We start from the raw sequence: 172,270 nt of genomic DNA, 5'->3' as shown, positions 1-172,270 counted from the left end.
CCCGCAGGGGCCGCCAGAGCGAGCAAAATCGTGCCGCCCAAGCCCGTACAGCCCGCATCGCTACCCCTGCGGCAACTTGATCAGCGTTTCCCTAGGAGTCCGTCGCCGCGGCGCGAACCGCCACGGCCGCAGCCGACGGTGGGCGCAGGGACCGCATCGACATGTCAGCCGTGTCAGCTACTTCTTACAGTGGCGATGTCTCGTCTCATTGACGCATCGCAAAGTCCCGCGCTGCGCACAGGCATAACGTTTGTCGGACTCGATCTGCGAGGAGGCCGCGATGCGCGTGCTGTTCATCCACCCCAACTACCACTCCGGCGGCGCCGAGATCGCCGGCAACTGGCCGCCCGCGTGGGTCGCGTACCTGACCGGCACCCTGAAGGCAGGCGGCTACACCGACGTGCACTTCGTCGACGCGATGACGCACCACCTCGACGACGACCAGGTGCGCGCGAAGATCGCCGAACTGAAGCCCGACATCGTCGGCCTGACCGCGATCACGCCAGCGATCTACAAGGCCGAGCGGCTGCTGCAGATCGCCAAGGAGGTGAACCCGGCGATCGTCACGGTGCTCGGCGGCATCCACGGCACCTTCATGTACCCGCAGGTGCTGAAGGAAGCGCCGTGGATCGACGCCGTCGTGCGCGGCGAGGGCGAGCAGGTGTTCCTGAACCTCGTGCGCGCCGTCGGCGACGGCACCTGGGCGCGCGACCGCGGCGCGGTGCGCGGCATCGCGTACCTCGACACGAGCCGGGGCGAGGCCGGCAAGGTCGTCGCCACCGCCGCCGAGCCGCCGATCGAGGACCTCGACCGCATCACGCCCGACTGGTCGATCCTCGAGTGGGACAAGTACATCTACATCCCGATGAACCGGCGGGTGGCGATCCCCAACTTCGCGCGCGGCTGCCCGTTCACCTGCAGCTTCTGCAGCCAGTGGAAGTTCTGGCGCGACTACCGCATCCGCGACCCGAAGAAGGTCGTCGACGAGATCGAGAAGCTGGTCAAGGAGCACGACGTCGGCTTCTTCATCCTCGCCGACGAGGAGCCGACGATCCACCGCAGGAAGTTCATCCAGTTCTGCGAGGCGCTGATCGAGCGCAAGCTCGACGTGCTGTGGGGCATCAACACGCGCGTGACCGACATCCTGCGCGACGAGAAGCTGCTGCCGCTGTTCCGCAAGGCCGGGCTGATCCACGTCAGCCTCGGCACCGAGGCGGCGGCGCAGCTCAAGCTCGACCGCTTCAACAAGGAGACGACGATCGCGCAGAACAAGAAGGCGATCCAGCTGCTGAAGGACGCCGGCATCGTCACCGAGGCGCAGTTCATCGTCGGCCTCGAGAACGAGACCGCCGAGACGCTCGAGGAGACGTACCAGATGGCGCGCGACTGGAACCCCGACATGGCCAACTGGGCGATGTACACGCCATGGCCGTTCTCGGACCTGTTCCAGGAGCTCGGCGACAAGGTCGAGGTGTTCGACTTCGAGAAGTACAACTTCGTCACGCCGATCATGAAGCCCGACGCGATGGACCGCGCCGAGCTGCTCGACCGCGTGATGCACAACTACCGCCGCTTCTTCATGAACAAGGCGTTCTTCCAGTACCCCTGGACGAAGGACAAGGAGCGCCGTGCGTACCTGATGGGGTGCCTCAAGGCCTTCGCCAAGAGCGGCATGCAGCGCACCTTCTACGACCTCGGCCGCGTCGGTTACTGGGGTCCGCAGAGCAAGAAGAAGGTCGACTTCAAGTTCGCCGACCCGCGCGTGCACGAGCGACCCGACGCGCAGGCGATCGCCGCGGCCGACGAGGGCTGGGTCACGATGCACGGGCCGAAGATCGAGATGAAGAAGCGCAAGAAGGGCGAGGAGATCGCTGCGGCGGCGCTCGCGGCGATGGAGGCTTCGGCCTGCGGCGGCGGCAAGGACCAGTTGAGCGACGCCGAGATGGACGCGCTGGACCGGCGCGCGCCGGCCTGAGCGCGCGCGGGCCGGTCGTGGCCTCCGTGCTCGAGCACGCCGCCGTCGCACGCATCGGGCCGAACGCGATCACGCGCGTGGCCGAGGTGCTGCGCGAGCGGGTGGGCGCCGACGGCGCGGCGCGGCTGTTCAGCCTCGCCGGGCTCGCCGCCTACGTCGAGCGCCCGCCGCAGGCGATGGTCGACGAAGCCGAGGTCACACAGCTGCACGCCGTGCTGCGCGCGTCGCTCGGCGCCGCGGCCGCGGCGCGGGTCGCGCGCGAGGCCGGCACGCGCACCGGCGACTACCTGCTCGCGCACCGCATCCCGAAGCCGGTGCAGGCGCTGCTGAAGATGCTGCCAGCGACGCTGGCCGCGCGCGTGCTGCTCGGCGCGATCACCCGCCACGCATGGACGTTCGCCGGCAGCGGCGAGTTCGTCGCCGAGGCCGGGCGCCCGGTGCGGCTCGCGATCCGCGACAACCCGATGTGCCGCGGCCTCGCCAGCGACGTGCCCGCGTGCGACTTCTACGCCGCGACGTTCGAGCGGCTGTTCCGCGCGCTGGTGCACCCGCGCGCGAGCGTCGTCGAGACCGCCTGCGAGGCCTGCGGCGACGACGCGTGCCATTTCGCGGTGCGGTGGTGACCCACAGGAGAAAGGCCGAGCCCGTCGCGGCATGAGCCGTCTGGCCAGTTCGTGCCTGGCTGCGCCGGTTTCAGGTGGATGACTGGGTACAGACGCTGGCGGAGAGCCCCGGCAGCAAAGACTTTACGAGGCACGCCACAACCGCCACTGGCCGTTCGGCAACCCTTCGACAAAACGAACTTCCAGGTGCCAACGCGGCACCGTCACCGCTGCCGCGCCGATGCCAGGCAACGGCTGCCCGATGAACGCTTCGCGCACGGCATCGACCAGGGCATCAGCCGCGTCGGGGTCGAGCGGTTCGAGCGCGGCGACATGGCCCGTGGCATCGACGCGAACTGCGAGGTGCAGCACTGTCACCGGACCGGGCATCGCCACGTCGGGCACCGCCAGCACGAAGCCCGATTCCCCGGCGGTGACCTCGGCCGATGAATCTTCGCGGACGGCTTCGGACACCACGCGGTCGGGTGGCCGGGTGGTGACAGCCTCGCCCCCCGCACCTTCTGCACCGATCGTGGCGCCCCGCGGGACCTCTGCGGGACCGGCTTTCGGAGTCTCCGCCGTCGACGGGCGCTGGGGGCGCGCATCGACCGCGTCGTGCGGTTTGCCGGCAGCAGCTGGCGTCGCGATGGCCAGGTGTCGCACCTCGAGCGGCATGCGCGCCGCAGGATCGGGCACGACCGCCACTGTGCCTGGCGCGGGCACCAGCGCGATAGCCGCCGCGTGCAGTGCGAGCGCGCTCAGCAGACTCCACGCCCAGGGGTCTGGCGCATGGGCAGACGCCCGTCGCCAGACAGACCCGCCAGGGTCATTCCTCGATGGCGAGCTCACGCCACGAGAGCCGGCGAGCCGTGCCACCGGGCAGCGAGACCGGCACCGGTGATACGACGGTGCGGTCGTTCGACAGCCGCGTCAGTGCGCGGATGCCACCGCCTTCGAGCCGCACGACGGTCGGACGGGTGGCCAGCGCGTTGCCGAGCGCCACGCTGGCGACGCCAGTGGCGGTTGCCACCGGCGCGCCGGTGCGGTAGTCGAAGAAGTTGATGTAGCTCTTTCCGCCGACGCTGCACGCGCTCTGTTCAGGGATGTTGGTCGTCATCACAAGGGTGCCGAGCACCAGCTGCGGGTCGGTGTTGGCCCGCTCGCGCGTCAGCGGCAAGTCGATGTACCAGCCGTCATGGGTGGCAAAGTCGACCACATGATGGCTGCCGGTGCGCACTTCCTGGCCCGGTGTGCAGATCGTCGCACTGCTGGGGCAGGTGCCGGCAGACAGCGTTTGATTGACGAACGTCGGCAGGGTGCGCGGGTTGTGGTGGGTCGTGCCGTCGAGCGGGTCCTCGATCGCATAGATGCTCTGGGGGCTGTCGTCCGTGAGATCGGGCGTACCCAGATAGCGGCCGGTACCCACGAAGACCACGGCCCGGCCCGCGACCAGGCCGAGTTCGGGACGCGCCGTGAGCGGCTGCACGTTACCGGCTGGGCCACGCAGCGTGGCCAGCAGGTGGGCATCGTGGCCCGCGGGGTCGATGTCGCCGTTGACGTCGAAGCGCCACAGGTTGCCGTCGTTGTCGCCGCCGTAGACCCGCTTGACGGTGTTGTCGACGTCGGGTTTGTCGACCCAGCTGCGCACGTGCGCCAGGCCGCTGCCAGTGCTCGTGGTGATGGTGCGGATCAGCACGCCGGTTTTGGCGTCGACGATGAACAGCCGGCTCGCCCCCGTGTGGTTGTAGCCGGAGCCGAAGATCACGACCCAGGTGCCGTCCTTGAGCTTGGTGATGTCTGGGCGGCCAAAGGTCAGGCCGAGATTCGGATGCGTGAATTCCCACAGCACCTTCGGTGACGCCGGATCGGTGACGTCGAGGGCATAGTAGCCGCGGCCGCCGGCACCGAGCCCACCGACGAGGATGGTGCGCCACGCGCCATCGATCTGGACGTCGCCCGCCGTCGGGGTGGCGTCGACGTAGAACTGGTGGCGGTTGGCGTAGTCCTTGTCGGCGAGCCGGTACAGCTTGGGCAGCACCATGCTCGGCACGAAGGCCCATTCCTCGACGCCGGTGTCGGCGTTGAATGCATGCAGCATGCCGTCGTTGGCGCCCACGTAGACCATGCCCTGGCGCGTCATCATGCTCGTCTTGAACGCCGAGTAGCCCGGGTCGGCGTAGTTGAACATCGGCTTGCCGACGAAAACCGCTTCGGAGTTGACGATGTCGCCGAGCAGGTGCGCACGCTTGCGGAAGGGCTTGTCGAGCTGCGTGGCCTCGCCCTCGTCGGTGCGCACGCCGCGCAAAAAATTGACCAGCCGCTCGCCGGCCGCCGCGCTCTGCACCGAAGGGGGCAGGCAGGTGCTGCCGAAAGTGCAGAACTGGCTCAAAGCCTGCCCCGGCGCCGTGATGTGCGCCAGGCCGAAGTAGGCCCGTTCGGTCGCCGTCAGGTGATCCCAGTCGAACGGGCGCCGGCCCGTCGACGTGTTCGAGGGGTCGTGCATGAAGAGGGTGCGGCTGGAGTTGCCGTCGAGCAGATCGCGCGCCGACCAGTCGCTGTCCAGCGGCAGCTTCTCGCCCGTCGTCGGATCGACCTCGTCCTTGGTCAGGATCTCGCCGGTGGTGGCGCTGATCTGGCGGCCGAGCAGCTCGCCCGACCACTCGTTGGTGACGTAGCGCGACAGGTACAGGAAGTTGTCGCCGGCCGAGATGTTCGGGTTGCTCGTCGTCGCGGCAGCCGCTGCGCCCTTGACGCGGTCGATCTGTGCCAGTGCATTCGACAGGCCCGTGTACAGCGACGCCGGGTCGGTGGCGGCGAAGTAAGTGCCACGGCCATTGACGGCGGCGTGCCACATGTCGTCGATCGCCGTCTCGGTGTTGTTGACCGGGGCCGGCCAGGTGCACACGGTGCCGGCGGCCTGCCAACTGCAAATACCGGCTGCAGGATTCGCCGTGGTGCCGTTGGCGACCGCATGGTAGTCGCCGCCGGTCGCGGTGCGGTAATTCGGGTCGTACAGCATGTAGCCCGGCGCGCCGAGTCCCAGAGTGAACGTCGTCATGTGCTGGTGCGGCGCGGCGTCGTCGCCGGCGGTGGGCACGTTGTTTTCGCACAGGTCGACGCCGCCAGGACCGGCGCAGTTGCTGAGCTCGGGCGTGCGCAGGTCGGTCAGGTAGTAATACGCGGCAACGTCCGACAACGAATTCGACGTGTTGGTGCCATCGCGGTACGGCCGGTCTAGCGAGCTATCGACATCGCCGATCGCGTCGGAGCCATTGATCCTCCGCGGTGTCGCCGTCTCGTTCCAATAGCCGTCAGTCGACAGCAGCGTGAAGTTCTGCTGACACGACACCATCATCGGATCCACAACGGTGGACCCATTGAGGGTCTGGCCGTTGAGCTGCCCGGCGTACAGCCGGCCGGCACGCGACAGCGCAGTGCGCAGTGGCGTCGAACCGCTCGGTCTGGCAGCGCGCAGTTTGTCGAACCAGTTGAACTTGTGCGTGCCATCGAACGTGTCGAGGTTGAGAAAGTCGCTGCCGGTGGCGTTGTTGATGCTCAGGTAGCCAAGGCGGAATTGGTCGGAGACGGGCGCAAACGCGATGCTGGCCGACGTCTTCATCATTTGCATGCGCGTGCGGTAGTACGTCCACCAGTTCGCGAAGTTGGTCATTTCTTCTTCGTAGGTGCACGTGCCACCGGCGCAGTCGGTGCGCGTCGGGGCTTTCGGGTAGCTGGTGACCGACGGGACGATGTCGATACGCTCGAAACGGCCGGCGAAACCGGCTGGCGTCCCGGGGATTTCCGGAGTGGGCGCAACGTAGCCCGAAAACACCGGCGTCGTCGGATTGGTGCCGAAACAGGCGCCGGTGCGCGTGAAACTCACCGCGTAGCTGATGTTGCCGGCGGCCACTGGCGCGGTGATCGTCACCGTGCGTCCGCCGTTCGTGGTGATCGCCGTGTATCCGGTACCCTTACCGTTGATCCGATCACGGATCGAATTGCCAAGCGCATCGCGGTTATTCGTGGTGACGGTGTTCGACGCCAGCAGATTGACGCCGTTGACGGTCACGGCGCTGACCGTGACGTTGCAGCTCAGGCTGTTGATCGTGAACGTCGCCTTCGCCCCCGAGCCCGGCGTGGCCGGTACGGGAGCGGTGCCAGGTGTCGCGAACTTCGTCGGGTAGCGCACTTGGTTGTATGTCGCAGTGCGCACGGCCTGGCAGGAACCGGCGGCTGGCGTCGCGGCGCGCGCGTTGGCGTCGCTGTTGCACCAGCGCACGTAGGCCGGCACCGGGTGGGTGGCCGACGCGGTCGCCTGGCAGTTGCGCAGCGTCGTGTCGGTGCAGTACTCGCCGGGCACGATCGTGTAGTAGTGCGGGCCGAATGTGCGCCACTGCGTCGTCGCCGCGTTGGGTGCGCCGACGGCGATCAGCCCGGTGCCAATGGCCACCGTGGGGCGGTACGTCGTGTAGCTCTTGCCGTTGACGGTGCCCGGCAGCACGTAGTTGCCGTTGCGCAGGCAGTCGGTGTAGGTGGTGTCGGTGCACCAGGCCGTGTCGGGGAACTGCGTCAGCAGGTTGATCGACGACGTGAACTGGACGTTGTAGTGGTCGTTGCGGACGCTGGTCCACCCGGCCGTGTTCGACGCCGTCATGCTCGGGTATGGGTTGCCGTTGGCGTCCAGCGGCGGCTGATAGCGCACCGCAGGGTTGTAGGCGACGCCGTTGAACGCGCTGGCCAGGTACGGTGGATGACCGCGCCAGGTACCAAAAACCGGGTTCGAGGCGAAGTTGCTGCTGCGCCAGCAGGCGTTGCTGCCGCTGCCGCTGCCCGCGTCGTTTTGGCAGCAAGCACGGTTCCAGGTTCCGCTGTTCGTCGCCGTCGCGCCGCCGGCGCGGCAGAAGTTGTCGTTGACCCAGTCGGGCATGTAGTCCCAGTCCATGCTGCCCGAGTCGTCGAGGATGAACAGCATGTTGGGCTTGACGGATGCGCCCGCCGACGTGACCAGTGGAACCGGCGAGATGTCGACCGCGCTTGCGGGTATTCCGGCGCCGACCAGCACGAGGCCGGCCAGCGCCGTGACGGCATACCTGTCAATCTGGCGCAAGACGTTCATGGTGTCCTCAAATGTCGTTCTCGGGCCGTTGTGCGTTGCATCACATCGCGACGACGACCTGCACGTAGCTCAGCGTGTTGCGCGGGCCACTGACCCGCGCCGTGATGCGGTAGTACTGCTGCTGCGGTGCACTGAAGGCGGGGCTGAGCGCCGTCTGGCTGTTGCCTTCGTTCTTCGTCAGCGGCGACGTTTCGCAGCGTGCGCCGGCCAGCGGATCGCCGACCGAGTTGCACAGCCGGTGAATCACGAATGCAACGGTGTTGCCGGCGGCATCGGGAGGCAGCACGTTGACCCGGTTGGAGCCGACGAGGACCTGCTGCCAGAAGTCTTCCCACGACTGGCCGGGCCCCGGATCCTCGCGGCGTGCGAAGTAGCCGAGCTCGCCACCGGCGGCATCGCGTGACTGGTGCAGTGTCGTACCGGTGTTGTTGTTCTCGAGCCAGGCGATCGCCGTCTCGATGCCGACGTCGGCCGACTGCGTGGCAGCCTGCTGGAATGCGAGGTTGCCGGCGATGCGGTTGCTCGTGAACACCGAGCGCAGCAGGCTCAGCCCAGCGAGCGTCATGCCGATCAGCACGACGAGAGCCACCAGCAGCACGATACCCTGCTGGCGCAGCGGCGGCGCGGCGCGCCGGCGGTAGAGCGGGGCGGGGGTCAGCATCCGGACTGCACTCCTTGCCAAGCCATGTTGCGCAGCGGCACCGTCGTCTCGTAGGTCCGGTAGCGGTAGCGCTGCCAGTCGGGGAGATCGCCCAGGTCGATCGCGGCGTTCGCATCGGCGCTGCCGGCCCAGGCGGGAGAAGCCGTCGTGACGGCCTCTTTCTCGAATTGCGCACTACGCGCCACGAGTGCCAGCCGCAGCGCCGAGGTGCGCGCCCAGGCGCAGGCACTGCCGGGCGTCGTGCGGTCGTAGACGTCAACCACGCCGTCCATCGACGCCGAACTGTCGCGCCCGTATTGCGCGCGCAGGCTGACCACGTTGCTGCTGACCGGAACCCACACGCTGCGGTCACTGGCCAGGTCCGGATCCATGCAGTCGGCCGCCATGTGATCGCACACGGTCAGGTTGCCGTCGCGCACCGCGTAAACGAGCACGCGCGGGGCCGGACCGAGATTGAACAGCGTGCCATTGGCCATGCCCGCGATACCGGTGCCCACCGTGACGTACGGCGGCGAAACCGTGACGGCGGTCACCGCCTCCGCGGTCAAGGTGCAGGGCGCGGGCCGCGACGCCGGAGCCGCGAGCACGATGTCACCGGCGCGAAACGCCGTCGGGGTCGCGACAGCGTAGGTGTCGGTGGACGGCTGCAGGTTGATGCGGTCGCCCTCGGGTGACCCCGCGCTGCTGCCGTAGACGATGAGCAGCGTATCCGTGTTCGCGTCACCGGCGGGCACGCCTGGATGGTTGATGGTCACGGGCCCCATCGCGGGCACGCTGCGACCCCCCGGCAGCGCAATGTCACAGCCGATGAAGGCAAAGGCGCTGGCACCGTAGCCGGCCTGGCGAAGGTCGCGCTGCAGCGCCGCGAGGGCGATCGCCCCGTTGATCTGTGCGTCGTCGCCACCGAGCGTCGTGCGCTTCGATCCCTCGGACACTTGGAACACCTGCAGGATCACGATGACGGCGACCATGCCGAGCACGATGCCGACGAGCAGCTCGACCAGCGTGATCCCCGTCTGGGCACGCCGCGGCAGGCTGGGTGTGCAGGTCACGGCCGGCTCCTTACTTGATGCGGGTGACCACGGTCAGACTGTGCGGCGGGTCCCCGGCCGGTTCCTGCGGCGGCTTCCAGCGCAGTGTGATTGTCACCAGGCTGCTTGGCTCCGACGGCGGGGTACCGCCGCCCTCGATCGACTCGACGGTCACCTCGGGCGGGTTGTCGGCGGCGCCGGGCAGCATCGCGGCGACGCTCGCCAGCCACTGTCCGTAACCGTCACCGCCGGTCGCAAAGTTCTCGCTGAGCGTCTCGAACTTGCGGTCCGTGACCCACATGCGGCCGACCAGGTCGTTGGCCAGCAGCGTCGCGTCGGCACGGTACTTGGCCTTGGTCGACTGCTGCACTGACGCGGCCTGCAGCCCGACGATGGTCAGCACGCCCAGCGAGAAGACCAGCACCGCGATCAGCACCTCGATCAGCATGAAGCCGGCCTGCGGCCGCAGTCGATGCGATGGACTCATGTCAGCACCCTTGGGGATCGGGCAGCGCGAACTTCGGGTTGCACATGCGGATCTGGCCCGCTGGCGAGACAACGATGCGCAGGCACGCAACCTCGCCGCCGGCGGTGGCGCAGTCGCCGGCCGCGGGGGCCGTGACGTCGATCGTGATGTCGCCCGCCGGCACCGGGGTCACACGACCCAGACCGTTGAACACCAGCGTCGCTTCGGAGGCGGTCACCTGCGTCATGGCGGCGGACTCCGCGCCCGGCCGCGTGTGCAGGATGCGCGGCGCCACGGTGTCGGATGGTTCGGCGCTGCACGCACCTTCGACGGCATCGGGCTCGTTGGCCGGATCCAGGTTGACGACCCAACTCGCGCCAGCAGCGTCGATGACACAGCTGTCGCCCAGAGAGTCGACGAGCTGGAAACGGACGCGCGCGTTACGCGCGACGGCCTCGGCTTTGGCCATCTGCAGGCCGGCGAGCAGCGACTCGGCGGTCGTGCGCACGCGGCTGTTCGTCAGCCAGGTCGAGAAGCCCGGAGCGCCCAGCGCGAGGATGATGGCCAGCAGCGTCAGGCCGACCAGCACCTCGATCAGCGTCATGCCCCGTGCTGCAGGCCGCCGCCGGCTCAGCATACGCCGCCCCTTCGCGTGACCCAGCAGTTGTTCGGCGAGGGCGTCGACCAGCCGTCGGGCACGCTCGCCGTCGTCTTCTGGCCGGCCTGGTTGACCGTGAAGGTGAACCCGGCCATCGCGCCCTTGCCCTGCGCGCGCAGCGTGTAGCCGCTGGCGTCGGCGGCGGTGCACTGGAAGTCGAACACCCGGCTCGTCGTCGTGTCCACAGCGCAGGCAGGCGCGCCGGCGTAGGTGCGGTTGTCCTGGAAGAACTGCTCCAGCCGCACCTGCAGCGCGCCGAGCTGCGACGTGGCCTCGGGAATGCGACCGCGGATCACGTAATCGCGATACGAAGGCAGCGCGACGGCGGCGAGGATCGCGACGATGGCCACCGTGATCATGACCTCGATCAACGTGAAGCCCCGTGTCGACCGGCGGCGGAGGTGGGCGAAGTCGATGTGCAGCGGGCGCATGGCAGTCGGTCGTCCTGTGCGGCGGGTCATCGGTCCCGACCTGCCAACGGCCCCATCCCAGAGGGGCGCCGGCAGGTGGCTCGTACTCGGCATTGTCGGAACGCCCCTCGCGCCGATGAGGCAAAAATGCACTGTCAAAACGCCGCTTTCGATGGCCGGCCGGTGATCGGCGACGAACGGACAGCGCACTGGCGACCGGCGGTTGCCCCGGGGCGACGAACGGCGTCGGGCATACTCGGCCACGTCAACGCCAGGCGGGACGCAGCCTTGGTTCCACCCCGCACCATCAGCCTCATCGGCATGCCCGGCGGCGGCAAGTCCACCGTCGGGCGGCACCTCGCAAGGCAGCTGGGGCTGCCGTTTCGCGACACCGACCACGAGATCGAGTCGGTCATCGGCTGCACGATCCGTGACTTCTTCGCGTCGCACGGCGAGGCGGCGTTCCGCGACCTCGAGCAGGAGGCGGTCGACGTGCTGACGCAGGGCAAGCCCAGCGTGCTGGCCACCGGTGGCGGCGTCGTGCTGCGCGAGGCCAACCGGCGCGCGCTGCGCGAGCGCACGACGGTGATCTACCTGCGCTCGACGCCCGAGGAGCTGGTGCGCCGGCTACGCCACGACACGCAGCGCCCGCTGCTGCAAGGCGGCGACCCGCTGCTCAAGCTGCGCCAGCTGTACCGCGAGCGCGACCCGCTGTACCGGCGCACCGCGCACTACACGATCGACACCGGGCGTCCGTCGGTGTCGGCGCTGGTGCACATGATCCTGATGCAGCTCGAGCTGGCCGGTCTGGTCGACCCGGCGCGCGTGCCGTCGCCGATCAACGCGCCGCGCACGCCCCGCGGCGGCGGCGACGAGCCCGAGGGTCGCTGAACGTCGCGTTGGGGCGCAAGGCGCCCGTACACTCGGCGCCATGTCCACCGACTCCCACGCTTGCGGCCGCATCGCGCCGGCAGTGCGCGTGCCGATCGCGCTCGGCGAGCGCAGCTACGACATCCTGATCGGCGAGCGCGTGCTCGACGATCCCGCGTCGTACGAGGGCCTGCCGCGCGCAGCCACCGCGGTCGTCGTCAGCAACCCGACCGTGTCGGCACTGCACGGCGCGCGGCTGCACGCGCAGCTCGAGGGCCGCTACGCGCGCGTGCTGCACGTCGACCTGCCCGACGGCGAGCAGTACAAGGACTGGACCTCGCTGAACCTGATTTTCGACCACCTGCTCGTCCACGCCTGCGACCGCAAGACGGTGCTGTTCGCGCTCGGCGGCGGCGTGATCGGCGACGTCGCGGGCTTCGCCGCGGCGTGCTACATGCGCGGCGTGCCGTTCGTGCAGGTGCCGACGACGCTGCTCGCGCAGGTCGACTCGTCGGTTGGCGGCAAGACGGCGATCAACCACCCGCGCGGCAAGAACATGATCGGCGCGTTCTACCAGCCGCGGCGCGTGCTGGCCGACCTGTCGGTGCTCGACACGCTGCCCGAGCGCGAGCTCAGCGCCGGCCTGGCCGAAGTGATCAAGTACGGCCCGATCGCCGACGCCGCGTTCCTCGACTGGGTCGAGGCCAACCTCGATGCGCTGCTCGCGCGCGACAAGGCGGCGCTCGCGCACGCGGTGCGCCGCTCGTGCGAGATCAAGGCGGCGGTGGTCGGCGCCGACGAGCGCGAGAGCGGGCTGCGCGCGATCCTGAACTTCGGCCACACCTTCGGCCACGCGATCGAGGCGGCGCTCGGCTACGGCCAGTGGCTGCACGGCGAGGCGGTGGGCTGCGGCATGGTGATGGCCGCCGACCTGTCGGCGCGCCTCGGGCTCGTGCCGACTGCGTTCGTCGAGCGCATGCGCCGCGTCGTCGCGCGTGCGCGGCTGCCGGTCGCGGCGCCGGCTGCGATCGGCGTCGAGCGCTTCGTCGAACTGATGCGCGTCGACAAGAAGGCCGAGGGCGGCGAGATCCGCTTCGTGCTGATCGAGGCCGACGGCGGCCAGGTCGGCCGTGCGGTGCAGCGCCCGGCGCCCGACGCCGCGGTGCGCGCGACGATCGCCGCCTGCAGCGCGTGAGCGGTCACGCCGGCGCACTGGCCCCTTACGCGTGCGACCCGGCGCGCTCGCGCGGGCGCCGCCACGCCGAGCCGCCGGCGCCGACGCGCAACGACCACCAGCGCGACCGCGACCGCATCGTGCACAGCACGGCGTTCCGCCGGCTGGTCTACAAGACGCAGGTCTTCCTGAACCACGAGGGCGACCTGTTTCGCACGCGGCTGACGCACTCGCTCGAGGTCGCGCAGCTCGGCCGCTCGATCGCGCGCACGCTGCGGCTCAACGAGGATCTCGTCGAGGCCATCGCGCTGGCGCACGACCTCGGCCACACGCCGTTCGGCCACGCCGGGCAGGACGCGCTCGACGAGTGCCTGCGCGGCCATGGCGGCTTCGAGCACAACCTGCAGAGCCTGCGCGTCGTCGACCGCCTCGAGCAGCGCTACCCCGACTTCGACGGGCTGAACCTCACGTTCGAGACGCGCGAGGGCATCCTCAAGCACTGCACGCGCCGCCGCGCCGAGGAGCTCGACGCGCGCGAGCCCGGCGGCGTCGCGCGCCGTTTCCTCGAGGGCACACAGCCCTCGCTCGAAGCGCAGCTGGTCAACGTCGCCGACGAGATCGCGTACAGCGCGCACGACATCGACGACGGCGTGCGCTCGGGGCTGCTGACGCTCGAGCAGCTCGAGGCGGTGCCGCTGGTGGCGCGCTATCTCGCCGCGGCGCGCGCCGATCATCCGCGGCTCGCCGGGCGACGGCTGCTGTTCGAGACGATCCGCCGGCTGCTGTCGCAGCTCGTCTACGACGTCATCGACCACACCGGCGAGCGCCTGCGGCAACTGGCGCCGGTCGACGCCGATGCCGCGCGCCGCGCGCCGCCGCTGGTGGGTTTCGGCGAGGCGACGCGCGCCGAAGTCGTCGCCCTCAAGCGCTTCCTGTTCCAGGCGCTGTACCGCCACCCCCAGGTGGTCGCGAAGACCAATGCCGGGCGCCAGGTGGTGCGCGAACTCTATGCCGCCTATCTGGCGGCGCCGTCCGAGATGCCGGCCGACTACGCGCAGGCGGTCGACCTGCCGCGCGCCGTGGCCGACTACATCGCCGGCATGACGGACCGCTTCGCACTGCGCGAGCACCAGCGGCTGACCGGCCGCGCCGTGTTCGCCGACGCCTGACGGGAGGCGGTGATGGCGCGGCTGCGGCGGCTGGCGGTCGGCGGCGTGCCGCACCTCGTGTTGCAGCGCGGCCACGACGGCAAGGCGGTGTTCGCCGACGACGTCGACCGCCAGGCCTACCTGCATGCACTTGGCGAGGTGCTGCGCGCGCACGGCGTGCTGCTGTACGGCTACGCGCTGCTCGACGCCGAGGCCTGGCTCGTCGTGCAGCCCGACGCCGCCGAGGGCCTGAGCCGTGCGATGCAGGCGCTCGGGCGACGCTTCGTCGCGGCGGTCAACCGCCGGCACGGGCGCAGCGGCACGCTGTGGGACGGTCGCTACCGCGCGACCGTGATCGATCCGGCAACGCAACTGGCCGACGTGCTGGTGCACGTCGAGACCAAGCCGGTCGACGCCGGGTTGACCGCGACCGCTGCGCAGTGGCCCTGGTCCAGTGCCGCGCACCACGTCGGCCAGCAGCGCGACCCGCTGCTGGCCGATCCCCCCCCGCTGTGGGCGCTGGGCAACACGCCCTTCGAGCGCGAGATGGCGTGGCGGCGCCGTCTCGACGCGGGCCTTGCGCTGGCGCAGCGGCGGGCCATCGACGACGCGGCGCGGCACGGCTGGGCCCTCGGCCCGCCGTCGTTCCTCGCGCTGGTCGAGCAGCAGGCGGGGCGACCGGTGACGCGGCGCCGCCGTGGCCGTCCGCCGCGCGCGGTGGCGCCCGCAGGCGCGGCATCGCGCTGAATCCTCGGCCCGCGCCGACCGTTCGTCGTGCGGCGCGGGTCGGTCCACGGCATCGTTCCTGCTTGTCCTTGGCGTCTGCGGTTGGCGGGTCGAGCACGATCGTGCGTACCTGAGACCTCTCCGTCCCCAATTTATTGAATGATCAGGTGCGCTGCTTATTTAATAACTCCGACCCCATTTAATTTGGCTTGCGGTTCATGTTGCGCTGCATTAGGCTTGCGGACCCTGCCCGATCGCACCGAACGGAGGCTGCCATGCGTCACCTCAATGCCGGGGCCGATGCCCCGCTGTCCGCCGACGACGAACGCGCCGCGCTGGCGCGCGGCGGCCTGTACGACCCGGCGCACGAACACGACGCGTGCGGCGTCGGTTTCGTCGCCCACATCAAAGGTGAGCGCTCGCACCCGATCATCGAGCAGGGCCTGAAGATCCTCGAGAACCTCGACCACCGCGGCGCGGTGGGCGCCGACAAGCTGATGGGCGACGGCGCGGGCATCCTGATCCAGATCCCCGACGAGCTGTACCGTGCCGAGATGGCGGCGCGGGGCGTCGAGCTGCCGCCGCCGGGCGAGTACGGCGTCGGCATGATCTTCTTACCCAAGGAACACGCGTCGCGGCTGGCCTGCGAGCAGGAGCTCGAGCGCGCCGTCAAGGCCGAGGGCCAGGTGCTCCTCGGCTGGCGCGACGTGCCCGTCGACCGCGAGATGCCGATGAGCCCGGCGGTGCGCGCGAAGGAGCCGGTGATCCACCAGATCTTCATCGGCCGCGGCGCCGACGTCATCGTCCCCGACGCGCTCGAGCGCAAGCTGTACGTGATCCGCAAGACCGCGAGCGCCGCGATCCAGCGCCTGAAGCTCACGCACAGCCGCGAGTACTACGTGCCGAGCATGAGCTGCCGCACCGTCATCTACAAGGGGCTGCTGCTGGCGAACCAGGTCGGCCAGTACTACCGCGACCTGCAGGACCCGCGCGCCGTCTCGGCGCTCGCGCTCGTGCACCAGCGCTTCTCGACCAACACGTTCCCCGAGTGGCCGCTCGCGCACCCGTACCGGATGGTCGCGCACAACGGCGAGATCAACACCGTCAAGGGCAACTTCAACTGGATGCGCGCGCGCGAGGGCGTGATGAAGTCGCCCGTGCTCGGCGACGACCTGAAGAAGCTCTACCCGATCAGCTTCGAGGGCCAGAGCGACACCGCCACGTTCGACAACGCGCTCGAGCTGCTCGTGATGGCCGGCTACCCGCTCGCGCACGCGGCGATGATGATGATCCCCGAGGCCTGGGAGAACCACGAGCTGATGGACGAGCGCCGCCGCGCGTTCTACGAGTACCACGCGGCGATGATCGAGCCATGGGACGGTCCGGCGGCGATGGTCTTCACCGACGGCAAGCAGATCGGCGCGACGCTCGACCGCAACGGCCTGCGCCCCGCGCGCTACTGCGTGACCGACGACGACCTCGTCGTGATGGCCAGCGAGTCGGGCGTGCTGCCGATCCCCGAGAGCAAGATCGTCAAGAAGTGGCGGCTGCAGCCGGGCAAGATGTTCCTGATCGACTTCGAGCAGGGGCGCATCGTCGACGACGAGGAGCTGAAGAACCAGTTTGCGTCGGCGCGCCCGTACCGGCAGTGGATCGAGAACGTGCGCATCAAGCTCGACGACGTGCCGCACCCCGACAGCGCGCCGCTGCCGTTCACCGAGACGCTGCTCGACCGTCAGCAGGCATTCGGCTACACGCAGGAGGACCTCAAGTTCCTGATGAGCCCGATGGCCGCCGCCGGCGAGGAAGCGGTGGGCTCGATGGGCAACGATTCGCCGCTGGCGGTGCTGTCGGACCGCAGCAAGCCGCTGTACAACTACTTCAAGCAGCTGTTCGCGCAGGTCACGAACCCGCCGATCGACCCGATCCGCGAGGCGATCGTGATGAGCCTGAACAGCTTCATCGGGCCGAAGCCGAACCTGCTCGACATCAACGCCGTCAACCCGCCGATGCGGCTCGAGGTGTCGCAGCCGGTGCTCGACTTCGACGACATGGCGCGTCTGCGCGCGATCGAGAAGATCACGCACGGCAAGTTCAAGTCGTACGAGCTGAACATCGTCTACCCGCTGGCCTGGGGCTGCGAGGGCATCGAGGCCAAGCTCGCGTCGCTGTGCGCCGAGGCGCAGGACGCGCTGGCCAGCGGCCACAACATCCTGATCATCACCGACCGCCGCATGGACCGCGACCACGTCGCGATCCCGGCGCTGCTCGCGCTGTCGGCCGTCCACCACCACCTCGTGCGTGAGGGCCTGCGCACGACGGCCGGCCTCGTCGTCGAGACCGGCTCGGCGCGCGAGGTGCACCACTTCGCCGTGCTCGCCGGCTACGGCGCCGAGGCCGTGCACCCGTACCTCGCGCTCGAGACGCTGGTCGCGATGCACCAGGATCTGCCCGGCGACCTGAAGCCCGAGAAGGCGATCGCCAACTACATCAAGGCGGTCGGCAAGGGGCTGTCGAAGATCATGTCCAAGATGGGCATCAGCACGTACATGTCGTACTGCGGCGCCCAGATCTTCGAGGCCATCGGCCTGCAGAAAGAGTTCGTCGACAAGTACTTCCGCGGCACCGCGAGCCAGGTCGGCGGCATCGGCGTGTTCGAGGTCGCCGAAGAGGCGATCCGCCTGCACAAGGCCGCGTTCGGCAACGACCCGGTGCTCGCCCAGATGCTCGACGCTGGCGGCGAGTACGCCTGGCGCGTGCGCGGCGAGGAGCACATGTGGACGCCCGACGCGATCGCGAAGCTGCAGCACAGCACGCGTGCCGGCAAGTTCGAGACCTACAAGGAATACGCGCAGCTCATCAACGACCAGAGCCGCCGCCACATGACGCTGCGCGGCCTGTTCGAGTTCAAGCTCGACCCGAGCAAGGCCATCCCGATCGAAGAGGTCGAGCCCGCCAGCGAGATCGTCAAGCGCTTCGCCACCGGCGCGATGTCGCTCGGCTCGATCTCGACCGAGGCGCACACGACGCTCGCGATCGCGATGAACCGCATCGGCGGCAAGAGCAACACCGGCGAGGGCGGCGAGGATCCGGCGCGCTACCGCAACGAGCTCAAGGGCATCCCGATCAAGGCCGGCACCAAGGTCAGCGACGTGCTCGGCAAGCACGTCATCGAGGCCGACTACGAGCTCAAGGACGGCGACAGCCTGCGCTCGAAGATCAAGCAGGTGGCGTCGGGGCGCTTCGGCGTCACGACCGAGTACCTCGTCAGCGCCGACCAGATCCAGATCAAGATGGCGCAGGGCGCGAAGCCCGGCGAGGGTGGCCAGCTGCCTGGCGGCAAGGTCAGCGAGTACATCGGCTTCCTGCGCTACAGCGTGCCGGGCGTGGGCCTGATCAGCCCGCCGCCGCACCACGACATCTACTCGATCGAGGACCTCGCGCAGCTGATCCACGACCTGAAGAACGCGAACCCGCGCGCGTCGGTCAGCGTCAAGCTCGTCAGCGAGGTCGGCGTCGGCACGGTGGCCGCGGGGGTGGCCAAGTGCAAGGCCGACCACGTCGTGATCGCCGGCCACGACGGCGGCACTGGCGCGAGCCCGTGGAGCAGCATCAAGCACGCCGGCACGCCGTGGGAGCTGGGACTGGCCGAGACGCAGCAGACCCTGGTGCTCAACCGCCTGCGCGGGCGCATCCGCGTGCAGGCCGACGGCCAGATGAAGACCGGCCGCGACGTCGTGATCGGCGCGCTGCTCGGTGCCGACGAGTTCGGCTTCGCGACCGCGCCACTCGTCGTCGAGGGCTGCATCATGATGCGCAAGTGCCACCTCAATACCTGCCCGGTCGGGGTGGCGACGCAGGACCCGGTGCTGCGGCGCAAGTTCGCCGGCAAGCCCGAGCACGTCGTCAACTACTTCTTCTTCGTCGCCGAAGAGGCGCGCCAGATCATGGCGCAGCTGGGCATCCGCAAGTTCGACGACCTGATCGGCCGCTCGGACCTGCTCGACATGCGCAAGGGCATCGCGCACTGGAAGGCCAAGGGGCTGGACTTCAGCCGCATCTTCCACCAGCCCGACGTGCCGGCCGACGTGCCGCGCCACCACTGCGAGGCGCAGGACCACGGCCTCGAGAAGGCGCTCGACGTCAGGCTGATCGAGAAGTGCCGCCCCGCGATCGAGCGCGGCGAGAAGGTCCAGTTCATGGAGGAGGTGCGCAACGTCAACCGCAGCGTCGGCGCGATGCTGTCGGGCGAGCTGATCCGCCACCGCCCCGAGGGGCTGCCCGACCACACCATCTTCATCCAGATGGAAGGCACCGGCGGACAGAGCTTCGGCGCCTTCCTCGCGCCGGGCATCACGCTGTACCTGATCGGCGACGCCAACGACTACACCGGCAAGGGGCTGTCGGGCGGACGCATCGCGGTGCGTCCGTCGATCGAGTTCCGCGGCGACGCGACGAAGAACATCATCGTCGGCAACACCGTGCTCTACGGCGCGACCAGCGGCGAGGCCTTCTTCCGCGGCGTGGCCGGCGAGCGCTTCGCGGTGCGGCTGTCCGGGGCGACCGCCGTCGTCGAAGGCACCGGCGACCACGGCTGCGAGTACATGACGGGCGGCACCGTGGCCGTGCTCGGCAAGACCGGGCGCAACTTCGCCGCCGGCATGAGCGGCGGCATCGCCTACGTCTACGACGAGGACGGCCAGTTCGCCAAGCGCTGCAACACCAGCATGGTCGCGCTCGAGCGCGTGCTGCCCAGCGACGAGCAGAAGGCCGCGGGCGGCCCGCTGCACAAGGGCCAGACCGACGAGGCGCTGCTGAAGAAGCTGATCGAGGACCACCACAAGTGGACCGGCTCACTGCGCGCGCGCGAGATCCTCGACGACTGGGCCGCGGCGCGCGCGAAGTTCATCAAGGTCTTCCCGCACGAGTACAAGCGCGCGCTGACCGAGATGGGGGCGCGCGCCGAGACGGCGGCGACGATCGCCAAGGCCAAGGGCAGCGACACCAAGCCGGTGCCGGCCAAGTGAGGCGCTGACCACAGGAGAACGACGATGGGCAAGGTCACGGGTTTTCTGGAGTACGAGCGCCTCGAGGAGGGCTACGAGCCGGTGCCGCAGCGGCTCAAGACGTGGAAGGAGTTCGTCATCGGGCTCGCCGAGCCCGAGGCCAAGGTGCAGGCCGCGCGCTGCATGGACTGCGGCACGCCGTTCTGCAACAGCGGCTGCCCGGTCAACAACATCATCCCGGACTTCAACGACCTCGTGTACCGGGGCGACTGGAAGCACGCGATCGACGTGCTGCACTCGACGAACAACTTCCCCGAGTTCACCGGCCGCGTGTGCCCTGCGCCGTGCGAGGCGGCGTGCACGCTCAACATCAACGACGACCCGGTGGGCATCAAGTCGATCGAGCACGCGATCATCGACCGCGCGTGGGCCGAGGGCTGGGTCGTGCCGCAGCCGCCGAAGGCGAAGACGGGCAAGAAGGTCGCGATCGTCGGCTCGGGTCCGGCCGGGCTCGCGGCGGCGCAGCAGCTCGCGCGCGCCGGCCACGACGTGACCGTGTTCGAGAAGAACGACCGCATCGGCGGGCTGCTGCGCTACGGCATCCCCGACTTCAAGATGGAGAAGTCGCACATCGACCGCCGCCTCGAGCAGATGAAGGCCGAGGGCGTGGCGTTCCGCCCCGGCGTGCTCGTCGGCGAGTTGCCCGCGGGCAGCAAGGTCACGAACTGGGCGAAGGAGACGGTCCGCCCCGAGCAGCTGCTCGCCGAGTTCGACGCCGTGCTGCTGGCCGGCGGCGCCGAGAACAGCCGCGACCTGCCGGTGCCCGGGCGCGAGCTCGACGGCATCCACTTCGCGATGGAGTTCCTGCCCCAGCAGAACAAGGTCGTCGCCGGTGACAAGGTCAAAGGCCAGATCCGTGCCGACGGCAAGCACGTGATCGTGATCGGCGGCGGCGACACCGGCAGCGACTGCGTGGGCACCAGCAACCGTCACGGCGCGGCCAGCGTCACGCAGTTCGAGCTGATGCCGATGCCGCCCGAGCACGAGGACAAGCCGCTGACCTGGCCGTACTGGCCGTACAAGCTGCGCACCTCGTCGAGCCACGAGGAGGGCTGCCAGCGCGAGTTCGCGATCGCGACCAAGGAGTTCATCGGCGGCACCGGCAAGGACAAGGGCCGCGTCGTGGGCCTGAAGACGGTGCACGTGCAGTGGCAGGGCGGCAAGATGGTCGAGGTGCCGGGCACCGAGAAGGTCTGGAAGGCCGACCTCGTGCTGCTCGCGATGGGCTTCGTCGGCCCGGTGGGCACCGTGCTCGACGCGTTCGGCGTCGAGAAGGACAACCGCGGCAACGCGAAGGCCACGACCGAGGCCGCCGGCGGCTACGCGACCAACGTGCCCAAGGTCTTCGCTGCCGGCGACATGCGCCGCGGCCAGAGCCTCGTCGTGTGGGCGATCCGCGAAGGCCGCCAGGCGGCGCGCGCCGTCGACGAGTTCCTGATGGGCACGAGCGACCTGCCTCGCTGAACCCGCCAAGCCGCGCGATGCGCGCGGCGGGCCGTTTCGACGCCGCCCTCGTGGCGGCGTTTGTCGTTCGATGCGCTGCCGCCAGTCGTCCTGAACGCGCCGTTCGTCGACGGGGGTTTCGTCGCGTCGCCCCGGCGCGACGCCCACCGATGACCGCTCGTCGGCGCCTGCGCTGCCGCCCGTCGCCATAGCGCAGTTGGGCCGTTTTCGCTGCCCAATTTCTCACACAGCGCGGCGTTCGCCGTCGGCACTCTGCCGCCCAACTCAACGAAGGAGGTGTGCGGTGCACGTGCCTCGATTTCCATTTACGGGCGGCTGTCGGCGGGCCGCGCTGCGGTGTCGGCAGGCCGGCTTCACGCTGATCGAAGTGATGATCGCCGTGGCTGTCGTCGCGATCCTGGCCAGCATCGCGGTGCCCTCGTACCAGGACTACGTGCGACGCGGCCAGCTGCCCGAAGCGTTCGCGGCGCTGGCGGATGCACGCGTGAAGATGGAGCAGTACTACCAGGACAACCGCAACTACGGCACCGGAACCAAATGCGCCGGTGACGCGGCCTGGACCAAAGCCAAGGGCAAGCGCTTCGAGATCAGCTGTGCGCTGAGCGACGCCGGGCAGGGCTACACCGTCACGGCCACCGGCTACGACGGCGCCGTCTCCGGCCACGTCTACACGATCGACCACAACAACGCGCAGCGGACGACCAAGTTCAAGGGCAGCGCCGTGGACAAGTCCTGCTGGCTGGCGAGGGGCAACGAATGCTGAGCGGCCGCGGCCGGCCGGCGGCCGGCTTCACCGTGATCGAGCTGATGGTGACCATCACCGTGCTCGCGCTGCTGCTGATGGCGGTGGCGCCGAGCGTCGGTGCGTGGATCGCCAACACGCAGATCCGCAATGCGGCCACGTCGATCCAGATGGGCCTGCAGCGCGCGCGCAGCGAGGCGCTGCGACGCAACACGCCGGTGCGCTTCACGCTCGTGTCGCTGACCAACGCCGCCGTGATGGACGACAGCTGTGCGCCCTCGGACAGCGGCGTGTCGTGGGTCGTGAGCCTCGACGACCCGACCGGCGATTGCGGCACGGCGCCGTCGGACACGGCCGCGCCGCGCATCGTCGAAACGCATGCGGGCGGCGTCGGCGGCGGGCGGTTCACGGTCGCCGCCACGACGAGCGGCGGTGACGAGGCCAGCTCCGTCACGTTCAACGGTTTCGGCCGCGTCGTCGGCACCGACGGCATCGGCGTGATCGACATCGATCACGTCGAGCCGGGCGCCGACTACCGCGCGCTGCGCCTGGTCATCGGCCTGGGCGGCACCGTCCGCATGTGCGACCCGGCGGTCACCAGCGCCGACGACCCCCGCAAGTGCTGACAAGGAGATCGACGTGAAGGCCCAACGTGTTCCGCGGCGCCTCGGCCAGACCGGCGTCGCACTGATCGAAGTGCTGGTCGCGCTGATTATCCTCGCGTTCGGCATTCTCGGTGTCGTCGGCCTGCAGGCGTCGATGACGCGCGCGCAGACCTCGTCGACGTTCCGTGCCGAGGCGGCGTTTCTCGCGCAGCGCCTGATCGGCGACATGTGGGCCGACCGCGCCAACCTGGCCGGCTACGACACGTCGGCATGCGAGGCGGCCTGCGAAGACTACCTGCGTCTCGTCGCTGCGCGGCTGCCGCGCGGCGAGTCGACCGTCACCGTCAACACCGCGACGGGGGCTGTGACGATCGAGATCCGCTGGACGCCGCCCGGTGAGGACACCAACCGATTCACGACGGCGACGGCGATCACCAACAGCTGAGAGCCCACCATGACGCTGAACGATTCCGCCGCGCCGTCTCTGGTCCGCCAGCGTGGCGTCACCCTGGTCGAGCTGATGGTCGCGCTGGCGCTTGGTCTGATCGTGACGCTGGTCGTCTCCCAGATCATGTCGTTCTCCGAAGGCCAGAAGCGCATCACGACCGGCGGTGCCGACGCGCAGGTCAACGGCGCGCTGGCGCTGTACACGCTGCAGCGTGAGATCCAGATGGCGGGCTACGGCCTGACGATGGACCGGGACGTGCTGGGCTGCCCGATCAAGACCAAGCATGCGACGGCTGGCAGCGCCACGTGGACGCTCGCGCCAGTCATGATCACCGACGGTGCCGATGGCGCACCCGACACGATCTCGCTGCTGACCGCCGAGCGCGCGTACTCGATCCCGCTGTCGGTGTCGGTCGATCACCCGAAGACCGGCGACCGCTTCGTCGTGCGCTCCGTCGTCGGCGTCGCCAAGGGCGACGTGCTGATCGCCGTGCCCGAGCTCTTCAGCGCCAGCAACCACTGCACGCTGTTCGGCGTCACCGACATCGCAGGCACCAACCAGCTGGTGCACGCCGCCGGCTCGACAGGCGTGGCCGTGTGGAACCAGGACGGCGGCGCGTCGATCTTCCCCGACGCCGGCTATCCCGCCGGCACGCTGCTCGTGAACGCCGGGCAGATCGTCAACCGCGTCTTCGAGGTGGGTGGCCAGAGCCTGCGTCAGCGCACGCTGAACACGGCTTCGGGCGGCGCCGACGTGCAGGACCTGTTTCCGCAGATCGTCAACCTGCAGGCGCTGTACGGCAAGGACACCGACGGCAACGGCGTCGTCGACAGCTACGACAACGTCACGCCGACGACCAACGCCGGCTGGCGCCAGGTGCTCGCCGTGCGCCTGGCCGTCGTCGCGCGCAGCGCGACATACCAGAAAGAAGAAGTGACCACCGCCGAGCCGCGGTGGGACGTCGGCACGGCCATTCCCGTCGCCGGCGCCAGCGACTGCGGTGACAGCAAGTGCCTCACGCTGAAGATCGACGGACTCGTGGCCGACTGGAAGCACTACCGCTACTCGGTGTACGAGGTCGTCGCACCGCTGCGCAACATGCTGTGGGGGGTCTGAGATGGCACGCCATCGCCTCGTTCGACGCCTGCGCCAGCGCGGCGTCTCTCTGATCTTCGCGCTGCTGTCGCTGGTGGTGATCTCGCTGGCCGCCGTCGCGCTCGTGCGTTCGGTCGACACGAGCTCGCTCGTCATCGGCAACCTCGGCTTCAAGCAGGACGCCACCGCGGCGGCCAGCCAGGCGGCCGAGCAGGCCATCGCGTGGTTGTGGACCAATCGTGGGGAGACGCTGCACAGCGACCACGCCGATGCGGGTTACTACGCCGCCAGCCGCGACGCGCTCGACCCGACCGGCCAGCGCTCCGGCGCCGCGACCCGTGCCGTCGTCGACTGGAACGACGACGACTGCGACTCGTACCCGAGCGGCAGCTTCGCCGTGTGCGTCGAACCGTCGGGCGAGATCTCGCTCAACGGCGGCGCCAACCGCGCGCGCTACGTGATCACGCGCCTGTGTGCGACGGAGGGCAGCCCCGCGACGGTCGACTGCGCATTCCCGGTCGGCACCGCGCTCAGCGGTGGCGGCAACAAGGGCGAGATCAACGCCAAGAGCCCCGAGCGACTGAACGCGGTGGGGTCGAGCCAGCAGTACTACCGCATCGTCGTGCGTGCGCTCAGCGCGCGCGGAACGACTTCGTTCACCGAGACGATCGTCCAGCTCTGACCCCGAGGATGCAGGGAGCACAACGATGAAGGACTTCGATCACCTCCAGCGCCTGGCGCGCCACGGCCTCGCGGCGGCCGTGCTCGCGGCCTCGACCTGGGCCGGCGCCTCGAGCGACCTCGCCGACGTGCCGCTGGGCACGATGACCGACGGCACCGCGGTGCGGTCGAACCTGATGTTCATCCTCGACGACTCGGGCAGCATGGGGTGGGACTTCCTACCTGACACCATGAACGTCGAAAACGTCTGCTTCGGCGTCGCGAGCCGCAACCGTGTCTTCTACGACCCGAGCAAGACCTATTTGCCACCCATCAAGGCCGATGGCACACCGTACCCCAACGCGAGCTTCACCGCTGCATACGTCGATGGTTACCTTCAGTCTGGTACCACGAGGAACCTCAGCAATCTCAACAACCTGAACACGCCATCGATCGATCACGATGGCAATTCGAAAACAGTCAAAACGAAGTTCTACTGGGCCACCCTGAAGCCAGGACAGACGCACAACTGCGACGACCCCAAACGCTACGACATCAAGACCGGCGGCTTGACCGACGCAGAAAAGCAGAACTACGCGAACTGGTATTCGTACTACCGCACCCGCATGCTCGCGATGCGGGCCGGGGTCGGGCGCGCGTTCGCAGCGATCGATGCCAGCCGGTTCCGCGTCGGCTATTCGACGATCAGCGAGACCGGCGTGGCGGACAACAGCCGCTTCCTCAACATCAAGGAGTTCGACGCGGGCACGCACAAGCAGGACTTCTTCGACCGTCTGTATGCGGCACAGCCTAGCGGTTGGACGCCGCTGCGTCCGGCTCTCGAGAAAGCGGGGCGGTACTTCGCAAAGAAGGTTGACAATCAGACCGTCGACCCGATGCAGTACTCCTGCCAGCGAAATTACACAATCCTGTCGACCGACGGCTACTGGAACACGAACGCTGAAGGGAACTACCGAAGCGGGTATGTGCCGTGGAAGCTCGACAACACCGCGCTCGGCAACGTCGATGCGGGCAGCTCGGTGCCGCGCCCGATGCGTGACGAAGTCGGGGGTGGCGGTGTGGGCAACACGCTGGCCGACATTGCCTACTACTTCTACAACACTGACCTGCGCTCGCCGGCGCTGGGCAACTGCAGCGGCGCCGTCACAGGTCAGGACGTGTGCGAGAACAACGTGCCCGACGGCATTCTGCGCCCGCCGGCGCTGTCGATGCTCAGCGACACCGCGAAGCACCAGCACATGACGACGTTCACGATCGGTCTGGGCGTCAGCGGGACACTCGCGTTCGACCCGAACTACGAGAGCCAGACCAGTGGCGATTTCTACGACCTGCGCCAGGGCAACAAGGTGTGGCCGAATCCGATCACCAACACGGGGGCCGAACGCATCGACGACCTGTGGCACGCCGCCGTCAACGGTCGAGGGACGTACTACAGCGCGAACGATGCGGCACAGCTCGCGCAGAACCTGACCGATGCGATGAAGAAGATCGAGGCCATCGTCGGCAGCGCATCGGCGGCGGCCACGAGCTCGCTGACGCCGTCGTCGGGCGACGACTGGCTGTTCGTGCCGCTGTACTCCACCAAGACCTGGGACGGCACCGTCAACGCGTTCAAGATCAACACCGCCACCGGCGAGAAGACGTCGGAGACGCCGCTGTGGTCGGCGTCGGACCGCATCAGTACGCAGAGTTCGCGCACGATCTACTTCCGCAGCGGCGGCAGCCTCGTGTCCTTCGAGTACGGCAACCTCAGCAGCGCGCAAAAGGGCTATTTCGACGGCCTGTGCGCCAGCGGCGCCGAAAAACTGACGCAGTGCGCGTCGCTCAGCGCCACTGCCAAGGCCAAGGTGACGGGCACCAACGTCGTCAACTACCTGCGCGGCGTCAAGACCTACGAGACCAGCGCCACGGCGACGGACGACCAGCTGTTCCGCAAGCGCGACACGCCGCTGGGCGACATCGTCAACGGCGCGCCGGTCTACGTGAAAAAGCCGCCGTTCAAGTACACGGACGATGGCTACGCCGACTTCGTGGCTGCCAACGCGGGGCGGCAGGCCGTGCTGTACGTAGGCGCGAACGACGGCATGCTGCACGCGATCAAGGTCGATACGGTCGAGAACGGCGGCGGCACCGAGCTGTGGGCCTATGTGCCGTCGATGGTGATGCCCCACATGCACGTCCTCGCCGACACCGCGTACGAATCGAAGCACCGCTTCTACGTCGACGGGGCGCCCGTCGTGGCCGACGTGCAGGACGCGGACGGCAACTGGCGCACGATCCTGGTCGGCGGCCTCGGCAAAGGCGGGCGCGGGTACTACGCGCTGGACGTCACGAACCCGACCAGTCCGAAGTCGCTGTGGGAGTACACCGACGAGGACCTGGGCTTCACCTACGGCAACCCCGTCGTGGCGAAGAACAAGGACGGCCGCTGGATCGTCGCCTTCTCGTCGGGCTACAACAACGTGAGCCCGGGTGACGGCAAGGGCTACCTGTACGTGCTCGACGCCGTCACGGGCGACAAGATCAAAAAGATCGGCACCGGCGTCGGCAGCACGTCCGCGCCGAGCAACCTGGGCAAGATCAATGCCTGGGTCGACGACCAGAGCGACAACGTGGCGCTGCGCATCTATGGCGCCGACATGCTGGGCAACGTGTGGCGCTTCGACTTCGACGACAACCTCAGTGGCGACGACGCGTTCCTGCTAGGGACCACCGGCGCGGGACAGCCGATCACGACCAAGCCGGTGCTGTCGGAAGTCGTGGCCGGCGCCTACAAGTACGCCGTCGTCACGGTGGCCACCGGCCGCTACCTGGGGCTGAGCGACATCGGCGACGACACGGTGCAGTCGATCTACTCGTTCAAGGACGACCTGTCGACGACCGGGCTGGGCAATCTGCGCAGCAACCCCGGCATGGTCAAGCAGACGCTCAAGAGCGACCGCAGCGGCCTGGACAGCCCGGCGACGGTGACCTGGGCGTCGCACAAGGGCTGGTACATCGACCTGTCGCTCAGCGAGGGCGAGCGCGTCAACGTCGACTTCGACCAGCAGATGAACCAGCTGATCGTCGCCTCGAACATCCCGAAGCCGTCGGTGTGTTCGCCCGGCGGCACGTCGTGGCTGTACTACTTCGACATCGCGAACGGGAAGGTGCTGCTGACTTACGAGGGCAGTACGCTGGTCGCGGGCATCACGACGATCCTCAGTTCGACCGGCAAGCTGATCACGCTGGTGCAGGGTGTCGACGGCAGGAACACGCCGCGTCAAGGCGCCGAGCCGTCGAGCACGCCGTCGGGCACGCTGCGCCGCACCTCGTGGCGCGAACTGGTCGACTGACGCGCCCGAGGGATCTTCCCGTCGTGAGGGGGGCGCTGTGGGCCTGCGTGGGCCTGTCGGTCGCGCTGCACGGCGCGGCCGGCTGGCTGCTCCGCAGCGGGCCCGGTGGTGACAGTGCCGACACGGCTGTGCCCATGCCTGCGGCGGCCGTACGGTTGCGCGTCTTGCCCGTGCCGCCGGCTGCGGTAGAGGCTGTCGCGCAGGCCGCGGTGTCGGGCGCGCCGACGTCGGTGGCCGAGGTGCCGTCGCAGCCCGCTGACGCCGAGCCGATGCCGCGCGTGGCGCCGCTGGCGCCCGAGGCCGCAGGCTTCGAGGCGGCGGCCTCGCCGCCGGGGGGCGCCGGTCCCGCCGACGGCGCCGGGCTGGCCGCCGCGGCCGACGAGCTGGACCTTTTCGTCCCCCGCCCGTTGCTGACAGTGCCGCCGCGCCCGCAGGGCGACGTCGTGCTCGACTATCCCGCTGCCGGCCCTGCGTTCGGCCGCTTCACCGGTGTGATCGCGCTCTACATCGACGAGCACGGCGTCGTGCGCCACGTGCAGGCCGAGGACGACGCGCTGCCGCCGGCGCTGATGCAGGCCGCGCGCGAGGCCTTCGTGAACCTGCGCTTCGAGCCGGGGCGGCTGGACGAGCGCGTGGTGCGCTCGCGCATCCGCGTCGAGGTGCTGTTCGAGAGTCGGCCGCTGGTGGCGCCGGACAACGGCGGTCCCATCGCCGCCGCGCCGGCGGGCTCCCCGTAGCGCTGCGCAAGTCTGCCCGCGGCGTGTGACAATCGCGCGCGCCGAGACTCACCGCTTCTCGCCGGCCGTGGCCGCCGTGCCGCGCCCGGCGCTTCCTGGCGCTTGGACTCCACCCCCTTCATCGAGATCGACCATGTGTCGTTCGGCTACGACGCCAGCCGTCTGATCCTGAACGACGTCACGCTGCGCTTCCCGCGCGGCAAGGTCACGTCGATCCTCGGCGGCTCGGGCTGCGGCAAGACGACGCTGCTGCGGCTGATCGGCGGCATCCACGGCGCCACGCGCGGGCGCGTCGTGTTCGACGGCGAGGTCGTCGACGCGAAGAACCGCAAGCAGCTGCAGGCGCTGCGCCGGCGGCTGGGGATGCTGTTCCAGTTCGGCGCGCTGTTCACCGACCTGTCGGTGTTCGAGAACGTCGCGTTCCCGCTGCGCGAGCACACCGACCTGGCCGAGCCGCTGATCCGCGACATCGTGCTGATGAAGCTCAACGCGGTGGGCCTGCGCGGTGCGGCCGGGCTGCGCATCTCGGAGGTCTCGGGCGGCATGGCGCGGCGCATCGCGCTGGCGCGCGCGATCGCGCTCGACCCCGAGCTGATCATGTACGACGAGCCGTTCGCCGGGCTCGACCTGATCTCGATGGGCGTGGCGGCCAACCTGATCCGCAAGTTGAACGACACGACCGGCGCCACGTCGCTCGTCGTCTCGCACGACGTGCCCGAGTGCATGGCGATCAGCGACTACGTGATCCTGATGACGGCGCCCGGCGGGCGCGTCGTCGCGCAGGGCACGCCGCAGCAGCTGATGGATTCGACCGATCCCGAGGTGCGCCAGTTCGTGCGCGGCGAGCCCGACGGGCCGGTCAAGTTCCACTACCCCGCGCCGCCGCTCGCGCAGGACCTCGGGCTGGAGCCGCGGCCGTGAGCGCGTTCGTCGAGTTCGTCACGCGTCTGGGCGAGCGCACGCTGCACGTGCTGCGCAGCTTCGGCCACGCGGCGCTGTTCTTCGTCGACCTGCTGCGCGCGCTGCCGGCGTCGCTGCGGCGCTTCTGGCTCGTCGTCGTGCAGGTGCACGCGATCGGCAACCTGTCGCTGCTGATCATCCTGGCCTCGGGGCTGGCGGTGGGCTTCGTGCTCGCGCTGCAGATGTACTACGCACTGGTGCGCTACGGCGCCACCGAGTCGCTCGGGCTGATCGTCAACCTGTCGCTCGTGCGCGAGCTCGGGCCGGTGGTGACGGCGCTGCTGTTCGCCGGCCGTGCCGGCACGTCGCTGACGGCCGAGATCGGGCTGATGAAGGCCGGCGAGCAGATCGCCGCGATGGAGATGATGGCCATCGACCCGCGCGAGCGCGTGCTCGCGCCGCGCTTCCTCGCCGGCGTGTTCTCGATGCCGCTGTTGGCGGTGTTGTTCTCGTCGATCGGCATCCTCGGTGCGTGGCTCGTCGCGGTCGGGCTGATCGGGCTGGACGGCGGCAACTTCTGGTCGACGATGCAAAACGGCGTCGACGTCTGGGACGACGTCGGCAACGGCCTCGTCAAGAGCTTCGTGTTCGGCATCATCTGCACCGCCGTGGCGCTGTACCAGGGCTACGAGACCGAGGCGACGCCCGAGGGCGTGGCCTACGCGACGACGCGCACGGTGGTGATCTCGTCGCTGTCGGTGCTGGGGATGGACTTCATCCTCACGGCGCTGATGTTCTCGACGCCATGACGCCGATCACCCACCGTGGACCGCGTCCGCCCGGTGCCGGCGGCGCAGCGGCCCAGCCGGATCGGCGGCGCCGCCTGCAAGGCGTGGCAGCCCAGCGCTGCACACGCGACGCGCAAAACGTGTAGAACTGACACCCTACAGAAGAAAGATCGGCATGGGCAAGAAAGGCATCGAGACCCTCGTCGGCGGCTTCGTGCTGCTGGGCATCGTCGGGCTCGTGTTCCTGTCGCTGCAGGCGGCCAACCTGACGAGCTTCTTCGAGCAGCGCAACACCTACGAGCTGCAGGCGCGCTTCGACAACATCGGCGGCCTGAAGCCGCGCGCACCGGTGCGCAGCGCAGGCGTCACGGTCGGCCGCGTCACGTCGATCCGCCTCGACCCGAAGACCTTCGAAGGCGTCGTCACGATGGCGATCGACACCGGCGTCAAGTTCCCGCGCGACTCGTCGGCCAAGATCCTCACCTCGGGCCTGCTCGGCGACCAGTACGTCGGCATCGAGCCCGGCGGCGACGACGCCGACTTCAAGCCCGGCGAGCGCATCGCGCAGACGCAAGGCGCCGTCGTGCTCGAGAACCTGATCGGGCAGTTCCTCTTCAGTCGGGCGGCCGAGTCGGGCAGCGGCGGCAGCGGTAGCGGCAGCGGTGGCGCCAGTCGGCCATGAGCAGGCGTGCCCGCACCACGGCCGCTGCCGTCGCACTCGCGGCGGCGCTCGGCGGCTGCGCCAGCGTGCCGCCGGCGGGCGCCGGCGCGGCGCCGCCGCCTTCGCCACAGGATCCGTGGGAGCGCTGGAACCGCGGTGTGTTCGCGTTCAACGAGGCGCTCGACGAGGCGATCGTCGCACCGGTGGCGCGCGGCTACCGCGACGTCGTGCCCGAGCTGGTGCGCACCTGGGTCGGCAACTTCTTCGGCCACATCGGCGATGCGTGGTCGGCGGTCAACCACCTGCTCCAGGGCAAGCCCGCCGACGCGGTGCACATGGGCATGCGCTTCGGGCTGAACACGGTGTTCGGCTTCGCCGGCCTCATCGACATCGCCAGCAGCGCCAACCTCGAGCGGCGCAGCGAGGACTTCGGCCAGACGCTCGGCCGCTGGGGGCTCGGGCCGGGGCCTTACGTCGTGCTGCCGCTGCTCGGGCCGTCGACGCTGCGGGACACGGCCGGCCTCGTCGCCGACGCACAGGCCTCGGCCGAGATGCTGGTGTTCAGCCATGCGAGCGACCGCACGGCCGCGACGGTGCTCGACGTCGTGCACCGCCGCAGCACGCTGCTCGGCGCCACGCAGCTGCTCGGCGAGGTCGCGCTCGACCGCTACCAGTTCGTGCGCGACGCGTACCTGCAGCGCCGGCGCAACCTGGTCTACGACGGCAACCCGCCGCCGCAGGACAACGGCTTCGACTACGACGAGGACAACGGCGCCATCGACGGCAGCGCGCCCACGCCGCCGGCCGCTGCGCCTGCCAAGTGAACGCCGCGCCGCGGCGCGGGTCGAAGGCGTGCAGCGAGAATCCGGTCTGCACTGAAAGGAATCCGCCCATGTGGAAGACGCTGTTCACCCGTTTGGCGCTCGTGCTCGGTCTGGTGGCCGGCGGCGCCGCGCAGGCGCAGGCCACGACGCCCGACGCGCTGATCCAGAAGCTGTCGGAGGAGGTCATCGCCGCCGTCAAGGCCGACCCGGCGATCCAGGCCGGCGACATCAACAAAATCATCGCGCTCGTCGACACCAAGGTGATGCCGCACGTCAACTTCCAGAAGATGACGGCGTCGGCCGTCGGCCGCCACTGGCGCAGCGCGACGCCCGAGCAGCGCGAGCGGCTGCAGGCCGAGTTCAAGACGCTGCTGGTGCGCACCTACTCGGGCGCGCTGAGCGAGGTGCGGGACCAGAACGTCGTGCTGCGGCCGTTCCGCGCCGCGCCGACCGACACCGACGTCGTCGTGCAGACCGAGGTGCGCGGCCGCGGCGACCCGATCCAGCTCGACTACCGCCTCGAGAAGGTCGGCGACACCTGGAAGATCTACGACGTGAACGTGCTCGGCGTGTGGCTGGTGCAGCAGTACCGCACGAGCTTCAACCAGGAGATCGCGCAAGTCGGCATCGATGGGCTGATCGCGCGCCTGGCCGAGCGCAACAAGGCTGCCAAGAGCTGATGGCCGGCCCCGCCGCCACCGCGGCCGGTGCGGCCGCCGCGCTGCCGGCCACGCTGACGCACCGCGAGGCCACGGCGACGCTGGCCTCGCTGGCCGCGGCCTTCGGCTCGCCGGGGGCCGGCGAAGTGCGCCTCGACGCGTCGGCGCTGCGCCAGTTCGACACCTCGGCGATCGCCGTGCTGCTCGAGTGCCGCCGCCTGGCGCAGCAGCGCGGGCGGACGCTGCGCATCGACGGCCTGCCCGCGCCGCTGCTCGAGCTGGCGCGGCTCTACGGCGTCGAGGAACTGCTCACTTCGGGGCGCGCGTCGTCGGCGACGTAGCGCGTCGCGCGCAGGTTCTTCTTGATCTCCTGCAGCAGCGGGCGCAGCGCCGCGCTGCCCAGCCGCAGCGCGACGCCGGTGGCCAGCACGTCGATGATCACGAGGTGCAGCAGACGCGACACCATCGGGCTGTAGCGGTCGTGGTCTTCCGGGTGGTCGGCGGCGAGCAGGATCTGCCGCTCGCCGGTCGCGGTGGCGGCCAGCGGCGAGCCGCTGGCGGTCACGAGCACCGTCGTCGCGCCGTGCCGGCGCGCGATCTCGGCCACGTCGAGCAGGTCGCGGCTGCGCCCCGAGTTGCTGATCAGCACCGCGACGTCGCCGGGCTGCAGCATCGTCGCGCTCATCACCTGCACGTGGCCGTCGCTGACCGCGGCCGCGTGCACGCCGAGGCGGAAGAACTTGTGCTGCGCGTCGAGCGCGACGATGCCCGAGTTGCCGACGCCGTAGAACTCGATGCGCCGCCCCTGGCGGCCCGCGTCGGCCAGCGCGGCGATCGCGCGCTCGAACGCGTGGGCGGCGGCCTGGTTGCGGTAGCGCAGCAGTGCCGCGACGGTGTTGTCGACGATCTTGACGACGAGGTCGGCGGGCTTGTCGTCGTCGTCGACGGCCACGTGCACGAACGGCACGCCCTCGTTGACGGTGCCGGCGAGCTTGCGCTTGAAGTCGGCCAGCCCGTCGTAGCCGACACGGCGGCAGAAGCGCACCACCGTCGGCTTGCTGACGCCGGCGCGTGCGGCCAGCGCCGCAACGGGCTGCGTCGCGAAGGCACGCGCGTCGTCGAGCACGAGCTGCGCGACGCGCCGCTCGGCCGGCGACAGCGCCGGCAGCGATGCGCGGATGCGCTCGAGCATCAGCGCGCCCCTCGCGGCGGGCAGCGCCCCGGCCTCACGCTTCCTCGTCCCACGTGAAGCCGTCGCGCGCGACAAGCGCGCTCGCGGCCGGCGGCCCCCAGCTGCCGGCGGCGTACGGGCGCGGCGGCGTCGGGTCGCGCGCCCACGCGTCGAGCACCGGCTCGACCCAGCGCCAGGCCTGCTCCTGCTCGTCGCTGCGCACGAACAGGTTCAGCCGCCCGGCGATCGCGTCGAGCAGCAGCCGCTCGTAGGCGCCCACGCGCTGCGTCGGGAACGCCTTGTCGAAGTCGAGGTCGAGCTTGACGGGGCTGAGCACCTCGCCGATCGCACCGCTCGGCGCGTTGCCCTTGGCGGCGAGCAGGTGCAGCTCGAGCCCGTCCTCGGGCTGCAGCTTGATCACGAGCTTGTTCGCGCCGCTGGCGCCGGGGAAGATCGGGTGCGGCACCGGGCGGAAGTTGACGACGATGTGCGCGTCGCGCGCGGCCAGCCGCTTGCCGGTGCGCAGGTAGAACGGCACGCCGGCCCAGCGCCAGTTCTGCACCTCGGTGCGCAGCGCGACGAAGGTCTCGCAGCGGCTGTCGGGCGGCACCTTGACCTCGTCGAGGTAGCCCGGCACCGGCCGTCCGTCGACCGTGCCCGCCTTGTACTGGCCGCGCACGACGTCGCGCGCGACCGACTCGGCGCCGAACGGCCTCAGGCACTTGAGCACCTTGAGCTTCTCGTCGCGGATCGCGTCGGCGTCGCCGCTGGCCGGCGGCTCCATCGCGATCATCGTCAGCAGCTGCAGCGCGTGGTTCTGCACCATGTCGCGCAGTGCGCCGGTGCGGTCGTAGAAGTCGCCGCGCGTGCCCACGCCGATGGCCTCGGCGATCGTGATCTGGATGTTGGCGATGCTCTCGCGCCGCCACAGCGGCTCGAACAGCGCGTTGCCGAAGCGCAGCGCGGTGAGGTTCTGCACCGCCGGCTTGCCGAGGTAGTGGTCGATGCGCAGCGCCTGGCGCTCGTTGAACGACGCGCGCACGACGCGGTTGATCTCCTGCGCACTGGCCAGGTCGTGGCCGAGCGGCTTCTCGAGCACGACGCGCACGTGCGGCCCGTTGAGCCCCACCGCGCCGAGCTGTGCGCAGATCTGCGGGAACAGGTGCGGGCTGGTGGCGAGGAACAGCACGACGGTGTCGGCGCCGCGCGCGTCGAGCCACTGCTTGAGCCCCGCATAGTCCTGCGGCTGCGCGAGGTCCATGCGGCGGTAGTGCAGCCGCTGCGCGAAGCGCGCGAACTCGTCGTCGCTCGGGCGCTTGGCGCTGTCGACCTCGGCGAAGCGCTCGTGGATCAGTGCGCGGTACTCGTCGTCGCTGCGCGCGTCGCGCGCCACCGCGAGGATGCGCCCGCCGGCCGGCAGCGTGCCGTGCCGCCACGCCTGGAACAGCGCCGGCATCAGCTTGCGCCACGTGAGGTCGCCCGTGCCGCCGAACAGGACGAGGTCGAAGGACATCGCAGGTCGCCGCCGCGCGCCCGTGCACGCTGCGGCCGTAACTTTGTTTCACGGATCATGATGCATGGGTTTCCACTGCGGGTCAACGCGCTACCATCGACCCACCGTCACCGGGGCGCGTGCCGGGCGCGCCGTTCGCGATGAACCAGCTCGACCAGCTCAAGCAGTACACCACCGTCGTCGCCGACACCGGCAACTTCCGCCAGCTCGCGCAGTTCGCGCCGCGCGACGCGACGACGAACCCGTCGCTGATCGTCAAGGCCGTGCAGGACCCGGCATACGCGCCGCTGCTCGCGGAGGTCGTCGCGGCGCACCGCGGCAAGCCGCTCGACGCGGTGGTCGACGCGCTGCTCGTGCGCTTCGGCGTCGAGATCCTGAAGGTCGTCCCCGGGCGCGTCAGCACCGAGGTCGACGCGCGGCTGAGCTTCGACACCGCGGCGACGATCGCGCGCGCGCAGCGGCTGATGCGCCTGTACGAGCGCGCCGGCGTCGCGCGCGAGCGCGTGCTGATCAAGATCGCCGCCACGTGGGAAGGCATCCAGGCCGCACGCGCGCTCGAGCACGAGGGCATCCACTGCAACCTGACGCTGCTGTTTTCGCTGCCGCAGGCGGTGGCGTGCGCCGACGCCGGCGTCACGCTGATCTCGCCGTTCGTCGGGCGCATCTACGACTGGCACAAGAAGGCCGCCGGCGCCGCGTGGGACGAAGCGGCGCACGCCGGCGCGAACGACCCCGGCGTGCAGTCGGTGACGCAGATCTGGACCTACTACAAGCACTTCGACATCGCCACCGAGGTGATGGGCGCGAGCTTCCGCAACGTCGGGCAGATCGCCGCGCTGGCCGGCTGCGACCTGCTGACGATCAGCCCCGAGCTGCTCGCGCAGCTGCAGGCCAGCGACGCGCCGCTGCCGCGCCGGCTCGACGTCGACGCGGCGCGCCGCGCGCCGCTGCACGCGCTGACGTTCAACGAGCCGGCGTTGCGCTGGGCGCTCAACGCCGACGCGATGGCGTGCGAGAAGCTCGCCGAGGGCATCCGCCTGTTCGCCGCCGACGCCGAGAAGCTCGACGCGATGATCGAGGCGCAGCGGCGGCCATGACGCGCTGCGACCGCACCACCGCGTGGGCCGCGCTGGCCGGCCACTACGAGGCGCACGGGCGCGACTTCGACCTGCGCGACGCGTTCGCGCGCGACGCGCAGCGCTTCGAGCGCTTCGCGCTGCAGGCGCCCGAGGTCTTCGCCGACCTGTCGAAGAACCGCTGGGACCTGGCCACGCGCACGCTGCTGCTCGAGCTCGCGCGCGAGTGCGGCGTCGCGGCGCGCCGCGACGCGATGTTCGCCGGCGAGCCGATCAACACGACCGAAGGCCGCGCGGTGCTGCACACCGCGCTGCGTGCGCCGAAGGGCGCAGCGAGCCCGTTCAACGCCGAGGTGCACGCCGTGCTCGACGCGATGCTCGCGTTCGCCGACGGCGTGCGCCACCCCGAGCGCGGCATCACCGACGTCGTCAACATCGGCATCGGCGGCAGCGACCTCGGCCCGCAGATGGCGGTGCTGGCGCTCGACGCCTTCGTGCACCCGGACATCCGCTTCCACTTCGTCAGCAACGTCGACGGCCACGACATCGAGCCGGTGCTGCGCCGGCTCGACCCGCGGCACACGCTGTTCGTGATCGCGAGCAAGACGTTCACGACGCAGGAGACGATGGCCAACGCGCACGTCGCGCGCGACTGGTTCCTGTCGCAGCACGGCCAGCACCTCGAGCGGCACTTCGTCGCGACGACGACCAACGTCGACGCTGCCGCGAAGTTCGGCATCGACACGACGTTCGGCTTCTGGGACTGGGTCGGCGGGCGCTACTCGCTGTGGAGCGCGATCGGGCTGCCGCTGGCGATCGCGATCGGCAGCGACGCGTTTCGCGAGCTGCTGGCCGGCGCGCACGCGATGGACCGCCACTTCGCCGAGGCGCCGCCCGAGGTCAACCTGCCGCTGCAGCTCGGGCTGCTCGACGTCTGGTACCGCAACTTCCACCGCTTCGCGAGCCGCTGCGTCGCGCCGTACCACCAGGGCCTGCGGCGCCTGCCGGCCTACCTGCAGCAGCTCGAGATGGAGAGCAACGGCAAGGGCGTCGACCTCGCCGGCGAGCCGCTGCCGTATGCGACGAGCCCGGTCGTGTGGGGCGAGCCGGGCACCAACGGCCAGCACGCGTTCTTCCAGATGCTGCACCAGGGCAGCGACGTGATCCCGGTCGAGTTCGTCCTCGTCAAGACGCCGAACCACGGCCACGGCGACCTGCACCGCAAGCTGCTGGCCAACGGGCTCGCGCAGGCGCAGGCGCTGATGCTCGGCAAGACGGTCGCACAGGCGCTGGCCGAGAAGGCGCCGACCGCATCGCCCGCGCTCGACGCGGCCACCGTCGCACGCCACCGCAGCTTCCCCGGCAACCGGCCGAGCACGACGCTGCTGCTCGACGCGCTGACGCCGCGCTCGCTCGGCGCGCTGATCGCGCTGTACGAGCACCGCGTCTTCACCAGCGGCGCCGTGTGGGGCATCAACAGCTTCGACCAGTGGGGCGTCGAACTCGGCAAGGCGCTGGCCGGCGACTTGCTGCCGCGGCTCGAAGGCCGCGGCGACACCGACGGTCTCGATGGCTCGACGGCCGGTCTGCTGCGCCGCTTGACCGCCTCGTGCTGAGGCGAGCCCGGCGCCGCGCCTGCCGCACGTCAAGCCGCCTCGGTCGAGATCAAGCCTGCGTCCGATACCGAACTGGCGTGGGCGTGACGCGGATGCACCGTACCGGCCACGCATGCGGCGGACACGCCGGCAGCGGCAGCTTGCCGCGTGCATGTCGCTGACCGTCGAGCCGGGCGCAGCCTCATGCGCAGGATGTCGGCGTTGGCGTGAGTGCAAAGCAGGACGGCGCCCTGGAAAGGGCGCCGTCACGCTGAGGGGCTGCGGTCGAACAGCGCGGCGTCAGCGCGCCGCAGTGCGCTCCGTGACCACCTTCGGCGTCAGGAACACCAGCAGCTCGGTCTTCTTCGTCGTGCGTGCCGTGTTCTTGAACAGGTTGCCCAGCACCGGCACGTCGCCCAGCACCGGCACCTTGTTGACGTCGGTGCGGTCTTCCTGCGTGAAGATGCCACCGATCACGACAGTGCCGCCGTTCTCGACCAGCACCTGCGTGCGCACACGCTTGGTGTTGATCGCAGGCCCGGCGTTGGTCAGCGCGCCGCGGCTGTCCTTGCTGACGTTGACGTCGAGGATCACGTTGCCCTCGGGCGTGATCTGCGGCGTCACCTCAAGGCGCAGGCTCGCCTTCTTGAACTCCACGGCCGTCGCGCCCGAGCTGGTCGCGTTCTGGTACGGAATCTCCTCGCCCTGCTCGATCTCGGCCTTGACCTGGTCGGCCGTGATCACGCGCGGGCTCGAGACGATCTTGCCCTTGCCGTCGGCTTCGAGCGCCGACAGCTCGAGGTTCAGGAAGCGGTTCATCGACGCACTGAACAGCGACAGCGCGAACGTCGCGGGCGCCGCGGTGCCCAGATTGGGCGCAGGCAGGTTGACGAACTGCGTGTTGTTGAACGGCACCTGCGGGCTTTGCAGCGTCTGGTAGCCGATCGCGCTGTAGTTGCCGCCGGGCATGATGTAGTTGCCGCCACCGAGGTTGGCGCCCGGGATGCCGCCCTTCAGGCCGGTGAGGTCGCTGAAGCCGAGCTTGACGCCGAGCGAGCGGCCGAACGAGTCCTCGGCCTCGACGATGCGCGCCTCGATCTGCACCTGGCGCACCGGGATGTCGATCTTGGCGATCAGCGCCTGGATCTCCTCGAGCTTGCTCGGGATGTCGGTGACGAACAGCTGGTTCGTGCGCGTCTCGAAGATCACACTGCCGCGCGGACTGAGGATGCGCGCCGGGTTGTTGGCCGCGCTGCCGCTGGCGCTGCCCCCCATCGACTGCCCCGTCAACCCCTTGGCGACCTCCTCGGCCTTGGTGTAGTTGAGCTGGAACGACTGCGTGCGCACCGGCTCCAGGTCGGCGACCTTGCGCCGCGCCTCGAGCTCGACCTGCTCTTTGGCCAGCAGCTCTTCCTTCGGCGCGATCCAGATCACATTGCCCGACTTGCGCAGCCCCAGGCCCTTGGCCTGCAGGATGATGTCGAGCGCCTGGTCCCACGGCACGTCCTTCAGCCGCAGCGTGACGTTGCCGGTGACGGTGTCGCTGGTGACGACGTTGAAGTTGGTGAAGTCGGCGATGACCTGCAGCAGCGCGCGCACTTCGATGTTCTGGAAGTTCAGGCTCAGCTTCTCGCCGGTGTAGCCGGGGCCCTGCACCAGCTTGTTCGGGTCGATCGCCATCGGCCGCACTTCGAGCACGAACTGGCGGTCGCTCTGGTAGGCGCTGTGCTCCCACGCGCCGCGCGGCTGCACGACCATGCGCACGCGGTCGCCGTCCTGCGTCGTCGTGATCAGGTTGACCGGCGTGCCGAAGTCGGTCACGTCGAGGCGGCGGCGCAGGCGGTCGGGCACCGTCGTGCGCGGGAACTCGACGACCAGGTTCTGGCCCTGCTGACGGATGTCGACGCCGACCTGCGTGCTCGGCAGCTCGACGATGACACGGCCGGCGCCGTCGGCGCCGCGGCGGAAGTCGATGTCGCCGATCGCCTGCACTTCGGTGTTCTGCGCCGGCGCGAACGACGGGGCAGCCGGTGCGGTGCCGGTGGCGGCGACGGTGGGCGACGGCGCGCCGCTGTCGACGACGAGCAGCAGCGCCTTGCCGTCGAGCTGGGCGCGGTAGTTGGCCGCCTGGCGCAGGTTGAGCACCAGTCGCGTGCGGTCTTCGCCCTGCGCGATGTGGACCGAGCGCAGGTTGCCCTGGTTGATCTCGACGCTGGGGCGTCCCATCGCGCTGCGCACGCCGGGCAGGTCGATCGCGATGCGCGGCGGCGCTTGGATCGCGAAGCCCGCGGGCACCGCCGCCAGCGGCTCGCTCAGCTCGATGCGCACGACGTCGGCGCCGGCCTGCTGGCTGCTGCTGATCGACTGGATCAGGCTCTGCGCCCACGCGCCCAGCGGGGTCCCGGCCACCAGCGCGATCGCCGCGCCCCAGGCTCGCCAATTGATCGACATGCGGTTCTCCAGCATGGTTGTCACTCCGTGCGCCGTGTTCAGCGGCGCCCCTCCTGCAGTTGCAGTGCCATCGGACGCTCGATCCACTCGCCGGCGGCGTCCTGCACGATCTCGCGCAGCCTGATCTCGGTCTCGCTGATCGCCGTGATGCGGCCGAAGTTCTGGCCGATGTAGTCGCCCACGCCGACCTGGTACAGCAGGTTGTTGACCTTGAGCAGCGCGTGCGGGCGACCGCCCTTGCTGACGCTGCCGACCATCGTCATGCTGTCGAGTGGGAAGTCCTCGAGCGGCTCCTTGCGCCGGTTCAGCTCGGCCGCCAGCACCGAGCTCGGCTGGCGCGCCTCCTGGCGCAGCGCCACCGTCAGCTTCTGACTGCTGAACGGCTCGACGACGTCGAGGCCCGAGTAAGGCTCGGGCTCGAACTTCTTCGGCGGCTGCAGCGGGGTCACGTTCGGCTTCACCTCGCGGCGCTGCTGCGCCATCCACTGGCTCAGCTCTTCCTGCTCGCCGCTGCAGCCGGCCAGCGCGCCGAGCATGCCGGCCAGCGCGAGCCACAGGCAATGTCGGTGCGCCATCTTCATTTCGTCGCTCCGGACTTCTTCTTGGCGGCCTCGGCGGCGGCCTTGCGCTGCTCGGCGACTTCGGCCGCGTCGAGGTAGCGGTAGGTGCGCGCCGTGGCTTCCATCGCCAGCAGGCCGCTGCCGGCCTGCGCGTCGCGGCCCGACGGCGCCGTCAGCACCAGGTTGTGCAGCGTGACGATGCGCGACAGGTTCGCCACGTCGGCGGTGAAGGCGCCGATGTCGTGGTAGCGGCCGCTGACCTTGATCGAGATCGGCAGTTCGGCGTAGTACTCCTTGACCGCGACCTGGCCCGGGCGGAACAGCTCGAACTGCAACCCGCGGCCAAGCCCGGCCTGGTTGATGTCCGACAGCAGCGCATCCATCTCGGCCTTGCCGGGCAGCTGTTTCTCGAGCTGCGTCACGTACTCCTCGACCTGCAGCTTCTGCTTGCGCAGTTCCTCGAGGTTGACCGCCTGCGTCAGCTTGCTGCGGTAGTCCTGCTTGAGTGCCGGCTCGCGGTCACGCTCGGCCTGCAGCGTGTCGGTGGCGTCGGAGATCACCAGGAACCAGCCGGCGACGACGACCAGCACCGCGACGACGGCGTAGGCAGTGATCTTGGGCAGCGGCGGCCACTGCCCGGGTTTGTTCATGTCCAGGCCGCGGAACTGCGCCGCCGCCTCTTGGAACGCGCGCCCGAGGTCGAGGCCGGGCTTGTTCGCCTTGGTCACCATGGTGGGCCGTCCTCAGGGCTTTTGCGCGACGCGCGCGGGGGCCGCGGCAGGGGCCTCGGCCGGCGGCTGCACCTGCTTGAGCGACACGCGCAGCGAGAAGTCGTACAGGCGGCGCTGCTGATCGCGCGCAGCCTCGCGGGCATTGGACGACTGCGTGCCGGCGATCTTGATCTCGACGAGCTCCGGACGCTCGAGCCACGGCGAGTTGTACTGCGTGTTGCGCAGGAACTCCGAGACGCGCTCGTTGGTCTGCGCCACGCCGGTGATCGTCACGACGTTGTCGCTCTGGCGGATCGCCGTCAGGTAGACACCCTCGGGCGTCTGCTTGGCGATCTCGTTGAGCAGGTGCACCGGCACATTGCGGTTGGTCTGCAGGTCCTCGACCGCCTTCTGCCGCGCCTTCAGCGCCTCGATCTCGGCGCGCAGGTTCGCGATGTCCTTGATCTGGGCCTCGAGCTTGCGGATCTCGCTGGTCAGGAACGCATTGCGGTCCTGCTGCACCGACGTCAGCTGCTGCAGCAGCACCCACCACGTGCCGGCGATGGCCAGGCCCGCGATGGCGGAGACGACGAGACCGGCGTAGAACGCCTGCTGGCGCCGACGGCGCTTCTCTTCCCGGTGGGGAAGCAGGTTGATCAGGATCACTGCACGAACCTCCGCATCGCCAGACCGCAGGCAGTCAGGTACGACGGCGCCTCGCGACGCACGCGGCTCTCGCGCACCGCCGAGCCGAGCTTCATGTGCTCGAAGGGGTTGACGACCTGCGCCGCGAAGCCGGTCAGATCGGTCACACGCTCCTTGAGCCCCGGCAGCGTCGCCGTGCCGCCGCCGAGCATGATGTAGTGCACCTTGTGGTGCGGCGTGCTGGTGAAGAAGTACTGCAGCGCGCGCCCGATCTCCTGCGACAGCGTGTCGACGAAGGGCACGAGCACGGTCGACTCGTAGTCGTCCGGCAGGTCGCCCGAGAGCTTCTTGGCCTCGGCCTCCTCGAACGACAGGCCGTACTGGCGCGAAATCAGGTGCGTCAGCTGCGATCCGCCGAACGCCTGGTCGCGGTCGTACAGCAGCTCGTCGTCGCGCAGCACCTTCAGGCTCGTCGTGTCGGCACCGATCTCGAACAGCGCGACCAGCGCGTCCTTGCCGCCGCCGGGCAGCTGCGCGACGAGCCGGCTCATCGCCAGCCGTGATGCATGCGACTCGATGTCGAGGATGACCGGCTTCAGGCCCGCGGCCTCGGCGAGCCCCTGGCGGTCCTGGACCTTGTCCTTGCGCGACGCGGCGATCAGCACCTCGACGTCGCCGACCGAGGTCGTGCTCGGCCCGATGACGCAGAAGTCGAGGCTGACCTCGTCGAGCGAGAACGGGATGTACTGGTTGGCCTCGGACTCGACCTGCAGCTCGAGCTCTTCCTCGCGCAGGCCTGCCGGCAGGATGATTTTCTTCGTGATGACGGCCGACTGCGGCATCGCGAGCACGGCCTGGCGCGTCTTCGTGCCGCTCTTGCTGACGACGCGCTTGACGGCCTCGGCGACCTCGTCGAACTTCTCGATCTGACCGTCGACGATCCAGCCCTTCTCGAACGGCTCCGACGCGAATCGCTCGAGCACGTACTCGCCATCGGGGCCGCGATTGAGCTCGACGAGCTTCGCGCTCGACGAGCTGATGTCCAGCCCGAACATCGCCGGGTGCTTGCGCCCGAGCAGCGCATCGACAAAGCTCACGACCGACTCTCCCAACGATGGACCACGCGGCGAGCCGCCGCAGACCCGTTATCGGCACCGAAGCGCGGCCCCTGGAGCCACCGTCGCTGGGCCAACTGTCTTAATAAGTTACTTCCATGCTAGCAGCAAAGCCCGTGTGCGAAGGGGGAAAAGACGGGCACCTGGCGCCCATCTCGTTGCACCCCGCCGACGCCTGCCGGCCGCGCTGCGTGCGTGTGACAGCATCGGCCATCGCGGCCTTGGCGGCACGGCGGCGTTCGCGGCACACTTCACGCGGCCGCGGGTTTCCTGGCCCCGATTCCTATAATCGGCGGTCCGTTGCGGCACCGTGATGGCGCCTCGGCGCCACGCGCGGCGGTGACGGCCCGGACGGCACACCGCCGGCTGCGCCCGCCCGCCCCTTACGTCTCGTTTCGTGCCCAACATCGCCGTTTCGAAGTCCTGGCTGCTCAAGGCCCTGGCGTGGGCCGTCGGCGGCGCCGTCGCGGCGGTGCTGTCGGCCGGTGCGCTGGTGGCGATCGCGCTGGCGTTCGCGTACCCGAACCTGCCGCCGATCGACAGCCTGACGGACTACCGCCCCAAGCTGCCGCTGCGCGTGTTCTCCTCGGACGGCATGCTGCTGGCCGAATTCGGCGAGGAGCGGCGCACCTTCACGCCGATCGCGCAGATCCCCCTCGTGATGCGCCACGCGGTGCTCGCCGTCGAGGACGCGCGCTTCTACGAGCACGAGGGCGTCGACATCCTGGGCATCGTGCGCGCCGGCCTGGCCAACGTCGGCGAGGCCAAGAGCCAGGGCGGCTCGACGATCACGATGCAAGTCGCGCGCAACTTCTACCTGTCGTCGGAGAAGACGTTCACGCGCAAGATCTACGAGATCCTGCTGGCCCTGAAGATCGAGACGCAGCTCTCGAAGGACCAGATCCTCGAGGTCTACATGAACCAGATCTTCCTCGGCCAGCGCGCCTACGGCTTCGCCGCCGCGGCGCAGACCTATTTCGGCAAGCCGCTGGCCGAGCTGACCACTGCCGAGGCGGCGCTGCTCGCCGGCCTGCCGAAGGCGCCGTCGGCGTACAACCCCTTCGTCAACCCGCAGCGCGCGCTGCAGCGCCAGCGCTACATCCTCGACCGCATGCTCGAGGTCGGTTTCATCGACGAGGCCGAGCACGCCAGGGCGCGGGCACAGGAACTGCGCTACCGCCGCCCGTCGGAGGTGCGCGTGCACGCCGAGCACGCGGCCGAGACGGCGCGCCAGCTCGTGTTCGCCCAGTACGGCGAGGAGGCCTACACGCGCGGCCTCAACGTGACGCTGACGATCGACACCGGCGACCAGAACGCGGCGTTCCGCGCGCTGCGCGACGGGCTGATGGCGTTCGAGCGCCGCCAGCACTTCCGCGGGCCCGAGGCCTACGTCGACCTGCCCACCGACCCGGCTGCGCTCGACCTGCGCATCGCCGAGGCACTGGCCGACCACCCGGACAACGACGAGCTGCGCGCCGTCGTCGTGCTCGAGGCGTCGCCGCAGCGCGTCGTCGCGGCGCTGCAGTCGGGCGAGACGATCACCGTCACCGGTGCGGGGCTCAAGCCGGTCGAATCGGGTCTGTCGGCCAAGGCGCCGCCGAACAAGCAGATCCGCCGCGGCGCCGTCGTGCGTGCCACCAAGCTCGCCAACGGCACGTGGACGCTGACGCAGATGCCCGAGGTCGAAGCCGCGTTCGTCGCGCTCGAGCCGAAGACGGGGCACGTGCGCGCGATGGTCGGCGGCTTCGACTTCCGCAAGAGCGCGTTCAACCGCGTCACGCAGGGCTGGCGCCAGCCGGGATCGAGCTTCAAGCCGTTCATCTACTCGGCCGCGCTCGAGTACGGCGTGACCCCCACCACCGTCGTCAACGATGCACCGCTGTTCTTCGACGCCACCGCCACCGGCAGTCAGCCGTGGGAGCCGAAGAACTACGACGGCAAGTTCGAGGGCCCGATGTCGCTGCGCACGGCGCTCGCGAAGTCGAAGAACATGGTCTCGATCCGGCTGCTGCAGGCGATCGGGCCGCAGACGGCGCAGGACTGGATCGTGCGCTTCGGCTTCGACCGTGACAAGCACCCGCCGTACCTGACGATGGCGCTGGGCGCCGGCAGCGTGACGCCGCTGCAGATGGCCACCGCCTACGCCGTGTTCGCCAACGGCGGCTACCGCGTGCCGCCGACGCTGATCGAGCGCATCACCGACTCGCGCGGACGCGTGCTGTTCGAGGCCGAACCACCCGTGCTCGACCCGAGCACGCGCGTGATCGACGAGCGCAACGCGTTCGTGATGACGAGCCTGCTGCAGGAAGTCACGCGCAGCGGCACCGCCGCGCGCGCACAAGCCACGCTCAAGCGCCCCGACCTGTACGGCAAGACGGGCACGACGAACGACTCGATGGATGCCTGGTTCGCCGGCTGGCAGGCCAACCTCGTCGCCGTGGCCTGGGTCGGCTACGACACGCCGCGCAAGCTCGGCGACCGCGAAACCGGCGGCGGACTGGCGCTGCCGATCTGGATCGACTACATGGCCTACGCCCTCAAGGGCGTGCCGGTGCAGGAGCCCACGCCACCCGAGGGCGTCGTGCAAAGCGGCGGCGACTGGGCCTATGCCGAGTACGCCGACGGCGCCGGCATCCGTGCCATCGGACTCGAAGACGCGCTGCCGCCGACACCCACAGAAGACGAGCGGCGTGGCATCCTCGACCTGTTCCGGCGCTGAGCCGGCCGGCGAGGAGCGGCCGTCAGGGCACGACGCGCAGCGGCCGGCCCGCGTACTCGCTCGCGCAGTCCGACAGCACCGCGAAGAACTCGCGCCCCTCGCGGTCGATCCACGCGCCGCCGGCGTGGTGGAAGTGGTAGCCCTGGCGCGCGGCGAGCCAGATCTCGTGCAGCGGCGGCTGCGTGTTGATCACGATCTTGCGCCCGCCCGGGAACACGAGCTCGAGCAGGCCGCCGGTGCGCTGCGTGTCGACGTCGATCACGTCGTCCTGCAGCCAGCGGTCGGCCGCCGTCTCGACGGTGGCCAGCACCGCGGCACTCAGTCGGTCGTACTCGCTGTCGGTCAGCGGCGTGGCGGCAGGGACGGAAGCCATGGTCGATAGAATCCGCGCGATGAACGAAACCCGTCGGCGCAGTGTATCGGCGGCGCCGATGCCCCTGCGGCCGACGGCGCTGATCGCGCTGATCGCCGCCGCCGCGGCGCTCTCCGGCTGCGGCCAGAAGGGCGACCTGTACCTGCCCCCGCCCGACAAGGCCGCCTCGGCCCCCGCACGATGACGCTGCCCGGCGCGCCCTGGCTGCACCGCCGCGGCCGTTCGCTGTGGCTCGACGGCGTCGAGCTCGACGCGCTGGCGCGCACCCACGGCACGCCGCTGTACGTCTATGCGAAGCGCGCGATCGTCGCCGCCGCCGAGGCCTACCGCCGTGCCCTCGCGGGCCGCGCGCACCTGCTGTGCTACGCGATGAAGGCCAACTCGAACCTGGCCGTGCTGCACACGCTGGCGCGCGCAGGCTGCGGGTTCGACATCGTCTCGGTGGGCGAGCTCGAGCGCGTGCTGGCCGCCGGCGGCGACGCGGGCCAGGTCGTGTTCTCGGGCGTCGGCAAGACACGCGCCGAGATGGCACGCGCGCTCGAGGCGGGCGTGCGCTGCTTTAACGTCGAGAGCCGCCCCGAGCTCGAGCGCCTCGACGAGGTCGCGCGCGCGCACGGCGTGCGCGCGCCGGTGAGCCTGCGCGTGAACCCCGACGTCGACGCGAAGACGCACCCGTACATCTCGACCGGGCTGCGCGACAACAAGTTCGGCATCGCGCACGACGAGGCACTGGCCGCGTACCGCGACGCGGCCGCACGGGCGGGCCTGCAGGTGGTCGGCATCGACTGCCACATCGGCTCGCAGATCACCGAGGTCGCCCCGTATCTCGATGCGCTCGACCGCGTGCTCGACCTGGTCGAGGCCGTCGAGGCCGAGGGCATCGCGCTGCACCACCTCGATCTCGGCGGCGGCCTGGGCATCACCTACACCGACGAGAGCCCGCCCACACCCGACGCGCTGGTGCGCGCGCTGCTCGCGCGGCTGGACGCGCGCGGCCACGCGCAGCGCGAGCTGCTGCTCGAGCCGGGCCGCTCGCTGGTCGGCAACGCCGGCGTGCTGCTGACCGAGGTGCAGTACCTCAAGCCCGGCGCGCACAAGAACTTCTGCATCGTCGACGCGGCGATGAACGACCTCGTGCGCCCGGCGATGTACGAGGCCTGGATGGCGATCGTGCCCTGCGTCGAGCGCGACGCCGCGCCGCGGACCTGGGACGTCGTCGGCCCGGTGTGCGAGTCGGGCGACTGGCTTGGCCGCGACCGCGCGCTCGCGGTCGAGGCCGGCGACGTGCTCGCCGTGCTGTCGGCCGGCGCCTACGGCATGGCGATGGCGAGCAACTACAACAGCCGCCCGCGCGCCGCCGAGGTGATGATCGACGGCGACCGCGCCTTCGTCGTGCGCGAGCGCGAGACGGTGCGTGCGCTGTTCGCCGGCGAGCACCTGCTGCCCGACTGATTCGGCCTGGCTCACGATCGCATCGAGCTGCCGGCCGATAACGCGGCAGGTTGCGGTCCTTTGCCCGTGCGGCCGGCCTGCACAGGTCGTGGCGGCAGGGCGACGGCGGCACCTGCGTTCTCCGGCCCACCTCGCGCGGACAGGTCGCGGCATGCGATGGTCGGCACGGTCGACCCCCGACCGTGCCGTGCTCGGGCTGGCGCGGGCGCGAATGGGGCCTGCGCCCGCAGGTACCCCCATCGCCCTGCGCTCCACTGTGGTCAGCCTGCACGCGCGCGCAGTGCGCCATCGTTGGGACGGCGCGCGGCGCGGGTGTGCGGGCGCAGGCCCCATTCGCGCCCGCCGCCCAGCGTGGCAGGGCAGTCACGGGACGGACGGCACGACGGCGCGCAGTGCGCCGACGCTGCCGCGCGAGGTGGGCCGCAGAACGCATGCCCGCGCCGCGCGCCGCGCGCCCACCTGCGCAGCCCACCCGATGGGAGCGACCGCCACGGGTCGCTCCCCCCCCGTCAAACCCTGACGGGCTGGGCCCCGCGACGGCCAGCCGGCGCAGGCCGAAGCCCGGCGTCAGATCCGCCCTTCCTCGACGGCGTGGCAAGCCACCTGCACGCCCTTGAACGTCGTCAGCGCCGGGCGCTCGCGGCGGCAGCGCGCGTCGGCGTGCGGACAGCGCGGGTGGAAGGCGCAGCCGCCGGGCGGGTTCAGCGGGTTGGGCACCTCGCCTTGCACCGGCGTGCGCGCGCGGCCCGTCATGTGGATGTCGGGGATCGCGTCGAGCAGCATGCGCGTGTACGGGTGGCGCGGCGCGGCGAACAGCTCGCGCTTGGGTGCCAGCTCGACGAGCCGCCCGAGGTACATCACGCCGACCTCGTCGGCCACGTGACGCACGACCGCCAGGTTGTGCGAGATGAACAGGTAGGTCAGCTGCCGCTCGCGCTGCAGGTCCTTCATGATGTTGAGGACCTGCGCCTGCACCGACACGTCGAGTGCCGAGGTCGGCTCGTCGCAGACGAGGAACTCGGGTCCGGTGGCCAGCGCGCGCGCGATCGAGACGCGCTGGCGCTGCCCGCCCGAGAACTGGTGCGGGAACTTCTCGCAGTCGGCCGCGGCCAGCCCGACCGACTGCAGCAGATCGACGACGCGCTCGCGCACCGCCGCGTCCCCGCGCACGAGCGCGTGCTCGCGCAGCGGCTCGGCGACGATGTCGAGCACCTTCCAGCGCGGGTTCAGGCTCGCGTACGGGTCCTGGAAGATCATCTGCATGCGCCGGCGCAGCGCACGCAGCGCCGCGCCGTCGAGCGACGCGGTGTCGGCGCCGTCAAAGTGCACGCTGCCGCGCGTGGGCGCATACAGCCCCACCAGCAGCCGCGCGACGGTGCTCTTGCCGCAGCCCGACTCGCCCACCAGCGCCAGCGTGCGGCCGCGCGCGATCGCGAAGCTCACGCCGTCGACGGCGTGCACGAACTGGCGCGGCTTGCGCTCGACGACGCGGTTGAGCCAAGGAGCCGAGACGTCGAACACCTTGGCCAGGTCGCGCACCTCGACGAGCGTGCGGGTGTCTTGGGCCACGGCGCTCACGCCCCTGCTCCCGGCACGTGCAGCCAGCACGCCGCGCGCGTCGCGCCGGCCGGCATCAGCTCGGGGCGCTCGCGGCGGCAGCGCTCGAACGCCTTCGGGCAGCGCGGGTTGAACGCGCAGCCCGCGGGGATCGCGTTCAGCCGCGGCATCGCGCCGTCGATCTGCGCGAGCCGCTCGCGCTCGTCGTCCATCGCCGGGATCGAGCCCATCAGGCCCTCGGTGTACGGGTGGTTCGGGCGGTGGATCACGTCGTGCACCGGGCCGATCTCGACGATGCGCCCGGCGTACATCACCGCGACACGGTCGCAGGTCTCGGCGATCACGCCCATGTCGTGCGTGACCAGCATCACCGCCGCGCCGTGCTCGCGGCACAGGCGCTTGAGCAGCGCGATGATCTGCGCCTGGATCGACACGTCGAGCGCCGTCGTCGGCTCGTCGGCGACGATCAGCCGCGGCTCGGCCGCGAGCGCGAGCGCGATGACGACGCGCTGGCGCATGCCGCCCGAGAACTGGTGCGGGTAGTGGTCGATGCGCTGCTCGGCGGCCGGGATGCCGGTCTCCTGCAGCAGCCGGATCGCGCGCTGCCGCGCCTCGGCCGCCGACACCGGCAGGTGCGTGCGGATCGTCTCGACGAGCTGGCGGCCCACCGTGTACAGCGGGTTCAGCGACGTCAGCGGGTCCTGGAAGATGGCGCCGATCCTGCGCCCGCGGATCGCGCGCATCTGCTCGTGCGGCAGGTCGTCGATGCGCTGCCCCTCGAGGCGGATCTCGCCGCCGGCGATGCGCCCCGGCGGCTCGAGCAGGCCGATGATCGCGGCGCCGGTCAGGCTCTTGCCCGCCCCCGACTCGCCGACGACGCCGAGGATCTCGCCCGGCGCGATCGTGAACGAGATGTCGTCGAGCGCGAGCAGCGTGCCGCGGCGCGTCGGGAACTCGACGCGCAGGTGGCGCACCTCGAGCAGCGGCGGCTTCATCGGCACCCGCCACACCGCCGCGCGGGCGCCGCGGCCCGCCGGAGCGACACCGAACGAAGGAAGGCCGCCACCACGTTCACCGCAGCCGGGGGTTCAGCGCGTCGCGCAGCCAGTCGCCGAGCAGGTTGACCGACAGCGCGATCAGCACCAGCACGGCGCCCGGGAAGACGGTGATCCACCACTCGCCCGAGAACAGGAAGTCGTTGCCGACGCGGATCAGCGTGCCCAGCGACGGCTGCGTCGGCGGCACGCCGACGCCGAGGAACGACAGCGTGGCCTCGATGATGATCGCCGAGGCGACCTGGATCGTCGCCAGCACCAGCACCGGGCCCATCACGTTGGGCAGCACGTGCCTGAGCATGATGCGCGCGGGCGCCACGCCGATCACGCGGGCGGCCTGCACGTACTCCTTGTGCCGCTCGACCAGCGTCGAGCCGCGCACGGTGCGCGCGTACTGCACCCAGCCCGACAGCGAGATCGCGAGGATCAGCACCGCGAAGGCCAGCGTCTCGTGCGCGTCGGGGAACATCGCGCGGCCGACGCCGTCGATCAGCAGCGCGATCAGGATCGCCGGGAACGACAGCATCACGTCGCACACGCGCATGATGAAAGCGTCGGTCTTGCCGCCGACGAAGCCCGACAGCAGCCCGAGCGACACACCGATCACGACCGACAGCACGACCGACGCGAGCCCGACGAGCAGCGAGATGCGCGCGCCGTACATCAGCGCCGACAGGATGTCGCGCCCCTGGTCGTCGGTGCCGAGCAGGTACTTGGCGCGGCCCTCGTCCATCCACGCCGGCGGCAGCCGCGAGTCGGCGAGCTCGAGCGACGCGAGGTCGAACGGGTTGTGCGGTGCGACGACCTCGGCGAACAGCGCGCAAAACACGCAGACGAACGCGATCGCCGCGGCGGCGATCGCCACCGGCGAGGTGCGGAAGCTGTACCAGACGTCGCCGTCGAAGAAGCGGCGCAGCGCGGCTTGCATGGGAGCGGGACTTCACACGAGCGGGCCGCCCGCCGCACGCGGCGACGGGCGGGCGCGCAAGACTCACTTCACGTGGATGTAGCGGAACGGCATGAAGTTGTCGGGCAGCTGCACGACCTCGACGTTCTTCTTCATGCCCCACGCCAGCGCCTGCTGGTGCAGCGGGATGTGGCCGATGTCGTCCTGGTGGATCTTGAACGCCTCGGCGATCATCGCGTTGCGCTTGGCCTGGTCGGTCTCGCTCTGGATCAGGTTGGTCAGCTCGTCGACGCGCGGATTGCTGTACGAGCCCAGATTGAACTGGCCCTGGCCCTTGTCGTTGGGCGTGTGCATCAGCGCGTTGAGCGGGTTGTGCGAGTCGTAGGTGCCCGGCGTCCAGCCCAGCAGGTAGAAGCTCGTGTCACGGCGCAGGATCTTCGGGAAGTACGTCGCCTTGCTCTCGGCCTGCAGGTTGACCTTGACGCCGATGCGCGCGAGGTTGGCCGCCACCGCCTGGCAGATCTCGCCGTCGTTGACGTAGCGGTCGTTCGGGCAGTTCATGCCGACCTCGAAGCCGTTCGGGTAGCCGGCCTCGGCGAGCAGCTTGCGCGCCGCGTCGGGGTCGTAGGGCAGGCGCTTGTTGAGCTCGGGCACGAAGCCCTTGATGCCCGGCGCGACCATCAGACCCGTGGGCGTGGCCGCGCCGCGCATCACGCGGCTCTTGATCGTCTCGATGTCGATCGCCTGGTAGAAGGCCTGGCGCACCCGCTTGTCCTTGAACGGGTTCTTGCCCTTGACGCTGGACTGCAGCAGCTCGTCGCGCTTCTGGTCCATGCCGAGGAAGATCGTGCGCAGCTCGGGGCCCTGCATCACCTTCAGGTTCGGGTTGGCGGCGATGCGCGGCACGTCCTGCAGCGGCACCGGCTCCATCAGGTCGATCTCGCCCGACAGCAGCGCCGCGACGCGCGTCGCGTCGTTGCCGATCGGCGTGAAGATCACCTCGGTGACGTTGCCTTCGATCTTGCCCCAGTAGTTCGGGTTGCGCTGGAACGTCGTGCGCGTCGTCGGCTGGCGCTCGCGCAGGCGGAACGGGCCGGTGCCGTTGGCGCGGAAGCTCGCCGCGTTCTCGACGCCCTTGCGGCGATCGACCGGCAGCTCGGCCTTGTTGTCCTCGCACCACTTCTTGCTCATGATGTACACGAGCGAGATCACGTCGGGCAGGATCGGGAACGGCGCCGTCGTCTCGATCTCGACGGTGTGCGCGTCGACCTTGCGCACCTCCTTGATCGACGCGGTGTAGCTCTTCATGTCGGAGCCCTCGCCGGCAGCGCGCCTGAACGAGAACACGACGTCGTCGGCGGTGAACGGCGTGCCATCGTGGAACGTGACCCCCTTGCGCAGCTCGAAGCGCCACACCGTGGGCGAGGTCTGCCGCCACGCGGTGGCCAGCGCGGGCTTGAGCGCGAGCTTCTCGTCGCGGCCGACCAGCGGCTCGTAGACGTTGGCGGTCACGCTCAACTGCAGCGACTCGTTGAGCGAGTGCGGGTCCATCGACGTCGCGTCGCCCTGGTTGGCCACGCGCAGCGTGGCCGCCGACGCGGTGCCGAACGCCAGCGCGAGCGCGGCGGCGACGAGGGTGGTCTTGAGCTTCATGCAGATCTCCTTGGACGAAGTGCCGTCAGTGCGCGGCAGCGGATGTCTCGATCCGCAGCCGCGGATCGACGGCGAAATACAGCAGGTCGACGACGAGGTTGATGACGACGAAGATCAGCGCGATCAGGCACAGGTACGCGGCCATCACCGGGATGTCGGCGAACTGCACGGCCTGGATGAACAGCAGCCCCATGCCGGGCCACTGGAACACCGTCTCGGTGATGATCGCGAACGCGATCAGCGAGCCCAGCTGCAGCCCGGTGATCGTGATCACCGGCACCAGCGTGTTCTTCAGCGCGTGGCCGAAGTGCACCGTGCGGTCGGGCAGCCCGCGGGCGCGCGCGAACTTGATGTAGTCGGTGCGCAGCACCTCGAGCATCTCGGCGCGCACCAGCCGCATGATCAGCGCGAGCTGGAAGATCGCCAGCGTGACCGCCGGCAGGATCAGGTGCTTCCAGCCGGTGGGCGTCAGCAGCCCGGTGGTCCACGCACCGATCGCCACCACCTCGCCGCGGCCGAAGCTCGGCAGCACCTTGAGCTCGACGGCGAACACGAGGATCAGCAGGATGCCGATCAGGAAGGTCGGCAGCGACACGCCGAGCAGCGACGCCGCCATCGCCACCTGCGCACCGAAGCTGCCGCGCCGCAGCGCCGCGTACACACCCAGCGGCACGCCGACCGCGAGCGCGAGCACCGCGGCGGCGAAGGCGAGCTCGATCGTCGCCGGGAAGCGCTCTGCGATCAGCGCCGACACCTTGCGCCCCTGGCGCAGGCTCAGGCCGAACTCGCCCTGCATCGCGTTGCCGACGAAGCGCGCGAACTGCGCCGGAAACGGCTGGTCCAGCCCGAGATCGGCGCGCAGCCGCTCGCGCTGCTCGGGCGTCGCGTCCTGGCCGAGCAGGTTGGTCACCGGGTCGCCGACGTACTGGAACAGCATGAACGCGATGAAAGCCACCGTCAGCATCACGACGATGGCCTGCACCAGGCGGCGGAGGATGAACGCGAGCATCGGGGGCGGACTGTAGCGCGCCCGCAAGCGCGCAGCGGCGGGACAGCCTTCGGACCTCAGGGAGCCTTCACGGGCGGCATGTCGAGGCGATGATCCGCGCGGCGCACGACGCCGGCGCTGGCCTTCACCAACCACGGGATCGCCGGATCGTGCGGCGGGAGGTGCGGCACGTCCAGCCAGCCGCGCTGGCACAGCGTCAGTGCGCACTCGAACCGCGTTCGGACTCGCACCGCACCGAGGGTTGGCGGGAAACGTGTGGGTGTCTTCGTCCCGGCGTATCGATTCGTGGTCGACGACGGCTTGCGATCGCTCATCGGAGCCGAGCGCGATTCTCACCAGGGCCTGCGCCGCCGCCGGGTCCGGGGGCAGGAACAAAAAAGCCCGCCGTGCGGGGCACGACGGGCTTCGTCGTCACAACCCGGGCTGACCGCAGTCAGCCGAAGGGTCAGAACGAGTGGCGGATACCGGCGATCAGGCCCGTCTTCTTGTCCCAGGCGTAGATCGAGGTACCGAGGCCGGCGCCGTCGTCCTTCGTCTCGCCGTAGTAGGCATAGGCCTGCGTACGCTTGCTCAAGTCGTACGTGAAGCCGACTTGCCACTGCTTGAAGTCGTTGATGTCGGTGCCGTTCTCGGTCTTGCCCTGGCCGTACTGGGCGATGACAGCAGCGGCACCGAACGGCACGCGCACACCAATCTGCCACGCGCTGAAGTCGAGGTCCAGCACGTCGCCGCTGTTGCCCATGTTGTACGTGCCCGCGACGCGCGCGACGCCGAAGTCGTAGCTCGCGCCGAGCTGCGTCAGCTTGGCAGTGTTGTCCGCCGAGCTCGTCGTGAACAGACCGCCGGGGACACCGACCTGCTCGGTCGTGTACTGCGTGTAGGCCACCGCCACGCTCAGCGGACCCGAGCGGTACTGGGCCATCGCGCCGATGCGCACTTCATCGCGCGAACCGTTGTTGTCGGACTCGAACTTGTTCAGGTTCGGGCCCGCACCGTACTGCAGGCGCAGCGTCAGGCCGCCGGCGATGGTCGGCGAGATGTAGGTGATGCCGTTGGCGCGCGTGCCGCCGGCGAACTGCTGACCCCAGACGTGCGACTGGTCGGCACCGTGCTGGCCTTCCGAGCCCACCTGGTAGCCCGACAGCGTCGACAGCTCGTAGAGGTTGGTGTACTGGTAGCCGAGGCGCACTTCACCGAAACCACCGCTCAGCGCGACGTACGACTGGCGGTTCAGGCTGGTCGAGCTGCGGCCGCCTTCACCGATGCCGGTCTGCGCCAGGCCGTCCATCTGGTGGCCCGAGTTGGACGTGCGCTGGTTCGTCAGCTGCTGGCTCGTGACGCTCAGGCCCTGCTCGATCACGAAGCTGGCCTTCAGGCCACCGCCCAGGTCCTCGACACCGCGGAAGCCGAAACGGTTGCCCGCCGCGCCGCCGTCTTGGATGCCCTGCGACTTGGTGTCGCCGAGGGTGTCGTCCGACCACGACTTGTAGCCGTAGCCGGCATCGATGACGCCGTACAGCGTGACCGACGACTGCGCGAACGCGCCGCCCGCGACCAGGGCCGCGGCCAGGGCAATCAGGGATTTCTTCATTACCTATCTCCAGGGTTGAACGGGGGAAGTCCCGGTTCGGGGAACGATGCCCGCCTGCGCGGCGGGGTCGATCTGCGTAACCTCCGCAACGGGAAGTCGAGGCGTATTGCACCAGAGGGGTTCGCCCGCGCGCTAGCGGGGAACCGTGAAGCCACCCGACTTTGTTGCAGTGATACAACGCGCTTACATGTGAGCATGCGCTCGCTCCTCTCGGTTGTGAACCCTGTCACGCCGCGGCGATCGGCTATGCTCGGGCCCATGAGCTTCGCCGACGCCTTGCTGGTGGCCGCCGACAACGGGCTGCGCACGCTGTTCGGCCGCGTGCACGCGTCGCGCCCGGCGCCCGCGGCAGGCGCGCCGGCGCCCGAACTCGACGCCGACGAGCGCGAACTCGCCGGCGCGCTGATGCGCGTGAACCACGTCGGCGAGGTCTGCGCGCAGGCGCTGTACCAGGCGCAGGCACTGACCGCGCGCTCGCCCGCGCTGCGCGCGCAGATGCGACGCGCCGCGCGCGAAGAGACCGACCACCTCGCGTGGACGCAGCAGCGCCTCGACGAGCTCGGCGACCACGCGAGCCGGCTCAACCCGCTGTGGTACGCCGGTGCGTTCGGCATCGGCCTGCTGGCCGGGCGCTTCGGCGACCGCGTGAGCCTGGGCTTCGTCGTCGAGACCGAGCGTCAGGTCGAGCAGCACTTGGCCGGGCACCTGCAGCGCCTGCCCGCGCGCGACACGGCATCGCGCGCGATCGTCGAGCAGATGATGGTCGACGAGGCGCGCCACGCCGCCGACGCGCTGGCCGCCGGCGGCGCCGAGCTGCCGCTGCCGGTGCGGCTGCTGATGCGCGCCGCGGCCAAGGTGATGACGGTCACGGCGCACCGCGTCTGACGCGCGGCGCCGCGCGCGCGGGCTTCAGGCCGCCTCGACGATCTCGAAACTGGTCACGATCTCGGCCGTCTTGGCCAGCATTGCGGTGGCCGAGCAGTACTTCTCGTGCGACAGAGCGATCGCGCGCTCGACGGCCGCTGCGGGCAGCCCCTTGCCGCGCACGATGAAGTGCAGCGCGATGCGCGTGAACACCTTGGGGTCGGCGGCGGCGCGCTCGGCGCTCATCTTCACCTGGCAGCCGCGCACGTCGTGGCGGCCGCGCTTGAGGATCAGCACGACGTCGTAGGCCGTGCAGCCGCCGGCGCCGGCGAGCAGCGTCTCCATCGGCCGCGGCGCGAGGTTGCGCCCGCCGCCATCGGGGGCGCCGTCCATCGCGAGCAGGTGGCCGCTGCCCGTCTCGGCGACGAAGGCCATGCCGCTGTCGGCGAGCCACTGGACCGTGCATTCCATGCGTGCGCTCCTGCACCACGACGGTGCCGGTGTTACGAAAGCGTGGCATTGTGCACTGCGGCGACGGCCGTCTGGAGTGGTCACTCCAGCGATGGCGCCGTGGGCATATTGCAGCGCAACATCGCTCGCGCTAGACTGCCGCCAAGGTTTGGACGAGCGATCAAGCCTCGCAGGCTGCGCGACGCCGACCACCGGTTGTCTCCTCCACCTCCTTCAATGGTGGTTCGGGCCCGGGGCGCGAGCCCCGGGCTCTTTTTTTTCGCGCCGAGGCGGCGGCTATCATCGCCGCCCCCACCGATTCGCCCACGCCATGGCTGGTGCCCGCCCCCGAGCCGACCGCGCGCCGCGCGCACCGCGCCGCACGCCCAAAGTCGCCCCCGACTACCTGCGCCGCATCCTGACGGCCAAGGTCTACGACGTCGCGATCGAGTCGCCGCTCGAGCCGGCGCGCTCGCTGTCGAAGCGGCTGCACAACACGGTGCTGCTCAAGCGCGAGGACCAGCAGCCGGTGTTCAGCTTCAAGCTGCGCGGCGCGTACAACAAGATGGCGCACCTGGCGCCCGAGCAGCTCGCGCGCGGCGTGATCTGCGCGTCGGCCGGCAACCACGCGCAGGGCGTCGCGCTCGCGGCCAAGCGGCTGGGCTGCCGCGCCGAGATCGTGATGCCGGTGACGACACCGCAGCTCAAGATCGACGCGGTGCGCGCGCTCGGCGGCCACGTCGTGCTGCACGGCGACAGCTACTCCGACGCCTATGCGCGCGCGCTCGAGATCGAGCGCGAGCGCGGCCTGACCTTCGTGCACCCGTTCGACGACCCCGACGTGATCGCCGGCCAGGGGACGATCGGCATGGAGATCCTGCGCCAGCACCCGGGGCCGATCGACGCCGTGTTCGTCGCCATCGGCGGCGGCGGGCTCGTGGCCGGCGTCGCGTCGTACATCAAGGCCGTGCGCCCCGAGGTGCGCGTGATCGGCGTGCAGATGCGCGACTCCGACGCGATGCTGCGCTCGGTGCGCGCCGGCAAGCGCGTCGCGCTGCACGACGTCGGGCTGTTCTCCGACGGCACCGCGGTCAAGATGGTCGGCGAGGAGACGTTCCGCCTCGCGCGCGCACTCGTCGACGACTACGTCGTCGTCGACACCGACGCGGTGTGCGCCGCGATCAAGGACGTGTTCGAGGACACGCGCAGCATCATGGAGCCGGCCGGGGCGCTGGGCGTGGCGGCGATCAAGCAGTACGTCGAGGCCACCGGCGCGCGGGACCAGACGCTGGTGGCGATCACCTGCGGCGCGAACATGAACTTCGACCGCCTGCGCTTCGTCGCCGAGCGCGCCGAGGTCGGCGAGCAGCGCGAGGCGCTGTTCGCGGTGACGATCCCCGAGGAGCGCGGCTCGTTCAAGCGCTTCTGCGCGCTGGTGGGCCCGCGCAACGTGACCGAGTTCAACTACCGCATCAGCGACGCGAAGGTCGCGCACGTGTTCGTCGGCGTCGCGACGCACCAGCGCGGCGAGGCGGCGCGCATCGCGGCGAACTTCGAGCGCCACGGCTTCCCGACCGTCAACCTCACCGACGACGAGCTGGCCAAGCTGCACGTGCGCCACATGGTCGGCGGCCGCTCCGAGCTCGCGCGCGACGAGCGGCTGTTCCGCTTCGTGTTCCCCGAGCGGCCCGGCGCGCTGATGAAGTTCCTCGCCGCGATGCACCCGGGCTGGAACATCAGCCTGTTCCACTACCGCAACCAGGGCGCCGACTACGGCCGCATCCTGGTCGGCATCCAGGTGCCGCGCGGCGACCGCCGCGCGCTGCGGCAGTTCCTCGACACGCTGGGCTACCCCTACGTCGACGAGACCGACAACCCGGTGTACCGCCTGTTCCTGCGCTGACGCGGCGCGCGGGGGCGCGCATACACTGGGGCCATGTCCGCCTCGCGCTCGCTCGTCGCACCGACGTCGAACCCGCTGCTCGAACGCGCGCTGCTCGACAAGCTGCACAAGCGCAGCCTGACGTGCGGCAGCTTCGGCGAGCTCGAGCCGCTGGCGGTGCGACTCGGGCTGATCCAGAACACGCTCAAGCCGCGGCTGCGCGACCCGCAGGTGCTGCTGTTCGCGAGCGACCACGGCTTGGCCGTCGACGGCATCGCCGAGGCCGGGCGCAGCACGCGCGACCAGGTGCTGCAGGTGCTGCACGCGCGCTCGCCGCTGACGGTGTTCGCGCGCCAGCAGGGCATCGCGCTGACGGTCGTCGACGCCGGCGTCGCCGACCCGCTGCCGGCGCACGAGCTGCTGCTGGTGCGCAAGATCGCGCACGGCACGCGCAACGCGCGCGTGCACGCGGCGATGAGCCTCGAGCAGGCGCACGCGGCGATCCGCGCCGGCATGGAGATCGCCGAGGCGATGCCGGGCAACGTCGCGCTGTGCGCCGGCCTCGGCGTGGGCGCCGACGTCAGCGCCGCGCTGGTGCTCGCGCGCCTGTCGCAGGTGCCGCTGCGCCACCTGCTGTGGGCCGGCCCGACGATGACGGAGGCCACGCTGGCGCAGCTGCTGCTCGTCGCGCAGAGTGCGCAGGGGCGCCACCGCGGCGTCGCCGAGCCGGTCGAGGTGCTGGCCGCGTTCGGGGGCTTCGAGATCGCGATGCTCGTCGGCCTGATGCTCGCGGTGGCCGCCAAGCGCCAGCTGCTGCTCGTCGACGGCATGGCTGCCTGCGCGGCGCTGCGCGTCGCGCAGCGCATCGCGGCGCCGGTCACCGACTACTGCGTGTTCTGCCGCAGCCACGGCCGCCAGAACCTCGACCACGCGCTGGGCGTGTTCCACGCGAGCGCGCTGCTCGAGCTGGGCATGGACAGCATCGACGGCACCGGCGCGACGCTCGCGTGGCCGCTGGTCAAGTCGGCCGCCGCGCTGCTGACCGACGTCGCCGAAGGCGACGAGCCCGGCCCGTCGCGCCCGGCCGCGCTCGATGCGGCGCTGGCCGGCACCCCCGCCCCCGCCGGCGACTCGGTGCGCTGAGCGCCGCGGCCGTCAATCGGCCGGTCCGCGCCGGTGGTTCAGTCGTTGCTCGGCGGTTCGTCGCCCGCTGGCGGCGCCGGCGCGGGCGCAGCGACGGCTGGCGCACGCGGCAGCATCCCGGGCATCGGCGCCGGCGGCGGCATCGCGCCGGCGCGTGCCGGCGGCAGCGCGCCGGTGGCGGGCGGCGGCAGGGCCGGCAGTTCGAGTTCGACCGTCGCGGTGCCGTCGCGCGGCCCGAGCGACGCGCCGCGCCGGTGCACGGCCAGCAGCACGGTCTGCCCATCGACGACGGCGCCGACGCGAAACGCGCGCGCGGGCTTGTCGTCGACGGCGATCAGCGCGACGCCGCCGCGGTCGGACGGCGTCTTCGGCGCAACGACGCCGAGCAGGCGAAAGCGCGACGCCGCCGCCGGCTCGACCGCCCCGTCGGCGTCGCCGTCTTCGGTCGCCCCGGCCTGCGGCGGCGCGCCGAGCACGCGCGACCAGTCGCCGCGCATCGCCGCGGCGGGGCCCACCGGCGTCGTGAACGACGGCGCGCGCGGCGCCTCGACGCCCAGGCGCAGCGCCCAGAACACCGCACTCGCCCCCACGGCGCCCCAGGTCACGAACGCAAACAGGCGGGTCATCATCGGCGTCTATTATTGAGAAGTTCCGTTCACGCCCGCTGCCGGGCCTCCCGCGCGCCATGCCCCCGCACCCCCGACCCCGCCCCGCCCGCGACCTGCCTGCCGTTGCGCGCCGCCGCGCCGCGGCGGGCTTCACGCTGATCGAGCTGATGGTGGTGCTCGTCATCATCGGCGTGCTCGCCGCGCTGATCGTGCCCAACGTGCTCGACCGCGCCGACGACGCGCGCGTGACCGCCGCGCGCACCGACGTCAACAACCTGATGCAGGCGCTCAAGCTGTACCGCCTCGACAACCAGCGCTACCCGACCGCCGAGCAGGGGCTCGACGCGCTGGTGCGCCGGCCCACCACCGGCCCGGTCCCGCCGAACTGGAAGCCCTACGTCGAGAAGCTGCCCAACGACCCCTGGGGCCGCCCGTACCAGTACCTGAACCCCGGGGTGCGCGGCGAGATCGACGTCTTCAGCTTCGGCGCCGACGGACAGCCCGGCGGCGAGGGCAAGGACGCCGACATCGGCTCCTGGCAGTAGCGCCGCGCGCTGGCGCGACGACCCGTGATGCGCGTCCAACGCGGGTTCACGCTGATCGAGCTGATGGTGGTGGTCGCGCTGGTCGCGATCAGCGCCGGCGCGATCGCGATCGCGCTGCGCGACAGCGCCGCCGACCGCCTCGAGCGCGAGGGCGCGCGGCTGGCCGCGCTGCTCGAGTCGGCGCGCGCCGAGGCGCGCGCCACCGGCGTGCCGGTGCGCTTCGAGCTCGCGGCCGCCGACGACCCGGCGGGCGCGCACTTCCGCTTCGTCGGCCTGCCGCGGGCGACGCCGCTGCCGTCGCGCTGGCTCGACGCCGACGTCGGCGCGCAGATCGTCGGCGCGCGCGCGCTCGTGCTCGGCCCCGAGCCGCTGCTGCCGCCGCAGGCGATCGTGCTGCGGCTGGGCGAGCAGCGGCTGACGCTGGCCACCGACGGGCTGGCACCGTTCGGGCCGTCGGCGCTGTCCACGCCATGACGTCGGCGCTACGCCGCCGCGGCGCCGCGGGCTTCACGCTCGTCGAGACGCTGGTCGCGCTGGCCATCGTCGCGATCACGCTCGGCGCCGGCCTGAAGGCCGCCGGTGCGCTGAGCGGCAACACGCAGCGGCTCGTCGACGTGACCGCGGCGCAGTGGTGCGCCGACAACCGGCTGACCGAGCTGAAGCTCGCGCGCCAGTTCCCCGGCATCGGCGACAGCGACTTCGCGTGCGAGCAGCTCGGCCGCACCTACGCCGGGCGGCTCGAGGTGCGCGCGACGCCGAACCCCAACTTCCGCCGCGTCGACGCGCGCATCGCCGACGAGGCCGGGCAGCCGCTGCTGACGCTGTCGACGGTGCTGCCGCGCTTTTGAGATGGCCCGTCTCCACGGCGACTTCGACCCACCGCGCCGCCACGGTGCGCGTGGCTTCACGCTCGTCGAGGTGCTCGTCGCACTCGTCGTGATGGCGGTGCTCAGCGCGCTGGCGTGGCGCGGCGTCGACGGCATGGCGCGCGCGCGCGAGGTCAACGCCGAGCAGACGCAGCGCATGCTGCGCCTCGACACGGTGCTCGCGCAGTGGGCGCACGACCTGCAGGCGGTGCGCGAGGTCGGCGTCGTGCCCGCGCTGGCCTTCGACGGTGCGTCGCTGCGGCTCGTGCGCGATGCCGGCGACGGCGTGCAGCTCGTCGTGTGGGCGCTGCGCGGCACGACGCTGACGCGCTGGGCCAGCCCCGTCGTCACGCGCGTGGGCGAGCTGCAGGACAGCTGGCTGCGCTCGCTGCAGCTGCTGGGCAACGAGCCGGGGCAGCTGCGCGCGCTCGACGGTGTGGCCACGCTGCAGGTCTTCTTCTTCCGCCGCAACGGCTGGAGCAACGCGCAGTCCAGCGGCGACGTCGCCGCGCCGGGAACCGCGCCGGCCGGTGCCGCCACCGAGGAACTGCCCGGCGGCGTGCGCATCGTGCTCGCGTTCGACGCCGCGTCGGGGTGGGCCGGCACGCTCACGCGCGACGTCGCGCTCGGCCCGCAGACCCCGCAATGACCGCGCCGCGCCACGCCACCCGCCACCGCCGTGCGCGCCCGCAGCGCGGCGCCGCGCTGCTGGTGGCGATGCTGATCCTCAGCGTCGTCGCGACGCTGGCCACGGCAATGGTCTGGCAGCAGTGGCGCGCGGTGCAGGTCGAGGCGGCCGAGCGTGCGCGCACGCAGTCGGCGTGGATCCTCAACGGGGCGCTCGACTGGGCGCGGCTGATCCTGCGCGAGGACGGCCGCGACGGTGGCGCCGATCACCTCGGCGAGCCGTGGGCCGTGCCGCTGGCCGAGGCGCGGCTGTCGACCTTCCTCGCGGTGGACCGCGATGCGACGACCGACGACGGCCCCGAGGCCTTTCTCGCCGGCGCCATCACCGACGCGCAGGCACGCTACAACCTGCGCAACCTCGTCGTGCAGGGCCAGGTCGTGCCGGCGCAGCTGCGCGTGCTGCAGCGCCTGTGCGAGGCGGCGGGGCTGCCGGCCTCGGTCGCCGAGCAGATCGCCGCCGGGCTGCGCGCCGCGTGGAGCGACAGCGCCGACGCCGACGCGCCGCTCACGCCGCGCCACGTCGCCGAGCTGCGCTGGCTCGGCGTGTCCGACGACGCGGTGCAGCGTCTGGCGCCGTGGCTGACGCTGCTGCCGGCGCCGACGCCGGTCAACCTGAACACGGCGCCGCGCGAGGTGCTGGCGGCCGTGCTCGAGGGGCTGGATGCCGCGAGCGCCGAGCGCCTCGTGCAGGCGCGCGACCGCAGCCCGTTTCGCAGCGTCGAACAGGCGAAGTCGGTGCTCGGCGCCGACTCGCCGGTGCGCTTCGACGGCACCGGCGTGACCACCGCCTATTTCGTCGTGCAGGGCCGCCTGCGGCTCGACGACCGCATCGTCGAGGAACGCTCGCTGGTGCAGCGCAGCGGGCGCGATGTCGTCGTGCTGCAGCGCGAGCGTGTCAACATGGTCGAGGCACCGCGGTGACCGCCGCCGCGCCCGCCCCCGCCGGCGCGCCGTGGTGCGCGGTGCGGCGCCGCGCCGACGCGGACGCCACCCCGCGCCGCGTCGTCGTTTTCGACGTTGTCCCCCGTTGCCGAACCCGCTAGCCTGCCCGCCCCGATGTCGTACCTCGTGATCCAGCTGCCCGCGCGCGAGCGCCTGCGCCCCGGCGCCACCGCCGCGGCCCGCGCGGCGGGCGAATACGCCTACGTCACGAGCGCCGACGGGCGCAGCGTCGCCGCGCACGGCCGCTGCGCGCCGGCGCTGCTGCCGAAGGCCGACACCGTCGTCGCCGTCGTCGCCGACACCGACGTCGGCTGGCACCGGCCGACGCTGCCGAAGGCACCGCCGTCCAAGCTGCGCGCGGCGCTGGTCGGCGTGCTCGAGGACGCGCTGCTCGACGAGCCCGACGCGATGCACTTCGCGCTCGCGCCCGACGCCGTCGCGGGGCAGCCGGCGTGGGTGGCCGTCGTGCACAAGGGCTGGCTCGCCGCGCACCTGGCCGCGCTCGAGCAGGCCGGTGTCGTCGTCGAGCGCGTCGTGCCGTCGTCGTGGCCCGGCGACGAGCCGCAGGGCCATTTCTGGCTGCCGGCCGGCGCCGACGCCGACGCACCACCGATGCTGACCTGGTCCGACGCGCAGGGCGTGGCCACGCTGCGGCTGGCGGGCGGGCTCGCGCGCGCGCTGCAGCCGCAGTGGCAGCGCGAGGGCACGCGCTGGAGCGCGACGCCGGCGGCGGCGGCGGCGGCCGAGCAGTGGCTCGGCCAGCCGGTGCGTGTCGTCAGCGACGACGAACGCGCGCTGCAGGCCGCGCGCTCGCTGTGGAACCTGCGCCAGTTCGACCTCGCGCCGCGCCACCGCGGCACGCGTGCGCTGCGCGCGCTGGCGCGCCAGCTGCTCGGTCCCGCGTGGCGGCCGGTGCGCATCGGGCTCGCCGGGCTGGCCGTCGTGCACGTCGTCGGGCTGAACCTGTGGGCCTGGCAGCAGCGCGCGGCGATCGCCGAGCGCCGGCAGGCGATGGTCGAGCTGCTGCGCAGCACGCACCCGCAGGTGCGCAGCGTGCTCGACGCGCCGCTGCAGATGCAGCGCGAGACGGCACTGCTGCGCGCGTCGGCCGGCCGCGCCGGCGACGCCGACCTCGAAGCGCTGCTCGGCGCCGCCGCGGCCGCGTGGCCCGAGGACCAGGGCCCGGCGCCGTCGCTGCGCTACGAAAGCGGACGGCTGAGCTTCGGCGCCGCCGGCTGGAGCGCACCGCACGTCGAGGCCTTCGGCCAGCGCCTGCGCGCCGGCGGCTGGCGCGTCGAGGCCGCCGACGGGCGCGTGACCGTCTCGCGCCCGGCCGACGCGGCAGGGGGGCGCTCGTGACGGCGTCGGCGCGCGGTGCACTGACGGCCTGGGCCGCACCGTGGCGCGCGCGCTGGCAGGCCCTGGCGGCACGCGAACGCCGGCTGCTCGCGCTGGCCGCCACCGTGGTCGCGGCGTTCGCGCTGTGGTCGGTCGCGGTGGCGCCGGCGTGGCGCACCGCGCGCGACGCGCCGGTCGAACTCGAGCGGCTCGAGCGGCAATGGCAGGAGATGCAGCGGCTGGCCGCCGAGACGCGCGAGCTGCGTGCGACGCCGCCGCTGCCGCCGGGGCAGGCCGCTGCCGCGCTCGAGGCATCGACGCAGCGCCTGGGCGGCGCGGCGCGGCTCGTCGTCGCCGGCGACCGCGCGACGGTGACGCTCAACGGCGTCGACGGCGCGCGCCTGCGCGAGTGGCTCACCGAGGTGCGCAGCGGCGCGCGTGCGCAGCCGGTCGAGCTGCAGCTCACGCGCAGCGCGCAGGGCTACAGCGGCAGCGTCGTGCTGGTGCTGCCGGGAGGCAGCACGTGAACGCGGCACCCCGCAGCGCATGGCTGCCGCGCCGCGCGACGGTGCGCGCGGGGTTCGCGGCGTCGGGCTTCGCCGAGTCGACGCTGGCGGATCGCGCCTGGGACCGCCGCCGCCGCGCGGTGCGGCGCTGGGGCGCGTGGGGTGCGGCCGTCGGCGCGCTCGCCGCGCTCGTCGTGTTCGCGCCGGCGGCGTGGCTCGCGCGCGCCGTCGACGGCGCGACGCAGGGCCGGGTGCAGCTCGCCGACGCGCAGGGCACCGTCTGGCGCGGCAGCGCCGTGCTGCTGCTCGCCGGCGGTGCGGGCAGCCGCGACGCCGCCGCGCTGCCCGGGCGGCTCGCATGGGCGCTGCACTGGCGCGCACGCGCGGTCGACCTGAGGCTCGAGCACGCCTGCTGCCTGCCCGAGGGCGTCACGCTGCGCTGGCACCCGGGCGTCGCGCGCCAGACGCTCGAGATGCTGCCGACGCGCAGCGGCACCATCGGCCAGTGGCCGGCGGCGTGGCTCGCCGGGCTGGGCACGCCGTGGAACACGCTGCAGCTCGGCGGCGCGCTGCGGCTGATCTCGCCGGCGTGGCGGCTCGAACACGAGGCCGGCCGCACGCGCTTCGTCGGGCGGCTGCAGCTCGACCTCGTCGGCGCGTCGTCGCGGCTGGCGACGATCGACCCGCTGGGCAGCTACAGTGTGTCGCTGCAAGGCGGCGCCGGCGACGACGGCCCGTCGCTCGTGCTGACGACGCTCGACGGCGCGCTGCGCCTGACGGGCAGCGGACAGTGGCGCGACGGCCGGCTGCACTTTGCCGGGCAGGCCGAGGCCGCCCCCGGCAGCGAGGCCGCGTTGAACAACCTGCTGAACATCATCGGCCGCCGCCAGGGCGCGGCCTCCCTGATCAGGATCGGATGACCATGCCCCCGCGATGCCCCCCCGCCGCGCTGGCCGCCGCCGTGTTGACCGCGGCCGTCGCGATGGTCGGCCCGGCCGCCGCGCAAAGCGCCGACGCGCAGCGCGGCAATGGCGGCGTCAGCGCCGCGATGCGCTCGCGCACGCCGGTGACGCTGAACTTCGTCAACGCCGACATCGACGCCGTCACGCGCGCGATGAGCGCGATGATCGACCGCCCGATCGTCGTCGACCCGCGCGTGCGCGGCACGATGACGCTGTACAGCGAGCAGCCGATCACCGTGCGCGAGGCCTACCTGAGCTACCTCGCGGCGCTGCGCGGGCTGGGGTTCACGGTGGTCGACACCTCCGGCCTGCTCAAGCTCGTGCCCGAGGCCGACGCCAAGCTGCAGACCGGCGTCGTCTCGGTGGGTGCGCCGACCGCGCGCGGCGACACGATCGTCACGCAGGTGTTCCGGTTGAACTACGAGAACCCGAACAACCTGGTCGCGATCCTGCGTCCGCTGATCAGCCCGAACAACACGATCAACGCCAACCCGGCGAGCGCGTCGCTCGTCATCACCGACTACGCCGACAACCTGCAGCGGCTGGCCAAGATCATCGCGGCGCTCGACCAGCCAGCCGCCACCGACGTCGACGTCGTGCCGCTCAAGCACGCGGTGGCGGCCGACCTCGCGCCGCTGGTGCAGCGGCTGGCGGCCGACAGCGGCGCGGTGGCCGTGGTGCCCGGCGCGCCGCCGGCGGCCGGCGGCGCCGCCGTGCAGGTGGTGGCCGAGTCGCGCAGCAACGCGCTGCTCGTGCGCGCGCCGAACAACGCCAAGCTCGGCCAGGTGCGCGCGCTGATCGAGCGCCTCGACGTGCCCGGCGCCGCCGGCAGCGCGGGCGGGCAGGTCTGGGTCGTGCACCTGAAGAACGCCGACGCGACCAAGCTCGCGACGGTGCTGCGCGCGGCATTCGCCGGCAGTGGCGGCGGCAGCGCGACGACGGCGCCGGCCGCGCTGCCCACCGCCGCGACGCCGACGACGCCCGGCGGCGCCACGACAGCGACTTCGACGGCCGCGACGGCGCCGCTCGCGGCCTCGGCCGGCCCGTCGACCGGCGGCTTCATCCAGGCCGACCCGTCGACCAACTCGCTGATCATCACCGCGCCCGAGCCGCTGTACCGCCAGGTGCGCGCGATGATCGAGCAGCTCGACACGCGCCGCGCGCAGGTCTACATCGAGAGCATGATCGTCGAAGTCAAGGGCGACAACGCCGCCGACTTCGGCTTCCAGTGGCAGGGCGTGCTCGGCCGCCAGGGCGACCGCTTCATCGGTGGCGCGGGCACCAACTTCGGCAGCACCGGCAACATCATCGACCTGACGGCCGCCGGGCTGAGCGGCAACGCGCAGGGCGTCGCGCTCGGCGAGGGCATCAACATCGGGCTGATCCGCAACTACGGCGGCACCTACGCGCTGGCGGCGATCGCACGCATGCTGCAGAGCCAGACCAACACCAACATCGTCTCGACGCCGAACCTGATCACGCTCGACAATGAGGAAGCCAAGATCGTCGTCGGCGCCAACGTGCCGTTCATCACCGGCCAGTTCACGAACACCGGCACCGGCACGACGAACCCGTTCCAGACCATCGAGCGCAAGGACGTCGGCCTGACGCTGCGCATCAAGCCGCAGATCGGCGAAGGCGGCAGCGTTCGCATGACGATCTACCAGGAGTCCTCGAGCGTCGACGCGCGCGTCGCGCCGGGCACCTCCAACGCCGGGCCGTCGACGAGCAAGCGCTCGATCGAGTCGACGGTCGTCGTCGACGACGGCGCGATCCTCGTGCTCGGCGGCCTGATCGAGGACAAGTTCGAGGAGAGCCGCTCGCAGGTGCCGCTGCTCGGCGACCTGCCGGGCATCGGTGCGCTGTTCCGCAGCCAGAGCCGCACGAAGAACCGCACCAACCTGATGGTGTTCCTGCGCCCGGTGATCATGCGCGACGCCGCCAGCGCGGCGCAGCTGTCGCTCGACCGCTACGACCTGATCCGCGCGCAGCAGCAGGCCGCGCAGCCGGCGCCCAGCGTGCTGCTGCCGATCGAAGGCGCTCCGGTACTGCCCCCCGCGGCCGCGCCGGCGTCGGGCGCCGCCGGCGCGGGCGACGCACCGGCCGTGCCGTCGCCGGTGCGCTGACTGCCGCCGCGACACGACGATGGGCGCGCGCCACCCGCTGCCGTATGCGTTCGCGAAGGCGAACACGCTGCTGCTCGAGGACGACGGGCACGCGCTGACGCTGTGGGTCGGCGACACGACGCCGCCGGCGGCGCTGTCGGAGGTGCTGCGCGTCTACGACGTCGAGACCTTCGAGCGCGAGGCGGCGGCCTCGCTCGCGCAGCGCATCGCCGCCGCCTACGCGGGCGGCGAGTCGAGTGCCGCGGCGGTGGTCGGCGAGGTCGAGAGCGCGGTCGACCTGTCGCGCCTGATGCAGGATCTGCCGGCGGTCGAGGACCTGCTCGAGGCCGCCGACGATGCGCCGATCATCCGCATGCTCAACGCGCTGCTGACGCAGGCGGCCAAGGACGGTGCGAGCGACATCCACATCGAGCCGTACGAGCGCAGCTCGAGCGTGCGCTTCCGCGTCGACGGCACGCTGCGCGAAGTCGTGCAGCCGAACAAGGCGCTGCACGCGGCGCTGATCTCGCGGCTGAAGATCATGGCCGAGCTCGACATCGCCGAGAAGCGCCTGCCGCAGGACGGGCGCATCAGCCTGCGCATCGGCCAGCGCGCGATCGACGTGCGCGTCTCGACGCTGCCCAGCGCGCACGGCGAGCGCGCCGTGCTGCGCCTGCTCGACAAGAGCGAGAGCCGCTTCACGCTCGAGGCGCTGGGCATGAGCGGCGACGTGCTGGCCGGGTTCCGTCGGCTGGTGCAGCAGCCGCACGGCATCGTGCTCGTCACCGGCCCCACCGGCAGCGGCAAGACGACGACGCTGTACGCCGCGCTGCAGACGCTGGACACGGCCACCACCAACGTGCTGACCGTCGAGGACCCGATCGAGTACGAGCTGCCCGGCATCGGCCAGACGCAGGTCAATCCGAAGATCGAGCTGACCTTCGCGCGCGCGCTGCGCGCGATCCTGCGCCAGGACCCCGACGTGATCATGATCGGCGAGATCCGCGACTTCGAGACCGCGCAGATCGCGATCCAGGCGTCGCTCACCGGCCACCTCGTGCTCGCGACGCTGCACACCAACGACGCGCCGAGCGCGGTCACGCGGCTCACCGACATGGGCGTCGAGCCGTTCCTGCTGTCGAGCTCGCTGCTGGGCGTGCTCGCGCAGCGGCTCGTGCGCAAGCTGTGCCCGCAGTGCAGGCGCGCCGACGCGCAGGGGCGCTGGCACCCGGTGGGCTGCGACGCCTGCGGCCACACCGGCTACAAGGGCCGCACAGGCGTCTACGAGCTGATGGTCGCCGACGAGCAGGTGCGCGCGCTGATCCACGCGCGCGCTGCCGAGAGCGAAGTCCTCGCCGCTGCGCAGTCCGCCGGCCTGAAGCCGATGCGCGAAGACGGCGAGCGCCTGATCGCCGAAGGCGTCACCTCGCTCGAGGAGGTGCTGCGCGTGACCCGCGAATGACCGATGCCGGCCTACCGCTTCGAAGCGCTCGACGCCGCCGGTAAGTCGACCACCGGCCTGCTCGAGGCCGACAACGCGAAGGCCGCGCGCGCGCAGCTGCGCGCGCAGGCGCTGGTGCCGCTGGCGGTGTCGCCGGTGGCCGCCGGCGACGCCGCGCGCGGCGCGGTGCGCTTCTCGCGGCGCGTGTTCACGGCGACGTCGCTGGCGGTGTGGACGCGCCAGCTCGCCGGGCTGGTGAGCTCGGGGCTGCCGCTCGAGCGTGCGCTGACCGCGCTGGCCGACGAGGCCGAGGACCCGCGCCAGCGCGAGCTCGTCGCGCACCTGAAGAGCGAGGTCAACGCCGGCAGCACGTTCGCGCGCGCGCTCGCGAGCGCGCCACGCGAATTCGACGAGGTCTACCGCGCCGTCGTCGCGGCCGGCGAACAGAGCGGCGCGCTCGGGCAGGTGCTCGAGCGGCTGGCCGACGACCTCGAGGCGCGCCAGGCGCTCAAGGCCAAGCTCGTCGGCGCGACGCTGTACCCGGCGATCGTCTCGCTGATCGCGGTCGTGATCGTCGTCTTCCTCGTGACCTACGTCGTGCCGCAGGTGGCCAGCGTGTTCGCCAGCTCGAAGCGCGCGCTGCCGCTGCTGACGGTGGCGATGCTCGCGGTCAGCGACTTCGTGCGCGGCTGGGGCTGGCTCGTCGCGTTCGCGCTGGCCGGCGGCGCGGCCACGCTCGCGCTCGCGCTGCGCAACGCCGTGTTCCGCGAGCGCTTCGACGCGGCGTGGCTCGCGCTGCCGCTCGTCGGGCGGCTCGCGCGCGGCTACAACGCGGCGCGCTTCGCCGGCACGCTGGCGATGCTCGCCGGCGCCGGCGTGCCGATCCTCAAGGCGCTGCAGGCGGCGGCCGAGACGCTGGCCAACCGCGCGCTGCGCGCCGATGCGATGGACGCGCTGGTGCAGGTGCGCGAGGGTGCCCCGCTGGCCGCCGCGCTGGCCGCCAAGAAGCGCTTCCCCGGGCTGCTCGCGATGTTCGCGCGCCTGGGCGAGCAGACCGGCACGCTGCCGAAGATGCTGCAGCGCGCCGCCGACCAGCAAAGCGCCGAGGTGCAGCGCCGCGCGATGGCGCTGGCGACCCTCCTCGAGCCGCTGCTGATCGTCGCGATGGGCGTCGTCGTGATGCTGATCGTGCTCGCGGTGCTGCTGCCGATCATCCAGCTCAACACCTGGGTCAGGTAGCCCCGCCGAAGCGCCTGCGGTGCCTCCCCCAGGGGGCGCCGCCAGCGGACCGGCGCAGCCGGATCCGCGGCGGCCGCTGGAGAGGGCCCGGCGCATATCCGTGTTGTGCCAACCGGCCGGACGGGATCTGCGTGTCGGGTCGCCGCCAGGCACGCTCGCAGGCGCGCGTCTTGCTAATCTTCGGCGTGCAGTTGTTGGGAATTTCCCCGCTGCTCCGGGCTTGAAACCCGGCCGGGTTTGTTTGAATCATTCGCACGTGTGCCGTTGTTGGAGGTGTGCATGACGAAGTCGCACGAGCTCGTTCCGGTGGCCGATCGCGGTGCGATCCCGATCGCGAAGATGCGCACCGTGTTCCGCGTCGACGACGTCGAGAAACGGCTGGCCAAGCTGCCGCCGAAGGAACACGAAACGCTGCGCAGCACCTACGAGCGCATGCTCGAGAAGGGCCCCGAGCGCTTCCAGGTCAAGCCCGCCGGCGTGCCGGCGATGGACCACCTGTACGACGAGCTGCCCAACTTCCATGAAGTCCTCGACGACGTCAAGCGCCAGCTCGCGCTGTGCGAGGACAGCCGCGACGCGCTCGAGATCACGCCGATGCTGCTGCTCGGCCCGCCGGGGGTCGGCAAGACGCACTTCGCGCGCGAGGTCGCACAGCTGCTGGGCACGGGGCTGGGCTTCATCTCGATGAGCTCGCTGACCGCCGGCTGGGTGCTGTCGGGCGCGTCGAGCCAGTGGAAGGGCGCGCGCCCGGGCAAGGTGTTCGAGACGCTGGTCGACGGTGCCTACGCGAACCCGGTGATGGTCGTCGACGAGATCGACAAGGCGCGCGGCGAGCACGCCTACGACCCGCTGGGCGCGCTGTACAGCCTGCTCGAGCACGACACCGCGCACCACTTCACCGACGAGTTCGCCGAGGTCGCGATCGACGCCAGCCAGGTGATCTGGGTCGCCACCGCCAACGACGAGCGCGCGATCCCCGAGCCGATCCTCAACCGCATGAACGTCTACCAGGTGCACATGCCCGACCGCGACGCCGCGCGCGCGATCGCGCTGCGCCTGTACGCGAGCATCCGCGCCAGCCACGACTGGGGTGCGCGCTTCGACCCGCAGCCCGCAGAGGCCGTGCTCGACCGCATGAGCGAGCTCGCGCCGCGCGAGATGCGCCGCGCGTGGATGACGGCGTTCGGCAATGCCAAGCTCGATGGCCGCGGCACCGTCGAGGTGCGCGACCTGCCCGAGCCGAGCACCAAGCGCGCCCCGATCGGCTTCGTGCACTGAAGGCGGGCGGCGCCCGGCGCGCGCGGGCATGGCCCCGCGCGTAGCATTGCGGCCATGCCCGCCTCGCTCGCCGGCCGCCTCGTCGTGGCCATCTCGTCGCGCGCGCTGTTCGACTTCGAGGACGAGAACCGCGTCTTCGAGGCCGGCGACGACCGCGCCTACATGCAGCTGCAGCTCGCGCGGCTCGACGAACCAGCACGCCCGGGTGTCGCGTTCTCGCTGGTGCACAAGCTGCTGGCGTTCAACGCCGGCGCGGCCGAGCGCGACCGCGTCGAGGTCGTGATGCTGTCGCGCAACGACCCCGTGTCGGGGCTGCGCGTGTTCCGCTCGGCGCGGCATTACGGGCTGGCGATCGAACGCGGCGTGTTCACGCGCGGCGAGAGCCCCTGGCGCTACCTGCACCCGCTGAAGGCCCACCTGTTCCTGTCGGCCAACGAGGCCGACGTGCGCCAGGCGCTGGCCGCCGGCGTGCCGGCCGCGCGCGTGTACCCGGCGAGCGCGCGCGCCAGCGAGCACCACCCGCACGAGGTGCGCATCGCGTTCGACGGCGACGCCGTGCTGTTCTCCGACGAGGCCGAGCGTGTCTACCGCGCCGGCGGGCTCGACGCCTTCCAGCACCACGAGCACGCCCGCGCCGCGACGCCGCTCGCCCCCGGGCCGTTCAAGCCGCTGCTCGAGGCACTGCACCGGCTGCAGCAGCAGCCCGGCAGCAGCATGCGCATCCGCACCGCGCTGGTGACCGCGCGCAGCGCGCCGGCGCACGAGCGCGCGATCCGCACGCTGATGGACTGGCGCATCGACGTCGACGAGGCGATGTTCCTCGGCGGCCTGCCCAAGGGCGAGTTCCTGCGCGCGTTCGAACCCGACTTCTTCTTCGACGACCAGACCGGTCACGTCGAGCACGCGGCCCGCCACGTCCCGGCGGGGCACGTCGCCGCCGGCATCGCCAACGCCGATGCCGACGCGGTCGTGCCCACCGACGGCGACGCATGCTGAGCCGGTGGCGCCGCCTGTGGCAGCCGCGGCGGGCGCTGTTCTGGCTGTGGGTGCTGTTCAGCGTGCTGTCGTCAGCGTTCGGCTGGGCGCTGCGGCTGCCGGGGCTCAGCGGTGCCGGCGTCGCGCTGTTCGGCCTGCTCGCGCTGGCCAACGCCGCGGCGTCGCTCGTCGTGCTGTGGCGGCTGTGGCGTGAGCCGGCGGCTCCAGCGCGCGGGCCGACGGGCGGTCAATCGTAGCGGCGCAGCCGCTCGAGATCGACGACGCGCACGCCACCGTACTCGATGCGGATCAGCCCCTGCTGCTGCAGCGCGTGCAGCGCCTCGTTGACGCGCTGGCGCGACAACCCGACGAGGTAGCCCAGTTCCTGCTGCGTGATGCGCAGCAGCTCACCGACGCCCGGGTACAGCACCGGGTGGAACAGCGCCGCGAGGCTGCGCGCGACGCGCTGGTTGGGGCTCGTCAGGCGGTCGATCTCGCGCGCGGCGATGAACTGCCCGAGCCGCTCGTTGAGCTGCTGCATCACGAAGCGGTTGAAGCCGATGCTGCGGTCGAGCAGCCAGTCGAAGGTGCGCACCGTGATGCCGGCCACCAGACTGCGCCGCAGCGCCTGGATGTTGTAGCGGTAGGGCTCGTGCTTGAGCACGGTGCCCTCGCCGAACCAGCCACCCGGTGGCACCCCGGTGAACGTGATCGGGATGCCCAGCGACGTGTCGTTGCTCATCTTCAGCAGCCCGTCGATGAGCCCGAACCAGTACGTCACCGGACGGCCGACGCGGCACACGTACTCGCCGGCCTCGACCTGGACGACACGCAGGTCGGCCTGCGCCACCGCGCGCTCGTCGGGGCGCAGCGTGCGCAGCCACGGGATGCCCTCCAACTCGTCGGCGCGCAGTGTGCGCGAACGCGCCAGCAGCGTCGAAGGGCCGGGTGCGAGGGCGCTCACTTCGGGAAAGGCCGCATAGGACAAGCCCGAGGATTGTCGTCACAACGACAAGCCGGCGTCAAACTTGTTTCCACAATCGGCGCCGTCAGGTGGTCGCAGAGGCACGGTGCGACCCCCACCCTGGCGCCACGAGGAGACGTCCGTGACGGCCACCTTTCCCCGACTGCTGCTCGACCACGCCGCCAGGCGCCCGCAGGCGCCGGCGCTGCGCGAGAAGGTCTACGGCATCTGGCAGACGCTCACCTGGGCCGACCTGGCCACGCTGGTGCGCCAGCTCGCGTGCGGCTTCGCGCAGGCCGGCATGACGCGCGGCGACCACGTCGTGATCGTCGGCGAGAACCGCCCGCGCCTGTACGCGAGCATGCTCGCCGCGCAGTCGCTCGGCGCGGTGCCGGTGCCGCTGTACCAGGACGCGGTGGCCGCCGAGTTCGTGTTCCCGATCAACAACGCCGAGGTCGCGTTCGCCGTCGTCGAGGACCAGGAGCAGGTCGACAAGCTGCTCGAGATCCGCGCGCAGTGCCCGCAGCTCGCACGCCTGTGGTACGACGACCCGCGCGGGCTGCGCAACTACGCCGAGCCCGGGCTCGCGTCGCTCGACGTGCTGATCGCCGCCGGCGCCGAGCACGACCGGCAGCACCCGCGGCTGTTCGACGACGAGGTCGCCAAGGGCCAGCCGCACGACGTCGCGGCGATGTTCTTCACCTCCGGCACCACCGGCAACCCGAAGGGCGTCGTGCACACGCACTTCACGCTGCTCGACCGCGCGAGCGCCGGCGCGCGCTTCGACAAGCTGACCGACAAGGAAGAAGTGCTCGCCTACCTGCCACCGGCGTGGATCGGGCAGAACATCTTCAGCTACGCGCAGTGGCTCGCGTGCGGCTACGTCGTCAACTGCCCCGAGTCGTCGAGCACGGTGACGATCGACCTCAAGGAGATCGGCCCGACGTACTACTTCGCGCCGCCGCGCGTGTTCGAAGGGCTGCTCACCAGCGTGATGATCCGCATGGAAGACGCCGGCGCGTTCAAGCGCTGGCTGTTCCACACCTACATGGACGTCGCCCGGCGCGTCGGCCCGGCGCTGATGGACGGCAAGCCGGTCGGCGTGCTCGACCGGCTGAACTATGCGCTGGGCAACGTGCTGATCTACGGGCCGCTGCGCAACACGCTGGGCCTGAACCGCGTGCGCGTGGCCTACACCGCCGGCGAGGCGATCGGCCCGGACCTGTTCACGTTCTACCGCTCGATCGGCATCAACCTGAAGCAGCTCTACGGCTCGACCGAAACGGCCGTGTTCGTCTGCCTGCAGCCCGACCACGAGGCCAGGGCCGACACGGTGGGCGTGCCGATCGAGGGCGTCGAGATCAAGCTCGCCGACAACGGCGAAATCCTCGTCAAGTCGCCCGGGCTGCTGAAGGAGTACTACAAGAACCCGGCGGCCACCGCCGAGGTGCTGACGCCCGACGGCTGGTACCACACGGGCGACGCCGGCTTCCTCGACGCCAGCGGGCACCTGAAGATCATCGACCGCGCGAAGGACGTCGGCCGCATGGCCGACGGCTCGATGTTCGCGCCCAAGTACATCGAGAACAAGCTGAAGTTCTTCCCCTACATCAAGGAGGCGGTCGCGTTCGGCGACCGCCGCGACAAGGTCTGCGCGTTCATCAACATCGACTTCGAGGCGGTGGGCAACTGGGCCGAGCGGCGCAACCTGCCGTACGCCGGCTACACCGACCTCGCCGGCAAGAAAGAAGTGCTCGAACTGATCCGCGACTGCGTCGAGAAGGTCAACGCCGACCTCGCCGCCGACGAGAAGCTCGCCGGCAGCCAGATCAGCCGCTTCCTCGTGCTGCACAAGGAGCTCGACGCCGACGACGGCGAACTCACGCGCACGCGCAAGGTGCGCCGCGGCTTCATCGGCGACAAGTACCAGGTCCTCGTCGACGCGATGTACGCGGGCAAGAGCGAGCAGTACATCGAGACGCAGGTCAAGTTCGAGGACGGGCGCACCGGCAGCGTGTCGGCGACGCTGAAGATCGTCGACGTCAAGACGTTGCCGGCCATGCGGAGGGCAGCATGAACACCGTGGCCGAACCGGTCGTGCAGGCCGCCGCCGACGGAGGACGCCGCCGCCGGCAGGGCGACGTGATCCTCGAGGTGAAGAACATCAGCCTGCGCTTCGGCGGCGTCAAGGCACTCACCGACATCAGCTTCGACGTGCGCGAGCACGAGGTGCGCTCGATCATCGGCCCCAACGGCGCCGGCAAGAGCTCGATGCTCAACTGCATCAACGGCGTCTACACGCCGCAGGAGGGCTCGATCACGTTCCGCGGCCAGACCTTCAGCCACATGAACTCGCGCCAGGTCGCCGAGATGGGCATCGCGCGCACGTTCCAGAACCTCGCGCTGTTCAAGGGCATGAGCGTGCTCGACAACATCATGACGGGCCGCAACCTGAAGATGAAGACGAACCTCTTCCAGCAGGCCATCCGCTGGGGCGCGGCCGAGCGCGAGGAGGTCGAGCACCGCGAGGTGGTCGAGAAGATCATCGACTTCCTCGAGATCCAGGCCTACCGCAAGACGCCGGTCGGCAGGCTGCCCTACGGGCTGCAGAAGCGCGTCGACCTCGGCCGCGCGCTCGCGATGGAGCCGCAGGTGTTGCTGCTCGACGAACCGATGGCCGGCATGAACGTCGAGGAGAAGCAGGACATGAGCCGCTTCATCCTCGACGTCAACGACGAGTACGGCACGACGATCGTGCTGATCGAGCACGACATGGGCGTCGTGATGGACATCAGCGACCGCGTCGTCGTACTCGACTACGGCAAGAAGATCGGCGACGGCACGCCCGACGAGGTGCGCCGCAACGAGGACGTGATCCGCGCGTACCTCGGCACCTCGCACTGACCCGCCAGGAGACCGACGATGGGGTTCTTCATCGAAGCGCTGATCGGTGGCCTGATGACGGGCATGCTGTACTCGCTCGTCGCGCTCGGCTTCGTGCTGATCTTCAAGGCCAGCGGCGTGTTCAACTTCGCGCAGGGCGCGATGGTGCTGTTCGCTGCGCTGGCGATGGCGCGCTTCTCGGAGTGGTTCCCGCACTGGGGCGGCTTCGACAGCAAGCTGCTCGCCAACGTACTCGCGTTCATCGCCGCGATGGCGCTGATGGTCGTCGTCGCGTGGCTGATCGAGCGCCTCGCGCTGTCGAAGCTCGTCAACCAGGAGGGCATCACGCTGCTGATGGCCACGCTGGGCATCACCTACTTCCTCGACGGCTTCGGGCAGACGCTGTTCGGCAGCGACATCTACAAGATCGACGTCGGCCTGCCGAAGGACCCGATCTTCCTGCTCGAGAGCGTGTTCGAGGGCGGCGTGCTCGTCAACAAGGAAGACCTGTACGCCGCGGCGATCGCCGCCGCGCTGGTGATCGGTCTGTCGATGTTCTTCCAGTACACGTCGACCGGCCGCGCGCTGCGCGCGGTGGCCGACGACCACCAGGCCGCGCAGTCGATCGGCATCCCGCTCAACCGCATCTGGGTCATCGTCTGGAGCGTGGCCGGCTTCGTCGCGCTGGTGGCCGGGATCATCTGGGGCTCCAAGCTCGGCGTGCAGTTCTCGCTGAGCCTGGTCGCGCTCAAGGCGCTGCCGGTCGTGATCCTCGGCGGCCTGACCAGCGTGCCGGGCGCGATCATCGGCGGGCTGATCATCGGCGTCGGCGAGAAGCTGGCCGAGATCTACATCGGCTCGCAGATCGGCGGCGGCATCGAGATCTGGTTCGGCTACGTGCTCGTGCTGTTCGTGCTGCTCGTGCGGCCGCAGGGGCTGTTCGGCGAGAAGATCATTGACCGCGTGTAGCGCCGTGGCCGCGATGGTGTTTCGATCAAGGTTCATGCGCGGATCCGGCTTCGCCGGTGCGCTGCATGCGCCCCCTCGGGGGGCAGCGACCGCAGGGAGCGTGGGGGCATGATTTACCGCGAGAACGGCCAGTTCAAGACCAGCTACCGCGCCGACCAGCAGATCTTCCCGATCGCGCAGGACCGCATCGCGATCGGCCTGCTGATCGCGTTCGCGGTCGTCGGCGTGCCGCTGCTGGCCGACGAGTACCTGTTCCGCGCGATCCTGATCCCGTTCCTGATCCTGTCGCTCGCCGCGCTGGGCCTGAACATCCTGGTCGGCTACTGCGGCCAGATCTCGCTGGGCACCGGCGCGTTCATGGCGGTGGGGGCCTACGCCGCGTACAACTTCATGATCCGCGTCGACGGCATGCCGATGATCGTCGCGATCCTGCTCGGTGGCCTGTGCGCGACCGTCGTCGGCGTGCTGTTCGGCATCCCGAGCCTGCGCATCAAGGGCCTGTACCTGGCCGTCGCGACGCTGGCGGCGCAGTTCTTCTGGGACTGGGCGTTCCTGCGCATCGGCTGGTTCACGAATTACTCGACGTCAGGGTCGGTCGGCGTGCGCAACCTCTCGGCGTTCGGCATCCCGATCGACACGCCGGTCGAGAAGTATCTGCTGTGCCTCGCGTTCGTGATCGTCTTCGCACTGATCGCGAAGAACCTGGTGCGCAGCCACATCGGCCGCGAGTGGATGGCCATCCGCGACATGGACGTCGCAGCCGCGGTGATCGGCATCCGGCCCGTCTACGCCAAGCTCACCGCGTTCGCGGTCAGCTCGTTCATGGTCGGCGTCGCGGGCGCGCTGTGGGGCTTCGTGCATCTCGGCGCCTGGGAGCCTGCGGCGTTCTCGATCGACCGCTCGTTCCAGCTGCTGTTCATGGTCATCATCGGCGGGCTGGGGTCGATCATGGGCAGCTTCTTCGGCGCCGCGTTCATCGTCGTGCTGCCGATCTTCCTGAACCAGTTCCTGCCGGCGCTCGGCCACCTCGTCGGCGTCGAGATCAGCACCGCGGCGGTCTCGCACGCCGAGTTCATGATCTTCGGCGCGCTGATCGTGTTCTTCCTGATCGTCGAGCCGCACGGGCTGGCGCGGCTGTGGTCGATCGGCAAGGAGAAGCTGCGACTGTGGCCGTTCCCGCACTGATTTCGCGATTCACCGCCCAAGGGCGGTGCCCCGAGCACTGACGAGTGCACACGTTGTCGTTCCCAACCCTCTGGAGGCAGACATGAACCTGAAGTCCCTTGCCGTCGCGACCGCCATCATGGCTGCCGGCCTCGGCAGCGTCGCGACCAGCGCCTACGCGCAGGCCAACACGCAGTTCTTCCCGGCACTGGTCTACCGCACCGGCGCCTACGCACCCAACGGCGTGCCGTTCGCCAACGGCTACATCGACTACCTCAAGCTCGTCAACGCCAAGGGCGGCATCAACGGCGTCAAGGTCAGCTGGGAGGAGTGCGAGACCGGCTACGCGACCGACCGCGGCGTCGAGTGCTACGAGCGCCTGAAGGGCAAGGGCGCCACCGTGTTCCACCCGCTGTCCACCGGCATCACGTTCGCGCTGACCGAGAAGGTGCCGGTCGACAAGATCCCGCTGATCACGGCGGGCTACGGCCGCAGCGAGAGCACCGACGGCATGGTGTTCAAGTGGAACTTCCCGCTGACCGGCACGTACTGGGACGCCGCCGACATCCTCGTGCAGCACGTCGCGAAGAAGGAAGGCGGCTTCGACAAGCTCAAGGGCAAGAAGATCGCCCTCGTCTACCACGACAGCCCCTACGGCAAGGAGCCGATCGCGCTGCTGCAGGAGCGCAGCAAGATGCACGGCTTCGACCTGCAGCTGCTGCCGGTCGCGCACCCGGGCGTCGAGCAGAAGGCGACCTGGCTGCAGATCCGCCAGAACCGCCCCGACTACGTGTTCCTGTGGGGCTGGGGCGTGATGAACTCGACCGCGCTGAAGGAAGCGCAGGCCACCGGCTACCCGCGCGAGAAGATGTACGGCGTGTGGTGGGCCGGCGCCGAACCCGACGTGAAGGACGTCGGCGCGGGCGCCAAGGGCTACAACGCGCTGACGCTGCAGCACGGCGCCGAGCCGAACGCCAAGGTCGTCAAGGACGTGCTCGCGCTGGTGCACGACAAAGGCCAGGGCACGGGACCGCGCGAAGAGGTCGGGCAGGTGCTGTACATGCGCGGCCTGATGGCGGCGATGCTGTCGGTCGAGGGGGTGCGCCGCGCCCAGGAGCGCTTCGGCAAGGGCAAGGTGATGACCGGCGAGCAGGCGCGCTGGGGCTACGAGAACCTCGCGCTCGACCAGAAGAAGCTCGACGAACTCGGCTTCGCCGGCGTGCTGCGCCCGATCAGCACCTCGTGCGCCGACCACCGCGGCGAGGTGTGGGCACGCATCCACACCTGGGACGGCAGCAAGTGGCAGTTCACGAGCGACTGGTACCAGAGCGACCAGTCGATCATCAAGCCGATGATCAAGGCCGCCGCCGACAAGTACGCGGCCGAGAAAAAGATCGAGCGCCGGACGGCGGCCGATTGCCAGTCCTGATCGGCTTTCCCGACCAGGCTGGCCATCGGGGATTGCCGCACTGACGGCTCCCGCCCCTGCCCCTCCCTCCCTGAGGGAGGGATGCCGGGGTCCTCCCCTGGCCCCTCCCCCGCGGGGAGGGGGACGGACTGCAGGGGACTCGTTCGAGCGCCGCGCGCGGCGCTCGAACGAGTCGAAAGGCGCCTCATGAGCACACCACGACAGATCGTCCTGAACGTCAACGGCATCGAGGTCATCTACAACCACGTGATCCTCGTGCTCAAGGGCGTCTCGCTGCAGGTGCCCGAGGGCGGCATCGTCGCGCTGCTCGGCGGCAACGGCGCCGGCAAGACGACGACGCTGCGCGCGGTGAGCAACCTGCTTGCCGGCGAGCGCGGCGAGGTCACGAAAGGCTCGATCGAGTATCGGGGCGAGCGCATCGAGAAGATGACGCCGGCGCAGATGGTCGAGCGCGGCGTGATCCAGGTGATGGAAGGCCGCCACTGCTTCGCGCACCTGACGATCGAGGAAAACCTGATGACCGGCGCCTACACGCGCCGCGACGGCAAGGCGGCGGTGGCGCAGACACTGGAGAAGGTCTACACCTACTTCCCGCGCCTGAAGCAGCGCCGCACGAGCCAGGCGGCGTACACGTCGGGCGGCGAGCAACAGATGTGCGCGATCGGCCGCGCGCTGATGGCCAACCCGAAGATGGTGCTGCTCGACGAGCCGAGCATGGGGCTGGCGCCGCAGATCGTCGAGGAAGTGTTCGAGATCGTGCGCGACCTCAACACGAAGGAGAAGGTCACGTTCCTGCTCGCCGAGCAGAACACCAACATGGCGCTGCGCTACGCCGACTACGGCTACATCCTCGAGAACGGCCGCATCGTGATGGACGGCGAGGCCAAGGCGCTGCGCGAGAACGAGGACGTCAAGGAGTTCTACCTCGGCATGGGCGGCGGCGACCGCAAGAGCTTCCGCGACGTGAAGTCGTACAAGCGCCGCAAACGCTGGTTGTCGTGACCACGCCATGGAGGAGTTCGACTTCGCTCTGCCACCGTTCAAGCCCGACGACGCGCTCGCCGGCCTGAAGCGCAGCCTGCGCGAACTCGGACTCGCCGAACGCGAAGGGCGCTTCGAGCGGCGCGGCATCGCGATCGCGAAGGCGGCGGTCGACGGCGGTGCGATCGCCGCGGCGGTGGTCAAGAAGCCCTCGCGCCTGAGCCCCGAGTGGCAGACGAAGACGCTGAAGTCCGGCGCCGACGTGCGCGACTTCGTGGCCCACGTGAAGAAGAACCTCGCCGCCTGGAGCGACCGCGATGACTGAGTTCTACGACGCGCTCGAGACGCGCGACCCCGCCGCGCGCGAAGCGGCGCTGATGGCGGCGCTGCCCGCGCAGATCGAACGCGCGCAGGCCACGCCCGCGCTCGGCGAGATCCTGCGCGGCGTCGACGCGCGTGCCGTCACGTCGCGCGCGGCGCTGGCCGCGCTGCCGGTCACGCGGAAGAGCGAGCTGCTCGCCCGCCAGAAGGCGGCGCGCGAAGCCGGCGGCGATCCGTTCGGCGGCTTCTCGGCGATCGGCTGGACGGCGCTCGGCCACGCGCGCACCGCGCGGCGCGTGTTCCAGTCGCCAGGGCCGATCTACGAGCCCGAGGGCGATGCGCGCGACTACTGGCGCTTCGGCCGGGCGCTGTTCGCCGCGGGATTGCGCGCCGGCGACCTCGTGCACAACAGCTTCAGCTACCACCTGACGCCCGCCGGTTCGATGATGGAGACCGGCGCGCACGCGATCGGCTGCACCGTCTTTGCCGGCGGCGTCGGCAACACCGAGCTGCAGCTGCAGGCGATGGCCGAGCTGAAGCCGCAGGCGTATGCCGGCACGCCGAGCTTCCTGCGCATCGCGCTCGAGAAGGCCGACGAACTCGGCATCCGGCTGCCGTCGCTGACCAAGGCCTCCGTCGGCGGCGAGGCGTTCCCGCCGGCGCTGCGCGACGCGCTGCGCGCACGCGGCATCGAGGCGTACCAGAGCTACGGCACCGCCGACGTCGGGCTGATCGCCTACGAGACCGCCGCGCGCGAGGGCCTGGTGCTCGACGAGGGCGTGATCGTCGAGATCGTGCGCCCCGGCACCGGCGAGCCGGTGCCCGACGGCGAGGTCGGCGAAGTCGTCGTCACCGTGCTCAACCCCGACTACCCGCTGGTGCGCTTCGGCACCGGCGACCTGTCGGCGATCCTGCCTGGCACCTGCCCGACCGGCCGCACGAACCGCCGCATCCGCGGCTGGATGGGCCGCGCCGACCAGACCGCGAAGGTGCGCGGCATGTTCGTCCACCCGAGCCAGGTCGCCGAGATCGTGCGCCGCCACCCCGAGATCGGCCGCGCGCGGCTCGTCATCGAAGGTGAGATGGCCAACGACCGCATGACGCTCCAGGCCGAGGTCGCCGCCGCCGCCGAGGGGCTCGCGCAGGCCGTCGCGGCCACGATCCGCGACGTCACGAAGCTGCGCGGCGAGGTTGCGCTCGTCGCGCCGGGCACGCTGCCCAACGACGGCAAGGTCATCGAGGACGCGCGCAAGTACGACTGACGCCAGCGCCCAGCACCGCGGCCCGGCTTGCCGCGACGCCGCCCGCGGCGCGTCACTACGTAGTTCCCGCGACGCGGAAGCGGGCCTGGCCCCGCTAGCATCGTCGGGCCGTCATCGACCGAGGAGTCCCTTCCATGAAGAAGATGCTGATCGCCGCGCTGGCGCTGGCCACGGGCGCCGCATTCGCCTACCCCGACAAGCAGATCACGATCGTCGTGCCGTTCGCCGCCGGCGGGCCGACCGACAAGGTCGCGCGCGACCTCGCCGAAGCGCTGCGCAAGCCGCTGGGCAATGCGACGATCGTCGTCGAGAACGTCGGCGGCGCCGGCGGCACGCTGGGCGCCAACAAGGTCGCCAAGGCCGCCCCCGACGGCTACACGCTGCTGCTGTACCACATCGGCATGGCGACCTCGGCCACGCTGTACCGCAACCTGCCGTACAAGACGCTCGACGACTTCGAGTACCTCGGCCTGGTCAACGACGTGCCGATGACGCTGATCGGCCGCCCGACGCTGCCGGCCAGCAACTTCGCCGAGCTGCAGAAGTGGCTCAACGACAACAAGGGCAAGATCAACCTCGCCAACGCCGGCCTCGGCGCCGCGTCGCACCTGTGCGGGCTGCTGTTCCAGCAGGCGATGAAGATCGACATGACGACCGTGCCGTACAAGGGCACCGCGCCGGCGATGACCGACCTCATCGGCGGCCAGGTCGACATCATGTGCGACCAGACGACGAACACGACTGCGCAGATCGAAGGCGGCAAGGTCAAGGCCTACGCGGTGACGACGAAGCAGCGCCTGACGACGCCGGTGCTGAAGAACCTCCCGACGCTCGACGAGGTGGGCCTCAAGGGCTTCAACGTCTCGATCTGGCACGGCCTGTACGCGCCCAAGGGCACGCCGAAGGCCGTCACCGACAAGCTCAACGCCGCGCTGCGCGAGGCGCTGAAGGACCCCGACTTCGTCAAGCGTCAGGAAGCGCTCGGCGCGGTCATCGTCACCGACGAGCGGCTCACGCCGGCCGGCCACAAGCAGTTCGTCGCCGCCGAGATCGACAAGTGGGGTGCGGCGATCAAGGCCGCCGGCCAGTACGCCGACTGACGGCGACCGTCGGCGTCCGCACGATGCACGACCCCGAGGCCGCCCGAGAGGGCGGCCTTTTCGTTGCGGTGGCCGGCCGGCGCTGGCCGCTGCTCGTCGTCGACAGCATCACCGAGGCCATCGGCCGCGGTGCGGGCTGCGCCGTCGTCAGCGGCTCGCACGGCGGCGCGAGCGCCGCGCGCTTCGCGCTCGAGGCCCGCGTCGCGCTCGCCGTGTTCAACGACGCCGGCGTCGGCCGCGACGCAGCCGGCATCGCCGGGCTCGACGCGCTGCAGCGCGAAGGGGTGCCGGCCTGCGCCGTGCGGCACGACAGCGCGCGCATCGGTGACGCGCACTCGACCTGGGACGACGGCGTGATCTCGCACGCCAACGCCGCCGCGGTCGCGCTCGGCGCCCGCGCGGGGCTCGCCGTGCGCGCGTGGCTGCGGCCGGTCTGAAGTGCCGCACACAGCGCAAACGGGCGGCCATCGGGTGCGTCGCGCCGACATGGCCCGCACACGCGCGCCACGATGCGCTCGCCAGGCCGCAGACGATTCGTTCTTGGCTTCTCAGCGCACGTACAGCACGCGCGAGCCGAGCAGCGAGCCGCCCGGCGCGTCGGTGATGCGCACCGTGACCTGCTGCGGTGCGAAGCCCGCCGGCAGCGCCGCCTCGCCGCTGACGCTGTGGTGCGTGCCGATCGACACCGCCACGGGCGGCAACGTCACCGACGTCTCGACACCGCGGTCGTTGCGCCCGGCCACGACGAGCTGCATCTGTCCGGCCAGCGCGCGGCCGCCCGCCGCGTCGCGCGTCAGCAGCACCTCGTAGGCCAGCGTGCCGCTGCCGGCACGAAAGCGCCCAGCGCGCACCGCCACCGCGCCGCCGCGCGGGTCGGGCGGCAGCGCCGCGACCAGCGCCGCGACGTCGGCGCGCAGCTGCTCGACGCTCTGGCGACTCGCAGCCAGCTGGTCGGCCAGCGTTTTGCGCTCGGCCTGCAGCGCGTCGAGCCGGCCATGCGCCTCGGCCAGTTCGGCGGCCAGCCGCTGGCGTTCGGCGTCGGCCTGCTCGTAGGCTTGGCGCAGCCGCGTTGACGCGTCGTACGACAGCCGCGGCGGCAGCAGCTGCTCCTGCACGTAGATCACGCCGGCGACGCCGACGGCCAGACCGAGCAGCAGCAGCACCAGCCAGCGCGGCAGGCCCCGCCGGCGGCGCCGGCCGTAACGGTCGAACTCGACCGGCTTGAACTCCCCCAGCATCGCCGTCGCTCTCCTTGCGGACAAAGGACGAGGTTACCTCCGGACTCGGGGGCCGATGCAACACGATGCTTCCGCCGGGGGCCGATCACCGCACCGCGCACGCCGGAACCGGTGCCGGCCGCTGCGGGCAGCAGGCTGCATGCAGCGACGCGACCGGCTCCTGACGTGCGCGGCGGCGCATGGGCGACATGCTGGCGCAGACACGATCGCGCGGCGATGGGCGCACACCCTTGGCACGGGCAGACGGTGCGCCAACCCGCCCGCCCATGCCCGCGACGCGGGCAAACCCGTGCGTGCACCGCGACCCGGCCGGCGTAGGCTGCTCGCTCCCGCAGCACTTCGAACGCCGCCATGTCCCTGCACCGCCAGCTCCTGCAACGCCAGGCCGAAGGCCGCCCGATCCGCGTCGGGCTGATCGGCGCCGGCAAGTTCGGCTCGATGTACCTCGCGCAGGTGCCGCGCACGCCCGGCATGCACGTCGCGGCGATCGCCGACCTGTCACCCGAAGCCGCGTGCCGCAACCTCGCGCGCGTGGGCTGGCCGCCCGAGCGGGTACGTGCGACGTCGATCGACGCTGCGCTGAAGGACGGCACGACGCACGTCGGCGACGACTGGAAGGCGCTCGTCGCCCACCCGGCGATCGACGTCGTCGTCGAGTGCACCGGCTCGCCGGTGCACGCGGTCGACCACTGCCTCGAGGCGTTCGCGCACGGCAAGCACGTCGTCAACGTCACCGTCGAGGCCGACGCGTTCTGCGGGCCGTGGCTCGCGCGCGAGGCCGCGCGCGCCGGCGTCGTCTACACGCTCGCGTTCGGCGACCAGCCGGCGTTGATCTGCGACCTCGTCGACTGGGCGCGCACCTGCGGCTTCCCGGTCGTGGCCGCCGGGCGCGGCCACAAGTGGCTGCCGCACTTCGCGCAGTCGACACCCGAGACGGTGTGGGGCTACTACGGGCTGACGCCCGAGCAGGCCGCGCGCGGCGGGCTGAACCCGAAGATGTTCAACAGCTTCCTCGACGGCAGCAAGCCGTCGATCGAGAGCGCCGCGGTGGCCAACGCGACCGGCCTCGAGGTGCCGTCGACCGGCCTCACGTACCCGCCGGCGAGCATTGCCGACATCCCGTTCGTCACGCGGCCGCAGAGCGAGGGCGGGCACCTCGAGAAGAAGGGCATGGTCGAGGTCATCAGCTCGCTCGAGGCCGACGGCCGCGCGATCCCGTACGACATCCGCATGGGCGTGTGGGTCACTGTCGAGGGCGAGACCGACTACATCCGCCACTGCTTCGAGGAGTACAACGCGCACACCGACCCGAGCGGGCGCTACTTCACGCTGTACAAGCGCTGGCACCTGATCGGGCTTGAGGTCGGCTACAGCGTCGCCAGCGTCGCGCTGCGCGGCGAGGCCACCGGCGTGGCGACCTGCTGGAACGCCGACGTCGTGGCCACCGCGAAGCGCGACCTCGCGCCCGGCGAGATGCTCGACGGCGAGGGCGGCTACACCGTGTGGGGCAAGCTGCAGCCGGCGGCGGCGTCGCTGGCCTACCGCGGCGAGGGCGGCCTGCCGCTCGGGCTCGCGCACCAGGTCAAGGTCGTGCGGCCCGTGGCCCAGGGCCAGATGCTGAGCTGGAGCGACGTCGCGATCGACACGGCGACGCGCGCGTACCGCGTGCGGCGCGAGATGGAAGCCGCGTTCGCCGCGGCGCCTGCGGCGCGCCACTGACGCCGCCGTGGCAACGAAAAGGGCCGGCAGCGCCGGCCCTTCGTCGTGCAGCGCGCGGCAGCCGCACTACTCGATCGCCTTGACCATGTCCTCGACGACCTTCTTCGCGTCGCCGAAGACCATCATCGTCTTGTCCATGTAGAACAGCTCGTTGTCGAGGCCGGCGTAGCCGGCAGCCATCGAGCGCTTGTTGACGATCACGGTCTTGGCCTTGTAGGCCTCGAGGATCGGCATGCCGTAGATCGGGCTGCCCTTTTGCAGCGCGGCCGGGTTCACGACGTCGTTGGCTCCAAGGATGATCGCAACGTCGGTCTGACCGAACTCGGCGTTGATGTCCTCCATCTCGAACACCTGGTCGTAAGGCACCTCGGCCTCGGCGAGCAGCACGTTCATGTGCCCCGGCATGCGCCCGGCCACCGGGTGGATCGCGTACTTGACGCTGATGCCCTTGTGCGTGAGCTTCTCGGCCAGTTCCTTGACCGCGTGCTGCGCGCGCGCGACCGCCAGGCCGTAGCCCGGCACGATGATCACCGTCTCGGCGTTGCTGAGGATGAATGCCGCGTCGTCGGGGCTGCCGCTCTTGACGGTGCGCTGCGGCTGCGCGCCGCCCGCCGCCTGGCCCGCCTCGCCGCCGAAGCCGCCGAGGATGACGTTGAAGAACGAGCGGTTCATCGCCTTGCACATGATGTAGCTCAGGATCGCACCCGAGCTGCCCACCAGCGAGCCGGCGATGATCAGCATGCTGTTGTTCAGGCTGAAGCCGATGCCCGCGGCGGCCCAGCCCGAGTAGCTGTTGAGCATCGAGACGACGACCGGCATGTCGGCGCCGCCGATCGGGATGATGATCAGCACGCCGAGCACGAAGCTCAGCGCCAGCATCGCGAAGAACGCGGCCCAGTTCTCGGTCAGCGCGAACACGATGCCGAGCGCGATGGTGGCGATGCCGAGCACGAGGTTGAGCAGGTGCTGGCCGTTGAAGACCACCGGCGCGCCCTGGAACAGGCGGAACTTGTACTTGCCGCTGAGCTTGCCGAACGCGATCACCGAGCCGCTGAACGTGATCGCGCCGATCGCCGCGCCGAGGAACAGCTCGATCTTGTTGCCCACCGGAATCGGCTGGCCGTGCCCGGCGATGCCGAAGGCCCACGGCTCGGCCACCGCCGCGACCGCGATGAACACCGCCGCCAGGCCGACCATGCTGTGCATGAAGGCCACGAGCTCGGGCATCTTCGTCATCTCGACGCGCTTGGCCATGACCGCACCGGCGGTGCCGCCCACGAGCAGGCCCGCGAGCACCCACACCATGCCCTGCGCCGAGCCCTGGCCCATCTGGCCGGCGAGCTTCACGATCAGCGCCGCAGTGGTCAGGATGGCGATCGCCATCCCGGTCATGCCGAAGACGTTGCCGCGGATCGACGTCGTCGGGTGGCTCAGGCCCTTGAGCGCCTGGATGAAGCAGACGCTCGCGACGAGGTACAGCAGCGTGACGACGTTCAGGCTCATGCCTTGTCTCCCGCGGCCGGGGCCTTCTTCTCTTTCTTTTTGAACATCTCGAGCATGCGCCGCGTGACGAGGAAGCCGCCGAACACGTTGACGGCGGCCAGCGCGACCGCGAGCACGCCCATCGTCTTGCCCAGCCCGCCCTCGGTCAGCGCGGCGGCGAGCATCGCGCCGACGATGACGATCGCGCTGATCGCGTTGGTGACGGCCATCAGCGGCGTGTGCAGCGCCGGCGTCACGTTCCACACGACGTGGTAGCCGACGTAGATCGCGAGCACGAAGATGATCAGGTTCAGGATGATCGGCGAGACGGCGTCCATGCTCAGCTCCTCTTGACCTGGCCGCCCTGCGTCATCAGGCAGGCGGCGACGATGTCGTCGTCGGCGGGGATCTGGAACGTGCCGTCCTTCGACAGCACGAGCTTCAGGAAGTCGAGCACGTTGCGCGCGTACAGCGCCGATGCGTCGGCGGCCACGAGCGCAGGCAGGTTGGTCTCGCCGACGATCGTCACGCCGTGCTTGACGACCGTCTTGCCGGCCTCGGTCAGCGGGCAGTTGCCGTCGGTACCCGCGGGGCCCTTGCCGGCGGCCATGTCGACGATCACCGAGCCCGGCTTCATCGACTTGACCATGTCTTCCGTGATCAGCACCGGCGCGGGGCGGCCGGGGATCAGCGCGGTCGAGATCACGACGTCGGCCTGCGCGACGCGCTTGGCGACTTCGACTTTCTGGCGGTCGAGCCAGCTCTGCGGCATCGGCCGCGCGTAGCCGCCGACGCCCTCGGCGGCCTCGCGCTCCTCGGCGGTCTCGTACGGCACGTCGATGAACTTGGCGCCCAGCGACTCGACCTGCTCCTTCACGCTCGGGCGCACGTCGCTCGCCTCGATCACGGCGCCCAGCCGCTTGGCGGTGGCGATCGCCTGCAGCCCGGCGACGCCGACGCCGAGGATCACGACGCGCGCGGCCTTGATCGTGCCGGCGGCGGTCATCAGCATCGGGAACAGGCGCTGGTAGGCATTGGCGGCGATCATCACCGCCTTGTAGCCGGCGATGTTGGCCTGGCTCGACAGCACGTCCATGCTCTGCGCGCGCGTCGTGCGCGGCGCCGCCTCGAGCGCGAAGCTCGTGAGGCCGGCGGCCGCGAGCCGGGCCAGCCCGTCGCGGTCGAACGGGTTGAGCATGCCCACGAGCACCGTGCCGGGCTTCATCAGGCTCAGCTCGTCGGCGTCGGGGCCGCGCACCTTGAGCACGAGCTCGCAGCCGAACGCGCCGGCGCGGTCGACGATCTCGGCGCCCGCGGCCACATACGCGGCGTCGGTGACGCTGGCAGCGACGCCGGCGCCCGACTGCACGCGCACCGTGTGGCCCTGCGCCTTCAATTTCTTGGCCGTCTCGGCCGTGACGGACACACGGGTCTCCCCCGCTGCCGTCTCCAGCGGCACGCCGATCAACATGGAGGCCTCCTCACCCGCTGCGGGCGCTTGCGATGGCGGGCGCCGGATTCCATGGCACCTCGGTGTTCGCGCCCGCGGGCGGCGAGTTTATCTGCTGGCCGACGCCGCCGGCGCGTGCTGGGCGGCCCGCTACCAGGCGGCCCGCTACCATCGCGGCATGGCTGCCCCGCGCTGGACCCCGAGCGTCACCGTCGCGGCCGTCGTCGAGCACGGCGGCCGCTACCTGCTCGTCGAGGAGGAGACGCCCGAGGGGCTGCGGCTGAACAATCCCGCCGGCCACCTCGACCCGGCCGAATCGCCGCTCGAGGGCGTCGTTCGCGAGGTGCTCGAAGAGACGGCGCGCGCCTTCACGCCGCGCGCGCTGCTCGGCGTGTACCTGTCGCGGTTCGTGCGTCCCGCGACCGGCGAGGACGTGACATACCTGAGGCTCGCGTTCTGCGGCGACGTCGGCGAGCCCGCGCCGGGCCGTGCGCTCGACCACGGCATCGTGCGCACGCTGTGGCTGACGCCCGACGAGGTGCGCGCGAGCGCGGCGCGCCACCGCAGCCCGCTGGTACTGCGCTGCATGGAAGACCACCTCGCGGGCCGGCGCCTGCCGCTCGACGCGATCGTCGCCGACGACTCGATCTACCGCCCGCCGGCCAAGACCTGAGGGGCGCATCGCAGCCCGCGCGCGGGCATCATCGGGCTCTCGCCGAAAGAGGACTGCGATGACCCAACCCCACTGCGCGCAGAAGGCGCCGTACCCGGTCGCCGTCGAGGCCGGCAGGGACTACTGGTGGTGCGCCTGCGGGCTGAGCAAGAAGCAGCCGTTTTGCGACGGCTCGCACCAGGGCGGGCCGTTCACACCGGTCAAGTACCGCGCCGCCGAATCGAAGACGGTGTACTTCTGCGGCTGCAAGGCCAGCGCCGGCAAGCCGCTGTGCGACGGCACGCACCGCACGCTCTGACCGCGCAGGCGGCGCGCGACGGCCGCCGATAATCGGCCGCGATGTCGTCCCCCCGCACGCAGCGCGTCGTCGTCGGCCTCAGCGGCGGCGTCGATTCGGCCGTCGCCGCATGGCTGCTCAAGCAGCAGGGCTACGACGTCGTCGGCCTGTTCATGAAGAACTGGGAAGACGACGACGACAGCGAGTACTGCTCGTCGCGCCAGGACTGGCTCGACGCCGCGTCGGTGGCCGACGTGATCGGCATCGACGTCGAGCACGTCAACTTCGCCGCCGAGTACAAGGACCGCGTGTTCGCCGAGTTCCTGCGCGAGTACGCGGCCGGTCGCACGCCGAACCCCGACGTGCTGTGTAACGCCGAGATCAAGTTCAAGGCGTTTCTCGATCACGCACTGCGCCTGGGCGCCGAGAAGATCGCCACCGGCCACTACGCGCGCGTGCGCGAAGCGGGCGGGCGCTTCGAACTGCTCAAGGGCGTCGACCCGGCGAAGGACCAGAGCTACTTCCTGCACCGGCTCACGCAGGCGCAGCTGGCCAGGACGCTGTTCCCGCTCGGCGGGCTGACCAAGGTCGAGGTGCGCCGCATCGCCGCCGAGATCGGGCTGCCCAACGCGGCGAAGAAGGACTCGACCGGCATCTGCTTCATCGGCGAGCGGCCGTTTCGCGAGTTCCTGAACCGCTACCTCAGTCACGCGCCGGGTGACATCGTCGACGACCGCGGACGCACGCTCGGCCGCCACGTCGGCCTGAGCTTCTACACGCTCGGCCAGCGGCAGGGGCTGGGCATCGGCGGCGTCAAGGAGCGCGGCGCGCCACGCGGCGGCGGTGCGCATGCGCCGTGGTTCGTCGCGCGCAAGGACCTCGAGCGCAACCGGCTCGTCGTCGTGCAGGGACACGACCACCCGTGGCTGCTGTCGACGGCGCTCGAGGCCACCGACGCGAGCTGGGTCGCCGGCGTACCGCCGGCGCCCGGCCGCTACGCGGCGAAGACGCGGTACCGGCAAGCCGACGCCGCCTGCGCGTTCACGCCCGGCGGCGCCAGCGCCTTCACGCTGCGCTTCGACGCGGCGCAGTGGGCGGTCACGCCGGGGCAAAGCGCGGTGCTCTACGACGGCGACGTGTGTCTCGGCGGCGGCGTGATCGAGCGCGCCGGCGACGCGCGCTGAGGCGACGTCGCCGCGCCGCGCGTCACTGCATGGCGTCGGGTCGCGGGTGCACGGTGCGCCACTGGCGCTCGGCGGGCTCGTCGTGGGTGGCGGTCGGGCCCAGCCAGTCGACGAACAGGCGCGTGCACACCGTCTGCAGCGGCTCGCCGGCCTGCGGGTGGCGCGCGATCAGCGCCAGATTGCGCGCGATCTTGTCGGCCGCGGCGAGGTGCGGCGTGCGGGCGTAGAACGTCAGCAGCGCGAGCGTGCCACCGAGGATCGGCTCGAGCGGGCCGACCGGCGACGCCGCGCACGCGTCGTCGCTGCCGTCGGTGCTGCCGCAGTCGGGCGGGGTGAGGGTCGGACGGTGTCGGGCCATGCGGATCTCCTTCGCGGGGTTGGCGCCACCGGCCCCGCCAAGCGGCGCCGGCACACCAACTATATGCGAATGAGTCGCATTTAGTACATGGCCATGCCAACCCCTCACAGATCGAAGTCGTAATCGATCGTCACCGGCGCGTGGTCCGAGAAGCGCTGGTCGAGGTAGATCTGCTCGCGCCGCGCCCGCGCCGCGATGCCCGGCGTCGCGAGGTGGTAGTCCAGCCGCCAGCCGACGTTCTTCGCCCACGCCTGCCCGCGGTTGCTCCACCACGTGTACTGCTCGGGCAGCGGGTTCAGGCGCCGGAACACGTCGACGAGCGCGTCGCCCTCGAGCAGCGAGGTCAGCCACGCGCGCTCTTCGGGCAGGAAACCGCTGTTCTTCTGGTTGCTGCGCCAGTTCTTCAGGTCGATTTCCTTGTGCGCGATGTTGACGTCGCCGACCAGCACGAACTCGCGCTCGGCGGCCAGCCGACGCAGGTGCGGGCCGATCTGCGCGAGGAAGCGGTACTTGGCCTCCTGCCGCTCGGGGCCGCTCGAGCCGCTCGGAAAGTAGCAGCTGACGACGCTGAACTTGCGCCGGTGGGTGTCGAACCGCGCCTCGACGTAGCGGCCCTCGGCGTCGAACTCGTCGCTGCCGAAGCCGGTCACGACGGCGCTGGGCACCTGGCGCGTGTACAGCCCGACGCCGGAGTAGCCCTTCTTCTGCGCGAAATGGAAATGACCCTGAAGATCGCCGATGCGGTCGAAGCGGCCGCTCACATCGGCAGCCTGGGCCTTGACCTCCTGCACGCCGATACAATCCGCGGCCGCCTGCGCGGCCCAGTCGAGGAATCCTTTGCTCGCCGCCGAACGGATGCCGTTCAGGTTGAGCGTGACGAGCCGAAAAGCCACCGTGATCTCCGCAGCGCCCACCCCCGCCGACCCGCTCGCCCAGGACTTCGTGAAGTTCGCGGTCGAGGCCGGGGTGTTGCGCTTCGGGGAGTTCAGGACCAAGGCCGGGCGGCTGTCGCCGTACTTCTTCAACGCCGGCCTGTTCGACGACGGCGCCAAGCTGGGCCGTCTCGCGCAATTCTATGCACGTCGCCTGATCGATAGCGGGTTGCAGTTCGACCTGCTGTTCGGTCCGGCCTACAAGGGCATCGCGCTGGCCGCCGCGGTGGCGATCGAGCTCGCGCGGCTCGGTCACAACAAGCCCTTCGCCTACAACCGCAAGGAGGCGAAAGACCACGGCGAGGGCGGCAGCCTGGTCGGCGCACCGGTGCGCGGGCGCGTGCTGATCATCGACGACGTGATCTCGGCCGGCACCTCGGTGCGCGAGTCGATCGCGTTGATCGAGGCCGCCGGCGCCACGCCGTGTGGCGTCGCGATCGCGCTCGACCGCCAGGAGCGCGCCACCGCCGCCGACGGCGGCGAGCTGCCGCATTCGGCCACGCAATACGTCACGTCGGAGCTGAAACTGGGCGTGACGGCGATTGCGACGCTAGGCGACCTGCTCCAGTATCTGTCGACGACCCGGGACGCGGCACTGGCAGCGCACGCCGCGGCGGTGTCGGCGTACCGCGAGCGCTATGGAGTCTGACGTGAGCCCCGCCCCGACCCCCGCCGTGCGCGGCAGCGGCCGCGGCATCGCGTGGCTGCTCGCCGCCTGGCTGGCGGGCGTCGCGCACGCGCAGACGCCCGGCGCGATCTACACCTGCACGACCCCCGACGGTCAGCGCCTGACCTCGGATCGCCCGATTCCCGCGTGCCGCAGCGTGGAACAGCGCGTGCTCAACCGCGACGGCTCGCTGCGGCAGATCGTGCCGCCGACGCTGACGGCCGAAGAGCTCGTCATCAAGGAAGCCGAGGAGCGCCGCCTGGCCGCGCAGCGGCAGGCGCAGCTGGACGCGGTGCGCCGCGACCGCAACCTCAAGCAGCGCTACCCCGACGAGGCCGCGCACCAGCGCGCGCGCGAAGCCGCGCTCGACGCCGTGCGGCTGGCGCTGCGCTCAAGCGAGCAGCGGCTGCAGGAGCTGCAGCGCGAGCGCGAGCCGCTGGTGGCCGAAACCGAGTTCTACGTCGGCCGCGAACTGCCCGCGACGCTGCGCCACAAGATCGAGGCCAACGAAGCCGCGCAGCAGGCGCAGCGCAACGCCATCGCGACGCACCGCGCCGAGATCGACCGCATCAACGGCGTCTACGACGTCGAGCTAGAGCGGCTGCGCAAGCTGTGGGCCGGCGCCCAGCCCGGCTCGCTGGGGCCGATGCGCTCGACCACGGTGCCGGTGGCCGCCGGTACTCCGACCGGCGCGCCGCGCTGAGCCGCGGCCGCGCGCTCAGCCGCCGAGGCGGCGGCGCAGCAGTTCGTTGACCTGCGCCGGGTTGGCCTTGCCCTGCGTCGCCTTCATGACCTGGCCGACGAGGGCGTTGAAGGCCTTCTCCTTGCCGGCGCGGAACTCCTCGACCGACTTCGCGTTGGCGGCGACCACCTGCTCGACGATCGCCTCGAGCGCGCCGGCGTCGCTCATCTGGCGAAGCCCCTTGGCGTCGATCAGCGCGTCGACGTCGGCGCCTTCGCCGGCCCACAGCGCGTCGAACACCTGCCGCGCGGCGTTGTTCGACACCGTGCCGTCGACGACGCGCCGGATCAGTGCCGCCAGCGTCGCCGGCGCCACCGGGCTCGCGTCGATCGTGCGGCCCTCGGCATTGAGCCGCTTGCTGACCTCGCCCATCAGCCAGTTCGCGACCAGCTTCGGCTGGCCGCAGGCGTCGCGCGCGGCCTCGTAGTAGCGCGCGAACGCGAGGCTTTGCGTCATCAGCGCCGCCGCGTCGGCGGCGAGCCCGTCGTCACGGCGGAAGCGCTCGGCCATCGCCATCGGCAGCTCGGGCATGCCGGCGCGCACGCGTTCGATCCACTCGGGCGCGATCACGAGCGGCGGCAGGTCGGGGTCGGGGAAGTAGCGGTAGTCGTGCGCCTCTTCCTTGGTGCGCATCGCGCGCGTCTCGCCGGTGGCGGGGTCGAACAGCACGGTGGCCTGCTCGATCGGCAGGCCGTCTTCGAGGCGGTCGATCTGCCACTGCACCTCGAAGTCGATCGCCTGCTGCAGGAAGCGGAAACTGTTGAGGTTCTTGATCTCGCGCCGCGTGCCGAACGGCTGGCCCGGCTTGCGCACGCTGACGTTGGCATCGCAGCGGAAGCTCCCCTCCTGCATGTTGCCGTCGCAGATGTCGAGCCACACCACCAGCGCGTGCAGCGCGCGCGCATACTCGGCGGCCTCGGCGCTCGAGCGCATGTCGGGCTCGGAGACGATCTCGAGCAGCGGCGTGCCGGCGCGGTTGAGGTCGATGCCGGTGAGGCCGTGGAAGTCCTCGTGCAGGCTCTTGCCGGCGTCTTCCTCGAGGTGCGCGCGCGTCAGCCGCACGCGGCGGGTCTGGCCGTTCAGCACGAACTCGACCTGCCCGCCCTGCACGACCGGGATCTCGTACTGGCTGATCTGGTAGCCCTTCGGCAGGTCGGGGTAGAAATAGTTCTTGCGCGCGAAGATCGACAGCGGCGCGACCTTCGCGCCCACCGCGAGCCCGAAGCGGATCGCGCGCTCGACGGCGCCGCGGTTGAGCACCGGCAGCGTGCCGGGCAATGCGAGGTCGACCGCGCAGGCCTGCGTGTTCGGCGGCGCGCCGAAACGGGTCGACGCGCCGCTGAAGATCTTGCTCGCCGTCGACAGCTGGGCGTGCGTCTCGAGGCCGATGACGACCTCGTAGCCGCGGATCAGTGCCGGCGCGGTCATGCGGCCACCCCCTGCGGTTCGCGGGTGTGGAAGTCGGTCGCCTGCTGGAACGCGTGCGCCGCGTGCAGCAGCGTGCCCTCGGCGAAGTGGTTGCCGATCAGCTGCAGCCCCACCGGCATGCCGCCCGCGCCGAAGCCGGCCGGCACGCTCATGCCGGGCAGCCCGGCCAAGCTCGCCGGCAGCGTGAAGATGTCGGCCAGATACGCCTTGACGGGGTCGTCGCTGCCTTCGCCGAGCTTCCACGCCACCGTGGGCGCCACCGGCCCGGCGATCACGTCGCACTGCGCGAAGCACTGGCGGAAGTCGTCGGCGATCATGCGGCGCAGCTTCTGCGCCTGCAGGTAGTACGCGTCGTAGTAGCCGTGGCTGAGCACGTAGGTGCCGATCATGATGCGGCGCTTGACCTCGGGCCCGAACCCCTCGGCGCGCGTCTTCTTGTACATGTCGAGCAGGTCGTCGTAGCGCGCGGCGCGGTGGCCGTAGCGCACGCCGTCGAAGCGCGACAGGTTCGAGCTCGCCTCGGCCGGCGCGATGATGTAGTAGACGGGGATCGACAGCTCGGTGCGCGGCAGGCTGACGTCGACGAGCGTCGCGCCGAGCTTCTCGAACTCGGCGAGCGCGGCGCGCACGGCCGTGGCGACGTCGGCCGCGAGCGCCGCGGGGAAGAACTCGCGCGGCAGTCCGATGCGCAGGCCGGCGAGCGGCTTGGCGGGCGTCGCGCCGTCGCGCGGCGCGAGCATCTGTGCGTGGTAGTCCTGCGGCGGGCGCTGCGCGCTCGTGCTGTCGCGCTCGTCGAAGCCGCTCATCGCCGACAGCAGCAGCGCGCAGTCCTCGGCGCTGCGCGCCAACGGGCCCGCCTGGTCGAGGCTGGAGGCGAACGCGATCATCCCGTAGCGCGAGCACACGCCGTAGGTCGGCTTGATGCCGGTGACGCCGCAGAAGCTCGCCGGCTGGCGGATCGAGCCGCCGGTGTCGGTGCCGGTGGCTGCGGGCAGCAGCCGCGCGGCCACCGCCGCGGCCGAGCCGCCCGACGAGCCGCCGGGCACGCGCGCCGGGTCCCACGGGTTGCGCACCGGGCCGTAGGCCGAGTTCTCGTTGGCCGACCCCATCGCGAACTCGTCGCAGTTGAGCTTGCCCAGCGTGACCGCGCCGGCCGCCGCGAGGCGCGCGACGACGGTGGCGTCGAACGGGCTGCGGTAGCCGGCGAGCATCTTCGATCCGGCCGTCGTCGGCAGGCCGCGCGTGACGAAGATGTCCTTGTGCGCGATCGGCACGCCGGTCAGCGGCGTCGCGTCGCCGCGGGCGCGGCGCGCGTCGGCGTCGCGCGCAGCGGCGAGCGCGGCGTCGGCGTCGACGGCGAGGAAGGCGCCGAGTTGTTCGTGCGCGGCAACGCGCGTCAGCAAATGTTGCGTCAGTTCGGCGCTCGAGAACTCGCCGCGCGCGAGCGCGCGGTCGATCTCGGCCACGCCGAGGCGGTGCGCGTCGCCGCTCATTCGATCACCTTCGGCACGAGGTACAGCCCGTCCTCGACCGCCGGCGCGCTGCGCTGGTTGGCCTCGCGCTCGTCGCCTTCGGTGACGACGTCGTCGCGCAGCCGCAGCTCGACCGCCGCGACCGCCGACAGCGGCGTGTACAGCGGCTCGACGCCCGAGGTGTCGACCGCGCTCATGCGCTCGACGATCGAGAAGAAGCCGTTGAGCTGGGCCAGCATCGCCGCGGGCTCGTCGCCGCGCAGTTCGAGCCGCGCGAGGTGCGCGATGCGGCTCACGTCTTCAGGGGTCAGGGCCATCGGTGCTTCGGGTCGCGAAACGGCGTTCGCGCCGTCCGTCGGTGGGCATCAGGGGGTGGATCGCAGCCCTTCTCGGGCGGCGCCGGCCGGTCTGCGATCGAGAACGATCGGGTATTATCGTGCGCAGTCAGAACCCACCGGCCGGGTCCGCGTCGATCTCCAGCGGGGCCTCGCCCGGCGGGTTTTTTCGTACCCGCTGCCGCTGTGCCCACGCCGACGCCGCGGACCGTTCACGCACCGTCCCTCCACCGCACCGCGATGCCGCCCGCCCGATCGCCGCGGACCCCGTGGCCCGCCGAGTGCCTCCGAGGCGACGCACCGCCAAGCTGACATGTTCGAATCCTTTCGTCGCTACTTCTCGACGGACCTCGCCATCGACCTCGGCACCGCCAACACGCTGATCTACGTGCGCGGCAAGGGCATCGTGCTCGACGAGCCCTCCGTCGTCGCGATCCGCCACGAAGGCGGCCCGAGCGGCAAGAAGACGATCCAGGCCGTCGGCCACGAGGCCAAGGCGATGCTCGGCAAGGTGCCCGGCAACATCGAGGCGATCCGCCCGATGAAGGACGGCGTCATCGCCGACTTCACCGTCACCGAGCAGATGCTCAAGCAGTTCATCAAGATGGTGCACCCGCGCTCGATGATGAAGCCGAGCCCGAGGATCATCATCTGCGTGCCCTGCGGCTCGACGCAGGTCGAACGCCGCGCGATCCGCGAGTCGGCGCTCGGTGCCGGCGCGAGCGAGGTCTACCTGATCGAGGAGCCGATGGCCGCGGCGATCGGCGCCGGGCTGCCGGTGTCGGAGGCGTCGGGCTCGATGGTCGTCGACATCGGCGGCGGCACCACCGAGGTCGGCGTGATCTCGCTCGGCGGCATGGTCTACAAGGGCAGTGTGCGCGTCGGCGGCGACAAGTTCGACGAGGCGATCATCAACTACATCCGCCGCAACTACGGCATGCTGATCGGCGAGCCCACCGCCGAGGCGATCAAGAAGCAGATCGGCAGCGCGTTCCCCGGCTCCGAGGTCAAGGAGATGGAGGTCAAGGGGCGCAACCTCAGCGAGGGCGTGCCGCGCAGCTTCACGATCAGCTCCAACGAGATCCTCGAGGCGCTGACGGACCCGCTCAACCAGATTGTCTCGGCGGTCAAGAACGCGCTCGAGCAGACGCCGCCCGAACTCGGCGCCGACATCGCCGAGCGCGGCATGATGCTCACCGGCGGCGGCGCGCTGCTGCGCGACCTCGACCGGCTGCTCGCCGAGGAGACCGGGCTGCCGGTGCTGGTGGCCGAGGACCCGCTGACCTGCGTCGTGCGCGGCTGCGGCATGGCGCTCGAGCGCATGGAGCGCCTCGGCTCGATCTTCACCTACGAGTAACACCGGGCCAAGGGCGCCGGGGCGCCGCGCACCATGCCGCTGGGCACGCTCGACCGCACCCCCCCGCCGTTCTTCCGCCAGGGCCCCTCGGCCCTGACACGACTCGTGTTCTTCTCGTCGCTGGCGGTGTTCCTGATGGTCGCCGACACGCGCTTCGAGATCGTGCGCCACGCGCGCGCAGCGATCGCCACCGTGCTGCACCCGGTGCAGGTCGCGCTGCGCGTGCCGGTGGAGATGGCCGTCGGCGGCAGCGAGTACCTGCGCGGGCTGACCCGCGCGCTGGCGGCCGAGCGCCACGCGCAGGAACAGCTCGCCGCGCAGGCGGTGCGGCTCGCGCGCGCCGACCGCCTCGAGGCCGAGAACGCGGCGTTGCGCGACCTGCTCGGGCTGCGCCCGGCGCTGGCGACGCGCTCGATCGCCGCCGAGGTGCTGTACGAGGCAGCCGACCCGTTCTCGCGCAAACTGTTCGTCGACCGCGGCGCGACGCACGGCGTCGTCGCCGGCGCGCCGGTGGTCGCGCCACAGGGCGTCGTCGGACAGGTCACGCGCGTGTACCCGCTGTCGAGCGAGGTGACGCTGCTCGTCGACAAGGACGCCGCGATTCCCGTGCTCAACGCGCGCACCGGGCAGCGCAGCCTGGCCTACGGCGGCGCGCTGCGCGGCACCGCGATGGAACTGCGCTTCCTGCCCGGCAACGCCGACGTCGCCGAGGGCGACGCGCTGCTGACCTCGGGCGTCGACGGCGTCTACCCCCATGGCCTGCCGGTGGCGCACGTGACCCGTGTCGAGCGCCAGGCCGACGGCGGCTTCGCCCGCGTGCTGCTGCGGCCGGCCGCGGTGCCCGACACGGTGCGCCACGTGCTGGTGCTCGAACCGCTGACGGCGCAGATGCCGCCGCGGCCGCCGACGACCGAGCGCGACGAGGCGCCGCCGCGGGAGCAGCGACCATGAGCCACCATGACGCGCGCCGCATCGCCCGCCGGGCGCCCCCGCCGGAGGCGGCGCCATGATCATGCCGCGCACCGGCGACGCGCTGCTGCTGCCGGTCAACCCGTGGTTCATCGCGCTGTCGCTGGCCGTCGCGCTGGCGCTGAACCTGGTGCCGGTCGGTCGTGTCGCGGCGATGCCCGACCTGCTCGCGCTGGCGCTGGTGTTCTGGAACGTGCACCAGCCGCGGCGCGTGGGCATCGGGGTGGCCTTCGCGCTCGGGCTGGCGATGGACGTGCACGAGGGCGCGCTGCTCGGCCAGCACGCGCTGGCCTATACGCTGCTGTCGTACTTCGCGATCACGATCCACCGCCGGCTGCTGTGGTTCGGCCTGTGGTCGCAGAGCCTGCAGCTGATCCCGCTGTTCGTCGCGGCGACGGCGGTGTCGCTGCTGGTGCGCATGGCCGGCGGTGCGCCGTTCCCGGGCTGGAGCCTGTTCGCCGCGCCGGTGATCCAGGCGCTGTTGTGGCCGCTGGCGACCTGGGTGCTGCTCGCGCCGCAGCGCCGTCCGCCCGATCCGGACGAGAATCGCCCGTTGTGACCGTGTCCGATGGCTGAGCTGAAGAACGTCGAGCTCGAGCTGCACCGCTTCCGCGGCCGCGTGCTGGCGGCCGCCGCGTTCGTGCTGCTGGGTCTGGCGCTGCTGGCCGCGCGCATGGTCTACCTGCAGGTGATCCGGCACGACGAGCTGGCCACGCGCGCCGAGACCAACCGCATCGCCGTGCTGCCGGTGGTGCCCAACCGCGGCCTGATCGTCGACCGCCACGGCGTCGTGCTGGCGAGCAACTACTCGGCGTACACGCTGGAGATCACGCCGTCGAAGGTCGGCGACGTCGAGGCGACGATCGACGCGCTGGCGCAGATCGTCGAGATCCGCCCGAGCGACCGCCGCCGCTTCAAGCGGCTGCGCGAGGAGGGCAAGAGCTTCGACTCGATCCCGATCCGCACCAAGCTCAGCGACGAGGAGGTCGCGCGCTTCACCGCGCAGCGCTGGCGCTTCCCCGGCGTCGAGGTCAACGCGCGGCTGTTCCGCAGCTACCCGCTGGGCGAGACCGGCTCGCACATGATCGGCTACATCGGGCGCATCAACGCCGCCGAGAAGAAGGCGATGGAGGACTGGGACGAGGAAACCCAGGCCAACTACCGCGGCACCGAGTACATCGGCAAGCTCGGCCTCGAGCAGAGCTACGAGGCCGAGCTGCACGGCACCACCGGCTACGCCGAGGTCGAGACGACCGCCGGCGGGCGCGCGGTGCGCCAGCTGCGCAGCCACCCGCCGACGCCGGGCAACACGCTGGTGCTGTCGGTCGACATCCGGCTGCAGTGGCTCGTCGAACAGCTGTTCGGCGACCGCCGCGGCGCGCTGGTGGCGATCGACCCGCGCAACGGCGAGGTGCTGGCCTTCGTCAGCAAGCCCACGTTCGACCCGAACCTGTTCGTCGACGGCATCGACCACGACAGCTGGCGCGAACTCAACGAAAGCATCGACAAGCCGCTGCTCAACCGCGCGCTGCGCGGCACCTACCCGCCGGGCTCGACGTTCAAGCCGTTCATGGCGATGGCCGCGCTGACCAGCGGCAAGCGCTCGCCGAACACCGTGATCCACGACGGCGGCACGTTCAACTTCGGCGGCCACCTGTTCCGCAGCCACGGCGACACCGGCCTCGGCCCGGTCGACATGCGGCGCTCGATCGTCAAGTCGAGCAACGTCTACTACTACTCGCTGGCCAACGAGATGGGCGTCGACCTGATGCACGAGCACCTGTCGCCGTTCGGCTTCGGCGCGCGCACCGGCATCGACCTGCACGGCGAGGTGACCGGCGTGCTGCCGTCGACGCAGTGGAAGCGCCGCACCTACAAGCGCCCCGAGCAGCAGCGCTGGTACGCCGGCGAGACGATCTCGCTGGGTATCGGCCAGGGCTACAACAGCTTCACGATGCTGCAGATCGCGCAGGCGATGGCCACGCTGGCTTCGGGCGGCCAGCGCTTCGAGCCGCGGCTGGTGCGCGAGATCGAGGACGTCGTCAGCGGTGCGCGCCGCCCCGTCGAGCGCCGCGCGCGGCCGCCGCTGGCACTGAACCCGGCGCACGTGCAGCTCGTGCTCGACGCGATGTACGGCGTCACGCAGGAAGGCACGTCGACGCGCGTGTTCGCCGGCGCGCCGTACAAGAGCGGCGGCAAGACGGGCACCGCGCAGGCGGTGGGCATCCGCCAGAACGAGAAGTACAACGCCGCCAAGCTGGCCGAGCACCAGCGCGACCACTCGCTGTACGTTGCGTTCGCGCCGCTGGAGGCGCCGACGATCGCGCTGGCGGTGATCGTCGAGAACGCCGGCTTCGGCGCCGCCGCCGCGGCGCCGATCGCGCGGCGCGTGTTCGACTACTGGCTGCTCGGGCTCTTCCCGAGCGACGAAGACATCGCGCTCACGCGCGAGGGCCGCTCGACGGCGCCGGTGGGCACGCCGCGGCGCGCCGACGAGGTGCCGCTGCCCGGCTTGACGACGGCGCCGGTGGCGGCGGCACCGGCCGCGCACGAGCCGCGGCACGTGGCGATGCAGGCCACCGGCGCCGGGGTGGGCCGATGAACGGGGCACACGCCGTCTTCGAGCGCCCGTCGCTGTGGCAGCGCGTGCGCCCGCTGCTGATCGGCTTCGACGCGTGGCTGATGCTGGCCGTGCTGCTGCTGGCCGCCGCGGGCCTCGTCGTGATGTACTCGGCCGGCTACGACCACGGGGCGCGCTTCTCGGGCCACGTGCGCAACATGCTGCTGGGCCTGGCGGTGCTGCTGCTGGTGTCGCAGGTGCCGCCGCAGCGGCTGATGGCGCTCGCGGTGCCGCTGTACACGCTCGGCATCGCGCTGCTGGTGGCCACGGCGCTGTTCGGCATCACGAAGAAGGGCGCGACGCGCTGGCTCGACATCGGCGTCGCGGTGATCCAGCCCAGCGAGATCATGAAGCTGGCGCTGCCGATGACGCTGGCATGGTGGTTCGACAAGCGCGAGGGCCAGCTGCGCGCGGCCGACTTCGCCGTCGCCGCGGCCCTGCTGCTGCTGCCGTTCGCGCTGATCGTCAAGCAGCCCGACCTCGGCACCTCGCTGCTGGTGCTGTCGGCGGGCCTGTTCGTGATCTTCTTCGCCGGGCTGCCGTGGCGGCTGATCGTGCCGGTGCTGGCGCTGGGCGCGGCGGGCATCGTCGCACTGATCGCCTTCGGCGACGCGATGTGCCAGCCCGGCGTCGACTGGGTCGTGCTCAAGGAGTACCAGAAGCACCGCGTGTGCACGCTGCTCGACCCGATGTCGGACCCGCTGGGCAAGGGCTTCCACGTGATCCAGGGCATGATCGCGATCGGCTCGGGTGGCCTGTGGGGCAAGGGCTTCATGAACGGCACGCAGACGCACCTGGAGTTCATCCCCGAGCGCACGAGCGACTTCATCTTCGCCGCGCTGGCCGAGGAGTTCGGGCTGGCCGGCGTCGTCGCGCTGCTGATCGGCTTCGCGTTCCTGATCGTGCGCGGGCTGGCGATCGCCGCCGAGGCGCCGACGGTGTTCTCGCGTCTGCTGGCCGGCGCGATCTCGCTGATGCTGTTCACCTACGTGTTCGTCAACATGGGCATGGTCAGCGGCATCCTGCCGGTGGTCGGCGTGCCGCTGCCGTTCGTGAGCTACGGCGGCACGGCGATGGTCACGCTCGGGCTGAGCCTGGGCATGCTGCTGTCGATCGCCAAGAGCCGGCGCCTGATGCAGAGCTGACGCGATGGCACGGCCGCGCATCGGAGTCATCGGCATCGGCCTGATGGGGCTGCCGATCGCGCAGCGGCTGGCCGAGCAGGGCTACGCGGTGCGGGTGCGCGACGTCGACCCGCAGCGCGTCGCGCTGGCCGCACCGCTGCCGGCGGCCGACGACGCCGCGGCGCTGGCCGCGGCGTGCGACGTGCTGATCGTCGTCGTCGTCGACGCGCGCCAGACCGACGACGTCCTGTTCGGGCCCCGCGGCGCCGCCGACGCGCTGCGACCGGGCCAGACCGTGCTGCTGTGCCCGACGATCGGCCCCGACGACACCGAGCGCATCGCCGCGGCGCTGCAGGCGCGCGGTGTCGAGGCGATCGACGCGCCGATGTCGGGCGGCCCGGCGCGCGCGCGCGACGGCACGATGAGCCTGATGGTGGCCTGCCCCGACGACGTGTTCGCGCGCCACGAGCCGCTGCTGCGCACGATGGCGTCGCGGCTGTTTCGCGTCGGCACGCGCGCCGGCGACGGTGCGCGCACGAAGCTGGTCAACAACCTGCTGGCGGCCGTCAACCTCGCCGGCGCGGCCGAGGCGCTCGCGCTGGCCGTGCAGCTCGGGCTCGATGCGGCACGCACGCTCGAGGTGATCGAGCAGTCCAGCGGTCAGAGCTGGATCGCCAGCGACCGGCTGCGCCGCGCGCTGGCCGGCGACGACGCGCCGCGTGCGGCGACGGCACTGCTCGCCAAGGACGCGGCGCTGGCGCTGGCCGCCGCCCGCGCGGTCGGGCCCGAGCCGGTGCTCGGCGCCGCCGCGGCCGCGGTGTTTGCGCAGGCCTGCGCCGATGGCGATGCCGCGCGCGACGACGCGTGCCTCTTCGAGCGCGCGATCGCGCGCGGCCGCTGAAGCGACGCGCAGTCACTTCGAGCGCGCACCGCCGAGCGGGAAGCGCACCGTGAAGCGCGTGCCGGTGCCGCCACCGGCGCGCGGGTGAGCGTCTTCGACGTCGATCTCGGCGCCGTGCTGCGTCGCGATCTCGCGCACGATCGCCAGCCCGAGCCCGCTGCCGTCGACGTTGGTGCCCAGCGCGCGGTAGAAGGGCTGGAACACGAGTTCGCGCTCGGCCGCCGGGATGCCGGGGCCGGTGTCCTCGACCTGCAGAACGGCGACCTGGCCGAAGGGGTCGACGAGCACGCGCACCGTCACCGCGCCGCCGGGCGGGGTGTACTGCAGCGCGTTGTCGACGAGGTTGCGGATCAGCTCGCGCACCAGCACCGGCTGGCCCTGCAGCGTCGGGCGTGCGTCGGCCAGCGAGGGCCCCTCGTAGCCGAGGTCGATGCGCTTGTCGATCGCCCGCGGCACGAAGTCCTCGACGGTCTCGATCGCCAGCTGGACGAGATCGACGTCCTGCTGGCGCAGCGCCTGCTCGCGGTCCTCGGCGCGCGCCAGCGCGAGCAGCTGGTTGACCATGTGCGCGGCGCGCTGGCTCGACAGCGCGATCTGCTCGAGCGAGCGCCGCACCGAGCGCGCGTCGCCGCCGGCGTCGATCTCGCGCTGCGCCAGCTCGGCCTGCATGCGCAGGCCCGCCAGCGGGGTCTTCATCTGGTGCGCCGCATCGGCGAGGAAGTGCTTCTGCGCGCTCATCGAGTGGTCCAGGCGCGCGAGCAGCTCGTTGATCGCGCGCACCAGCGGCGTGACCTCCTCGGGCGCCTCGCGCTCGGCGATCGGGCTCAGGTCGTGCGCTTCGCGCTGGCGGATGCGGTTCTGCAGCGCGTTCAGCGGCGCCAGCCCGCGCGCGAGCGCCAGCCACACGAGCACCACGGCCAGCGGCAGGATCACGAACTGCGGCAGGATCACGCCCTTGATGATCTCGGTGGCCAGCCGCGAGCGCCGGTCCAGCGTCTCGGCGACCTGCACCAGCGGCGGCACCTCGCGCCCCTCGAGCGGCACCGCGAGCCACAGGTAGGCCACGCGCACCGGCTCCTCGAGCATCGTGTCGTCGCGGAACTTGAGCACGCCGGGCTCGATGCGCTCGTCGACGGGCACGCGCAGGTTGCGGTCGCCGGCCACCAGCTCGCCGCGCAGGCCGAGCACCTGGTAGTACATCGCGCCGGCGTCCTCGCCGCGCAGCACGTCGGCCACCAGCGCCGACACGCCCGCCGGCAGCCGCACCTCGCGCACGACGTCGGTGTGCACGACGACGCGCTGCGCGACGGTGCGCGCGAGCTCGCCGAGGTCGCGGTCGTAGGGCCGGTTCGCGATGCCCTGCGCGACGACCCACGTCAGCCCCATGCTCATCGGCCACAGCAGCAGCAGCGGGGCGAGCATCCAGTCGAGGATCTCGCCGAGCAGCGAACGCTGTTCAGGCCGGCGGGCGAACATCGTGCGCGCGAGGATACCGTCGCCGCGTCCTCGCGCCGGACGCCGCCGGGCTCAGGGGGCGATCTTCTCGAGGCAGTAGCCCAGGCCGCGCACGGTCGCGATGCGGATCGGCCCCTGCTCGATCTTCTTGCGCAGGCGGTGGATGTAGACCTCGATCGCGTTGTTGCTGACCTCTTCGCCCCACTCGCACAGGCGCTCGACGAGCTGGTCCTTGCTGACCAGCCGCCCGGTACGCTGCAGCAGCACCTCGAGCAGGCTGAGCTCGCGCGCCGACAGCTCGACCATCTGGTCGTTGATGTAGCACACGCGGCCGGTCGCGTCGAAGCTCAGCGGCCCGTGGCGGATCACGTTCGACGCGGTGCCCAGCCCGCGGCGCGTCAGCGCGCGCACGCGCGCCTCGAGCTCCTGCAGCGAGAACGGCTTGGCCATGTAGTCGTCGGCGCCGAGATCCAGCCCCTTGACGCGCTGCTCGACGCTGTCGGCGGCGGTCAGGATCAGCACCGGGACCGTGCTGCCGCGAGCGCGCAGCCGGCGCAGCACGTCCAGCCCGTGCATCTTCGGCAGGCCGAGGTCGAGGATCACGCAGTCGAACTCGTGCGAAGCCAGCGCCGCATCGGCCTCGCTGCCGCTGCACACCTGGTCGACCGCGTAGCCCGAACTGCGCAGCGAGCGCAACAGGCCATCGGCGAGCACCTGGTCGTCCTCGGCTATCAGAATGCGCATCGCTTCGTCTCCTTCGCCATCGACCGCGCTCTTGCCGGGCGCGTTGTCGGCGGATTCTAGGGATTCGCGCCTGCCGGGGCGCCCGCGAGTACTGGATGCCCATCCAGTTGTGCCACAATCGCCGCATGACACCGGAGGACCGCATGGACGCGCCCGTCAAAGCCCTGAACACCGAGAAAGCCAAGGCCCTGCAGGCCGCCCTCGCGCAAATCGAGAAGCAGTTCGGCAAGGGCTCGATCATGCGCCTGGGCGAGGGCGAGAAGATCGAGGACATCCAGGTCGTCTCGACCGGCTCGCTCGGGCTGGACATCGCGCTGGGCGTCGGCGGCCTGCCGCGCGGGCGCGTCGTCGAGATCTACGGCCCCGAGAGCTCGGGCAAGACGACGCTGACGCTGCAAGTCATCGCCGAGATGCAGAAGCAAGGCGGCGTGTGCGCCTTCATCGACGCCGAGCACGCGCTGGACGTGCAGTACGCGCAGAAGCTCGGCGTCAACCTCGCCGACCTGCTGATCAGCCAGCCCGACACCGGCGAGCAGGCGCTCGAGATCGTCGACGCACTCGTGCGCTCGGGCTCGGTCGACCTGATCGTCGTCGACTCGGTCGCCGCGCTGACGCCCAAGGCCGAGCTCGAGGGCGAGATGGGCGACGCGCTGCCGGGCCTGCAGGCGCGGCTGATGAGCCAGGCGTTGCGCAAGCTCACCGCCACGATCAAGAAGACCAACTGCATGGTGGTCTTCATCAACCAGATCCGCATGAAGATCGGCGTCATGTTCGGCAACCCCGAGACGACGACCGGCGGCAACGCGCTGAAGTTCTACGCGTCGGTGCGCCTGGACATCCGCCGCACCGGCAGCATCAAGCGCGGCGAGGAAGTCATCGGCAGCGAGACCAAGGTCAAGGTCGTCAAGAACAAGGTCGCCCCCCCTTTCAAGACCGCCGAGTTCGACATCCTCTACGGCGAGGGCATCAGCCGCGAGGGCGAGATCGTCGACCTGGGCGTGGCCGCCAAGGTGCTCGACAAGTCGGGGGCCTGGTACGCCTACAACGGCGAGAAGATCGGCCAGGGCAAGGACAACGCGCGCGAGTTCCTGCGCGAGAACCCCGAGCTGGCACGCGAGATCGAGAACAAGATCCGCGAGTCGCTCGGCGTGGCGCCGCTCGCCGCGCCAGCCGACGGGGCGTGAGTCCCATCACTGCCGGCACGGGCAGCAGCGGAGTGCACGCGTGCCGGTGGCCCTGTCGCTGAAGGCGCGTGCGCTGAAGCTGCTGGCCCGGCGCGAGCACAGCCGCAGCGAACTGCGGCGCAAGCTCCTGCGGCGCCGCAAGGGCGACGAATCCGGCGCCACCGATCCGGACCCCGCCGAGGTCGATCACCTGCTCGACTGGCTGCAGCAGCAGGGCTGGCTCAGCGACGAGCGCTTTGCGGCGCTGCGCGTGCAAAGCCGTGCGGCACGCTTCGGCACGCGGCGCATCCGCGACGAACTGGCGCAGCACGGCATCGAGCTCGCGGCCGACGCCGACGCGGCGCTGCGCGCCAGCGAGCTCGACCGCGCCTGCGCGCTGTGGGCACGCAAGTTCGGCAGCCCCCCCGCCGACGCCACGGAGCGCGCGCGCCAGATGCGCTTCCTCGCTGCGCGCGGCTTCGCGCACGACGTCGTGCGCCGCGCCGTGCCGGGCGTGCAGGGCCGGCCGAACGATGAGTGAACAGTGACGGCGCCACGCGCGCCGCGCCCGCCGGCGCGCCTGCAGGTGCGTGCTACATTTCGCCGCGCTTCGCGGCGCGCCGGTGTTCGTGCCCGCCGGCGTCGCGGCGATGCGTCGGCCACCCGCATCGGCGACGTCAGCCCGATGCCAACATCGGCGGCCACAATCGCGGTGTCGCGCGGCGCGACGCCGCGACGGCACCCCGTCCACTCTCCGACCCGCCCGAGCCCATGAAGATCCACGAATATCAAGGCAAGGACATCCTGCGCCAGTTCGGCGTGCCCGTGCCGCGCGGTTTCCCCGCCTTCACCGTCCAGGAAGCCGTCGAGGCGGCGCAGAAGCTCGGCGGCAGCGTGTGGGTCGTCAAGGCGCAGATCCACGCCGGTGGCCGCGGCAAGGGCGGCGGCGTCAAGCTCGCGCGTTCGATCGACGAGGTCCGCACGCTGGCCGGCCAGATCCTCGGCATGCAGCTCGTCACGCACCAGACCGGCCCGCAGGGGCAGAAGGTGCGCCGCCTGCTGATCGAGGAAGGCGCCGACATCAAGAAGGAGTACTACGTCGCCGCGCTGACCGACCGCGCGACGCAGAAGGTCGCGATGATGGCCAGCTCCGAAGGCGGCATGGACATCGAGGAGGTCGCGCACAAGACCCCCGAGAAAATCATCAAGGTCTTCGTCGACCCGCTCGTGGGCCTGACCGACGCGCAGGCGCTCGAGCTCGCGCGCGGCATCGGCGTGCCCGAGGCGAGCCAGGCCGAGGCGGTGCAGCTGTTCAAGAACCTGTACCGCTGCTACATGGAGACCGACGCGTCGCTCGCCGAGATCAATCCGCTGATCCTCGAGGGCAACGGGCATCTGAAGGCGCTCGACGCGAAGTTCAACTTCGACTCCAACGCGCTGTTCCGCCACCCCGAGATCGTCGCCTGCCGCGACCTCGACGAGGAGGACCCGGCCGAGATCGAGGCGAGCAAGTTCGACCTCAGCTACATCAGCCTCGACGGCAACATCGGCTGCCTCGTCAATGGCGCGGGCCTCGCGATGGCGACGATGGACACGATCAAGCTCTTCGGCGGCGAGCCGGCGAACTTCCTCGACGTCGGCGGCGGCGCCACGGCCGAGAAGGTCACCGAGGCGTTCAAGATCATGCTGCGCAACCCGAAGGTCAAGGGCATCCTCGTCAACATCTTCGGCGGCATCATGCGCTGCGACACGATCGCCGAAGGCGTGATCGCCGCGTGCAAGGCGGTCAACCTGAACGTCCCGCTGGTCGTGCGCATGAAAGGCACCAACGAGGACATCGGCAAGAAGATGCTCGCCGAGTCGGGCCTGCCGATCATCAGCGCCGACACGATGGCCGAAGCCGCGACGAAGATCGTCGCCGCCGTGAAGTAAGCCCGGAGCCGCACCCCATGAGCATCCTGATCAACAAGGACACCCGCGTCATCACCCAGGGCATCACCGGCAAGACGGGTCAGTTCCACACCCGCGGCTGCCAGGCCTACGCCAACGGCAAGGCCTGCTTCGTCGCCGGCGTCAACCCGAAGAAGGCCGGCGAGAGCTTCGAAGGCATCCCGATCTACGCGTCGGTGAAGGACGCGAAGGCGGCCACCGGTGCCAACGTCAGCGTGATCTACGTGCCGCCGGCCGGTGCCGCCGACGCGATCTGGGAGGCCGTCGAGGCCGACCTCGACCTCGTCGTGTGCATCACCGAGGGCATCCCGATCCGCGACATGCTGATCGTGCGCAACAAGATGAAGGCCAAGGAAGCCGCCGGCGGCAAGAAGACGCTGCTGCTGGGGCCGAACTGCCCCGGCGTGATCACGCCCGACGAGATCAAGATCGGCATCATGCCGGGCCACATCCACAAGAAGGGCCGGGTGGGCGTCGTCAGCCGCTCGGGCACGCTGACCTATGAAGCCGTCGCGCAGCTGACCGAGCTGGGCATCGGCCAGAGCACCGCGGTGGGCATCGGCGGCGACCCGATCAACGGGCTCAAGCACATCGACGTGATGAAGATGTTCAACGACGACCCCGACACCGACGCCGTCATCATGATCGGCGAGATCGGCGGCCCCGACGAGGCCGACGCGGCGCGCTGGTGCAAGGACCACATGAAAAAGCCCGTCGTCGGCTTCATCGCCGGCGTCACGGCGCCACCGGGCAAGCGCATGGGCCACGCCGGCGCGCTGATCAGTGGCGGCGCCGACACCGCCGACGCCAAGCTCGCGATCATGGAGGAGTGCGGCTTCAAGGTCACGCGCAACCCGTCGGAAATGGGCCGGCTGCTCAAGTCGCTGCTCTGAGGGCGCGGCGCGGCCCCCCGGGCCGCGCCGACACGGCAACCTCGCGCGGGCCGCTTCGACGCGGCCCGTTCGCTTGGTGGGGCCGCCGGCGCAGGCGCCGCGGTCCCTCGGTGCGCCGCCCGCCGGACGCTCGCGGCGCCGCGCTATCTGTAGTTCTACGCAGGGCGCGCGCCGCGGCGGCGCCTACACTGGCGGCCGAGGCAAGGGAGACCCCGGATGGAAGAGTTCCTGACCCCCGCGTTCTGGATCGCGGTCGGCCAGATCATCATGATCGACATCCTGCTCGGTGGCGACAATGCCGTCGTCATCGCGCTGGCCTGCCGGCGCCTGCCGCCGCGCATGCGCATGAAGGGCATCCTGTGGGGGACCGCGGGCGCGATCGGGCTGCGCGTCGTGCTGATCTTTTTCGCGCTGACGCTGCTGGCGATCCCGTTCCTCAAGCTCGTCGGCGCCGCGCTGCTGGTGTGGATCGGCATCAAGCTGCTGGTGCCCGAGGACGACGACGGCCACGCGAACATCGAGGCGAGCGACAAGCTGTGGGCCGCCGTCAAGACGATCATCGTCGCCGACCTCGTGATGAGCGTCGACAACGTCATCGCGATCGCCGGCGCGGCGCACGGCGCGCACGCCGATCACCAGCTCGCGCTCGTGATCTTCGGCCTGCTGGTCAGCATCCCGATCATCGTCTGGGGCAGCCAGCTCGTCATCAAGCTGATGGACCGCTTCCCGCTCATCATCACCGCCGGCGGCATGCTGCTGGGCTGGATCGCCGGGACGATGGCCGTCGGCGATCCGGCGGTCGCGCAGCCGGGCGAATGGACCTGGATGCCGAAGGTGCCGCAGACCGATGCCGTCAAGTACGCCGCCGGCGTCGCCGGCGCCTTGCTGGTGCTCGTGTGGGGCAAGTGGATCGCGTCGCGCCGCGCCGCGGCGGCGCCGGCGGCCTGATCGCGCCAGCTCGCCGCATCGCGTCACCGGGCGATGAACGCCAGCGGCCCTGGTGACGGCACGACCGGCCGGCCCCCGCGCGCCGCGGCACTCGCGCCCGGCGCCGCGTTCGCCGGTGTGCGCATCGAACGCCTGCTCGCGCGCGGCAGCAGCGCCTCGCTGTACGTCGCCGTCGAGCCACGCTCGACGCAGCGCGTGGCGCTCAAGGTGCTCGACGCCTGCGACGCCGACGCCGCGCGCGACGACGCGGTGATGTCGCCGTTCGCGCGCGAGGCGCAGACGCTGCAGCGGCTGCGGCACCCCTCGATCGTCGAGGTGCTCGGCGGCGGCGTCGAAGGCGCGCATCCATATCTTTTGATGGCGCTGCTGCCCGGCACCGACCTGCGCCGCTACGCCGCGCCCGCACGCAGGCTGCCGGAGCCGCTCGTGCTGAAGCTCGGCGCCGACGTGGCCGACGCGCTCGCGCACGCGCACGCGATGGGCGTCGTGCACCGCGACCTCAAGCCGGCGAACCTGGTGTTCGACGCGGCCACGCGCCGGGTGTGGATCACCGACTTCGGCGTCGCGCGCGCGCTCGACGCCGCACGCACCCGCACCGGCGTGCTGCTGGGCACGCCGGCGTTCATGGCGCCCGAGCAACTGGCCGGCGGCGCGCCGTCGGCCGCCGGCGACGTCTATGCGCTCGGTGTGACGCTATTCCAGCTGCTCGCCGGCACGCTGCCGTACGCCGGCGAGACGATGGGCGCGCTGCTGCGCGCGATGGCCCAGGGCGCGACGCGCACGCTGGCCGAGCTGCGCCCCGACCTGCCACCGGCGCTCGCCGATCTGCTCGCGCAGGCCCTGAGCCGCGAGGCGTCGCAGCGCCCGACCGCCGCCGAGTTCGCGCTGCACCTGCGTCGCCTGCCGGGAACCGTCGTGTGAACCCGCCGCCGCCCTCGCGCCCGCGTGTGCCCGCGGGGAGTCGGTGCACAATCGTCGGCCGTCGCGGCCTCGTGCCTCCACCGTTTCCAGCGCGCCCCTCATGACCCTCGAGTTCTTCGCTGCCATCGACAAGGGGCGCGCGCGCGACAACAACGAGGACTCCGTCGCCCTCGACGAGGGCTGCGCGCTGGCGGTGCTGGCCGACGGCATGGGCGGCTACAACGCTGGCGAGGTCGCCAGCGGCATGGCCACCTCGTTCATCCGCGCCGAGCTCGGCCGCTGGCTGCACCAGGCCGGCGCCGAGGCGGCCGACGCCGATGTGCGGCGGGCGATGGACATCTGCGTCGACAACGCCAACCGCGCGATCTTCAACGCCGCCAACGCCGACCCGAAGTACGCCGGCATGGGCACGACGCTGGTGGTGGCGGTGTTCCGCGGCCCGCACCTGCTGATCGGCCACGTCGGCGACTCGCGCGCCTACCGCCTGCGCGGCGGCAAGCTCGTGCAGATCACGCGCGACCACTCGCTGCTGCAGGAGCAGATCGACGCTGGCCTGATCTCGCCCGAGCAGGCAGCCTTCGCGGCGCACAAGAACCTCGTCACGCGCGCGGTCGGCGTCGAGGACACGGTGATGCTCGAGACGCACCTGCACGACGTGCTGCCTGGCGACCTGTACCTGCTGTGCTCCGACGGCCTGTCAGACATGGTCGACGACGCCGCACTGGCGCAGTTGCTCAAATCTCACGCGACACTGGCCGGCGCGGGCCGCGCGCTGATCGACGCCGCCAACGACGCAGGTGGAAGGGATAATATTTCCCTCGTCTTGGCAAGGGTCGGCGGCAACGCGTCGGCCGGCGGCCGGTCCTGGTGGCCGTTCAAGCGCTGAGACCCGCCCGTGGCGCGCGGCGCGCCGGGCGGTCCGCACACTACTGAGGTCCTGCGCATGGGCAAGCTGGTCGTCTCTCTCGACGGTGTCGTGATCAAGGAAGTCCAGATCACGAAGGACAAGACGACGCTCGGGCGGCGACCTTACAACGACATCGTGATCGACAACCTCGCCGTCAGCGGCGAGCACGCCGTGCTGCAGATGGCCGGGCAGGACGTCTTCATCGAGGACCTGAACTCGACCAACGGCACCTACATCAACGGCAAGGCGGTCAAGCGCCAGCTGCTGCAGCACAACGACACGATCGAGATCGGCAAGTACAAGATCAAGTACCTCGTCAACGACGGCGGCGCCGACTACGAGCACACGATGATCATCCGGCCGGGCGCCGCGGCACCGGCGCCGGGCTTCGTCGCATCGCGCACGGCCGCGATGTCGGGCTTCGGCTCGCTCGCCTCGCCGGTGGGCCCGGCGTCGATCCGTGTGCTCAACGGCGCCGCGGCGGGCCGTGAAGTCGCGCTGACCAAGGTCGTCACGACCGTCGGCAAGCCGGGCGTGCAGGTGGCGTCGATCACCAAACGGCCGGCCGGCTACGTGCTCGCCCACGTCGAAGGCAGCTCGCGGCCGACCGTCAACGGTACACCGCTGGTCGGCGACGCGATCCAGCTGAAGAACGGCGACGTCATCGAGCTGGCCGGCACGCAGATGCAGTTCGTGCAGGCCTGAGCCGGCCGCCGCCCGCGCGCCGGCGCGGCGGTCGGCGGGGAAGGGGGCGCGTGCCGGGTGGCCGACCCGCGCGGGCGTCGCGCCACACCTCGGCGAAGCCCCCTGCCGCGTGCCGCGGCGCGTGAAGTTCTCACGCGCCCGCCACCGCGATGGATCGACGGCACATGCATCGCGGCGCGGTGCGGCATCGCCCGCTTGCGGACCCCGCAGGGCCACCGCACCATCGCGGCCATGCTGCTCGTTCCACCCGCCGACGCACGCGTCGCCCCGCGGCCCGCCGCGACGCCGGCCCCCACCGCGACGACGATGACGATCCGCGTGCTCGGCTGCTCCGGGTCGATCGCGGCCGGCAGCCGCACGACGGCGTTCCTCGTCGACGACGACCTGCTGGTCGACGCGGGCACCGGCGTCGGCGACCTCTCGCTCGACGAGCTGCTGCGCATCGACCACGTCGTCGTCAGCCACTCGCACCTCGATCACGTGCTGGCGATCGGGCTGCTGGCCGACACCGTCTCGCGCCGGCGCATCGCCACCGGGCGCGGGCCGATCGCGGTGCACGCGCTGCCGGCCACGATCACGGCACTGCGCACCCACGTCTTCAACGACGTCATCTGGCCCGACTTCAGCCGCCTGCCCAGCGTCGAGCAGCCACTGCTGCGGTTCGTGCCGTTCGCCGTCGGCGACGTGCTGTGCTTCGGCGCGCGCCGCGTCGAGGTGCTGCCGGCGGCGCACACGGTGCCGGCCGTCGGCTTCGCGGTGCAGCCGCGCGAAGGCGCCCCGGCGTGGGTCTTCAGCGGCGACACCGGACCGAACCCCGCGCTGTGGCAGCGGCTGCGTGCGCTGCCGGTCGCGCACGTCGTGATCGAGACGGCATTCGGCGACGAGGATGCCGCGCTGGCGGCGATCAGCGGACACCTCAGTCCGTCGTCGCTGGCGGGTGAACTCTCGCGGCTGGCCCCGGGCGTCGACGTGCACGTCACGCACGTCAAGCCGGGCGAGGTCGACACCGTGATGCGACAGGTCGCGGCGCTGGGCCTGTCGCACCGCATCCACACGCTGGCCAGCGGTCAGCGGCTGACGCTCGACGCGACCGTCTGACGGCCGTCAGTCGCCGGCATGGCGGGCGCCACGCGCCGAGCCGGCGACGAGATCGAAGCGGTACAGCCGGCACTCGATCGGCCCGTTCCACAACGGCACGCGCCGGCTCTCCTTGAGCCGCAGCCGCCGCGGCAGCTGCGCGTCGGGGCTGAGCACCCAGGCCGTCCAGCCGCCGTAGTGGCGCTTCCAGTGCGCGGCCAGCGCGGCGAAGAAGTCGTCGCCACTGACGGCGTCGGTAAAGCCCTCGCGCGCGTTCGCGCCGCGCCCCTTCGGCGCGATGCGCTCGCCGTAGGGGGGGTTGAGCATCAGCACGCCGCGCGGCGCCGGCGGCGGACGCTGCAGCGCGTCGGCCGTCTTGAACGCGATCGCCGTGGCGACGCCGGCGCGCTCGGCGTTGCGCGCAGCGAAATCGGTCATGCGAAACGACACGTCGCCGGCGAACACCGCCACCGCCGGCGCGTGCACGCGCTCGCGCGCGTCGCGCCGCAACGCCTGCCAGGTCGCCGCGTGGTCGCGAAACGGCGCCAGCCGCTCGAACGCGAAGCGGCGCTGCGCGCCCGGGGCGATGCCGCACGCGAGTTGCGCGGCCTCGATCGCGATCGTGCCGGCGCCACAGCACGGGTCGAGCAGCGGCAGGTCTTCGGCACGGCCCTGCCAGCCGGCGGCGGCGAGCATCGCGGCGGCCAGCGTCTCTTTCAGCGGCGCCTCGCCCTTGACTTCGCGGCCCGCGGCGGCGGCGTCGCGCCAGCCGCGCTTGAACAGCGGCTCGCCCGAGGTGTCGACGTACAGCGTCGCGTGCGCCGCGCCCAGGTGCAGCCGCAGCGGCAGGTCGGGGTCGCGCGTGTCGACGCTCGGGCGTGCGCCGGTGGCATCGCGCAGCACGTCGCACACGGCATCCTTGATGCGCAGCGCCGCAAAGTGCAGGCTGCGCAGCGGCGACGCGCGCGCGCTCGTGTCCACGCGCAGCGTCTGCCGCGGCGTGATCCAGTCGGTCCAGCGCACCGTGCGCGCGAGCGCATACAGGTCGTGTTCGTCGCGGTAGGGGCCATCGGCCAAGGGCCACAGCACGCGCTGCGCGAGGCGGCTCTCGAGGTTCAGCGTCATCGCCGCCACCGCGTCGCCGTGCACCGTGACGCCACCGCGGCCGGGCTCGATACGCGCCGCGCCGCCGAGCAGGCGGCGGCACTCGTCGGCCAGCAGCGTCTCGGTGCCGCCGGCAGCCGGCAGGAACAGCGCCACGCCGCGCGGCGCGGGCGCAGACGCACTCGGCGCCGGCGTCACAGCGCCTTGCGCAGGTTGGCCGGCGCGATCTTCAGCGCCTCGCGGTACTTGGCCACCGTGCGCCGCGCGACCTGGATGCCCTGCTCCTCGAGCATCTGGCTGAGCTGGCTGTCCGACAGCGGCTTGGCCGGGTCCTCGGCGGCGACGAACTGCTTGATCAGCGCGCGCACCGCGGTGCTCGACGCGTTGCCGCCGGCCTCGGTGTTCAGCGACGAGCCGAAGAAGTACTTCAGCTCGAAGGTGCCGAACGGCGTGGCCATGTACTTGGCGGTGGTCACGCGCGAGATCGTGCTCTCGTGCAGGCCGAGCTCGTCGGCGATCTCGCGCAGCACCAGCGGCTTCATCGCGATCTCGCCGTGGCTGAAGAAAGCCTTCTGCCGCTCGACGATCGCGCTCGAGACGCGCAGGATGGTGTCGAAGCGCTGCTGGATGTTCTTCATGAACCAGCGCGCTTCCTGCAGCCGCGACGACAGACCCGCCGCCGAGCCGTTGCGCTGGCCGCGGATCGCCTGCGCGTACAGGTCGTTGATGCGCAGCCTGGGCATCACGTCGGGGTTGAGCACGCACTTCCAGCCGCGCCCGCTGCGCACGACGATGACGTCGGGGACGACGACGTTGGCCTCGGCGCGCGCGAACGGCCGTCCGGGCTTCGGCTCGCAGGCCACGATCAGCGCCTGCGCCTGCCGGATGACGTCCTCGTCGGCGCCGGTCACCGCCATCAGCCGCTTGATGTCACGCTTGGCCAGCAGCTCGAGGTGCTGTTCGCAGATTGCCAGCGCCACGTCGCGCGCCGGCGACGCGGACCGCGTGCGCAGCTGCAGCGTCAGGCACTCGCGCAGGTCGCGCGCGCCGACGCCGCAGGGGTCGAGGCTTTGCAGCCAGCCGAGCGCGCAGCGCAGCCGCGACAGCAGCTCGTCGCGCGCCTCCTCGTCGTCGGGGGCGAGCTGCTGCGCGATCTCGTCGAGCGTGTCGGCGAGGTAGCCGTCGTCGTCGAGCGAGTCGATCAGCACCTCGACGGCGGCCGCGTCCTCGGGCGCGAGCCGCATGCCGAGCACCTGGCGGCGCAGGTGGTCGGCGAGCGTGTCGCCGGGGCCGCGCTCCTGCGGCTCGAAGTCGTCGTCGGTCGCCGCCGCCGCGGGCGTCTCGCGGATGCCGTCGAAGTCGTCGCCTTCGGTGCCGTTGGCCCAGTCGTCGCGTTCGGTCGTGCCGAGTTCGGTGCCGTCGAGGCCGGCCGGCTCGGCGTCGTCGAGGCGGCCGTCGGTCTCGTCGGGCTCGGCCATGCGATCGGCCGGCATTGCGCGCTCGGCCGCGGCGTCGAGCGAAGCCTCGAACGGCGAAGCGGCCTCGTCGTCGAGTTCGATGAACGGGTTCTGCTCGAGCATCTGCTCGACTTCCTGGTGCAGCTCGAGCGTCGACAGCTGCAGCAGCCGGATCGACTGCTGCAGCTGCGGCGTCAGCGCCAGGTGCTGCGACAGCCGGACCTGCAGTGACGGCTTCATGCTCATGCCGGCTACATGCGGAAGTGCTCGCCGAGGTACACCTTGCGCACGTCGGCGTTGTCGACGATGTCGGCCGGCGTGCCCTCGGCCAGCACCTGGCCGTCGCTGATGATGTAGGCGCGGTCGCAGATGCCCAGCGTCTCGCGCACGTTGTGGTCGGTGATCAGCACGCCGATGCCGCGCGCCTTCAGGAAGCCGATGATGCGCTGGATCTCGATCACGGCGATCGGGTCGACGCCGGCGAACGGCTCGTCGAGCAGGATGAAGCGCGGCTGCGTGGCCAGCGCGCGCGCGATCTCGACGCGCCGCCGCTCGCCGCCCGACAGCGCCGGCGCCGGGCTGGTGCGCAGCTTGTCGATGCTCAGCTCGAGCAGCAGGTCGTTGAGCTGGCGCTCGATCTCGGCCGGCTTCAGCGGCCGGCCGTCGGCGCCACGCTGCAGCTCGAGCACGGCGCGCACGTTCTCCTCGACCGTGAGCTTGCGGAAGATCGACGCCTCCTGCGGCAGGTAGCTCAGCCCCAGTCGCGAACGCTGGTGGATCGGCCGGTGGTGCACCGGCTGGCCGTCGATGCGGATCTCGCCGGCGTCGGCGCGGATCAGCCCGACGACCATGTAGAAGATCGTCGTCTTGCCGGCGCCGTTGGGGCCGAGCAGGCCGACCACCTCGCCGGCACTGACCGCCAGCCCGACGCCCTTGACGACGCGGCGCGCGCCGTAGCGCTTCTCGAGGCCGGTGGCTTCGAGGCGGCTGACGGCCGTCGTGGCCGGCAGCGACACCGGCGTGGGGGGCGCGGGTTCGCGCAGCGCGTTCACGGCCGCGAACCCGCCGGCGCCGACTCGCGCGGCGTCAGGATGGCGCGCACGCGACCACCACCGTCGCCGGCGCTGACGCTGAAGGTCTCGTTGACGTTGTCGTAGGTGATCAGCGCGCCGGTGACTTCGTCGGCCGGCGCGCCGCCACGCAGACGCCGCAGCAGCGCATTGCCGGCGAGGCGCACGGTGTCGGCGCGGCCGTCGTAGTCGATGCGGTCGGCGCGCCCCTCGATGACCTCGTCGACGCCGTCGCGCTTTTGCCGGAACGTGGCCGCGCGGCCGGCCTCGCCGAGGGCCACCGCGCTGCGCCAGCCCTCGGGCGTTTCGCGCACCTCGACGCGCTCGGCCGTGATGCGCAGCGAACCCTGCGTGATCACGACGTTGCCGACGAAGACGACGACCCGCTTGGCCAGGTCGACCGTGCTCTGGCGGTCGGCCTCGATCGTCATCGGCTGGCTGCGGTCGCTGCGCTGCGCGACGGCCGGCGCCGCGGCCGACAGCGCGACGGTGAGCGCGACCAGCAGCGCGGGCAGCGGGGCAGTCAGGCGACAGGGCATAGCGGCATGGAAATTGCAGGCCATTCTAGCCCCGTCGCGTCGGCACGCCACCCGGTGGCGTGTGAAATTTCGGCGCGGGTGGCGCGTCGCCACCGCACCGGCGCGCCGGCTCAGCCGCCCTTGCGGATGCGCTCGACGAGGAAGCTCGCCACTTGCAACGAACGCTCGTTGCTGCCGGCGAGGCTGCCCGACGTGAAGAAGCGCCCACCGACGCCGATCGACGGCGTGCCGTCGATCTTGTACGCGTCGGCCAGTGCCTTGGCCTGGCGCGCCTTGGTGGCGACACCGAACGAGCGCAGCGCGTCGAGGAACTTGTCGCGGTCGAGCCCCTGCTCGGCAGCGAACGCGGCCATGTCAGCTTCCTTGTCGAGGCGGCGGCGCTGCACGTGCATCGCGGCGAAGACGCGGCGGTGCATCTTCTCGATCTCGCCCATCGCCTCGAGCGCGTAGTAGAGCTTGGCGTGCGTCTCGTGCAGCGCGCTGAAGCCCACCGGCACGCGCCGGAACGCGACGTAGTCGGGCTGCCGCGCCGCCCACGCCTCGATGGCCGGCTGGAACGCGTTGCAGTGCGGGCAGCCGTACCAGAAGAACTCGAGCACGTCGATCTTGCCGCCGCCCGACGTCGCCACCGGCGTGGCCAGGCGGACGAAGTCGCGGCCCTCGACGAAGGCAGCAGGCTGCGCGTGGGCCGCGCCGGCCCACGGCAGCGTGGCGACGGCGGCGGCGCGGAGCGTGAACTGGCGGCGATTCATGGTCGTGGTCCTCATTGGGGCCGCCGCACCCGCAGGGCGGCGGCACGGGGTGACAGGAAAGCGCAACGCGCGCGGCGATGCACGCAGGTGTCGTGGATCTTCAACGCTCCACGCGCACCAACGCTGACTCGACCGCGTTGCCCTTCAATCGTTCCTGGACGGCGTCGGCCTCGTCCTTGCGTTCGAACGGCCCCAGCCGCACGCGGTACACGGTGCGGCCGGCCTGTTCGCGCTCGCTCACGCGCGCCGTGAAGCCGAGCATCGCCAGTCGGGCCCGCTGCTGCTCGGCATCCTCGGCGCGCGAGTAGGCGCCCACTTGTACGAAGTAGCGGAACGGGTCCGCCGACGGCGCTGCGGCCGCCGGGGTTTGCGGCGGGGTGGCGGCGGCCGGCAGCGCGGTCGCCGCGCCGGGGGCGGCCGGGCGGTTGGCCAGCGCAGGCGGCGCTGCCGCCGGCGCCGTCGGTGGCGGTACCGCCGGCGTCGAGGCCGACTCGCCGCGCTGCGCCGGCCGCCCGCTGAGCGGGCCGTTCGGATCCCAGCGCTTCAGGCGCTCGGCCTCGGCGGCCTCGTTCTGCGGCGGGCGCGGCACCTTGTCGACGAAAGGCACCGGCACCTTGGTCACGTACAGCGCCACCGCGAGCGACAGCCCCAGCCCGACCAGCAGCCCGACGATCAGGCCGAGCACGAACCCGCCACGCTGCGCCTTCATGCGTCCTCCAGCGCCTCTTCGGCGCGCGCCATCGACTCCGGCGCCGACACGCCGATCAGCGCCAGCGCGTTGCGCAGCACCTGCCGCACCGCCGCCAGCAGCGCGAGCCGCGCGCGCGCGAGTTCGCGGTCGTCGACGAGGAAGCGCTCGGCGGTGTAGTAACTGTGCAGCGCCGCGGCCAGATCGCGCAGGTAGAACGCGACGTCGTGCGGCGCGAGCTCGGCCGCCGCGCGCTCGACCATCGCCGGATAGTCGGCGAGCTTGAGCATCAGCGCGACCTCGGTCGGCGCCGTCAGGCGCGAGAGGTCGGCGCTGGCGAGCGTGGCCGGGTCGCCGCCGTGCTGCTGCACCCACTGCGCGATCACCGAGCAGATGCGCGCGTGTGCGTACTGCACGTAGAACACCGGGTTCTCGTCGTTGCGCTTGAGCGCGAGGTCGACGTCGAAGACGAACTCGGTGTCGGCCTTGCGGCTGATCAGGAAGAAACGCACCGCGTCGCGGCTGGTCCACTCGATCAGGTCGCGCAGCGTCACGTAGCTGCCGGCGCGTTTGGAGATCTTGACCTCCTCGCCGCCGCGCATCACGGTGACCATCTTGTGCAGCACGTAGTCGGGGTAGCCGGGCGGGATGCCGGCGCCGATGGCCTGCAGACCAGCGCGCACGCGCGCGATCGTGCCGTGGTGGTCGCTGCCCTGGATGTTGACCGCCTTCGTGAAGCCGCGCTCGAACTTGACCAGGTGGTACGCGACGTCGGGCACGAAGTACGTGTAGCTGCCGTCGGACTTGCGCATCACGCGGTCCTTGTCGTCGCCGTACTCGGTGGTGCGCAGCCACAGCGCGCCGCCTTCCTCGTAGGTCTTGCCCGCGGCCACCAGCGCGCGCACGACGGCGTCGACGCGGCCGCTGGCGTACAGGCTCGACTCGAGGAAGTAGTGGTCGAAGCGCACGCCGAAGGCCTTCAGGTCGAGGTCCTGCTCGTGGCGCAGGTAGGCCACCGCGAACTGGCGGATGCCGTCGAGGTCGTCGACGTCGCCGCTGGCGGTGAAGACGCGGTCGTCGGCGCGCACCGTCTTGCGCGCCGCGAAGTCGGCCGCGATGTCGGCGATGTAGTCGCCGTTGTAGGCCGCCTCGGGCCACCCGTCGTCACCCGGCTTCAGGCCACGCAGCCGCGCCTGCACCGACAGCGCGAGGTTGCCGATCTGCACGCCGGCGTCGTTGTAATAGAACTCGCGCGTGACGTCCCAGCCCTGCGCGGCCAGCAGGTGGCAGATCGCGTCGCCGAGCGCACCCTGCCGGCCATGGCCGACGTGCAGGGGACCGGTGGGATTGGCCGAGACGAATTCGACGAGCACGCGGCGGCCATTGCGTTCACGGCGCCCGAAGGCGTCACCGGCGGCGAGCACCTCGACGACGACGGCCTGGCGCGCGGCATCGGCCAGGCGCAGATTGACGAAGCCGGGGCCGGCGACCTCGATCGCGGCGACCCAGCGCTGCACCTCGGACTGGCGCCAAAGCGCCTCGACCAAGCCCTGCGCGACCTCGCGCGGGTTCTTGCGCAGCGTGCGCGCCAGCGCCATCGCCGCGGTGACCGCCAAGTCGCCGTGCGCGGCCTGCTTCGGCGACTCGAACGCGAGCGTGGCCGGCGGCTCGACACCGAGCTCGCCCACCGCCCGGCGCAACGCTGCGAGCAGCTCGAGCTTGGCTTGGATCATGCAATCGATTCTACGGGCGCCCCCTGAGGCTCCTGGCGGGCCACGCCGCGCCGCTGGCGCGAATTGCCGCGCCATCGCCGCATTGTTCGGGGCATCGCGCGCACGTCGCACCGCGACGATGGCGCCACCACGCGCCGCACAAGCGGCACTGCCACGCCATGTCTGCCGTCGTCCCGCCGTCTTCCACGCCGATTCGGCCCGCTGCCGTGGCCGCGACGCCGTTCGTCACCGACCCCGAGCTGCCGGCGCGCATCGGCAAGTACCGCGTGCTCAAGCGACTCGGCGAAGGCGCCACGAGCGAGGTGCTGCTCGCGCACGACGAGTTCAACGACCGTCCGGTGGCGATCAAGCGCGTGCGCGTGCCGGCCCCCGGCGAGGGCTCGGACCCGCAGATCTACCAGCGCTTCTTCGCCGCCGAGGCCGCGCTCGTCGGCCGGCTGCAGCACCCGAACGTCGTGCAGATCTACGACGCCGTGGCCGACCCGCAGGCGCCTTACCTGGTGATGGAGTACGTGCACGGCGTGACGCTGCGGCGCTTCTGCCGCCCCGACGCACTGCTGTCGCTCGAGCAGATCGTCGAGATCGGCTTCAAGTGCGCGATGGCGCTGGGCTACATGGCGCGCCAGGGGCTGATCCACCGCGACGTCAAGCCGGCCAACCTGCTCGCCGTCGTCGAACACGACCACGTCATCGACGTCAAGGTCACCGACTTCGGCAGCGTGCTGAACCTGACCTCGGAGCACACGCAGATCTTCCGCGTCGGCTCGCTGGCGTACATGTCGCCGGAACAGCTCGACGGCGCGCCGCTCGACGCGCGTGCCGACATCTACTCGCTGGCCGCCGTGCTGTACCACCTGATCGCCGGGCGACCGCCGTTCGAGGCACCGTCGCAGACGGCGATGATGAGCCAGATCTTCACCGCCGAGCCGCCGCCGCTGACCGAGCTGCGCGCCGGCGTGCCGCCGTCGCTCGACGCGCTGGTGCGCCGCGCGCTGGCCAAGACGGCCGACGAGCGCCCCCCCGACTGGGATGCCTTCGCGCAGGGGCTGTCGGCGCTGGTGGCCAACCGCGAGATCCCGCGCGGCAAGCTGCAGGGCGTGCTCGACTCGGAGCGCTTCAACCTGCTGCGCGGGCTCGAGTTCTTCGCCGGCTTCGGCGACGTCGAACTGTGGGAGGTCGTGCACCGCGCCAAGTGGCAGCGTCTCAAGGTCGGCCACGCGATCTACCGCAAGGGCCAGCAGGGCCAGACCTTCCACATCATCGCGCAGGGCGAGATCGAGGTGCTGCGCGACGGCGTCAAGGTGGCCACGCTCGGGCGCGGCACCTCGGTGGGCGAGATGGCGTATCTCGCGCCGAGCGAGGAGCTGCGCACGCACCGCGCCGACGTCATCGTCACCGCGCCTTGCGTGACGATCTCGTTCACGCCGCACACCTACACGCAGCTCGCGCTGGGCACGCGCCACCTGTTCGACCAGGCTTTCATCGGCGTGCTGGTGCGCCGGCTGCACGCGGCGCACGAGGCACTCCACCACCCGCGGCGCATCCTGTAGCGGTGCGCCGGGCTTGTGGTGCAATCACCCGGCCACCACGAGCCGACCGGGAGACCCGATGAAACGCCTGCTGATCGCCACGGCCTTGCACCTCGCCCTCGCTGCCGGTGCCGCGCACGCGGCGAACCCCGTGTGCGAGGCGCGCGCCGACGAGAAGAAGCTCGCCGGCGCCGCGCGCACGAGCTTCGTCAAGAAGTGCGAGAGCGACCTCGCCGCGGCGCCGACCTGCGCGCTGCAGGCCGACGCGAAGAAGCTCGCCGGCGCCGCGCGCACGAGCTTCGTCAAGAAGTGCCAGACCGACGCCGCCACCGCCACCTGCGAGTCGCAGGCCGACGAGAAGAAGCTCGCCGGCGCCGCGCGCACCAGCTACGTGACCAAGTGCGTCAGCGACAGCGCCGCGTCGTTCTGACGCGGCGCGTGCCGGGCGACCTCACGCCGGCGCCGCGGGACCGCGCGACGTCCAGTAGCCCGGGTCGCCGTAGGTGTGCTTGAGGAAGTCGATCCACAGCCGCACGCGCAGCGGCAGGTGCTTGCGCTGCGGGAACACGGCGTAGATGCCGTTGGGCGGCGCGGCGAAGTCGTCGAGCACGCTGACGAGCGTGCCGGCGGCGATCTCGTGCTCGACTTCCCACGTGCTGCGCCACGCGATGCCCAGCCCCTGCACGCACCAGTCGTGCAGCACCTGGCCGTCGCTGCAGTCGAGCCGGCCGTGCGGGCGCAGGTGCGTGACCTGACCGTCGATCGTGAACGCCCAGCCGCGCGTCTGGCTGGCGTCCGACGACAGCGTCAGGCACTCGTGCTTGTGCAGGTCGCTCGGATGCTGCGGCACGCCGGCGCGCTGCAGGTACGCCGGTGTGGCGACGCACAGCCGGCGGTTGTCGGCCAGGCGCACGCTGACGAGGCTCGAGTCGGGCAGGTCGCCGACGCGCACCGCACAGTCGACCCCCTCGTTGACGATGTCGACGATGCGGTCGCTGAGGTTCAGCGACAGGTGCACGTCGGGGTGCTGCGCGAGAAAGCGCGGCACGAGCGGCGCGACGTGCCGCCGCCCGAAGCCGGCCGGCGCCGTCACGCGCAGGTAGCCGCTGGCCTTGACGCCGCCGGCACTGACGCTGGCCTCGGCGTTGGCCAGGTCGGCGAGGATGCGCTGGCAGTCCTCGAGGTACGCGCTGCCCTCGTGCGTCAGCGTGATGCGCCGCGTCGTGCGCACCAGCAGCTTGACGCCGAGCCGCTCCTCGAGGGCGTCGATGCGCCGCCCGATCACCGCCGGCGCGACGCCCTCGGCGTGCGCCGCGGCCGTCAGACTGCCCTTGGTAGCCACGCCGACGAACGACTCGATCTGTTTTAGCCGGTCCATGTGCGAAGAATACCTTCGCCAGCCGATTAAACCAAGCGCGAATCGCGCCCGATAAGCGCCACGCAGGTTTGCAATCGCGCCTGCTCGCGCTGCGCCGCACGCCATCAACGGCGGCTGCGGGCACGCCCGATCGCCTCGGCACACGCCGAGCCCAACGCGCGGCGCCCGCGATTCATGCGCCAAACGCAAAGATCCAGCGCCGATCCCGGATTCAATGATTAACGAAGTTGCCAATACAGTCTCGCCGATGACTTCGCCCGCCAGCCCGCGCGCCGTGCTGTTCGACGCCTACGGCACCCTGTTCGACGTCTACAGCGTCGCGCTGTTGGCCGAGCAGCTGTTTCCCGGTCGCGGCGACGCGCTGGCCGCGCTGTGGCGCGACAAGCAGATCGAATACACGCGGCTGGTCTCGATGAGCGGGCGCTACCGGCCGTTCTGGGACCTCACGCGCGCCGGCCTGCGCTTCGCGGCGCAGCGGCTGGGCCTGACGCTGGCGCGCGACGCCGAAGACCGGCTGATGAACCAGTACCGCCACCTGAGCGCGTTCCCCGAGAACCTCGACGTGCTGCGCACGCTCGCCGCGCAGGGGGTGCGCACCGGCGTGCTGTCCAACGGCGACCCCGAGATGCTCGCGGTGGCCGTCAAGAGCGCCGGCTTCGCCGACCTGCTCGACCCGGTGCTGTCGGTGCACGCAACACAGCGCTACAAGACCGACCCCGCGGCCTACGCGCTCGGGCCGCAGGCGCTCGGGCTGCCGGCGCGGCAGATCCTGTTCGTCTCAAGCAACGGCTGGGACGCGATCGGCGCGACCTGGTACGGCTACACGACGCTGTGGGTCAACCGCGGCGGACAGCCGCTCGAAGCCCTCGACACCGAGCCGACGCGCATCGGCACCACACTGCGCGACGTGCTCGACTTCTTCCCTTCCTCAGACGCCCGCCCCGCGCGGAAATGGAGTCCACGATGACCGCACGCACGACCCGCCACCGCCTGCAGGTGGCCACCGTTCTGGCCCGCTTCATCGACGAGGAGGTGCTGCCCGGCACCGGCGTCGACGCGGCGGCGTTCTGGGCCGGCTTCGACGCGCTCGCGCACGACCTGGCGCCGAAGAACCGCGCGCTGCTCGCCGAGCGCGACCGCCTGCAGGCCGAGCTCGACGCCTGGCACCAGGCCCACCCGGGGCCGATCAGCGACATGCCGGCCTACCGCGCGTTCCTCAAGCGCATCGGCTACCTCGTCGACGCGCCGGCCGAGGTGCAGTGCACGACTGCCAACGTCGACGACGAAGTCGCCAAGCTCGCCGGCCCGCAGCTGGTGGTGCCGATCACCAACGCGCGCTACGCGCTCAACGCCACCAACGCGCGCTGGGGCTCGCTGTACGACGCGCTGTACGGCACCGACGTGATCCCCGAGGCCGGCGGCGCCGAGAAGGGCACCGGCTACAACCCGGTGCGCGGGCAGAAGGTCATCGACTACGCGCGCGGCGTGCTCGACCAGGCCGCCGCGCTGGCCACCGGCTCGCACCGCGACGCCACCGGCTACCGCGTCGCTGGCGGCCAGCTCGCCGTCACGCTGAAGGACGGCACCGTCACCGGCCTGGCGGACCCCGCCGCGTTCGTCGGCTTCCAGGGCGACGCGGCGGCACCGTCGTCGGTGCTGCTGCGCCACCACGGGCTGCACCTGGACATCCGCATCGACCGCGGCCACCCGATCGGCAAGACCGACCCCGCCGGCATCGCCGACGTCATCGTCGAGGCGGCGGTGTCGACGATCCTCGACCTCGAGGACTCGGTGGCCGTCGTCGACGCCGACGACAAGGTGCTCGCGTACCGCAACTGGCTCGGCATCCTGCGCGGCACGCTGACCGAGGAAGTCACCAAGGGTGGCAAGACGTTCACGCGCCGCCTCGAAGCCGACCGCGTCTACACCGGCGCCGACGGCCAGCCGCTCGTGCTGCACGGACGCTCGCTGCTTTTCGTGCGCAACGTCGGCCACCTGATGACCAACCCGGCGATCCTGCTCGGCGACGGCAGCGAGATCCCCGAGGGCATCATGGACGCCGTCGTCACGACCGCGATCGCGCTGCACGACCTCAAGCGCCTGGGCACTGCCGGCCTGCACAACACGCGCACCGGCAGCGTCTACATCGTCAAGCCGAAGATGCACGGCCCCGCCGAGGTCGCGTTCTCGGTCGAGCTGTTCGGCCGCGTCGAGGCGCTGCTGGGGCTGGCGCCGAACACCGTCAAGCTCGGCATCATGGACGAGGAGCGGCGCACCAGCGTGAACCTGCGCGCCTGCATCGCCGCGGCGGCGCAGCGCGTGGCGTTCATCAACACCGGCTTCCTCGACCGCACCGGCGACGAGATCCACACCGCGATGCTGGCCGGCCCGATGGTGCGCAAGCCGCGCATGAAGAACGCCAACTGGCTGCGCGCTTACGAGTTCAACAACGTGCAGATCGGGCTGGCGTGCGGACTGCGCGGGCGCGCGCAGATCGGCAAGGGCATGTGGGCGATGCCCGACATGATGGCCGACATGATGAAGGAGAAGATCGCCCACCCGCAGTCGGGCGCCAACACGGCGTGGGTGCCGAGCCCGACGGCGGCCACGCTGCACGCGCTGCACTACCACCAGGTCGACGTCGCCGCGCTGCAAAAGAGCATGGAAGAGTTCGCGCGCGGCCCGAAGGCGCCGATGGTCGAAGACAAGCTGCTCGACGCGATCCTGCAGGTGCCGGTGGCACTGATCCCGTTCTGGACGCCAGCCGAGGTGCAGCAGGAGCTGGACAACAACGTCCAGGGCATCCTCGGCTACGTCGTGCGCTGGATCGACCAGGGCGTGGGCTGCTCGAAGGTGCCCGACATCCACAACGTCGGCCTGATGGAAGACCGCGCGACGCTGCGCATCAGCAGCCAGCACATCGCCAACTGGCTGCTGCACGGCATCGTGACGCCCGAGCAGGTGCACGCGACGTTCCGCCGCATGGCCGCCGTCGTCGACCAGCAGAACGCCGGCGACCCGCTGTACCGTCCGATGGCCGGCCACTGGGACGACAGCTTCGCGTACCGTGCCGCGCTCGACCTCGTCTTCAAGGGCAAGGAGCAGCCCAACGGCTACACCGAGCCGCTGCTGCACGCGTGGCGGCTCAAGGCGAAGGCGGCGACGGCGGCCTGATGCCGCAGCGCTGGAGCGCCGCGCTCGGCGCGTGGCTCGACCGCGTGCCGCTGGCGCTGCTCGTCGCGCTGGCGGCGTGGCTGGCCGTCGCACCCGTCGTGCCCGAGCCGCACCTGTGGCAGAAGCTCAAGATGCTCGCGGCGGGCACGCTGACGCGCCCGCTCGACATCTTCGACCTCGTGTTCCACGCGGCGCCGATCGCGCTGCTCGCGTGGCAGCTGGTGCGGCAGGTGCGCGGCCGCGGCGGCTCGGCGCCGCGTTGACGCGGGCGCACGCCCTTCAACGCGGCAGCAGGTGCGGCTGCAGCCGCGCCGCCAGCGCGCGCAGCCGCTCGATGCCGGGTTCCTTGCGCGGCCACACGAGGCCGACGCCGTCGTTGTCGAACCGCGGCAGCACGTGCAGGTGCAGGTGCGGCACCGACTGCCAGCCCGCAGGCCGGTTGGCCTGCAGGACGGTCACGCCGTCGGGCGCGAACGCCGCCTGCACCGCCAGCGCGACGCGGCGCGCCGCGCGCATCAGCGCCGCGGCCTCGTCGTCGGTGGCATCCATCAGCGTCTCGCAGGCGCGCCTGGTCGCGACGATGACGTGGCCGTCGTTGACCTGGCCGGCGTCCATGAACGCGAACACGAGTTCGTCCTCGTAGACCTTGGCGCACGGCAGTTCGCCGGCGAGCAGGCGTTCGAACACGGTGGGCATGATCGTCTCCCCGGTTGGCGGCCGTCGCCGGCCTCAATCGCGCGCGCTCGGCGCCATCGCCGCGCGCCGGCGCAGGCGGCGACGGCGTTGCCAGCGCACCTTCATCGCGAGCACGAAGCTCGCCGCGGCGTAGGTCAGCAGCCCGACCGTCGTGGCCATCAGCGCCATGCCCAGCAGCAGCGGCTTGCCCAGCGCCGTGATGCCGTCCCACGCCCGCGCGAACCACCCGCGGCCGTCGTCCGCCACCGGCCGCGGCTCGTTGACGGGCGGCGGGCCCTGGACGGCCGCCTCCTCGCCGAGCACCGCCTTGCCGAGCCGCCATGCGGCGTAGTACAGCGGGCCGTAGGTGGCCGGGTTGCTGACCAGCGTGCTCGCCGCGGCGGTGGGCACGTTGGCGCGCAGCACGACCGCCGCGCCGACCGACAGCGGGATCTGCGCGATCGGGATCAGCAACCCGAAGAACACGCCGATCGCCATGCCCAGCGCGACGCCGCGCCGGCTCATGTGCCACAGCCGCGGGTGGTGCAGCGCCGGGCCGATCCAGCGCAGCCAGCGGTTCTCGCGCATCGACTCCTGGGTCGGCAGCCAGCGCTTGAGGCGGTCGTTCATTCGGCGTGGTGGGAGTCCGCGGCAATGTCGGCGTCGAGGCGCACCGCCTTGACGGCCTGCTGCAGCGCACGGCGCAGCGCACTGGCGGCGCGCAGGCGGGCGTCCATCGCGGACAAGGGCAGGCGCCCGTCGGCACCGGCAGCCAGCAGCGCGGCCTTGAGCGACTGGTACGCATTTTCCGTCGCCTCGAGCAGCCGGTCGATCGCCGGGGTCACCACCGGTTCCTGCGCACCGGCCTCGTCGGGCACGGCCAACGCGTCGAGCAGCGCCGACGCGTGACGGCGGAAGTCGGCGTCGGCCGCCGCGGCGGCGTCGGGCAGCGCTGCCGCCGCGGCGTCGGCCTGTGCGGTGGCCGCCTCGAACGCCAGTTCGGCGCAGGTCTCGTGATAGCGCTCGACGCGCAGGATGCGCGGCAGCCGCTCGCTGCTGTCGGCGGTCATCGCGCCGCGGTGCAGCCGCTCGACGAAGCGCTCGATCGCACGCGCGAGCGCCGCGTGCAGCGCGCGGTCGCGCTCCAGCGCCGCCGGTGGCGCGCCGCCGACGGCGCCGCGCGCCAGGCGCACGGCGATCGCGCCGGCACGGCGGACCTCGCGGCGCAGCGCGTCCAGCGCGATGACCGGCACCTGCAGCGCGTTGTCGTCGAGGTAGCGCGGGCGCGCCTCGTCTTCCTCGATCGTGCGGAAACGCGCCAGCAGCCACCGCGTCAGCGCGCCGGCCAGCGGCCACATCAGCAGCACGCCCAGCACGTTGAAGATCGAGTGGAACAGCGCCAGCTTGGCCGCCGGGTCGCGATCCAGGCCCAGCGCCTCGCGCGCCCAGCCGATGGCCGCCACCAGCCACGGCAGCAGCGCGAGCGCGACCGCCGCGGTCAGCACGTTGAACAGCACGTGGGCCGCGGCGGCGCGCTTGGCGTTCGGCGTCGCGCCGACCGAGGCCAGCAGCGCGGTGACGGTGGTGCCGATGTTGGCGCCGATCACGACGGCGGCCGCGCCCTGCACGTCGATCAGCCCGCTTTGCGCCGCGGTCAGCGCCATCGCCATCGATGCCGCCGACGCCTGCATCACGACGGTCAGCGCGGCGCCGATCGCCACCAGCGCGAGCACGCCCCACAGGCCCTCGCCCGCGGGCAGCCGCACGTCGTCGGCGAAGCCGAGGAACGCCTGCTGCAGCAGCCCGATGCCGAGGAACAGCACGCCGAACCCGGCCACCGCCTGCCCGGTGGCCGCCAGCGACGGTGCACGCCCGAACAGCTTGAGCAGCGCACCCAGTCCGACCAGCGGCAGCGCGAAGGCGTCGACCTTGACGCGCAGCCCGACCAGCGCGACGAGCCAGCCGGTGAACGTCGTGCCGACGTTGCTGCCGAACAGCACCCACAGCGCCTGCGACAGGCTCAGCAGACCCGCGTTGACGAAGCCGATCGCCGCCACCGTGACCGCGCTCGACGACTGCACGGCCGCGGTGATCAGCGCGCCCGACGCCAGCCCGTGCAGCCGCGTGCGCGTCGAGCGCGCGAGGATCTGCTCGAGCGCCGGGCCGGCGGCCAGCTTGAGGCCGTCGGTCATCATCGCCATGCCGAGCAGGAACAGGCCGACGCCGCCCAGCAGGGGGCCCAGCCGCGCCGCGACGTCGAGCACGCTCATGCGGCAAGTATCGGCGCCGGGCGCCGAGCCCGGGCTGCGGCCCGGCGCACGCGCCGGCCGCCGGACGGGGATGTTCAGGTCGGCGTCGGCGTGCCGGCCATGCGGTCGTACTTCAGGAAGTACTGCCGCGCGAGCGCGACGAGCTGGCCGTCGCTCGGGTGGTCGACCGTCTCGTAGCCGACGATGTGCTTGGCGGTCTGCGGGCGGTGCTTCTCGACGTAGTGGCGGAAGTCGGCCATCGCGGTGCGCCCGCCGACGACGAGCACCTCGGCGATGCCGGCCAGCGCGTCGCAGACCTCGCCGAAGAACTCGTGCTCGGTGCGCACCTTGCTGCCGTGGTAGCGCGTCGGATGGCTGTGCGCCTTGAGCTTTTGCGACTCGACGTGGTCGGGGTCGAACTGCAGCACCTGGGCGGTCTCGTGGTCGATGCGCAGGACGGCGTGGAACAGGGCCATGGGGGTCTTTCGGGTTCGGTGGGTCGCGGGATGGGGGCGCCGCGGCGGTCGACGCCGCGGCCGGGGTTCAGGGCGTGCGGCGCGCGGCGGTGCGCTCGCGCGCGGTTTCGCAGTCGATGCAGCGCAGGGCCCACGGCTCGGCCTTCAGCCGGTCGAACGGGATGTCGATGCCGCAGTCGACGCAGCGGCCGTAGTCGCCGCGCTCGAGGCGCTGCAGCGCGGCCGTCACGCGTTCGAGCTCGACCTGCTCCTGGTTCGTCAGCGCAGCGGCGATGTCGCGCTCGGGCAGTCGCTGCGGCGCGTCGTCGCCGTCTTGCGTGAGCACGTCATGCGCGCGTTCGGCGCGCGTCTGGCCGTGCAGGTGCTCGGCGAGCTGGCGCTCGAGCTCCTGCCGGCGTGCCGTCAGCTCGGCCTCGAGTTGGGCACGCTGGCCCGGGGTCAGGGTGATCGTCATCGCGTCGGGCTCCTCACTGCAGCGCATGTTGGCAGCGGCGACGGCCCCGTGTGTTGACGTCGGTCAAGTGCCGCGGCCGCGTTCCTACAATCGGGCCCTGCGTCCGATGACCCCCGACGACTTGCCCACCCACTGCGACGTGCTCGTCGTCGGCGCCGGCCCGGCCGGCAGCGCGTGCGCGCAGGCGCTGGCGCGCGACGGCGTCGACGTGCTGCTCGTCGACCAGCACCGCTTCCCGCGCGACAAGGTCTGCGGCGACGGCCTGATTCCCGACGCGCACGCGGCGCTGCGCCGCCTCGGGGTGCACGAGGAGGTGATGGACCGCGCACAGCGGGCGACGCACGTGGCCTGCATCGCGCCGCGCGGCGGGCGCGTCGAGGTGCCGGGCACGCTGGCGGTGCTGCCGCGGCGCGAGCTCGATCACCTGCTGGCACTGGCGGCCACGCGCGCCGGCGCGATGCTGGCGACGCCGTGGCGGTTCGAAGCCCCGCTGCTCGACCGCGAGCGCGTCGTCGGCGCGCGGCTGCGCGCGGGCGGGCGCGTGCACGACGTGCACGCGCGCTGGGTCGTGCTCGCCACCGGTGCCGTGCCGCAGGCGCTGATCGCCGCCGGCGTATGCCGGCGGCGCACGCCCAGCGCGGTGGCGCTGCGCGGCTACGTGCGCCACGACGGCCTGGCCGGGCGGCTGCGCGCGCTCGAAGTCGTCTGGCACCCGCGGCTGGCGCGCGGCTACGGCTGGATCTTCCCGGGACCGGCCGGCGTGTTCAACGTCGGCGTCGGCCTGACCCACAGCCACGCCGCCGGCGCCGACGGCCGCGCGACGATGGCCGACGTCAACCTGCGTGCGATGTTCACGGCGTTCACCGAGGTCCACGCCCCGGCGCGCGAGCTGCTGGCCGAAGGCACCTGGCTCGGCGAGCTCAAGGGCGCGCCGCTGCGGTGCTCGCTCGACGGCGCGGCGTGGAGCCGGCCCGGGCTGCTCGTCACCGGCGAGGCCGCCGGCAGCACGTACGCCTTCACCGGCGAAGGCATCGGCAAGGCGCTCGAGACCGGGCTGCTCGCGGCGCAGGCGATCGTGCGCGCACAGCGCGAGGGCCTCGACGACGACGCCGCGCGCGCCGGCTACGAGCGCTCGCTCGTGGCACTCAAGCCGCGCTACGACCTCTACGAGCGCGCCAACCGCGTCAACCACCACCCCTGGCTCGCCGACCTCGTGATCTGGCGCGCGCGGCGCACGCCGGCGCTCGTGCGCCGCATGGCCGGCGTGCTCGACGAGACCGCCGACCCGAGCCAGATGGCGTCGGTGCGCGGCGTCGCGACGCTGCTGCTGCCGATGCGATGACGCGCTCGCGGCGAGGCCTCGCCGCCGGCTATGCCCGCAGCTCGCGCCGCAGGATCTTGCCGACGTTGCTCTTCGGCAGCTCGTCGCGGAACTCGATGTACTTCGGCCGCTTGTAGGCGGTGAAGTTGTCGCGGCAGTAGCGCGCGACGTCGTCCTCGGTCAGCGTCGGGTCGCGCCTGACGACGAACAGCTTGACCGCCTCGCCCGACTTCTCGTCGGGCACGCCGACCGCGGCGCACTCGAGCACGCCGGGCATCAGGCTGACGACCTGTTCGATCTCGTTCGGGTAGACGTTGAAGCCCGACACGAGGATCATGTCCTTCTTGCGGTCGACGATGCGGATGTAGCCGCGCTCGTCCATCACGCCGATGTCGCCGCTGCGGAAGTAGCCGTCCGGCGTCATGACCTTGGCCGTCTCGTCGGGGCGGTTCCAGTAGCCGGCCATCACCTGCGGGCCCTTGATGCAGATCTCGCCCGGCGTGCCGGGCGGCACGTCGCGGCCGTCGTCGTCGCGGATCGCGATGTCGGTCGACGGGATCGGCAGCCCGATCGTGCCGGTGAACTCGCGCTTGTCGAGCCGGTTGCTGGTGGCCACCGGCGAGGTCTCGCTCAGACCGTAGCCCTCGACGATCGGGCAGCCGGTGACCTTGAGCCACTTCTCGGCGGTGGCCTGCTGCACCGCCATGCCGCCGCCGTTGGAGACGACGAGCTCGCTGAAGTCCAGCCGCGCGAAGTCGGCGTCGTTGGCCAGCGCGTTGAACAGCGTGTTGACGGCCGGGAACATGTTGACGCGGTACTTGGCCAGCGTCTTGACGAAGCCGGGGATGTCGCGCGGGTTCGGGATCAGCAGGTTCATCATCCCGAGCCGCGCGCCCATGAAGTAGCAGATCGTCAGCGCGAAGATGTGGTACAGCGGCAGCGCGCACACCACCGTCAGCGGCTTGCCGCCGAGCGTGTCGAGCATCGGCTTGAACCAGGCCTCGGTCTGCACGATGTTGGCCACCACGTTGCGGTGCAGCAGCGTCGCGCCCTTCGACACGCCGGTCGTGCCGCCGGTGTACTGCAGGAACGCGACGTCGTCGGGGCCGACATCGGCGCGCTTGAGGTGCAGTCGCGTGCCCTCGGCGATGGCCATGTTGAAGCGCACCACGCTGCGGCCGTCGCCGAGCGGCAGGCGGAACTCGGGCACCATCTTCCTCACGTGCCGCACGACGAAGTTGACGAGGTTGCCCTTCCAGAAGCCGAGCAGGTCGCCCATCGCCGCGAGCACGACGTGGCGCACCGGTGTGCGCTCGATGACCTCCTCGAGCGTGGTCGCAAAGTTCTCGAGCACGACGATGGCCTGCGCGCCCGAGTCCTTCAGCTGGTGCTCGAGCTCGCGTGGCGTGTACAGCGGGTTGACGTTGACCACCGCGTAGCCGGCACGCAGCACCGCGGCGATCGCGACCATGTACTGCGGCAGGTTCGGCATCATCAGCGCGACCCGCGCGCCGCGCTCGAGCCCGAGCGACTGCAGGTAGGCGCCGAGCGCCAGCGACAGCTCGTCGATGTCGCGGTAGCGCAGCCGCACGTCCATGCACGCGCACGCGTCACGCGCGGCGAACTGGCGAAACGAGCGCTCGAGGACATCGACGAGCGTCGCGCGCGGGTCGATCTCGACCTCGGCCGGCACGCCGGGCGGGTAATGCGCGAGCCACGGTCTGGCGGTGGCGGCGCCGGCGGCGGGTGGGTCGATCACGGCAGGCACGTCAGGCTCCCTCCTGGCAGTGGCAAGTCATCGGCAAACCGGCGCATCGTCACCGGCAACGGCGCCGGCGCGCTACGGTAATTGCCCGAGCGGGTCGTCGGCCGACGCCGCCGTCGCGTCGGCGGCTGCGAACAGCCGCTCGGCGAGCGATGTCTCGCGGCGCACGATCGTCGCGAGGAACGACTGCGCGCCGCGCATCGCGCGGAACGTGTCGAAGCCCGACTCGAGGAAACGCTGCAGCGCGTCGAGCCCGGCCAGCCGCGCCGGCGCGCGCATCATGCGCAGGCTGTGGCGCAGCAGCGGGTTGCGCGTGTAAGCGTCGAGGTCGAGGCCGACGCGGTGCATCAGCTCGATCTGCCGCTTGCGGTCGTGCGCGCGCCCGACGTGCTGCCACAGCTCGACGTAGACCGCGCGGTCGAGCGCTCGCGCGCCGAGCGCGCGCCCCATCAGCGTGTCGAGCTCTTCCGACAGCGCGTGCAGCGCAGCCAGGTGCGTCACGGTGTCGACGACTTCGCGCGGGAACAGCCGCACGAGGCCCGGCACGATGCGCGCGAACTGCGCGTCGCGCTGCGTGAAGTCGTGCGGGCCGTACAGCTCCTGCAGGAAGAAGCGCGCGGCCGCCGCGTAGCGCGGGTCGGCGAGCAAGTCGGCGTACGTCGTCTCGAAGCGCTTTTGCTGGTAGGCCTTCACGCGCACGACAGCGGCTGCCAAGCCGGCGTCGGCGGCGCGGGCGCGGCGCTCGTGGTCGACGCGCCTGAGGTCGGCGAGGATGGCGTCGGCGGCGGCAGTGGACATCGGTCGTCGCACACGGCGGCGGGCAGGGCGCCGCAGCCGGTTGGGCGCCAATGATGCAACATGCGCGGCGATGCGACGATCGCACCGCAGCAAACCGCGCCGCCGCCACGCCGGCGCCGGCGCCTGAACCACGATGGAAGCGGCCCGGCTCGAGCGCGCGCTCGTCGCGCTGCTGGCCACCGTCGCCGTGCTGTGGGTCGGCACGGCGTTGATGCACGGGCGCCCCGACCTCGCGCTGCTGGGCGTGCTGGTGCCGATGTTCGGCCACGGCGCGGTGCTCGGCGTCGAGTTCGTGCTGCTCGCGCTGCTGCACGGCGACGACCCGGCGCCGCGCGCGACGCCGGCCGAGCTGCTGCGCGCGTGGCGGCGCGAGACGTGGACCGCGCTCGTCGTCTTCGGCTGGCGCCAGCCGTTTCGCCACGACGCCGTCCCGGACCACCTGCCCGACGATGCGAGGGGCCGGCGCGGCGTCGTGCTGGTGCACGGCTTCCTGTGCAACCGTGCGCTGTGGAACCCGTGGCTCGAGCGGCTGCGCGCCGCCGGCGTGCCGTGCGCCGCGGTCACGCTCGACCCGGTGTTCGGCCCGATCGAGGCCTATGCGCCCACCGTCGATGCGGCCGTGCAGCGGCTGCTCGACGTCACCGGCGTGCCGCCGCTCGTCGTCGCGCACAGCATGGGCGGTCTCGCGGTGCGCGAGTGGCTCGCGCAGTCGCGGCGCGTGCGCGACGTGCACGCCGTCGTGACGATCGGCACGCCGCACCACGGCACGTGGCTGGCCCGCTTCGCATTCAGCATCAACGCCCGCCAGATGCGCTGGCACGGCGAGTGGCTCGCCGCGCTGGCGCAGCGCGAGCCGCCGGCGGGCGAACGCCCGCCGTTCGTCTGCTTCTACGGCCACTGCGACAACATCGTGTTCCCGCCGAGCACGGCCGTGCTGCCGGGCGCGGCGGCGCACCACGTGCGCGCCACCGGCCACGTCGATATGGCGTTCGACGACGCCGTGTTCGCCGAGGTCCAGCGCCAGCTCGCGCTGCCGCCGCGCTGAAACCGCCGATGCGTGCGTGCAGGGGACGCCGCGGCCGCGGCGCCGGCCCGCGGGTCAGGCCGACGCCGGCGCGAACTCGCGCTCGCCGGCCAGCACGACGCCGGCGGCGAGTTCGCCGTCGCGCGCGATCGATGCGCGCACGTCGCGGTACAGCGGCGCGAAGTCGGGCGCGGTGGCGTCGAACAGCTGCGCGAACGAGTCGATCACGAAGTAGATCGCCTGGTAGGTGTCGATCTTGTAGCGCGTGCGCATCATGCGGCGCAGGTCGAACGCGACGCGCCGGGGCGCCGGGTCGGTGACGCTGTAGCGCAGCTCGCCGGCCGAACTGAGGATGCCGGCGCCGTAGGCGCGCAGGCCCTGCGGCGTCGCGATCAGGCCGAACTCGACCGTGTACCAGTACAGCCGCGCGAGCAGCTCGCACGCGTCGAGGCGGCTGGCCTTCAGCCCGCCTTCGCCATAGGCCTGCATGTAGTCGGCGAACACCGGGTCGAACAGCAGCGGCACGTGGCCGAACAGGTCGTGGAAGATGTCGGGCTCGACGACGTAGTCGAACTCGTCGGGCCGGCGGATCCAGTCGGTCACGGGGAACTTGCGTGCCGCGAGCAGCGCGAAGAACGCCTCCTCCGGGATCAGCCCGGGCACGCCGACGATCTGCCAGCCGGTGGCCTTCATCAGCCGCTCGGACACGTCGTCGAAACGCGGGATGCGATCGGGCGCGCCGAGCTGCCCGACGGCGGCGATGAACTCGTCGCACGCCAGCCCCGGCAGCTGCGCCATCTGGCGCGCGTACAGCCGGCGGTAGGTGTCGTGGTCGGCGGCGCTGTACTGCGCCCAGTCCTGCTCGCAGGTGTAGTCGGCGCGCGCTCTCGCGTAGTCGCCGCGCGGCGGGCGGTCGCCCTCGCCGTACGTGACGGGCGGCACACCCCGGTTCACGCCGGAGTGGAAGTCGATCGACGCTGCGGTGCCCATCGCGACGGCCTCAGGCGACGGATTCGGTCTTCAGCACGCCGCGGCGCATCTGGTCGAGCTCCATGCTCTCGAACAGCGCCTTGAAGTTGCCTTCGCCGAAGCCCTGGTCGCCCTTGCGCTGGATGAACTCGAAGAAGATCGGGCCGAGCTGGTTCTCGCTGAAGATCTGCAGCAGCAGCGCGCCGGCCTTGCCGTCGATCAGGATCTTGCGCTTCTGCAGCTCGGCGACGTTCTCGCCGTGGCCGGGAATGCGCCGGTCGACGAGCTCGTAGTACGTGTCGGGCGTGTCGAGCAGCTGGATGCCGGCCGCGCGCAGGCGGTCGACCGTCGCGACGAGGTCGTTCGATGCGAGCGCGATGTGCTGGATGCCCTCGCCGCGGTAGCGGTCGAGGTACTCCTGGATCTGGCCGGCCTTGTCGTTGCCTTCCTCGTTGATCGGGATGCGGATCTTGCCGCACGGGCTCGTCATCGCCTTGCTCTTGACGCCGGTGACCTGCCCCTCGATGTCGAAGTAGCGGATCTCGCGGAAGTTGAAGATGCGCTCGTAGAACTCGGCCCACTCGCCCATGCGCCCGCGGTGCACGTTGTGCGTCAGGTGGTCGACCGTCGTCAGGCCGAAGCCGGGCGGGTTCAGGCTCGCGCCGGAGTTCTCGCACAGGGGCTCGAAGTCGACGTCGTAGAAGCCGATGTCGCCGATGTCGCCGGGCTTCTTGCCGCCCTTGCCGCGCCACTTGTCGACGAAGTAGATCAGGCTGTCGCCGATGCCCTTGATCGCCGGGATGTTCAGCTCCCCGGGCCCCGCGGTGTTCGCGTAACCCCAGGCACCGAGCGAGACGGCGCGCTCGTAGGCGGCCTTCGCGTCGTGCACGCGAAACGCGATCGCGCAGATGCTCGGCCCGTGCAGGCGCGCGAAGCGCTGCGCGAACGAGTCGGGCTCGGCGTTGACGATGAAGTTGATCTCGCCCTGCCGGTAAAGCAGCACGTTCTTGTGGCGGTGCTTCGCGATCGCGACGAAGCCCATGCGCTCGAAGAGCGCGCCCATCGCCTTCGGGTCGGGGGCGGCGTACTCGATGAACTCGAAGCCGTCGGTGCCCATCGGGTTGTCCCAGGGGGTGAAGGTGCTCATCGCGCGCTCCTCGCAAGCAGTGGGGGAGGGGGAACGGGCCGCCGGCCGGACGCGGCCGCGGTCGGACTCTGCACTGTAGGACCGCTTCGGCGCAGATTTCCTGCAAGTTCAGGCGTGCCATGCGCAGACTACGCACGATCGATGCACACTCGCATTCATGAGCACTCCCATCGAGCTTGACGCGATCGATCGGCGCATTCTTCGTGCGCTGCAACATGACGGACGCATGACCTACGACGAACTCGGCGGACAGGTCGGGCTGTCGGCGTCGGCGGCGCTGCGCCGCGTCAAGCGGCTCGAGGAAGCGGGCGTGATCGCGCGCTACGTCGCCGTCGTGCCGCCCGAGCGCGTCGGGCTCGGGCTGACGGCGGTCATCAACGTGCGGCTCGAGAAACACACCGAGGGCCACCAGCGCACGCCGATGGAAGCGTTTCGCGCCGGCGTGCAGGCCTGGCCCGAAGTCGTCGAGTGCGTCGCGCTGACCGGCGAGATGGACTACCTGCTGACCGTCGTCGTCGCCGACATGCAGCACTACTCGCGCTTCATCATGGACACGCTGCTCAAGCACCCGGCCGTGCAGGACGTCAAGACGAGTTTCGTGCTCGAGCGCATCAAGAGCGCGAGCGCGGTGCCGGTGTAGCCGACCGCCGCGGCGGTCGGGCGCAGCGACAATGCGCGCCCATGCTCGAGTCGATCACGCAGTTCGCGGCCTGGGTCCAGTCGTGGCTGAGCGCCGAGGCCGGCCTGTGGGGCCTGTTCGCCTCGGCTTTCCTGTCGGCCACGATCCTGCCCGGATCGAGCGAGGTCGTGATGATCGGGCTGATCACGGCGTACCCCGCGCTGGCCTGGCCGGCGTTCGCGGTCGCGCTCGCGGGCAATGTCTGCGGGGCGCTGCTGACCTTCGGCATGGGCTACGCGGCACGCCAGGGCTACGAGCGCTTCCAGCGCGTGCAGTGGAAGCTCGACGAGCGGCAGATGCAGCGGCTGCAGCGCTTCGGGCCGCCGGCGCTGTTCCTGTCGTTCGTGCCGCTGGCCGGCGACGCGCTCGTGCTCGCCGCGGGCTGGCTGCGGCTGGATCTGCCGCGCAGCGTGTTGTGGATCGCGCTCGGCAAGGGCTTTCGCTACCTGCTCGTCGTGCTCGGCGTGCAGGGCGTGCTGTCGCTCGGCGGCTGAGCGTCGGCGGCACGGCGCCGGTCGCGTCGCTTGCCCGGGCTCAGGAGGCGTCGAGGCTGAGCAGCAGCCGTCTCGTCGGTTCGGGGCCGAGCTGCAGCAGCCGCGCGATGTCGCTCACGTCGTCGGGCAGCGCCGGGTCGTCCCAGCCGCGCGCGGTGTGGCGCGCGAGCCGCTGCGCGAGCAGCACGCAGCGCACCGGGGGCGTGTCGGCGTGCCGGTCGTCGTCGAGCTTGACGAGCAGCGGCGGCAGCCGCCACGCGACCATCAGCGCGTGCTGCAGGTCGGCGAGCTCGACGCCGAGCACGTCGCGCTGCGCCACCGCCGAGCGCAGCGTCGGCTCGGCGGCCTGGCGGCGCGCGATCTCGAGCATCAGCGCCGGCGCGTGGCACCACAGCAGCATCTCGGCGAAGTCGTGCAGCTGCGCCGCCTCGTGGATCACCGGCGCGTCGGGGTCGGCGCGGTGCACCGCGAAGCCGAGCGCGAACGTCGCGGCGCGCTGCGAGCGGCGCAGCACGCGCTGGAATCCGGCGAGCGCCTCGGGGTGGTCCGCCAGGCGCGCCTCGACAGTCGGCAGCCCGGTGAAGGCGCGGAAGAACGGCGTGACACCGAGCAGCACGAGCGCCGCGGTCACGGTCTCGGCCTGCCCCGTGTCGCGCCCGCCGCGCAGCGCCGCGACGTGCACCAGCAGGCGCAGCGTCGCCAGCGGGTCGTCGCCGATCGTCTCGGCGAGCAGCCGCGCGTCGACGGCGTCCTCGTGGTCGACGAGTTCGTCGACCGACGCCGCGGTGTACGCGAGCACCGGGATCGGCGCGGCGCGCAGCCACGCCGTCCACGCGTCCAGGTCGCGCAGCGGGCGCTCGAGCATCGGCGGCAGGGCGGCGTCGTTCATCGCGGGTTCGTCGGCTGCTCGGGTTATCGGCCGGGCGCGCGGCCGGCTTGAGCCGCGGCTACCATCGGCGCCGATCGCCACCACCGCGCCTCGCGCCCGACCGCCATGACGACCCTCGGCACCCCGCTGTCTCCCACCGCCACGCGCGTGATGCTGCTCGGCGCCGGCGAGCTCGGCAAGGAAGTGCTGATCGCGCTGCAGCGCCTGGGCGTCGAGACGATCGCCGTCGACCGCTACGAGCACGCGCCGGGCCAGCAGGTCGCGCACCACGCGCGCACGATCGCGATGAGCGACCCGGCGGCGCTGCGCGCGCTGATCGAGGCCGAGCGGCCGATGCTGGTGGTGCCCGAGATCGAGGCGATCGCCACCCCGGTGCTGCAGGAGCTCGAGGCCGAGGGCAAGGTGCGCGTGATCCCGACGGCACGCGCCGCGCGGCTGACGATGGACCGCGAGGGCATCCGGCGCCTGGCCGCCGAGACGCTCGGCCTGCCGACGAGCCCGTACCGCTTCTGCGACTCGCTGGCCGAGCTGCAGGCGGCCATCGACGGTGGCATCGGGTATCCGTGCATCGTCAAGCCGGTGATGAGCAGCTCGGGCAAGGGCCAGAGCAAGGTCGACGGGCCGGGCGACGTGAAGCAGGCGTGGGACCACGCGATGGCCGGCGGGCGCGTCAGCCACGGCCGCGTCATCGTCGAGGGTTTCATCGACTTCGACTACGAGATCACGCAGCTGACGGTGCGCGCGCTCGGGCCCGACGGCGGCGTGCAGACGCACTTCTGCGAGCCGATCGGCCACGTGCAGGTCAGCGGCGACTACGTCGAGAGCTGGCAGCCGCACCCGATGCACCCGGCCGCGCTCGAGCGCGCGCGCGCGATCGCGCAGGCGATCACCGACGACCTCGGCGGACTGGGTCTGTTCGGCGTCGAGCTGTTCGTCAAGGGCGAGCAGGTGTGGTTCAGCGAGGTCAGCCCGCGCCCGCACGACACCGGCATGGTGACGATGACGACGCAGTGGCAAAGCGAGTTCGAGCTGCACGCGCGCGCGATCCTGGGGCTGCCGGTCGACACGGCGCTCAAGAGCGCCGGCGCCAGCGCGGTGATCTACGGCGGCGTCGACGCGAAGGGCATCGTGTTCGACGGCGTCGACGAGGCGCTCGCGCTGCCCGGCGTCGACCTGCGCCTGTTCGGCAAGCCCGAGAGCTTCGTCAAACGGCGCATGGGCGTCGCGCTCGCACGCGCCGACGACGTCGACACCGCGCGGCGCGTGGCCAAGCAGGCCGCCGCGCGGGTGCGCCCGCGCGCGGCGGATTGACCCGACGGCGGCCTGTGCGCCGCCCGTCAGCGCCGCGGCGCCAGCAGCGCCGGCCCCGCGTCGCCGAGCGTGCGGCAGCCGGTCAGTGCCATCGCGATCTCGAGTTCGTCGCGCAGCAGCCGCAGCAGGTGCGCCACCGCCGGCGCGCCGCCGGCGGCGAGCGCGAACACGGCCGGGCGGCCGACGAGCACGGCGCGCGCGCCGAGCGCGATCGCCTTCAGCACGTCGGTGCCGCGGCGGATGCCGCCGTCGACGAGCAGCGGCAGCGCGTCGCCGACGGCGTCGGCCATGGCCGGCAGCGCGTCGGCGGTGGCCGGCGCGGTGTCGAGCGTGCGTCCGCCGTGGTTCGAGACGACGACCGCCGCCGCGCCGGCGCGCTGCGCGTCGCGCGCGTCGTCGGGGTGCAGCACGCCCTTGAGCACCAGCGGCAGCCGCGTCTGGCCGCGCAGCCATTCGACGTCGCGCCAGGCCGGCGCGTCGAGCAGCAGGTCGTCGAACAGCGCGCTGTCGCCGTCGCCGAGGGGGCGCAGCGGGCGCGGCGACGGGCCGTGCAGATGCACCGCCGCCGCGTGCGCCGGCACGCGAAAGCCGGCGCGGCGCTCGCGGTCGCGCGGGCCCTGGACCGGCGCGTCGACGGTCAGCACCAGCGCCTCGAAGCCGGCGGCCTCGGCGCGCTGCACCAGCTCGCTTGTGAGGCCGCGGTCGCGCTGCCAGTACAGCTGGAACCACAGCGGCCCGCGCTGCGCGTCGTCGCGCACCGCGGCGGCGACATGCTCCATCGGCACGCTGGTCTGCGTGCTCAGCACGAAGCCCGTGCCCTGCGCCGCGGCCGCCATCGCGCTGGCCCGCTCGCCGTCGGGGTGCGCGAGCTTCTGGTGCGCCACCGGCGCGACCAGCAGCGGCGTCGGCCACGTGCGCCCGAGCAGTTCGACGCGGGTGTGGCCGCCGGCCAGCTCGCGCAGCACGCGCGGCATCAGCGCGATCGCGTCCCACGCGGCGCGGTTGGCGCGCAGGGTCAGTTCGTCGCCAGCGCCGCCGGCAAAGTACGACCACGCCGCGTCGTCGAGCGCGTGGCATGCGAGCACCTCGTAGTCGGTGGCGCTGACCGCCGTCGCCGCCTTCATGTTCAGGTCTGCGCCCACAGGCGCAGCAGGTTGTGGTACGTGCCGACCAGCGCGACGGCTTCGGCCGACTCGCCGTCGCGGGTGCGCAGCCGCGTCAGCGCGAGGTCCATCTCGAACAGCAGGCGGCGCTGTTCGTCGCTGCGCACCAGGCTCTCGATCCAGAAGAAGCTCGCGTAGCGCACGCCACGAGTGACGGGCTCGACGCGGTGCACGCTGGTGCCGGGGTACAGCACTGCGTCGCCGGCGGCGAGCTTGACGCGGCGCTCGCCAAAGGTGTCGTCGATCACGAGCTCGCCGCCATCGTAGTCGGCCGGGTCGGCCAGAAACACGGTGCACGACAGGTCGGTGCGGATCGCCTGCCCGGTGTCGGGGTGGTAGCGGATCGCCTGGTCGACGTGCGCGCCGTAGGTGTTCAGATCGCCGCCGTAGCGGTTGAACATCGGCGGCAGCACGCGCTTGGGCAGCGCGGCCGAGAAGAACAGTGCATGCCGCTCGACCGCGGCGAGGATCATGCGCTGCAGCGCGCGCGCCTCGTCGCTGCCCACCGGCAGCTGCTGGTTGCGCTTGACGGCCGCGGCCTGCGGGCCGGCGGTGACGCGCCCGTCGGTCCACGACGCCGCGGCGAGCACCTCCCGCGCGCGCGCGACGTCGGCCGGGGTGAGCAGCGCGGGGATCTGGATCAGCATCGCGCCGTGTTCAGAACTGCGCCGCCAGCGTCACGCTGACGGTGCGCGGCTTGCCGGGGATGTAGTGGCCACGGTAGAGCTGGTCGGCATAGTGCCGGTCGGTCACGTTGGCCACGTACAGCCGCGCCGTCAGCCCGGCCCACGCGTACTCGGCCATCAGGTCGGCCGTGACCCACGCCGGCACCTTGAACGGCGTCGCCAAGCCGACCGGCGTGTCGGCGCTGGCACCGTTGAGGCCGGCGCCGACGCGCCACTTCTGCGCGAGCCGGTAGGTCGTCCACACGGTGCCGGTGTGCTTGGGCGTCAGCCCGGGGCGGCTGCCCTCGGGTTCGGTGCCGGCCGCGCCGCTCGACGCGTCGACGCGGGCCACCGGAATCCACGCATACGACGCGAACACCTCCCACGCCGGCGTCAGCCGCCCGGCGACGTCGAACTCGACGCCGGCCGCGTGGCGCTTGCCCGACAGCACGTAGTTGCACGCGTCGACGCTGTCGGCGTCGCGGTTGCGCTCGTTGTACTTGGTCGAGTGGAACAGCGCGAAGCGCGCCGTGTAGCGGCCCTCGGCGAAGTCGAGCTTGCCGCCGAGTTCGATGTTGCGACTGCTCTCGGGGGGCGTCTTCGCGGTGCCGGCGTCGAACTGGTAGGTGTCGCCCGAGGTGTTGAACGAGGTGCCGTACGACGCGTGGTACGACTGGTACGGGCTCGGCTGGTACAGCACGCCGAAGCGCTTGCTCCACAGCGAGTCGCGGCGCTCGAGCCGCGTGCCCGCGGCCACGGCACACGGGTTGGTCGCCGGGTTGCCGGTGCCGGTGACGGCGAGGTAGTCGCCCTCGAAGCGGTCCCAGCGCAGGCCGGCGAGCACTTTCCAGTCGGGCGCGACCTGCACCAGGTCCTGCGCGTAGACACCGAGCCCGCGCGCCTCGAACGTGCGGTTGACGCTCGTGACGCGCAGCGATTCGTCGATCCATGCGCCGTCGTCGGGCGTGCCGACCGTCGTGCGCGGCTTGGTCAGCGTCACGCCGGTGGGCAAGGTCGTCGCGTAGTTGCGGAAGTCTTCCTTGGCCAGGTCGACGCCGGCGAGCAGCTCGTGCCGCAGGCCCAGCGCCTGGAACTTGCCGCTGTAGTCGCTTTGCAGGTACGCCGTCTTCAGGTCCTGCACCTTGTTGTTGGTGCCGCGCGTCAGCACGGTGCCGGGGCCGAAGGTGGCGGCCGTGACGGCCTGTCCGCCGGGCTGCAGCGATGCCGCGGCAAAGCGGATCGCGCTGGCGCGCAGGTCGCGCTCGTAGTGCGCCACGCGCAGCGTCGTCTTCAGCTCGCTGCGGTCGGCAAAGCGGTGCGTGTGGCTGAACGTGCCCATGTCGACCGTGCTCGCGCTGTAGTCGCTGGCCATGCCGTAATAGTCGTCGCCATGGTTCGGCCACAGCTTGCGCGTTGTCGCGCCGGTGAAGGGCACGAGGTAGGGCAGGCCGTAGTGGACGCCGTTGTCGTTCTCGAGGCGGTAGTAGCCGAGCGTGAACTCGTCGGCCAGCCCGATGCCCCAGCGGTAGGTCGGCGCGATGCCTTTCTTGTCGGTGCGGTCGGCGCCGTCGCCGCCGCCGTGCAGCATCGCGTTGATGCGCAGCGCGGCATCGGGGCCGGTCTTGACGTTGAAGTCGCCGGTGCTGCGCACGGTGCCGGCACTGTCGACGGTGACAGCGACTTCGTGCTCGTCGATCAGCCGCGGCAGCTTGCTGACCTGGTTGACCGCGCCGCCGGTCGAGCCGCGGCCGAACAGCATCGACGCCGAGCCGCGCAGCACCTCGATGCGGTCGAAGTTGAAGGTGTCGCGCTCGTAGAACGCCGGGTCGCGGATGCCGTCGACGAACAGATCGCCGGTGGACTGCAGCGAGAACCCGCGCAGCCGGATGTCCTCCTCGGCGCCTTCGGCGGCCTGGAAGCTGATGCCGGCGGTGTTGCGCAGCGCTTCCTTCAGCGAGTCGAGGTTGCGGTCGTCGATCAGCCGCTCGGTGACGACGGTGACCGACTGCGGGATGTCGCGCAGGTCCTGCCGGCCCTTGCCGATCGACGTGGTCGTGGCCTGCAGCGTCTGCTTGCCGGTGGGCTCGGCACTGGCCGACGCGCGCACGACGGGCATCACGGTCTCGGCGGGCGGCTCGGCTGGCGCGGCCGGGGCGGTCTGCGCGAGCGCGTGGCCGGCCAGGCCGAAACCGGCAGCCAGCGCTCCCAGCGGCAGCAGCGCGCGGGGTCGCGCCGATGCGGCGGCGGCGCGGGCGCGGCGCTGACGGGGGCAGTGGGCTCTCTTGCGGGACATGACGGGGCTCCTTGGATCGGTGTGTCGCGTGGTTCAGGGACGAGCGAGGCCTGACCACCGCGCGGCGGTGGCCTCGGCACAAAGGGTCGGCAAAGAGGAGGCGGGTACGGGATGCCGGGCGACTCAGCGGCCTTCGGGTTCGCTGACGAAGCCGATGCGCGTCAGCCCGGCGGCTGCCGCGTCGGCCAGCGTCTGCGCGACGTCGCCGTACGGCACGCGGTGGTCGGCGCGCAGCTGCAGCTCGGGCTTCGGCTCGCGCCGGCCCTCGGCGGCCAGGCGCGCGGCGGCGGCGTCGCGCGAGACCGGCTCGCCGTTCCAGAAGCGCTGGCCGGTGGCGTCGATCGCGAACTCGATGCGCTGCGGCGGCGGCTCGTTGGCGGCCGACGACGCGCGCGGCAGGTCGAGCTTGACGGCATGCGTCAGCAGCGGCGCGGTGACGATGAAGATCACCAGCAGCACCAGCATCACGTCGATCAGCGGCACCATGTTGATCTCGGCCGTCGGCTGCGCGCCGCGGCGGCCGTCAAAAGAGGCGAAGGCCATCGTCGCGCCTCCGTCAGGCCGCATGCGGCTTCAGCGCACGCACCGCGCCGGCGGCGTCGCCGCTGCCCACCCGCGCGGCGGCGCCAGGCGCCTGACCCAGCGTCAGGAAGCTGTGCAGCTCGAACGCGAACGCGTCGAGGCGAGCGGTGAGCAGCCGGTTGGCGCGCGTGAACGCGTTGTAGGCGACGACGGCGGGAATCGCGACCGCGAGCCCGAGGCCGGTCATGATCAACGCCTCGCCGACCGGACCGGCGACCTTGTCGAGCGTGCCGGCGCCGCTCGCGCCGATCGCGGCCAGCGCGTGGTACACGCCCCACACGGTGCCGAACAGGCCGACGAAGGGCGCGGTGGCGCCGATCGTGGCCAGCGTCGTCAATCCGCTCTCGAGCGCCGTCGTCTCTTCGTCGAGCACCTTGCGCATCGTGCGCGTGACGTACTCGCCCGCGGTGCCGGCGTCGGCCAGCCGTGTCGCGCCGTGGCGGGCGTGGTGGGCCTGCGCGTGCAGTGCCTGCGCGCTCAGGTGCGCGAACGGGTCGTGCGCGCCGTGCGCGTCGAGGTCGCGGCGCACGTCGTCGAGCGAACGCGCGTTCCAGAAGCGCGCGAGGAACGCGTCGCCGGCACGGCGACGCCGCCACTGCGCGAGGCCCTTCAGCGCGATCAGCGCCCACGACGCGATCGACATCAGCAGCAGCAGCACGAGCAGCGACTTGCCCACCGCGTCACTCTGCGCGACGAGGTGCGCGAAGCCGAAGTTCGCATCGACGGTGTTCATGGCATTTCCTCCGGGGTTGGTGTTCAGTTCAGGTCGTACTGCAGCGGCGCGACGACGACCCACTCGATCGGCACGCCGTCCTCGACCTGCGGCTTGAAGCGCGCGCGCTGCATCGCGTCGAGCGCCTGGCGGTCGAGCCGCTCGAAGCCCGACGAGCGGTGCAGCGCGATCTGCTGCGGCAGGCCGTCGCGGCCGACGCGCACGCGCAGCCACACGGTGCCCGCCTCGCCGAGCCGGCGCGACGCCAGCGGCACCTCGATCGGCGGCGGCACGAGGTAAGCCACCGCGCTGGCCGGCAGCACGCGCGGCGCCGGCGCCGGCGTCGGCGGGCCGGGCGGAGCGGTCGGTGCCGGAGCGGCCGCGATGACCGGTTCCGGCGCTGCCGGCTGCGGCATTGGCGGGAGCGTCTCGGGGGTGGGCAGAACGGTGAACGGGGCCACGTCGTCGGGCGCCGCCGGCGCCGCCACCATGGGAGCCGGTCGCGGCCGCGGTGGCGCGCTGCGCCGTGGCGGCGTTGGCACGGCGGCCGGTGGCGCGGGGACGGCCGCCGGCGGGGTCAGCGCGACGAAGTCGATCTGCAGCGGCGCCACGACGGGGGCCGGCGCCGGCGGGCGAGGTAGCGACGTGAGCGCCCAAAGGGCAGCCAGATGCAGGCCGGCGATCGTCAGCAGCGTGGCCCAGCGCTCGTGCGGCCGCATGTCGGCGCGCGCGCCCGCGGGTGCGGGGCGCGCCGGCACCCCGTGGTGCGGGGGCTCGACGGCGTGGGATCGCAACGCAACGGTGGACATGACTCGACGCCGCACTTGGCACAGGCTCTTGACATCGCGCAATGTAATCGCAATGCGAACGATTCGCAAGTGCATTAAAGGCCGTTCCCTGGCTGCGCCCGCGTGCGCCGAAGCGCCACGCCGAAGGCGGCGCGAACCGGACCCGCTCCGACAAAGGCAAAGGCCGCGCACGGTCCCCCGTGCGCGGCCCCGAGGCCGGGTTGTGGCGCCCTCAGCCCCCGGCAACCTCGTCGGCCGTGCGCTGCGGCAGGCGCGGCGCGGTCTTGACGCTCCACACCATCGTGATCGCCAGCACCGCGACGACGACGCCGAGCGAGACCAGCACCGGGATCTTGACGACGTCGATCAGCAGCATCTTCGTGCCGATGAAAACGAGGATCACCGCCAGTCCGTAGCTCAGCAGGTGGAACTTGGTCGCCACCGCGGCGAGCAGGAAGTACATCGCGCGCAGGCCGAGGATCGCGAAGATGTTCGACGTCAGCACGATGAACGGGTCGGTCGTGATCGCGAAGATCGCCGGGATCGAGTCGACGGCGAAGATCACGTCGGTCACGCCGACGAGCGCGACGACCATCAGCAGCGGCGTGGCGATCTTCTTGCCGTTCTCGACGGTGAAGAACTTCTCGCCGTCGAAGCCCTTGCTCACCGGCATGAAGCGCTTGAGCAGCTTGAGCGCCGGGTTGCTCTCGAGGTCGGGCTCCTGCCCCGAGGCCCACCACATCTTGATGCCGGTGATGACCAGGAACGCGCCGAACACGTAGAGGATCCAGTGGAAGTGCGCGATCAGCCACGAGCCCACGAGGATCATCACGGTGCGCAGCACGATCGCACCGATGATGCCGATCATCAGCACCCGCTTCTGGAACGCCGGCGGCACCGCGAAGTAGGTGAAGATCATCAGGAACACGAAGATGTTGTCGACCGCCAGGCTCTTCTCGATCAGATAGCCGGTCAGGAACTCCATGCTCTTCGTGTTCGCGACCTCCATGCCGTGGTCCTGGTAGACCGCCCACCAGAACAGGCCGTTGAACGCGAAGCTCAGCGCCACCCACACCAGCGACCAGTTCAGCGCCTCCTTGACGCCCACCGCGTGGGCACCCTGCTTCTTCAGCACGACGAAGTCGATGAACAGCGCGACGATGACGGAAACGACGAAGAAGGCCCAGAGCCAGGCCGGCGCGATGGAAGCCATCGACACTCCCGAGAAGTGAAGGGTTGGGGATCGCGCCGAAAGGTCTTGCTCGAGACGTGCGTCTCGTGCGGGCCCGGAAGCCGAAACAGCCTGCCGGCTGCGGCTTCGTATTGACGGGCTTCCGCGGCAGGGCGCCGTTTCGACGCGGCTGCCGGCTACTCCCCCTTCGACGGTAGGGATTGTGCCGGCGCGCATTGACCCCGCGCGATCGGGGGAATTACGGCGCCGTCGCGCGCATGACCGATGTCACCGCCCGGCACCCCGTCGCCAGGGCTACTGCCGATCGACGACGCGGTACAGGAGCCGCGCCGCCATCTCGCGCAGCGCGACGTACGACACGCGCAGCGCGTCGCCGTTGGGCACGAGGTGCGCCGCCTCGAACGCACCGCCTGCGTAGCCCATGTACCCGGTCGGCGCCGGCACGACCTGCAGGCCGGCGCGCTCGAACGCGCCGCGCGCGCGCCCCATGTGAAACGCGTGCGTGACGAGCACGACGCGCTCCACGCCGGCCGCACGCAGCAGCGCCGCCGCCTCGCGCGCGTTGCCGGCCGTCGTGCGCGCGCGCTCGTCGAACCAGCGCACGTCGACGCCGAACTCGCGCTCGAGCACGTCGCGCATCATCGCCGCCTCGCCGGGCCTGTCGTCGGCCGGCGCCGCGCCGGTGATCAGCACCGGCAGCCCGAGCGCCTTGGCCAGGTGCGCGCCGTAGCGCAGGCGCTGCAGCGTGAACACGCCCACCGTGTCGCCGCCCCACTCGACGGCGCCGCGCGCGACGCCGCCACCGAGGATCACGATCGCGCCGGCATCGCGCGCCGCGGTGCGCGGGTCGGGCGCGGCGGGGCCTTCGAGGCGCGTCATCAGCGCGAACGCGACCATCGGCAGGCTCAGCGCGAGCAGGCCGGCCAGCGCGGCGGCCGCGATCGCGCCGCCGATCGCGCCCACGACCGCGCGACGACGGCGCGCGATCCACAGACCGAGCAGCGCGAGCAGCACGAGCGACACCGGCGGCACGACGACGCCGCCGACGAGGTAAGTAAGGCTGAGCGACTCGTTCATCGGGGCCGCACGGTAACGCAAGCCTGTATGCGCAGGCTTGGAGCCGCGGGACCTGCCGCTCGCAGAGCTCGCGGCCTTCGCCCCGTCCATGCCCGCGCGGGCAGGCTTGGAGCCGCGGCTGTTGCCACTCGCAGAGCTCGTGGCCTGAATGCCGTCCAAGCCTGCGCAGGCAGGCTTGGAGCCGCGGCATTCAGTCCTCGTCCTTGGCGTGCCAGGCGGCCGTCAGCTGCTGCTGTACGGCGGGCGGCACCGGCTCGTAGTGGCTGAACGCGATCGTGTAGCGCCCCTGGCCCGAGGTCATCGCGTTCAGCCGCGACTGGTAGCCCGCCAGCTCCGACAGCGGCGCCTGCCCGCGCACGACCATCGTGCCGTTCGCGCCGCCGAGCGTGCCGCTGATCTGCCCGCGCCGCGACGACAGGTCGCCGGTGATGTCGCCCATCGCCGACTCGGGCGCCGTGATCTCGACGTGCACGACTGGCTCGAGCACGATCGGCCGCGCCTCGCGCACCGCCGCGAGCATCGCCTTGCGCGCGGCGGTGACGAATGCGATCTCCTTGCTGTCGACGCTGTGGTGCTTGCCGTCGTAGACCGTGACCCTGACGTCGACGACCGGGTAGCCCGCGATCGCGCCGCTGGCGAGCACTTCGCGCACGCCCTTCTCGACCGCGGGGATGAACTGCCCCGGAATGACGCCGCCCTTGACCTCGTCGACGAACTCGAAGCCCGCGCCGCGTGGCAGCGGCTCGACGCGCAGGTACACCTCGCCGAACTGGCCGGCGCCGCCAGTCTGCTTCTTGTGGCGGTGGTGGCCTTCGGCCTTCGCGGTGACCGTCTCGCGGTACGCGATGCGCGGCGGCTTCGTGTCGACGTCGAACCTGTAGACGTCGCGCAGCCGCTCGAGCAGCACGCGCAGGTGCAGCTCGCCGAGGCCGTAGACGACGGTCTCGTTGGTGGTCGCCACGTGCTCGACCTTCAGGCACGGGTCTTCGTCGACGAGCTTGGTCAGGATCTCCCACAGGCGCTGCTCGTCGCCGTGGCGCTTCGGCGTGATCGCCAGCCCGTGCACCGGCGTCGGGAACGCGAGCGGCTTCAGGTGGATGTGGTCGTCCTCGGCGGCATCGTGCAGCACGGCGTCGAACGCGATCTCGTCGACCTTGGCCACCGCCGCGATGTCGCCCGGCAGCGCTTCCTTCACCTCGACGTGGTCCTTGCCCTGCAGCATGAACAGGTGCCCGACCTTGAACGGCTTGCGCCCGTCGCCGACGTACAGCTGCGAGTTCGGCGTCACGGTGCCCTGCCAGACGCGGAAGATCCCCATCTTGCCGACATACGGGTCCTGCGTGACCTTGAACACATGCGCGAGCACGTGCTTGGTCGCGTCGGGCTCGGCGTGCATCGGCTGCGCGTCGGGGCCCTCGCCGTTGAGGAAGTCGGGCGGGTTGCTCTCGGCGGGATTCGGCAGCAGCTTGACGATCACGTCGAGCAGCTCGGCCACCCCCGCGCCGGTGCGCGCGCTGACGAAACAGACGGGAATCAGGTGCCCCTCGCGCAGCGCCTGCTCGAGCGGCGCGTGCAGCTCGCTCGCGTCGACGTCGCCGTCGTTGAGGTAGCGCTCGACGAACGCCGCGTCGACCTCGACGACCTGCTCGACGAGCGCGCGGTGCGCGTCGGCAACGCGGCCGAAGTCGCTGTGGCCGTCGCGGTTGTAGAAGCAGTCGACGACTTTCGCGCCGCCTTCGTCGGGCAGGTTCAGCGGCAGGCACTCCTTGCCGAACGTGGCCTGGATCTGCGCGAGCAGGCCTGGCAGGTCGACGCCCTGCGCGTCGATCTTGTTGACGACGACGAGCCGGTCGAGCTGGCGCTCGGCGGCGTGTTCCATCATCCGCACCGCTGCCGGCTCGATGCCGGCGGCGGCATTGATCACGACGGCCGCCGTCTCGACCGCCTCGAGCGCCGGCAGCGCCTGGCCGGCGAAGTCGCTCGCGCCGGGCGTGTCGATCAGGTGGATGCGGCAGCCGCCGTGGCGCAGGTGCATCACGGCGCTGTTCAGCGAGTGCTGCATCTTGCGCTCGAGCGGGTCGAAATCGCTGACGGTGCTGCCGCGCTCGACGCTGCCGGGTGTGCCGATCATGCCGGCTCGGTGCAGCAGCGCCTCGGCGAGGCTCGTCTTGCCGGCAGACGCGGGGCCGACGAGCGCGAACGTGCGGATGGCGGCGATGCTGGCGGCCGGGGTCTGTGCGGTGGGCATCGGGGGTCTCCTTGCGCCGGTGCGCCGCGGTCGCGGGCGACTTGCCGGAGGCGGCTGCGACGGCTGTGCCGAACCAGCGTACGGGATCGCCCCGGCAGGCACAAGCTCGGGCTTTGACGGGGCGCAAGCCAGCCCCGGCACGGCGACACTGGCGCGATGTTCGCCGCCGCATCCACCGCCGAGCCCGCACGCCCCGAGACCGTCGTCGCGCCGCGCCGCGTACTGCCCGCGCTCGTCGTCGCGCAGTTGCTCGGCACCGCGCCGTGGTTCGCGGTCAACGCCGTGATGCCCGAGCTGCAGCGCGAGCTCGGCTGGTCGACCGCGGCGGTCGGCACGCTGACCTCGGCGTACCAGCTCGGCTTCATCGTCGGCACGCTCGTCTTCGCGCTGCTCGCGGTGGCCGACCGCCACTCGGCGCGGCGCGTGTTCCTGCTGTGTTCGCTGGCCAGCGCCGCGTGCACCGTCGGCGCGTGGGCCGTCGTGCGCGACTTCGACGCGCTGCTCGTGCTGCGGCTGGCCAGCGGCTTCTTCCTCGCCGGCATCTACCCGGTGGGCATGAAGCTCGCGGCGCAGTGGTTTCCGCTCGGACTGGGCAATGCGCTCGGGCTGCTGATCAGCGCACTGATCGTCGGCTCGGCGAGCGCGCACGCGCTGCGCGGGCTCGGCGCCGCGCTGCCGTGGCCGAGCGTGATGCTCGGCGTCGCGGCACTGGCCGCCACGGGCGGCGTGCTGCTGTGGCGGCTGCTGCCCGAGCCGCCGGCCACGCACGCGGCGCCGGCGCGGCCCGCGCACTTCGACTGGGGCGCGCTCGCGACGCTGTGGACCGACCGCAAGGTGCGGGCGTCGGTGTTCGGCTACTTCGGCCACATGTGGGAGCTGTACACGATGTGGGTGCTGCTGCCGCTGGTGCTCGCGACGCGGCTCGACGGCGCCGCGCTGTCGTTCGCGGCGTTCGGCGTGCTCGGCGTGGCCGGCGCCCTCGGCTGTGTCGTCGGCGGGCGGCTCGCCAGGCGCATCGGCAGCGCGCCGGTCGCCGCGGCGTGGCTGGCCACCAGCGGCCTGTGCTGCCTGCTCACGCCGTGGCTGATCGACGCGCCGGCCGCGCTGTTCGCGCTGTGGCTCGCGGTCTGGGGCTTCGCCGTCACCGGCGACTCGCCGCAGTTCAGCGCGCTGACGGCCAGCAACGCGCCGCGCCACGCGATGGGCAGCGTGCTGATGCTGACCAACTGCATCGGCTTCGCGATCTCGATCGTCAGCATCGAGCTGCACGTGCGGCTCGCGTCGCACGCGCCGCTGGCCACGGTGCTGCCGTGGCTCGCGGTCGGGCCGCTGGTCGGGCTGTGGATGCTGCGCGGGCTGCGCGGTGCCGGCGCGGCCGCGCGCTGAGCGAGCGACACCTTTGGTGACGCAGTGCGACGGCAGCCCGCGCACAATGGCCCATGCCCAAAGCCGCCACCGTCTCCGCCATCGTCGCTGCCGCCGTCACGGCGGCCGCCTTCGCCCTCAACCCGTCGGCCGAGCGCCACCGCGCCGAGATCCGCGCCGTCGTCGCCGAGCGCAGCCCGCTGGCCGGCGCGCTCGGTCTCGGTGCGCTGACCGCGTTCACGTCGACCTACCATTCGCTCGGCGTCGCGTCGTACACGACGGTCGACGACCGCACCGTCTCGGTCGGTGCGTTCGGCATCGTCTACGTGCTCGAACCGCCGCGCGGCGACCACGCGCGCTGACCGGCCGGCGGCGCGGGTCTGCATTCGGACGAGGAGGTCACCATGTCTGCGCTTGCACGCCTTCCCCTCGCGATCGCCGCCGTCGCCGTGAGCGCCGTCGCTGCCGCCGCCGTCCTCGGTTGGCTGCCCGGCAGCGCGGCGCCGGCCGGTGCGCAGGCGCTCGGCCTCGGCGCGCCGCCGGCGTGCCAGTGCTCGGCGCCGGTGCCGGTCGCGAACCTGTCGATCCAGGTCGTCCACTGCCTGTGCGGCGGCACCTCGTGCGTGATCAGCCAGCACGCCGGCGGCGCGCACCAGATGCAGTGCGTCAAGTGACGGTGCGCGGCGCGCGATGCGCTGGTACGACGACCACGTCCTGCCGTACCTGATCGACTTGGCCTGCGGGCTGGCGCCGATTCGCCGGCAGCGCCTGCTCGTGATCCCGCGCGCGCGCGGCCGCGTGCTCGAGGTCGGCATCGGCACCGGACTGAACGTGCCGCTGTACGACCGCACGCGCGTCACCTCGGTGGTCGGCGTCGAGCCGGCGCTGCGCATGCACCGGCTTGCGCGGCGGCGCATCGCCGCCGCCGGGCTCGACGTGCAGCTGATGGGACTGTCGGCGGAGCGGCTGCCGGCGCCCGACGCGAGCTTCGACACCGTCGTCAGCACCTACACGCTGTGCACGATCCCCGACCCGCTCGCGGCACTGCGCGAGATGCGCCGCGTGCTCGCCCCCGGCGGGCGGCTGCTGTTCGCCGAGCACGGACGCGCGCCCGACGCGCGCGTGTGGCGCTTCCAGCAGCGGCTCACGCCGCTGTGGCGCTGCGTGGCCGGCGGCTGCCACCTCGACCGCGACATCCCGGCGCTGCTGCGCGATGCGGGCTTTCGTACCGACGTGCAGTCGCGCTACCTGCCGGGGCCGAAGTTCGTCTCGTATCACTACTGGGGCGAGGCGGTGGCCGACGCGTGAACCGGCGGCGTGAACGCACCGGCGCGCCGCAGCGCCCGGCGCCGGGAGCGCCTGCAGCGCGCGCGGCGGCGCGCGAGAATCCGCGCCCCATGTCGACGCCCACCGCCGCACCGCCCGCCTGCCTCGTCACCGCGCTGGCCAACGGCGTGCGCGTGGCCGTGCTGCCGCTGCCGCACCTGGCCACCGCGTGCGCGAGCGTGTTCGTGCGTAGCGGCAGCGCGCACGAGCCGCGCGCGCTGGCCGGCATCGGCCACGTGATCGAGCACATGGCGTTCAAGGGCACGACGACGCGCGACGCGCAGCGCATCAACCTCGACGCCGAGCGGCTCGGCGCCGAGGTGCTCGCGCACACCGACAAGGACCACACGGCGTTCCAGATGCGCGGGCTGGCCGAGCACGCGCTCGACTTCGTGCGCATGCTCGGCGACATCGTGCGCCACCCGACTTTCCCGGCCGACGAGCTCGAGCGCGAGCGCCAGGTGCTGCTGCACGAGTTCGCCGAGGTCGAGGACGACCCGATGGACGCCGCCTACCGGCTGTTCGACCACGCCTGCTTCGGGCTGCACCCGGCCGCGCAGCCGGTGATCGGAACGCGCGCGCACGTCGAGCGGCTCACGCGCGCCGACCTGCTCGGCTTCGTGCGGCGCCAGTACACCGGTGCCAACGTCGTCGTCGGCGTGGCCGGCGCGGTCGACGCCGACGCCGTCGTGCGCGCCGTCGACGCTGCGTTCAGCGACATGCCCGCCGGCACGCCGCACACCGTCGCGCCGCCCGCGTACCGCGGCGACGTGCGCGCGAAGGCGCTCGCGGGGAGCGGGCAGGCGCACGTGCTGATCGGCGGCGCGCTGCCGCCACTGGCCGCCGGCGACGACGCCGGCACGGTGGCCGCCGCGGTGCTCGGCGAGGGCATGAGCTCGCCGCTGCTGCAGCGCGTGCGCGAGCAGCGTCCGCTGGCCTACCACGCGACCTGCGCCGCCGACGTGCTCGACGTCAGCGGCCAGTTCGTCGTCGAGGCCTCGACCTCGGCGGCGCTGCTCGACGACTTCGTGCACGAGGTCGCCGCGCTGCTGCGCCGCCACGCCGAGCGCGTCGACGCCATCGACCTCGACCGCGCGCGCCACCAGCTGCGCGTCAAGCGGCTGCGCGCGCTCGAGGCGCCGCTGCAGCGGCTCGAGGAGGCGGCGCTGGACCTGTTCGCGTTCGGCCGCGTGCGCGAGCTCGACGAGGTGCTCGCGCGCATCGATGCCGTCGACGCCGCGCAGGTGCGCGCGACGTTCGAGCGGCTGCTCGCCGACGGGCTGTCGGCGGTGGCGGTGGGCAGCGTCGGCCGCGCCGCCGGCGAGCGGCTGCGGCGTGCGCTCGCCCGATGACGGCGGCCGCCCCCCGCGACCCGCGCGACGAGGACGCCGCGCTGCGCGCGGCGCTGATCGTGATCGCCGCCGGCGTGGCCGGCGCGTTGCACGTGGGCAAGCTGCCGCCGGCGATCGCCGCGCTGCAGCAGGCGCTCGGGCTGACGCTGGTGCAGGCGGGCTTCCTGCTGTCGCTCGTGCAGTTCGCCGGCATGGCGCTCGGCGTCGCGTTCGGCGTGCTCGCCGACGGGCTGGGCCTGAAGCGCAGCATGGTGCTGGGGCTCGCGGTGCTCGCGCTGGCGAGCGCCGCGGGCGGCGCGGCCGACGGCGTCGCCGCACTGATGACGCTGCGCGCGATCGAGGGCTTCGGCTTCCTGCTCGTCGCGCTGCCGGCACCGGGGCTGATCCGCCAGCTGGTGCCGCCGCAGCGCGTGAGCCTGATGCTCGGGCTGTGGGGCGCGTACATGCCGCTGGCCACCGCGCTGGCGCTGCTCGCCGGCCCGCTGGCGATCGCCGCGTTCGGCTGGCGGCCGTGGTGGGGGCTGCTGGCCGCGGTGTCGGCGCTGGCCGCCGTCGTCGTCGCCCGGGCGGTGCCGGTGCCGCCGGCCGGGGCCGGCGGCACCGCGCGCGCCGGCACGACCGCGTGGACCGCGCGCCTCGCGCACACGCTGGGCGCGCGCGGGCCGTGGCTGGTGGCGCTCGCGTTCGCGATGTATTCGGGCCAGTGGCTGGCCGTGATCGGCTTCCTGCCGACGATCTACACCGCCGCCGGCGTCGCAGCCGGCGCGACCGGCCTGCTGACCGCGCTGGCGGCCGGCGTCAACACGCTGGGCAACGTCGCCGCCGGCCGGCTGCTGCACCGCGGCGCGCCGCAGCCGCTGCTGCTGGCGGCCGGCTATGTCGCGATGGCGCTCGCGGCGGCGCTGGCCTTCGCCGGGCCGGCCGACGGCGGCGCGCCGCCGTGGCTGCGCTACGTGGCGGTGCTCGCGTTCTCGATGCTCGGCGGCATGATCCCGGCGACGCTGTTCTCGCTCGCGGTGCGGCTGGCGCCGGGCGAGCACACGCTGTCGACGACGGTGGGCTGGGTGCAGCAGTGGTCGTCGTTCGGCCAGTTCGCCGGCCCGCCGCTGGTGGCGTGGGTGGCCAGCCGCGCCGACGGCTGGCACTGGACCTGGGCCGTCACCGGCGCGTGCTCGCTCGCCGGGCTGGCGCTGGTGGCGGCATTGCGGCGCGAGATCGCCACCGCGCCGACGCGCTGAGCGCGGCGACGGCGCGCTTGGCTACCATCCGCGCCGCACGACGACGACGCGACAACGACGTGAGGGTGGGGTGAAGACGATCGAACTGTTCCTGGAGCGCACGATCCTGGCCGGGCGCTGGCTGCTCGTCATCTTCTACATCGGACTGGGCGTGGCACTGGCGATCTACGCGGTGTCGTTCATCGCCAAGCTCGGCAAGGTGGCGGCCAACGCGCTCGTCTACAGCGACGCCGACATGATCCTCGCGATGCTGGCGCTGATCGACTCGGCGCTGGTGGCCAGCCTGATCGTGATGGTGATGATCGCCAGCTACGAGAACTTCGTCAGCCGCTTCGACGAAGGCGAGAGCGACATCGCGTGGCTCGGCAAGCTCAACGCCGGCAGCCTGAAGATCAAGGTCGCGTCGTCGATCGTCGCGATCTCGTCGATCCAGCTGCTGCAGGTCTTCCTCAACGCCGCGCAGTACGACGACACGAAGATGATGTGGATGACGATCATCCACGTGACCTTCGTCGTCTCGGCGCTGCTGCTGGGCTACCTCGAGCAGGTGATGGCCAAGCTCAAGTGAGGCCGCGCACCGTACCGCGGCCCCTCAGCGCCCGGTCGGCAGCGCGATGCCCGACGACGGCGACTCGTGCTTCTTGGCCGAGCTCAGCGGCTCGCCCGACGGCGGCCCGAAGATCTCGCCGAGGTTACCGAACAGCGGCTTGCGTGCGGCCGGCGCAGGTGCCGCCGCGGGCGCCGCCGACGGCGCCGTCGCGGCCCGCGTCGTCGAGCCGGCGGGCACCGCCACCGGCGTGCCCCAGCCCGACGTGGGCACAGCGGCATTGCCCGCTGCGCCGGATGCGCCAGCCGCCGGCGCGGCCGGCGCGGGGGCTGCCGCCGCGGCCGGCTCGGACTTGCGACCGAAGTCGAACAGCGTGATGCCGCCGGTGCCGTGGATCACGTCGGAGCGCGCGTCGTTGAGGGAGCGCGGACGCTCCTGCGCCACGGCCACGCCGGCCGTGGCCAGCGCGAGGCCCGCAACGAGGAGGAGGGACGACGACTTCATGATGGACGTGCTCGCGGTGGGGTGGGAGGAAGCCATACCGGCGACGTCGGATCGGCCGGTGATGCCGGGGCCTCGATGGCAGCACGCCGTCGGGCGCGCGCCGATTATCCGCCCCGGGGGTCAGCGCCGGGTTGGAGGCCCGAACCGCACCCGGGTTCCGCCCGCCGCCGAGGCGCCGGTGGCGGGGCCATAAACCGGCCCTTTGTGCCGGCAATTCGACATCTCACCGTCACACGCGCTGCGCACAATGCGGGCATCGATGGCGACAACCGGCCGCAACACTGGGCGGACCCCGGAACCCGTACCCGGCGCCTGAGATCCCGTCGCGACCTGCGGGTCGTGTCCGGTCGCAGCAAGGGCCACGCGAGTGGCCCTTGGCGTTTGAGGCGATGGACCTGCCGCATTCGAGCCGTCGCAGGCCCGATCGGAAGCGGTCACCCGGGCCGAGACTGGGGGCACGGACCGGGCGACGCCGCGATCCGGCGCGCCTGCATCGCGGCCCCCGCCAGGGGCGCCAACCCGGCCCGCACCTCGAGCCCGCTGTGCGTGCGATCAACCGATCGTGAGCTTCGGCAGCCAGGTCGACAGCGCCGGCACCGCGGCGATCAGCACCAGGCAGGCCAGCACGGCAGCCAGGAAGGGGGCGGTCGCCCTGAACAGCGGGCCCATGCGGATGTCGGCCGCGACCATCGCGATGTACAGGCCCGGGCCCACCGGTGGCGTCACGAGGCCGATCACGGTGGCCACCGTGCAGACGACGCCGAAGTGGATCGGGTCGATGCCCAGCCCCGTGACCACCGGCATCAGCAGCGGCACGACGACGATCAGCACGCTGATGCTCTCGAGGAACATGCCCAGCACCAGCAGCACCGCGATGACGAGCAGCAGGAACGCGGTCGGCGACGTCGTCAGCCCCGACATGAACTCGACCAGCCGGTCGGGCACGCCCTGGAACGCGAGCGCCCAGCTCAGCACCGAGGCCGCCGCGATCAGCCCGGTGATCGTCGCCGTGCTCAGCGCCACCGCGAGGAAGATCGGCCCGAGGTCGCGCAGCCGCAGCTCGCGGTACAGGAAGCCGAGCACGAGCGCGATGATCGACGCGACCGCGCCCGACTCGGTCGGCGTCATCACGCCGGCCATGATGCCGACGATGACCACCAGCGGAATCAGCGCCGGCGCGAGGCCCCCGACGAGGATGCGGCCCTTGCTGCCCAGCTCGCGGCCGACGCCCGACGGCAGCCCCCTGACGACGCCGATGACGAAGATCACCAGCGCGAGCGCGACCACGATCAGCAGCCCCGGCACGATGCCGGCGATGAACAGCGGCGCGATCGGCTGCACCGCGACGACGCCGTAGATGATCATCAGCATCGACGGCGGGATGATGGGCCCGAGCAGCCCGGCCGACACGGTGACGGCGCCCGAGAACGCGCGGTCGTAGCCCTTGCGCTCCATCTCGGGGATCATGACCTTGCTCATCACGCCGATCTGCGCGACCGCCGAGCCGAGGATCGACGCGGCCATCGCGTTGGTCACGAGGTTGGCGTAGGCCAGACCTCCCTTGAGGCCGCCGACCAGCACCTCGGCGACGGCGACGAGCCGCTGCGTCAGCCCGGCGCGATTCATGATCTCGCCGACCAGCATGAACAGCGGAATCGCGAGCAGGCTGTTGATCTCGAGCGCGCCGTAGAGCTGGATCGGGATCGAGTCGTAAAGCGCCGCCAGGTCGTTCGTCGCGAGGAAGACGATCGCGCCGGCGAGGATGACGCCGAAGATCGGCAGGCCCGCGAACAGCAGGCCGAAGAACACCGCCAGCGTGATCATCCCGTCGCTCCACCGGGCCGTCGCAGCCCACCGAGGTGACGCACGATCGCCGCGACCTGGTGCCACGCCATGCAGGCGAGCCCGACGGGCAGCACCGCATACGTGGTCCAGCGCGGCAGCTGCGTCGTGGCCGAGAGTTCGAGCCGCACGTCGGGCCGCGAGATCCAGCCCCACGCGAGCCCGGCGACGAAGACGACGACGGCCAGCATCACGGCGCCGAGCGCGGCCATCAGCGCGTGGCGCGCGCGCGGCGACAGCGCACGCGGCACGAAGTCGATGCTCACGAGGTCACCGCGGCGTGTCAGCAGCGACAGCCCGAACACGCTGGCGAACACGAGCAGCTGCACCGAGATCTCCTCGGCCCAGAACAGCGGCGCGCCGAAGAAGTAGCGCAGCACGACCTGCGCCATCATGATCGCCGTGATGCCGCCGGTCAGCAGCACCACGAGGACCTGCTCGAGCAGGGCCAGTGCGGCGTCGAGGCGCTCGACGAGCGTCGGGGCGGACATCGGCGTCTCCTGCGATGGCAGCGCCGCGACGCGGGCTCAGAGCCCCTGCGCCTGCTTGTAGAAGTCGGCGATCAGCGGGTTCTTCGCGACGTACTTGTCGCGCACCGGCGCCGCCGCCGCCTGGAAGGCCTTGAGGTCGAACGTGACGACCTTCGTGCCGTCGGCCTGCGCCTTCTTCAGGTTGCTCGCCTCGGCGTCGATGGCCGCCTGCACGCCCCACTTCTCGGCGTCGGCGACGACTTTGCGGATCTGCCCGCGCTCGGCGTCGGTGCGCGCGTCCCACCACTTCTTCGACACCGCGATGACACCCGGGAACGCCATGTGGTTGGTCAGCGTCAGGTTGGGCGCTTGCTGGTAGAACTTCAGGCCGACGAGGGCGTCGAGGTCGATGTCGACGGCGTCGAGCAGCTTGGTCGTCAGCGACGGCGCGACTTCCGACAGCGGCATCGCCGTCGGCGCAGCCCCGTTGGCCAGCCACCAGTCGTTGTAGACCGGGCTCGGGAACGCGCGGATCTTCTTGCCGGCGAGGTCTTTCGGCGTCGTCACGGGGTTGAGCGACAGCACGTGCCGCATGCCGGCGAACGTGTAGCCCAGGCCGACGAGGCCGCTCGCGTCGAGGCGCTTGAGCATTTCGCGCGCGGCCGGCGTGTCGGCGGCGCGCGCGGCGTGCGCGACGTCCTTGAACACGTAGGGCAGCGACCAGCCGAGCAGCGATTCCTCGCGGTTGGCCAGCCCGCCGACCGTGAAGACCGCGAACTGCACCGCGCCGGCCTGCATCAGGTTGACGACCTGCGCTTCGTTGCCGAGCTTCTGCAGCGGGCTGATGGCGATCTTCATCTTGCCGCCGCTGGCCTGCTCGAGGTCGGTGGCGATCTTCTCCGACACCTGGTGCCAGACGTGCGTCGGCGGCGTGATGTGCGCGAGCTTGAGCGCCTGCGCCTGCGCGGCCAGCGCGGCGGTGAGGGCGATCGCGGCGATGGTGGCCGCGGCGAGGCCGGGCAGCGTTTTGAGGACGGGGTTCATCGCAGTCTCCTGGGTGAGGTTCGACCGGCGGGCGGCCGGTTTCGGGGTGGGCGGTGGGGCGGTCAGGCCGCGTCGTCGACTTGCACGCGGTGCGCGTGCAGCGCTTCGAAGATCGGCGCGTCGCCGAAGCGGAACAGGTCCAGCGCGGTGTCGCCGTCGGCCTGCGCACTGAACGGCACCCACGACGGCACGACGAACATGTCGCCGCGGCCCACCGTCCACGTGTGCTCGCCGACGCGCACCGTGCCGCGGCCGTCGAACACCTGGTAGACCGACGAGCCGACCTCGCGCCAGGTGCGCGTCGTCGCGCCGGCGCGCAGGCGGTGCATCTCGGTGCGGATCGTCGGCAGCACGTCGCGACCGCTCGTCGGGTTCGTGAAGCGCACCGCGGCGTGGCCGGGGCTCAGCGTGACGGCGTGGCCCTCCTGCTCGAGCGCGAGCTGTTCGGCGAGCGCGCGGTCGGTGTCGACCCAGCGGTAGGCGAGCAGCGGCGTGGCCGGCAGTGCGTCGGGCTGCGAGACCGGGCGCAGGCCCGGGTAGCCCCACACGCGCTCCGAGCGCGAGCGCTCGGGGGTCGTCATCTCGGCGGGCGTGAGCTTGTCGCGGCCGAACTCGAAGAACTGCGACTCGGTGTAGTACGAGAACGGAATGTCGAGCCCGTCGATCCATGCCATCGGCTTCGTCGCCGCGTTGTGGTGCGCGTGCCAGTTCCAGCCGGCCTGCGGCAGGAAGTCGCCGCGCGACATGTGGATCGGGTCGCCGCCGACGACGGTCCACACCCCCTCGCCCTCGACGACGAAGCGGAACGCGTGCTGCGTGTGCCGGTGCTCGGGTGCGTCTTCGCCGGGCATCAGATACTGGATCGCGGCCCACAGCGTCGGCGTCGCGTAGGGCTTGCCGCCCAGCGACGGGTTGGCCAGCGCGATCGCGCGCCGTTCGCCGCCGCGGCCCACCGGCACCAGGTGCCCGGCCTGGTCGGCGAGCGCCACCAGACGGTCCCACCGCCACAGGTGCGCGCTGGCCTTGCTGCGCGGGTGCGGCGGCATCAGGTCGCCGATCTCGGTCCACAGCGGCACGAGCAGCTCCTGCTCGAAGCCGCGGTACAGCTGCTCGAGCGCGGGCGACGGCTCGGGCTGGCCCGGGCCGGCCTGCATCGTCAGGCGCACGGGCGACAGGGGCGGGTGGGTGTTCATCGGCGAGTCTCCTCGCAGCGGTGTCACTCGGCCGCGCCGACGTGCAGCACGATGCGGCCGACGCCTTCGACGCTGCCGTCGATGCGGTCGCCGGGCACGACTGGGCCGACGCCTTCGGGTGTGCCGGTGTAGATCAGGTCACCCGGCTGCAGGTGGTAGTACGTCGACAGGTCGGCGATCAGCTCGCGGATGTTCCAGATCAGCTTGTCGACGTTCGAGCGCTGGCGCGGCTGGCCATTGACGGTGAGCACGATCTCGCCGCGATCGACGACGACGCCGGGCATCGGCACGATCTCGGAGATCACCGAGCCCTGCTCGATGTCCTTGCCGAGGTCCCACGGCCGGCCCTTCTCGCGCGCGGCGAGCTGCAGGTCGCGCCGCGTCATGTCGAGGCCGCAGGCGTAGCCGTAGATCAGCGCGTGTGCATCGGCGTCGGCCACGCGGAACCCGGGCTTGCCGATCACGACCACCAGTTCCATTTCGTACTGGTAGTCGCTCGTGCGCGGCGGGTACGGCACGGTGGCGCCCGACTCGACGAGCGTGCTCGGCGACTTCGTGAAGTAGAAGGGCACTTCCTTCGACTTGTCGACCGGGCGGCCCATCTCGACCGCGTGCGCGTGGTAGTTGCGCCCGACGAAGAACAGGCGGTTGACGGGGGCGCGCTCGGCGCGGCCGCGCACGGGCACCGAGGGCACGGCGGGCGGGGTCCAGAGGTGGGCGGTGGTGGTCACGGGGATCCTCGGGGGCGGGGGTGGGGTGGGCAGCGGCGCGCTCAGGACGCGGCGAGGCAGTTGTCGACTTTCCAGCCGTACAGCCACTCGAGCGCGTCGTAGAAGCGCTCGGGCGTGCGGCCCTGCCACAGCGAGTTGCGCACCAGGCGCTCGACGCCCTTGGCGTGGTAGAGACGACCCATCTCGCGCGAGCTGAGCACGATGCGCGCGGTGCGTGCGACACGCGAGCGCTGGTACAGGTCGAGCGCTCGAGTCCAGTCGTTGTCGTGCACGCGCAGCGCCTCGCCGAGCGTGACCGCGTCTTCGAGCGCCATGCAGGCGCCTTGCGCCATGTACTGCGTCGTCGGATGCGCGGCGTCGCCCAGCAGCGTCACGCGGCCGTAGGTCCACTGCCCGATCGGCTCGCGGTCGGCGGTGGCCCAGCGCTTCCAGCTCTTGGGCAGGTCGATGAGTTGCCGCGCCTTCGGGCAGATGCCCTGGAAGTAGCTCTGCACTTCGTCCTTGCTGCCCTCGCGCACGCCCCATTCTTCGCGCTCGCGCGAGTGGAACGTGACGACGACGTTGTACTGCTCGCCGCCGCGCAACGGGTAGTGCACGAGGTGGCAGTTGGGGCCGGCCCACAGGCTGGCGGCATTCCACTGCAGGTCGACCGGGAAGTCCTTCTTGTCGACGACGGCGCGGTAGACGACGTGGCCGGTCACGCGCGCCGGGTCGCCGACGTACTGCTGGCGCACGACCGACTTGACGCCGTCGGCGCCGATCAGCGCGATGCCGCGGTGCGCACGCCCCTGCTGGTCGAACACGGTGACGCCGCTGTCGTCCTGCTCGACGTGCTCGACGCGCGTGGAGGTCAGGAACTCGACGCGGCCGGTCTCCTGCGCGCCTTCGAGCAGGCTCAGGTGCACGTCGACGCGGTGGATCACGGCGTACGGGTTGCCGAAGCGCGCGCGGAAAGCCTCGCCGGTGGGAATGCGGCCGATCAGGGTTTCGTCGATCGCATCGTGCATCACCATGCAGTCGGTGTAGACGGCGCGGCCGCGCGCCTTCTCGCCGACGCCGAGCGCGTCGAAGGCCGAGAACGCGTTCGGCCCGAGCTGGATGCCCGCGCCGATCTCGCCGATCTCGGGCGCCTGTTCGAGCACCTTGACGTCGAAGCCGCGACGCACGAGGGCCAGCGCCGCGGCGAGGCCGCCGATGCCACCGCCGGCGACGATCACGGGACGATGCGAGGACGAAGGGTTCATCGCGGTCTCCTGTATTTTGTACACTTATGATTTGTGTACTGACGATTAGTGTAAGAATAAAATGAAATCCACTGCATCAGGGTTAACCCTAGATCCGCCCATCATGCCTCGCGCCGACATCCCAGTCGTCGACCTCGGCGAGTTGCCGGGCCACTTCATTCGCCGCCTGCACCAGATCGCGGTGGCGATCTTTCTGCAGGAGACCGAGGCAGCCGGCGTGACGCCGGTGCAGTACGCGGCGCTGCAGGCGATCGCCAACCAGCCGGGCGTCGACCAGCGCACGCTCGCGCGTTCGATCGGGCTGGACACCTCGACGCTGGCCGGCGTCATCGATCGCCTCGAGGCGCGCGGGCTGGTGCAGCGCAATGCCTCGCCCGACGATCGGCGTGTGCGGCTGCTGACCCCCACTGCCGAGGGACTCGAACTGCTGGTGCAGATCGTGCCGGCGATGCACCGGGCGCAGGCCCGCATCCTCGAGCCGCTGCCAGCGGCGCAGCGACGCGAGTTCATGCGCATGCTGCGCACGCTCGTGAATGCGAACAACGAGCTCAGCCGCGCGCCCAGCGAAGCAGGCTGACGGCGCGCGGTGGCGTCGCACCCCGCCGACGGCGCCGGTGGGGGCCGGACGCTATATCGTCAGACGTCGATGTTCGCCGCCCGCAGCGCGTTGGTTTCGATGAAGTCGCGGCGCGGCTCGACGTCGTCGCCCATCAGCATCGTGAAGACGCGGTCGGCCTCGATCGCGTCGTCGATCTGCACCTTCAGCAGCCGCCGCACGGCCGGGTCCATCGTCGTTTCCCACAGCTGTTCGGGGTTCATCTCGCCGAGGCCCTTGTAGCGCTGGCGCGAGACGCTGGCCTCGGCCTGCTGCATCAGCCACGCCATCGCGGCGCGGAAGTCGGCCACCTGCTGTTCCTTGCGCCGCTCGCCCTCGCCGCGGCGCACGACGGCACCCGGCCCGAGCAGGCCCTTGAAGGTGAGGCCCGCCTGGCTCAGCGCCTCGTAGTCGGCGCCGTGCACGAAGTCGGCGGTGATGACGCTGGCCTTCACGTTGCCGTGGTGGCGGCGGCTGATGCGCAGCTGGTGCTTGTCGATGCGCGCGTCGAACTCGGCAGCGACGTCGGCGTCGTGCAATGCGGCCTTCAGCGCGGCGGCGCTGGCCTCGGCGTCGGCGGCGGTGTCGAGGTTGAGCACCAGCCCGTCGGCGATCGCGCGCAGCGCCTCGACGTCCATCCACGCCGCGAGGCGGCCGATGACGTTGTTGGCGACCACGTAGCGGCGCGCGAGCTCCTCGAGCGCCGAGCCGGTGATGGCCGGGCGGCCGTCGCCGGGGTCGACCTCGGCGCCGTCGAGCGCCACCTGCAGCAGGTACGCGTCGAGCTCGTGGCCGTCCTTCAGGTACTGCTCGTGCTTGCCGTGCTTGACCTTGTACAGCGGCGGCTGCGCGATGTAGATGTGGCCACGCTCGACGAGCTCGGGCATCTGGCGGTAGAAGAACGTCAGCAGCAGCGTGCGGATGTGCGCGCCGTCGACGTCGGCATCGGTCATGATGATGATGCGGTGGTAGCGCAGCTTGTCGGGGTTGAAGTCGTCGCCGCCCATGCCCTTGCCGATGCCGGTGCCCAGCGCGGTGATCAGCGTCAGGATCTCGTTGCTCGTCAGCAGCTTCTCGTAGCGCGCCTTCTCGACGTTGAGGATCTTGCCGCGCAGCGGCAGGATCGCCTGGAACTTGCGATCGCGTCCCTGCTTGGCACTGCCGCCGGCCGAGTCACCCTCGACGATGTAGATCTCGGACAGCGCCGGGTCCTTCTCCTGGCAGTCGGCGAGCTTGCCGGGCAGGCCGAGGCCGTCGAGCACGCCCTTGCGCCGCGTCATCTCGCGCGCCTTGCGCGCCGCCTCGCGCGCCTTCGCGGCCTCGACGATCTTGCCGCAGACGATCTTCGCGTCGGTCGGGTTCTCGAGCAGCCAGTCGGTGAGCTTGGACGCGACGATGTCCTCGACCGGGCCGCGCACCTCGGAGCTGACGAGCTTGTCCTTGGTCTGGCTCGAGAACTTCGGCTCGGGCACCTTGACGCTGATGACGCAGGCCAGCCCCTCGCGCATGTCGTCGCCGCTGATCTCGACCTTGGCCTTTTTCGCGAGTTCGTGGTCGTCGATGTACTTGTTGATCACGCGCGTCATTGCCGCGCGCAACCCCGTCAGGTGCGTGCCACCGTCGCGCTGCGGAATGTTGTTGGTAAAGCACAGGACCGACTCGCTGTAGCCGTCGTTCCACTGCATCGCGACCTCGACGCCGATCGTCGTGCCCTGTTCGCTGACCTTCTCGCCCACCGCGTGGAAGATGTTCGGGTGCAGCGTCTTCTTGCCCTGGTTGATGAACTCGACGAAGCCCTTGACACCGCCGGCGTAGGCGAAGTTGTCCTCCTTCTGCGTGCGTTCGTCGACGAGGCGGATGCGTACGCCGTTGTTGAGGAACGAGAGCTCGCGCAGCCGCTTGGCGAGGATGTCGTAGTGGAAGTCGGCGTTCTGCTGGAAGATCTCGTCGTCGGGCAGGAAGTGCACCTCGGTGCCGCGCTTCTCGGTCTCGCCGATGACTTTCATCGGGCTGACGGCCACGCCGTCGCGCATCTCGATGACGCGGTCCTGCGGCACGCCCTTGCGGAACTCCATGAAGTGGACCTTGCCGTCGCGGCGCACGGTCAGCCGCAGCCACTTCGACAGCGCGTTGACGCAGCTGACGCCCACGCCGTGCAGCCCGCCCGAGACCTTGTAGCTGTTCTGGTTGAACTTGCCGCCCGCGTGCAGTTCGGTCAGTGCAATCTCGGCCGCCGAGCGCTTGGGCTCGTGCTTGTCGTCCATCTTGATGCCGGTCGGGATGCCGCGGCCGTTGTCGATGACGCTGATGCTGTTGTCGCTGTGGATCGTGACGATGATGTCGTCGCAGTGGCCCGCGAGTGCCTCGTCGATCGAGTTGTCGACGACCTCGAAGACGAGGTGGTGCAGCCCGGTGCCGTCGGACGTGTCGCCGATGTACATGCCGGGGCGCTTGCGCACCGCTTCCAGCCCCTCGAGGATCTGGATGCTGTTCTCGCCGTAGCCGGTGTCGGCGGGTTTCGGGTCAGGACTCTGGGGGTCGGTCATCGGGGGCATTCGAGGCCGCGCAGCGGCCGGGGGGTCTGTCTGACGGGCACCCCCGTTCGGCGGGGGGCCGGGGGTGCGGTGGGTTCCGCGCCGCGGATCTGAAGCGCTGCAAGGCGCTTCAGATCCGCATCGGCATCACGACGTACTTGAACCCGGACTGGCCGGGCACGGTGATCAGCGCACTGGCGTTGGCGTCCTGCAGCTCGATCTTGACCATCTCGGCGTCGATGTTGGCCAGCGCGTCGATCAGGTACGTGACGTTGAAGCCGATCTCGATCGCGTCGCCGGCGTAGTCGATCTCGAGTTCTTCCTTCGCTTCTTCCTGCTCGGCGTTGCTCGACGCGATGCGCAGCAGCCCGGGCTCGAAGTTCAGGCGCACGCCCTTGAACTTCTCGCTCGTGAGGATCGCCGCGCGCTGCAGCGCGGCCAGAAGCGGCTCGCGGCCGAGCGTGACGGCGTTCTTGTGGTTCTTCGGGATCACGCGGTTGTAGTCGGGGAACTTGCCCTCGACGAGCTTGGTGACGAACTCCATGCCCGAGAAGCGGAACTTGGCCTGGTTGCTCGCGAAGCGCATCTCGATTGGCGCCGCCTCGGCACCGGCCTCGTCCTTCTTGTCGTCCTTGAGCAGCCGCTGCAGCTCGAGCACCGTCTTGCGCGGCAGGATGACTTCCTGCTTCGGAATCTCGGCATCCAGCGTGGCCTGCGCGAGCGCGAGGCGGTGGCCGTCGGTGGCGACCAGCGTCAGCGTCTTGCCCTCGGCGACGAACAGGATGCCGTTGAGGTAGTAGCGGATGTCGTGCACTGCCATCGCGAAGTGCACCTGGTTGATGAGCCCGCGCAGCACGGCCTGCGGCACCGAGAACGCCGGGCCGAACTCGGCCGACTCGTTGACGAGCGGGAAGTCCTCGGCCGGCAGCGTCTGCAGCGTAAAGCGGCTCTTGCCGCCTTGCAGCGTCAGCTTGTTCGCGCTTGACGACAGCGTCACTGTCTGGTCGGGCGGCAGCGAGCGCAGGATGTCGATCAGCTTGCGCGCGCCGACCGTCGTCGCGAATGTCCCGTCGTCGCCGCCGAGCTCGGCGCGCGTGCGCACCTGGATCTCGAGGTCGCTCGTCGTCAGCTCGATCGTCGGGCCGTTCTTGCGCAGCAGCACGTTGGCCAGGATCGGCAGCGTGTGTCGGCGCTCGACGATGCCGGCCACCGACTGCAGCGCGCCCAGCAGTTGTTCTTGTGCTGCTTTCAAGACGATCATGTCTTCCTCTTGGACTGGTGGTTCTGGTGGAGCCGCGCCG

General features: G+C 71.3%; 164 protein-coding genes. 92 read left to right on the top strand and 72 right to left on the bottom strand.

From position 1 onward, the window contains the following. The first annotated feature begins 280 nt into the window (after window positions 1–280). Both bchE and bchJ read left to right on the top strand, forming a co-directional pair. On the top strand, window positions 281–1,975 hold the full coding sequence (gene bchE / locus MOJ79_RS01385) for a magnesium-protoporphyrin IX monomethyl ester anaerobic oxidative cyclase (RefSeq protein WP_241922528.1): 1,695 nt from the start codon (window positions 281–283) through the stop codon (window positions 1,973–1,975). Between the two features lie 17 nt (window positions 1,976–1,992). Beyond that, window positions 1,993–2,598 carry a bacteriochlorophyll 4-vinyl reductase gene (gene bchJ, locus MOJ79_RS01380; protein WP_241922527.1) on the top strand — a complete coding sequence of 202 codons (606 nt, stop codon included), beginning with the start codon at window positions 1,993–1,995 and terminating at the stop codon, window positions 2,596–2,598. A 123-nt stretch (window positions 2,599–2,721) separates the two neighbouring features. Here bchJ and MOJ79_RS01375 read toward each other — a convergent pair whose 3' ends face one another. From MOJ79_RS01375 to MOJ79_RS01345, 7 genes are all read right to left on the bottom strand, one after another. Continuing rightward, window positions 2,722–3,273: a hypothetical protein gene (locus MOJ79_RS01375; RefSeq protein WP_241922526.1), complete on the bottom strand. Its 552-nt coding sequence runs from the start codon at window positions 3,271–3,273 to the stop codon at window positions 2,722–2,724. A gap of 130 nt (window positions 3,274–3,403) precedes the next feature. Next, window positions 3,404–7,549, bottom strand: coding sequence for a pilus assembly protein (locus MOJ79_RS01370; RefSeq protein WP_241922525.1), 4,146 nt, complete (start codon window positions 7,547–7,549; stop codon window positions 3,404–3,406). A gap of 184 nt (window positions 7,550–7,733) precedes the next feature. Then, window positions 7,734–8,354: a pilus assembly PilX family protein gene (locus MOJ79_RS01365; RefSeq protein ID WP_241922524.1), complete on the bottom strand. Its 621-nt coding sequence runs from the start codon at window positions 8,352–8,354 to the stop codon at window positions 7,734–7,736. After that, the gene (locus tag MOJ79_RS19070; RefSeq protein ID WP_241922523.1) at window positions 8,348–9,406 is read right to left on the bottom strand and encodes a PilW family protein; all 1,059 of its coding nucleotides are present in this window, start codon (window positions 9,404–9,406) and stop codon (window positions 8,348–8,350) included. The genes MOJ79_RS01365 and MOJ79_RS19070 overlap by 7 nt, the downstream gene beginning before the upstream one ends. A 10-nt stretch (window positions 9,407–9,416) precedes the next feature. Beyond that, complete coding sequence (locus MOJ79_RS01355) at window positions 9,417–9,833, bottom strand: hypothetical protein (protein ID WP_241922522.1); 417 nt, start codon at window positions 9,831–9,833, stop codon at window positions 9,417–9,419. A gap of 40 nt (window positions 9,834–9,873) precedes the next feature. Further along, window positions 9,874–10,488, bottom strand: coding sequence for a GspH/FimT family pseudopilin (locus tag MOJ79_RS01350; protein ID WP_259374240.1), 615 nt, complete (start codon window positions 10,486–10,488; stop codon window positions 9,874–9,876). Further along, the gene (locus tag MOJ79_RS01345; RefSeq protein ID WP_272885347.1) at window positions 10,482–10,940 is read right to left on the bottom strand and encodes a type IV pilin protein; all 459 of its coding nucleotides are present in this window, start codon (window positions 10,938–10,940) and stop codon (window positions 10,482–10,484) included. Before MOJ79_RS01345 ends, MOJ79_RS01350 begins: the two co-directional genes overlap by 7 nt. 300 nt (window positions 10,941–11,240) lie before the next feature. Between MOJ79_RS01345 and MOJ79_RS01335 the strand changes: the two genes are divergently transcribed. The 19 genes from MOJ79_RS01335 (at window position 11,241) to MOJ79_RS01240 (ending at window position 33,183) form a co-directional block, all read left to right on the top strand. After that, on the top strand, window positions 11,241–11,810 hold the full coding sequence (locus MOJ79_RS01335; RefSeq protein ID WP_241922542.1) for a shikimate kinase: 570 nt from the start codon (window positions 11,241–11,243) through the stop codon (window positions 11,808–11,810). Between the two features lie 40 nt (window positions 11,811–11,850). Next, window positions 11,851–12,984, top strand: coding sequence for a 3-dehydroquinate synthase (gene aroB / locus MOJ79_RS01330; RefSeq protein ID WP_241922520.1), 1,134 nt, complete (start codon window positions 11,851–11,853; stop codon window positions 12,982–12,984). Next, window positions 12,981–14,132 carry a deoxyguanosinetriphosphate triphosphohydrolase gene (locus MOJ79_RS01325; protein WP_241922519.1) on the top strand — a complete coding sequence of 384 codons (1,152 nt, stop codon included), beginning with the start codon at window positions 12,981–12,983 and terminating at the stop codon, window positions 14,130–14,132. Before aroB ends, MOJ79_RS01325 begins: the two co-directional genes overlap by 4 nt. Before the next feature lie 12 nt (window positions 14,133–14,144). Then, entirely contained in the window at window positions 14,145–14,858 is a 714-nt protein-coding gene (locus MOJ79_RS01320; protein WP_241922518.1) for a transposase, read from the top strand. A 254-nt stretch (window positions 14,859–15,112) separates the two neighbouring features. Continuing rightward, the gene (locus tag MOJ79_RS01315) at window positions 15,113–19,864 is read left to right on the top strand and encodes a glutamate synthase-related protein (protein ID WP_241922517.1); all 4,752 of its coding nucleotides are present in this window, start codon (window positions 15,113–15,115) and stop codon (window positions 19,862–19,864) included. Between the two features lie 24 nt (window positions 19,865–19,888). Further along, window positions 19,889–21,367: a glutamate synthase subunit beta gene (locus MOJ79_RS01310; protein WP_241922516.1), complete on the top strand. Its 1,479-nt coding sequence runs from the start codon at window positions 19,889–19,891 to the stop codon at window positions 21,365–21,367. A gap of 283 nt (window positions 21,368–21,650) precedes the next feature. Beyond that, window positions 21,651–22,130: a type IV pilin protein gene (locus MOJ79_RS01300; protein WP_336606306.1), complete on the top strand. Its 480-nt coding sequence runs from the start codon at window positions 21,651–21,653 to the stop codon at window positions 22,128–22,130. Further along, complete coding sequence (locus MOJ79_RS01295) at window positions 22,124–22,735, top strand: GspH/FimT family pseudopilin (RefSeq protein WP_241922515.1); 612 nt, start codon at window positions 22,124–22,126, stop codon at window positions 22,733–22,735. The genes MOJ79_RS01300 and MOJ79_RS01295 overlap by 7 nt, the downstream gene beginning before the upstream one ends. A 13-nt stretch (window positions 22,736–22,748) precedes the next feature. Further along, window positions 22,749–23,159, top strand: a complete 411-nt coding sequence (gene pilV / locus MOJ79_RS01290; protein ID WP_241922514.1) for a type IV pilus modification protein PilV — start codon at window positions 22,749–22,751, stop codon at window positions 23,157–23,159. Between the two features lie 9 nt (window positions 23,160–23,168). Next, a complete protein-coding gene (locus MOJ79_RS01285) occupies window positions 23,169–24,278 on the top strand; it encodes a PilW family protein (protein ID WP_241922513.1) in 1,110 nt (369 codons plus the stop codon). Window position 24,279: 1 nt separating this feature from the next. Continuing rightward, window positions 24,280–24,939: a pilus assembly PilX family protein gene (locus MOJ79_RS01280; protein ID WP_241922512.1), complete on the top strand. Its 660-nt coding sequence runs from the start codon at window positions 24,280–24,282 to the stop codon at window positions 24,937–24,939. Window positions 24,940–24,964: 25 nt separating this feature from the next. Then, window positions 24,965–28,273 (top strand): pilus assembly protein, encoded by a 3,309-nt coding sequence (locus MOJ79_RS01275; protein WP_241922511.1) that lies wholly within the window; start codon window positions 24,965–24,967, stop codon window positions 28,271–28,273. A gap of 164 nt (window positions 28,274–28,437) precedes the next feature. Then, window positions 28,438–29,010, top strand: coding sequence for a hypothetical protein (locus MOJ79_RS01270; protein ID WP_241922510.1), 573 nt, complete (start codon window positions 28,438–28,440; stop codon window positions 29,008–29,010). Window positions 29,011–29,112: 102 nt separating this feature from the next. Then, the gene (locus MOJ79_RS01265) at window positions 29,113–29,931 is read left to right on the top strand and encodes an ABC transporter ATP-binding protein (RefSeq protein ID WP_235823537.1); all 819 of its coding nucleotides are present in this window, start codon (window positions 29,113–29,115) and stop codon (window positions 29,929–29,931) included. A gap of 26 nt (window positions 29,932–29,957) precedes the next feature. Further along, window positions 29,958–30,719 carry a lipid asymmetry maintenance ABC transporter permease subunit MlaE gene (mlaE, locus tag MOJ79_RS01260; RefSeq protein ID WP_259374268.1) on the top strand — a complete coding sequence of 254 codons (762 nt, stop codon included), beginning with the start codon at window positions 29,958–29,960 and terminating at the stop codon, window positions 30,717–30,719. A 154-nt stretch (window positions 30,720–30,873) separates the two neighbouring features. Next, on the top strand, window positions 30,874–31,380 hold the full coding sequence (gene mlaD / locus MOJ79_RS01255) for an outer membrane lipid asymmetry maintenance protein MlaD (protein ID WP_241922509.1): 507 nt from the start codon (window positions 30,874–30,876) through the stop codon (window positions 31,378–31,380). Continuing rightward, window positions 31,377–32,183: an MlaA family lipoprotein gene (locus MOJ79_RS01250; RefSeq protein WP_241922508.1), complete on the top strand. Its 807-nt coding sequence runs from the start codon at window positions 31,377–31,379 to the stop codon at window positions 32,181–32,183. Before mlaD ends, MOJ79_RS01250 begins: the two co-directional genes overlap by 4 nt. Window positions 32,184–32,251: 68 nt before the next feature. Beyond that, complete coding sequence (locus MOJ79_RS01245) at window positions 32,252–32,863, top strand: MlaC/ttg2D family ABC transporter substrate-binding protein (protein WP_241922507.1); 612 nt, start codon at window positions 32,252–32,254, stop codon at window positions 32,861–32,863. After that, window positions 32,863–33,183, top strand: a complete 321-nt coding sequence (locus MOJ79_RS01240) for an STAS domain-containing protein (RefSeq protein WP_241922506.1) — start codon at window positions 32,863–32,865, stop codon at window positions 33,181–33,183. The genes MOJ79_RS01245 and MOJ79_RS01240 overlap by 1 nt, the downstream gene beginning before the upstream one ends. Here MOJ79_RS01240 and MOJ79_RS01235 read toward each other — a convergent pair. Both MOJ79_RS01235 and zwf read right to left on the bottom strand, forming a co-directional pair. Further along, window positions 33,132–34,034, bottom strand: a complete 903-nt coding sequence (locus tag MOJ79_RS01235) for an SIS domain-containing protein (RefSeq protein ID WP_241922505.1) — start codon at window positions 34,032–34,034, stop codon at window positions 33,132–33,134. The genes MOJ79_RS01240 and MOJ79_RS01235 overlap by 52 nt on opposite strands. Window positions 34,035–34,068: 34 nt before the next feature. Next, entirely contained in the window at window positions 34,069–35,526 is a 1,458-nt protein-coding gene (gene zwf / locus MOJ79_RS01230) for a glucose-6-phosphate dehydrogenase (protein WP_241922504.1), read from the bottom strand. 140 nt (window positions 35,527–35,666) lie between these two features. On the opposite strand from zwf, the gene tal reads away from it, so the two are divergent. Continuing rightward, on the top strand, window positions 35,667–36,623 hold the full coding sequence (gene tal / locus MOJ79_RS01225; protein ID WP_241922503.1) for a transaldolase: 957 nt from the start codon (window positions 35,667–35,669) through the stop codon (window positions 36,621–36,623). Beyond that, the gene (gene pgi, locus MOJ79_RS01220) at window positions 36,620–38,218 is read left to right on the top strand and encodes a glucose-6-phosphate isomerase (protein ID WP_241922502.1); all 1,599 of its coding nucleotides are present in this window, start codon (window positions 36,620–36,622) and stop codon (window positions 38,216–38,218) included. Before tal ends, pgi begins: the two co-directional genes overlap by 4 nt. A gap of 279 nt (window positions 38,219–38,497) precedes the next feature. On the opposite strand, the gene pilQ is transcribed toward pgi, so the two are convergent. Genes pilQ through MOJ79_RS01195 form a run of 5 tightly spaced genes read right to left on the bottom strand, consistent with a single transcriptional unit; the run spans window position 38,498 to window position 43,660 of the window. Beyond that, a complete protein-coding gene (pilQ, locus tag MOJ79_RS01215; RefSeq protein WP_241922501.1) occupies window positions 38,498–40,648 on the bottom strand; it encodes a type IV pilus secretin PilQ in 2,151 nt (716 codons plus the stop codon). A gap of 38 nt (window positions 40,649–40,686) precedes the next feature. After that, window positions 40,687–41,223 (bottom strand): pilus assembly protein PilP, encoded by a 537-nt coding sequence (locus tag MOJ79_RS01210; RefSeq protein ID WP_442863085.1) that lies wholly within the window; start codon window positions 41,221–41,223, stop codon window positions 40,687–40,689. Window positions 41,224–41,225: 2 nt separating this feature from the next. Beyond that, the gene (locus tag MOJ79_RS01205; RefSeq protein ID WP_241922499.1) at window positions 41,226–41,939 is read right to left on the bottom strand and encodes a type 4a pilus biogenesis protein PilO; all 714 of its coding nucleotides are present in this window, start codon (window positions 41,937–41,939) and stop codon (window positions 41,226–41,228) included. A 12-nt stretch (window positions 41,940–41,951) separates the two neighbouring features. After that, window positions 41,952–42,584 carry a PilN domain-containing protein gene (locus MOJ79_RS01200; protein ID WP_241922498.1) on the bottom strand — a complete coding sequence of 211 codons (633 nt, stop codon included), beginning with the start codon at window positions 42,582–42,584 and terminating at the stop codon, window positions 41,952–41,954. Next, entirely contained in the window at window positions 42,581–43,660 is a 1,080-nt protein-coding gene (locus tag MOJ79_RS01195; protein ID WP_241922497.1) for a type IV pilus assembly protein PilM, read from the bottom strand. The genes MOJ79_RS01200 and MOJ79_RS01195 overlap by 4 nt, the downstream gene beginning before the upstream one ends. Before the next feature lie 415 nt (window positions 43,661–44,075). Here MOJ79_RS01195 and MOJ79_RS01190 point away from each other — a divergent pair, with 415 nt between their 5' ends. Continuing rightward, window positions 44,076–46,397, top strand: coding sequence for a penicillin-binding protein 1A (locus MOJ79_RS01190; protein WP_442863083.1), 2,322 nt, complete (start codon window positions 44,076–44,078; stop codon window positions 46,395–46,397). Window positions 46,398–46,419: 22 nt separating this feature from the next. On the opposite strand, the gene cyaY is transcribed toward MOJ79_RS01190, so the two are convergent. Continuing rightward, window positions 46,420–46,770: an iron donor protein CyaY gene (cyaY, locus tag MOJ79_RS01185; RefSeq protein WP_241922496.1), complete on the bottom strand. Its 351-nt coding sequence runs from the start codon at window positions 46,768–46,770 to the stop codon at window positions 46,420–46,422. Window positions 46,771–46,789: 19 nt separating this feature from the next. Here cyaY and lptM point away from each other — a divergent pair, with 19 nt between their 5' ends. Both lptM and lysA read left to right on the top strand, forming a co-directional pair. Next, a complete protein-coding gene (gene lptM, locus MOJ79_RS19140; protein ID WP_442863082.1) occupies window positions 46,790–46,954 on the top strand; it encodes an LPS translocon maturation chaperone LptM in 165 nt (54 codons plus the stop codon). Beyond that, window positions 46,951–48,222 carry a diaminopimelate decarboxylase gene (gene lysA, locus MOJ79_RS01175; RefSeq protein WP_241922495.1) on the top strand — a complete coding sequence of 424 codons (1,272 nt, stop codon included), beginning with the start codon at window positions 46,951–46,953 and terminating at the stop codon, window positions 48,220–48,222. The genes lptM and lysA overlap by 4 nt, the downstream gene beginning before the upstream one ends. Before the next feature lie 567 nt (window positions 48,223–48,789). Here the strand turns inward: lysA and MOJ79_RS01170 are convergent. The 7 genes from MOJ79_RS01170 to MOJ79_RS01140 all read right to left on the bottom strand — a co-directional run bounded on the left by MOJ79_RS01170 (window position 48,790) and on the right by MOJ79_RS01140 (window position 55,994). Continuing rightward, the gene (locus MOJ79_RS01170; protein ID WP_241922494.1) at window positions 48,790–49,800 is read right to left on the bottom strand and encodes an ABC transporter ATP-binding protein; all 1,011 of its coding nucleotides are present in this window, start codon (window positions 49,798–49,800) and stop codon (window positions 48,790–48,792) included. Further along, window positions 49,797–50,774, bottom strand: a complete 978-nt coding sequence (locus MOJ79_RS01165) for an ABC transporter ATP-binding protein (RefSeq protein ID WP_241922493.1) — start codon at window positions 50,772–50,774, stop codon at window positions 49,797–49,799. Before MOJ79_RS01165 ends, MOJ79_RS01170 begins: the two co-directional genes overlap by 4 nt. A 76-nt stretch (window positions 50,775–50,850) precedes the next feature. Continuing rightward, window positions 50,851–51,762, bottom strand: coding sequence for an ABC transporter permease (locus MOJ79_RS01160; protein ID WP_241922492.1), 912 nt, complete (start codon window positions 51,760–51,762; stop codon window positions 50,851–50,853). Between the two features lie 63 nt (window positions 51,763–51,825). Then, window positions 51,826–53,394, bottom strand: a complete 1,569-nt coding sequence (locus tag MOJ79_RS01155) for an ABC transporter substrate-binding protein (protein WP_241922491.1) — start codon at window positions 53,392–53,394, stop codon at window positions 51,826–51,828. Window positions 53,395–53,419: 25 nt separating this feature from the next. Next, complete coding sequence (locus MOJ79_RS01150) at window positions 53,420–54,403, bottom strand: ABC transporter permease (protein WP_241922490.1); 984 nt, start codon at window positions 54,401–54,403, stop codon at window positions 53,420–53,422. 56 nt (window positions 54,404–54,459) lie between these two features. Further along, window positions 54,460–54,717 carry a hypothetical protein gene (locus MOJ79_RS01145; RefSeq protein WP_241922489.1) on the bottom strand — a complete coding sequence of 86 codons (258 nt, stop codon included), beginning with the start codon at window positions 54,715–54,717 and terminating at the stop codon, window positions 54,460–54,462. A gap of 131 nt (window positions 54,718–54,848) precedes the next feature. Further along, on the bottom strand, window positions 54,849–55,994 hold the full coding sequence (locus MOJ79_RS01140) for a porin (RefSeq protein WP_241922488.1): 1,146 nt from the start codon (window positions 55,992–55,994) through the stop codon (window positions 54,849–54,851). Between the two features lie 246 nt (window positions 55,995–56,240). On the opposite strand from MOJ79_RS01140, the gene coq7 reads away from it, so the two are divergent. Next, complete coding sequence (coq7, locus tag MOJ79_RS01135) at window positions 56,241–56,879, top strand: 2-polyprenyl-3-methyl-6-methoxy-1,4-benzoquinone monooxygenase (RefSeq protein WP_442863081.1); 639 nt, start codon at window positions 56,241–56,243, stop codon at window positions 56,877–56,879. A 24-nt stretch (window positions 56,880–56,903) separates the two neighbouring features. Here the strand turns inward: coq7 and MOJ79_RS01130 are convergent, their stop codons facing one another. Then, complete coding sequence (locus tag MOJ79_RS01130) at window positions 56,904–57,329, bottom strand: OsmC family protein (RefSeq protein ID WP_241922486.1); 426 nt, start codon at window positions 57,327–57,329, stop codon at window positions 56,904–56,906. A 310-nt stretch (window positions 57,330–57,639) separates the two neighbouring features. Between MOJ79_RS01130 and ilvA the strand changes: the two genes are divergently transcribed. Together ilvA and MOJ79_RS01120 are read left to right on the top strand one after the other, a co-directional pair. Continuing rightward, a complete protein-coding gene (ilvA, locus tag MOJ79_RS01125; RefSeq protein ID WP_241922485.1) occupies window positions 57,640–59,211 on the top strand; it encodes a threonine ammonia-lyase, biosynthetic in 1,572 nt (523 codons plus the stop codon). Between the two features lie 33 nt (window positions 59,212–59,244). Then, window positions 59,245–60,333, top strand: a complete 1,089-nt coding sequence (locus MOJ79_RS01120) for a nicotinate-nucleotide--dimethylbenzimidazole phosphoribosyltransferase (protein WP_241922484.1) — start codon at window positions 59,245–59,247, stop codon at window positions 60,331–60,333. Window positions 60,334–60,371: 38 nt separating this feature from the next. Here the strand turns inward: MOJ79_RS01120 and MOJ79_RS01115 are convergent, their stop codons facing one another. After that, window positions 60,372–60,959, bottom strand: a complete 588-nt coding sequence (locus MOJ79_RS01115; RefSeq protein WP_241922483.1) for a hypothetical protein — start codon at window positions 60,957–60,959, stop codon at window positions 60,372–60,374. 59 nt (window positions 60,960–61,018) lie between these two features. On the opposite strand from MOJ79_RS01115, the gene gspG reads away from it, so the two are divergent. From gspG to MOJ79_RS01045, 14 genes are all read left to right on the top strand, one after another. Next, on the top strand, window positions 61,019–61,486 hold the full coding sequence (gene gspG, locus MOJ79_RS01110) for a type II secretion system major pseudopilin GspG (protein ID WP_259374238.1): 468 nt from the start codon (window positions 61,019–61,021) through the stop codon (window positions 61,484–61,486). A 27-nt stretch (window positions 61,487–61,513) separates the two neighbouring features. Next, the gene (locus MOJ79_RS01105) at window positions 61,514–61,960 is read left to right on the top strand and encodes a pilus assembly FimT family protein (protein WP_241922482.1); all 447 of its coding nucleotides are present in this window, start codon (window positions 61,514–61,516) and stop codon (window positions 61,958–61,960) included. Then, a complete protein-coding gene (gene gspI, locus MOJ79_RS01100; protein WP_241922481.1) occupies window positions 61,957–62,334 on the top strand; it encodes a type II secretion system minor pseudopilin GspI in 378 nt (125 codons plus the stop codon). Before MOJ79_RS01105 ends, gspI begins: the two co-directional genes overlap by 4 nt. Window position 62,335: 1 nt before the next feature. Beyond that, the gene (locus tag MOJ79_RS01095; protein ID WP_241922480.1) at window positions 62,336–63,001 is read left to right on the top strand and encodes a prepilin-type N-terminal cleavage/methylation domain-containing protein; all 666 of its coding nucleotides are present in this window, start codon (window positions 62,336–62,338) and stop codon (window positions 62,999–63,001) included. After that, window positions 62,998–63,960, top strand: coding sequence for a type II secretion system minor pseudopilin GspK (gspK, locus tag MOJ79_RS01090; protein WP_241922479.1), 963 nt, complete (start codon window positions 62,998–63,000; stop codon window positions 63,958–63,960). The genes MOJ79_RS01095 and gspK overlap by 4 nt, the downstream gene beginning before the upstream one ends. A gap of 135 nt (window positions 63,961–64,095) precedes the next feature. After that, window positions 64,096–65,340 carry a type II secretion system protein GspL gene (gene gspL, locus MOJ79_RS01085; RefSeq protein WP_241922478.1) on the top strand — a complete coding sequence of 415 codons (1,245 nt, stop codon included), beginning with the start codon at window positions 64,096–64,098 and terminating at the stop codon, window positions 65,338–65,340. Then, entirely contained in the window at window positions 65,337–65,846 is a 510-nt protein-coding gene (gspM, locus tag MOJ79_RS01080; RefSeq protein WP_241922477.1) for a type II secretion system protein GspM, read from the top strand. Before gspL ends, gspM begins: the two co-directional genes overlap by 4 nt. Beyond that, the gene (gene gspN, locus MOJ79_RS01075; protein ID WP_241922476.1) at window positions 65,843–66,745 is read left to right on the top strand and encodes a type II secretion system protein N; all 903 of its coding nucleotides are present in this window, start codon (window positions 65,843–65,845) and stop codon (window positions 66,743–66,745) included. Before gspM ends, gspN begins: the two co-directional genes overlap by 4 nt. A gap of 2 nt (window positions 66,746–66,747) precedes the next feature. Further along, window positions 66,748–68,913 carry a type II secretion system secretin GspD gene (gspD, locus tag MOJ79_RS01070; RefSeq protein WP_241922475.1) on the top strand — a complete coding sequence of 722 codons (2,166 nt, stop codon included), beginning with the start codon at window positions 66,748–66,750 and terminating at the stop codon, window positions 68,911–68,913. A gap of 19 nt (window positions 68,914–68,932) precedes the next feature. After that, window positions 68,933–70,354: a type II secretion system ATPase GspE gene (gene gspE / locus MOJ79_RS01065; protein WP_241922474.1), complete on the top strand. Its 1,422-nt coding sequence runs from the start codon at window positions 68,933–68,935 to the stop codon at window positions 70,352–70,354. Window positions 70,355–70,357: 3 nt separating this feature from the next. Then, the gene (gene gspF, locus MOJ79_RS01060) at window positions 70,358–71,572 is read left to right on the top strand and encodes a type II secretion system inner membrane protein GspF (RefSeq protein ID WP_241922473.1); all 1,215 of its coding nucleotides are present in this window, start codon (window positions 70,358–70,360) and stop codon (window positions 71,570–71,572) included. A 279-nt stretch (window positions 71,573–71,851) separates the two neighbouring features. Next, on the top strand, window positions 71,852–72,850 hold the full coding sequence (locus MOJ79_RS01055; protein WP_241922472.1) for an AAA family ATPase: 999 nt from the start codon (window positions 71,852–71,854) through the stop codon (window positions 72,848–72,850). 54 nt (window positions 72,851–72,904) lie between these two features. Then, window positions 72,905–73,846 carry a 5'-nucleotidase gene (locus tag MOJ79_RS01050; protein WP_241922471.1) on the top strand — a complete coding sequence of 314 codons (942 nt, stop codon included), beginning with the start codon at window positions 72,905–72,907 and terminating at the stop codon, window positions 73,844–73,846. After that, complete coding sequence (locus tag MOJ79_RS01045) at window positions 73,840–74,082, top strand: hypothetical protein (RefSeq protein WP_241922470.1); 243 nt, start codon at window positions 73,840–73,842, stop codon at window positions 74,080–74,082. The genes MOJ79_RS01050 and MOJ79_RS01045 overlap by 7 nt, the downstream gene beginning before the upstream one ends. Here MOJ79_RS01045 and MOJ79_RS01040 read toward each other — a convergent pair. Then, on the bottom strand, window positions 74,073–74,813 hold the full coding sequence (locus MOJ79_RS01040) for a Crp/Fnr family transcriptional regulator (protein WP_442863080.1): 741 nt from the start codon (window positions 74,811–74,813) through the stop codon (window positions 74,073–74,075). The genes MOJ79_RS01045 and MOJ79_RS01040 overlap by 10 nt on opposite strands. 118 nt (window positions 74,814–74,931) lie before the next feature. On the opposite strand from MOJ79_RS01040, the gene MOJ79_RS01035 reads away from it, so the two are divergent. From MOJ79_RS01035 to MOJ79_RS00990, 10 genes are all read left to right on the top strand, one after another. Next, the gene (locus tag MOJ79_RS01035) at window positions 74,932–76,866 is read left to right on the top strand and encodes an AMP-dependent synthetase/ligase (protein WP_241922469.1); all 1,935 of its coding nucleotides are present in this window, start codon (window positions 74,932–74,934) and stop codon (window positions 76,864–76,866) included. Next, window positions 76,863–77,693 carry an ABC transporter ATP-binding protein gene (locus MOJ79_RS01030; protein WP_119289732.1) on the top strand — a complete coding sequence of 277 codons (831 nt, stop codon included), beginning with the start codon at window positions 76,863–76,865 and terminating at the stop codon, window positions 77,691–77,693. Before MOJ79_RS01035 ends, MOJ79_RS01030 begins: the two co-directional genes overlap by 4 nt. Window positions 77,694–77,711: 18 nt before the next feature. After that, the gene (locus MOJ79_RS01025; RefSeq protein WP_241922468.1) at window positions 77,712–78,641 is read left to right on the top strand and encodes a branched-chain amino acid ABC transporter permease; all 930 of its coding nucleotides are present in this window, start codon (window positions 77,712–77,714) and stop codon (window positions 78,639–78,641) included. A 108-nt stretch (window positions 78,642–78,749) separates the two neighbouring features. Further along, on the top strand, window positions 78,750–79,826 hold the full coding sequence (locus MOJ79_RS01020) for a branched-chain amino acid ABC transporter permease (protein ID WP_241922467.1): 1,077 nt from the start codon (window positions 78,750–78,752) through the stop codon (window positions 79,824–79,826). A gap of 82 nt (window positions 79,827–79,908) precedes the next feature. Further along, complete coding sequence (locus MOJ79_RS01015; protein ID WP_241922466.1) at window positions 79,909–81,234, top strand: ABC transporter substrate-binding protein; 1,326 nt, start codon at window positions 79,909–79,911, stop codon at window positions 81,232–81,234. A gap of 186 nt (window positions 81,235–81,420) precedes the next feature. Next, complete coding sequence (locus MOJ79_RS01010; RefSeq protein ID WP_119289723.1) at window positions 81,421–82,236, top strand: ABC transporter ATP-binding protein; 816 nt, start codon at window positions 81,421–81,423, stop codon at window positions 82,234–82,236. Window positions 82,237–82,243: 7 nt separating this feature from the next. Further along, window positions 82,244–82,540: a hypothetical protein gene (locus MOJ79_RS01005; protein WP_241922465.1), complete on the top strand. Its 297-nt coding sequence runs from the start codon at window positions 82,244–82,246 to the stop codon at window positions 82,538–82,540. After that, window positions 82,533–83,798, top strand: coding sequence for a phenylacetate--CoA ligase family protein (locus MOJ79_RS01000; RefSeq protein ID WP_241922464.1), 1,266 nt, complete (start codon window positions 82,533–82,535; stop codon window positions 83,796–83,798). The genes MOJ79_RS01005 and MOJ79_RS01000 overlap by 8 nt, the downstream gene beginning before the upstream one ends. A gap of 134 nt (window positions 83,799–83,932) precedes the next feature. Then, on the top strand, window positions 83,933–84,898 hold the full coding sequence (locus MOJ79_RS00995; protein ID WP_241922463.1) for a tripartite tricarboxylate transporter substrate binding protein BugD: 966 nt from the start codon (window positions 83,933–83,935) through the stop codon (window positions 84,896–84,898). Window positions 84,899–84,921: 23 nt separating this feature from the next. Continuing rightward, complete coding sequence (locus tag MOJ79_RS00990) at window positions 84,922–85,335, top strand: hypothetical protein (protein ID WP_241922462.1); 414 nt, start codon at window positions 84,922–84,924, stop codon at window positions 85,333–85,335. A gap of 111 nt (window positions 85,336–85,446) precedes the next feature. On the opposite strand, the gene MOJ79_RS00985 is transcribed toward MOJ79_RS00990, so the two are convergent. Then, window positions 85,447–86,136 (bottom strand): hypothetical protein, encoded by a 690-nt coding sequence (locus tag MOJ79_RS00985; RefSeq protein WP_241922461.1) that lies wholly within the window; start codon window positions 86,134–86,136, stop codon window positions 85,447–85,449. A gap of 351 nt (window positions 86,137–86,487) precedes the next feature. Between MOJ79_RS00985 and MOJ79_RS00980 the strand changes: the two genes are divergently transcribed. Further along, window positions 86,488–87,855, top strand: coding sequence for an NAD(P)H-dependent oxidoreductase (locus tag MOJ79_RS00980; protein ID WP_241922460.1), 1,368 nt, complete (start codon window positions 86,488–86,490; stop codon window positions 87,853–87,855). 66 nt (window positions 87,856–87,921) lie between these two features. Here the strand turns inward: MOJ79_RS00980 and MOJ79_RS00975 are convergent, their stop codons facing one another. The 3 genes from MOJ79_RS00975 to MOJ79_RS00965 are packed head-to-tail and all read right to left on the bottom strand — an operon-like array spanning window position 87,922 to window position 90,808. Further along, window positions 87,922–89,358 carry an NAD(P)(+) transhydrogenase (Re/Si-specific) subunit beta gene (locus tag MOJ79_RS00975; RefSeq protein WP_241922459.1) on the bottom strand — a complete coding sequence of 479 codons (1,437 nt, stop codon included), beginning with the start codon at window positions 89,356–89,358 and terminating at the stop codon, window positions 87,922–87,924. Further along, complete coding sequence (locus MOJ79_RS00970) at window positions 89,355–89,675, bottom strand: NAD(P) transhydrogenase subunit alpha (RefSeq protein ID WP_119290881.1); 321 nt, start codon at window positions 89,673–89,675, stop codon at window positions 89,355–89,357. Before MOJ79_RS00970 ends, MOJ79_RS00975 begins: the two co-directional genes overlap by 4 nt. A gap of 2 nt (window positions 89,676–89,677) precedes the next feature. After that, complete coding sequence (locus MOJ79_RS00965; RefSeq protein ID WP_119290879.1) at window positions 89,678–90,808, bottom strand: Re/Si-specific NAD(P)(+) transhydrogenase subunit alpha; 1,131 nt, start codon at window positions 90,806–90,808, stop codon at window positions 89,678–89,680. A gap of 157 nt (window positions 90,809–90,965) precedes the next feature. Here MOJ79_RS00965 and MOJ79_RS00960 point away from each other — a divergent pair, with 157 nt between their 5' ends. The 3 genes from MOJ79_RS00960 to mnmA are packed head-to-tail and all read left to right on the top strand — an operon-like array spanning window position 90,966 to window position 92,921. Beyond that, a complete protein-coding gene (locus tag MOJ79_RS00960; protein ID WP_119290876.1) occupies window positions 90,966–91,460 on the top strand; it encodes an NUDIX hydrolase in 495 nt (164 codons plus the stop codon). 58 nt (window positions 91,461–91,518) lie between these two features. Beyond that, the gene (locus tag MOJ79_RS00955) at window positions 91,519–91,758 is read left to right on the top strand and encodes a CDGSH iron-sulfur domain-containing protein (protein WP_241922458.1); all 240 of its coding nucleotides are present in this window, start codon (window positions 91,519–91,521) and stop codon (window positions 91,756–91,758) included. Between the two features lie 41 nt (window positions 91,759–91,799). Beyond that, a complete protein-coding gene (mnmA, locus tag MOJ79_RS00950; protein ID WP_241922457.1) occupies window positions 91,800–92,921 on the top strand; it encodes a tRNA 2-thiouridine(34) synthase MnmA in 1,122 nt (373 codons plus the stop codon). Between the two features lie 22 nt (window positions 92,922–92,943). Here mnmA and MOJ79_RS00945 read toward each other — a convergent pair whose 3' ends face one another. Together MOJ79_RS00945 and MOJ79_RS00940 are read right to left on the bottom strand one after the other, a co-directional pair. Continuing rightward, window positions 92,944–93,279, bottom strand: coding sequence for a hypothetical protein (locus tag MOJ79_RS00945; protein ID WP_241922456.1), 336 nt, complete (start codon window positions 93,277–93,279; stop codon window positions 92,944–92,946). Between the two features lie 104 nt (window positions 93,280–93,383). Beyond that, window positions 93,384–94,172 (bottom strand): exodeoxyribonuclease III, encoded by a 789-nt coding sequence (locus MOJ79_RS00940; RefSeq protein ID WP_241922455.1) that lies wholly within the window; start codon window positions 94,170–94,172, stop codon window positions 93,384–93,386. On the opposite strand from MOJ79_RS00940, the gene pyrE reads away from it, so the two are divergent. Together pyrE and MOJ79_RS00930 are read left to right on the top strand one after the other, a co-directional pair. Further along, the gene (pyrE, locus tag MOJ79_RS00935) at window positions 94,117–94,860 is read left to right on the top strand and encodes an orotate phosphoribosyltransferase (protein WP_241922454.1); all 744 of its coding nucleotides are present in this window, start codon (window positions 94,117–94,119) and stop codon (window positions 94,858–94,860) included. The two genes, MOJ79_RS00940 and pyrE, sit on opposite strands and share 56 nt — an antisense overlap. Before the next feature lies 1 nt (window position 94,861). Further along, the gene (locus MOJ79_RS00930) at window positions 94,862–95,581 is read left to right on the top strand and encodes a hypothetical protein (protein WP_241922453.1); all 720 of its coding nucleotides are present in this window, start codon (window positions 94,862–94,864) and stop codon (window positions 95,579–95,581) included. A 15-nt stretch (window positions 95,582–95,596) separates the two neighbouring features. On the opposite strand, the gene gatB is transcribed toward MOJ79_RS00930, so the two are convergent. The 3 genes from gatB to gatC are packed head-to-tail and all read right to left on the bottom strand — an operon-like array spanning window position 95,597 to window position 98,837. After that, window positions 95,597–97,048 (bottom strand): Asp-tRNA(Asn)/Glu-tRNA(Gln) amidotransferase subunit GatB, encoded by a 1,452-nt coding sequence (gatB, locus tag MOJ79_RS00925; protein WP_241922452.1) that lies wholly within the window; start codon window positions 97,046–97,048, stop codon window positions 95,597–95,599. Then, window positions 97,045–98,541, bottom strand: coding sequence for an Asp-tRNA(Asn)/Glu-tRNA(Gln) amidotransferase subunit GatA (gene gatA, locus MOJ79_RS00920; RefSeq protein WP_241922451.1), 1,497 nt, complete (start codon window positions 98,539–98,541; stop codon window positions 97,045–97,047). Before gatA ends, gatB begins: the two co-directional genes overlap by 4 nt. Next, window positions 98,538–98,837 carry an Asp-tRNA(Asn)/Glu-tRNA(Gln) amidotransferase subunit GatC gene (gene gatC, locus MOJ79_RS00915; RefSeq protein ID WP_241922450.1) on the bottom strand — a complete coding sequence of 100 codons (300 nt, stop codon included), beginning with the start codon at window positions 98,835–98,837 and terminating at the stop codon, window positions 98,538–98,540. The genes gatA and gatC overlap by 4 nt, the downstream gene beginning before the upstream one ends. Window positions 98,838–99,168: 331 nt before the next feature. Between gatC and MOJ79_RS00910 the strand changes: the two genes are divergently transcribed. From MOJ79_RS00910 to MOJ79_RS19010, 6 genes are read left to right on the top strand one after another with little or no spacing between them, the layout of a single operon-like run. After that, a complete protein-coding gene (locus MOJ79_RS00910) occupies window positions 99,169–100,212 on the top strand; it encodes a rod shape-determining protein (protein ID WP_119290859.1) in 1,044 nt (347 codons plus the stop codon). Window positions 100,213–100,245: 33 nt separating this feature from the next. After that, entirely contained in the window at window positions 100,246–101,163 is a 918-nt protein-coding gene (gene mreC / locus MOJ79_RS00905) for a rod shape-determining protein MreC (protein WP_241922449.1), read from the top strand. A 55-nt stretch (window positions 101,164–101,218) separates the two neighbouring features. Next, window positions 101,219–101,740: a rod shape-determining protein MreD gene (gene mreD, locus MOJ79_RS00900; protein WP_241922448.1), complete on the top strand. Its 522-nt coding sequence runs from the start codon at window positions 101,219–101,221 to the stop codon at window positions 101,738–101,740. Window positions 101,741–101,749: 9 nt separating this feature from the next. After that, window positions 101,750–103,783 (top strand): penicillin-binding protein 2, encoded by a 2,034-nt coding sequence (gene mrdA / locus MOJ79_RS00895; RefSeq protein ID WP_241922447.1) that lies wholly within the window; start codon window positions 101,750–101,752, stop codon window positions 103,781–103,783. After that, a complete protein-coding gene (gene rodA, locus MOJ79_RS00890) occupies window positions 103,780–104,946 on the top strand; it encodes a rod shape-determining protein RodA (protein WP_241922446.1) in 1,167 nt (388 codons plus the stop codon). Before mrdA ends, rodA begins: the two co-directional genes overlap by 4 nt. 4 nt (window positions 104,947–104,950) lie before the next feature. After that, window positions 104,951–105,826: an NAD(P)-dependent oxidoreductase gene (locus MOJ79_RS19010; protein WP_272885346.1), complete on the top strand. Its 876-nt coding sequence runs from the start codon at window positions 104,951–104,953 to the stop codon at window positions 105,824–105,826. 12 nt (window positions 105,827–105,838) lie between these two features. Here the strand turns inward: MOJ79_RS19010 and MOJ79_RS00870 are convergent, their stop codons facing one another. Continuing rightward, the gene (locus MOJ79_RS00870) at window positions 105,839–107,302 is read right to left on the bottom strand and encodes a sensor histidine kinase (RefSeq protein WP_241922445.1); all 1,464 of its coding nucleotides are present in this window, start codon (window positions 107,300–107,302) and stop codon (window positions 105,839–105,841) included. Window positions 107,303–107,353: 51 nt separating this feature from the next. After that, complete coding sequence (locus MOJ79_RS00865; protein ID WP_119290844.1) at window positions 107,354–108,025, bottom strand: response regulator; 672 nt, start codon at window positions 108,023–108,025, stop codon at window positions 107,354–107,356. A 143-nt stretch (window positions 108,026–108,168) separates the two neighbouring features. On the opposite strand from MOJ79_RS00865, the gene recA reads away from it, so the two are divergent. The 9 genes from recA to MOJ79_RS00820 all read left to right on the top strand — a co-directional run bounded on the left by recA (window position 108,169) and on the right by MOJ79_RS00820 (window position 116,610). Beyond that, the gene (recA, locus tag MOJ79_RS00860; protein WP_119290842.1) at window positions 108,169–109,209 is read left to right on the top strand and encodes a recombinase RecA; all 1,041 of its coding nucleotides are present in this window, start codon (window positions 108,169–108,171) and stop codon (window positions 109,207–109,209) included. A gap of 40 nt (window positions 109,210–109,249) precedes the next feature. After that, window positions 109,250–109,729 (top strand): recombination regulator RecX, encoded by a 480-nt coding sequence (recX, locus tag MOJ79_RS00855; protein WP_241922444.1) that lies wholly within the window; start codon window positions 109,250–109,252, stop codon window positions 109,727–109,729. A 230-nt stretch (window positions 109,730–109,959) separates the two neighbouring features. Next, window positions 109,960–111,120, top strand: coding sequence for an ADP-forming succinate--CoA ligase subunit beta (sucC, locus tag MOJ79_RS00850; RefSeq protein ID WP_119354755.1), 1,161 nt, complete (start codon window positions 109,960–109,962; stop codon window positions 111,118–111,120). 17 nt (window positions 111,121–111,137) lie between these two features. Next, a complete protein-coding gene (gene sucD, locus MOJ79_RS00845; protein ID WP_241922443.1) occupies window positions 111,138–112,031 on the top strand; it encodes a succinate--CoA ligase subunit alpha in 894 nt (297 codons plus the stop codon). Between the two features lie 216 nt (window positions 112,032–112,247). Beyond that, window positions 112,248–112,979 carry a TerC family protein gene (locus MOJ79_RS00840; protein WP_119354757.1) on the top strand — a complete coding sequence of 244 codons (732 nt, stop codon included), beginning with the start codon at window positions 112,248–112,250 and terminating at the stop codon, window positions 112,977–112,979. Between the two features lie 33 nt (window positions 112,980–113,012). Further along, a complete protein-coding gene (locus tag MOJ79_RS00835; RefSeq protein ID WP_241922442.1) occupies window positions 113,013–113,900 on the top strand; it encodes a serine/threonine-protein kinase in 888 nt (295 codons plus the stop codon). Window positions 113,901–114,000: 100 nt separating this feature from the next. Continuing rightward, the gene (locus MOJ79_RS00830; protein WP_241922441.1) at window positions 114,001–114,786 is read left to right on the top strand and encodes a Stp1/IreP family PP2C-type Ser/Thr phosphatase; all 786 of its coding nucleotides are present in this window, start codon (window positions 114,001–114,003) and stop codon (window positions 114,784–114,786) included. 57 nt (window positions 114,787–114,843) lie between these two features. Continuing rightward, window positions 114,844–115,512, top strand: a complete 669-nt coding sequence (locus MOJ79_RS00825) for an FHA domain-containing protein (protein ID WP_119290824.1) — start codon at window positions 114,844–114,846, stop codon at window positions 115,510–115,512. A 306-nt stretch (window positions 115,513–115,818) separates the two neighbouring features. After that, window positions 115,819–116,610: an MBL fold metallo-hydrolase gene (locus MOJ79_RS00820; RefSeq protein ID WP_241922536.1), complete on the top strand. Its 792-nt coding sequence runs from the start codon at window positions 115,819–115,821 to the stop codon at window positions 116,608–116,610. A 6-nt stretch (window positions 116,611–116,616) separates the two neighbouring features. Here the strand turns inward: MOJ79_RS00820 and MOJ79_RS00815 are convergent, their stop codons facing one another. The 7 genes from MOJ79_RS00815 to argS all read right to left on the bottom strand — a co-directional run bounded on the left by MOJ79_RS00815 (window position 116,617) and on the right by argS (window position 123,932). After that, the gene (locus tag MOJ79_RS00815) at window positions 116,617–117,849 is read right to left on the bottom strand and encodes a THUMP domain-containing class I SAM-dependent RNA methyltransferase (protein ID WP_241922440.1); all 1,233 of its coding nucleotides are present in this window, start codon (window positions 117,847–117,849) and stop codon (window positions 116,617–116,619) included. Between the two features lie 38 nt (window positions 117,850–117,887). Continuing rightward, the gene (locus tag MOJ79_RS00810; protein WP_241922535.1) at window positions 117,888–119,390 is read right to left on the bottom strand and encodes an RNA polymerase factor sigma-54; all 1,503 of its coding nucleotides are present in this window, start codon (window positions 119,388–119,390) and stop codon (window positions 117,888–117,890) included. An 11-nt stretch (window positions 119,391–119,401) separates the two neighbouring features. Then, window positions 119,402–120,166 carry an LPS export ABC transporter ATP-binding protein gene (lptB, locus tag MOJ79_RS00805; protein WP_241922439.1) on the bottom strand — a complete coding sequence of 255 codons (765 nt, stop codon included), beginning with the start codon at window positions 120,164–120,166 and terminating at the stop codon, window positions 119,402–119,404. A 32-nt stretch (window positions 120,167–120,198) separates the two neighbouring features. Further along, entirely contained in the window at window positions 120,199–120,759 is a 561-nt protein-coding gene (gene lptA / locus MOJ79_RS00800) for a lipopolysaccharide transport periplasmic protein LptA (RefSeq protein ID WP_241922438.1), read from the bottom strand. Window positions 120,760–120,869: 110 nt separating this feature from the next. Then, complete coding sequence (locus MOJ79_RS00795) at window positions 120,870–121,511, bottom strand: thiol:disulfide interchange protein DsbA/DsbL (RefSeq protein WP_119290819.1); 642 nt, start codon at window positions 121,509–121,511, stop codon at window positions 120,870–120,872. Between the two features lie 100 nt (window positions 121,512–121,611). After that, window positions 121,612–122,220, bottom strand: a complete 609-nt coding sequence (locus MOJ79_RS00790) for an SPOR domain-containing protein (protein ID WP_241922437.1) — start codon at window positions 122,218–122,220, stop codon at window positions 121,612–121,614. Further along, window positions 122,217–123,932, bottom strand: coding sequence for an arginine--tRNA ligase (argS, locus tag MOJ79_RS00785; RefSeq protein WP_241922436.1), 1,716 nt, complete (start codon window positions 123,930–123,932; stop codon window positions 122,217–122,219). The genes MOJ79_RS00790 and argS overlap by 4 nt, the downstream gene beginning before the upstream one ends. 158 nt (window positions 123,933–124,090) lie before the next feature. Between argS and MOJ79_RS00780 the strand changes: the two genes are divergently transcribed. Together MOJ79_RS00780 and MOJ79_RS00775 are read left to right on the top strand one after the other, a co-directional pair. Continuing rightward, entirely contained in the window at window positions 124,091–125,482 is a 1,392-nt protein-coding gene (locus MOJ79_RS00780; protein ID WP_241922435.1) for a serine/threonine-protein kinase, read from the top strand. Window positions 125,483–125,540: 58 nt separating this feature from the next. Continuing rightward, on the top strand, window positions 125,541–125,891 hold the full coding sequence (locus MOJ79_RS00775) for a hypothetical protein (protein WP_241922434.1): 351 nt from the start codon (window positions 125,541–125,543) through the stop codon (window positions 125,889–125,891). Between the two features lie 21 nt (window positions 125,892–125,912). Here the strand turns inward: MOJ79_RS00775 and MOJ79_RS00770 are convergent, their stop codons facing one another. Beyond that, window positions 125,913–126,839: a LysR family transcriptional regulator gene (locus MOJ79_RS00770; protein ID WP_241922433.1), complete on the bottom strand. Its 927-nt coding sequence runs from the start codon at window positions 126,837–126,839 to the stop codon at window positions 125,913–125,915. Between the two features lie 247 nt (window positions 126,840–127,086). On the opposite strand from MOJ79_RS00770, the gene MOJ79_RS00765 reads away from it, so the two are divergent. From MOJ79_RS00765 to MOJ79_RS00755, 3 genes are read left to right on the top strand one after another with little or no spacing between them, the layout of a single operon-like run. Continuing rightward, window positions 127,087–127,806 carry a haloacid dehalogenase type II gene (locus MOJ79_RS00765; RefSeq protein ID WP_241922432.1) on the top strand — a complete coding sequence of 240 codons (720 nt, stop codon included), beginning with the start codon at window positions 127,087–127,089 and terminating at the stop codon, window positions 127,804–127,806. Then, window positions 127,803–130,013: a malate synthase G gene (locus tag MOJ79_RS00760; RefSeq protein ID WP_241922431.1), complete on the top strand. Its 2,211-nt coding sequence runs from the start codon at window positions 127,803–127,805 to the stop codon at window positions 130,011–130,013. Before MOJ79_RS00765 ends, MOJ79_RS00760 begins: the two co-directional genes overlap by 4 nt. After that, window positions 129,977–130,276 carry a hypothetical protein gene (locus tag MOJ79_RS00755; RefSeq protein WP_241922430.1) on the top strand — a complete coding sequence of 100 codons (300 nt, stop codon included), beginning with the start codon at window positions 129,977–129,979 and terminating at the stop codon, window positions 130,274–130,276. Before MOJ79_RS00760 ends, MOJ79_RS00755 begins: the two co-directional genes overlap by 37 nt. A 16-nt stretch (window positions 130,277–130,292) precedes the next feature. Here the strand turns inward: MOJ79_RS00755 and MOJ79_RS00750 are convergent, their stop codons facing one another. From MOJ79_RS00750 to MOJ79_RS00730, 5 genes are all read right to left on the bottom strand, one after another. Further along, on the bottom strand, window positions 130,293–130,709 hold the full coding sequence (locus tag MOJ79_RS00750; protein ID WP_241922429.1) for an HIT family protein: 417 nt from the start codon (window positions 130,707–130,709) through the stop codon (window positions 130,293–130,295). 33 nt (window positions 130,710–130,742) lie between these two features. Beyond that, window positions 130,743–131,318 (bottom strand): DUF2062 domain-containing protein, encoded by a 576-nt coding sequence (locus MOJ79_RS00745; RefSeq protein WP_119290335.1) that lies wholly within the window; start codon window positions 131,316–131,318, stop codon window positions 130,743–130,745. After that, a complete protein-coding gene (locus MOJ79_RS00740) occupies window positions 131,315–132,958 on the bottom strand; it encodes a Na/Pi cotransporter family protein (protein ID WP_241922428.1) in 1,644 nt (547 codons plus the stop codon). The genes MOJ79_RS00745 and MOJ79_RS00740 overlap by 4 nt, the downstream gene beginning before the upstream one ends. 74 nt (window positions 132,959–133,032) lie before the next feature. Next, entirely contained in the window at window positions 133,033–133,413 is a 381-nt protein-coding gene (locus MOJ79_RS00735; protein WP_241922427.1) for a hypothetical protein, read from the bottom strand. Between the two features lie 67 nt (window positions 133,414–133,480). Beyond that, window positions 133,481–133,867, bottom strand: coding sequence for a TraR/DksA family transcriptional regulator (locus MOJ79_RS00730; protein ID WP_241922426.1), 387 nt, complete (start codon window positions 133,865–133,867; stop codon window positions 133,481–133,483). Window positions 133,868–133,973: 106 nt separating this feature from the next. Here MOJ79_RS00730 and MOJ79_RS00725 point away from each other — a divergent pair, with 106 nt between their 5' ends. Further along, complete coding sequence (locus tag MOJ79_RS00725) at window positions 133,974–135,209, top strand: NAD(P)/FAD-dependent oxidoreductase (protein WP_241922425.1); 1,236 nt, start codon at window positions 133,974–133,976, stop codon at window positions 135,207–135,209. A 28-nt stretch (window positions 135,210–135,237) separates the two neighbouring features. On the opposite strand, the gene MOJ79_RS00720 is transcribed toward MOJ79_RS00725, so the two are convergent. Both MOJ79_RS00720 and MOJ79_RS00715 read right to left on the bottom strand, forming a co-directional pair. Further along, window positions 135,238–136,956, bottom strand: a complete 1,719-nt coding sequence (locus MOJ79_RS00720) for a long-chain-fatty-acid--CoA ligase (protein WP_241922424.1) — start codon at window positions 136,954–136,956, stop codon at window positions 135,238–135,240. A 72-nt stretch (window positions 136,957–137,028) separates the two neighbouring features. Beyond that, window positions 137,029–137,751: an FFLEELY motif protein gene (locus tag MOJ79_RS00715; protein ID WP_241922423.1), complete on the bottom strand. Its 723-nt coding sequence runs from the start codon at window positions 137,749–137,751 to the stop codon at window positions 137,029–137,031. 133 nt (window positions 137,752–137,884) lie between these two features. Between MOJ79_RS00715 and MOJ79_RS00710 the strand changes: the two genes are divergently transcribed. After that, window positions 137,885–138,796, top strand: a complete 912-nt coding sequence (locus MOJ79_RS00710) for an esterase/lipase family protein (RefSeq protein WP_241922422.1) — start codon at window positions 137,885–137,887, stop codon at window positions 138,794–138,796. A 54-nt stretch (window positions 138,797–138,850) separates the two neighbouring features. On the opposite strand, the gene phhA is transcribed toward MOJ79_RS00710, so the two are convergent. Further along, window positions 138,851–139,765: a phenylalanine 4-monooxygenase gene (gene phhA, locus MOJ79_RS00705; protein ID WP_241922421.1), complete on the bottom strand. Its 915-nt coding sequence runs from the start codon at window positions 139,763–139,765 to the stop codon at window positions 138,851–138,853. Between the two features lie 10 nt (window positions 139,766–139,775). Next, on the bottom strand, window positions 139,776–140,891 hold the full coding sequence (gene hppD / locus MOJ79_RS00700; RefSeq protein WP_241922420.1) for a 4-hydroxyphenylpyruvate dioxygenase: 1,116 nt from the start codon (window positions 140,889–140,891) through the stop codon (window positions 139,776–139,778). Window positions 140,892–141,048: 157 nt separating this feature from the next. Between hppD and MOJ79_RS00695 the strand changes: the two genes are divergently transcribed. After that, window positions 141,049–141,531: an Lrp/AsnC family transcriptional regulator gene (locus tag MOJ79_RS00695; RefSeq protein WP_241922419.1), complete on the top strand. Its 483-nt coding sequence runs from the start codon at window positions 141,049–141,051 to the stop codon at window positions 141,529–141,531. 41 nt (window positions 141,532–141,572) lie between these two features. Beyond that, on the top strand, window positions 141,573–142,064 hold the full coding sequence (locus MOJ79_RS00690) for a YqaA family protein (RefSeq protein WP_119290315.1): 492 nt from the start codon (window positions 141,573–141,575) through the stop codon (window positions 142,062–142,064). A gap of 40 nt (window positions 142,065–142,104) precedes the next feature. On the opposite strand, the gene MOJ79_RS00685 is transcribed toward MOJ79_RS00690, so the two are convergent. Then, a complete protein-coding gene (locus MOJ79_RS00685) occupies window positions 142,105–142,953 on the bottom strand; it encodes an HDOD domain-containing protein (protein WP_241922418.1) in 849 nt (282 codons plus the stop codon). A gap of 105 nt (window positions 142,954–143,058) precedes the next feature. Between MOJ79_RS00685 and purT the strand changes: the two genes are divergently transcribed. Then, window positions 143,059–144,264, top strand: a complete 1,206-nt coding sequence (purT, locus tag MOJ79_RS00680; RefSeq protein WP_241922417.1) for a formate-dependent phosphoribosylglycinamide formyltransferase — start codon at window positions 143,059–143,061, stop codon at window positions 144,262–144,264. Window positions 144,265–144,290: 26 nt separating this feature from the next. Here purT and MOJ79_RS00675 read toward each other — a convergent pair whose 3' ends face one another. The 9 genes from MOJ79_RS00675 to fusA all read right to left on the bottom strand — a co-directional run bounded on the left by MOJ79_RS00675 (window position 144,291) and on the right by fusA (window position 154,984). Continuing rightward, the gene (locus MOJ79_RS00675; protein ID WP_241922534.1) at window positions 144,291–145,388 is read right to left on the bottom strand and encodes an alpha-hydroxy acid oxidase; all 1,098 of its coding nucleotides are present in this window, start codon (window positions 145,386–145,388) and stop codon (window positions 144,291–144,293) included. A gap of 2 nt (window positions 145,389–145,390) precedes the next feature. After that, window positions 145,391–146,074, bottom strand: a complete 684-nt coding sequence (locus tag MOJ79_RS00670) for a Fe2+-dependent dioxygenase (protein WP_241922416.1) — start codon at window positions 146,072–146,074, stop codon at window positions 145,391–145,393. 10 nt (window positions 146,075–146,084) lie between these two features. Beyond that, window positions 146,085–148,385 (bottom strand): TonB-dependent receptor, encoded by a 2,301-nt coding sequence (locus tag MOJ79_RS00665; RefSeq protein ID WP_241922415.1) that lies wholly within the window; start codon window positions 148,383–148,385, stop codon window positions 146,085–146,087. Window positions 148,386–148,508: 123 nt separating this feature from the next. Further along, window positions 148,509–148,928, bottom strand: a complete 420-nt coding sequence (locus tag MOJ79_RS00660; protein WP_241922414.1) for an ExbD/TolR family protein — start codon at window positions 148,926–148,928, stop codon at window positions 148,509–148,511. 13 nt (window positions 148,929–148,941) lie between these two features. After that, entirely contained in the window at window positions 148,942–149,700 is a 759-nt protein-coding gene (locus MOJ79_RS00655) for a MotA/TolQ/ExbB proton channel family protein (protein ID WP_241922413.1), read from the bottom strand. 23 nt (window positions 149,701–149,723) lie between these two features. After that, window positions 149,724–150,002 (bottom strand): energy transducer TonB, encoded by a 279-nt coding sequence (locus MOJ79_RS00650; RefSeq protein WP_241922412.1) that lies wholly within the window; start codon window positions 150,000–150,002, stop codon window positions 149,724–149,726. Window positions 150,003–150,699: 697 nt separating this feature from the next. After that, window positions 150,700–151,680 carry a TerC family protein gene (locus tag MOJ79_RS00645; protein ID WP_241922411.1) on the bottom strand — a complete coding sequence of 327 codons (981 nt, stop codon included), beginning with the start codon at window positions 151,678–151,680 and terminating at the stop codon, window positions 150,700–150,702. Between the two features lie 273 nt (window positions 151,681–151,953). After that, window positions 151,954–152,736, bottom strand: coding sequence for a YdcF family protein (locus tag MOJ79_RS00640; RefSeq protein ID WP_241922410.1), 783 nt, complete (start codon window positions 152,734–152,736; stop codon window positions 151,954–151,956). Window positions 152,737–152,926: 190 nt separating this feature from the next. Next, complete coding sequence (gene fusA, locus MOJ79_RS00635) at window positions 152,927–154,984, bottom strand: elongation factor G (RefSeq protein ID WP_241922409.1); 2,058 nt, start codon at window positions 154,982–154,984, stop codon at window positions 152,927–152,929. 156 nt (window positions 154,985–155,140) lie between these two features. Between fusA and MOJ79_RS00630 the strand changes: the two genes are divergently transcribed. The 7 genes from MOJ79_RS00630 (at window position 155,141) to MOJ79_RS00600 (ending at window position 160,833) form a co-directional block, all read left to right on the top strand. Next, the gene (locus MOJ79_RS00630; RefSeq protein WP_241922408.1) at window positions 155,141–156,370 is read left to right on the top strand and encodes an MFS transporter; all 1,230 of its coding nucleotides are present in this window, start codon (window positions 155,141–155,143) and stop codon (window positions 156,368–156,370) included. A gap of 53 nt (window positions 156,371–156,423) precedes the next feature. Beyond that, window positions 156,424–156,711, top strand: a complete 288-nt coding sequence (locus tag MOJ79_RS00625) for a hypothetical protein (protein WP_241922407.1) — start codon at window positions 156,424–156,426, stop codon at window positions 156,709–156,711. A gap of 42 nt (window positions 156,712–156,753) precedes the next feature. Beyond that, complete coding sequence (locus MOJ79_RS00620; protein ID WP_241922406.1) at window positions 156,754–157,023, top strand: hypothetical protein; 270 nt, start codon at window positions 156,754–156,756, stop codon at window positions 157,021–157,023. A 16-nt stretch (window positions 157,024–157,039) separates the two neighbouring features. Next, window positions 157,040–157,657, top strand: coding sequence for a class I SAM-dependent methyltransferase (locus MOJ79_RS00615; protein WP_241922405.1), 618 nt, complete (start codon window positions 157,040–157,042; stop codon window positions 157,655–157,657). 89 nt (window positions 157,658–157,746) lie between these two features. Next, window positions 157,747–159,027 carry a M16 family metallopeptidase gene (locus tag MOJ79_RS00610; RefSeq protein WP_241922404.1) on the top strand — a complete coding sequence of 427 codons (1,281 nt, stop codon included), beginning with the start codon at window positions 157,747–157,749 and terminating at the stop codon, window positions 159,025–159,027. Then, a complete protein-coding gene (locus tag MOJ79_RS00605) occupies window positions 159,024–160,265 on the top strand; it encodes an MFS transporter (RefSeq protein WP_241922403.1) in 1,242 nt (413 codons plus the stop codon). The genes MOJ79_RS00610 and MOJ79_RS00605 overlap by 4 nt, the downstream gene beginning before the upstream one ends. A gap of 70 nt (window positions 160,266–160,335) precedes the next feature. After that, a complete protein-coding gene (locus tag MOJ79_RS00600; RefSeq protein WP_119290296.1) occupies window positions 160,336–160,833 on the top strand; it encodes a TIGR00645 family protein in 498 nt (165 codons plus the stop codon). Window positions 160,834–160,857: 24 nt separating this feature from the next. On the opposite strand, the gene MOJ79_RS00595 is transcribed toward MOJ79_RS00600, so the two are convergent. From MOJ79_RS00595 to MOJ79_RS00565, 7 genes are all read right to left on the bottom strand, one after another. Beyond that, entirely contained in the window at window positions 160,858–161,316 is a 459-nt protein-coding gene (locus MOJ79_RS00595; RefSeq protein WP_241922402.1) for a hypothetical protein, read from the bottom strand. 552 nt (window positions 161,317–161,868) lie between these two features. Then, window positions 161,869–163,140 carry a TRAP transporter large permease gene (locus MOJ79_RS00590; protein WP_241922401.1) on the bottom strand — a complete coding sequence of 424 codons (1,272 nt, stop codon included), beginning with the start codon at window positions 163,138–163,140 and terminating at the stop codon, window positions 161,869–161,871. After that, window positions 163,137–163,649 (bottom strand): TRAP transporter small permease, encoded by a 513-nt coding sequence (locus MOJ79_RS00585; RefSeq protein WP_241922400.1) that lies wholly within the window; start codon window positions 163,647–163,649, stop codon window positions 163,137–163,139. Before MOJ79_RS00585 ends, MOJ79_RS00590 begins: the two co-directional genes overlap by 4 nt. A 36-nt stretch (window positions 163,650–163,685) precedes the next feature. Next, complete coding sequence (locus MOJ79_RS00580; RefSeq protein WP_241922399.1) at window positions 163,686–164,672, bottom strand: TRAP transporter substrate-binding protein; 987 nt, start codon at window positions 164,670–164,672, stop codon at window positions 163,686–163,688. A gap of 62 nt (window positions 164,673–164,734) precedes the next feature. Beyond that, the gene (locus tag MOJ79_RS00575) at window positions 164,735–165,865 is read right to left on the bottom strand and encodes a cupin domain-containing protein (RefSeq protein WP_241922398.1); all 1,131 of its coding nucleotides are present in this window, start codon (window positions 165,863–165,865) and stop codon (window positions 164,735–164,737) included. Window positions 165,866–165,888: 23 nt separating this feature from the next. Then, the gene (locus tag MOJ79_RS00570) at window positions 165,889–166,596 is read right to left on the bottom strand and encodes a fumarylacetoacetate hydrolase family protein (RefSeq protein WP_241922397.1); all 708 of its coding nucleotides are present in this window, start codon (window positions 166,594–166,596) and stop codon (window positions 165,889–165,891) included. Between the two features lie 41 nt (window positions 166,597–166,637). Then, window positions 166,638–167,840 carry a 3-hydroxybenzoate 6-monooxygenase gene (locus MOJ79_RS00565; RefSeq protein WP_241922396.1) on the bottom strand — a complete coding sequence of 401 codons (1,203 nt, stop codon included), beginning with the start codon at window positions 167,838–167,840 and terminating at the stop codon, window positions 166,638–166,640. A gap of 103 nt (window positions 167,841–167,943) precedes the next feature. Here MOJ79_RS00565 and MOJ79_RS00555 point away from each other — a divergent pair, with 103 nt between their 5' ends. Then, on the top strand, window positions 167,944–168,417 hold the full coding sequence (locus tag MOJ79_RS00555) for a MarR family winged helix-turn-helix transcriptional regulator (RefSeq protein WP_259374237.1): 474 nt from the start codon (window positions 167,944–167,946) through the stop codon (window positions 168,415–168,417). Window positions 168,418–168,476: 59 nt separating this feature from the next. Here the strand turns inward: MOJ79_RS00555 and gyrB are convergent, their stop codons facing one another. After that, a complete protein-coding gene (gyrB, locus tag MOJ79_RS00550; RefSeq protein ID WP_241922395.1) occupies window positions 168,477–170,981 on the bottom strand; it encodes a DNA topoisomerase (ATP-hydrolyzing) subunit B in 2,505 nt (834 codons plus the stop codon). Between the two features lie 118 nt (window positions 170,982–171,099). Beyond that, entirely contained in the window at window positions 171,100–172,230 is a 1,131-nt protein-coding gene (gene dnaN, locus MOJ79_RS00545) for a DNA polymerase III subunit beta (RefSeq protein ID WP_241922394.1), read from the bottom strand. Window positions 172,231–172,270 lie beyond the last annotated feature (40 nt).

The organism is Calidifontimicrobium sp. SYSU G02091, from assembly GCF_022631395.1.
Classification (GTDB): Bacteria; Pseudomonadota; Gammaproteobacteria; order Burkholderiales; family Burkholderiaceae_C; genus Calidifontimicrobium; species Calidifontimicrobium sediminis.
Note: the sequence above shows the minus strand (reverse complement) of the source record. Positions and strands in the feature narration are given on the sequence as shown.

Coding starts and splice junctions, on each gene's coding strand:
- MOJ79_RS00770 (WP_241922433.1), bottom strand. CDS start 126,839: ATGGACCGGCTAAAACAGATCGAGTCGTTCGTCGGCGTGGCTACCAAG.
- MOJ79_RS00830 (WP_241922441.1), top strand. CDS start 114,001: ATGACCCTCGAGTTCTTCGCTGCCATCGACAAGGGGCGCGCGCGCGAC.
- mlaD (WP_241922509.1), top strand. CDS start 30,874: ATGGGCAAGAAAGGCATCGAGACCCTCGTCGGCGGCTTCGTGCTGCTG.
- MOJ79_RS01245 (WP_241922507.1), top strand. CDS start 32,252: ATGTGGAAGACGCTGTTCACCCGTTTGGCGCTCGTGCTCGGTCTGGTG.
- phhA (WP_241922421.1), bottom strand. CDS start 139,765: ATGGGCACCGCAGCGTCGATCGACTTCCACTCCGGCGTGAACCGGGGT.
- MOJ79_RS01130 (WP_241922486.1), bottom strand. CDS start 57,329: ATGGAATGCACGGTCCAGTGGCTCGCCGACAGCGGCATGGCCTTCGTC.
- MOJ79_RS00615 (WP_241922405.1), top strand. CDS start 157,040: ATGCGCTGGTACGACGACCACGTCCTGCCGTACCTGATCGACTTGGCC.
- MOJ79_RS00735 (WP_241922427.1), bottom strand. CDS start 133,413: ATGGCCCTGTTCCACGCCGTCCTGCGCATCGACCACGAGACCGCCCAG.
- MOJ79_RS00835 (WP_241922442.1), top strand. CDS start 113,013: ATGAACGCCAGCGGCCCTGGTGACGGCACGACCGGCCGGCCCCCGCGC.
- argS (WP_241922436.1), bottom strand. CDS start 123,932: ATGATCCAAGCCAAGCTCGAGCTGCTCGCAGCGTTGCGCCGGGCGGTG.
- MOJ79_RS01000 (WP_241922464.1), top strand. CDS start 82,533: ATGACTGAGTTCTACGACGCGCTCGAGACGCGCGACCCCGCCGCGCGC.
- MOJ79_RS01020 (WP_241922467.1), top strand. CDS start 78,750: ATGATTTACCGCGAGAACGGCCAGTTCAAGACCAGCTACCGCGCCGAC.
- zwf (WP_241922504.1), bottom strand. CDS start 35,526: ATGTCCTTCGACCTCGTCCTGTTCGGCGGCACGGGCGACCTCACGTGG.
- MOJ79_RS00825 (WP_119290824.1), top strand. CDS start 114,844: ATGGGCAAGCTGGTCGTCTCTCTCGACGGTGTCGTGATCAAGGAAGTC.
- MOJ79_RS01120 (WP_241922484.1), top strand. CDS start 59,245: ATGTCCGCCTCGCGCTCGCTCGTCGCACCGACGTCGAACCCGCTGCTC.
- MOJ79_RS00690 (WP_119290315.1), top strand. CDS start 141,573: ATGCTCGAGTCGATCACGCAGTTCGCGGCCTGGGTCCAGTCGTGGCTG.
- MOJ79_RS00630 (WP_241922408.1), top strand. CDS start 155,141: ATGTTCGCCGCCGCATCCACCGCCGAGCCCGCACGCCCCGAGACCGTC.
- MOJ79_RS00990 (WP_241922462.1), top strand. CDS start 84,922: ATGCACGACCCCGAGGCCGCCCGAGAGGGCGGCCTTTTCGTTGCGGTG.
- recA (WP_119290842.1), top strand. CDS start 108,169: ATGGACGCGCCCGTCAAAGCCCTGAACACCGAGAAAGCCAAGGCCCTG.
- MOJ79_RS00665 (WP_241922415.1), bottom strand. CDS start 148,385: ATGTCCCGCAAGAGAGCCCACTGCCCCCGTCAGCGCCGCGCCCGCGCC.
- MOJ79_RS00610 (WP_241922404.1), top strand. CDS start 157,747: ATGTCGACGCCCACCGCCGCACCGCCCGCCTGCCTCGTCACCGCGCTG.
- MOJ79_RS00795 (WP_119290819.1), bottom strand. CDS start 121,511: ATGAATCGCCGCCAGTTCACGCTCCGCGCCGCCGCCGTCGCCACGCTG.
- gspK (WP_241922479.1), top strand. CDS start 62,998: ATGACCGCGCCGCGCCACGCCACCCGCCACCGCCGTGCGCGCCCGCAG.
- MOJ79_RS00985 (WP_241922461.1), bottom strand. CDS start 86,136: ATGCTGGGGGAGTTCAAGCCGGTCGAGTTCGACCGTTACGGCCGGCGC.
- MOJ79_RS00670 (WP_241922416.1), bottom strand. CDS start 146,074: ATGCTGATCCAGATCCCCGCGCTGCTCACCCCGGCCGACGTCGCGCGC.
- gspI (WP_241922481.1), top strand. CDS start 61,957: ATGACGTCGGCGCTACGCCGCCGCGGCGCCGCGGGCTTCACGCTCGTC.
- MOJ79_RS01150 (WP_241922490.1), bottom strand. CDS start 54,403: ATGCTCGCGTTCATCCTCCGCCGCCTGGTGCAGGCCATCGTCGTGATG.
- rodA (WP_241922446.1), top strand. CDS start 103,780: ATGAACGGGGCACACGCCGTCTTCGAGCGCCCGTCGCTGTGGCAGCGC.
- MOJ79_RS01235 (WP_241922505.1), bottom strand. CDS start 34,034: ATGCTCGAGCGCATCCGCGCATCGCTGCCGGCGCTGTCGCCGGCCGAG.
- mnmA (WP_241922457.1), top strand. CDS start 91,800: ATGTCGTCCCCCCGCACGCAGCGCGTCGTCGTCGGCCTCAGCGGCGGC.
- ilvA (WP_241922485.1), top strand. CDS start 57,640: ATGGCTGGTGCCCGCCCCCGAGCCGACCGCGCGCCGCGCGCACCGCGC.
- tal (WP_241922503.1), top strand. CDS start 35,667: ATGAACCAGCTCGACCAGCTCAAGCAGTACACCACCGTCGTCGCCGAC.
- MOJ79_RS01050 (WP_241922471.1), top strand. CDS start 72,905: ATGCCCGCCTCGCTCGCCGGCCGCCTCGTCGTGGCCATCTCGTCGCGC.
- MOJ79_RS00945 (WP_241922456.1), bottom strand. CDS start 93,279: ATGGCCCGACACCGTCCGACCCTCACCCCGCCCGACTGCGGCAGCACC.
- MOJ79_RS00750 (WP_241922429.1), bottom strand. CDS start 130,709: ATGCCCACCGTGTTCGAACGCCTGCTCGCCGGCGAACTGCCGTGCGCC.
- lptM (WP_442863082.1), top strand. CDS start 46,790: ATGAACGAAACCCGTCGGCGCAGTGTATCGGCGGCGCCGATGCCCCTG.
- MOJ79_RS00745 (WP_119290335.1), bottom strand. CDS start 131,318: ATGAACGACCGCCTCAAGCGCTGGCTGCCGACCCAGGAGTCGATGCGC.
- aroB (WP_241922520.1), top strand. CDS start 11,851: ATGTCCACCGACTCCCACGCTTGCGGCCGCATCGCGCCGGCAGTGCGC.
- MOJ79_RS01345 (WP_272885347.1), bottom strand. CDS start 10,940: ATGCGCCCGCTGCACATCGACTTCGCCCACCTCCGCCGCCGGTCGACA.
- MOJ79_RS01030 (WP_119289732.1), top strand. CDS start 76,863: ATGAACACCGTGGCCGAACCGGTCGTGCAGGCCGCCGCCGACGGAGGA.
- MOJ79_RS01350 (WP_259374240.1), bottom strand. CDS start 10,488: ATGCTGAGCCGGCGGCGGCCTGCAGCACGGGGCATGACGCTGATCGAG.
- MOJ79_RS01370 (WP_241922525.1), bottom strand. CDS start 7,549: ATGCTGTTCATCCTCGACGACTCGGGCAGCATGGACTGGGACTACATG.
- sucD (WP_241922443.1), top strand. CDS start 111,138: ATGAGCATCCTGATCAACAAGGACACCCGCGTCATCACCCAGGGCATC.
- MOJ79_RS00685 (WP_241922418.1), bottom strand. CDS start 142,953: ATGAACGACGCCGCCCTGCCGCCGATGCTCGAGCGCCCGCTGCGCGAC.
- MOJ79_RS00605 (WP_241922403.1), top strand. CDS start 159,024: ATGACGGCGGCCGCCCCCCGCGACCCGCGCGACGAGGACGCCGCGCTG.
- pilQ (WP_241922501.1), bottom strand. CDS start 40,648: ATGTCGATCAATTGGCGAGCCTGGGGCGCGGCGATCGCGCTGGTGGCC.
- MOJ79_RS01365 (WP_241922524.1), bottom strand. CDS start 8,354: ATGCTGACCCCCGCCCCGCTCTACCGCCGGCGCGCCGCGCCGCCGCTG.
- lptA (WP_241922438.1), bottom strand. CDS start 120,759: ATGCCCTGTCGCCTGACTGCCCCGCTGCCCGCGCTGCTGGTCGCGCTC.
- gspD (WP_241922475.1), top strand. CDS start 66,748: ATGCCCCCGCGATGCCCCCCCGCCGCGCTGGCCGCCGCCGTGTTGACC.
- gspL (WP_241922478.1), top strand. CDS start 64,096: ATGTCGTACCTCGTGATCCAGCTGCCCGCGCGCGAGCGCCTGCGCCCC.
- MOJ79_RS00655 (WP_241922413.1), bottom strand. CDS start 149,700: ATGAACACCGTCGATGCGAACTTCGGCTTCGCGCACCTCGTCGCGCAG.
- MOJ79_RS01005 (WP_241922465.1), top strand. CDS start 82,244: ATGGAGGAGTTCGACTTCGCTCTGCCACCGTTCAAGCCCGACGACGCG.
- MOJ79_RS00640 (WP_241922410.1), bottom strand. CDS start 152,736: ATGAACGAGTCGCTCAGCCTTACTTACCTCGTCGGCGGCGTCGTCGTG.
- MOJ79_RS00790 (WP_241922437.1), bottom strand. CDS start 122,220: ATGAAGGCGCAGCGTGGCGGGTTCGTGCTCGGCCTGATCGTCGGGCTG.
- hppD (WP_241922420.1), bottom strand. CDS start 140,891: ATGAGCACCTTCACCCCCTGGGACAACCCGATGGGCACCGACGGCTTC.
- MOJ79_RS01295 (WP_241922515.1), top strand. CDS start 22,124: ATGCTGAGCGGCCGCGGCCGGCCGGCGGCCGGCTTCACCGTGATCGAG.
- coq7 (WP_442863081.1), top strand. CDS start 56,241: ATGCTCGGGCCCATGAGCTTCGCCGACGCCTTGCTGGTGGCCGCCGAC.
- MOJ79_RS00865 (WP_119290844.1), bottom strand. CDS start 108,025: ATGCGCATTCTGATAGCCGAGGACGACCAGGTGCTCGCCGATGGCCTG.
- MOJ79_RS00645 (WP_241922411.1), bottom strand. CDS start 151,680: ATGGCTTCCATCGCGCCGGCCTGGCTCTGGGCCTTCTTCGTCGTTTCC.
- bchE (WP_241922528.1), top strand. CDS start 281: ATGCGCGTGCTGTTCATCCACCCCAACTACCACTCCGGCGGCGCCGAG.
- mrdA (WP_241922447.1), top strand. CDS start 101,750: ATGGCTGAGCTGAAGAACGTCGAGCTCGAGCTGCACCGCTTCCGCGGC.
- MOJ79_RS00555 (WP_259374237.1), top strand. CDS start 167,944: ATGCCTCGCGCCGACATCCCAGTCGTCGACCTCGGCGAGTTGCCGGGC.
- MOJ79_RS00675 (WP_241922534.1), bottom strand. CDS start 145,388: ATGAAGGCGGCGACGGCGGTCAGCGCCACCGACTACGAGGTGCTCGCA.
- MOJ79_RS00960 (WP_119290876.1), top strand. CDS start 90,966: ATGGCTGCCCCGCGCTGGACCCCGAGCGTCACCGTCGCGGCCGTCGTC.
- pgi (WP_241922502.1), top strand. CDS start 36,620: ATGACGCGCTGCGACCGCACCACCGCGTGGGCCGCGCTGGCCGGCCAC.
- MOJ79_RS01335 (WP_241922542.1), top strand. CDS start 11,241: ATGCCCGGCGGCGGCAAGTCCACCGTCGGGCGGCACCTCGCAAGGCAG.
- cyaY (WP_241922496.1), bottom strand. CDS start 46,770: ATGGCTTCCGTCCCTGCCGCCACGCCGCTGACCGACAGCGAGTACGAC.
- MOJ79_RS00870 (WP_241922445.1), bottom strand. CDS start 107,302: ATGTTCGCCCGCCGGCCTGAACAGCGTTCGCTGCTCGGCGAGATCCTC.
- MOJ79_RS00695 (WP_241922419.1), top strand. CDS start 141,049: ATGAGCACTCCCATCGAGCTTGACGCGATCGATCGGCGCATTCTTCGT.
- gspE (WP_241922474.1), top strand. CDS start 68,933: ATGGGCGCGCGCCACCCGCTGCCGTATGCGTTCGCGAAGGCGAACACG.
- MOJ79_RS00780 (WP_241922435.1), top strand. CDS start 124,091: ATGTCTGCCGTCGTCCCGCCGTCTTCCACGCCGATTCGGCCCGCTGCC.
- gatA (WP_241922451.1), bottom strand. CDS start 98,541: ATGAGCGGCGACGCGCACCGCCTCGGCGTGGCCGAGATCGACCGCGCG.
- MOJ79_RS01145 (WP_241922489.1), bottom strand. CDS start 54,717: ATGAGCGATCGCAAGCCGTCGTCGACCACGAATCGATACGCCGGGACG.
- MOJ79_RS01240 (WP_241922506.1), top strand. CDS start 32,863: ATGGCCGGCCCCGCCGCCACCGCGGCCGGTGCGGCCGCCGCGCTGCCG.
- MOJ79_RS01095 (WP_241922480.1), top strand. CDS start 62,336: ATGGCCCGTCTCCACGGCGACTTCGACCCACCGCGCCGCCACGGTGCG.
- MOJ79_RS01160 (WP_241922492.1), bottom strand. CDS start 51,762: ATGCAAGCCGCGCTGCGCCGCTTCTTCGACGGCGACGTCTGGTACAGC.
- MOJ79_RS00910 (WP_119290859.1), top strand. CDS start 99,169: ATGTTCGAATCCTTTCGTCGCTACTTCTCGACGGACCTCGCCATCGAC.
- fusA (WP_241922409.1), bottom strand. CDS start 154,984: ATGCCCACCGCACAGACCCCGGCCGCCAGCATCGCCGCCATCCGCACG.
- MOJ79_RS01310 (WP_241922516.1), top strand. CDS start 19,889: ATGGGCAAGGTCACGGGTTTTCTGGAGTACGAGCGCCTCGAGGAGGGC.
- MOJ79_RS01010 (WP_119289723.1), top strand. CDS start 81,421: ATGAGCACACCACGACAGATCGTCCTGAACGTCAACGGCATCGAGGTC.
- MOJ79_RS19010 (WP_272885346.1), top strand. CDS start 104,951: ATGGCACGGCCGCGCATCGGAGTCATCGGCATCGGCCTGATGGGGCTG.
- MOJ79_RS01355 (WP_241922522.1), bottom strand. CDS start 9,833: ATGCTGATCGAGGTGCTGATCGCGGTGCTGGTCTTCTCGCTGGGCGTG.
- MOJ79_RS00590 (WP_241922401.1), bottom strand. CDS start 163,140: ATGATCACGCTGGCGGTGTTCTTCGGCCTGCTGTTCGCGGGCCTGCCG.
- MOJ79_RS01320 (WP_241922518.1), top strand. CDS start 14,145: ATGGCGCGGCTGCGGCGGCTGGCGGTCGGCGGCGTGCCGCACCTCGTG.
- MOJ79_RS01275 (WP_241922511.1), top strand. CDS start 24,965: ATGAAGGACTTCGATCACCTCCAGCGCCTGGCGCGCCACGGCCTCGCG.
- MOJ79_RS00810 (WP_241922535.1), bottom strand. CDS start 119,390: ATGAAGCCGTCACTGCAGGTCCGGCTGTCGCAGCACCTGGCGCTGACG.
- lysA (WP_241922495.1), top strand. CDS start 46,951: ATGACGCTGCCCGGCGCGCCCTGGCTGCACCGCCGCGGCCGTTCGCTG.
- MOJ79_RS00775 (WP_241922434.1), top strand. CDS start 125,541: ATGAAACGCCTGCTGATCGCCACGGCCTTGCACCTCGCCCTCGCTGCC.
- MOJ79_RS01015 (WP_241922466.1), top strand. CDS start 79,909: ATGAACCTGAAGTCCCTTGCCGTCGCGACCGCCATCATGGCTGCCGGC.
- mreC (WP_241922449.1), top strand. CDS start 100,246: ATGCCGCTGGGCACGCTCGACCGCACCCCCCCGCCGTTCTTCCGCCAG.
- MOJ79_RS00625 (WP_241922407.1), top strand. CDS start 156,424: ATGCCCAAAGCCGCCACCGTCTCCGCCATCGTCGCTGCCGCCGTCACG.
- MOJ79_RS00975 (WP_241922459.1), bottom strand. CDS start 89,358: ATGAGCCTGAACGTCGTCACGCTGCTGTACCTCGTCGCGAGCGTCTGC.
- MOJ79_RS00970 (WP_119290881.1), bottom strand. CDS start 89,675: ATGGACGCCGTCTCGCCGATCATCCTGAACCTGATCATCTTCGTGCTC.
- MOJ79_RS00760 (WP_241922431.1), top strand. CDS start 127,803: ATGACCGCACGCACGACCCGCCACCGCCTGCAGGTGGCCACCGTTCTG.
- MOJ79_RS01055 (WP_241922472.1), top strand. CDS start 71,852: ATGACGAAGTCGCACGAGCTCGTTCCGGTGGCCGATCGCGGTGCGATC.
- MOJ79_RS00565 (WP_241922396.1), bottom strand. CDS start 167,840: ATGAACCCTTCGTCCTCGCATCGTCCCGTGATCGTCGCCGGCGGTGGC.
- MOJ79_RS00660 (WP_241922414.1), bottom strand. CDS start 148,928: ATGGCCTTCGCCTCTTTTGACGGCCGCCGCGGCGCGCAGCCGACGGCC.
- MOJ79_RS00980 (WP_241922460.1), top strand. CDS start 86,488: ATGTCCCTGCACCGCCAGCTCCTGCAACGCCAGGCCGAAGGCCGCCCG.
- MOJ79_RS01285 (WP_241922513.1), top strand. CDS start 23,169: ATGACGCTGAACGATTCCGCCGCGCCGTCTCTGGTCCGCCAGCGTGGC.
- MOJ79_RS00595 (WP_241922402.1), bottom strand. CDS start 161,316: ATGAAGTCGTCGTCCCTCCTCCTCGTTGCGGGCCTCGCGCTGGCCACG.
- MOJ79_RS00955 (WP_241922458.1), top strand. CDS start 91,519: ATGACCCAACCCCACTGCGCGCAGAAGGCGCCGTACCCGGTCGCCGTC.
- dnaN (WP_241922394.1), bottom strand. CDS start 172,230: ATGATCGTCTTGAAAGCAGCACAAGAACAACTGCTGGGCGCGCTGCAG.
- MOJ79_RS01155 (WP_241922491.1), bottom strand. CDS start 53,394: ATGAAGCTCAAGACCACCCTCGTCGCCGCCGCGCTCGCGCTGGCGTTC.
- MOJ79_RS00965 (WP_119290879.1), bottom strand. CDS start 90,808: ATGTTGATCGGCGTGCCGCTGGAGACGGCAGCGGGGGAGACCCGTGTG.
- MOJ79_RS01205 (WP_241922499.1), bottom strand. CDS start 41,939: ATGGTGACCAAGGCGAACAAGCCCGGCCTCGACCTCGGGCGCGCGTTC.
- MOJ79_RS01315 (WP_241922517.1), top strand. CDS start 15,113: ATGCGTCACCTCAATGCCGGGGCCGATGCCCCGCTGTCCGCCGACGAC.
- gatC (WP_241922450.1), bottom strand. CDS start 98,837: ATGGCCCTGACCCCTGAAGACGTGAGCCGCATCGCGCACCTCGCGCGG.
- MOJ79_RS00730 (WP_241922426.1), bottom strand. CDS start 133,867: ATGACGATCACCCTGACCCCGGGCCAGCGTGCCCAACTCGAGGCCGAG.
- gatB (WP_241922452.1), bottom strand. CDS start 97,048: ATGACCGCGCCGGCACTGATCCGCGGCTACGAGGTCGTCATCGGCCTC.
- MOJ79_RS00765 (WP_241922432.1), top strand. CDS start 127,087: ATGACTTCGCCCGCCAGCCCGCGCGCCGTGCTGTTCGACGCCTACGGC.
- MOJ79_RS00575 (WP_241922398.1), bottom strand. CDS start 165,865: ATGAACACCCACCCGCCCCTGTCGCCCGTGCGCCTGACGATGCAGGCC.
- MOJ79_RS01140 (WP_241922488.1), bottom strand. CDS start 55,994: ATGAAGAAATCCCTGATTGCCCTGGCCGCGGCCCTGGTCGCGGGCGGC.
- MOJ79_RS00820 (WP_241922536.1), top strand. CDS start 115,819: ATGACGATCCGCGTGCTCGGCTGCTCCGGGTCGATCGCGGCCGGCAGC.
- MOJ79_RS01025 (WP_241922468.1), top strand. CDS start 77,712: ATGGGGTTCTTCATCGAAGCGCTGATCGGTGGCCTGATGACGGGCATG.
- sucC (WP_119354755.1), top strand. CDS start 109,960: ATGAAGATCCACGAATATCAAGGCAAGGACATCCTGCGCCAGTTCGGC.
- MOJ79_RS00715 (WP_241922423.1), bottom strand. CDS start 137,751: ATGTCCACTGCCGCCGCCGACGCCATCCTCGCCGACCTCAGGCGCGTC.
- MOJ79_RS01210 (WP_442863085.1), bottom strand. CDS start 41,223: ATGGCGCACCGACATTGCCTGTGGCTCGCGCTGGCCGGCATGCTCGGC.
- MOJ79_RS00585 (WP_241922400.1), bottom strand. CDS start 163,649: ATGTCCGCCCCGACGCTCGTCGAGCGCCTCGACGCCGCACTGGCCCTG.
- MOJ79_RS00620 (WP_241922406.1), top strand. CDS start 156,754: ATGTCTGCGCTTGCACGCCTTCCCCTCGCGATCGCCGCCGTCGCCGTG.
- MOJ79_RS01250 (WP_241922508.1), top strand. CDS start 31,377: ATGAGCAGGCGTGCCCGCACCACGGCCGCTGCCGTCGCACTCGCGGCG.
- purT (WP_241922417.1), top strand. CDS start 143,059: ATGACGACCCTCGGCACCCCGCTGTCTCCCACCGCCACGCGCGTGATG.
- MOJ79_RS00725 (WP_241922425.1), top strand. CDS start 133,974: ATGACCCCCGACGACTTGCCCACCCACTGCGACGTGCTCGTCGTCGGC.
- MOJ79_RS00995 (WP_241922463.1), top strand. CDS start 83,933: ATGAAGAAGATGCTGATCGCCGCGCTGGCGCTGGCCACGGGCGCCGCA.
- MOJ79_RS00710 (WP_241922422.1), top strand. CDS start 137,885: ATGGAAGCGGCCCGGCTCGAGCGCGCGCTCGTCGCGCTGCTGGCCACC.
- MOJ79_RS01280 (WP_241922512.1), top strand. CDS start 24,280: ATGGCACGCCATCGCCTCGTTCGACGCCTGCGCCAGCGCGGCGTCTCT.
- MOJ79_RS00840 (WP_119354757.1), top strand. CDS start 112,248: ATGGAAGAGTTCCTGACCCCCGCGTTCTGGATCGCGGTCGGCCAGATC.
- MOJ79_RS01045 (WP_241922470.1), top strand. CDS start 73,840: ATGCTGAGCCGGTGGCGCCGCCTGTGGCAGCCGCGGCGGGCGCTGTTC.
- MOJ79_RS00580 (WP_241922399.1), bottom strand. CDS start 164,672: ATGAACCCCGTCCTCAAAACGCTGCCCGGCCTCGCCGCGGCCACCATC.
- MOJ79_RS00740 (WP_241922428.1), bottom strand. CDS start 132,958: ATGAGCGTGCTCGACGTCGCGGCGCGGCTGGGCCCCCTGCTGGGCGGC.
- MOJ79_RS01105 (WP_241922482.1), top strand. CDS start 61,514: ATGCGCGTCCAACGCGGGTTCACGCTGATCGAGCTGATGGTGGTGGTC.
- MOJ79_RS01115 (WP_241922483.1), bottom strand. CDS start 60,959: ATGACCCGCCTGTTTGCGTTCGTGACCTGGGGCGCCGTGGGGGCGAGT.
- gyrB (WP_241922395.1), bottom strand. CDS start 170,981: ATGACCGACCCCCAGAGTCCTGACCCGAAACCCGCCGACACCGGCTAC.
- gspG (WP_259374238.1), top strand. CDS start 61,019: ATGCCCCCGCACCCCCGACCCCGCCCCGCCCGCGACCTGCCTGCCGTT.
- gspF (WP_241922473.1), top strand. CDS start 70,358: ATGCCGGCCTACCGCTTCGAAGCGCTCGACGCCGCCGGTAAGTCGACC.
- MOJ79_RS01165 (WP_241922493.1), bottom strand. CDS start 50,774: ATGAAGCCGCCGCTGCTCGAGGTGCGCCACCTGCGCGTCGAGTTCCCG.
- mreD (WP_241922448.1), top strand. CDS start 101,219: ATGATCATGCCGCGCACCGGCGACGCGCTGCTGCTGCCGGTCAACCCG.